Source organism: Paenibacillus swuensis, from assembly GCF_001644605.1.
In the GTDB taxonomy this organism is placed as follows: Bacteria; Bacillota; Bacilli; order Paenibacillales; family DY6; genus Paenibacillus_N; species Paenibacillus_N swuensis.
Map to the genome: position 1 here is coordinate 1,592,672 of NZ_CP011388.1, position 230,686 is coordinate 1,823,357.

At 49.8% G+C, this 230,686-nt stretch carries 199 protein-coding genes, 13 tRNA genes, 2 rRNA genes, 2 pseudogenes, 3 riboswitches and 1 other annotated feature (2 of these 220 cut by a window edge); of the genes and pseudogenes, 57 read left to right on the top strand and 159 right to left on the bottom strand.

Annotated elements, in window-relative coordinates; genetic code table 11:
- The 5 genes from SY83_RS06915 to SY83_RS06935 form a co-directional block, all read right to left on the bottom strand.
- Positions 1-324, bottom strand: the 5' portion of a protein-coding gene (locus tag SY83_RS06915; protein ID WP_068605450.1) for a TrkA C-terminal domain-containing protein. 378 nt of this gene lie to the left of the window's left edge; only the first 324 of its 702 coding nucleotides appear in the window; its start codon is at positions 322-324; its stop codon lies beyond the left edge, outside the window.
- A 50-nt stretch (positions 325-374) separates the two neighbouring features.
- Complete coding sequence (locus tag SY83_RS06920) at positions 375-1,112, bottom strand: alpha/beta fold hydrolase (protein WP_068605452.1); 738 nt, start codon at positions 1,110-1,112, stop codon at positions 375-377.
- Between the two features lie 123 nt (positions 1,113-1,235).
- Positions 1,236-1,427 carry a DUF6954 family protein gene (locus tag SY83_RS06925; protein WP_068605453.1) on the bottom strand — a complete coding sequence of 64 codons (192 nt, stop codon included), beginning with the start codon at positions 1,425-1,427 and terminating at the stop codon, positions 1,236-1,238.
- A complete protein-coding gene (locus SY83_RS06930) occupies positions 1,427-2,305 on the bottom strand; it encodes an undecaprenyl-diphosphate phosphatase (RefSeq protein ID WP_068605455.1) in 879 nt (292 codons plus the stop codon). The genes SY83_RS06925 and SY83_RS06930 overlap by 1 nt, the downstream gene beginning before the upstream one ends.
- Positions 2,306-2,512: 207 nt before the next feature.
- Positions 2,513-3,670, bottom strand: coding sequence for a S8 family peptidase (locus SY83_RS06935; protein WP_082882371.1), 1,158 nt, complete (start codon positions 3,668-3,670; stop codon positions 2,513-2,515).
- Positions 3,671-3,943: 273 nt separating this feature from the next.
- Here SY83_RS06935 and SY83_RS06940 point away from each other — a divergent pair, with 273 nt between their 5' ends.
- Positions 3,944-4,627 (top strand): MgtC/SapB family protein, encoded by a 684-nt coding sequence (locus SY83_RS06940; protein ID WP_068605457.1) that lies wholly within the window; start codon positions 3,944-3,946, stop codon positions 4,625-4,627.
- 116 nt (positions 4,628-4,743) lie between these two features.
- A complete protein-coding gene (locus tag SY83_RS06945) occupies positions 4,744-5,799 on the top strand; it encodes a CapA family protein (RefSeq protein ID WP_231891391.1) in 1,056 nt (351 codons plus the stop codon).
- A gap of 50 nt (positions 5,800-5,849) precedes the next feature.
- Here SY83_RS06945 and SY83_RS06950 read toward each other — a convergent pair whose 3' ends face one another.
- Positions 5,850-6,239: a hypothetical protein gene (locus SY83_RS06950; RefSeq protein ID WP_082882372.1), complete on the bottom strand. Its 390-nt coding sequence runs from the start codon at positions 6,237-6,239 to the stop codon at positions 5,850-5,852.
- Between the two features lie 138 nt (positions 6,240-6,377).
- On the opposite strand from SY83_RS06950, the gene SY83_RS06955 reads away from it, so the two are divergent.
- Positions 6,378-6,680 carry a hypothetical protein gene (locus SY83_RS06955; protein WP_068605459.1) on the top strand — a complete coding sequence of 101 codons (303 nt, stop codon included), beginning with the start codon at positions 6,378-6,380 and terminating at the stop codon, positions 6,678-6,680.
- A 74-nt stretch (positions 6,681-6,754) separates the two neighbouring features.
- Here SY83_RS06955 and SY83_RS06960 read toward each other — a convergent pair whose 3' ends face one another.
- Both SY83_RS06960 and SY83_RS06965 read right to left on the bottom strand, forming a co-directional pair.
- Complete coding sequence (locus tag SY83_RS06960; RefSeq protein WP_019422432.1) at positions 6,755-6,979, bottom strand: helix-turn-helix domain-containing protein; 225 nt, start codon at positions 6,977-6,979, stop codon at positions 6,755-6,757.
- A gap of 180 nt (positions 6,980-7,159) precedes the next feature.
- On the bottom strand, positions 7,160-7,732 hold the full coding sequence (locus tag SY83_RS06965; RefSeq protein WP_068605461.1) for a YhcN/YlaJ family sporulation lipoprotein: 573 nt from the start codon (positions 7,730-7,732) through the stop codon (positions 7,160-7,162).
- Between the two features lie 225 nt (positions 7,733-7,957).
- Here SY83_RS06965 and SY83_RS06970 point away from each other — a divergent pair, with 225 nt between their 5' ends.
- On the top strand, positions 7,958-10,600 hold the full coding sequence (locus tag SY83_RS06970) for an NPCBM/NEW2 domain-containing protein (RefSeq protein ID WP_068605463.1): 2,643 nt from the start codon (positions 7,958-7,960) through the stop codon (positions 10,598-10,600).
- A gap of 61 nt (positions 10,601-10,661) precedes the next feature.
- Here SY83_RS06970 and SY83_RS06975 read toward each other — a convergent pair whose 3' ends face one another.
- The 7 genes from SY83_RS06975 to SY83_RS07005 form a co-directional block, all read right to left on the bottom strand.
- Positions 10,662-12,209: an extracellular solute-binding protein gene (locus tag SY83_RS06975; protein ID WP_068605465.1), complete on the bottom strand. Its 1,548-nt coding sequence runs from the start codon at positions 12,207-12,209 to the stop codon at positions 10,662-10,664.
- 91 nt (positions 12,210-12,300) lie between these two features.
- Positions 12,301-13,179, bottom strand: a complete 879-nt coding sequence (locus SY83_RS06980; RefSeq protein ID WP_068605467.1) for a carbohydrate ABC transporter permease — start codon at positions 13,177-13,179, stop codon at positions 12,301-12,303.
- A 17-nt stretch (positions 13,180-13,196) separates the two neighbouring features.
- Positions 13,197-14,168: an ABC transporter permease gene (locus SY83_RS06985; RefSeq protein WP_068605469.1), complete on the bottom strand. Its 972-nt coding sequence runs from the start codon at positions 14,166-14,168 to the stop codon at positions 13,197-13,199.
- A gap of 175 nt (positions 14,169-14,343) precedes the next feature.
- Positions 14,344-15,432 carry a response regulator transcription factor gene (locus tag SY83_RS06990; RefSeq protein WP_068605471.1) on the bottom strand — a complete coding sequence of 363 codons (1,089 nt, stop codon included), beginning with the start codon at positions 15,430-15,432 and terminating at the stop codon, positions 14,344-14,346.
- Entirely contained in the window at positions 15,429-17,201 is a 1,773-nt protein-coding gene (locus SY83_RS06995; protein ID WP_197479987.1) for a sensor histidine kinase, read from the bottom strand. The genes SY83_RS06990 and SY83_RS06995 overlap by 4 nt, the downstream gene beginning before the upstream one ends.
- Positions 17,202-17,333: 132 nt before the next feature.
- Positions 17,334-19,517 carry a glycoside hydrolase family 52 protein gene (locus SY83_RS07000; protein ID WP_068605475.1) on the bottom strand — a complete coding sequence of 728 codons (2,184 nt, stop codon included), beginning with the start codon at positions 19,515-19,517 and terminating at the stop codon, positions 17,334-17,336.
- 193 nt (positions 19,518-19,710) lie between these two features.
- On the bottom strand, positions 19,711-20,538 hold the full coding sequence (locus tag SY83_RS07005; RefSeq protein WP_068605477.1) for a phytanoyl-CoA dioxygenase family protein: 828 nt from the start codon (positions 20,536-20,538) through the stop codon (positions 19,711-19,713).
- Between the two features lie 136 nt (positions 20,539-20,674).
- On the opposite strand from SY83_RS07005, the gene SY83_RS07010 reads away from it, so the two are divergent.
- Positions 20,675-21,466 carry a helix-turn-helix domain-containing protein gene (locus tag SY83_RS07010; protein WP_068605479.1) on the top strand — a complete coding sequence of 264 codons (792 nt, stop codon included), beginning with the start codon at positions 20,675-20,677 and terminating at the stop codon, positions 21,464-21,466.
- A 48-nt stretch (positions 21,467-21,514) separates the two neighbouring features.
- Here SY83_RS07010 and SY83_RS23630 read toward each other — a convergent pair whose 3' ends face one another.
- The 4 genes from SY83_RS23630 to SY83_RS07030 form a co-directional block, all read right to left on the bottom strand.
- Positions 21,515-21,877, bottom strand: coding sequence for a metal-sensitive transcriptional regulator (locus SY83_RS23630; RefSeq protein WP_269453473.1), 363 nt, complete (start codon positions 21,875-21,877; stop codon positions 21,515-21,517).
- A gap of 72 nt (positions 21,878-21,949) precedes the next feature.
- Positions 21,950-22,414: a hypothetical protein gene (locus SY83_RS07020; RefSeq protein ID WP_068605481.1), complete on the bottom strand. Its 465-nt coding sequence runs from the start codon at positions 22,412-22,414 to the stop codon at positions 21,950-21,952.
- A gap of 93 nt (positions 22,415-22,507) precedes the next feature.
- Positions 22,508-23,938 (bottom strand): MFS transporter, encoded by a 1,431-nt coding sequence (locus SY83_RS07025; RefSeq protein WP_082882374.1) that lies wholly within the window; start codon positions 23,936-23,938, stop codon positions 22,508-22,510.
- A gap of 59 nt (positions 23,939-23,997) precedes the next feature.
- A complete protein-coding gene (locus tag SY83_RS07030) occupies positions 23,998-24,588 on the bottom strand; it encodes a TetR/AcrR family transcriptional regulator (RefSeq protein WP_068605483.1) in 591 nt (196 codons plus the stop codon).
- A 234-nt stretch (positions 24,589-24,822) separates the two neighbouring features.
- Here SY83_RS07030 and SY83_RS07035 point away from each other — a divergent pair, with 234 nt between their 5' ends.
- Positions 24,823-25,629, top strand: a complete 807-nt coding sequence (locus SY83_RS07035; protein ID WP_068605485.1) for a helix-turn-helix transcriptional regulator — start codon at positions 24,823-24,825, stop codon at positions 25,627-25,629.
- Positions 25,630-25,633: 4 nt separating this feature from the next.
- On the opposite strand, the gene SY83_RS07040 is transcribed toward SY83_RS07035, so the two are convergent.
- The 3 genes from SY83_RS07040 to SY83_RS07050 form a co-directional block, all read right to left on the bottom strand.
- Positions 25,634-25,984 carry a Rieske (2Fe-2S) protein gene (locus SY83_RS07040; RefSeq protein WP_068605487.1) on the bottom strand — a complete coding sequence of 117 codons (351 nt, stop codon included), beginning with the start codon at positions 25,982-25,984 and terminating at the stop codon, positions 25,634-25,636.
- Positions 25,985-25,999: 15 nt separating this feature from the next.
- A complete protein-coding gene (locus tag SY83_RS07045; protein WP_068605489.1) occupies positions 26,000-27,052 on the bottom strand; it encodes an amidohydrolase family protein in 1,053 nt (350 codons plus the stop codon).
- A gap of 152 nt (positions 27,053-27,204) precedes the next feature.
- Complete coding sequence (locus tag SY83_RS07050; RefSeq protein WP_068605490.1) at positions 27,205-28,122, bottom strand: NAD-dependent epimerase/dehydratase family protein; 918 nt, start codon at positions 28,120-28,122, stop codon at positions 27,205-27,207.
- 217 nt (positions 28,123-28,339) lie between these two features.
- On the opposite strand from SY83_RS07050, the gene SY83_RS07055 reads away from it, so the two are divergent.
- Genes SY83_RS07055 through SY83_RS07080 form a run of 6 tightly spaced genes read left to right on the top strand, consistent with a single transcriptional unit; the run spans position 28,340 to position 34,753 of the window.
- On the top strand, positions 28,340-30,157 hold the full coding sequence (locus SY83_RS07055) for a glycosyltransferase family 4 protein (RefSeq protein ID WP_068605492.1): 1,818 nt from the start codon (positions 28,340-28,342) through the stop codon (positions 30,155-30,157).
- A gap of 55 nt (positions 30,158-30,212) precedes the next feature.
- Complete coding sequence (gene wecB, locus SY83_RS07060; RefSeq protein ID WP_068605494.1) at positions 30,213-31,295, top strand: non-hydrolyzing UDP-N-acetylglucosamine 2-epimerase; 1,083 nt, start codon at positions 30,213-30,215, stop codon at positions 31,293-31,295.
- Entirely contained in the window at positions 31,296-32,282 is a 987-nt protein-coding gene (locus SY83_RS07065) for a polysaccharide biosynthesis protein (RefSeq protein ID WP_068605497.1), read from the top strand.
- Positions 32,279-33,103: a dTDP-4-dehydrorhamnose reductase family protein gene (locus SY83_RS07070; RefSeq protein ID WP_068605499.1), complete on the top strand. Its 825-nt coding sequence runs from the start codon at positions 32,279-32,281 to the stop codon at positions 33,101-33,103. The genes SY83_RS07065 and SY83_RS07070 overlap by 4 nt, the downstream gene beginning before the upstream one ends.
- A complete protein-coding gene (locus tag SY83_RS07075; protein WP_068605500.1) occupies positions 33,103-34,008 on the top strand; it encodes an NAD-dependent epimerase/dehydratase family protein in 906 nt (301 codons plus the stop codon). Before SY83_RS07070 ends, SY83_RS07075 begins: the two co-directional genes overlap by 1 nt.
- Before the next feature lie 25 nt (positions 34,009-34,033).
- On the top strand, positions 34,034-34,753 hold the full coding sequence (locus SY83_RS07080) for a glycosyltransferase (RefSeq protein WP_068605503.1): 720 nt from the start codon (positions 34,034-34,036) through the stop codon (positions 34,751-34,753).
- A gap of 75 nt (positions 34,754-34,828) precedes the next feature.
- Here the strand turns inward: SY83_RS07080 and SY83_RS07085 are convergent, their stop codons facing one another.
- Positions 34,829-35,608 carry an enoyl-CoA hydratase/isomerase family protein gene (locus tag SY83_RS07085; RefSeq protein WP_068605505.1) on the bottom strand — a complete coding sequence of 260 codons (780 nt, stop codon included), beginning with the start codon at positions 35,606-35,608 and terminating at the stop codon, positions 34,829-34,831.
- Positions 35,593-36,567, bottom strand: a complete 975-nt coding sequence (locus SY83_RS07090; protein ID WP_407944615.1) for an NAD(P)H-dependent flavin oxidoreductase — start codon at positions 36,565-36,567, stop codon at positions 35,593-35,595. The genes SY83_RS07085 and SY83_RS07090 overlap by 16 nt, the downstream gene beginning before the upstream one ends.
- 225 nt (positions 36,568-36,792) lie before the next feature.
- On the opposite strand from SY83_RS07090, the gene SY83_RS07095 reads away from it, so the two are divergent.
- The gene (locus SY83_RS07095) at positions 36,793-37,197 is read left to right on the top strand and encodes an SET domain-containing protein (RefSeq protein WP_068605506.1); all 405 of its coding nucleotides are present in this window, start codon (positions 36,793-36,795) and stop codon (positions 37,195-37,197) included.
- Positions 37,198-37,236: 39 nt separating this feature from the next.
- On the opposite strand, the gene SY83_RS07100 is transcribed toward SY83_RS07095, so the two are convergent.
- The 6 genes and pseudogenes from SY83_RS07100 to SY83_RS07120 all read right to left on the bottom strand — a co-directional run bounded on the left by SY83_RS07100 (position 37,237) and on the right by SY83_RS07120 (position 41,062).
- Positions 37,237-37,449, bottom strand: a complete 213-nt coding sequence (locus SY83_RS07100; protein ID WP_068605508.1) for a helix-hairpin-helix domain-containing protein — start codon at positions 37,447-37,449, stop codon at positions 37,237-37,239.
- 23 nt (positions 37,450-37,472) lie between these two features.
- The gene (locus SY83_RS07105; protein ID WP_068605510.1) at positions 37,473-37,955 is read right to left on the bottom strand and encodes an anthrone oxygenase family protein; all 483 of its coding nucleotides are present in this window, start codon (positions 37,953-37,955) and stop codon (positions 37,473-37,475) included.
- A 43-nt stretch (positions 37,956-37,998) separates the two neighbouring features.
- Positions 37,999-38,873, bottom strand: a pseudogene (locus SY83_RS07110) (alpha/beta hydrolase).
- A gap of 137 nt (positions 38,874-39,010) precedes the next feature.
- Positions 39,011-39,652 (bottom strand): class I SAM-dependent methyltransferase, encoded by a 642-nt coding sequence (locus SY83_RS07115; RefSeq protein ID WP_068605511.1) that lies wholly within the window; start codon positions 39,650-39,652, stop codon positions 39,011-39,013.
- 15 nt (positions 39,653-39,667) lie between these two features.
- Positions 39,668-39,841 (bottom strand): hypothetical protein, encoded by a 174-nt coding sequence (locus tag SY83_RS23265; protein ID WP_197479988.1) that lies wholly within the window; start codon positions 39,839-39,841, stop codon positions 39,668-39,670.
- Positions 39,842-39,850: 9 nt separating this feature from the next.
- The gene (locus tag SY83_RS07120; RefSeq protein ID WP_231891436.1) at positions 39,851-41,062 is read right to left on the bottom strand and encodes a glycosyltransferase family 4 protein; all 1,212 of its coding nucleotides are present in this window, start codon (positions 41,060-41,062) and stop codon (positions 39,851-39,853) included.
- Positions 41,063-41,222: 160 nt separating this feature from the next.
- Here SY83_RS07120 and SY83_RS07125 point away from each other — a divergent pair, with 160 nt between their 5' ends.
- Entirely contained in the window at positions 41,223-41,576 is a 354-nt protein-coding gene (locus SY83_RS07125; RefSeq protein ID WP_068605515.1) for a hypothetical protein, read from the top strand.
- Here SY83_RS07125 and SY83_RS07130 read toward each other — a convergent pair.
- The 15 genes from SY83_RS07130 to SY83_RS07200 form a co-directional block, all read right to left on the bottom strand.
- Positions 41,573-42,643: a glycosyltransferase family 4 protein gene (locus SY83_RS07130; protein WP_082882375.1), complete on the bottom strand. Its 1,071-nt coding sequence runs from the start codon at positions 42,641-42,643 to the stop codon at positions 41,573-41,575. The genes SY83_RS07125 and SY83_RS07130 overlap by 4 nt on opposite strands.
- 44 nt (positions 42,644-42,687) lie before the next feature.
- Complete coding sequence (locus SY83_RS07135; protein ID WP_068605519.1) at positions 42,688-42,960, bottom strand: hypothetical protein; 273 nt, start codon at positions 42,958-42,960, stop codon at positions 42,688-42,690.
- 25 nt (positions 42,961-42,985) lie between these two features.
- Positions 42,986-44,110 (bottom strand): CgeB family protein, encoded by a 1,125-nt coding sequence (locus SY83_RS07140; RefSeq protein ID WP_068605522.1) that lies wholly within the window; start codon positions 44,108-44,110, stop codon positions 42,986-42,988.
- 19 nt (positions 44,111-44,129) lie between these two features.
- A complete protein-coding gene (locus SY83_RS07145) occupies positions 44,130-45,233 on the bottom strand; it encodes a CgeB family protein (protein WP_068605523.1) in 1,104 nt (367 codons plus the stop codon).
- A 16-nt stretch (positions 45,234-45,249) separates the two neighbouring features.
- Complete coding sequence (locus SY83_RS07150; RefSeq protein ID WP_068605525.1) at positions 45,250-46,371, bottom strand: glycosyltransferase family A protein; 1,122 nt, start codon at positions 46,369-46,371, stop codon at positions 45,250-45,252.
- 7 nt (positions 46,372-46,378) lie between these two features.
- Positions 46,379-47,179, bottom strand: a complete 801-nt coding sequence (locus tag SY83_RS07155) for a glycosyltransferase family 2 protein (RefSeq protein WP_068605527.1) — start codon at positions 47,177-47,179, stop codon at positions 46,379-46,381.
- A gap of 564 nt (positions 47,180-47,743) precedes the next feature.
- Positions 47,744-48,016, bottom strand: coding sequence for a hypothetical protein (locus tag SY83_RS07160; protein WP_068605529.1), 273 nt, complete (start codon positions 48,014-48,016; stop codon positions 47,744-47,746).
- Positions 48,009-48,503 (bottom strand): hypothetical protein, encoded by a 495-nt coding sequence (locus SY83_RS23270; RefSeq protein ID WP_068605532.1) that lies wholly within the window; start codon positions 48,501-48,503, stop codon positions 48,009-48,011. The genes SY83_RS07160 and SY83_RS23270 overlap by 8 nt, the downstream gene beginning before the upstream one ends.
- On the bottom strand, positions 48,503-48,841 hold the full coding sequence (locus SY83_RS07170) for an alpha-helical endospore appendage domain-containing protein (RefSeq protein ID WP_068605534.1): 339 nt from the start codon (positions 48,839-48,841) through the stop codon (positions 48,503-48,505). The genes SY83_RS23270 and SY83_RS07170 overlap by 1 nt, the downstream gene beginning before the upstream one ends.
- A gap of 58 nt (positions 48,842-48,899) precedes the next feature.
- Positions 48,900-49,187: a nucleoside-diphosphate sugar epimerase gene (locus SY83_RS07175; RefSeq protein ID WP_068605535.1), complete on the bottom strand. Its 288-nt coding sequence runs from the start codon at positions 49,185-49,187 to the stop codon at positions 48,900-48,902.
- Between the two features lie 82 nt (positions 49,188-49,269).
- On the bottom strand, positions 49,270-50,715 hold the full coding sequence (locus SY83_RS07180) for a glycosyltransferase family 2 protein (RefSeq protein WP_082882376.1): 1,446 nt from the start codon (positions 50,713-50,715) through the stop codon (positions 49,270-49,272).
- Positions 50,712-51,788: a GT-D fold domain-containing protein gene (locus SY83_RS07185; protein WP_231891392.1), complete on the bottom strand. Its 1,077-nt coding sequence runs from the start codon at positions 51,786-51,788 to the stop codon at positions 50,712-50,714. Before SY83_RS07185 ends, SY83_RS07180 begins: the two co-directional genes overlap by 4 nt.
- Positions 51,789-51,837: 49 nt before the next feature.
- On the bottom strand, positions 51,838-52,563 hold the full coding sequence (locus SY83_RS07190; protein ID WP_068610973.1) for a sugar phosphate nucleotidyltransferase: 726 nt from the start codon (positions 52,561-52,563) through the stop codon (positions 51,838-51,840).
- Between the two features lie 184 nt (positions 52,564-52,747).
- Positions 52,748-57,895: a WIAG-tail domain gene (locus SY83_RS07195; protein WP_068605537.1), complete on the bottom strand. Its 5,148-nt coding sequence runs from the start codon at positions 57,893-57,895 to the stop codon at positions 52,748-52,750.
- A gap of 123 nt (positions 57,896-58,018) precedes the next feature.
- A complete protein-coding gene (locus SY83_RS07200) occupies positions 58,019-59,188 on the bottom strand; it encodes a glycosyltransferase family 4 protein (RefSeq protein ID WP_068605539.1) in 1,170 nt (389 codons plus the stop codon).
- 174 nt (positions 59,189-59,362) lie between these two features.
- Between SY83_RS07200 and SY83_RS07205 the strand changes: the two genes are divergently transcribed.
- From SY83_RS07205 to SY83_RS07210, 3 genes are all read left to right on the top strand, one after another.
- Positions 59,363-60,520 carry a YheC/YheD family endospore coat-associated protein gene (locus SY83_RS07205; protein WP_068605541.1) on the top strand — a complete coding sequence of 386 codons (1,158 nt, stop codon included), beginning with the start codon at positions 59,363-59,365 and terminating at the stop codon, positions 60,518-60,520.
- Between the two features lie 30 nt (positions 60,521-60,550).
- Entirely contained in the window at positions 60,551-60,646 is a 96-nt protein-coding gene (locus SY83_RS23485; protein WP_082882377.1) for a sporulation protein YjcZ, read from the top strand.
- Positions 60,647-60,804: 158 nt separating this feature from the next.
- The gene (locus SY83_RS07210) at positions 60,805-61,365 is read left to right on the top strand and encodes a superoxide dismutase family protein (protein WP_068605543.1); all 561 of its coding nucleotides are present in this window, start codon (positions 60,805-60,807) and stop codon (positions 61,363-61,365) included.
- A gap of 37 nt (positions 61,366-61,402) precedes the next feature.
- Here SY83_RS07210 and SY83_RS07215 read toward each other — a convergent pair whose 3' ends face one another.
- The 3 genes from SY83_RS07215 to SY83_RS07225 form a co-directional block, all read right to left on the bottom strand.
- The gene (locus SY83_RS07215; RefSeq protein WP_082882378.1) at positions 61,403-61,708 is read right to left on the bottom strand and encodes a hypothetical protein; all 306 of its coding nucleotides are present in this window, start codon (positions 61,706-61,708) and stop codon (positions 61,403-61,405) included.
- Between the two features lie 61 nt (positions 61,709-61,769).
- Positions 61,770-63,929 carry a methyl-accepting chemotaxis protein gene (locus tag SY83_RS07220; RefSeq protein ID WP_068605545.1) on the bottom strand — a complete coding sequence of 720 codons (2,160 nt, stop codon included), beginning with the start codon at positions 63,927-63,929 and terminating at the stop codon, positions 61,770-61,772.
- A gap of 188 nt (positions 63,930-64,117) precedes the next feature.
- A complete protein-coding gene (locus SY83_RS07225; protein ID WP_068605547.1) occupies positions 64,118-64,990 on the bottom strand; it encodes a sugar phosphate isomerase/epimerase family protein in 873 nt (290 codons plus the stop codon).
- Between the two features lie 261 nt (positions 64,991-65,251).
- On the opposite strand from SY83_RS07225, the gene SY83_RS07230 reads away from it, so the two are divergent.
- Both SY83_RS07230 and SY83_RS07235 read left to right on the top strand, forming a co-directional pair.
- Positions 65,252-65,680, top strand: a complete 429-nt coding sequence (locus SY83_RS07230; RefSeq protein ID WP_068605549.1) for an SRPBCC family protein — start codon at positions 65,252-65,254, stop codon at positions 65,678-65,680.
- 515 nt (positions 65,681-66,195) lie between these two features.
- Positions 66,196-66,891, top strand: a complete 696-nt coding sequence (locus SY83_RS07235) for a hypothetical protein (RefSeq protein WP_068605551.1) — start codon at positions 66,196-66,198, stop codon at positions 66,889-66,891.
- A 386-nt stretch (positions 66,892-67,277) separates the two neighbouring features.
- On the opposite strand, the gene SY83_RS07240 is transcribed toward SY83_RS07235, so the two are convergent.
- Genes SY83_RS07240 through SY83_RS07255 form a run of 4 tightly spaced genes read right to left on the bottom strand, consistent with a single transcriptional unit; the run spans position 67,278 to position 70,166 of the window.
- Positions 67,278-68,063, bottom strand: coding sequence for an ABC transporter ATP-binding protein (locus tag SY83_RS07240; protein WP_068605553.1), 786 nt, complete (start codon positions 68,061-68,063; stop codon positions 67,278-67,280).
- Positions 68,060-68,806 carry an ABC transporter permease gene (locus SY83_RS07245; RefSeq protein ID WP_231891393.1) on the bottom strand — a complete coding sequence of 249 codons (747 nt, stop codon included), beginning with the start codon at positions 68,804-68,806 and terminating at the stop codon, positions 68,060-68,062. The genes SY83_RS07240 and SY83_RS07245 overlap by 4 nt, the downstream gene beginning before the upstream one ends.
- A gap of 30 nt (positions 68,807-68,836) precedes the next feature.
- Positions 68,837-69,127: a thiamine-binding protein gene (locus tag SY83_RS07250; protein ID WP_068605556.1), complete on the bottom strand. Its 291-nt coding sequence runs from the start codon at positions 69,125-69,127 to the stop codon at positions 68,837-68,839.
- Positions 69,128-69,149: 22 nt separating this feature from the next.
- Positions 69,150-70,166, bottom strand: coding sequence for an ABC transporter substrate-binding protein (locus SY83_RS07255; RefSeq protein ID WP_157279808.1), 1,017 nt, complete (start codon positions 70,164-70,166; stop codon positions 69,150-69,152).
- Between the two features lie 99 nt (positions 70,167-70,265).
- Positions 70,266-70,375: riboswitch (TPP riboswitch) on the bottom strand.
- A gap of 177 nt (positions 70,376-70,552) precedes the next feature.
- Here SY83_RS07255 and asd point away from each other — a divergent pair.
- A complete protein-coding gene (gene asd / locus SY83_RS07260) occupies positions 70,553-71,344 on the top strand; it encodes an archaetidylserine decarboxylase (RefSeq protein WP_068605560.1) in 792 nt (263 codons plus the stop codon).
- A 128-nt stretch (positions 71,345-71,472) separates the two neighbouring features.
- Complete coding sequence (locus tag SY83_RS07265) at positions 71,473-72,198, top strand: ATP-binding cassette domain-containing protein (RefSeq protein WP_331709991.1); 726 nt, start codon at positions 71,473-71,475, stop codon at positions 72,196-72,198.
- 128 nt (positions 72,199-72,326) lie between these two features.
- Here the strand turns inward: SY83_RS07265 and ltrA are convergent, their stop codons facing one another.
- Positions 72,327-73,589: a group II intron reverse transcriptase/maturase gene (gene ltrA / locus SY83_RS07270; RefSeq protein ID WP_068605564.1), complete on the bottom strand. Its 1,263-nt coding sequence runs from the start codon at positions 73,587-73,589 to the stop codon at positions 72,327-72,329.
- A 355-nt stretch (positions 73,590-73,944) separates the two neighbouring features.
- Here ltrA and SY83_RS23490 point away from each other — a divergent pair, with 355 nt between their 5' ends.
- Entirely contained in the window at positions 73,945-74,118 is a 174-nt protein-coding gene (locus SY83_RS23490; RefSeq protein ID WP_231891313.1) for a hypothetical protein, read from the top strand.
- A gap of 406 nt (positions 74,119-74,524) precedes the next feature.
- Here SY83_RS23490 and SY83_RS07275 read toward each other — a convergent pair whose 3' ends face one another.
- A complete protein-coding gene (locus SY83_RS07275; protein WP_157279809.1) occupies positions 74,525-77,668 on the bottom strand; it encodes a beta-galactosidase in 3,144 nt (1,047 codons plus the stop codon).
- A 128-nt stretch (positions 77,669-77,796) separates the two neighbouring features.
- Here SY83_RS07275 and SY83_RS23035 point away from each other — a divergent pair, with 128 nt between their 5' ends.
- From SY83_RS23035 to SY83_RS23280, 3 genes are all read left to right on the top strand, one after another.
- On the top strand, positions 77,797-78,849 hold the full coding sequence (locus SY83_RS23035) for a LacI family DNA-binding transcriptional regulator (protein WP_068605568.1): 1,053 nt from the start codon (positions 77,797-77,799) through the stop codon (positions 78,847-78,849).
- Between the two features lie 118 nt (positions 78,850-78,967).
- The gene (locus tag SY83_RS07285; protein WP_068605570.1) at positions 78,968-79,234 is read left to right on the top strand and encodes a BrnT family toxin; all 267 of its coding nucleotides are present in this window, start codon (positions 78,968-78,970) and stop codon (positions 79,232-79,234) included.
- 2 nt (positions 79,235-79,236) lie between these two features.
- Complete coding sequence (locus SY83_RS23280) at positions 79,237-79,923, top strand: CopG family antitoxin (RefSeq protein WP_197479989.1); 687 nt, start codon at positions 79,237-79,239, stop codon at positions 79,921-79,923.
- 11 nt (positions 79,924-79,934) lie between these two features.
- Here the strand turns inward: SY83_RS23280 and SY83_RS07295 are convergent, their stop codons facing one another.
- Positions 79,935-80,723 (bottom strand): helix-turn-helix domain-containing protein, encoded by a 789-nt coding sequence (locus SY83_RS07295; RefSeq protein WP_068605573.1) that lies wholly within the window; start codon positions 80,721-80,723, stop codon positions 79,935-79,937.
- A gap of 45 nt (positions 80,724-80,768) precedes the next feature.
- A complete protein-coding gene (pdxR, locus tag SY83_RS07300; protein ID WP_068605575.1) occupies positions 80,769-82,217 on the bottom strand; it encodes a MocR-like pyridoxine biosynthesis transcription factor PdxR in 1,449 nt (482 codons plus the stop codon).
- 112 nt (positions 82,218-82,329) lie between these two features.
- Between pdxR and SY83_RS07305 the strand changes: the two genes are divergently transcribed.
- The 3 genes from SY83_RS07305 to SY83_RS07315 all read left to right on the top strand — a co-directional run bounded on the left by SY83_RS07305 (position 82,330) and on the right by SY83_RS07315 (position 85,478).
- Positions 82,330-82,953, top strand: a complete 624-nt coding sequence (locus SY83_RS07305) for a pyridoxamine 5'-phosphate oxidase family protein (protein ID WP_068605577.1) — start codon at positions 82,330-82,332, stop codon at positions 82,951-82,953.
- 172 nt (positions 82,954-83,125) lie between these two features.
- On the top strand, positions 83,126-84,433 hold the full coding sequence (locus SY83_RS07310; protein WP_068605579.1) for an aminotransferase class I/II-fold pyridoxal phosphate-dependent enzyme: 1,308 nt from the start codon (positions 83,126-83,128) through the stop codon (positions 84,431-84,433).
- Positions 84,434-84,557: 124 nt separating this feature from the next.
- Positions 84,558-85,478: a helix-turn-helix transcriptional regulator gene (locus tag SY83_RS07315; protein ID WP_068605582.1), complete on the top strand. Its 921-nt coding sequence runs from the start codon at positions 84,558-84,560 to the stop codon at positions 85,476-85,478.
- Positions 85,479-85,521: 43 nt separating this feature from the next.
- Here the strand turns inward: SY83_RS07315 and SY83_RS07320 are convergent, their stop codons facing one another.
- From SY83_RS07320 to SY83_RS07365, 9 genes are all read right to left on the bottom strand, one after another.
- The gene (locus SY83_RS07320; RefSeq protein WP_068605584.1) at positions 85,522-86,088 is read right to left on the bottom strand and encodes a permease; all 567 of its coding nucleotides are present in this window, start codon (positions 86,086-86,088) and stop codon (positions 85,522-85,524) included.
- A complete protein-coding gene (locus SY83_RS07325) occupies positions 86,088-86,669 on the bottom strand; it encodes a TetR-like C-terminal domain-containing protein (protein ID WP_068605586.1) in 582 nt (193 codons plus the stop codon). Before SY83_RS07325 ends, SY83_RS07320 begins: the two co-directional genes overlap by 1 nt.
- The gene (locus SY83_RS07330; RefSeq protein ID WP_068605589.1) at positions 86,669-87,403 is read right to left on the bottom strand and encodes an MBL fold metallo-hydrolase; all 735 of its coding nucleotides are present in this window, start codon (positions 87,401-87,403) and stop codon (positions 86,669-86,671) included. The genes SY83_RS07325 and SY83_RS07330 overlap by 1 nt, the downstream gene beginning before the upstream one ends.
- 1,081 nt (positions 87,404-88,484) lie before the next feature.
- Entirely contained in the window at positions 88,485-90,206 is a 1,722-nt protein-coding gene (ptsP, locus tag SY83_RS07340) for a phosphoenolpyruvate--protein phosphotransferase (protein ID WP_068605592.1), read from the bottom strand.
- The gene (locus SY83_RS07345) at positions 90,206-90,469 is read right to left on the bottom strand and encodes a phosphocarrier protein HPr (RefSeq protein WP_068605594.1); all 264 of its coding nucleotides are present in this window, start codon (positions 90,467-90,469) and stop codon (positions 90,206-90,208) included. Before SY83_RS07345 ends, ptsP begins: the two co-directional genes overlap by 1 nt.
- 34 nt (positions 90,470-90,503) lie before the next feature.
- Positions 90,504-92,636, bottom strand: a complete 2,133-nt coding sequence (gene ptsG, locus SY83_RS07350; protein ID WP_068605596.1) for a glucose-specific PTS transporter subunit IIBC — start codon at positions 92,634-92,636, stop codon at positions 90,504-90,506.
- A gap of 136 nt (positions 92,637-92,772) precedes the next feature.
- The gene (locus SY83_RS07355) at positions 92,773-94,008 is read right to left on the bottom strand and encodes an ABC transporter permease (RefSeq protein ID WP_068605598.1); all 1,236 of its coding nucleotides are present in this window, start codon (positions 94,006-94,008) and stop codon (positions 92,773-92,775) included.
- Positions 94,005-94,751, bottom strand: coding sequence for an ABC transporter ATP-binding protein (locus SY83_RS07360; protein WP_068605599.1), 747 nt, complete (start codon positions 94,749-94,751; stop codon positions 94,005-94,007). The genes SY83_RS07355 and SY83_RS07360 overlap by 4 nt, the downstream gene beginning before the upstream one ends.
- A 114-nt stretch (positions 94,752-94,865) precedes the next feature.
- Positions 94,866-96,071, bottom strand: coding sequence for an S-layer homology domain-containing protein (locus tag SY83_RS07365; RefSeq protein ID WP_068605601.1), 1,206 nt, complete (start codon positions 96,069-96,071; stop codon positions 94,866-94,868).
- Positions 96,072-96,284: 213 nt separating this feature from the next.
- On the opposite strand from SY83_RS07365, the gene SY83_RS07370 reads away from it, so the two are divergent.
- Entirely contained in the window at positions 96,285-97,079 is a 795-nt protein-coding gene (locus SY83_RS07370) for an SDR family oxidoreductase (protein WP_068605603.1), read from the top strand.
- A 53-nt stretch (positions 97,080-97,132) separates the two neighbouring features.
- Here SY83_RS07370 and SY83_RS07375 read toward each other — a convergent pair whose 3' ends face one another.
- The 21 genes from SY83_RS07375 to SY83_RS07475 form a co-directional block, all read right to left on the bottom strand.
- Positions 97,133-97,687 carry a hypothetical protein gene (locus tag SY83_RS07375; protein WP_068605605.1) on the bottom strand — a complete coding sequence of 185 codons (555 nt, stop codon included), beginning with the start codon at positions 97,685-97,687 and terminating at the stop codon, positions 97,133-97,135.
- A 30-nt stretch (positions 97,688-97,717) separates the two neighbouring features.
- Entirely contained in the window at positions 97,718-99,130 is a 1,413-nt protein-coding gene (locus SY83_RS07380; RefSeq protein WP_068605607.1) for a DEAD/DEAH box helicase, read from the bottom strand.
- Positions 99,131-99,165: 35 nt separating this feature from the next.
- A complete protein-coding gene (locus SY83_RS07385) occupies positions 99,166-99,975 on the bottom strand; it encodes an MBL fold metallo-hydrolase (protein WP_231891394.1) in 810 nt (269 codons plus the stop codon).
- A gap of 191 nt (positions 99,976-100,166) precedes the next feature.
- Positions 100,167-100,240 (bottom strand) — tRNA-Gly (locus tag SY83_RS07390).
- Positions 100,241-100,367: 127 nt separating this feature from the next.
- Positions 100,368-100,444, bottom strand: a tRNA-Pro gene (locus SY83_RS07395).
- Positions 100,445-100,453: 9 nt separating this feature from the next.
- Positions 100,454-100,528: transfer RNA gene (locus tag SY83_RS07400), tRNA-Gly, on the bottom strand.
- Positions 100,529-100,536: 8 nt separating this feature from the next.
- Positions 100,537-100,620 (bottom strand) — tRNA-Leu (locus tag SY83_RS07405).
- A 14-nt stretch (positions 100,621-100,634) separates the two neighbouring features.
- Positions 100,635-100,710, bottom strand: a tRNA-His gene (locus SY83_RS07410).
- A 33-nt stretch (positions 100,711-100,743) separates the two neighbouring features.
- Positions 100,744-100,820 (bottom strand) — tRNA-Asp (locus tag SY83_RS07415).
- 87 nt (positions 100,821-100,907) lie between these two features.
- Positions 100,908-100,981 (bottom strand) — tRNA-Met (locus SY83_RS07420).
- Positions 100,982-100,997: 16 nt separating this feature from the next.
- Positions 100,998-101,072, bottom strand: a tRNA-Glu gene (locus SY83_RS07425).
- Between the two features lie 62 nt (positions 101,073-101,134).
- A tRNA-Ser gene (locus SY83_RS07430) sits at positions 101,135-101,222 on the bottom strand.
- Positions 101,223-101,235: 13 nt separating this feature from the next.
- A tRNA-Met gene (locus SY83_RS07435) sits at positions 101,236-101,312 on the bottom strand.
- Positions 101,313-101,323: 11 nt separating this feature from the next.
- Positions 101,324-101,409: transfer RNA gene (locus SY83_RS07440), tRNA-Ser, on the bottom strand.
- A 21-nt stretch (positions 101,410-101,430) separates the two neighbouring features.
- Positions 101,431-101,503 (bottom strand) — tRNA-Asn (locus SY83_RS07445).
- Positions 101,504-101,509: 6 nt separating this feature from the next.
- Positions 101,510-101,585: transfer RNA gene (locus SY83_RS07450), tRNA-Ala, on the bottom strand.
- Between the two features lie 171 nt (positions 101,586-101,756).
- Positions 101,757-104,684 (bottom strand): 23S ribosomal RNA (locus tag SY83_RS07455).
- Positions 104,685-104,921: 237 nt separating this feature from the next.
- Positions 104,922-106,477: ribosomal RNA gene (locus tag SY83_RS07460) — 16S ribosomal RNA — on the bottom strand.
- Together the 16S and 23S rRNA genes with 13 tRNA genes alongside form the textbook arrangement of a ribosomal RNA operon.
- Positions 106,478-106,843: 366 nt before the next feature.
- The gene (locus SY83_RS07465; RefSeq protein WP_068605610.1) at positions 106,844-107,623 is read right to left on the bottom strand and encodes an SDR family NAD(P)-dependent oxidoreductase; all 780 of its coding nucleotides are present in this window, start codon (positions 107,621-107,623) and stop codon (positions 106,844-106,846) included.
- 80 nt (positions 107,624-107,703) lie between these two features.
- The gene (locus SY83_RS07470; RefSeq protein ID WP_068605613.1) at positions 107,704-108,162 is read right to left on the bottom strand and encodes a chemotaxis protein CheX; all 459 of its coding nucleotides are present in this window, start codon (positions 108,160-108,162) and stop codon (positions 107,704-107,706) included.
- 151 nt (positions 108,163-108,313) lie between these two features.
- The gene (locus SY83_RS07475) at positions 108,314-109,663 is read right to left on the bottom strand and encodes an MFS transporter (RefSeq protein ID WP_331709993.1); all 1,350 of its coding nucleotides are present in this window, start codon (positions 109,661-109,663) and stop codon (positions 108,314-108,316) included.
- A gap of 115 nt (positions 109,664-109,778) precedes the next feature.
- Between SY83_RS07475 and SY83_RS07480 the strand changes: the two genes are divergently transcribed.
- Complete coding sequence (locus tag SY83_RS07480; RefSeq protein ID WP_068605615.1) at positions 109,779-110,681, top strand: LysR family transcriptional regulator; 903 nt, start codon at positions 109,779-109,781, stop codon at positions 110,679-110,681.
- Positions 110,682-110,750: 69 nt separating this feature from the next.
- Positions 110,751-111,557 (top strand): histidinol-phosphatase, encoded by an 807-nt coding sequence (locus SY83_RS07485; RefSeq protein WP_068605617.1) that lies wholly within the window; start codon positions 110,751-110,753, stop codon positions 111,555-111,557.
- 63 nt (positions 111,558-111,620) lie between these two features.
- On the opposite strand, the gene SY83_RS07490 is transcribed toward SY83_RS07485, so the two are convergent.
- Complete coding sequence (locus SY83_RS07490; protein WP_197479990.1) at positions 111,621-112,547, bottom strand: cell wall hydrolase; 927 nt, start codon at positions 112,545-112,547, stop codon at positions 111,621-111,623.
- Between the two features lie 331 nt (positions 112,548-112,878).
- Here SY83_RS07490 and SY83_RS07495 point away from each other — a divergent pair, with 331 nt between their 5' ends.
- Complete coding sequence (locus SY83_RS07495; protein ID WP_068610977.1) at positions 112,879-113,832, top strand: cation diffusion facilitator family transporter; 954 nt, start codon at positions 112,879-112,881, stop codon at positions 113,830-113,832.
- Positions 113,829-114,689: an EamA family transporter gene (locus SY83_RS07500; RefSeq protein ID WP_231891395.1), complete on the top strand. Its 861-nt coding sequence runs from the start codon at positions 113,829-113,831 to the stop codon at positions 114,687-114,689. The genes SY83_RS07495 and SY83_RS07500 overlap by 4 nt, the downstream gene beginning before the upstream one ends.
- Before the next feature lie 63 nt (positions 114,690-114,752).
- Here the strand turns inward: SY83_RS07500 and SY83_RS07505 are convergent, their stop codons facing one another.
- From SY83_RS07505 to SY83_RS07525, 6 genes are all read right to left on the bottom strand, one after another.
- Entirely contained in the window at positions 114,753-115,685 is a 933-nt protein-coding gene (locus SY83_RS07505) for a DMT family transporter (protein WP_068605623.1), read from the bottom strand.
- A gap of 655 nt (positions 115,686-116,340) precedes the next feature.
- On the bottom strand, positions 116,341-116,994 hold the full coding sequence (locus SY83_RS07510; protein WP_068605624.1) for a helix-turn-helix domain-containing protein: 654 nt from the start codon (positions 116,992-116,994) through the stop codon (positions 116,341-116,343).
- Positions 116,995-117,129: 135 nt separating this feature from the next.
- Positions 117,130-117,294 (bottom strand): hypothetical protein, encoded by a 165-nt coding sequence (locus tag SY83_RS23040; RefSeq protein ID WP_157279811.1) that lies wholly within the window; start codon positions 117,292-117,294, stop codon positions 117,130-117,132.
- A gap of 27 nt (positions 117,295-117,321) precedes the next feature.
- A complete protein-coding gene (gene sdhB / locus SY83_RS07515) occupies positions 117,322-118,092 on the bottom strand; it encodes a succinate dehydrogenase iron-sulfur subunit (protein ID WP_068605626.1) in 771 nt (256 codons plus the stop codon).
- A 5-nt stretch (positions 118,093-118,097) separates the two neighbouring features.
- Entirely contained in the window at positions 118,098-119,846 is a 1,749-nt protein-coding gene (sdhA, locus tag SY83_RS07520) for a succinate dehydrogenase flavoprotein subunit (protein WP_068605628.1), read from the bottom strand.
- A 19-nt stretch (positions 119,847-119,865) separates the two neighbouring features.
- Complete coding sequence (locus tag SY83_RS07525) at positions 119,866-120,531, bottom strand: succinate dehydrogenase cytochrome b558 subunit (RefSeq protein WP_068605630.1); 666 nt, start codon at positions 120,529-120,531, stop codon at positions 119,866-119,868.
- Between the two features lie 252 nt (positions 120,532-120,783).
- Here SY83_RS07525 and SY83_RS07530 point away from each other — a divergent pair, with 252 nt between their 5' ends.
- Positions 120,784-121,671, top strand: coding sequence for a LysR family transcriptional regulator (locus SY83_RS07530; RefSeq protein ID WP_068605632.1), 888 nt, complete (start codon positions 120,784-120,786; stop codon positions 121,669-121,671).
- Between the two features lie 25 nt (positions 121,672-121,696).
- Here SY83_RS07530 and SY83_RS07535 read toward each other — a convergent pair whose 3' ends face one another.
- Genes SY83_RS07535 through SY83_RS07545 form a run of 3 tightly spaced genes read right to left on the bottom strand, consistent with a single transcriptional unit; the run spans position 121,697 to position 125,002 of the window.
- Complete coding sequence (locus tag SY83_RS07535) at positions 121,697-122,950, bottom strand: cation:proton antiporter (protein WP_068605634.1); 1,254 nt, start codon at positions 122,948-122,950, stop codon at positions 121,697-121,699.
- A 36-nt stretch (positions 122,951-122,986) separates the two neighbouring features.
- Complete coding sequence (locus tag SY83_RS07540; RefSeq protein WP_068605635.1) at positions 122,987-123,649, bottom strand: potassium channel family protein; 663 nt, start codon at positions 123,647-123,649, stop codon at positions 122,987-122,989.
- 12 nt (positions 123,650-123,661) lie between these two features.
- Positions 123,662-125,002, bottom strand: coding sequence for a TrkH family potassium uptake protein (locus SY83_RS07545; protein ID WP_068605637.1), 1,341 nt, complete (start codon positions 125,000-125,002; stop codon positions 123,662-123,664).
- 194 nt (positions 125,003-125,196) lie between these two features.
- On the opposite strand from SY83_RS07545, the gene SY83_RS07550 reads away from it, so the two are divergent.
- Positions 125,197-126,810 carry a CPBP family intramembrane glutamic endopeptidase gene (locus SY83_RS07550; RefSeq protein ID WP_068605640.1) on the top strand — a complete coding sequence of 538 codons (1,614 nt, stop codon included), beginning with the start codon at positions 125,197-125,199 and terminating at the stop codon, positions 126,808-126,810.
- On the opposite strand, the gene uvrC is transcribed toward SY83_RS07550, so the two are convergent.
- The 4 genes from uvrC to trxA form a co-directional block, all read right to left on the bottom strand.
- Positions 126,758-128,851, bottom strand: a complete 2,094-nt coding sequence (gene uvrC, locus SY83_RS07555; RefSeq protein ID WP_068605641.1) for an excinuclease ABC subunit UvrC — start codon at positions 128,849-128,851, stop codon at positions 126,758-126,760. The two genes, SY83_RS07550 and uvrC, sit on opposite strands and share 53 nt — an antisense overlap.
- Before the next feature lie 111 nt (positions 128,852-128,962).
- Positions 128,963-129,904: an AraC family transcriptional regulator gene (locus SY83_RS07560; RefSeq protein ID WP_068605644.1), complete on the bottom strand. Its 942-nt coding sequence runs from the start codon at positions 129,902-129,904 to the stop codon at positions 128,963-128,965.
- 33 nt (positions 129,905-129,937) lie between these two features.
- Positions 129,938-130,927, bottom strand: a complete 990-nt coding sequence (locus tag SY83_RS07565; protein WP_068605646.1) for a Gfo/Idh/MocA family protein — start codon at positions 130,925-130,927, stop codon at positions 129,938-129,940.
- A gap of 179 nt (positions 130,928-131,106) precedes the next feature.
- The gene (gene trxA, locus SY83_RS07570; RefSeq protein ID WP_068605648.1) at positions 131,107-131,424 is read right to left on the bottom strand and encodes a thioredoxin; all 318 of its coding nucleotides are present in this window, start codon (positions 131,422-131,424) and stop codon (positions 131,107-131,109) included.
- A 237-nt stretch (positions 131,425-131,661) separates the two neighbouring features.
- Here trxA and SY83_RS23045 point away from each other — a divergent pair, with 237 nt between their 5' ends.
- A complete protein-coding gene (locus SY83_RS23045; protein ID WP_157279812.1) occupies positions 131,662-131,820 on the top strand; it encodes a YqzM family protein in 159 nt (52 codons plus the stop codon).
- 76 nt (positions 131,821-131,896) lie between these two features.
- Here SY83_RS23045 and SY83_RS07575 read toward each other — a convergent pair whose 3' ends face one another.
- The 4 genes from SY83_RS07575 to SY83_RS07590 form a co-directional block, all read right to left on the bottom strand.
- Entirely contained in the window at positions 131,897-132,475 is a 579-nt protein-coding gene (locus tag SY83_RS07575; RefSeq protein WP_082882381.1) for a general stress protein, read from the bottom strand.
- Between the two features lie 147 nt (positions 132,476-132,622).
- Positions 132,623-134,164 (bottom strand): ABC transporter substrate-binding protein, encoded by a 1,542-nt coding sequence (locus tag SY83_RS07580; RefSeq protein ID WP_068605651.1) that lies wholly within the window; start codon positions 134,162-134,164, stop codon positions 132,623-132,625.
- Positions 134,165-134,252: 88 nt separating this feature from the next.
- The gene (locus SY83_RS07585) at positions 134,253-135,164 is read right to left on the bottom strand and encodes a carbohydrate ABC transporter permease (protein ID WP_068605653.1); all 912 of its coding nucleotides are present in this window, start codon (positions 135,162-135,164) and stop codon (positions 134,253-134,255) included.
- Positions 135,165-135,177: 13 nt separating this feature from the next.
- Entirely contained in the window at positions 135,178-136,092 is a 915-nt protein-coding gene (locus tag SY83_RS07590; protein WP_068605654.1) for an ABC transporter permease, read from the bottom strand.
- A gap of 196 nt (positions 136,093-136,288) precedes the next feature.
- Here SY83_RS07590 and SY83_RS07595 point away from each other — a divergent pair, with 196 nt between their 5' ends.
- Positions 136,289-138,031, top strand: coding sequence for a sensor histidine kinase (locus tag SY83_RS07595; protein WP_068605656.1), 1,743 nt, complete (start codon positions 136,289-136,291; stop codon positions 138,029-138,031).
- Positions 138,032-138,172: 141 nt separating this feature from the next.
- Here the strand turns inward: SY83_RS07595 and SY83_RS07600 are convergent, their stop codons facing one another.
- The 6 genes from SY83_RS07600 to SY83_RS07625 form a co-directional block, all read right to left on the bottom strand.
- Positions 138,173-139,510, bottom strand: a complete 1,338-nt coding sequence (locus SY83_RS07600) for a hypothetical protein (protein ID WP_157279813.1) — start codon at positions 139,508-139,510, stop codon at positions 138,173-138,175.
- Between the two features lie 71 nt (positions 139,511-139,581).
- Entirely contained in the window at positions 139,582-142,173 is a 2,592-nt protein-coding gene (locus tag SY83_RS07605; RefSeq protein WP_197479991.1) for a fibronectin type III domain-containing protein, read from the bottom strand.
- Positions 142,174-142,190: 17 nt separating this feature from the next.
- Positions 142,191-145,223: a carboxypeptidase regulatory-like domain-containing protein gene (locus SY83_RS07610; RefSeq protein WP_068605662.1), complete on the bottom strand. Its 3,033-nt coding sequence runs from the start codon at positions 145,221-145,223 to the stop codon at positions 142,191-142,193.
- A 236-nt stretch (positions 145,224-145,459) separates the two neighbouring features.
- Positions 145,460-149,944, bottom strand: coding sequence for an endo-1,4-beta-xylanase (locus SY83_RS07615; protein ID WP_068605664.1), 4,485 nt, complete (start codon positions 149,942-149,944; stop codon positions 145,460-145,462).
- Positions 149,945-150,163: 219 nt separating this feature from the next.
- A complete protein-coding gene (locus SY83_RS07620; protein ID WP_082882383.1) occupies positions 150,164-151,270 on the bottom strand; it encodes a Gfo/Idh/MocA family protein in 1,107 nt (368 codons plus the stop codon).
- A gap of 29 nt (positions 151,271-151,299) precedes the next feature.
- Positions 151,300-152,433, bottom strand: coding sequence for a Gfo/Idh/MocA family protein (locus SY83_RS07625; protein ID WP_068605667.1), 1,134 nt, complete (start codon positions 152,431-152,433; stop codon positions 151,300-151,302).
- Positions 152,434-152,630: 197 nt separating this feature from the next.
- Here SY83_RS07625 and SY83_RS07630 point away from each other — a divergent pair, with 197 nt between their 5' ends.
- On the top strand, positions 152,631-154,262 hold the full coding sequence (locus tag SY83_RS07630) for a helix-turn-helix domain-containing protein (protein WP_068605669.1): 1,632 nt from the start codon (positions 152,631-152,633) through the stop codon (positions 154,260-154,262).
- 55 nt (positions 154,263-154,317) lie between these two features.
- On the opposite strand, the gene SY83_RS07635 is transcribed toward SY83_RS07630, so the two are convergent.
- Entirely contained in the window at positions 154,318-156,525 is a 2,208-nt protein-coding gene (locus SY83_RS07635; protein ID WP_068605671.1) for a carbohydrate binding domain-containing protein, read from the bottom strand.
- A gap of 416 nt (positions 156,526-156,941) precedes the next feature.
- Between SY83_RS07635 and SY83_RS07640 the strand changes: the two genes are divergently transcribed.
- Positions 156,942-162,374 (top strand): S8 family serine peptidase, encoded by a 5,433-nt coding sequence (locus SY83_RS07640; protein WP_157279814.1) that lies wholly within the window; start codon positions 156,942-156,944, stop codon positions 162,372-162,374.
- A gap of 367 nt (positions 162,375-162,741) precedes the next feature.
- Here the strand turns inward: SY83_RS07640 and dnaI are convergent, their stop codons facing one another.
- The gene (gene dnaI / locus SY83_RS07645) at positions 162,742-163,695 is read right to left on the bottom strand and encodes a primosomal protein DnaI (protein WP_068605674.1); all 954 of its coding nucleotides are present in this window, start codon (positions 163,693-163,695) and stop codon (positions 162,742-162,744) included.
- A gap of 38 nt (positions 163,696-163,733) precedes the next feature.
- Entirely contained in the window at positions 163,734-165,206 is a 1,473-nt protein-coding gene (locus SY83_RS07650) for a DnaD domain protein (protein WP_068605675.1), read from the bottom strand.
- A gap of 141 nt (positions 165,207-165,347) precedes the next feature.
- On the opposite strand from SY83_RS07650, the gene SY83_RS07655 reads away from it, so the two are divergent.
- Positions 165,348-166,022 (top strand): SDR family NAD(P)-dependent oxidoreductase, encoded by a 675-nt coding sequence (locus tag SY83_RS07655; RefSeq protein ID WP_068605677.1) that lies wholly within the window; start codon positions 165,348-165,350, stop codon positions 166,020-166,022.
- A 45-nt stretch (positions 166,023-166,067) separates the two neighbouring features.
- Here SY83_RS07655 and SY83_RS07660 read toward each other — a convergent pair whose 3' ends face one another.
- From SY83_RS07660 to pheS, 4 genes are all read right to left on the bottom strand, one after another.
- Positions 166,068-166,607, bottom strand: a complete 540-nt coding sequence (locus tag SY83_RS07660) for a CvpA family protein (RefSeq protein WP_068605678.1) — start codon at positions 166,605-166,607, stop codon at positions 166,068-166,070.
- 9 nt (positions 166,608-166,616) lie between these two features.
- Complete coding sequence (gene zapA, locus SY83_RS07665; protein ID WP_068605680.1) at positions 166,617-169,103, bottom strand: cell division protein ZapA; 2,487 nt, start codon at positions 169,101-169,103, stop codon at positions 166,617-166,619.
- Between the two features lie 132 nt (positions 169,104-169,235).
- Positions 169,236-171,677, bottom strand: a complete 2,442-nt coding sequence (pheT, locus tag SY83_RS07670) for a phenylalanine--tRNA ligase subunit beta (protein ID WP_068605682.1) — start codon at positions 171,675-171,677, stop codon at positions 169,236-169,238.
- Positions 171,678-171,707: 30 nt separating this feature from the next.
- Positions 171,708-172,742, bottom strand: a complete 1,035-nt coding sequence (gene pheS / locus SY83_RS07675; protein WP_068605684.1) for a phenylalanine--tRNA ligase subunit alpha — start codon at positions 172,740-172,742, stop codon at positions 171,708-171,710.
- Between the two features lie 56 nt (positions 172,743-172,798).
- Positions 172,799-173,050 (bottom strand) — a binding site (T-box leader).
- A 154-nt stretch (positions 173,051-173,204) separates the two neighbouring features.
- Here pheS and SY83_RS07680 point away from each other — a divergent pair.
- Positions 173,205-173,435, top strand: coding sequence for a hypothetical protein (locus SY83_RS07680; RefSeq protein WP_068605686.1), 231 nt, complete (start codon positions 173,205-173,207; stop codon positions 173,433-173,435).
- Positions 173,436-173,484: 49 nt separating this feature from the next.
- Here SY83_RS07680 and SY83_RS07685 read toward each other — a convergent pair whose 3' ends face one another.
- From SY83_RS07685 to fabF, 3 genes are all read right to left on the bottom strand, one after another.
- The gene (locus SY83_RS07685; protein ID WP_068605688.1) at positions 173,485-173,700 is read right to left on the bottom strand and encodes a CsbD family protein; all 216 of its coding nucleotides are present in this window, start codon (positions 173,698-173,700) and stop codon (positions 173,485-173,487) included.
- Between the two features lie 65 nt (positions 173,701-173,765).
- The gene (locus SY83_RS07690; protein ID WP_068605690.1) at positions 173,766-175,247 is read right to left on the bottom strand and encodes a hydroxysqualene dehydroxylase; all 1,482 of its coding nucleotides are present in this window, start codon (positions 175,245-175,247) and stop codon (positions 173,766-173,768) included.
- Positions 175,248-175,375: 128 nt separating this feature from the next.
- On the bottom strand, positions 175,376-176,620 hold the full coding sequence (gene fabF / locus SY83_RS07695; RefSeq protein ID WP_068605692.1) for a beta-ketoacyl-ACP synthase II: 1,245 nt from the start codon (positions 176,618-176,620) through the stop codon (positions 175,376-175,378).
- 141 nt (positions 176,621-176,761) lie between these two features.
- Here fabF and SY83_RS07700 point away from each other — a divergent pair, with 141 nt between their 5' ends.
- Entirely contained in the window at positions 176,762-177,625 is an 864-nt protein-coding gene (locus tag SY83_RS07700; protein ID WP_068605693.1) for a helix-turn-helix transcriptional regulator, read from the top strand.
- 66 nt (positions 177,626-177,691) lie between these two features.
- On the opposite strand, the gene SY83_RS07705 is transcribed toward SY83_RS07700, so the two are convergent.
- Positions 177,692-179,167, bottom strand: a complete 1,476-nt coding sequence (locus SY83_RS07705; protein ID WP_068605695.1) for an MDR family MFS transporter — start codon at positions 179,165-179,167, stop codon at positions 177,692-177,694.
- Positions 179,168-179,702: 535 nt separating this feature from the next.
- Between SY83_RS07705 and SY83_RS07710 the strand changes: the two genes are divergently transcribed.
- Entirely contained in the window at positions 179,703-182,240 is a 2,538-nt protein-coding gene (locus SY83_RS07710; protein ID WP_068605697.1) for a glycosyl hydrolase family 18 protein, read from the top strand.
- Positions 182,241-182,399: 159 nt separating this feature from the next.
- The gene (locus tag SY83_RS07715; RefSeq protein ID WP_068605699.1) at positions 182,400-183,320 is read left to right on the top strand and encodes an aldo/keto reductase; all 921 of its coding nucleotides are present in this window, start codon (positions 182,400-182,402) and stop codon (positions 183,318-183,320) included.
- A 311-nt stretch (positions 183,321-183,631) separates the two neighbouring features.
- On the opposite strand, the gene SY83_RS07720 is transcribed toward SY83_RS07715, so the two are convergent.
- The 8 genes from SY83_RS07720 to SY83_RS07755 all read right to left on the bottom strand — a co-directional run bounded on the left by SY83_RS07720 (position 183,632) and on the right by SY83_RS07755 (position 189,900).
- The gene (locus tag SY83_RS07720; RefSeq protein ID WP_068605701.1) at positions 183,632-184,021 is read right to left on the bottom strand and encodes a hypothetical protein; all 390 of its coding nucleotides are present in this window, start codon (positions 184,019-184,021) and stop codon (positions 183,632-183,634) included.
- 30 nt (positions 184,022-184,051) lie between these two features.
- Positions 184,052-184,891: a MerR family transcriptional regulator gene (locus SY83_RS07725; RefSeq protein ID WP_197479992.1), complete on the bottom strand. Its 840-nt coding sequence runs from the start codon at positions 184,889-184,891 to the stop codon at positions 184,052-184,054.
- A gap of 49 nt (positions 184,892-184,940) precedes the next feature.
- Complete coding sequence (locus tag SY83_RS07730; RefSeq protein WP_068605705.1) at positions 184,941-185,174, bottom strand: hypothetical protein; 234 nt, start codon at positions 185,172-185,174, stop codon at positions 184,941-184,943.
- Positions 185,175-185,185: 11 nt separating this feature from the next.
- The gene (locus SY83_RS07735) at positions 185,186-186,442 is read right to left on the bottom strand and encodes a hypothetical protein (RefSeq protein ID WP_068605707.1); all 1,257 of its coding nucleotides are present in this window, start codon (positions 186,440-186,442) and stop codon (positions 185,186-185,188) included.
- Positions 186,443-186,453: 11 nt separating this feature from the next.
- Positions 186,454-187,290 carry a hypothetical protein gene (locus SY83_RS07740; protein ID WP_068605709.1) on the bottom strand — a complete coding sequence of 279 codons (837 nt, stop codon included), beginning with the start codon at positions 187,288-187,290 and terminating at the stop codon, positions 186,454-186,456.
- Positions 187,287-187,976: an ATP-binding cassette domain-containing protein gene (locus tag SY83_RS07745; RefSeq protein WP_068605711.1), complete on the bottom strand. Its 690-nt coding sequence runs from the start codon at positions 187,974-187,976 to the stop codon at positions 187,287-187,289. The genes SY83_RS07740 and SY83_RS07745 overlap by 4 nt, the downstream gene beginning before the upstream one ends.
- Positions 187,969-188,403, bottom strand: coding sequence for a GntR family transcriptional regulator (locus tag SY83_RS07750; RefSeq protein WP_068605713.1), 435 nt, complete (start codon positions 188,401-188,403; stop codon positions 187,969-187,971). Before SY83_RS07750 ends, SY83_RS07745 begins: the two co-directional genes overlap by 8 nt.
- A 177-nt stretch (positions 188,404-188,580) precedes the next feature.
- Positions 188,581-189,900, bottom strand: a complete 1,320-nt coding sequence (locus SY83_RS07755) for a hemolysin family protein (RefSeq protein ID WP_068605715.1) — start codon at positions 189,898-189,900, stop codon at positions 188,581-188,583.
- Positions 189,901-190,131: 231 nt separating this feature from the next.
- On the opposite strand from SY83_RS07755, the gene SY83_RS07760 reads away from it, so the two are divergent.
- Together SY83_RS07760 and greA are read left to right on the top strand one after the other, a co-directional pair.
- On the top strand, positions 190,132-190,890 hold the full coding sequence (locus SY83_RS07760) for a DUF1836 domain-containing protein (protein ID WP_068605716.1): 759 nt from the start codon (positions 190,132-190,134) through the stop codon (positions 190,888-190,890).
- Positions 190,891-191,016: 126 nt separating this feature from the next.
- Positions 191,017-191,484 (top strand): transcription elongation factor GreA, encoded by a 468-nt coding sequence (gene greA, locus SY83_RS07765; RefSeq protein WP_068605718.1) that lies wholly within the window; start codon positions 191,017-191,019, stop codon positions 191,482-191,484.
- Between the two features lie 306 nt (positions 191,485-191,790).
- On the opposite strand, the gene SY83_RS07770 is transcribed toward greA, so the two are convergent.
- The 5 genes from SY83_RS07770 to SY83_RS07790 form a co-directional block, all read right to left on the bottom strand.
- The gene (locus tag SY83_RS07770) at positions 191,791-192,423 is read right to left on the bottom strand and encodes a YcnI family copper-binding membrane protein (protein WP_068605720.1); all 633 of its coding nucleotides are present in this window, start codon (positions 192,421-192,423) and stop codon (positions 191,791-191,793) included.
- A 125-nt stretch (positions 192,424-192,548) separates the two neighbouring features.
- The gene (locus SY83_RS07775) at positions 192,549-193,217 is read right to left on the bottom strand and encodes a response regulator (protein ID WP_068605722.1); all 669 of its coding nucleotides are present in this window, start codon (positions 193,215-193,217) and stop codon (positions 192,549-192,551) included.
- Positions 193,210-194,235, bottom strand: a complete 1,026-nt coding sequence (locus SY83_RS07780) for a sensor histidine kinase (RefSeq protein WP_197479993.1) — start codon at positions 194,233-194,235, stop codon at positions 193,210-193,212. Before SY83_RS07780 ends, SY83_RS07775 begins: the two co-directional genes overlap by 8 nt.
- Before the next feature lie 13 nt (positions 194,236-194,248).
- Positions 194,249-195,934, bottom strand: a complete 1,686-nt coding sequence (locus SY83_RS07785; RefSeq protein WP_082882386.1) for a copper resistance CopC/CopD family protein — start codon at positions 195,932-195,934, stop codon at positions 194,249-194,251.
- 21 nt (positions 195,935-195,955) lie between these two features.
- Entirely contained in the window at positions 195,956-196,357 is a 402-nt protein-coding gene (locus SY83_RS07790) for a DUF2203 domain-containing protein (RefSeq protein ID WP_068605725.1), read from the bottom strand.
- Positions 196,358-196,509: 152 nt separating this feature from the next.
- A riboswitch (cobalamin riboswitch) is annotated at positions 196,510-196,705 on the top strand.
- 178 nt (positions 196,706-196,883) lie between these two features.
- Between SY83_RS07790 and SY83_RS07795 the strand changes: the two genes are divergently transcribed.
- The 4 genes from SY83_RS07795 (at position 196,884) to SY83_RS07810 (ending at position 201,514) form a co-directional block, all read left to right on the top strand.
- On the top strand, positions 196,884-199,109 hold the full coding sequence (locus tag SY83_RS07795) for a ribonucleoside-diphosphate reductase subunit alpha (protein WP_068605726.1): 2,226 nt from the start codon (positions 196,884-196,886) through the stop codon (positions 199,107-199,109).
- A 52-nt stretch (positions 199,110-199,161) separates the two neighbouring features.
- Positions 199,162-200,199 (top strand): ribonucleotide-diphosphate reductase subunit beta, encoded by a 1,038-nt coding sequence (locus SY83_RS07800; protein ID WP_068605727.1) that lies wholly within the window; start codon positions 199,162-199,164, stop codon positions 200,197-200,199.
- 81 nt (positions 200,200-200,280) lie between these two features.
- Positions 200,281-200,472: a hypothetical protein gene (locus SY83_RS07805; protein ID WP_068605728.1), complete on the top strand. Its 192-nt coding sequence runs from the start codon at positions 200,281-200,283 to the stop codon at positions 200,470-200,472.
- A 118-nt stretch (positions 200,473-200,590) separates the two neighbouring features.
- Complete coding sequence (locus tag SY83_RS07810; protein ID WP_068605729.1) at positions 200,591-201,514, top strand: SDR family NAD(P)-dependent oxidoreductase; 924 nt, start codon at positions 200,591-200,593, stop codon at positions 201,512-201,514.
- 99 nt (positions 201,515-201,613) lie between these two features.
- Here the strand turns inward: SY83_RS07810 and SY83_RS07815 are convergent, their stop codons facing one another.
- The 11 genes and pseudogenes from SY83_RS07815 to SY83_RS07860 form a co-directional block, all read right to left on the bottom strand.
- Entirely contained in the window at positions 201,614-202,660 is a 1,047-nt protein-coding gene (locus SY83_RS07815) for a zinc-binding dehydrogenase (protein ID WP_068605730.1), read from the bottom strand.
- 20 nt (positions 202,661-202,680) lie between these two features.
- Positions 202,681-203,475 (bottom strand): sugar phosphate isomerase/epimerase family protein, encoded by a 795-nt coding sequence (locus tag SY83_RS07820; protein WP_068605731.1) that lies wholly within the window; start codon positions 203,473-203,475, stop codon positions 202,681-202,683.
- On the bottom strand, positions 203,472-204,308 hold the full coding sequence (locus SY83_RS07825; RefSeq protein ID WP_068605732.1) for an AraC family transcriptional regulator: 837 nt from the start codon (positions 204,306-204,308) through the stop codon (positions 203,472-203,474). The genes SY83_RS07820 and SY83_RS07825 overlap by 4 nt, the downstream gene beginning before the upstream one ends.
- A 25-nt stretch (positions 204,309-204,333) precedes the next feature.
- The gene (locus SY83_RS07830) at positions 204,334-205,452 is read right to left on the bottom strand and encodes a Gfo/Idh/MocA family protein (RefSeq protein ID WP_068605733.1); all 1,119 of its coding nucleotides are present in this window, start codon (positions 205,450-205,452) and stop codon (positions 204,334-204,336) included.
- Between the two features lie 316 nt (positions 205,453-205,768).
- A complete protein-coding gene (rsgA, locus tag SY83_RS07835; protein WP_068605734.1) occupies positions 205,769-206,839 on the bottom strand; it encodes a ribosome small subunit-dependent GTPase A in 1,071 nt (356 codons plus the stop codon).
- Positions 206,830-207,009 (bottom strand): hypothetical protein, encoded by a 180-nt coding sequence (locus SY83_RS07840; RefSeq protein WP_068605735.1) that lies wholly within the window; start codon positions 207,007-207,009, stop codon positions 206,830-206,832. Before SY83_RS07840 ends, rsgA begins: the two co-directional genes overlap by 10 nt.
- A gap of 92 nt (positions 207,010-207,101) precedes the next feature.
- Positions 207,102-207,371, bottom strand: a pseudogene (locus tag SY83_RS07845) (CD3324 family protein); the annotation flags it as partial.
- Positions 207,334-207,501: a hypothetical protein gene (locus tag SY83_RS23050; protein ID WP_157279819.1), complete on the bottom strand. Its 168-nt coding sequence runs from the start codon at positions 207,499-207,501 to the stop codon at positions 207,334-207,336. The gene SY83_RS23050 and the pseudogene SY83_RS07845, both read right to left, overlap by 38 nt.
- 564 nt (positions 207,502-208,065) lie before the next feature.
- Positions 208,066-208,977 carry an ABC transporter permease gene (locus SY83_RS07850; RefSeq protein WP_068605736.1) on the bottom strand — a complete coding sequence of 304 codons (912 nt, stop codon included), beginning with the start codon at positions 208,975-208,977 and terminating at the stop codon, positions 208,066-208,068.
- The gene (locus SY83_RS07855) at positions 208,974-209,873 is read right to left on the bottom strand and encodes an ABC transporter permease subunit (protein ID WP_197479994.1); all 900 of its coding nucleotides are present in this window, start codon (positions 209,871-209,873) and stop codon (positions 208,974-208,976) included. Before SY83_RS07855 ends, SY83_RS07850 begins: the two co-directional genes overlap by 4 nt.
- 110 nt (positions 209,874-209,983) lie before the next feature.
- The gene (locus SY83_RS07860; protein ID WP_068605738.1) at positions 209,984-211,303 is read right to left on the bottom strand and encodes a VWA domain-containing protein; all 1,320 of its coding nucleotides are present in this window, start codon (positions 211,301-211,303) and stop codon (positions 209,984-209,986) included.
- A 181-nt stretch (positions 211,304-211,484) separates the two neighbouring features.
- Between SY83_RS07860 and SY83_RS07865 the strand changes: the two genes are divergently transcribed.
- Both SY83_RS07865 and purT read left to right on the top strand, forming a co-directional pair.
- Positions 211,485-211,805, top strand: coding sequence for a hypothetical protein (locus SY83_RS07865; RefSeq protein ID WP_068605739.1), 321 nt, complete (start codon positions 211,485-211,487; stop codon positions 211,803-211,805).
- A gap of 657 nt (positions 211,806-212,462) precedes the next feature.
- Entirely contained in the window at positions 212,463-213,644 is a 1,182-nt protein-coding gene (gene purT / locus SY83_RS07870; RefSeq protein ID WP_068605740.1) for a formate-dependent phosphoribosylglycinamide formyltransferase, read from the top strand.
- Positions 213,645-213,752: 108 nt separating this feature from the next.
- On the opposite strand, the gene SY83_RS07875 is transcribed toward purT, so the two are convergent.
- The 8 genes from SY83_RS07875 to SY83_RS07910 all read right to left on the bottom strand — a co-directional run bounded on the left by SY83_RS07875 (position 213,753) and on the right by SY83_RS07910 (position 220,733).
- On the bottom strand, positions 213,753-214,295 hold the full coding sequence (locus SY83_RS07875; protein ID WP_068605741.1) for a hypothetical protein: 543 nt from the start codon (positions 214,293-214,295) through the stop codon (positions 213,753-213,755).
- An 18-nt stretch (positions 214,296-214,313) separates the two neighbouring features.
- Positions 214,314-215,909 carry a cobalt ECF transporter T component CbiQ gene (cbiQ, locus tag SY83_RS22670; protein ID WP_082882389.1) on the bottom strand — a complete coding sequence of 532 codons (1,596 nt, stop codon included), beginning with the start codon at positions 215,907-215,909 and terminating at the stop codon, positions 214,314-214,316.
- On the bottom strand, positions 215,878-216,249 hold the full coding sequence (locus tag SY83_RS07885; RefSeq protein ID WP_082882390.1) for a PDGLE domain-containing protein: 372 nt from the start codon (positions 216,247-216,249) through the stop codon (positions 215,878-215,880). Before SY83_RS07885 ends, cbiQ begins: the two co-directional genes overlap by 32 nt.
- On the bottom strand, positions 216,246-216,875 hold the full coding sequence (locus tag SY83_RS07890; protein WP_068605742.1) for an energy-coupling factor ABC transporter permease: 630 nt from the start codon (positions 216,873-216,875) through the stop codon (positions 216,246-216,248). Before SY83_RS07890 ends, SY83_RS07885 begins: the two co-directional genes overlap by 4 nt.
- Before the next feature lie 3 nt (positions 216,876-216,878).
- The gene (locus tag SY83_RS07895) at positions 216,879-218,027 is read right to left on the bottom strand and encodes an agmatinase family protein (protein ID WP_068605743.1); all 1,149 of its coding nucleotides are present in this window, start codon (positions 218,025-218,027) and stop codon (positions 216,879-216,881) included.
- 30 nt (positions 218,028-218,057) lie between these two features.
- Positions 218,058-218,849: an ABC transporter ATP-binding protein gene (locus tag SY83_RS07900; RefSeq protein WP_068605744.1), complete on the bottom strand. Its 792-nt coding sequence runs from the start codon at positions 218,847-218,849 to the stop codon at positions 218,058-218,060.
- A gap of 21 nt (positions 218,850-218,870) precedes the next feature.
- Positions 218,871-219,656, bottom strand: coding sequence for an ABC transporter permease (locus SY83_RS07905; RefSeq protein ID WP_068610983.1), 786 nt, complete (start codon positions 219,654-219,656; stop codon positions 218,871-218,873).
- 75 nt (positions 219,657-219,731) lie between these two features.
- Entirely contained in the window at positions 219,732-220,733 is a 1,002-nt protein-coding gene (locus SY83_RS07910) for an ABC transporter substrate-binding protein (RefSeq protein ID WP_068605745.1), read from the bottom strand.
- Positions 220,734-220,783: 50 nt separating this feature from the next.
- A riboswitch (guanidine-I (ykkC/yxkD leader) is annotated at positions 220,784-220,897 on the bottom strand.
- Positions 220,898-221,185: 288 nt separating this feature from the next.
- Here SY83_RS07910 and SY83_RS07915 point away from each other — a divergent pair.
- A complete protein-coding gene (locus SY83_RS07915) occupies positions 221,186-221,749 on the top strand; it encodes a LemA family protein (RefSeq protein WP_068605746.1) in 564 nt (187 codons plus the stop codon).
- Between the two features lie 5 nt (positions 221,750-221,754).
- Positions 221,755-222,537 carry a TPM domain-containing protein gene (locus SY83_RS07920; RefSeq protein WP_068605747.1) on the top strand — a complete coding sequence of 261 codons (783 nt, stop codon included), beginning with the start codon at positions 221,755-221,757 and terminating at the stop codon, positions 222,535-222,537.
- A gap of 73 nt (positions 222,538-222,610) precedes the next feature.
- On the opposite strand, the gene SY83_RS07925 is transcribed toward SY83_RS07920, so the two are convergent.
- From SY83_RS07925 to urtA, 6 genes are all read right to left on the bottom strand, one after another.
- On the bottom strand, positions 222,611-224,038 hold the full coding sequence (locus SY83_RS07925) for a serine hydrolase domain-containing protein (protein ID WP_068605748.1): 1,428 nt from the start codon (positions 224,036-224,038) through the stop codon (positions 222,611-222,613).
- Positions 224,039-224,214: 176 nt separating this feature from the next.
- On the bottom strand, positions 224,215-224,913 hold the full coding sequence (gene urtE, locus SY83_RS07930; RefSeq protein WP_068605749.1) for an urea ABC transporter ATP-binding subunit UrtE: 699 nt from the start codon (positions 224,911-224,913) through the stop codon (positions 224,215-224,217).
- A complete protein-coding gene (gene urtD / locus SY83_RS07935) occupies positions 224,900-225,712 on the bottom strand; it encodes an urea ABC transporter ATP-binding protein UrtD (RefSeq protein ID WP_068605750.1) in 813 nt (270 codons plus the stop codon). The genes urtE and urtD overlap by 14 nt, the downstream gene beginning before the upstream one ends.
- Positions 225,709-226,818, bottom strand: a complete 1,110-nt coding sequence (urtC, locus tag SY83_RS07940) for an urea ABC transporter permease subunit UrtC (protein WP_407944627.1) — start codon at positions 226,816-226,818, stop codon at positions 225,709-225,711. Before urtC ends, urtD begins: the two co-directional genes overlap by 4 nt.
- 33 nt (positions 226,819-226,851) lie before the next feature.
- Positions 226,852-227,760, bottom strand: a complete 909-nt coding sequence (urtB, locus tag SY83_RS07945) for an urea ABC transporter permease subunit UrtB (protein ID WP_068605752.1) — start codon at positions 227,758-227,760, stop codon at positions 226,852-226,854.
- Between the two features lie 200 nt (positions 227,761-227,960).
- Positions 227,961-229,220, bottom strand: coding sequence for an urea ABC transporter substrate-binding protein (gene urtA / locus SY83_RS07950; RefSeq protein WP_068605753.1), 1,260 nt, complete (start codon positions 229,218-229,220; stop codon positions 227,961-227,963).
- Positions 229,221-229,502: 282 nt separating this feature from the next.
- Between urtA and SY83_RS07955 the strand changes: the two genes are divergently transcribed.
- The 3 genes in view from SY83_RS07955 to ureC are tightly spaced (at most 13 nt apart) and all read left to right on the top strand, a layout consistent with a single transcriptional unit that may run on beyond the window.
- Positions 229,503-229,805 (top strand): urease subunit gamma, encoded by a 303-nt coding sequence (locus tag SY83_RS07955; protein ID WP_068605754.1) that lies wholly within the window; start codon positions 229,503-229,505, stop codon positions 229,803-229,805.
- Between the two features lie 13 nt (positions 229,806-229,818).
- On the top strand, positions 229,819-230,196 hold the full coding sequence (gene ureB, locus SY83_RS07960) for an urease subunit beta (RefSeq protein WP_068605755.1): 378 nt from the start codon (positions 229,819-229,821) through the stop codon (positions 230,194-230,196).
- Position 230,197: 1 nt separating this feature from the next.
- A protein-coding gene (gene ureC, locus SY83_RS07965) for an urease subunit alpha (protein WP_231891438.1) crosses the window boundary here: on the top strand, positions 230,198-230,686 show its beginning. Its footprint extends 1,233 nt past the window's final position; 489 of the gene's 1,722 nt are visible here — the first part of the coding sequence; the start codon lies at positions 230,198-230,200; its stop codon lies beyond the right edge, outside the window.

Consider the following 230,686-nt stretch of genomic DNA (forward strand, 5'->3'; position numbering starts at 1 on the left):
CGACGTCAACAGGATCACAGTCAACCCTCCGGCAATCCAAGCAGCTTGTTTAACCCCGAACTGCTCCGAAAGCAAGGCGCTGAGCGTGGAAATCAGCACGGCCAGGGAAAACACACCGAAGAGAATCAGGAACATCGCAACTCTTCGCCGAAACGGGTGACGCAGAATCATCTCGGATTCCTTCGTCGTGAAGCCGGTAGCCGTGAGCATGGAAATAACCTGGAAGCGGGAGATATCCCGATTAAGGCCGGTCATACGCATGAAGACGACGGCAATTTCCACAACGAGCAATATAATGGCCAAGTATAAGCCTATAAATATCATAGAATGTAAACCACCTTTGTCAAAGTCCTTAACAGACTTTTACCCTGCCGTCAGGGGCGTAAACCGGATAACCAGGAAAGCATCATGTCCGTTACGCTTTGCAATTGTTCTTCAGGCGTGATGGAAGCGGGTTGATCGCCTTTCTGGGCGCCGTAGCTGCCGAACAAAGCATGATTGCCGCCTTCCACTTCATAGAACACCGCGTCTGCAGGAAGCAAGCTCTTGCTGGTATCATATTTGTCTCGGTTGAGTACACCGTCTTTGCTTCCCGTAACGGATAACACGGGCATGTTGACCTTCGCCAAGTCTCCCTTCGATTCCGGATAAGAAGCCATGAAGAAAACCCCCTTCATGATCTCGGGGTGTTTGGCGGCGTAGCGCGCCGCCATCGTCCCGCCCAAGGAATGGCCGCCGATAATGAATCGTTTCGTCTCCCCTTTCGATGCCTCCACGACCGCATCTGCGCGGTCCGCATCAATAATGGCCAAGTTCATCGGCATCTTGACAATGAAGGTGCGGTAACCGTCTTGCGCGAGTTCCCTGGCGTATGTAGCGTAACTCGCGGGTTTCACCAGAGCGCCGGGGTAGTAAATGATAGACGTCCCGTTCGGTTTCTCCGGCTCAAACCGAATCATCTTGGATTCATTTGTCACGGTTACCCCTTCACCGCTCTGCATAGCGCGAACCGCCTCTGCCGACGGTTCATAAGGATTTAGATAGATCGCCGCAGCCACAACCAGCACAACCAGAAGGGCAAGTAAAGACCAGCGAATTGGATGTTTTCTCATCGGTTGAACTCCTTAAGTAAGTAAGTAGTTATTCATTCTATCATACCCCAAATTCAGGTATAAACAAGAAAACCCCTAACGGAGTCTCTCCGATGGAGGGATCGCGTTTAGAGGCAGCCAAGATTATCGACGTCCTGTCCATTTATTCCTGAACAGAATCAGCATTGCCGTTAATACTGCGTAGATTCCGAGCACCGCAAGAAAGGTCCACAGCCGTTCCTGATTCGAACCGTCCGCATACAGGACCGGTCCTAACCCAAAGAACGAAACCAATGCGTAAAGAACGATAAAAACACTATAAACGATCGCTTTCATTACAGGTACAACGCGTAAATTAGGATGGCCAGGATGATGCGATAGATAGCGAACGGAATGAGTTTAATCCGGTTAATCAGCTTCAGGAAAAACCTTATGGAAATCAACGCGAAGATAAACGCGCTGATAAAGCCTACAATAAAAAACGGCAACGCATCGACCGTGAAATATTCCCAGTTCTTGATCATCGACAGGGTACTGGCACCCAGCATGACCGGCACCGCCATAATGAAAGTAAAGTCGGACGCCGCTCTGTGACCCATTCCAAGCAATACCCCACCGGAGATCGTGGACCCGGAACGCGAGAAGCCCGGCCATAAGCCTACACATTGAAACAGCCCCATACCTAAGGCTTGCTTGTAAGTCATGCCGTCGACCGTATCCGTTGTCGTCTTAGGACGAAGTTTGTCTGCCGCAATCATCAGCAGCGCTCCGATAATTAGTCCGAATATAACTGTTCTTACCGAGAACAGGTATTCATCAATATAATCTTCGAACAGAAAACCAAGCACACCCGCGGGTATTAACCCAACCAGAACGTGAGTAAGCTTCAACCGATGGTTCGGTGTTAACGAGCTTGCCGAAGGAATGGTCCCCGGCTCCGCCTGTTCCGGAGGGGCCGCTTCAACCGGAACTTTACGGCTGAGGCCTAACAGGTTCATGAACCTGTCTTTGAATACCAATAATACAGCCAGAATGGAGCCTAGCTGAATGACCACTTTAAACGTGTTCGCCACCGGTTCCGAAAACAGTTCTTTGGAATGCAGCAACATGTCATCCACGATAATCATGTGTCCCGTAGAAGATACGGGCGCGAATTCAGTCAGTCCTTCAACGAGTCCCAGCAAAAAGGCAACGATCAATTCCCAAATATTCATAATAGCTTGTCTCCTCGTTCTTAATAAAATAGTTCAGGAAAAATATAATGGAAAGCCCTTGGAATTGCAAGGCACTAAAGACACATGCCATATTTCATATCTATGTAATCCGGCCCTTCCTAAACCGAGTTTAACTTAATCCTTGTCTTATGTGCAAAAAAAAGAGAGCCGCGTCAAAGCTCCCTTAAAGTTTTCATTTTACATGTGTCAACGGAACAAGCGAAGCAGTCCGTTCCCTTGCGCGTTTGGCGACAGCCCTAAAGAAACGGTACGACGCTTTAGTTCGCTGTATAGCTCCGGTTCCGTAACGGCGCGGCCCAGACCCGCTTCCAGAACACCGATCAGAATCGCGGCGCCTCCGGAAACGTGGGGAGCCGCCATACTGGTGCCGGAAATATAGGCGTAGCTTCCTCCTGGAAAAGTGGACAGCACATTGACACCCGGCGCGATCAGATCCATCTGCGGATTGGAATTGGAGAATGTCGCCACACCTGTATTCGGGTCGTAAGCGCCCACTTCCAACACCTCCGGATAATATCCCGGATACGCAATTTCATTCGTGTTGGCATTTCCGTCGCCGTTGTTCCCCGCTGCCGCCACCAACAGGACGCCGGAACCCTTGGCGTTAATGATGGCGTTCTGCAGCGGAGGGTAGTTCACGGGAGAGCCGAGCGACATGTTGATTACACGCACACGCTCTCCGTTCGGTCCCGTCCACCCTACAGCGATGTTGATCGCGTAGGTTAACACATCCGAGTTTCCGTTCCCCTGCCCGTCCAACACTTTAATGATGAGCAGCCGGGTAGCGGGAGCGGCTCCGGCCACGCCGATGCCGTTTAGGTTGGCCGCGATCGTGCCGGCCACATGGGTGCCGTGACCGTTGAAATCTCTGACATCCGTTTGGCTGTTCCCTTCCGTCGTGAAATTCAACGTGCCGATGATGCGTCCTTGCAAGTCCGGATGGTTGACGTCGCATCCGGTATCCAGCACCGCTATAACGGAGCCGAACCCGAAGTATCCGATATTCCAATAATCGGGAGCGTCAATCTGATAAATGCCGAGCGGCACTTCATTCGCGAAAGGAACCACCGACGGAGCGTTGCTGACCTCTCTCGCATCTTTCCCGGTGCGGTCCGCGGCCTCTTTATCCTGTAGCTTTTTCGCTTCTCTGTCTTTATCTGTGACATATCCTTTGTCCTTATCCCGATCCGGGTCATATATGACAGGGATTTCACCATCCGGCAACCAACGCGTCAATTTATCAAACTTCGGCGGCTTGTACTTTGGCGGCTTCGGTTTCCCCTTACCGGGTTTATTCTTATCCGGTTTGTTCGAATCCGGCTTGTCCTTTGAATCATCAACCATCACTTCATCTCCCCTATATGCTGATTTTGTGAACATGGAACGTCTTGCATTTCCATTGTAGAGCGAAAGACTTTAGTTGAATTCGGACAAGTGCGGAATATTGGGGTGCGCTCACAAAAAGGGGTGAACCGTACGGGGAGAATACCTGCTTCTGGCGGGTGAAGCTTTCAATTCGGTAGGTAATTAAGACGCAAGCCGGCATATGCTGTAATAGACGTGTTTAATTGCTCAGCATTTTGGTTATGACAAATACATTGAAGGGGAGGCCTGGACATGGAATATGATTTCATCGTTAAACTGACATTCGCGCTGATTGTAGGGATGCTGATCGGAATCGACAGGCAGCTAAAACATAAGCCGCTCGGGCTAAAAACCTGTATGATATTGTGCATTGCCAGCTGTCTGGTCACCATTGTATCCATTGATTCGATGAAGTATTTGCACTCCGTCAGCATTACCAATAATGATCCGATGCGTCTTGCCGCCCAGATTGTATCCGGCGTAGGCTTTCTCGGGGCGGGCGTGATCCTCCGCAGAGGTCATGATGTTATCAGCGGTTTAACCTCCGCCGCCATGATCTGGTCCGCTTCCGGACTCGGTATCGCCATCGGAGCCGGTTTCTACGCGGAAGCGTTCTATACGGTGTGCCTGCTTATTTTTGCTGTGAATGTATTGCCATGGTCCCTTCGGAACGTCGGGTTTATGCGGTTAAACCAGAGAGATATCTTTGTGAAAATTACGCTGGAGCCCAATATGCAGTTGTCGGATATTATTTTGCACATTAACGGTCATGAGGGGTTGGGGGTTATTAAGACGCTTAAAGTCAAGGATCTGGAATCGGGAATTCAGCAAATGGAGCTTACTCTTTCCTCTCCTCACGTGCGGTTTGCGACAGATATTTATTATGCGATCAAAAAAATGAATCATGTTCGGGATGTGGAAGTCGAGCACTTATAACGAATTATAGGCTCCTGTGATCTAGTATAATTTTGTTATATCAAACAATAAGTACCAATCTTGTCTGGAATAAGGTACAATAAGTTTTAGTTTTCTAACGGTAACCAGGGGGTCCCATGAAGAAACATACAATGAAATTCGCACTTACGGTCACAACGATCTTGATATTATTGACGGCAACAGGTTCAGCCGTTTTCGGGGCAAGCGCGGCTTCAACGCCCGTTACAATGATGTTCGCGGGAGATATTCTGCTGGACGGCTATGTCGGCACGCAAATCAAGAAATTCGGTATCCATTATCCATGGATGAAAGTGGCGCCCTCCTTACGCAAAGCCGATATTGCATTCGCGAATTTGGAAACATCGGTTTCCGTACGCGGTAAACCCGAAGCGAATAAGATGTTCACGTTTCGCTCCGAGCCGAAAACGCTCGATGGCTTGAAAGCTGCCGGGGTCGACGGGGTAAGCTTGGCGAATAATCATATTCTGGATTATGGAACACAGGCTATGTTGGATACGATGGTCCATCTGGACCGCCGAGGAATCGGAAGGACCGGCGCGGGCAGCAGCAGGGATCAGGCCTTTAAGCCTTATGTCAAGACGGTGAAAGGCAAGAAAATAGCTATTCTAGGCGTCAGCAATGTGTTCAGCAGCAGCAGTTGGGCAGCAGGCGCCGAAAAGCCCGGGGCGGCCTCAGCCTTAACGGAAGAACCTCTGTTGTCCCACGTCCAAAAAATCTCCTCCGGCAGTGACTTCACGGTCGTTTATCTGCACTGGAACAAAGAGTTTCAATATACCCCTGAGGGGTATTCGCGCACGCTGGCCAAGAAGCTTATTGATCACGGTGCGGATCTGATCGTTGGCGCGCACAGCCATACGGTCATGGGCGGTGAATTTTACAAGCATAAGCCGATTTACTATTCCCTTGGGAATTTCATCTTTAATCAGTCCGCGAGAGGCGGCCCAAAAACGGTTCTCTCCATGATGCTGTCCGTCACCGTATTAGACGGTAAAGTTACAGGCCGGATTATCCCCGCCAAGATTATTGGCGGTCAGCCGAGATTAATGGACGCCAAGTTTAACGCGGCGATGTATGCTCACTTTAACAAGTACTCTTACAACGCCAAGGCTTCGGCCACAGGAATCGTTACCGAGAAAACTTCCGGTAAGTAAAGATATTAACAAGAACAAGCCCCTGTTATGGAACCTTGTGTAAAGCAGGTTCATGACAGGGGCTTTATTTGGCGTGAAAGTGCGGCCATAAGTTCGGTTAAGGTTGTGAGTCTGTTCATTTCCTCCGCGCTGATGAGTTCCTCGTATCCCGTATTCGTTCGGGCAATTGCACAAGGATATCGGGTGGATGGCAAACCCGGTGCGAGCTCATCCAAATGCAAGAAGGTTACAGGGTAGCCCAGACTATGAACATATCTCTTCCATTCCTTGCGCATACCGGTCATGCCATAGGTGATTTCACATAGTTTGCAGGGATAGGTAGACGGAGATACGGTTTTGTGAATGAGGTCCATCAGACCATGAAGCATCCCGCTTTTGGCATTATAAACAAACAGGATTTCTTGAACTTGAGCCATGGCAGGTTCCAGCCTTTCGGGCATTTATAAAGTAATCATTACACCTATCTTAGCAAATCCAATGCTTCGTTGCACAGAACGTCCGAATTGGGTCAGATCTGTATTTGCTGTATAATATAGTTGAGATTGATGTATCGACTGACCCCGAAATGAGGTAGACCTATGGCGTTTGGTATTAAACGAGCAGAATTAACCGCATGGAAGAACACCGTGGCGAGCGGCAATATCGCCTTTCTTACCCACTATTGGGTAGAGCCCCGATTTCCGGGCATTCGTACCGTTACGAAGGTTGGTTGTTCGGATTTGAGACGATTAAAGGCCTGGTGCGTGGAGAACGGACTGAATCCAGCGTATATCCATCACCGTGAAGCTTATCCCCACTTTGACCTCATAGGACCCAAACAGAAAGAAATAATGCGTAAAGAGCAGTTGTGGGAACAATTGGAGCGATTCGGAGTGAACTGAGTGACATCAAAAAACCTCCCCGCTGTCTCCCGCAGGATTCAGACAAGAAGGTTGATCTAGAGGAAATAAAGGTGTCAGATCTTTAATTCCCCAAGCTTAATAAGTTCGACTACCGCTTGTGAACGACCTTTTACGTTTAATTTCTGCATAACGTTGGAGATGTGGTTACGAACAGTTTTTTCGCTGATGAATAATTGCTGAGCGATATCCCTTGTCGTCTTATCTTGGACCAATAGTTCGAATACTTCCCGTTCACGGTTAGTTAATAAAAATTTGCTTTTGTGGTCGCTACCCTTCATTTGTGCTCACCCCTCCTTGCTCGGGCTATGTTTGGTATACAAGGTAAAGGGATACAGTCAAATTCAGTTTATGAAGAAATGGGGGTATTGGTGCGATTGTCAAGAAAAATAGGCGGGTTCAAGGATTTCAAAAAAAACTCAACCCTCAGTATCGCTAAAGGTTGAGCCAGATGGCTGGGTTTATGGGGTTGTAGCAGGAAACATCCGCTCTGCCATAGCGTTAAATTCTTCTACAAAAGCCTGAATCGCGTGCCCCTTGCCCGCTTCCTCCGAAATCCGGTTGACCCGTGATACGAAATCCGGATTAGCTGAAACATAGATGTTCTTCATTCCGGGAGTCATCGCCGTAACTTGCTTGGAAATGCGCTGCTTTATCTCATCCGCCACGTCATCATAGCGACTCGTTTCGCTGTTCCGGGAGGTTATATCGGCTTTAGCGTTCATCCCCTTCTTCTGTTCCTTCTCATCCAGTACAACAGCCACGTAGACGTTCTGATCGGTAACCAGCACGTTCGCCGAGCGTACTTCCGGCATCGCCGCAATCCTTCTGGCCATTTGCCGGCTGACCTGCATCTTCGTATTATGATGAGTGTCCACGTCATGATTCGGTGATTGCAGCGTGCGGAAATCGGCCGGACCGGAATGAGCGTCGTCGTATTTCTGTGTCTCCCGATGACCATCCCCTCCGCAGGCCGTTAAACTCAAAGTAAGCCATACTCCCGCCGCAACGCTCATCCATTTGTTTCGTTTCATCGTGCTCACGCTCCAGTCAGATCAATAGGAAATCTCTCCCTTATCTTTCAACCGAAGCCTTGGCCTTATTCGTATTATTTCACAGCAATGAATAAAAGTAATAGCTCCATCGCCAACGTTTCGTTCAATGAACAGTAAACGCGGATCCCGTCTTCAGGCACAATAGAGTTGTCAGTTCTCTTTACGCAGAACCATAACTCTAGGCTGAAGGAGATGGATGAATTTATGAAGAACAAGTCCTCCAACAAGACGATCATCAGCTTGCTCTTGTCGCTGACGATGATCATGACAGCAACCCCGCTAACCGGATCCGCCGCTTCGCCGTCTACGCTGTCCGTTAGGGACTACGGAGCGAACGGGACGGACACGCTCGATGACAAAGCGGCGATTCAAGCCGCGATCGACAACGCCGCTTCGGGGGATACGGTATTTATTCCGGACGGAACGTATCATCTTAACGGTACCGTCAGAGGCAAGACAGGCGTTGCCATACGTGGACAATCGCGTGATCACACGGTCATCCGGTATGTGGACAGCCCGGAAACGTATATGTTCTATTTCTACAACGTGACGAACGCATCTATTAAGAATATGACGCTGGACGGCGGCAACAGCCTGGTCGCCATGTCGGCGGTGGTTTCCGAGTTCGGAGACCATAATGAAATGAGCGGATTGAAGGTCAAGGATTTCGCGGCGGTCGAAGGCTTCGGTCCCCACGCCCTCTACGTCATCGGATCCAATCATGTCCGGATTACGGACAACAATGTCTCCAACATCGGAGCGGGCTCCATCTGGGGCGCCGCGGTTCGCGCGGGCTGGGACTCCAAGAATGTCGCAGTCGAACGAAATGTTATCGCGAATACGGGACGCGGAGGCATTCTTATCAACGACGGAAGTTCCGGAGCCATCGTGCGGGGCAATCAGATCACAGGCTCGGGGCTGAAGGAACATGGACTGTCCATTGAACTTCATACGAATACGGATAACTCGATCATTGAGGATAATCAGGTGGATTTCTGGATCAGCGCCGTTCGTTCCAAGAACATCGCGGTGCGCCGAAATATCATTCATCCGACAGACGGACGTGTCGGCTCAATCGGACTAGAGATCATGGCGGAGAATGCCGTAACGACGGACAACGTGGTTAACGGGGGACAACAGGTCGGCATCCAGCAGTCGCCGGGAACGGGACACCAATTGTGGGGCTATAACGTCGTTAAGAACATGGTCATGTGGGGTATGCAGCTTCAAGGCGCAGGCTCCGGAGAGACGGAACAATACCAGTACTTCTACAGAAACTCCTTTATTAACACACAGCTTGGCAATCCGAAAGCCGCTTACCCGGGGTATGAAGGAAATGGCGTGCGCATTCACGGCAATTCGGAAAATCTGTCGTTCGACAGCAACCTTATTTCGAACAACGGGCGCAAGGCCATTGAAATCACGGGGGCACCAGGGGTCGATAAGCTCAGCTTCACGAACAATATCATTTATGGAAACAAGGACGTGACGATGGATCCTTATCCGGTTGCCGCGCAGCATCTGGAATGGTCGGGCAACATCGTGCACAAGAACGGCGCCAACGCACAACCTGTATCTCGCGGATTCACGAATCCGAAGCCCATTGCCGGCTTTACAAATCCAATCCTCGTTCGTGTGGGTGAACCGGTTACGTTTAGCAGCACCTCGACGGATAACGGATCAATCTCGACTTTTCTGTGGGATTTCGGCGCCGGTCTTCCAAGCGCTTCAGCCAATCCTACTTACGTCTACGACAAAGCAGGCGTCTATCGGGTAACGTTGGTTGTATGGGACAACGAAGGACGTTCAAACTTGAAAGAGAAACTCATTCTGGTTAGTCCTACTCGCCCGGACATGCAGAAACCGACCCCGCCAACGAATCTTACGTCTCCGTCTCTCACGGATGAAACTGTAACGTTAACCTGGAGCCCGGCTACCGACAATATCGGGGTTGTCGCCTATGACGTGTATAAGGACGGAACCCTTGCAGGTTCTTCGGCCCCGGGCGAAACTTTATTCACGATTACGGGCTTGTCGCCGACAACGAATTACGCCATCACGTTGCGCGCTCGTGACGCAGCGGGTAACGTATCGGATGCCAGCTCCGCTCTAAGCATAACGACAGAGCTCCCGGATTCAACTGCACCAACTACGCCGACCGGTCTATCCGTCGGTTCCGTAACCGGAACCAGTGCATCTCTGACATGGACGGCCTCAACCGATAACAAAGGTGTAACGAGTTATGTCATTTACCGCAACGGATCCCAGATTGGCGTGACATCCGGCGCGTCCAGCACTTCGTATACGGCAAATGGCCTCATTCCAGGAACAGCAAGCGCATTTACTGTGAAAGCCAGTGATGCGGCGGGCAACTTCTCCGAAGCAAGTAATGAGGTTACCGCCGTGCTGGCTCCTCCGGCATCCGGCACCGTCTATTTAAGTGACTACAGTTGGGATTACGGTGTGGCGGGCTGGGGCAATATCCAGAAAGATAAATCTTCCGACGGCAAGCCGATCACACTTAATGATGTCGTATACGCCAAAGGCTTGGGTACGCATGCCGCATCGACCATCATCTACACGCTCGGGGGAGAATACGATCGGTTCCAATCCGCCGTCGGCGTCGATGACGAAACATACGGCAATGGCGAAGTCAGCTTCGAAGTGTGGCTGGACGGCGTAAGGGCGTTCGATAGCGGCGTCATGAACGCAACTTCCGAGACGCAGCTCATCGACGTGGATGTAAACGGCGTGAACGAACTGAAGCTGATCGTAACGGGCGGCATCGCCGGAAGCGATTGGGACCATGCGGACTGGGGAGATGCCCGCATTATCTATCCGGAATGAAATAAGAAATAAGCAAACGTCCGACTCCTTGGAGTGCGGACGTTTGCTTTTGTATTCCATATTATTTCTTGGAATTGTACCATTCTGTCGCTTGCTTGATTAAATCTTCTCCGCCCTGCTTCTTCCAATTGCTTACGTAAGTGTCGAAATAGTCCACCGGCTGATCTCCAAGAACAATCTTCGAGGCGGCTTCAACGAACATCGTTGTAGCGGTTCCAAACTCGCCCACTTCCGGAAGCGAAGATTTAATCGCGGGCATCCCTAATGTAACGGAATCATACCCGTCCAGCTTGCCGACTTCGTATGTTGCTCCTAGCAATTTAACGGCTTCTTCGCCAACCTGAATTTTCATATGCGCTTCGTTCCAACCCGCTAAGTTAAACGCCAGTCCACGCCAAACCGAAGTTTTGTTATCGACATCCAGTTGTTTATTGTAGAAGATGTTGCCATTCTCTTTCGTATACGTGATACCCGGAACGCCGAAGTTCACAAATTCCTGACCTTCTTCCGTTACCAACCAATCAAAAAATTTAATGATAGCTTCCGGATTTTTGGCGGCTGTTGTAATATTAAATGTTTTGTTGAACGGCAATCTGCCGTATCCCGCTTGTTCCACACCCGGCGCTTTAGGCGTCGGAATGACAGCTACCTGCGCGCCCGCACCCGGAAGAGATTTGTTCAGACGGTCTTGCCAGTCCACCACAAGATCGGGAGCATGCGACCATACCGCGACTTGACCGCTTTGAATTTTCTGCTCCCATGTGTTGCGTTTGTTTGTCATGAATTCGCTGTCAATCAACTTCTCATCATAAAGCTGCTTTACAAAGGCAAGAGCTTCTTTCATCTTGGCGCTCGTATTGCTAGGAATGACTTGACCGTCTTGCAGCGTCCCGCCATGAACGGAAGTACCGAACATCCCCAGAATACTGTCCAACCAACTGAAATTTTCACGCGCGGAGAACGGGATTAAATTCGGATCCGCCGCTTTTAACTTGCGAAGCATATCCAGAAACTCATCGGAAGTTTTCGGAGCTGCGGTCACACCGGCCTTATCCATCAGATCCTTACGCACGTAAAGTACACGGTTTACAAGCGAATCACCTTTAGGGGCTTCGGGAATGCCATAAATTTTACCGTCAAGTTTAACACCGTCCCAGGCCGCCTGAGGGATGACTTTCTTCAGATTCGGTCCATACTGATCAATGAGTTCGTCAAGCGGAATCAGTTGTTTATTGATGTATAATTCGCCGTCCACGCCGTATCCTTGGACTACATCCGGAATTTCGCCGGCGGCGAATTTAATACGGCGTTGGTTATCCGCTTGACCTTGCGGCAAGAAGATCACTTCTAAATCCGTGTTCGTCTTCTCAGCCAGATACTTCAGTGTAGGATCATCCATCGACTTCCCGCCCGGAACAGGCTGGCTGAAGTCATTGGTCATAATCGACAGTTTAGCTGGCTTCACCGCCGTTTCTGCAGGAGGAGCTGAATTGTTCTTAGCAGCCTCTTTTACCTCATTTCCCCCGTTGTTGCCCGACGAACATGCCGCCATGGAACCCATAAGTGTTAATACAACAAGAGCGCTGACCCACTTTTTTGTTGCTTTCATTTCTTTTTCCTCCCCGGGATAACTTTGATTAAACTATATATGGAGATCCGTTGGATCGACATACCGTACACTAAATTGACACAATTAGTCTTTATTCTTTCACAGAACCCAATGTTGCCCCTTTGACAAAATGCTTTTGAAAGAAAGGATACAGTACTACAATCGGAGCGGTGGCCAGCACAATCGTTGCCATCTCAAGCGCTTTAGGAACCATGGACAAGCTGGATTCGGCTGAAGCTCCGGCGGCGATATCCGACATGGATCCCTGCATCAGGAAATAGAGATACATTTGAAGCGTTTGCATACCGCGATCGGTAATATAAAGTAACGGCGTAAAATAGCTGTTCCAATGACCTACGGCGTAGAATAACAGAAGCGTGAACAAGATAGGCTTGGAAAGCGGGACCGCGATCTGCCAGACAATGCGATAATCACTCATGCCGTCCACTTTGGCAGCCTCGAACAATTCTTCAGGCAAACTTCTAAAAAACGTAATGCACAGAATCATATTGAACGCGCTGATGGCGCCTGGAATGACTAATGCCCAGATGGTGTTCAGCATGTGGAGTTCCTTCACAACCATATAGACCGGAATCATCGGTGCCTGGAAAATCATCGTGAAAATCACGAACATCATGAGAACTTTGCGGCCGCGAAGGTGCATCTTTGAAAGCGGATAGGACGCGAACACGGTTAACACCATGTTGATTAGTGTCCCGATAACGACGACCTGAATGGTCATCCACGCGGCGCTCCAGAAAGCATCCGTGTTGGCGACCAGCTTGAAATGCTGCAGAGTGGGCTCCACGGGCCATAAAAACACTTCATTATGGATAATCGCCGAAGGTGAGCTTAAGGACCCTGCAATTACATGAAGAATAGGGATTAGAGCTATGATGCTGAGAAGCGACAATAATATAATGTTGAATCCGTCGAATAACCGTTCACCTGCGGATTGTTTAATTTGCATAGGTTGATTCCTCCTGTTTAGTATAGGCCTTCCCCGGTTAATGACTTGCTTATGCGGTTCGCGCCTACCAGCAAGATGAATCCGATGACGGATTTAAACAATCCGATCGCGGTTGTAATACTGAATTGTCCGTTGATAATACCCGCGCGATAGGAATAGGTATCCAACACTTCACCGATTTCAAGCGTCATCGGACTGAGGAAGATGTAGATTTGCTCAAATCCAACGTCCATGACATTACCGATCTTGAGAAGCAGCAAGATTACAATCGCGGGAAGTAATCCTGGAAAGGTGATATGAACAAATTGCTTCCATCGGTTCGCTCCATCCATCTTGGCGGCTTCGTACAGCGAAGGATTAATGCCTGATAGTGCGGCCAGGAAAATGATGGCGCTCCAACCCATCTCCTTCCATACACCCGCCCCCACCACAACTGAGCGGAAGTATTCCTTGGAATTCAGAAAGTTTACCGCTGGATCGCCCATAGAAGTAATTAAATTATTGACTAAACCGGATTGTGTGGAGAACATCATATAAGCAAGACCGTACACAAGCGTCCATGACAGGAAATGGGGCAAGTATAACAAAGTCTGTATGGAGCGCTTGAACATCATGTGGCGCAGTTCATTCAGAAGACAAGCAAGCAGAATCGGCGCAGGGAAAGCGAATGCAATCTGATAGAAACTGATGACAAGCGTATTCTTAATAATCCCGTAGTACTGCGGATTCGTGAACATGACTTTGAACCATTGCAAACCCACCCACTCGCTGTCGGCGAAGCCTCTGAAGATGTTATAGTCTTGGAAAGCGATTACACTCCCGAGCAAAGGAAGATATTTAAACATAATGAAAAACACAATCATGGGAATTAGCATCACATAGAGCGCGTGGTTCTTCCTGACATATCTCCAGAAAGACTCTCTCTTGACAGGTTTGCGCAGCGCCTGATTCATGCTGATCGCTCCCGGCAACGCTTGTTCATTACTCATCTTGCTCCACTCCTTCTCTGTTATATGTTTATTATAAATCGCGGTCTTTTGAAATCGAATAGAGGATGTTTAGCCGTTACTATGACGATATTTGGGAGTTGGAGAAGAATCACAAAAAAACCGAAGCTCTCCATACTGGAGCGCTCCGGCTTAAGCCTGACGTCATAGACCTTCTCTATGAATCCATTCGCCTTTTATAATCATTAGGCGTCATTCCGTAATGCTTTTTGAACAATTGAGAGAAATAAGCGACATCTTCATAGCCTACCGCATTGGCGATTTCATAGACACGATCTTTGGTCTGCAGAAGCAGATCCCTTGCCTTCTTCATACGCTCCGCGACAATATAGGACCAAATTGTCATCTTGGTCTCCTGTTTAAACAGCGTGCACATATACGATTTATTCATAGCTGCCTCGTCCGCCAGGTCCTGAAGGTTAATCTGTTCACAGAAATGTTCCCCGATATAACGCTTGATCTGGCTGATGGCTTTAATCGTGGGCTGATCCCTTGCCCCGCGCATCGTGTCCATAATCCGGTTGCCGCCCTCTTCCAGCCGTCTTACAGCACATAAGCGGAAATAACTCCGAAGTCTCAATACCGGAAGTTTGGCTTCACCCAGACCCAGATCTTTACCTTCATCCAGCTCAAGTATGAATTGTTCTGTTGTTAATTCCTCTATAATCGTCCTAAGCCACAGGTTGGAAAGCGCATTGAGCAGATAATAGTTTCCGTTCACCCAATTCTCCAGCATATCCAGCGTGTCCACGATGAGTAACGGCAAAGTTGCCGCATTAAGCGTACGAATCTGCTCCAACCATGAATTCATCATCCCGTGATGATGGGGAAGCTTTCGTAAAATCAAGTCAGCCGCCACGCGGTCCCGATCCCGGGTGATGCTCATCTGTGCTTTCAGCAACGCTTCGTTCAGCAGATCCTCATCCACAGGTTTCAGAATATAATCCAACGCGTTAAGCTGAATACTCTGTTTGGCATATTGGAAATCATTGTAGCTGGAGACAACCATGCATTTCATCCAGGGATATTTCGCATTTATCTGTTCAATTAATTGCAGCCCGTCCATAATAGGCATCCGAATATCCGTAATACAGATATCAGCGTAACATTCCTCAAGCCAGTTCAGAGCCGCCTGTCCGTTCTCCTCCAACCCCGCAACGATGATTGTATCTGTACATTCCTCAACAGAGACACTCAGGCTCTCGCGAATGACAGGAGCATCATCGACTACCAATACACGGATCATAAGCCATCATCCTCCCTTGCGCTGTCTTGAGCCACCCGGTAGGGAAACGTAAGACTAACCTTTGCTCCTCCATACGTCGAGCGGTCGACTTCAAGTGTCGCCGAATGATCTCCGTAAAACGTCATAAGCCGGTAACATACGTTAAGTACGCCTATGTTCGATAATTGTGTGAAGTTCTGTTCGGGTTGTTGCCTGTTCAGTTTGTTCCTGAGCTCCCGAAGCTTCTCATCCGTGAAGCCGATTCCGTTATCCAGAATATCAATACGCAGCGTAAGATCATTTAACCGATAAGCATTCACTTCCACGATCAGCCCTCTTCCGGTCACTTCGTACCCATGCTTTATGCAATTCTCTACAAACGGCTGAACAATCGCCTTCAGACACTGCGCTTCTTCAATGAAAGGATCGGTATGAATTCTAAAATCAACCGCATCGCGATATACGCTTTCCATAACCCGGATATAGTCCGCCAGATGCTTCATTTCCTGCTTAATGGTAACAACCGCTTCCTGATAGTTGGAAGTATATCTAAGCATGTTGGATAGCGCTACCGTTGTTCTTCTGATTTCCTTGTGACCTGCCAGATGAGCCATGGAATTAATGGATTCCAGCGCGTTGTAGAAGAAATGGGAATGGATTTGGGATTGCAGCGCGGACAGAACCGCCCTCTGCTGGACAAGCCGTGTCTCCGCAAGTTGAATGACCGAAGAATCAATACGCTCCAGCAAGTGATTATAAGCGGCTCCGAGTTCGGCCACCTCATCCGTGCCTTGCACATTCAGGCGAATGTCGAAATTCCCCATTCTTGTCTGTTTAATCGTTCTTCGCAGATCCTTGAGCCGCTTTGTAATTGAGTTCGCCAACCATACTACCAGAATGACAGCGAGCAGAAGCCCCGTTCCCGTCATGATAATAGTCCAGTTGCGAATATCGGTAATACTCTTGGCCAAATCACTGTATGGTATCAACACGAGAACCTTCCAGCCGATCCGGGGGATGGACTCATAAACCATCATTTCCTTGGTTTCCGGAATATATTGAGACCCATGGGCTTTCGGTTTCAATCGTTCTTCAAGCGAGTTATGGATCTTCGTTGTGATCCGCTCGGACTCCGGTGAAGATACAATAATGCCTTTCTCATCAACAAGCATGGCATACCCGTTATGACCCAGGTCAATTTCATCCAGAATCTCCCTGATCGCCAACAGCGATAAATCCATAACAACATATACCATGTGCCCGTTATATATAAGTTTGTGATAATAACGCAGCACCGGTACTTCAACCGGATAGGACTTGCTGTCGGTATAACTTGGAGAGAAGAGAATCTTTCGGCCGGTTGTCGGATTTGACGGGTCATTCAGTACATTTAACTCATCTTTTAATGAATATTTGGTGTTGAGATAGATTTGATTGTTCTTATCGCTCCTGAAAATACTTTCATACCCGTTCACATGATAGATCATGATGGAAAGCATTTCTGGATGATAGGTGACGAATGGTTCTATAAATCGGGAAGCCATCGTCTGATAAGCGGAAACCGATTGATATTTGTTACGCGCCACCGCCCATTGTCTCAACTCTTCACTGCTGATCAATGTTTGGAAAAAATGCTGGCTGTCGTTCATGTACCGTCCCAAATTCAAATTAGCCTGCTTCAGGATTTGGCTGCTGAAACGCTCCACATCATGATCAATCGCCTGTGAACTCTTAATGAAGCTGAAACTTCCGATGACGGTCACAACGAAAACAATAATAGATGTAATCATAAGCATGAGCTTCCACTGCAGTGAACTCCTGATGATATTCAGCATATAGATCCCCTATCCTGCATTCAGCTGTTAGTCTATTTATACTAACAGCTTCATCATTTCCCGTATAGATTGCAGCATAGAACATCCTTATATGTTGATGGATGGGGGTAATTCATAGATGATGCGGCCGTCTAGCAATTCGGTTGTAACTTTCGGCGCGGTTCCCGTATGCCAGTCCGCGAATAACAGAAGCGGAATACTCATCGAACCGCGAAGCGGATTAACGAGCATCTTCCCTTCCACAGCATCGCAGACGAATCCTGCGGCCGCATCCATATATCCATAAACGGCAACCCCGCGCGGATAGAAGCTTAAATTATTACCGTAGAACGTTTCAAAGAACATAGCGGTCTCTTGGGTGTTGGTTGTACATTGCCAACTCCAATAATTCTCCGCAAGTGTTATCAAGTCAATTCCTCGATAAGCTGCGGCTATATCGCGTATCAAATTCATAGAAATCCAGCCTACTTTGGGGGAATGACTGGCAAGTCCAGGAACGAACACACTTGTGTCCTCCTGTTCGATATAGCTCGTATGCCGGCTGCCGTAGCGACCCAAAGTCTTCTCTGTTGACGATACCAGGTCACTCTTCAGTCTGCTTGACTCGAGTCCGGTATCATGTCCGACCATATCCAGCAGGGCGAGGCCGTTGGCTGTATAGATGTGGTGAGCATCCCAGCCCGCCAGTTCTCCGGATTTCGGCTCCCCTGTCCAAGGATCGATTGTACCGTCCAACGTTCTGGTTAACGTTGCCGCGTAATGATCTTCCAGCCAACCTTCATCTTCAATCGTTTCCAATGCTTTCTGCTGAAATTCGCGGAAATCTTCCAATTCGCCATGACCTGCATATTCCAACATCTTTATACCTGCCTGACATGCGGCGAGCGACTTCACACCAAGATATACTTGTTCCGATCCGTATTGAATTGCCGGCGAAGCGTCATCCAGTGTGTTGGCGCAGCCTTTATTCGGGATTCCGTTGCCGGTCGTATCGCATTTGACAATGAAGGACATCAACTTACGAATAAATGCTTTGTGCGTGTTCAGAACATCGGATTTACCTGTTCTTCGCCAATGCGTGTAAGCAAGCAGAATGTAGTTGGCGCTTTCTTCCACTTCCATTTCATGAGGGTAAAATTGTTTGGTGCTGTCCCCCATCACACCCATATCATGCGAAAGGAATACCGTATCTCTGCCTCTTTCTCCAAGGCAACTCTCCCCGTCCTTAGCAAACAACGGCCACTGGTGTAATTCATATTCAAGCAGTTCCGGCCAAACGGTCAGATAGAACGGTCCTTGCGTATATTCTACGTCCACCGTGGAATGGAAATAACAATTGCCTTCCCAAACCGTGAACCAATCTTGTCCGTTCTCTCTGACAACCCACCAAGTATTCATCAGCCATGAGTGTAATGTTTGAATCAGAAGTTTCGTCACGGAATCACCCAGCGTATGGTTAGACAGGATATCATGAATCCTGACTGCATTGGCCTGAACTTCTAACGCGTTCAAAATAGCCCATTCCACAACCTGTTCCAGATTCTCAAATCGTCTTGTGTACTCGAACGGGCAGTTGTGACCCAGCACATTCAGCAAAGGCTGATCGTAAACGCACCAAGCAAGAGACAGAACCGAACCTTTCTCACCTTTGGAAAGGGAAAATGGAGCGGCAACGCCTTGCCCCTTCCATTCCCCTTGCAATATCGCTACTTGATCCGTACATGAAAATCGCTCTTCATGATAGCGAATCTCTCTGCGCGTATCATCCTCTTCATATGGACGATAGATGGCGGAGTCATATCCGACCTCTGCCACCCTGCCTCTAGAGTTCCATGAAAATCCCTCACCATGGATTTCCAGAAATGCATCACCTTCCACAAGGTCTTCCGTTTGCGCAATCCAACGGAAAGAGGATGGCATTCGGTCTACGGCAAGCTCTGTGTAAATTACCGGAACCGTACTGAATGCGGCATCTCTTGGGCGAAAAGGAATCGTAACCGTCAGTTTCACACGAATACCCGTTGCGGCATCAATGCCGCTCAGTTTCATGGAGCAAGCGCTTGAATCCTGATCCATAAACTCGAACAGATTCCCTTCGGCCGTCAGCGGAAGAACCAACTCCCGTTCTTGCAGTTTCACACCTGCTTTTATATGTAAAGGGATGCCCGGATGCTTACCATGCCTGATCAAATAAGCCTGCCGGTTCACAGGATCCCAAGTCATTCCAAGTCTCGAACCCAATACACTTAAACAATCTCCCATAAGCTGCATAATTTACGCTGTCTCCTCCCGAAATTACCGATGTACCCTTTAATTATAGCCACTCTATAGGATGTGCTGTACTGGGCAGTATTTCGGTAATTGTAGGAGAATGTTTGGCAATGCGACAATACTTGCGGCAACGGATGAGAAAAGCAGCTCCCTGAGAGATTCTCAAGGAACTGCTTCTAATCAGTACTGCATACTAACATTCAGCACCTGTCATCTCGTTGGTGAATACTCTCTTATACTCCTTCGGAGGAAGCTTTGTCGCGGACTCGCCCGCGTAGTGAAACTGTAACGCCCTGCGTCGCTTCGGCGAAAGATTGTAGGGTGTGCCGTGCTTTAGCAGACCATGGAAAAACATTAGCCCACCGGATTTCAAAGGAACAGCAACATCCTTCTCTACCGCAATCCCCGAATCACACAGTTGCCAATCGCGTATCGCGTAATGCGGCGTTGCTCCTTCGGCATGTGAACCCAGAAGAACATGCATACAACCGTTATCGAGTTCCGCCTCATCGAGTGCGATCCATACCCCTACGACAGGTTTATTGAATGCGAGATTCCCATAGGCCATATCTTGATGCCAAGGCTTCTCGCCTCCGCCCATCGGCGGTTTCAACAAGGCCATCTCCTGAACGAGCTTAGGTTTTTCCCCTAAAATCATTTCAACTTTTTGCAAAATTTCCGGATGATAAGCGATTCGTTTCAGACGTTCATCATTTTCCACAAAGTTCGTCACTTTTCTTACAGCTGACTCGCGTTCCTCATCTGTTTTTAATTCACTTACAGGTTTCACGAATTGCAGCGCAGCGCCCTTCGAATCGACAAAGATCATTTCCATTAAAGCGTTGGTGGCATCCTGGACCTCCGTCATATGGAGCACTTCCTCAATTGCCAAAAAACCGTTGACCGAATATTCCTTCAGATGATCGGAAGTAACCTCTTCCGGACGCGCATACTTGTGAGCAATTCGGTCATATCGATATAACCGGCTCGATATTTCTTCAGGAGTTAATTCAACTGACATATAACACACCGCCCATTTATAAAATTTGTTTGCTGCCTGAATTCAGTTTAAGTGAATTAAGAGCGAAAACAAATGTACTTTCTAGTGATTTAATTTATACTATATGACATAAATTACTCATAGGAGTTGAAGTTTCATGTACAATCCGGCATTCGAATCTATTCAGATCGCATCCATCTACGGTAAAATTGCTTGTGAGCGAACCTGGAGATGGAACCGCGGCAGTATTCCCTTTGAAGACTTTGACCTTTGGTATATATGGAACGGCGAGGGCGAGATCGTCCTGAATGGAAATAAACAGCGACTGGGCAGGCATCAATGCTTCTTGTTCCGTCCCGGCGACAGGGTGGATGCCTGGCATCATCCGGAGCGGCCGTTAACCGTAACCTATATTCATTTCTCTATAGACTCGATTACGGATGAGTTCCCCGGTCTGTTATCTAATCATGAATTCAGGACTCCCTTCTATTTCGAAGCTTACCTGGAACGCTTTGTTCATGTGATGACTATGAAAGAATTGAACCATCATGATGAAGCTCGATTGCTGCTCAGACTTATTCTTCTTGCCTTCGAACGAGAGTGCGTCAGCGCACTGTCTTCATTAACGCGAAGCAACCACCCTCATTATGCCGTCATGACCGAAATTGCCGCGTTAATACGCGAAAATCCTGCGAATGTAAATAGTGTTGCCGAGTTGGCGGAGCGGGCATATCTGTCTCCAAGATACTTCTCGCTCAAGTTCAAAGAAGTAATGGGACAAACCGTAGAGAGGTATATCATCGAGAAAAGAATTGAGAGAGCTGAGCTTCTTCTAAGCACGCATGGTATGTCCGTGGGGGAAGTGGCGGATGCCTTGGGTTATCAAAATATTTATTATTTCAGCAAACAATTCAAAAAGGTAAGAGGCATAAGTCCGTCCAAAATATAACAAACCCGCCAACTCCAAAGGGAGTTGGCGGGTTCTTAGGATTATGCATTATTTAAGCCATTTCTCAAGCATGTTATTCAGCTGCTTCGCGGCCTTATCCGGACTGCCGGTTTCCACGGCTTGGGCAAGGGTTTCCTCGGTCTGACGTTCCAACAGGTTTAAGCCTACTTTGTTCAGAGCGGACTTTACAGCGGAGAGCTGCACCAGTATATCCTCGGAACCGCGTCCTTCTTCAATCATCTTGTGAATGCCCCGCACTTGCCCTTCCACCCGCTTCAGCCGATTTAACAGCTTTACGTCGCCTGTCCGGGTTACGACAGATTCCGCATCCATGAGTGCGGAATCCATTTCCGAGAATTGCTCGCCTTGTTCGATCTTCTTGTTTTTCTTGGACGGTTTATCTTTAGCCATAGACATCCCTCCTAGCTTCTTACGGATACTATAGCGGGTTTTGTCCATAAACGTCAATGTTTTCCAAACCGATCAGGTTGATTTCAAAAAAGACAAAGCCGACGTGTGCAAAGCCTCATCCGCCATCATGACACAAAACAACATTTGCAAACGGGTGTCATGGAGTTGCCCCAGTAACTTCCTGAAGATTTTCCCCGCCTCCACCTCTTGTACGAAAGCCAATTGCAACGCGTGGGAATAGTTGCGAAATAAAGGTTTGGTCAATGTCCTTTCAAATCTTTTGCCTGTAGCCGCGGTGTACATCTGATGTAACAGGTTGAAATGATGAACCTCGTCGTTCCGCAGCCCTGCCAAAACCCGCTGATGAAACTCGGTCGGTGCCAAATCCTCCAAACGATCATAGAATCCGATACTCTCCGTTTTCCGTTGCAATGCTTCTCGCAGCCCCGCGACAAATTGATGATACCCTGCGAACGATTTACCAAATCCGTGCATGAGCGGCAATGCTGAAGCTTCCTTTCTTGCTGTCCCTTCCATCCGCTGTCCCTCCAACGCTCCAAATGGGTGTATATCTACGTTATGCGGTTCAGCGGCGTTTTTGACAACTAATTTCGATTTCATTTTACTTTGTTACCGCGACGGGGCCGTCTCTGTTTTCGAAGGGATCTTGCTGCCAGCCTTCTTGCCGTATGTCCACCGATAGATCATGGCTAAACACATTAACCCCCCGGCCAGAATCAAATAAATGTTACTAAACACCGCCGCGTTACCATATGGATTCAGCACATTCCAAGGTACTTCGGCTCCTTGATCGACTATTTTGCTGTATACACCGGCAGCGATGGCCGCGGCTATGAAGTTCAACATGGACAGAAGTCCCATGCCCACCCCGGTTTGATCCTTTGGCAATGTTCGGGAAACGGTGTTGGAAAGGGCTACCATCATTGAAATCTGACCCAGTTGGCCGAAAATCAGGAATACCGCAATCCACAGAGCGTGAGCACCAGAAAGAACGGAGAGGAGCATGAGGCCGATGAACATGAGACCGGACGCCACGAAGAACAGAAAAGCACTTCCTTTCGTATCCGCGAGTTTGCCCGCTTTGCGTCCCAGTAAAGCCGAGAAAACGGCCGCAGGCACCAGGACTAATCCAACCCATCCCGGCGGAAGCTGATTCACTTGAGCAAGCAGTAAAGGGCTGAGAAACGGAAGCGAAAAACCAATGATGTTGATTCCGAATGCGATGAACAGCCCCCACGTATATTGTTTGTTGCGAAACAGCTTTGGCTGGACAAAAGGAGCCTTGACGGCATGAATCCGCCACAAGAATAACACGAACAAGATCGCGCCAGTTCCGCCGGGAAGCCAGGATTCATTCGTTACAGCTAACAGAAGCGAGGCAACAGCGCCTGCCAGTAACCCGCCGCCCAGCCAATCCATCGACACCTGCTTCACCGTTGTATCCGTAAGATATTTACGATAGAAAGGCAATGTGAATAACGTCAGCAGCGGCAGGCAGAACAGCCACCGCCAATCCAGCACACTGACGATGAACGCGGACAGCATAGGACCCAGGGCGCCTCCCAGCGCTAACCCGGCCGCAGCCGTTCCCAGTGCCCTGCCCCGCTCCCCTTCAGGAAAATATCGCAGGGGAATTAACATCCCGGTGGCCGGAATCACCGACGCGCCCATCGCTTGAAGTACGCGTCCGACCAGCACCATGCTGTAAGCTTGTGACGTGAGACCGAGTAATGATCCGCCGACAAAGATCAGAATCCCGAAGGTAATCAGATTCCGTAACGGGAACCGGTCAGCCAGTTTACCGTAAATCACAGCGCCCATCGCATAAACAAGCATATAAGCCGACGTTACCCAACTCACCTGAGCGAGAGACAACTGAAATTCCATACTGATTTCCGTCAGCACAATATTAAACATGGTCGCGCTCATCACGGATAGAATTAAAGTAAATACAAGCGTCTTCAACAACCGTTCACGATGTTCAAAAGGGGATGAGGCTGCTGCATCGATTAACTCTTCCTTGCCTTGGTTGGTTTCCATTTTTATAGCCTCCTCCAGGTTGTTAGTTAGTACTAACTAACATTCAATCTTCAAAAAAACTAGGGTTGCAACGCCCTAGTGTACATCTCCACACTGATTTCAATAAACGTATCCATGGTCATATTCATCACCGACGACGGGGAGTGGAGATTGGTCATGGCCGCGCCGTAATTCATGTACATAAATGCCAGCGCCTGGCCCTCAACAGGTGTATTTCCCACAAGACCCTTGGCCTGCATCTTAACCAAATAATCTTTCAATAGCTCCAGAAGTTGCTGCGGATGCTTGCTCGACTGCTTCCTAAGTTCCGGCAACTGATGACTTTCCTTGTTCATAATCTGAATCAGTTTGCGATTCCGTTTCATGATTTCCTGATAAGTCCGGCTTACCAAGAGCAGATCCGTCTTTAAATCCCACACCATCTCCTCGGAGAAAATGCGCCGCATCGCTCCCGCATAGTAGAAACGTTCCAGCGCTTCTTCAAGCAGTTTCTGTTTATTGCCAAACTTACGGAACAAGGTCATTTCACTAACCCCTGCCATAGCGGCGATTTCTTTGGTTGTTACGCCGTTGTAGCCCTTCTCCGACATTAAGTCGATAGCGGCAAGCAGCAATTTATCATGTGTTGTGGCAGCGACAGAGGTGTCCATTCCTTAAGCCTTCCTTCCATAATGTTAGTGATCACTAACAACCTAACATGAGTGTAATCCTTAGGGAAAAGATTGTCAATAGTCAAAGAAATAACATTTGGATTATGGAAGGTGTGATGTGTTCTATGCCCTTTTTTGCACGGAGAATACCGGTCCTTTATGATTCAGTTATCCTTTACAGCTATTCTTCCTTAGCATACAATTTACCTATTACATCGACTAGGAGTAAAAGCAATGAGTCCGGTTGACTACGTAAATAGCAATTTTCGAATTACTGCCTACTCACATGCTCTCAGAAGAGAGCAATTCGCCTTCGGCGAAGCTACTTATGATGGTTGGTTCCTGTTGGCGTTAGAGTTAGGTACATTCCGTTACACCATTGGAAATGAAACCGGTATTGCCAGTGTCGGCGATCTTATAATTTGCCCACCTGGTTTACGTTTTTGCCGACAAGCCTTGGGCGTACTCAGCTTTCATATGTTTGAATTCGAATGGACGACAACTGCCGGTCTCCCCGTCCTCGCTAGCGAAATTCACCTCTGTGGCAAAAAAAGCTTGCAACACCTTGACAGGTTTGCAAGCACTCTGGACTTACTTAGCAAGCTTGAGATTCATCCTGGTTCAGACAGCCGTGTGTGGCAGGAATCCATGTTACGCGACCTTGTACTGTTAGTGCTGTTAGAAGATCACTTGTCTCCTTACAAAGAGGACAGTCGGGACCGGCCATTCATCGCTCAAGCGATGAAACTGCTGCAACGGCACGCTTTCGACAACACCGGGCTTGCCGCAGTCGCTTCGCAGCTCGGTCTGTCCTTGTCTCATTTCTCTGTTAAATACAAGCAACTAACTGGCAGTTCTCCTTCACAATACGTGACCGCACTACGCATGCAGAAAGCAAAGATGTTATTAATTGATACACAGGAACCGCTTGAGTGCATTGCCCCTCAATGCGGATATCAGAACGGGTTTTATTTAAGCCGAGTGTTCCAGCAGTTCTATCAGACCAGTCCATCGGAGTATCGCAGGCGCAATCGTGTTTAATCAACTAGATGTCTATAAGAATATCCTCACCTTGCACCACAACAGGATATGTTTTTATTCTCTCTTTCATGTTGCAAACAGCCCTGCCCGAAGGAAGTTCGAACTCCCAATGGTGCCACGGACAGCGGAGTACACGCCGATCGTGTTGATAGTCAAAAATTCCGACTTGCGGAGCGATTAAAGTTCCCTCAATATGGCCTGAACAAATCGGTGCTTTGGCATGGGGGCAAATATTGAGAACCGCGTAATACTGATTGTGATCCAATAAAATTCCGATTTCCTTGCGCTCAACTTGTACGAGAAAGGTTTTGTTTGCGACAATGTCCGATGTTTTGGCGACGGTTACAAGTGTCATAAGAATTCCTCCTCTCTAAGCTTTAAGTCCAAAGAAATTAGCGGCGTTATCGAATAAAATTTTCTGCTTCGCGGTTTCAGACAGCTTTCTTGGCAGAATGTTGGGCTCATCGAAATCCCAATGCGGGTAATCACTGGCATACATGAGAATATTCTCGGCATCGATCATGTCAAATAACTGGATCAGATGCTCTTCCTTCTTCGGCTCTTCGAGAGGCTGGGTCGTCAACCGCACATGATCCGCTATATACTCGCTCGGCAGACGCTTCAGATAAGGCGCCTGTTGGCGAAGTCCTTTGAAATGAGAATCCATCCGCCAGAGCAGATGAGGCAACCAAGCAAATCCGCCTTCTACCAGAAAGAATTGAAGCTGCGGGAATTTCTCAAACGTTCCTTCCAGAATCAGGTTAGTCAGATGAGCCATATAGATTTGCGGCACACAAACATGCCACTCGAGATACGTTCTGGCCATTCCAGCAGCCGTCGGAGATGCCTGTGCCATCATTGCGCCGCCTTGGCCCGGATGAATGCCGATCGGGAGCCCTTTGCGCTGGGCTGCTTCATATATCGGGTGATAGAACCGGTTGCCAAAAGGGATTTTACTTGTGGAAGAGAACCATACAGCTATGACATCGGGATGGTCGCCAAGTCTGTCAATCTCACGGGCAGCCAGGTGAGGATCCTGATGAGCGACCCATAAAGCCATTTTGAAACGTTTGTCTTGGGGCAGCCAATGTTCCATCGTATGATCGTTATATGCGGAGCAAACGGCCTGGGCATAGTCAGGATCCGGAATGCCGGTGATATGATGCCCTGTCCCTGTAAGAAGCGCGTATGTATAGTTATATTTGTCAAGCAACTGCGTCTTCAGAAACGTCGGGTTTGATCCGGGGGCGCTTCCATCCGGAGGTACTGAATCCCAGCGCATACCCCCTTCTTGCTGCAGAATACCTGATGCAAGATGGCGTTCTCCATACTTGGCAACCTCGGTTTTCCAAGGCTCTTGTAGATAAGGCAGCAGGTCTTGACTGGTCCTCCTGCAATGATGCACGTCGCAATCGAATATCATGAGAGAGGCCTCCTCTAAGAATGTTTAATGTCTATAGGCTAAGTATAGATAGGCCTTCCCTCTATGAACATGCAGTTATTTTGCTGAAAGCATATCTTTTTTTTAGATTTGGGAGCGCCCAAAAAGGACAGCCCTCCTCGGCTGTCCTTCTCTTATATCCCCATAAAATACCCATATGTTCGGGCGATCCCTTCCCTCACACCGGTTACGGGCGCCCAGCCCAACTGCTCGCGGGCGCGGGCGTTATCCAGGCAGCTGTGCCGGATATCCCCCGTTCGCGCCGGTTTGTGCACGACCGCTGTGGACGGCCCGTGAAGCTCTCGCACCAGCGCGACGAGCTCATTCACGGACGTCCGCTCCCCTGTGCTCACATGCAGTGTCGCCCCCGTTCCCGCACCTCTGCCGGCGGCCATCAGAGCCTCGACCACATCACCGACGTAGATGAAGTCCCGCGTCTGCTCCCCGTCCCCGTGGACGGTTAACGGCAGCCCTTTCGCCAACTGCTCCATGAACACGGCTGCAACGCCGCCTTCGCCTTTCGCTGTCTGCTTCGGGCCATATACGTTCGCGAAGCGAAGCACCGTGTAATCCAGCCCGAACAAATCGCGGTACACCTTGCAATAGCGCTCCGCTGCCAGCTTGGACAACCCATAGAAGGACACCGGCTCCGCCAGATCCGTCTCTGTGAGCAGATCGCGCTCCAAGTTGCCGTATACGGCCGAAGTCGAAGCGATAACAACCTTGACCGCTCCGCAATCTCGAGCGGCCTCCAGAACCCGCAGCGTACCGACTATATTAATCCCGGCATCATAGGCCGGATCATCTATGGAACGTTTCACATCAGCCTGCGCGGCCAAATGATACACAACATCCGGCCGTATGCCCCCGAAAATCTCCGACAGCCCCGCTTCCGTTATATCTACGGCATGTAATACCGCATTTTGCGGAATATAGGCTTTGCGCCCCGTAGTCAGATTATCTGCCACATGCACTTCCCAACCTTCGGCCAGAAGGGCTTCCGCCAAATGCGATCCGATAAACCCGGCACCGCCTGTTACCACAGCTTTCATTCACCTGACGCCTCCCTACAACGTTTCTGTAGTGTACGCGCCGGGAATCCATTGCGCCTAGGACATAAGCCCGTTTGCGCCAAATAAAGTGGGATACCTGTCTGTGGAATTGTACGAATGTACGAGGGTAATTGTCGTGTCCACCGATGCCCGCTGACAATATATTGTACTACCTAAACAAAAGGAGGTGAAACCATACCTGTTCCTTTGGGTAGGTATGTCCCGTATGTCAGCTGCTCATTCGAAAGTGATGTTGTTTTCCCATATATGTAACGCTGAACATATTACCGGGGCGGAGAAGTTGCTGCTGTTCTTCGCGCAGGAGCTGCGTCCGCATCACGAAGTAGCGTTGGTCGTTCCGACCGAAGGCGTCCTCTCCGCGCAGGCGAGGAGTATGGGCCTCACCGTCATCGTGCATCATTACCCGGTGTTATGGGAGGTGTATGATCCCGGCCCCGGTTTATTTGAAGCGATGGACCGATTGCTCCACGAGCCCGTTTTCTTTTCTTTAATGGAGCTCATTCGAACGTACCAGCCGGATCTCGCTATTGTGAACACTTCGGTAAACCCGCTTCCGGCGGCAGCGGCTAAAGCAGCCGGTATACCGACGGCATGGATGCTGACTGAAGTCATTACACAGAATGCCCACTCCTCCCTTTCGGCACTGTTAATTGACAGATACTCCGATTGGATTATAGGAATTTCGCAAGCCGTCTTCTGGTTGTTTCAAGGCTCCATCTTTCAGGACAAAAAAGTGCTGCTCTACCCTTCCTGGCATGAGGATACGCTGGACCCGGGGCATTGGCCGGCCCACCGGCAAAGCAAGAGAGCGATGCTGGGCATCGGAATGGACCGAACGGTTGTCGGATATATCTCATCCGATATTTACCCGAATAAAGGCTTGGATCATTTCATTCGTATGGCCGTACATCTCGGGACCAAATATGACCGTCTTTCCTTCCTCATAGCAGGGAAACCGACGGATACCGATTACTACCAATCCTGCCTGCGAAGCATTCAGAGTTCGGGACTCGCCTCCCGGTTTCATCATGTTCGTTTCGAGAAAAGTATCCAGCAGCTATATCCCGCTATGGATATTGTCGTCATTCCCAGTCTGATCGGGGAAGGATTCGGGATGACCGCCATGGAAGGGCTGATTTTCGGCAAACCTGTTGTGACCTATCGATCCGGCGGACTTCAGGAAATTGCCCAACTCACCGGCAATGACCGATACGTCGTGCCGACAGGCGATATTCTCGGACTAGCGGGCAAAGTGGAAACCTTGCTGCGTTCCCCTTCCGAAGCTTCAGAGACAGGCGGCCGCAACTTTACAGCGGTGCGGGAAGCTTTCGGAGTCGGAGCTTACCGAATTCGCCTTCACCATTTCTGGCAAAAGGTGGCTTCTCACCTCATTCGGGTGCGTACGGAACATATGCTGTCGCCAAAGCCGTTTCCCGACGGTTTCCTGGTAAAGAGCCGCTCTTATCCAACCGTATTTCTGTTGGAACACGGGCACAAGCGGCCCGTGGATACGGGGGAAACCTTCCGATATTACAAGCTTCATCTTGCCCCGATCACGGAAGGAACGGATGCCGAGCTTTCCCGGTACCCCTTAGGCAGGCAAATCTCCATGTCTGCGCCATTCCGGCTTCACAGCCCTTCCGTCATGTTGATGAAAGGCAGCGGAACGACCGTGTATTTAACCGCGCTGGGGATGAAGAGGCCTTTCCCTTCCGGTGAAGCTCTCCGCGCTTACGGCGATCCCGAACGCATTGTCGATTTGCCGAACGAGTTCTTAGGCGAATACACGGACGGAGAACCGATGCCGGAACCTGCTGCTCACGTTCATCCCGTTTTGCCGCATGACGGGAGTATCCGCGCAAGACGGGGTCGGGTACGGAAGAGCACGCTTGGCAAGCGGAAACGCAGGGGTAAACTGCGCTTGAAGCGGGAAAACCGCCGCAAAAACCGCCGTTCCCTGAGGCGCCGCGGCTTGCGCGCCACGCGCACGTTAAAACGCCGAAAGAGAAATTAATAACGCATACCAACCGCTGTACAATCCAATGGAAGAAAACAGGTGATCCAAACTTATGAATATTGTCACGATCCTCGGCACGAGGCCGGAAATCATTCGACTAAGCCTCATTCTGGGCAAGTTGGACCGAATGGCCGCAAGCCATACCGTCATCCATACCGGACAAAACTTCACATTCACGTTGAGCGATGTCTTCTTCCAGCAACTTCGTCTGCGAACGCCTGATCACATGCTCAGTTCCCAGCAGTTGTCGCTTGGAGGACAGTTGGCCACCATGTTCGGTCAAATTGAAACGCTTCTGCAACAAATCAAGCCGGATAAAGTGCTCCTGCTCGGCGATACAAACAGCGCGCTAAGCGCCATTCTGGCAGAACGGATGGGGATTCCCGTCATCCATATGGAAGCGGGCAACCGCTGCTACGACCTGACGGTGCCGGAAGAGAAGAACCGCAAGGTGATTGATGCCATATCCAGCATTAACATGCCGTATACGCCGCAAAGCAAGCAGAATCTCCTTCGGGAAGGCATTCCCGTGAACCGAATTATGCTCTCGGGCAACCCCATCTACGAGGTGCTAGACCATTATGCGCCTGAAATCGACGCCAGCCCGGTATTGGAACACCTGAACCTGAAGCCAGGCTCCTACTTCCTGGTGACGACACATCGCGCCGAGAACGTGGATGATCCGGTTCATCTCACCGAGATTATGAACGCGCTCAACGGCATTGCCGAGCATTACGGGGAACGGCTGATTTGCAGCATTCACCCCCGCACCCGGACGCGGATCAAGCAGAACCCTCAGCTGGTTATGCATCCGCTGGTGGAGTTCCACGAGCCTTTCGGCTTCTTCGAATTCGTAAAGCTCGAGAAGCACGCCCGCTGCGCCATCACGGATAGCGGGACCGTACAAGAGGAATGCTGTCTGTTTCATGTTCCTACCGTAACGATTCGAAATACGACAGAGCGGCCCGAAACCGTGGATTGCGGGAGCAACGTCGTAACCGGACTGCAAGCTGAGCGTATCGTGGAGGCCGTTAAGCTGATGTCCTCCTTGCCAAGACATTGGGAAATTCCCGAAGGTTACAACGACCCGAATGTTTCCGATAAAGTTGTCAAATTTTTATTAGGAGGGAAATAAATGTATCAGAATAAAACTCTGTTAGTCACCGGAGGAACCGGATCTTGGGGGCATGAGCTTGTGCATCAGTTACTTCCCCTGGGTCCTAAAGAAATCATTATTTTCTCCCGTAACGAATCCAGCCAAGTGGCTATGAAACGCATGTTTGAGGATGACCGCTTAAGCTTCTGCATCGGGGATGTCCGTGATAAAGAGGCTCTGATGAAAGCTTGCCAAGGTGTGGATTACGTGTTCCATCTTGCGGCGCTGAAACATGTGCCTGTCTGCGAGGATCAACCTTATGAGGCGCTCAAAACCAATGTGCTGGGGACACAAAACATCATCGAGGCCGCAATCGAAAATAAAGTCAAAAAAGTCATCAACATCTCTACGGATAAAGCCGCGAATCCTTCCAATTTCTACGGGATGACCAAAGCCATCGGCGAGAAGTTAATTGTATACGCCAACCTGCAGAGATCCCAGACGGAATTCGTTTGTGTACGCGGAGGCAATGTGCTTGGAACGAACGGCAGCGTCATCCACTTGTTTATGAAGCAGATCAAGGAACGCAATCAGATCGGGATTACGGATAAAGCGATGACCCGATTCTTCCTCACCATGCAGGAAGCGATCGGTCTGTTGCTTCGCGCCAGTGAAGTGGGTGTGGGCGGAGAAATTTTCGTCATGACCATGCCGGCTTGCAAAATACTGGATTTGGCGGAAGTGCTTATGGAATCGCTGGATAAAACCGACGTTGAAGTCATTGAGCTGGGCATTCGTCCGGGCGAAAAAATTCATGAGGTGCTCTACTCCGATTATGAAAGCTTAACTACGGTCCATTACGATGAAGAATATCTTGTGATCCTGCCGACGCTGCCGATCCCGGGCCTGAAGGAGAAATACGAGCATTGCCCTCCTGTCGCTCTTACCAACTTCAACTCCGGCGACTCTTTGATGACGAAAGATGAGATCAAAGAGCTGTTAATTAAAGGCAGGTTTTTGGCATGAAATTGCTGATTCTCGGCGGAAACGGGATGGCGGGACATCTGCTCGTGGACTATTTCCGTAAGCACACCGATCATGAGGTGTACTTCACATCGAGAGATCGCCGTCTGCCTGGCGGACTTCTGCTGGATGTTCGCGAACCGGCACAGGTGGAAGCGGTCGTTCGCGCCGTTTCGCCTGATGTCATCATTAACGCGGTAGGCATCCTGAATGAAAGCGCCCGCTTGCATGAAGTGGATGCTTATAAAGTAAACGCTATGTTGCCGCATCAATTGGCAACCGTAGCGGATACACTCGGTGCGCGCGTCATTCATATCAGCACCGATTGCGTATTCTCCGGCGCCAAGGGCGATTATACCGAATCCGACTTTACGGACGGCGATTCCGTCTATGCTAAATCCAAGGCTCTTGGTGAACTCAAGGGTTCGCCGCACATGACTTTGCGAACTTCCATTATTGGCCCGGAAACTCGCGGAAACGGCATCGGACTTCTCGACTGGTTCTTGAAGCAGAGCGGCACTGTCAAGGGATATACAGGCGTGTTATGGAACGGAATCACAACCTTGGAGCTTGCCAAGGCGGTTCGGCACTTTGTGAAGCACCCTATAGACGGACTTGTACAACTAACAGCCCCGGAGAAAGTCAGTAAACATGATTTACTGATTCTGTTCCGAGACATCTGGAACAAGGAAGATGTCCGGATTATCCCGGACGGGGAGATGGTCCTCGATCGGACATTACGCAGTACGCGTACCGATCTGAATTATAACGTTCCCGAATATGAAGTGATGTTGCGTGAATTGTATGAATGGATGAACGGATAATGAGCGCCCGTCTCCTCATTACAGGCGGCGGCGGGTTCACAGGCAGACATGCCTGTGAACACTTTATCCGGCGCGGAGTGCAGGTGGTGCCGGCGGTACGCCGGAAGAGCGGGCTTGCCCATGAGGTCATCTGTGATTTATCCCGCGCGGAGGAAACTTCGGCTTTGCTTGGCGAAGTGCGACCGGACTTCGTGCTTCATCTCGCGGGACGCAACGCCGTTCCGGATTCCTGGGCAGATCCCGCCGGCCATCTGGAAACCAACTTGATGTCCACGGTTTATGTGCTGGAAGCGGTTCGGCGGCACGTCCCCCAAGCCCGGGTTCTTGTGGTCGGCTCCATGCTGGCATCCCCGCTGGGTGGGAAGCCGGAGCCGCCGCATCCGTATGCGTTGAGCAAATCCTTTCAACGCGCGGCATCTTTGGCCTGGGGCCATCTCTACCAACTGAAGCTGTGTGTGGCGCAACCTTCCAATCTGATCGGCCCCGGGAATTCAGCCGGTTTATGCGGGTTGATCGGCCGCCGAATCGCCGCTCTGGAGAAAGGCGGCGATCCCACGCCTTTTAGGCTGTCTTCACGCACTGAAACGCGTGACTTTCTCGATGTTCGTGATGCGGTGAACGCCTATGAAACCATTCTGTTGCACGGCGTCACAGGTCACACGTATGCTGTGGCGTCTGGACTAAGCCGTTCGCTCGGCGATATAGCCGACGGATTCACAGCGCTGGCTAAGGTGCCGTTGCCGTTTGAAGTGAGCTCGCCTGCCGCCGGAGCTGATTCCAACCCGGGTGCCGCCCGTCCCGTCCTTGAAATCGATACAGCTTCACTCCGTCAACTCGGATGGTCACCTCAAATTCCTTTGGCCCAATCCCTAACGGATATTTTAAATTATTACCGCCATCATTGATCCTTTCGGAAAGGAGGCTATGTGAATGCATCTTCCCAAAGTTACGATCGTTATTCCCTTCTACAACTGTCCCTATATAGAACAGGCCATTCAAAGCGCGCTAAACCAGACCTATCCCAACATTGAGATTGTGGTGGTTGACGACGGGTCCACACGGCATGCGGAACGCATTCAGCCTTATGCGCACAAGATCAATTATATCGGTAAGGCCAACGGAGGCACCGCAAGCGCGCTTAATTACGGCATCCGGATCTCATCGGGTGAATATTTCGCGTGGCTGAGCTCAGATGATCTGTTCTATCCGCATAAAATTGCCCGCCAAATGGAATACATGTTGGCCCGGAATGCACAGATCAGTTATACGTCCTTCGACCTCATTAATGAATACAACGCCATTACCGGACGCCATGTGGCCACATCGTTCCGAAACGTCATTGAGTTCTACAGTTCCCTGCACAATTCCAATCCTATCAATGGCTGCACGGTTATTATGAAGAAGCAGACGATCGAAGCCTTAGGGTATTTTGATGAAAATCTTCCGTTTACCCATGATTATGATCTGTGGCTTCGAGCCATCTTGACCGGTTACGATTTCCACTACATTCATGAGCCGCTGACGCTGTATCGCTGGCATTCCAATATGGGTACCATGCGCCACCGTCCTGCTATTGATCTTGAAGTCGCTGCAACCCGATCCCGATATAAGCATTCGTTGGAGCACTATCTGTATCGGTTGACCCATTAACTTTTTTTGCCCAAAAAAAACGAGGTTTTCTCGTAGGTCGAAAGAGACCTGCAAGAGAACCTCGTTTCTGTTCGATTAACAGCCTTTAAAGACAGGAGCTCTCTTCTCCAAGAATGCCGTAACCCCCTCTTTATGATCCTCGGTCCTCCCCATAAGCCGCTGCCCCGCTTCCTCCCAGCCCAATACTGTGTTCAAGTCATGATCCATACTCTTATACATAATCTCTTTCATTTGTCCAAAAGCCTCCGTCGGCATGCTCACGAGATGCTGTGTAAACCGTTGAACTTCCGCATCCATCTGATCCTGAGGTAACAGCTTATTGGCCAGCCCTATGCTTACGGCTTCGGCACCGCCGATCACAGTGCCCAGCGCGGATAATTCCAAAGCTTTGGACAGCCCGACCAGTCTGGGAAGGAAGAAGTGTGCCCCCGCATCCGGAATCAGTCCGATCTTGATAAAGGCGACTGTCAGCTTGGCCTCTGCCGTTACAAGCCGAAAATCGCAGGCCAACGCCAGACTTAAACCCGCGCCGGCGGCAACACCGTGGATGGCCGCGACGATCGGCTTGCGGATGCTCATCATATAACGCAGAAGCTTGTTATACGTCTGGGCTAAATATTCGCCATAATCCGTTTCTCCCTGAACCCGTATACTGGATAAATCCGCTCCCGAGGAGAAGCCTTTACCTGCGCCCGTAAGCACGATACAGCGAACATCCGCATCTTCGTTCGCCGCTGTAAAAGCGGCGTAGAGGTCGCGGTGCATGCCCAGATGGATCGCGTTCAGCGTATTAGGATTATTCATCGCGATTGTAGCAACCCCGCTGTCAACGCTGTAATTTACGGTATCAAACATTGCGCCATTCTCCTTTCGGCTTGTTTGTATTCCTGCCTCAGCTCTTCAACCAGCGCCGCTGTCGACATAACCCGCTTGATGGTGTTGATTCCCTGTCCCGCCGACCAAATATCCCGCCAGGCTTTGGCATCCTGCTTCTCCATCTGCGAGAAATTAACCGATGCCTTCTTCTCAAGCAGCTCTGGATCCAGACCCGCGTTTCGCAAGCTTGGAATTAAATAGTTGGCTTTAACGCCGCTAAAGGCGTCCGTATAAATCAGGTCGTCCGAACTCGACGCAATCAGCATCTCCTGATACGCAACGCTTGCATAGCCTTCACTCGCGGCAATAAACCGCGTTCCCATATAAGCGAAGTCCGCACCGAGAGCCGCGGCGGCAAACACATCCTGACCTGTCGTTATACTGCCCGCCAGGATGACGGTACCGGTCCAGAATTCCCGCACGGCTCCCATAAATGCGAACGGATGAAGCGTTCCCGCATGCCCCCCCGCTCCGTGACAGACAAGTATCAGTCCGTCCACGCCGGTCTGCGCCGCTTTTCTGGCGTGGGTTAAATTACTGACGTCCGAATAGACCAATCCACCGTACTGATGCACAATGTCTACAACGGGTCCCGGGGCGCCAAGGGAGGTGATGACGATCGGAGGTTGATGTTTCTTTATTAGCTCCACGTCGGCTTCATACCGCGTATTCGTTTTGTGAACGATAAGATTGACCGCCCAGGGAGCGACGCGCCGACCGGGTTCCTGAGCCCTGCTCTGCTTCAATTGTTCTGCAATCCGTTTCATCCAGTCCTCAAGAATGTCGGTTGTTCTAGCATTCAACAACGGGAAGGAGCCGATAATTCCTGCTCTGCAGCATTCAATCACCAACTCCGGACTGGAAATAAGAAACATCGGCGCCGCAATAACGGGGAGACTCATCTGTTCTTTCATTTTATGCTGTGTTTCGGTTGTCAATGGAACTCACCCTCTCAACTTAAACTAGTAGTCGTAAAGCGCTTCCATAAATTGAGCTTAAAGTGAATGAATAGTCATTCATTATTAATATATTTTATCATCTCTATGATCAGGTGACAATACTTTGTGAAGTTACATTTGCTGCAAAAAGTAAGAATAATTGCTGTTTGGCCTGAGGTACGATAGAATGAATATCTTAAACTAAAGAGCGCGAAGGTGACCAGAATGATTGAAATTAAAAGATCCAAACTTGGCAACGGGGAATTTAACAGAGGTGTATTTGCGACAAGGAACATTGCCAAAGGTGAGCTTATTCACGAAGCGCCGGTTGTTCCTTACCCGAATGAGGAGCATGAGTTCATCGAGAAGACGATGCTTGCGGACTATGTTTTCGAATATGGCATGAATCATACCGCTATTCTCCTGGGATATGGCAGTTTGTTTAATCATTCGTACAAACCTAACGCCACCTATGAGATTAACTTTGATCAACATACCTTTGATTTCTATGCTTATACCGATATTCAGTCCGGGGATGAAATTCTGATTAACTATAACGGAGATGAAGATTGTAACGACCCTTTGTGGTTCTACGAAGACTATAAACCAACTCCCGATGATTCGGAATAATGAACACAGGCAGCCGCCTCTTGACGGCTGCCTGTTTCTTTAGTCGCGAAAGGATTTACCTTGGGCAACAAGCGCTTGTCCAAGCCGCTCGACCGCCTTGGGTCCTACGCCGTGCAGCTTGAGAAGCTCTTGCTGAGTTATTTGGGTTAGTTGTCCGAGCTTGAAATAACCCGCAGCCCGTAAAGCCCTTGTTGCGGGTTGCCCTATATTCGAGGGTAAATCACTCTCTTGATTACTAGGATCCACGTTCATTTCACCAACAACTCCTTTCAATATTAACGATACCTTAGAGCTATAATGAATGTAACCAACGAAGCAATACTGGCGAGCGTTCGAACATGGTTCCAAGCCGTCCACTCGGTAACATAGCGGCTCCAGAGATCAATGCTTCCCGCACTGTTCGGTAGGACGGCTGCCAGCTTGTCGTTCATCGGTACGTTGAATACCATCGTCACCACAACGACAAGGAGATAAAGCAGGCTGCCTGCAAGTACATAAGCTGCACCGGCTTCCCCTCGTTTAATTAACGAGAAGATCGCCAAGACGACACAAGCCAGAGTCGTTCCAGAGAATACAAGGCCGAACACAGGATTTAATATCGTGCTGTTAATGGATTGCATAGCAGCAATGCCTTGCCCGTGCGGGAGACGCCCTAAGGCCGTCATGATACATACAGAAAAGGCAAAGAACAGGCCGGCCATCAGTCCGGTTCCCACAGCTGAGAACCAGGTCAATCCGAATAGTAACCGATCGATCATCTTAATCCCCCCAAATACATTACAGATACACGTCAACATCTAACTACAGCGAAGCTTGCTCAGGCAATGGCAACCACCGAAGAACATCCTGGATTCGCGCATCCCAATAGCCCCATTCGTGGTTACCCGGACCCTCTTCGTAAGTAAGCGGAAGCCCCAGCTTACGTGCGTGGTTCAAGAAACGTTGATTATCTTCGTACAGGAAATCCTCCGTACCGCAGCACTGATACAATAACGGCACCTTCTCCTTCCCCGCAGCTAGTCCGTCTGCAAGAAAAAACAAATCCAACCCGCTTCCTTCTACTTCTGCGGTATTACCTACAATTCCCCTATATTCCTTCTCATTCATCGTTTTCATCACTGTGATATCCAATGCGCCTGACAGACTTGCCGCGGCGGCGTAGCGGTCCGGATGGGAAAGCGCGAGCTTGAAAGCTCCATAACCGCCCATGGAAAGGCCCGCAACATAATTATGCGTCCGTTCGGCGGACAGTGGAAAGAACGAACGGGCGATGGAGGGCAGTTCCTCCGCGATAAACGTGCTTTTGCCGGAACCGTTGTTGCCTATGATTGCTGTCCATGAATCGGTTTACAGCTGAATTCCACTTGAAGCTTCTCCCGAGTATCAAAGGTCCAATAGGCTCCGCCCTGCGCCATATCCGTATAATAGCTGCGATGAACGGAAGGCATGACAACGGCTAACCCCAGCTGAGAAACATATCTCTCAATTGAAGTTCTGCGCATCCAGATCGTGTGATCATCGGATAAACCATGAAGTAAATACAGCACCGGAAATTGGCCTGTTGGAGCATGTCCTTGCAGTCCGATTTGAGACGATGTTTCTTGGGGCAAAATAACATTCATAGAGCAAGATAGTCCAAGCACTTCAGAGAAAAAATCACATTGTATGAAAGCCATGAACAACACCTCTTCAGTAAGGTTATGATATGCACCAGTATATCTCATAATCTTGCGGCTGTAATGCACTAAATCATCGACAAAAAAACCTCATCGAAACCCGAAGAGGTTATTTCATCCACAATGGAACGTACAATTTATTTCTCACAGACCAACAGAATAATGGGACCTCCGCTTCCCTTGATTACCGTTCCTTCCGGCAATTGTGTGTAATGTTCCAGCACTCGCAGTCCACTCCGCATAACCAACCGTTCCAACTCCGCCGGGCGGTAGTGACGATAATGGTAAGGATTTACGCCGCCGGGATACCAAGGATTATTCTGATGGGGCACCACGTCCTCATTAGGCGCGGATATGAGAAGCTTCCCGCTGGGACGCAGTAACCGCGACAGGATGCGGACGAAAGCGACGTCGTCCTCTATATGTTCCACGGTCTCGAAGCAAGTGATGGTCTGGTATCGGTGAATCCCGACGATTGACTCGAACTCTCCGGCAAAGTCGGCCTGAATGTAATAAATATGTTCTTTGGCAAAGTGTTGTCTCGCCCAATTCAATGCATCTTCCGACCGGTCGACCGAAGCGATAAATTCCGCTTGCGTATGAACACCCATATAATAAGATCCGTATCCGGAACCGCACGCGGCATCCAGAACGCCTCCAGAAGGACCGATAAATCGTGTGGCGAAGCGATATCGTTCGGCGTGATCTTTACTGATTCGCAGAGCCTCCTCGAACGTAGCGGCATACAATCGCTCGCCTTCCGTGAAATCCGCGCTCATGAACCTCCCTCCTTCTTACATGTATTTCATAAATGCTTCGATGATGGCGAAATCCGGCATCGTATAGCCCGACGGCAATCCGGTCATAATCCGGTTCCAGACCACAGAGTCTACTTCCAATTCCGGTTCGGAGACATAGATCGTGAATAATGAATCGTACAGCACAGAAGGTACTTTTACCTCTTCCATGATAGTTCGTTACCCCCTCTTGGCCAAAGCTTGCGAGTATACGTCTAACGTATTCTCAAAGTTACGCTCCAGCAACCAATATGTTCTGCCCCATTCCGCCGCATTACGACCCAGATCCTTGCGGAAACCGTCATTAGCCAATAGCAAGTGAAGATGTTGATATAATAATTCGGCTTCGGAATGCGGAGAAATAAGTCCCGTGACGCCATGCTGCACCATTTCCGGCAGTCCTCCGGCATAAGTCGTTACCACAGGTTTCCCGGCCACTTGAGCTTCTATGACGGAATAGGGTTGATTATCCTGTAAACTAGGTTGTACATATATATCGCACATTCCCATCAGAGCAGGGATATCGTTCCGGCTGCCCAGGAACTTTACGTATTCTGACAATCCCAGTTCCATTGAAAAACTTATGAGATTGTTGCCCATCTCACCTTCGCCCACAATCCAGCATTCCCAATCACTTCTGGCTTTGTGAAGCTTGGACAGTGCTACCAGCAAATATTGAATGCCCTTCAGATGAACAAGTCGTCCTGTATACATAATGACTTTTTTGCCTTTAGGCTTCACAATGTCGGACTTCTCCCGCATTCGCTTGGAAAAATGATTTACATCCAAACCATAGGGGAACACGGTAATCTGTTCCGGAGTTACCCCCTGAGAAGTTAATATATTCTTCATCCACTGGGAGGAAGCAATTGTAACGGTTGAGGATTGTACGCCTTCAAGCTCTAATGTCTGGTAGAAATCCACAAGCTGCTCCTTCTGGACAGGGGTTAACCCATTCGTTTTCGGCAGCAATCGAATTTCGTTCGGCAATGAACCATGAAGGCTGGCCACAAGAGGCGTATGAGACGCCTTGACCCTGGACAGGGCACGGGAAGAAATGGCATCATGCGTATGGATTAAATCATAGTTCGCGATACCGAAATAAGCGGCCGAGAGCTCCATACAATAGCGGTCTGCCTCCGTCTGCATGATCCAAGGGCTCAAAGCGAGACAACTTCGGGATAATTTGGATAGGATTAACGGCATCAAAGTTTCTTTATGAAGACGCTCATTTTTATTGATGATATGAAAGTAATCATTGGAGTTCCCCATAATATCCACTTCGTGACCGCGGCTTTCCAGACTTTCTTTCAGTTGGGACATTAACGGCCAGACTCCCCCGAGATGGGGAAGCTCCCAATAGGTGGCCAGCAGTATTTTCACCGGATGCACCTTCCTCAAGAGATTTAGTCTACTAATACTATATTCCTGTTGGCCGTTTCCGTATGGTTGATTTCCCTGCGGCTTAACAAAAATAGACAACCCGTCCCTATCGCCTTTCAATCATTGAAGCATATGCTGTCATATCTGTTCATAACAGGAGGTAAAGTATATGGCTACAAGGATCTTGAAACAAATCACCAATCCTCCCGTTGACGGGGGATATTATATCACGGAGGCCAACCTTCATTTGATGAATCCCGGAAACCTCACCTTTAATGTATTAATCCGGGTGCTTACCGGCACCACGGTGCGGGGACAGTATCTGCATGAACTGGAATCCGTACATTCCGCTAAATCCAGCGTGGTTCTTTATGGCATTCCCCTGCTTTACGACGACATTTCGTTCATCATTTACACTTCCGTTACAGGTTCACACCCGCTTCATATCCGGCTGAATATACTGGATGTGTACCATAACGAGATTTTGAGATATACGGAAGATGACTTTGTCATGCTGGGCTAATAAACCCCCAACGTATTTAACATGGCAATAAACCTGTCTGTGTACAGCGAAGGCGCGAATGTAGTTGCGATATGAGTTTGCGCGTGATCGCGAAGACTGGCGCGATAATTGGGACTGCTCATCATGGTACGCGCTTCGTGCACCGCCTGAGGAATGTTGCCCAGCGGATAAAACTGACCTGTTACTTCCGGAATAATAAAGATTTTTACACCGTCTGAATCAGTGGACAACACCGGGCATCGGCAACTCATCGCTTCCGCTACGGCATAGCCGAATCCCTCTACCTTAGAGGTGGAAATGACAAGACCGCCAGAGTCCCCGATCATGGATAAGTAGTCGGCCATCTCATCGTGAGGCACATTGGACCTTCGCACGATATGCGGCAACAAATGTAAGGCGTCAACCATTAGGTTGTATTTGTGCAGTTCTGCGGGATCATAAAGATTGGCATCCTCAAACATCCATAGCTTTAACACGGGAAATTCCTTTAGCAGCCAGTAACCGATCTCCAGAAAGTCGGACCAATTCTTGTTGGCTTCAATCCTTCCCACCCATCCGATAATCGGATATGCCGCGGGCACTTGAGGTCGATACGTAAACCTTGAGGTGTCCAGCAAGTTGGTGAAACAGAAATGCTTTACGGTCGGAAACATCGATTGGAACAAATGAATCAAATGCGGCGTTGTCGGGTACAGAACCGCGTCACAACAAGATCGAATGTACTCTGCCCCTTGATGTAATGAAAGCTCCGCTTGTTCCATTGAGCCCAAGCCCTGCGCTTCATATACCAATGGTCCGCGATACCCGAGCCGGCGGAGTCTTGCCAGCATTTCGAAATCGGAGCCCACGAAGACGGCATCGTATCCTTCGGTCATGATCAGTGCGTGAATGGCCGCATCCTGGTTAGTTACATGAATCGGTGTGCCTCGGTTGTTCTGCGTTCCCGCACCGCTCATTGTATATAGAATTTGGCAGACTACACCGCGCTCCTGGAGCGCTTCGCACCTTAACCGGTTCAAGGTTTCCATCCCGCCGCTGGGTACGAAATAGGTAAACAAGATTTTCATATGCATGCCTCTTTTCCCTTGAGAAAATGAACCAGACACTGGGGTTATATATGATGAGCCCCTTCGGCTAAACCTTGCGCGAATCCGGTATGAAATCCTTGATTATATCCCTCGTTAAACGCTCTGTGGTTTACAACGGCTCGCTTGGGAACCCGTTTGGCCGTGATCACCTTACGTTTGCGACCCTGCTTCCGAGCTAATCTTCGTCCTGTCAATTGCCGTTTCAGGACTCGTTTTCTGGTGACAACGGCACGACTTTTCCTTGCCGATTTACGGCCTATTTGAACCCGTTTCTTCATTTTGCGAATGATAATCACCTCCGAACTCCTGCGTCTTAAGCATCTATAACGCTCCAAATATTAAAGTTAACGCTTGATGAAGTCTGTGCGCGTAAGTATGTTCACTCATGGTTCTGCGCAATCCCCTCAAAGCGATCGCGCGCCGCTCATTCTCATGGATGAGATAATGCTCAAGCTTGTGCAGCATTTCCTCAGGTGAAGAATAAGTTGCGATTTCATGTCCCGGTACATAGAACCTCTCCAAATCGGCTCTGGCATCCGTTAATTGCAGCGTTCCGGTTGCCGATATTTCAAACGTTCGCGGATTCGGCGAAAGCGCACCGATCTTTCGTGTATTGTGGTTGTACGTTTCATCATCGGGATCTCTGTGAAGGTTGATCACAATTTTGGTGCCGCTGTAATGCTCCGCTGTTTCTGCGGGGCCCAGCCATTTTCCCAGATCTATTTTGGAAGCGAGGCGTTTATAGTTCTGCAATCGATCCCACCAAATTCCGGTAAAGCGAATATCTTTGGACGCCAGCGGGCCCGCAATCTGGTCGAAGAAAGCGATACGATTCCAATATCCGCTACCTATAAAGGCGATATCTCTGCGGGCATGACGCCCGACCTGCCTGGGCCGATAAACGGAGGATTGCGCGCCGAAGGGCAAATAATGAACCTGCGCGCAGCCATTCTGTTGATAGAACTCCACACAGCTGAGCTCGAGGGTAAATACATGATCATAATGCCTGGCGATCCAGATCGTAACGTCTGTATAGTACGGGTCATCGGCGAGCCATAGTGCGGTTAATATGCCTAATTCCCGAATGCGGTCAATCTGGGCTACCTGCAAGGTCATACCGTCCAATACGAACACCAGATTCGGCCGCAATTGTTGGGACAAAGCCGCGATATCCTGTGTCGGATCACCCAAATGCAGTTCCCGGACAAGCCCGCGCAACGCTTCTATGATCGCATCATCAATAGGGTTATAGGGAAAGCCCTTTCCGGAGGATACATAGAGGACGCTCATCTCCCGTATGGGTATATTCAAAGGCGCGGTTTCCCGTATGATGGATTCGCATTGACCCATGTAATAGCCGTCATTCAGACCAAATTTGTATCCGGAATGCCAGCGGCTCTTGCGATGTTCCGAAGGTTTACGCATACCGGCGCTCTTCTTACGCATAATCTCACCTGCCTTATCATCATGAACTGTACATCATTTGCAGCATCTGATTCAGACGCTTGTGAAAGGTGTGTTCCGCATAGGTCCGTTTAAGTCCCCGCAGCGCAATGGTCCTTCGTTCATCTTCATGATTAAGATAATACTGGATTTTGTCCGTAAGCTCAGCCGCGTTACTAAATGTCACAATATCATGCCCCGGTGTATAAAATTGGCTTAAATCCTGCCTGATATCCGTTAATTGCAGCGTGCCGCAGGCCGAAATCTCATAGGTTCGGGGGTTAATCGAGTGGGCGGGTATTTTTAACCGGTTTCGGTTATAAATTTCATCATCCGCCGCACGATGCAGATTGATGACGATTTTGGCACCGCTGTAATATTTCACGGATTCTTCCGTAGGGATCCATTCCAGCCGAATTCGTTTCTGCAGCAATTTATAATTACGCATCTTTTCCCATTGGGAACCGGCGATAACCGTATGAATCCGGGACAGATACGGTGCCATCTGATCAAAAAGCGCTGTTCGGTTTGTAAATCCGTTTCCGATGAAACATACATCTGAGCGGTATTCAGCCCCTACATGCTGCGGTCTGTAAACGGCCGGGTTTACTCCTAAAGGCAGATAGTGAACCTGAGCGCAGCCCAGCGAGGTATAATACGGTATGCAACTAAGTTCGTGTGTAAATACGACATCATACTGGACAGCAATCGCTCCGGAGAAATCCGTAAAGTAGGGATCATCCGCAAACCACACCGCGGTTTTAATGCCCATGGCGCGAACGGCCTGGATTTGCATCGGGTGATCGGGAGGAAACGTGTGCAAACCGTTGATGACCAGTACCAGATCGGGACGGTGCATCGCCGCAAGCCCTTGAATATCTTGTTGATTTCCCACAATCGTTTCGGTTACCAGCGTACGCAATGCCGTAATTACCCCGTTATCAATCCCTTCAAAGCCTTGGGGGATGAGCAGCACCCGCAGATTTCGAAGAGGATACGCTTCGGGCGGCAAACTGTGAAGTATGGCTTGACCCGCGCCGTGCATATACCCATGCGACCAACCTAGCTGAAACCCGCTGTCACGGCTGGACGTCTGGATTCTGCGGGCTTTCCTGTGAGCTGCCATTTCATCACCTCCTCTTTCATGAGCTGCCTTTCCATTTGCGCTTGCGCATCCGGTCCTGATAGTGGAAACGTCCGTCCGTCATCGCCAAGTAGGCTTCCATCGCTTCCAAGTGATCGCCGATACGCAGTTCCATTTCTTCCGTGCCTCTGGAACGCAAGGCCCATTTCGATTGCGATAAATGAATCATGCGACACGCGCTTACTATTAAGTTGGCGCGAAGAGCTGTAAGTTGAGCTTTGGGAGGTATCATCAGCAGCTCGGCTCCTATGACCTCCAGCGCCTTTCGCGAAAGCGCGTGAGGCAGAGTCGCCATCGAATTCGCTGCGAGGTCTTCTCGCCCCATCGCATGATTCATAAATTCTTGCAGAACACTGACCCGGTCCCTCAGATGAAAGAAGGGAAGCAGCGGTGTCATATCCGCAAGCGCGATATCCACGCCTTTTCCCGCTGCGGCAAGGAGAGGAATGAAAAAGTCGGCTTGAGCGGGAACGCTCCCGTCCGTGAACAGCAGAATGTCTCCAGTCGCTTTCAGCGCGCCCAGGGTACGTCCTACATCCTGGCCCAGAGCATCCGGATAATACAGGGTGAGGATGCCATCCGGTTCTGAGGCTGCCTCAGTCCCGGGATTCGGCGTCCCGTCCTGCACGATGATGATCTCGTGCAGGGACATCCGCCGCAGCTCCCGAAGCAGCTGCGGGTGCGCTCCCTGTCCGCCGCTTACCGTTACGACGGCGGACACGGTTTGCCCGGTGGGCAGCAAGAGCCACGGCGGCGGATCCGCAGGGCCGAACACCCCGCGCAGGTAAGCGCCCACCAGCTGCGCGTAGCGGGCGGGCGGAGCTTGGCGACGCCCCGCCGCGCCGTACCAGGACACCCATAAACGGGCAAGGCTCCGTTTATGGGTGTCCGCGGGGGCCGCAGCCAGCAACGCGCGGTGGCTGCGGCCCGCCCGGTGCGCGGCTGCGAGCAGCGCCGCGCTGAGCCGGGTGCCGCCGGAGGTTGCGCGGTCGGCGGCACCCGGTCCGCGGCCCCGCGAGCGGCCGCGGCCGGGGGAGCGCCCGCTGCGCTTCAGCGGGCGTGAGGCTCTGCCGGCGGGCTTGCGGCCGGCGGCGCGGGAAGCGGGCTTGCGCGGCTTCATGAGGCGGTCACCTCCCGACGGTGCGTTGCCGATTCAGGTCTGGCCGGTTGCCGCGCGGGTCCGTCATGCGAATGTACCAATGGATCGCTTCCAGGTGATCCCCCATGATCAAATGCTGCAACGGATCCACCGCAAAAGCCTTGCGCCTTCGCGGATTTTTCCGTCCCACATCAATACGGTGTACCGCGCTGACGTATAATCCGTTATGGATGGCCATGGACAGAGCAAGCGGGGGAACCGCGAGGTTCTCGCAGCCGATCGACTCCAAGGCGCGGCGGCTTAACGCATGCGGAATGGTAGTCAGGGAAGCGCCCTTGAGATCCGGCCGGTTCAACGCTGCAGACATCGCATGCTTCGCCAGCACGACCGGATGTACGATCTTCCGTTTGGTATAGCCCAAATACTGATTTAACGCGACGTCCACACCCTGTTCAACGGCTCGCACCAGAGGAATAAGATCCTTCGCCGGTATAACAATGTCTCCGTCGATGAACAAGAGGATATCGCCTCTGGCGGCTTGAGCTCCCACCCCGCGTCCCACATCATGCCCCAGCGGCTCGTCAAAGCTGATAACCTTCGCCCCCATACGGACGGCGAGTTCTCGAGTACCGTCTTTAGAACCGTTGGCGACGACTATAATCTCCGTTTCCGGGTGGACTCTGGCGGCTTGGGTAATGATGCGGCTGATCGTCTTGATCTCGTTCATAACCGGAATGATTACGGATACTTTAGGAGAAAGAGAGTTGACGAACGTAAAGGAACGGCGTTGCCTGTTGGATTTGCGGACGGCTTTATGGCGATGATGCATCTCTTTTCAGCCTCCTTAAAGCTTTTTCACCCACAGTGTATGTGTATAGGGTATTTGTGTAACGGCTTTAGCACATCCACGTTTATATTGGTGCGAATGCCCGCGGTACAAGTGCGGATAAGCATTAGGGAAGGGGAAAACATCCCGTTTTTTGGGCAAAATAATCGCATCCAGCCACGAAGTGTGTATAAAGGTAACGATTTATTTTGAGAAGTTGCCCGTTTACGCTATTTCCGGATCTTTAAACACGACCCCAACAAATAGATAAACGAACTTCCTTCGTGTGTCGTCAAAACTGCACATGAAGGAACTTCGTTTCTTCGTTTACCTATGATTACTTAAATGCACTAAATATAGAGAAATTCTGCTGCTTAAGAGTGTAAATAGTTACCTTGCCCGTTGAAGCACAAACATAACCTTCGCAACACACCGCGTGTTCGGATCGATGCGGGACAGACGTAACGATATATGGATATATGTATTTCCTCGGCGCAATGCGTTGCCCCGGTTGCCCATTAAACGTATTCCTTGTAAAATAATCCCCCTCAAACTGAGCAAGGGGGATTACAACGATTGATTTAAATAGGCTTCCTCATAACTTCGCTCATAAGCAACGGCATGGCCTTCCGCATACCCTCGGCGATATCCGGACGCATAGACGTCTTGCTTACGCATTCTCTTCCCTGATTTCTTCCTTAAGCTCTTTCCAGCATTTTTCCCCGAGCTCTTCCTCGTGCTCTTCCCGGGTTTCTTCCTGCTCCTGACCTTCGGAGTTGCTGTTCCTGCGCCCGTGTTTACCTTAGCACGTATTGCTGACTTCTTACCTAATTTACTCATCTTCAAGCTCCTTCCCCACAACAACGCCACGAATTTTCCTGCGCGGATGTTGCCCCTCACTCATGGTGGTGGTTGGAACGTCTCCCTCCAATTTCATTTTTAAATCCCGCTGTAGCGCTGGATTCCGCTTATTCTTTGAAACACTCACAGGACGGCGTTCTCCCGCTTTAATTCTCACATTCCGCCGATCCCCTTGCTTACCCTCGTTTTCCGAACCGTCCTCAGGGAAGCTTCCTCTCACATCAGCCCGCAACCACACCGCCCCTGGAAGACCGCGGCGGCGGCGCTTTATACGTATGCCGATCATCTTCAACATGATGGAGCGCTGATAATGGCTGATCGATTGGATATTGTCGCAGAGATGACCTGCTGTCTTATGCGACCGTTCTGTGACATCGGCTACTTGCTCGATCATACGGGCAAGCGCTTTTTGGCTTCTGGCCAAGGATCGGAGGATGTCCAGCTTGATTGCGTTCTCCGTTTCCATCAGTCACTGTCCTCCAGATCAAACAACCCTTCCGGGAAGCCGGAACCGCCGCCGCCTTCCGAATCACCGTCTTGATCCAGCACAACTTTAAGATTTTTGGTCAGCCCGTTTTCAAGCTTGGTCAACCCTTCAATGACTTCAATCATCTGTTCATGAATGTTCATGCTTTGCTTTAATTGATCACTATGATCCGCAAAGACCTCGCCTGACAGATGATTGACAATCCAGTTCCGCGATTTCTCCGCCTCTAATGCTTTCGCTTCCAGAATGAGCGCAATATTCCATTGAAATTTGGCGGCCGCCGCTAACATCTGACGAAACGATTCCTCCCGATTCATGACGAACACCTTCTCCCTGATCACCTGAATTCATTCAACCTATATCCGTTGATAACGATTATTCTTCTTCCTTCTCCTTGACTTCCTTCATGACCACACCCATTGTTTCCGCGAGCGACTCTTGAAAGTCCGCCAAGGAATTCAGGTAAGACACGACACTTTTAGTAATGGTACCCGAGTGTTCAATAAGCTCATCTATGCCTTCCACGTTCGGATATGAATTCGGCAGCGTATCTACGATTTGTGCCATTCGCACGGCTACCATCCGCTTAGCCTCTATAATCCTTGCCATCTCATTATGGGATTTGGCCAGATGCGCTATAATTTCCGTCACTTGTTGTTGCACGACTTATGACCTCCCAAATATCCCGTTTATCCATACCATATGCCGCAAAGAACAGGGATGAGCGGTACATTCGCCCATCCCGCTATAAATTCGGCGCTTTTAACACCGGCGCCGCAATCAGCGGCAATCCTTCAGCGGCGTGTCGCGCGGCTTCAGGCCATGTCCCCCACTCGCGAACAGGACGATGAACAAAGTTCCAGAATCGTAACGTGTAGTCACTTGTCCATCGACGTCTTGCGCCTAGGATAATCTGGTAACATACGCCCTCCGCATCCCGCAGTAACTGCCCCTCCGCCACTTCCCCTTGCTGACCACATACAGCCGCATAGGCGGTTTCCACCTCATTCAAAGTCATGGGATTACCGGTAACACAACTCCTTAAATCCCGCAAGGACAATAGTGTGGAGGGCCCAGCCCATCGTTCACCTGCCTGGACAATAAGCGGGTGCTTCAAACCGCTCTGCAACCAATACTGTTGTCCGTTCCACCCATGAACCATATGATGTGAAGGATAGAAATCGGCAGCTTTGGCATGAAGTTCGGGGTTCCCGCGGGCAAAGGTCAACAGGGCGTCCCGGGAGGGCCATTTTTCACTGAAAAAGTCCGCATTCCGCTCGTTTACTTCCTGATAAGCAGGTCCGAAATCCCGTATGCTCCGGTTACCGTAATGATGTATGAACGTATCTCTAGCAATGACAAGCCGCATTCCCGACATGCCTACCCTGAGACAGTAGTCATCATCCTCATAGTTCCCAAATTGATATCCTTCATCTAAGTACCCGACCCGGTCCAATAAATCCCGGCGAAACAGCATGCAGAAGCCCGTCACCCTTTCGGCCGTTTCCCATCGCGATGAATCCGACTGATTGTTCTGTGCAGCATACCTCTGCATTTCATTAAGGTTACGATACTTCTTCTCCACCAACTGATCTCCGCTGATGAAATTGGTGACCGGACCGACGATCCCGATACGCGGATCGCTGTGCAGACATTGGAGCATATTGCCCAGCCAGTTGCGTGTTACGACGGTATCATTATTTAACAGGAGAACCGTGCTCCCCCTGGCCATCATCAACCCTTGATTCACCGCACCGGCAAAACCCGCGTTATACCCCAATCGTTTATAACGGACGCGGCCTGTTTCTGCTACGGACCGAAGAAAAGCTTCTGTTCCGTCCGTTGAACCGTTATCCACTACAATAATCTCATAGGGCAGGGGGGTATATTCGCGAATACTGTTTACACATTCTTTCAGATATCCATACTTGTTATAGGTAGGAATGATAATGCTTGTTCCTTCCCATGCAGTTTCGTAGCCCGCCTGACCGGCCGCGGTCCCTTCTGCGGCGCCGGTGCTGAAGCCCGCTTCATAGCCGTTCTGATACAGGAGAGAACCCCGTTGGTCCCTTGTTCCGGAAGAACGCTTGTTCTTATTTCTGCTTCTGCGACGTTTACCAGTGCCGCTTCCTGAAGCAGGACGCCGAGCGGTTGCCCGAATCTTCACCGCGCCTGATACTCTTGTTTTCACAGGGTACCCTCCCCGCGATCCGGTTGCTTCCCATAGGCGATGTAATCCGCCATATGTCCGAAATCCAGCGCTACTTTACCCAGTTCACGGGCAATTCTGCTGACAATAACTACCGCGGGCACGCCTGCGGATACCAAAGCGATGTCATATTGGAATCCTGCGATTTCTCCCATGACCCGGTCCATATCTCTCATTCCATTTACCGGAGAGACGGTCCCGGTAACAGCGATTCCATGGTGTTCAACGAGCTTAACCGCAAGATCAGGCGCGGCATCACCCACCAATAACACCCGGCGACCCGTCAGTAAGGGAAGAAGCAGCCCCATTTCGTACAGTTGATAATTTATCGTCGACAGCGTCAGGGGCATAGACCGAAAATCCAGGTGATGGGCACGGAATACGGGGAACATCAGCTTTTGAAAATGCGGGTGTCTGGATTGCGGAATACCGACTCTGTCGGCCTGAGACACCGCTTGAACCAACAGCTCACGAGCAGATGAATCGGGAATGGCAACACCGGCGTAGGCGAGAAACGGACCTGCTTTTAGCACATCATGAGCCGGCATGAGTACATCCTGCGCCATCGTCAATAATTCTCCGTCTCCCAACCTTACGATGGCGTAAGGTCTGTGTTCATCCATTGCCGCCCGAAGCTCCTCGGCAATCTGAGCCGGTTCGGCAACTTTATGCATATGGGGATAGAAAGTTTGCACTCCTGCCGTAACAATCTGTTCGATACTGATGTCCCCCAAAATATGAAACGGCGGCAAATGTTGTTCCGCAATCCGGTCACCCCCGTCATACAGCCCCTGCGCATAGGCCTTCTCCGTTGTTCGTTCTTGAACGGAAGGCAATGTCACAGCCGGAGTCAAGACTTTGCGCTGCCGTCGGCCTGACCCTTTACGACGTAACGGTTTTCGATTATTTTTTGCGCTGCGATAGAGGAATGTACGTTGTTTGCTCTTATTCCCCTTAGACGCGTATGCCCTCGCCAACCCTCCTCCCGTGACCCGAGACAAGCCACGCTTGCGTGTTGTTTTGGTGCCCGCAGCGGCATGGATGGTTTTCGTCATGACTATTTCTAACCTCCTCGGCAGTTCAATCGCAGTCACGTGACGTTATTTATTTCTCCTGTTCTGCGCGAATAAGCTTGGCGGCCTCATCCAAGGATTCAAACGTGCCGGCATCAGTCCACCAACCTTGCAGAATATTCCACGCAAGTTTGCCCTCACGGGTATACACATTGTTTACATCCGTAATCTCCAATTCCCCGCGAGCCGAAGGTTCAATATCTCCGATGATGGCAAAAACTCGGCTGTCGTACATATAGATGCCCGTCACGGAATAATCTGACTTGGGCTCGGAAGGCTTTTCCTCAATAGCTGTAATATGGCCCTCGGCATTAAAGACAGGCACACCATATCGCTTAGGATCATGTACTTTCTTTAACAACACCATGGCGCCGCTTTCCTGAGCCTTAAACTGCTCTACATAGGATCCAAGGGAGTCTTCAAACAGGTTATCGCCCAGAATAACAACGAACTTCTCGTGTTCGTCAATGAATCCCTGAGCCAGTGATAAAGCTTCGGCGATGCCGCCTGCTTTCTCCTGAATCCGATAAGTCAGATTGACTCCGTACGCTTCGCCTGAACCCAGAAAGTCCACATAAAGTCCGGCGCTGAACTTCCCTGTAATCAACATAATTTCGGTGATACCCGCTTCTTTCAATTTGTCGACGGCGTAATATATCATCGGATATCGGCCTACGGGTAGCAGGTGTTTGTTGATCATATTCGTCAATGGACGAAGCCGTGTCCCGGTACCGCCCGCCAGTATAATTCCCTTCAATTCCGATTCCTCCCGTGTCATATAATGATGATGCGCATGCCCGCGGCCGGATTTTGGCAAGCCGCTTATCCCCCCATTGTATGTACACCCGTCAGGGACCGAAACGGCTATGGTACAGTTTGGGAATAACGATCATGAATAAGGGCACCGCCATGGCTGGCAGTGCCCTTCATTCATAATGGTCTTATAGTCCGTCGCCCATCGCGATCCAGTTTAGCACCCCTGAAGTTTCCGGTGTGAACTTGGTGCGAACGACTTGTAATGTAGCGGTTGTGGACGTTTTGTTTATGACGCAAACCTGATAAGCCGCCGCATTGCTGTTAGCAACGAGCACATAGCTGTTATTTGTATAAGCTTCATCGAAGGTCACCATAATGTCCACACTTTCCTCATGGCCGGCAAACAGGAAACTGGCCAAACCGTATTGCTGCAATGAGGAGCGCTTGTTAACTGGTAAGCGTACTGTCGAGAACGACAGCTTATCAGCGGTCACCGCCCGGTTAGCCAGCTTACCTTCCGTTACAGCCTGGTCCGCCAGATGGGATTCCTCGATGCATTCGTTTTGCAAGTGCTCGGAACCGACAGCCGCCTCTGTAATCTGTGCGGAACCAACGGCTTCTTCCGCAATATGGCTGCTCTGGATACTTTCAAAAGCGATTTTCTCAGCCGTAACAGCTCCGAAAGCCAAGTGCTGTCCCTCCACGGCTCCTTCTTGCAAGTGCGTGTTTCCGATGATTTCTTGCGCGAGATGTCCCGCATGCACACTGCCAAAGGCAAGTTTCTCAGCCGTCACCGAGCCAGCGGATAAGTGTTGAACATGAACGGCCCGTTCCTGCAGTTGCAACGTACCCACCGCTTTATTGGCAATATGCCCGAATTGAACACTGCCCGCCGCGATTTTATCGTTAGTCACACACCCGGATCCAAGGTGCCCGCTCTGTACAGATTCCGATTGTATTTGAACCGAACCAACCGAATTCGCTCCAAGCTCGGGAAACTCGATGGCGCCTTCCGCAAAGTGTCTTGCTTCGATGCTTCCGCTCGCAATATGATCACTTTGAATACTTTCACGGGTCAAATGACCTGCTTCAATCGTTCCAGTCTGCAGTTTGGATCCGCTGATCGCAGCTTCCCCAATATGCTCGGTTTGAACCGCCTCCGGAGTCAAGTGATAAGCGAAGACCGCTCCTTTGCGCAAGTGAAACCCCTGAATCAGCTCTGCTTGAAGATGCTTTGAGCCCAGCGCCTCCAGAGCGATCTTATCACCGGTCACGGCTCCGTCCGCCAGCTTCTCACCGCTGACCGCGCCCGCTTGCAGCGCCGCTTCGCTCACCGCGTCCGACGCCACGTGCCGCGCCTCCACCGCGCCGTCCGCGAGGTGCGCCGCCGCTACGGCTCTGCCAGCCAGCTTCGCGCCGCTGACCGCGCCCGCTTGCAGCGCCGCTTCGCTCACCGCGTCCGCCGCCACGTGCCGCGCCTCCACCGCGCCGTCCGCGAGGTGCGCCGCCGCTACGGCTCCGTCCGCCAGCTTCGCGCCGCTGACCGCGCCCGCTTGCAGCGCCGCCTCGCTCACCGCGTCCGCCGCCACGTGCCGCGCCTTCACCGCGCCGTCCGCGAGGTGCGCCGCCGCTACGGCTCCGTCCGCCAGCTTCGCGCCGCTGACCGCGCCCGCTTGCAGCGCCGCTTCGCTCACCGCGTCCGCCGCCACGTGCCGCGCCTTCACCGCGCCGTCCGCGAGGTGCGCCGCCGTCACGGCTCCGTCCGCCAGCTTCGCGCCGCTGACCGCGCCCGCCTGCAGCGCCGCCTCGCTCACCGCGTCCGCCGCCACGTGCCGCGCCTCCACCGCGCCGTCCGCGAGGTGCGCCGCCGCTACGGCTCCGCCCGCCAGCTTCGCGCCGCTGACCGAACCCGCTTGCAGCGCCGCCTCGCTCACCGCGTCCGCCGCCACGTGCCGCGCCTCCACCGCGCCGTCCGCGAGGTGCGCCGCCGACACGGCTCCGTCCGCCAGCTTCGCGCCGCTGACCGCGCCCGCTTGCAGCGCCGCCTCGCTCACCGCGTCCGCCGCCACGTGCCGCGCCTCCACCGCGCCGTCCGCGAGGTGCGCCGCCGTCACGGCTCCGTCCGCCAGCTTCGCGCCGCTGACCGCGCCCGTTTGCAGCGCCGCCTCGCTCACCGCGTCCGCCGCCACGTGCCGCGCCTTCACCGCGCCGTCCGCGAGGTGCGCCGCCGTCACGGCTCCGTCCGCCAGCTTCGCGCCGCTGACCGCGCCCGCTTGCAGCGCCGCCTCGCTCACCGCGTCCGCCGACACGTGCCGCGCGGACACCGCTTCGTCGGCGATGTGCGCGGACTGCACGGCATTCGGCGCTATCTTGACGGCGCTCACGGATCCCGCTTGCAAGGCCGCGCTGCCAATCGCTTCCTCAGCCAAATATCGAGCGGTCACCACACCGTCGGTAAGATGACGGCCTTGAATGACGGTATCCTGCAACAAAGCGCCGGTAATGCTTCCTTCCGCCAAGTGCTGCGATCTGACGGCTCCGGTTTCGATATGGAACGATTTAATCGTTCCCTGTTGGATATGGAACCCTTTGACGGCCTCCGGCTTCAAGTGACGGCTTTCCAGCGTTTCTTTTGCGATCTTATCCCCTGTCACAGCGCCTCCGGCCAAAGTTTGCTCCGTGACAGCCTCTGCCTGCAATTGCTCTGAACCTACGGCTGCCAGGGCAATATGGCGGTGTTCTATGCTCCCTTGAGCGATGATGCGCGAATTTACCGCGTCACTGGCCAGCTGCTGCTCCGTTATGGCATAATTCGCGATTTTGGCGGATGTCACAGCTTCATTGTTGAGATGGCGGGTGTCCACCGCGTAATCAACAATCTGATTGCTGCCTACGGCTCGAGGGGCCAATTTATCCGACGTGACGGCCGCATTCGCCAGTTGCTTCTCTCCCACTGTGCCCTCAGCCATGTGTTTAGCATAGATGGATCCGCCCGCAACCGCGCGCTCCGTGACCGCCCCTTCGGCCAAATGACTCGGTAACACGCTGTCTTCGATCAGATGTCCCGAAGTGATGGTTCCGGGCTGAATATGTTTCCCTAGAACCGCATCCTGGGCAATCTTTGAAGTGCCCACCGCCCCGTCCGCTATTACCCAATTGGTCACACTGCCTCCGGCCAATTGCACCGAACCGATGGCGCCGGGCTGCACATGCGCGCTTTGAACGGCGGAAGCGGCGATTTTCTCCCCGTTAATCGCTCCGTTTGCCAGCGTTTCTGTCGTAATCGCGCCTGCGGACAGGTGAGCCGATGTAATCGCGCCCGCCTGTACATGGCCGCCGGTGATGGCGGAATGTCCGATCTTCTCTCCGGTAACCGAACTGTTCGCCAGCGCTTCCGCTGTTACCGCCCCGTTCGCCAGCTTTGATGCTTTCACGGCTCCGTCCGAGAGCTGCGCCTCACCGACTGCGCCAAGCTGCAGATTGGTGGAAGCTACGGCTCCTTCCGTAAGATGAAGTGAACCTACCGCACCTAAGGCGATCGATTCCGCGGTAACCGCTCCGGTCCCCAGATGTTCGGACTGAATTAACCCCTTGGTCAGCTTCTCCGTCGTCACTGAGCCGTCCGCCAGCTTAGCTGCCGTTACGGACCGTTCTGTAAGCTTGTCGGTGGATACGCATTCCTGAGCTAATTTGGAAGTTGTAATGCTATGATCCGAGACATGATGCGTCAATATGGATGAAGCGTTTAAATGAATTCCTTCAATGGCCGCAGGCGCAATTTTATCGGAAGTTACGCTTGATTCTTTTAGCAAGGCGTTCGTGATCGACTCCGGCCGGATATGCGGCGTAGCTACGATATGTTCACCCAAGTGCCGCGATTCCACCGTACTGTCCGCAAGATGCGGGCCTGCAAGAGAACCAGCTACGAGATGCTCGCCAAGTACGGAACCCGTTGCCAGCTTCTGTCCTGTCACCGCGCCGTCCGCAAGCTGAGAAGTACCGATCACTTCGTCCGCAAGCTTCAATGACGTAACCGCTCCATCGGCTAATTGCTCCGCGGTAACGGCATAAGCTGCGATATGCGCAGTTTCAACAGCACCACGGGTCAGGTGGCGAGCTCCCACTTGCTCCGTTCCGATGTGCCGGTCCTGAACGGTGCCCTCCGCCACATGTTCACTTTCAATCAGCCCGCCGATGAGATGATGGGGGCGAATGCTGCCGGGTGCCAGCTTATCCGCGGTCACCGCACTGTCGCGCAATTTATCTGTAAGGATGGCTCCGTCCGCGATTTTAGCGGCTTCCACCGCTTCATTCACAAGATGGACCGCTTGAATCGTTCCCGCGACAAGCTTCTCCGCGGTTACCGCGCCATTTTGGATTAACTCGGAAGTAATGATTAAATCGGATAAATGCTTGGCTTCAATGGAACCCTCCGCAATTTTCATCGCGTCGATTGTCCGGTCCGCCAACTTCTCGGAGGTTATGGAGTTTTCCTGCAACTTGTCGCCGGAGATGGAACGATCCTTAAGCTTATTCCCGGAAATTGAACCCATGGCCAGATGGTGTTCATCCACAGAGGATGAAGCCAGCTTCTGTCCTGTCACCGAACCGTCCGCCAATTTCCCGCCCGTAACGGCGTAATCAATCAGAGCGCCGGTACCCACACTGTCCGAACGAAGCTTATCGCCGCTGATGGTGTGCTCCGCTAATTTGCTGCCCGTGATCGTTCCATCCGCGACATCATCACCGTAAATAAACGGGACATTGCGCTCATCTTTCCGCTGGAGCAATACCGTCCCTTCGGAGACCGCTGCTGCCTCATCCGATTCCCTTTCATCTGTGAACTCTCCAGCTTCCTCCATGACGTAGGCTTCCACATCCGTAACTTGATCCGAATCCCTAAACAGTTCCTCAAAGGTGTCCGATGAAGATGGACCGTGTGCATCCCACACCGTTTCCATACCGGCCTCCAAATTTTCTATCCATTGCCTGACGGCACCGGAAGCCGCTGTTTCGGCATCGTCGGTGGTAGGCTCGTAGGCGAGGATGGTCTCCACTCCCAACTGCAGCCGTTCCCTTAGATCCCCATGCAACATGGATTGCTGCAACAGCTGTGCCAGCAGGTCGGGACGTATTTCGTCCAGACTCTGCGCAACTTCATTCTTCGGTCCCTCCGCAACAGAAATAGAGCGGATGCCCACTTCATTTTTGGGTGACCGCTCGATCTTCTTCACTTTAGCTTTATTCTGCATGACTTCATCAATCATTTTTAGTTCATCTACTACAAAAGGCTGTTTAACCTTTTTCGATTTATTAGGACGCTTTTTATTCATGTTGAAACTCCTTCCCAGACTCCTTGTTGGTATCAACATATGCAGGAATCCGGGCAAGAGTCACGAGAAACAGGTTATACACCCAAAAAATAGGCTGCCGACTCATTTCTCCGCAAGCACAACTTATAAGTAAGCTCTGTACATCCGAAGCAGCCTCTCCGCTGTTCCTCTCCACGTAAAGTGCCTTTCCGCACGCACCTTACTGGCTTCACCCAACTGCCTGCGCAGCTCCGGATCCCCTAACAGCCGCAACAACCGGTCGAGCATATCCGCCTGTATCCGGTCCGGTCGCACCAAGTAACCGGTCATGCCTTCCTCCACAATCTCACCCATGCCTCCGGATCGCGTAGCCACTACCGGTACACCCGCCGCCATGGCTTCAACATTGACCAAACCGAATGCTTCATTCCTGGATGAAGGGACGACTACGACATCCGCGATTTGAAACCAGGCCTGCATTTGATCATAGGGGACAAAAGGAATAAATTTCACGTGACGGGAGAGACGGGCCGCCGCTTTAAACAATTTTCTGACGTAGGCGGTAGTGCGATGACTTCCGTAAAAAGCGCTTCCTACAATGATCAGCAGTGTATCGGGCTCTCTACCTCTTAAAGTTGACAGAATAGGCAACAGATGGTGAACACCTTTAATCGGAATTAAACGTCCCGCGTACAAAATAATTTTCCTGCCGGTTAACCCCAACTCCTCAAGTCTCTGCTGTCGCAATGCTTCTCCTTCGGGTGTCCACCGGCATATAAACTGAGTCTCATCCACTCCCAGATGGTTCACTTCCACCTTGGAATTGAGAATCGGGTAACGCCGAACGACATAATTTCTCAAAAAATAACTGTTCACGATAATCCGGTCCGCTTTCATCAAATGCTTCCGGAGCTCGGATGCGCCAATATGCGGTTTCGTTAAGTAAGTAATAGAATGAAGAGATAACCATACCGGAATCGAAGGATGCCTCTTCTTAAAAAAAGTAACCGATCTCGGTCGATTTTCAATTTGAATCAGGTTGGGGGCCAATTCTGAAATTTTACGGCTTACCAGATGCAAGTATCGGTGTTTATCCCCGCCGGGATACCGAAAATACATCATTCCCTCTCGCATTTCGGCCACAGGCAAACCTGGCTCCGCTTTACCGAATATCCAGAGCGCCGCCTGACCGGTTAAGTAGTGAGTCACGTTCTCCACCACACGTTCCACGGAGCTGCTGCGGGGCGAAGGCACCGGGAACGTTCCCGGCGTCACTACGGCTACCTTCGGTATGCATCCTTCCGCGATCCCCATGAGACGCCCTCCTGTCAATGTTGCTATTTAGTAATAGCATATGGAACTGCTTCCCGTTGTTGAGAAAAATAGACGAACACATACCACTCTCGTCCATTCCGTTTCCATTCCGCTTTCATACAGTGAACAAGAGCGTAGAAAGCAAATCTGAAACGTTGGGGGTGGAATTTCATTTTGGAACAAGAGATGATCGGCATATTGGTGAATGCTTCCTTGTATAAGGGCATCCCCCGCGGCCGAACCGGGCATGAAATTCTTTCCTTCTATGAAGAGGGGGGGAAGCAAGCCGGCTTGACACCGGTATTTCTGTGCTTGGAGTATAACCGGGGTATCGGTTCTGACGGGGTTTGGAACGGCTATGTAAGATGCGGGGATCGTTATGTGAAGACCAGGGTGCCTCTTCCGAAAGTCATTCATAATCGCGCGATGTATTTCCGGCGGGGCTATCAACAACGTATGGCGGCTTTGGCTGCTCAGGGCACAACCGTATACAATGCTTGCAATCGTTATGGCAAAATGGTGATTCACGAGCTGCTCCTGACCGATGATCAGCTGCGTCCCCATCTCCCGGTTAGCATGACGGCTACCGTGGCCCATCTGAGAACCATGATGGCGGCTAATGATACGCTCATCATAAAGCCCGTCAGCGCCAGCGTTGGCCGCGGTGTGATGAAGCTGGCGCGTTCATCCAAAGACTGGGTGCTGACTTATCCGTCCATCCGTCAGCGAAACGGCACCCGGACCGTCCGCTTCCGGCGCGCGCTCCCGCAAGTATTGCGCACCCGGATCCGGCAGGAAGCTTATCTGGTACAGCAATGTATCCCGTTGGCGCTCTATCAGGGAAGACCCTTCGATCTCCGGGTTTCGGTTCAACGAGACGGCACGGGTATATGGCAGGTCACAGGGATCGTCGGGAAAGTGGCGGCAAAGCGCCGGTTCGTAACGAATGTGGCGCGGGGCGGAAGTGTGGAGACGTTGGACACCTTATTGTCAGGCTATCCCATGCTGCGTCCTGAGCAAGTGAGTGCGGCCGTCCACGCCCTCGGACTGCGTGTTGCTGAGAAATTAAGCGCGCATCTCCCGCATCTGGCCGATATTGGTTTGGATATCGGTATAACCGCGGACGGATTTCCGATGTTCATTGAATGCAACGGCCGCGATCAGCGTTACAGCTTCGGCGAGGGCCGGATGACGGAAACCTGGAAGAGGACTTATATCAATCCGATGGCGTATGGGCGATTCTTGCTGAACCAAATGAAGCATAGTGGATGCCTATCTTTAAATGGCACCGGCAAGAGCACAGACAACTATTTTGCTCCTCACATAGAATAGTGTAGTTGCAACGAAAGGAGGCAGGCGATCATGGGTGGAACTGGAGTTGGTGGTTACTCTTCTGCTGGCGTAGTCCTTGTTCTTTTCATACTGCTTGTAATTATCTCCCGCACGTTCTTGTACTAATTGCGGACTCAAGCAGCCGTCATCCCTTATGGGGATGGCGGTTTTTCTATGTGTTTTTGGACCGCAACGTTTGGAACCTCATGGGAATGTACATAACTTATAGCGTATACCTAAACAGGTCAACCAATATGAATTTCATGAATGGAGAGATTGTACCCATGAGCAGAACACAAGCAACAGCATTATCAGTCGTATGCGTCGTAAGCATCATCTTGTTATCCGCTTGCGGATTGAAATCAGCTTCCGTCAGTTCCGAAATTCCCGCGGCCTCCCCCGTTGAAGTCAAGCTGATCGATACCACGGGCAAACCGGCAGGAACAGCTATGTTAAAGCAACAGGCCAATGGCGTCCTGGTCCATATCCAGGCAACGGGACTAACGAAAGGCAAGCATGGATTTCACTTCCACGAGGCGGGGAAATGTGAAGCGCCTACTTTTAAGAGTGCGGGCGAACATTTCAACCCGACGCAGAAAGAACATGGCTTCAATAATCCGAAGGGCTTCCACGGCGGGGATCTTCCGAATCTTGTGGCAGATGCCAAAGGACAAGCGACAGCCGAAATCTTCGTGGATTATGTAACGCTTGCGGAAGGCAAACCCAACAGCTTGCTTAAAGAAGGCGGAACTTCGATCATCATTCATACCGGCGAAGATGATTATGTGACGAATCCCGCAGGCAATTCCGGGGATCGCGCATTATGCGGTGTCATCTCCAAGTAAGGAAACGAATGCCGAAAAAACCTGATCTGTTGTCAGATCAGGTTTTTTGCGCGCTTTGTACGGCGGCGCGCAACATCAAATGCATGGCGTAAACGCCGAGATACGCGCCGGAGCTCAGGAATAGCGGGTTATCCAGAATGTCATGCACCGTTGTCATAAAGACGGTATGACTGCTAATGACCTCTTGCAGCATTAGTGCGGCAAGAACGCCGAAGACATAAGCGGATACCGCCGCGAAACCATGAAACGCCGTTCGCCACATACGGCTTCGTAAGCTTAGCCACAACATCCCCAAGGGTGCCAGGAATGCGCCTGTAATAATAGCTGCCTTCATCCATAACATATCCATCACCTCATAATAGAAAGCTTGGACATCCTGTATTCATTACATACTTAGGAATGAACTATAGTTTAAACTGTTGTACCGCTTGCTGCATCTGACCGGCCGAGTCACTGAGCGATTCAGCCGATGCGGCGATTTCCTCCAGGGAGGCGGTTTGATCTTCCGCACCCGCGGAAACCTGGCGGAATTGCTGGTCCGTCTGTCTGCAGATATCGACGATCCCGTCCATTGTGGCCGTCACTTGTTGAGTTCCCGCAGACAGTTCTTCCGTAGCGGCTGAAACATCGGTAATTTGATCCGCCACATGGTCGACCTTGATTTGGATCCGGTCGAACACCTCGCCCGTTTCCGTAATCAGATCCATCCCCCGTCGCACATCCTTCATGCCCAGCTGCATGGAACCGACCGCCTCGTCTGTAGCTTTCACCATATGATCCATGAGCGCATGGATTTGACTGGCGGAACGTTTGGATTGATCGGCCAGTTTGCTTACTTCGCCGGCTACGACGGCAAACCCGCGGCCATGTTCGCCCGCGCGCGCCGCCTCAATGGAAGCATTCAGCGCGAGAAGCTGTGTCTGCTTGGAGATATCGGTAATGATATGAACGATTTTACTTACTTCCTTGGATCTCTTACCCAAATCCAACACGAGCTCCGCTGATTTACCTACAGTATCCTGAATCGAGGTCATTTGCTGCACAGCACTTTGCACGGCATGATAGCCTTTCTGCGCTTCCTGCGACCCCTCAGCCGCCGCTTCAGACACCGTTGCAGACGTTTCAGCAATACGCTGAATGCCTGTTGCCATCTCGGAGAGGGCGATGGCATTTTCACGCGAAGCTTCCATCTGGGCATGGGCTCCCGCCGCCGCCTCTCGGATCGCTCCGGTAATCTGCTCTGTTGTCGCGGCGGCAGCCTGGCAGGTAGCCGTCAGCTGCTGGGAGGATGCGGCTACATGCTCGGCCGTATCTTTATTCATGCGGATCATCTCGCCGAACGAGTCGATCATCCGGTTAAAGCCTTCGCTCACATCGGCGAATTCATCCTTCGTAACAACAGGCATCCGAACCTGAAGATTGCCGACCGCCAACGCGGATGCGGTACCGGAGAGAGCCCGCACCACACGCATAACCGAGATGTAGAATGCCGTAAACAGGTAGAACGCCACCAGTAAAATAACAATAACCGAAGCGATCAGACCATTACGCTTCATTACAAGACCGGCGTTTCGATCATTCAACAGTTTCTCGAACTCCGTAAGGCTGGCATTGGATAATTCAGAAGAAGCGGTAATCGCGGAAGCGGCAATGCCCTCGAATTGCTCGGGGCTGATTTTCACGCCGCCCATGGCCAGGATTTTGAAATCCAACGTATCCAGGAAAACTTTAATGGATTGTATGTACTTTTGACCGCTTGCGCTTAAGACTTTATTCAGCTCCGGATTAGCCTCGTAGCTCTGTTGCAGGTACAATCGAATTTCATGATTCATGTCTTCGATTTGGGTCCTTAGCAGCATGAGCTCGGTCCTGTCTCTGACACTGAGTTGGCCGCCTGCAGCCACCGCTTCTTTACCGTGAATCTTTACTTGCTCCAGATGTTCCATAAACGGCGGCAATTGACCTATGGTTAGTTGCATTAATGAAAAAGAATCCGCATCCGGATCACGATTTAATCCTGAAGCGTTCTGAGCAATCGATAACAGCGCCAATAATTTCTGGGATAAGCTTGTATGACGCGTATCCATTTCCTGCAGTGCCACTTGATCCACATTCACTTTTCCGGTATTCTGCAGAACGACATTCCATTCCACGGGAACTTTCTTCCAAGCCTCCGTTGTTCCGAAAGAAGCGCCGTAACGCTCGTCCAACTTGGCCTGATCCTTCATTCGTTTGGAAACGGATTCTTCCACCTTCAGCATATCTTGTCTTGCTTTAGCGTCTCCTTCAAGCGCGGGACCGGTTAATTCGCGATGGGTGCGAAGATCTGCCAGCAATTCCAGCAAACCTGTGGAGTAGCGTAGTCCCTCCCTCTCCTTCTTGGTGAACTGAAGCGTGTTGCCGATTTCAGTGGAGAACAGGAATAACATGTACGCGATCGGGATGAGGAATACCAGAGAGATGAGGATAAACTTGCGCGCGTAACGCATTTTGTTCATCAGTCGGACAGAGGGCTCAAAAACTTTAAGCGAAGTTTCTTTAAATTGGGACGGATTGCGCATCATGTAATTTCCACCTTTTGCATTCACTATTTGTTTACATTTATATTAAGGTAGAAACAGGGTTTTCGGCAATGAAAATGTTACAAAATATGACACGAAAATCGACAAAATTTTCATTATCTCACACCAAGCTAAATCCATAAGCAGAGAAATATTTTATCATTGAGAGAAAGAAACGGCCTAAACCTTGTTCAGGCTTCGTTCCACATTCTCTTTAAGTTATCCATGCCGATACGCGAACCCGTGAAAGAATCTTCAATTCCTTCAAACTCCACGGTAACGTATCCGTCATAGCCCGCGTCTTTTACAATTTTCACGAGACGGGGGATGTTCAGATCCCCTTGTCCCAGTATAGCGCCCCGCAAGTAATTTCCATGAGTGCTTTGAAACCAAGGTCCCTCGCCGGGCGGTTGGTCATAAGGACGGATATAGAAATCTTTGAAATGAACCACGGAAGCCAGAGAAATGTTGTTCATCACGCCCACCCAGGGTTGCTCATCCACGCACAGGAAGTTGCCTACATCCAGCGTGGTTCTGAAATTCGCGCGATCCACCTCTTCAACCACCCGCCGGACCCTGTCGCTCGCCTGCACACAGAATCCGTGATTTTCAATACTTGTCGTAATGCCGAACGTCGCCGCGTAATCGGCAATGCATCTGCTTCCTTCCACGAGCTCAGGCAGCACACGTTCAAAATAACCGATCGAAATTTCCCCCGGCTCCTTACTGAATCCCGTTACATCATGCCGTACATAGGGTATTCTCAGCCGAGCCGCAAGATCCACATGCTTCTTTACGCGTTCAACTTCTTCCTCAAAAGCCGCTCTAGTCGATTGTACGAAGTTGGCCGAAATACAATAGTTAGAAAGCTCGATTCCGGCTTCATCGGCGCGGATGCGCAGTTGATCGGCAAGCTGCGGATCATCCAAGAGCGAGTAACCGAGGGGCGCCAATTCCAGGTGTTCTCCGCCGTGTTCCTTAATCCATTGCGGCAAGTCGAGTATTGATAGGGTCCCTTCTTCCAACAACCTGACCACACTGTATGAGCTTAATCCAACCTTCATCTGTAAAACCTCCATCCATATAACGGTTTATTTAGCTAATTACAGTAATTAGAGTAATTTCAATAAGATAATCATAATGCACTCCGCGGCAATGGTATAGGGAAAAATGTTCGATGAGCCGATGGGATATCCACCGATGATCTTATAATCAGGCAGTGTTAAACGATATTGTTAATATTTGACAATAAAGAACAAATGTTCTATTATAGGGGTAATATCACTTTTATTAAACAAACTATTGCAGTTCGAGAGGAGTTAGTCATGGCAAATATCGAGCACTTGCAAACCGTACATGTCCCAGCATTGAAGGTGTATGAAACGTTAACCACCGCTGAGGGGCTGGCGGAAATATGGACCAATGAACTCATCACTGGTAATCAGATTGGCTTTATTAATGAATTTCGATTCGGCAGCAATGACATAACTAAGATGAGAATAGAGGAATTGATCCCTAATAAAAAAGTCGTCTGGCATTGTATAGATTCAGATCCAGAATGGATTGGTACGATGATATCCTTTGATATTCAAGAGAAAAACGGGAAGTCTTATATTACTTTGCGTCATATGAACTGGAAAGAAGTAACGCCATTTTATCGCTCCTGTAACTATAACTGGGCAATTTTCCTTTATAGTCTCAAATCCTACTGTGAAGATGGCGAGGGTATCCCCTATCATAAACGTAAGTTTTAACATAGCCTTTAAAAAAAAACTCTATCGAGGCCTCTATAGATGGCGACCGTGTTTGGCTCTGTTGGAGTCTAAAGAGTTTACGCGCGAGGCTGGATCATGTTGCTTGGTCAACTGCCACGTATTAAATGCATCTCAGCGCCGATGCTGGGTTATCCCTAAGAATCAGGTGAACATTATATTAGTTCCAATGCTGGGTTATCCCTAAGAATCAGGTAAAAAGTTTCAAAAAACTCTTGTAATCAGAACATTTGTTTGGTATTATATGACATATACAGAACATTTGTTCCTTCATTGCGTAAAGAGAGTGAGGATTATGTCTATTCATGAAGTAACTTTCGATCAATTCAGACGTAAGTATCATGATGAGGCTTCATGTATGCCAATCCTGATCTCAGCCAAGTGGCCCAACGGATACCGATGAGTGCGTTAAGGCCAATGTCATTATCACACGTCGGCTACCTCTATATGAATGCCGCAACTGCAAGTATCAAGCTTCTCTTCTCGTAGGGACCATTATGCAAGGAAGCCGCACTTTACTTCATAAGTGGTTTCAAGCTTTATTTCTTATTGCTAACCCACTGGCTACAATTAACGCGGTGCAACTATCTACCATCATTGGAGTCACTTATAAGACGGCTTGGTTAATCCTTCACAAACTTCGCCATGCCATTCAGCAAGGAGATGCAGAGCAGCTGCTCACAGGACTTGTCGAAGTAATTTCAGCTACGTACAATCCGTGCAATTTCCATATTAAAGGCTTTAAGACGATGCGCAATGAGCAGCCATTTGTTGGAGGGGCCTCTCTTAACTATGGTGAAGTTTCCTATGTCAAGCTGAAGCATGTTTTTATACCGAAACATCATCCTAACAAAGAACTTAGTTATTGGGATTATTCCAACTTTATTCAGACTCATGTTAGTCCTTCGGTCCGAGTTCCTTTTATTCATTATGGTTTCAGAAAGGAGAACGCTTGTGACACGTTAAATATAATCTGTGATTCTGTTCCTGTTCGAATAAACGAGCGTTACTACGGAGTAAGTGACAAGCATTTACAATCGTATCTGGATGAAGTCTCCTATCGTATCAATCATTCGTTTAAACCGAACCGCGCCGTATCGAGGTTATTTCGGCTGTTCATTGTTACACCTGCTGTTACTTATAAACAACTCATTTCACGCAAACCGATGTGCTTACATGAACAGATTGCCTGACTCACGGACAACCATTTTTTACAATTACATATTTCCTTCTCTAAACACATTAATACTAATTTTCCAAATATCACTCCATTGCCTTCTTCGATCACACCACTGAGCCTTCGGGATAACCCAGCATTTCAATCTTCGATCACACCACTGAGCCTTCGGGATAACCCAGCATTTTAGTCTTTGATCACACCACTGAGCCTTCGGGATAACCCAGCATTTCAGTCTTCGGTCACATCACTGAGCGTTCGGGATAACCCAGCATTCAAGTTCAAATAAGTATCAATACCCCCCTAAAGAAGTACAAACCCTAGTTATCACTCCTATTTTATATACTTTCTATCATGAAAAAAGACGCCTATTGGCGTCCTTCTTGATTTTCATAATAACAACTAGCTTCGCAGCCCCTCATAAATTTCACGCCGCAACTGGATGAAAGCCGCGTCATGGCGAATTTCTTCTTTACGCGGTCTCCCGAACGGCACTTGTATCTCGCGAATTACCGTTGCCGGCCTAGGCGATAAGATGTAAATTCGGTCCGACAGCAGCAAAGCTTCTTCAATGGAATGGGTGACGAACAGCACCGAGCGCCGGTCCTCTTCCCACACCGATAGGAGCCACTCTTGCATCTCTTGCCGGGTGAGCGCATCCAGTGCCCCGAACGGTTCGTCCAGGCACAGCAGTTCCTTGGGGCTAAGCAACGCCCGCAAGAACGCCACCCGCTGCTGCATGCCGCCGGACAACACATGCGGATAGCTGTCCGCATAGCCGTCCAAGCCGATGCGGCGCAGCCACGCCATCGCCTCAGCGCGCGCCTCGGCGTCCGCGGTCCCTTCAACCTCCCTTATCAGCAGGAGGTTGCCAAGCACCGTGCGCCATGGCAGCAGCGTGTTGCTCTGCGGCATGTAGCTGATGCGGCCCGTCTGCCCGGTGACGTCCGCGCCGTCCAGCAGCACCCGGCCGCCCGACGGCGTCAGCACGCCGCCGATGACTTGGAACAGCGTGCTCTTGCCGCTGCCCGAAGGCCCGATGACGGAGACGAACTCTCCGTCACCAACCCGCAGGTTGACCCCGTCCAACACGGGGACACCTGCCTGCACACCCCGCCGCTCCCGCGGTCCCGCACCGCCGCCGGCGAACGTCAGAGAAATATCGCACAACGCAAGCTTGCTGCTCATTTCTCTTCCTCCTCTCCGGCCCCCGCGTTCCACGGGGTGACCCAACGTTCCAGCGCGCCCATGGCCGCGAACAACACCAAACTAAGCGCGGCGATAACGCCGATCGCCACAAACACACGGTCGGCCCGGAAGGAGGCCGACGCGAGCGTCATGTAGACGCCGATCCCCTTCTCGGCGCCCAGCCATTCCGCGATGACCGCTCCCATGACGCTGTAGGTCGCGCCGATCTTCAAGCCCGAGAACAGGTGCGGCAAGGCGCCCGGCAGCTCCAGCTTCATGAAGATCTGCCGCCGGGAGGCGCCGATCATCCGCATATAGCGCACCATGTCGCGGTCCGCGTGCCGAAAGCCTCCCAACGCGGCGATCAACACCGGAAAGAAGCACACAAGCACGATCAACACCAGCTTTGGCATAACCCCGAAGCCCAGCCACAGAATAAGCAGCGGCGCCAGCGCAATCGTCGGCACACTCTGCGAGAGAATCAGCAAAGGTTCAGCCAACCGCCGTAACCATGGCAACAGATGTAAGACGAATGCGAACAGTACGCCCAGCGCCGCACTCAATGCGAATCCGCCTACAGCAAGCACAGCAGTCGCCGCGGCATGTTCTCCTACCCGCTCCCGGGACGCCCATGCTTCCGTACCGATCTGCCACGGACTTGGCAGCAGCCAGGCTTCGATCCCGAACACGACCGTCGCGGCTTGCCACAGCGCCAGCAGTCCGAGGATCCCGGCCGCGGCCATGCCCACAGCGTGAATCCGAACACGTTTCATTTATCTGTACTTTTCGGTCAGTTGATCCATCGACGCGCCTTCCGGGTTATGGTATAACGTCATTTGGGTCATGACCCGCGGACATCCGGCCTGAATCATCGCATCGTTCATGTCCTTTACGATCTCCAGAAGGTGCGGCAATTCCCCTTCCAACGTGGTGTTTAGCGCATTCACCTGATGCTTGACGCCGGACTTTTGTATAACTTCAATGGCCCGGTCCACGTATGGAATCACATCTTCATTTCCTTTAACGGACGGTATAATTTGTACACTTAATAATGTAGTTGCCATGTGCTGCCCTCTCCCTTCATCCTTATTCCGGCAAAAAGTCGTTCGTAAACGCCTTCTCCGCTTCCAACGGCTTGTCAATCAGTTTGTATTCCTGCATCCATGCCGCGTAGCCTTCCCACACGCTCAGCTTCTGCTCGCCCCAACGCTTGGCGTCGTCCTGATACTTCGGACTCAGCCATTTCTGCGAAGCGCGAACGAGCTCCGGATCCAGATCAGGCTCCGCTTTAATCAACAGCTCGGCCGCTTGTTCCGGCTCATCAATCGCATACTGATACCCTTTGGCCGTGGCCGCCATAAATTTCTTCACTAACTCAGCATTGTTATTGACATGTTCTTCATTCGTCACGATGACCGGCGTATAGTAATCCAGTTTCTCTGAAAATTCATTCAAATAAACCATATCAATCGGTTCCTTGCGAAGTTCCGCCTCAACCCCGGTCCAAGCGTAGTAGATCCAGGCAAAATCCACATCCCGCTTCGTCATCGTAAAGAAGTCCGCGTCCCCCGCCTGAACGATCTTCACCTTCTTCACATCGGCGCCGTCCGCCTGCATCAGGGAATCCAGCATCGCCTCTTCCGCCGGGGATCCAAAGCCGCCGTAGGTCTTCCCTTCGAAATCCTTCGGGGATTTCACACCCTTGGCAACCGGCGCAGCAAAGCCGGACGTATTATGTTGAATAACAGCCGCCAAGGATACGAGCGGCACATTCTGCAAGCGCGCCAGGGTAACGCCCTCCTGATAGGAAACGCCGAAATCCGCGCTGCCGGTAGCCACCATCTGGTCCGCTCCGCTTTGACCGGGTTGAATGATCTCCACATCAAGGCCCTGTGCCTTGTAGTATCCTTGATCCCTTGCGACGTAGAGACCCGTATGATTCGTGTTAGGCGTCCAATCCAGGACAACCTTCACTTCCTTCAGCTCCGCCGGCTTAGTCTGTTTCTCCCCCTTGGCATTCTCAGCCTTGTTTCCGTCCGTGCCCGCTCCGCAACCTGCCAAAAGTATCGTTCCCGTCAGCAGCAAAATCCCTATTTTTCTCATACCCAACGCATCCATCTCCCCTTCTCTACTAACCAAAATCAGGAAATAAAAAAAAGACCCGCGGATAAACACAGTCGGCTCTAAGAATATGCGCAACTACAGGCGCATCGTGAAATTCTCTCCGCTGGCATTATCCAGTTCAGATTAACGGTCTGCGTCACGAGGACGCACTCTCAGCCTGACTTCATCAAGCTCCCGTATTTCCTATTCAGTTGTTAACAACAATACACGCAATCTTGTCCGTTTTCAACACCTATTTTGCTCGGAATGGCGGTCCGTGTTTCCTGTTGTAAGTTACCTGGTCATTGATTTGTCCTATGAATTATGTCAATATAGTCTGATACACAGATACACTGAGTAGGACAAGGAACAGGTGAACGATAAACATGATGAAATCCGCAATGCGTCTGTTAACCGAACTATCATCACGCAAATTTATTTCTAAGCTGACCGGCGGTTTCGCGCAGTCCCGCGCCAGCCGCAAGCTTATTCCGAAGTTCGCCCAAATGTACGGCATCCGTATCGAAGACGCGGAGAAGGCCCTTTATGAATATGCTTCACTGAACGATTTCTTCACCCGCCGCCTCAAGCCCGGACTTCGTCCGTTGGCCGAAGATACAGCGGCGCTGATCAGTCCTGTCGATGCCCGCATTACAGGTATGGGCGTTATAGACAACGGGTCCCTGCTGAATGTTAAAGGACAGGATTACACCCTTGAAGAACTATTGCATTTCTCTCCCCGCTCGGAAAGTTACAAGCACGGATTCTATTATGTCCTGTACCTGAGCCCGACGGATTATCATCGCATACACACGCCGGTAGCCGGGGAAATGGTGGAAACCGAGCATATTCCCGGTAAAGTATACCCTGTTAACGAGTTCGGATTAAGGCATATGAAACGTGTGCTTAGCCGGAACGAACGCTTAATCTCCTATATTCGTCATAACCGCGGTGAAGTCGCTGTCGTGAAAGTCGGCGCCATGAATGTCAGCAGCATCAAATACGCCGATCCCGGACTTCAAGAATTCGAACGCGGTCAAGAGCTGGCTTACTTTCAATTCGGCTCCACCGTCGTGCTTCTTACAGAAGACGGAACCTTTGACCCGCGAACGGACCTGCAAGTCGGAGATAAGGTTAAGATGGGCGAGGCGCTGGGACTTTTGCATGAAAAGCAGTGAATAGATTAAATTGTGATGAAGCGGCTTCGGCCGCTTTTTTTTGCGGGAGGAAACCGGTGTGAAGCTTGTCCTTTCCCGTGTTATAATCAAAGTAAGCGTATTCTGCAGCGGAAAGGGAGCTACTTATTATGATTATCCGTAATTTGACGAAGTCGATTGATAGCCAACTTATTTTAAATAGGATCAGTATGGAGATTAACGAAGGTGAATTGGTGGCCGTTCTCGGCGCCAGCGGCAGCGGAAAGACAACGTTCCTGAAATGCCTGGCCCTGCGTGAACGCTGGGATGACGGTCAATACATATATGAAGGCAATGATATAACAAATTCGAGTTGGCTGGAGCGGCTTAAGCTGTCCAAACATTGGGCGTATCTGGAGGAAAAGGCGGATATTCAGCCCAGAAAAAGCGCGTTAAAGAACGTGTTAAGAGGCCGATTATTCTACACGCCGTTCTGGAGGCTGATCACAGGTCGTGTTTCCACAGAAGAATATGCGAACGCGATGGATTATTTGGAGAACGTCGGTTTGCTTGACAAAGCGGCATCGCCCGCGGAGAAGCTGAGCGGCGGCGAACGGCAGCGGATCGCGTTAGCGAGGGGTTTTGTGCAACGGGCCAAAGTGATCTACGCGGATGAGCCCATCTCGGGGATCGATCCTTCAGGCGCGGAGCGCGTCATGCAAGATTTCCGTTATGTCTGCAAGCGGGATAAAGCCACGGTCATCTGCACGATGCATAACGCCGAAGTGGCGCAACGCTATGCAACACGCATTCTCGGTTTAGCCGGGGGCAAAATCGTCGTCGACGTCACCGGACGACCGTTGACGCAGCGGGAGCGCAGTTTAATATTTGGGTAGGATAGGATGGCATATGACGAGGACTCTCGGGACGTAAACATATACTTTCCGATGATCAATCGAGTAGGAGGGAGTGATTAACTCCCGACCTCTCACACCACCGTACATACCGTTCGGTATACGGCGGTTCATGACATATTCCGCAGTGAGTTGTATCTGTCCGTTAGACTCTTTAAGCCGCAGGATTCCCAATATTGGTTACCCAGTGCGCGGTGTAAGATTGGACTCTTTGCAATACGCCAATACCCTTTACGGGTATTCCCCCATTCATAGGCTTTATCTCTGGGCATACCCAAGGATATAAGCCTTTTCACTTTGGTTTTTGGATTCTTCCATTGTTTCCAAAGGCACATTCGTAACCTTCTTCTAATCCATGAATCCATCTTTTGAAAGATACTTGGTGTATCCGCAAGCGAGAAGTACCCACACCATCCTATGAGGTATTGGTTTAGTTCCTTAATTCGCTCTTCCATTTTCATCGACTTCTTTCGGGACGTGATCGCTCGAATCTTAGTCTCCGCTTTCTGCAAGGATTGCTTCGCAACCCTCACCTTTGGGTCTTGATTCAAGCTGAAGCTAAATCCAAGAAACTTTCGCTTCCATGGCCGGTCTACCGCGCTCTTGGCTTGGTTTACCTTTAGCTTTAGTTTTGTCTCGATGAATTTGGTGACAGATGCCTTGACTCGTTCGCCTGCTCTCTTGGTTTTCACGTAGATGTTACAGTCATCCGCGTAGCGAACGAACCTAAGTCCACGTTTTTCAAGTTCCTTGTCTAATTCGTCCAGTACGATGTTAGATAGCAATGGACTTAGGGGACCCCCTTGCGGGGCTCCCTCCGAAGTCGGCTTAACTAACCCGTTCTCCATTACGCCCGACTGCAAGTATTTACGGATGAGTAAAAGCACTTTCTTGTCCCTTACTTTCTCCGCAATCTTCATCATGAGCCTGTCATGGTTGACTCGGTCAAAGAACTTCTCTAAATCCAAATCGACAACGAAGCGATATCCTTCTTTCATGAATGTTTTCGCTTTCCTTACTGCGTCATGGCCTCTCCGTCCGGGACGGAAGCCATGACTATGTTCGGAGAACTGTGGATCGAAAACGGGGTTTAGTACTTGGGCGATGGCTTGCTGGATTACTCGGTCTGTCACGGTAGGTATGCCTAGCTTCCGAAAGCCTCCGCCATACGGTTTCGGGATTTCGACCCGTCGCACGGGGCTCGGTTCATAGGTACCTTCTTCTATAGCTTCGCGTATCTTCTGCCAGTTTTGTTTCATGTGTTCGCGTAAGGTTCTTACGCTCATTCCATCCACGCCGTGGCTTCCTTTATTTGCTTCCACACGCTTTAAAGCGCCAAGAAGATTTTCTCGTGACAGCAATTGCTTCAGCATTTCTACAACTCCTTGCGTGATTGGTACCTTCCTCTTGTGCCCGGGATAAACTCTGCCCTGCCGAGGCCCCACACGGGATTCACCGCTTCCTTCCTCAGTCAGGTCCTTATGGATTTTCTGCTTTCATCGCTTTCGTAGAACGCCTTGATGTACAAATCCTATTTCATGTTCAGCCCTTCCGCTCGTGTTGCAACACGTAACGTACTATGGCTTCTGCTGACTTCTGTACGTTCAGCTTGCTTTCACAAACAAGGTTACGGAGGTTGCTCCGCGTACCGTTCAGACCTCCCCAGGTAAGAACGCTATCTTCCTCTCCATTTATCTGCTTCATTTACTTTCATGCGCCTTCGGCAGTATGGGCTTTGACTTGTTAAGCAGTCTCATCCAACGCACGCTAGCCTTATATGAAGTTCGTGTTCCTCAGACCGGAGATTTGCCGCCGGCTTCCTTCAGATTCGACCTCACGGTCGACACCCTTGCCTTAAGCTATGGCTACTACTGCCTTCACCATTCGGGACTTGAACCCTAGAGATAGCGCCCATGCTGGGCGCACTCACAAAAAGCCGGCTTGCTTATTGCAAGTCGGCTTTTTGTTGTTTCATTTGATCTAAGGAACTCCAGAGACGCTAAAGGTTAAATAAGAACACATTCTCGATTCTAAGGAACTCCAGCAACGCTAAAGTGTCAAAATAGATGATTGCAAGGGTGCTTTTAGTTAAATAGCGTGTCTGGAGTTCGTTAGTGTGGAAAAGTGCCCTAAATCGGATCCATAAGGTTACTGGAGTGCGTTAGAGAAAACTTAAAAATCATATTATTTAATTACCCAGCACATAGAGCTCACTCACCAATCTCCCCAGCATCCAAGTTACAATGGAATAAATCAACTGATATGCACGGTACCGAACATAGTTACATTAGATTTTGGGCAGCCCCCGTTAAGCAAGCTCCTTCGTATCCGTCAGAATTTCTACCTGTTGCGGCCGGTACACCGCCACCAGTTCCCCTGCCGCGTCCGCCGCGAACATGACCGTCCGCTCCGCTTCGAGCTCGAAGCCGTAGCTTCTTCCGGTCACCGGATCTTTCACGTTCACGCGGCAATCCATGCCATACTCGGAGACGAAGATATAGAGGGATCCTTCTCTGAACGCCAGCTTCCTGCCGTAAACCCCAGGCAGGTCGCCGCCGGAGATCCATTCCAGCTCCTGAGCGACATTCGCCTCCTTCAAGGCATGGCGATAGACGGTTTCGAGCGTTTCATAACTTTCGTTTAATTCCAGCGGTAACGGACACCACATGAGTTTCCCCTTGCCGATTACCCGTTCCTGCAGAACAGCGGCGCCGTACTTGGCTTCACCCGTAACAGCATCCACCGGCCATTCTGTAGTCAACTTCGCGATCCCATCGCCTCCGAATGATACCGGAAGCAGCTTCCCTGCCGCTTGCAGCGCCTCTTCACGCCGAACATTGGCCAGACGGGTTGCGCCAACCCAATTCTCCACTCGATCGCTAGAGTGCCAGTACTCATCCATTGAAATAGGCCCTGTGATCAACAGAACTCCTCCGTGGGAGCTTACATGCGAGATCAAAGTGTTAAGAGCTTCGCCGGATAAGTTATGCGCGGAAGGCAGAATGATCAGCTTCGGATGATCCTGCTCAGCCAACGCCTCCAAGTGATACTCGCTCAGAGCGCGTAACGGAACATTCATCCGGTGAGCCAATGCGCGCGTAAGCTTGGCCGTGGCATCCCCGGCGAACGCCCGGTTAGAGAAATCGTTGCTGTAAGGGAAAACTACAACGGTTTCCTCCAACTGACGATCTTCGAATAAATACCCGATCTCGCCCATGAACGATCCAAAGTCATACGATACATCCGCTTCCGGTTTCTCCGTCCCGTCCGCTCTCAAAGCCCCGATATGAGATTCATTGATATTATCCATATAGTAATTGATATTCCAGATCCACTGCACCGCGCCGGCACCGCCCGTAGAGAATGCGTAAGCGTATTTCCGCTCCAGAATGTTGCGCAGCTCTTCTTCGGAACGCTTCGCGCGCCCGTCCGGCGTTTCCACGTACATAATCCCTGTCTCCTGAATGAGCGAAGGTTTGTTCGGCGCCTTGGAGAAGATGCCGTCCCATACCAACTGGTCCATCAACCACCAGGAATGCACCGTTGTATAGTCGACCGCTTCTTCATAGAATAACGGCGACGGACGATGCGCGCCGAGCCCTTCATCCTGTCCGACCGTAACCATCTGCTTCGGTTGTATGGCATGAATCGCTTCACGCAATTCGGAAGCCCAGCGATTGTGCATGTCCATCGAGAACAGCACGAAATCCAGCCACGGCCCTCCGCGCTTCACCAGTATTTCCGTCGTGCCGAAAGGAATTTCCTCAGGCATAGGCGGAATAATGGCATCGAATGAAGGCAGCTGCTCCGGCGTCATATTCCACTTGGCTTGCAGAGCAGTAATGGATTCATGGCGTTCCTTCAGCCATTCGCGGAATGCTCTCACTTCGAAGGCGTCGCGGAGCGGACGCGGCGACCACAGACGCTTCGGATCGAACATCGTCGGTTCGTTGATCAGATCCCAATGCAGGTTAGCGGTATGCTGATGACGCGATACGATGGCGGAGATAAAGCGCTTCTGCGCCTCCACACTGCGCGGATCCAGATAAGGATTCACACCTTCCCACAGCTCCGGGGTGAACGCGAAGAAATTGAAGGTCAGTTCAAGACCATGCCGCTTCGAGCTCAGCACGAAAGCGTCGATCGCCCGCAAAATATCTTCGCTGACATGCCCGTCCACAAATCCCATTGTACGCAGCGCCGTCCAGATTCCGGTTCGGATCAGATTGATGCCGGCGCCCGCCATCTGAGCCATATCTCTGTCCCAAACGGATACGTTAGGCAGGTGGAAAAACTTCCTTGCCACATCCGATGTCATGTAGGTCATGCCCACCACCGGCATCGGCTTGCCGTCTTTATAGAAATAATCCCGGCCGGCCGTCAGCATCGCGCCTTCGGTCAACAGAGCCTCATCCCGGCCCCAGAAGCCTTGCTTCAACAGACGTTGTTCCCCATCCGAGGATTCCAGACTGGCTTCCACGGTGTAATATCCCGCTTGTGCTTGGAACGGCAACGTCTTGCGCGTATATCCGGTTACCGCCGCGCTCTTGATGTCGAAGGATTCGGTGAAAAGCGTCTGACGCGCTTCATCCGTTGCGGTTTCCAGATACACAGACAGATCCACATGCCATTCGGTATTCGTATTGGCTTGGTTCAACCCTTGGTATTGAAGGGTAAGGACAGGCGTTTCACCCACTTCGTAGCATGCGTAATTCGGTTTAAGCCAGAACTCCGTCACACCTGCGGTCGTGAATGCGGCCAATTTCAATAATACATCCGCTCCGTCGCCCTGCCAGAACGCCTGACTCAACGTTTGATTAATGAAAATCCATCTCGCTCCGGCATATATGCCTTTCACATATTCCAATAAGACGACCGGCGCCGCAAGCTCGCGTCCGCTCTCTGTGACTGCCGTCAATAACGGATAGATTCTCGCATCCATCGGCCCCCCGGAGCCGTTCTCATGCGGCATATCCGATGCATGGGTTACATGAAGCGCAAATCCGTAGGTGTCTTTCACTTCGAACAACGCTTCGCTGCCTGCTAGTACGGCAATTTCCGCTGATGAACGCAGTGTAACATCGCTTGGCGCCTTCACTTTCAGCGCTTCGTGAATGCCGATCTCCTGATGGTAAGCCGTTTGAGGCTGTTCAGCCAACCAGACTCCGTCTCTATGAACCACAGGAATTTGGAACGGCGCCCCGCCGGTATGCACCAATCCGCCTCCTAGGCGCAGATGTCCGATGATGGCGGACCAGGCTTCTTTTGGGAAATAGGGTCCGTGCAGGTTGATGCAAGTGCCGTTGCCGTTTAGTGCTGATAATGCTTTGGAAAGTCCGTGTGCGTCGACAACTTGCACTTGATTCGCATGGGACCAGGTTTGAGCGGATGGGCGCACGCCTTCGAATGGAAAAGAATCATCATAGAATACAATTACAGCTGCTGTGGACAATGCATTCACCTCATACTATTGATTTTGTTAGGTTTATTAGGTTAAAGTTAGGTTATGAACAAACGAAATTTAACCGTTGGATGCGGCGGTGTCAAGAAATATTTTTGAAATTTAAAGGGGATTCAGATATGTCTGCGCACAAAATAACGATCCAACAGATCGCCGACCGACTGGGCGTGTCCAAATACACCGTCTCTCAAGCGTTGAGCGGCAAAGAAGGCATTAGCGAAGCCACCCGCCGGCAGGTGTTGGAGACCGCCAAATCCATGGGGTATAAGCAACGTCGGCAGGTTTATGACCGAGAGGCGCCTCAGACCGGTATAGCATCCGACGCCGCAACCAGTCCTTATGTCATCATCTGGATTCCTTATCGTGAGCGCGGTGAAACCGAATTTTGGCAGAGGGTACTGTCAGGCATTGTTGCAGGATGTGACGAGCGAAACTGGGAGCACATTATCTTGTCACCTTATGATTATCAAGGACGCCTGGTCGTGCTGCCCCCTTACCTGGACACGTCTACATGCCTCGGCGGCTTGTCCATCGGTTCATTCCCCCTGACCACCATCCATGCTTATGTGCAAACGAAGCTGCCGGTTGTTTTAATTGATCATGATGAACGATTTGCTGATCTGGACGCGGTCGTGAATAACAATCTGGAAGCGGCTCACCTGCTTCTGACCCATATGGCCGAGTCGGGTTGTGAGAAATTAATTTTTGTAGGTCAGGACCATTTTTCGGTAAGTTTTCGGGAACGTTGGTGGGGTTGCAAAATGGGGATTGAAGCGTTGACAGGCACGAGTGGCGCCAAAATATCACTGCGGAAATGGTCTATACCCTATAGTGAGACAGATTGGTTACAGGTTCTCTCCAGCATGTTGGACCGGTTAGAACCGCAGGATTGGCCTCACGGATTCATTGGCGCGAACGATCATATTGCGATGGAGCTTCAAGCCCTATTGGTTGCAAAAGGGATCGACATCCCTGCGCAATGCAAAGTCGCCGGATTCGATAATATCCGCTCCGCCGGTTCCGCCAGCCCGCCACTAACCACCGTGGACTTGGGTAAAGAAGAGCTGGGGATCCGGGCAATCGAAGCGCTGGAGAAGCGAATCTCACATCCGGACCGGCCGCGCGAGCGCATTTCGCTGTCTCCTCAGCTTGTGGTGCGTTTGTCTTGTTGACTTAATACACTGTAGGTTCTAAAAAATTGTAAATTGCGTTTTATTTTATGGTATTTATATCCATGTTAAAGTGTGTTACAATTGTATATACAAAAGAATATACAATAGGAGAAACTAAGTGTCATTATTCATATGGGATGAAGAAAACATACAACACATTGCTCGTCATCATGTTGAACCGTTTGAAGCGGAAGATGCTTTAATGGACCCACAGCATATAAAGTTTTCAGCACATAGTGGCAACATGGGTGTTATTGGTTCAACTGAAGACGGAAGACGATTGGTCGTAATTTATGTAAAGAAAATAATGGGGAAAATAAGAGTTATAACCGCCCGAGATACAACCGAATCTGAGACCAGAATTTACAAAAGGAGGAATCGTTAACAATGAAAATAATCACGTCAAGAGACCACATTCCGGAACATATGAGTGATGCGGAAGCAGCGGAATTCTGGTCAGACCACACTTTGAGCGATGAACTATTGGAAGCTTCCATTATTGAAGAAGATGAACACGACTTGCCAAAGAGAAAATCCGCAACGATTTCCATTCGTCTCGACGGAGATTTGCTCCAGCGCATCCGTGTTCTAGCTAAGCAGAGAAATAAGGGTTATCAGACACTGATAAAAGAGTTCCTGATTGAGCGTGCCTACGAGGAGGAAAAGAAGACTCTTAATTTCAGAGAAGAGATTACGTATTCTCCTACAAAAAATCGATTACAATTGGAACGCCAACTCGAATTGGTGTTCAATAAATTACAGCAGGAGATGTCCCAGTTGGTTTCCGGGACCATTTTTCTGCAGATTAGGAACAATGAAATCTGTAAGTTCGGCATTAGAAACCTACATTCAGAGGAGACAGATAACCAAGTCGAGGTAAAGATGCAAGGACTTACGGAAATACAGCAGCGTTCATTATTAAAAGATGCAATTGAATCGCTCAAATACAAGACGAATTGGTCGAACGGAGAAATTCATTTTAACTTTGCGTTACAGTACAACGAATTGCGCACAAGTGTCCAGTTCGAGTCCAACTACAACATCTCGAAAGAGTTCATAGTGAATTCGAATTAAACAAAAAAGCCCTACCGGATCTCCGAAGGGCTCTTTCCCGTATACTGCTTGAATTGCCGGCTGAAGAAGAAAATATCCCGATACCCAAGCGCATCCGCAACTTCGGTTACGTTCATGCCCGCATCATGGAGCAGGTGCTCCGCGCGTTCGATCCGGGTTTTGATCATATAATTTTGGACGGAATGCCCGATGATTTGCTTGAACTTGATGGAGAAATACCGCGGAGACAGACCGGCCCGCTGCGCCAATTCGTCAACCCGATGGGAGATGCCCGGGTTCTGCCGCACATAATTCGCCACCTCATGAATCGCCTCCGTGAGCTGGTTGCTGTGCTTCTTCAACTCCTGCCTCTCCTCGCGGTCCTCCCGCAACAAGTGAATCATCATCTGCTTAAGAATCAGCTTCGCCTCTTCCTCCGCCGCGAACGTTTCCACCAGAAACAACCGTACATATCGAGCCAGCAAGTGTTCAAAATCCAGCGTTTCCGCAAGCACACGATACCTCTCCGGGACATCGCTCAGCGGCCCGTCCACGCCAAAGTGAATGTAAGTTAACACCAGCGGCTTCTGCGGATTATGCGTCGCACTCGTATAATCGCCCGGTCGGAACAGGAAGCAACTGCCTTTCCCGACAGCATAGGGGATATCATTCAGCACCACTTCCCCTTCCCCGCTCCAAACATAGAATAAGTCATAATTGTCAAAAGGCTTCTCCCGCTTCAACCATTTCCACGAAGGCTCGCAGACAATTTTGGCAAAAGCCGGCTTCAGGTCGAAAGCGGACGGTAAGGCGTGCAACAAGTACATCGCTCCTTGTAATGAGATCCGGTGACTACACCGGCTATATTAATCTAAGTTCAACCATACTTCATGCATGATGCGCACACCACGCACCCATTCTTCTTCGGATAAATGAGAGAACCCGAAACACGCCGAGGGACGCCGGTCCGCCAAATCATAACCCGTTCCGTCCGTCCAACTCACACCCGACGCGAAGCATGTGTACCTGTACTCATTATACAAGCTGGCACTCCCTCTCCACCAGCCAAAAATATGCATCCCCGCATCCGAAGGAATGATCTCGAACGCGTCCGCCAGATGCGACTGCAGCAACGCCGCCAGCGCCTTCGCCTTGCGGCCGTAAAGCCGCGTCATCCGGCGCAGATGCCGCTCATACGCGCCGCTGCGCATAAACGCGGCCAGCGCGCGCTGCTCCAGAACCGCCGTCGGATGCGGTTCGTACAGTGCCTTTGCTGCCGCGGCGGCGCCCGTCAACCGCCGCGGCAGCAATGCGTAGCCGATGCGCAGGTCCGGCAGCATCGTCTTCGTGAACGTGCCGACGTAGACGACCCGTCCGGCACGGTCCAGCGCCTTGAGCGGCTCGATCGGCCGCCCGCCCCAGCGGAACTCGCTGTCGTAATCGTCCTCGACGATGACGCTGCCGTGCCGTTCCGCCCAGGCGAGGAGCGACTGCCGTCGCTCAAGGGACAACACCCGGCCCGTCGGGAACTGGCGGCTCGGCGTCGCGATCAGCATGCGCGCCGGCCAGTCTTCCGGGACGAGGCCCTGCTCGTCCACCCGGGCGTAGACGGGAACCCCGCCGGCGCTGCGCACGGCCAGGTCTGCCCCGGGGTAGCCCGGGGATTCCAGCACAGCGGGCTCGCCGGAGTCGAGCAGCAGCTGTGCCAGCAGCGCGAGCGCCTGCATGGAGCCGCCGAAGACGACGATGTCGTCGGGATCGGCGGCGATGCCGCGCGCGCGGCGCAGGTACAGGGCAATCGCCTCGCGGAGCGGGCGATGACCCTGCGCCTCCCAGGCGTCGCCGCGGGGCACCCGCGCCAGCTTGCGCGTCTCGGCGCTGATTAGCCGCGTCCATTCCGCCAGCGGAAACAGACTTAGGTCAGGCACACCCATGGCGAAGCTAAGCGGCGCAGCCTGCTTAACCCGGTTTGCGCGACGCATGCCGATGCCTTCCACCCGCTCGCCCCATGCGGACAAGCGCACTCGGCCGCGATCATCCTGCGGTATACGATCTCCGCGATCCGTCTTGAATGCGACATAGGTTCCGCTCCCCTCCACCGCGTCCAAATATCCTTCCGCGATCAACATACCGTACGCTTCATTCACACTTCCCCTGGAGACTCCATATTGTTCGGCCAGCTGACGGGTGGATGGCAGCTTGTCTCCGTAGATCACCGTACCGCCTAGGATTGCATCTCTTAAAGCATGATATAAAGCCAAATATTTAAACCGATGCTCCTGTTCATATGGATACAAAACCAGTTGAATGTCCATGATGATACGCTCCCGTCCCCCATAAAGCGGTACAAATAATTATTCAGAAAGTGGATCTTAATCCCTGACACTTTATCCCTTATTGTAACAACTAAAGGAGATGAAGAACATTATGCGCAGAAAAGAATTTTCAATAGAGGAACAAACGGAAATCGAGACGTTTCTGGAGCAACAAACCTTCGGGTATTTATCAACAGCGGGGGATGAAGGTTGGCCGCATGTAAAGCCCCTCAACTTCGTCTATCAGAACGGACACGTTTATTTCCACGGCAGCCGTTCGGGGGAGAAAATGCGCGACTTGAAACGGGATTCGAAGGCCGTCTTTACAACAGCCAGAGAATTCGCTTTAATCCCTTCCTACTTTACGGACGATGTATACGCATGTCCGGCCACTTCTTTTTTCAAATCGGTTCAAATCCGGGGGCATGTGGAGTTGGTTGAAGATCTGTATGAGAAAGCGAACGTGTTTGAACGGTTTATGAGGAAACTGCAGCCCGAAGGCGGGTACATGCCTTTTGACGCGGAAGATCCCGGTTACGCAGGTCAGTTGAAGGCTGTCGCATTAATGAAGCTGATCCCGGTTGAATGTACGGCCAAATTTAAGTTTGGTCAAAATAAATCCGCAGACGAGCTCCAAGCCGTCATGAACGGACTTGCTGAACGGGGATTGCCTGACGATCAGGAGACCGTTGAGATGATGAAGAAATATTGCCCGCATCACCAAGGGCAGGGCTAATTCTAAAAACCGACCCCGCGAGTGGTCGGTTTCTTCATCTTTACTTCCCTTTTTCGTCAGAACAAATGCCCCGCTCCGAAGTTCCAACATTCGGGTTTTCCTTGAAAATAAGAGGTTTTCAAGATATAATAGCTGACAATCCAAATCATAAATTTCCGGAAGGATGGACAGGATGAACGCTTTAGCACAGCAATTGAATGAAACCATGGAACGTGAGAATTCGTACGTCTACGCAATGCTTTCCAAACTCGGCAGGCAGATTTATTTCCCGAAGGAAGGCATTTTAAGTCAATCCGCCGAAGCCAAGTCGAAGGCCAAGAAGTTTAACGCCACCATAGGGATCGCCCTCGAGAACGGGGAACCGATGCATCTGGCGGTCATTCAGGATACGCTTTCCGCTTACCAGCCCAAGGATCTTTACGAATATGCTCCCCCGGCCGGGAAACCGGAGCTTCGCAAGGTATGGCGCGACAAGATGCTTAAGGAAAACCCTTCCCTTGCGGGTAAAGGCTTTGGCAACCCGATCGTCACCAACGCGCTTACACACGGGCTGAGCATCGTAGCCGATTTGTTTGCTGATGTCGATGATGCTGTGATCTTTCCGGACAAAAATTGGGAGAATTACGAGCTCACCTTCGGCATCCGCCGAGGTGCAACGATCGTCAATTTCCCGTTATATAATGAGAGCGGCAAGTTTAATGCCGACGCCTTGCGCGAAGCCATCCTTGCTCAGAAGGAGAAAGGCAAGGCGATTGTCGCCCTTAACTTCCCGAACAACCCTACCGGTTATACACCTAACGCTGAAGAAGGCCGCGAAATCATTGAGGCTATTCGCGCGGGTGCCGATGCCGGCATTAATATCGTGGCGGTAACGGATGATGCCTACTTCGGTCTCTTTTTTGAAAACTCGCTGAAGGAATCCCTGTTCGGGCAATTGGCGGATCTTCATCCTCGCGTGCTGGCCGTTAAAGTGGACGGCGCAACAAAGGAAGAATATGTCTGGGGTTTCCGCGTCGGATTCATCACCTATGCGTCAGGCAGTGAACCGTTGTTAAGCGCTTTGGAGCAAAAGACGATGGGCATCATTCGCGCGACGATTTCCAGCGGCCCTCACCCTTCGCAAACCTTTGTTCTGCACGCCCTGCAATCACCGGATTTCGAAAAGCAGAAGGAAGAAAAATTCGAAATTATGAAAGCCCGCGCCAATAAAGTTAAGGAATTACTCGACAGCGGTAAATACGGCGATGTCTGGGATTATTATCCTTTCAACTCCGGCTATTTCATGTGCCTGAAACTGAAATCAACCGATGCGGAATCACTTCGCGGGCGGTTGCTGAATGAATATGGCGTTGGAACGATCGCCCTGGGTGAAACCGATCTACGTGTTGCGTTCTCCTGCATCGAAACGGAAGATTTAGATGAACTGTTCGACATCATATTCCAAAGCGTCTTGGATTTGCAGAAAACAACTTCAGTATAACTACAACAAACCCCGGACTTTTTTAGGTTCCGGGTTTTTTTTGACTATATACCTCTAGCATCATCACACATCGTCACAGGTTGAAGTGGTACAGTAGACGAATATAAAGCATCGGGGTGTTATTATGAAACTGGAGCGCTTGATCTCTATGATTTATATGCTTTTGAACAATGAGGTGTTATCCGCTTCGGTACTTGCCGAGAAATATGGGGTCTCCCAAAGAACAATCTACCGGGATATCGACGCGATTTGTGCGGCCGGCATACCTGTTGTGTCCTATCAAGGCGTTCATGGCGGTTATGGAATTATGGAAGAGTATAAGATGGATCGAAGTTTGCTGGGTTCGTACGACGTCGGTTCCCTGGTTACGCTTCTCCACAGTATGTCTACCGTCTTTGAAGACGACAAGGCTATGGAAACGATGCAACGGCTGCAAACGATTCAGCCTGATCATGCGCCGACCACGTTAACCATGGATATGGGCAGCCGGCAGACGCATCAGGACCAGTTAAAGCGGCTTCGGGACGCCATTCATGACCGTAACGTGCTTCAATTCCAATATATGAATACTAAGAATGAAAGGACAAAGCGCGCCGTGGAAGGGATTCGGCTCATGTTCAAGCATGGAACCTGGTATCTGTACGGTTACTGCAGGGAACGTAAAGATTACCGTGAATTTCGGTTGTCCCGTATAGCTGAGCTGAACGTCACGACAACCCTGTTCGGTCCTCATGCGATTACGGAAGCTAATCCGCGGCAAGCCTCTGCCCGACCCTTGGCAGATGCCTCCGAAAAGGTGCAGGTTGTCGTCCGGTTTACGGATTTGTTGGCGAGGGCGATGGACTATTTTGGCCACTTGGATACGATTGCTTATGATGAAGAGGGCGCTTTACGAATCACATTGAATATTCCCAGGTCACTGGAAGCCGAATGGCTATACTCCATTTTGCTAAGCTTCGGGAATAAGGCGGAGATTATGGAGCCGGTCGAGGTAAGGAGCCGTATGAAATCGCATATTGAAGCTATGCTCGGAACTTATTCCTAAGGCCCTAGGATCCGATAAATCTTATGTCCGACTCAGCTTTAGCCTATAGGAAATCGGAAATCATGGAAAATATCAATAATGAGCTTACAAAGACTGAAGTTATAATGGCTTGAACACGACGCCGCTTGACAGAGCCTTGGGTCAGCCTCCATCGGGAATACATCAGAATTCCTGTGGCGACGATTAAGGCTTCTAGTACAATACTATATACAGGATAACTCCATAAGCTCAGTCCCCATAGCGCTAAGCCATCCGCATGACCCGGCAGCAAAGGCATATCTTGGTTGTGTACGATTAAGTCCAACAGCCAGTGACTTCCGCTCAGCAACCCGATGATGATACCGGCTTTGACGCTCCAAATCCGTGAGGCGATCCAGCCTGCCAGGAAGGACAACAAAGTTGTGCCCACCAGGGAATGCGTCCATTCCGCATGTATGATTTGCTCGCCGTATCCGCCCCCGTCCAGAATTTCAATCGTTTCAACACCGGAAATAAACAGAGGAATAAACGCGATATCCAGCCATTGCGTGCTAACCATAAGCGCCCATAACGGGATTTCCGGATGCCTTGCCTTCACAATAGCTGCCAATCCGAAGTGACCTGCAAACATTACTTCGCCTCCTTCAGCAGTGTCTTCATCCCCACTATAAAAGCGTCCACAATAACCCTTAAACTGGCGTTCATATCAATCGCGATTCCGAAGCCGCCTCCCCGCTCCAGATCCGAAAAGCCATGCAGAACGCTGCGGAAACCGCGCATGGCGTGTACAGCGGCATCGCCTTCCAAAGCGTAAGATGCGGATAGCAGGTTCGAAACCAGTATGAACGTCAGAGTCGCTCCCTCCCGGATTGCCTCATTTTTCTGATCGTGATACCGCTGTGAGGCTTCATATATACCAGGGTAAGCTCTTGCAAAATCCACATAAGCCTGGGCCAGCGCGTGGACGGCCTCGTCTCCGGTAAGTTCCGTTACGGCAGATGCAAGTGCGCCATGCAACATTTCCAAGCCATAAACCGCCAGCTGGATCCGCAGATCGGTCAGACCCTGGATATGATTATAGAGTGACGGGGAACGCACCGACAGCTTTGCGGCAAGCATGGCCAAGGTGACCGCCTCCAGGCCATGTTCATCCGCCAGCGCCCCAGCGGCCGCAATCACTGCCTTGGCGTCCAATCCTGCGCGCGGCGACATCAGCGCACGCTTTCTTCCGCGTCGGCGGGCGCCAATCGCCGCTCCGCTTCCATGATGGCCCGCTCCATGGCGGCGCCCGGCGCGGAAAGCATCGGCCCGTGCCCGCAAGCGAGCAGCGACGGGCTTAATGCCAGCAGCCGGCGCGCGCTCGCAAGCGCCGTCGGCTTATGCCAGGTCGCCCAAGCGGGGAAAGGGAACCCCAGCTTGAGCGTCCCGGACACGGCGATGCCGCCGCGCGTCACGTACGCGTCGCCCGCGAGCAACACCGCGTTTCTCGTATCGAGAAACGCGGTCATGCCCGGCGAGTGGCCCGGTGCGGCCACCGTTAAGAGCGAGCCTACGCGATCGCCGTCGTGCAGCAGCACGTCGGCTCGCGTGGCGAGCCCGCGCGGCAAGCCGCCGCGCAGCGGCGCAGCCGGCTCGTTCCTGTCCAGCGATGTGTCGCCGGACAGGATGCGCGCCTCGCGCGCCGCGATGTAAACAGGCGCCTGCGGCAGCGCCTGTTTCAGCTTATCCAGCGCGCCCACGTGGTCGTCGTGGGCGTGTGTGATCACGATACGCGTAATCGGCTTACCGATTCGCTCCGCGGTGGCGAGAATGCCCTTCGCGCTGTAAGGAAGCGCGCAGTCGACCAGGGTCAGACCATCCTCTTCCTCCACCAGATAACAGTTCACGGGGAAAATCCGTGGTAAAAAAGTCAATTGGGATACCGTGCCGTAACGAGTCCATTTCAAAGTTTATCCACCCTTTCCACATTAACTAATGATATTAGTTTTGTTGATTTGATATTAACTAATAACATTAGTTTTTGCAACACTTTTTTTATACTTTCTCAAAATAGGCGTCACTCTCCCTGACATTTTATGTTCAAGCCAACCTATGTATTATAATCTCACACTCGCCAAATGCCGGGTTATCCCTATGTCTCAGTCAACCGGAACATACTAATCTCCCTGCCTCATATGCTGGCTTATCCCCAAGACTCAGCCAATCCAAACATAATATTCTCAACTCGTCCCAAATGCCGGGTTATCCCTATGTCTCAGTCAACCGGAACATACTAATCTCCCTGCGTCATATGCTGGCTTATCCCCAAGACTCAGCCAATCCAAACATAATATTCTCAACACGCGCCAAATGCCGGGTTATCCCTATGTCTCAGTCAACCGGAACATACTAATCTCCCTGCCTCATATGCTGGCTTATCCCCAAGACTCAGCCAATCCAAACATAATATTCTCAACACGCACCAAATGCCGGGTTATCCCTATGTCTCAGCCGAACACCTGAGCAAAAGGGATAACCCCGCATTCAACGATAAATCCACACAAACCAGACATCTCAGCAAAAGGGATAACCCAGCATTAAACGCTACATCCACATAAACCACGCACCTGAGCAAAAGGGATAACTCCGCATTCAACGCTACATCCTCATAAACCAGACATCTGAGCAAAAGGGATAAGCCCGCATTCCACAATATATCCACATAAACCAGACACCTGAGCAAAAGGGATAACCCAGCATTCAACGATACATCCACACAAACCAGAAATCTGAGCAAAAGGGATAACCCCGCATTCAACGAAACATCCACATAAACCAGACATCTGAGCAAAAGGGATAACCCAGCATTCAACGCTACATCCACATAAACCAGACATCTGAGCAAAAGGGATAACCCCGCATCCAACGATACATCCACATAAACCAGACACCTGAGCAAAAGGGATAACCCAGCATTCAACGATACATCCACATAAAATAGCGCAAAACACCCGCCAACGATGCTCGCTAGCGGGTGTTCTTGTATAATTATTTAGTTACAATACGGGACTGGATTAAAGCAACAACATCCTCCGCCGTATCCATATCAAGCGCTTCGTTAGCGACAGCTTCACAATCGGCTTTGGACAGCTTGCGAATCAGGGTTCGTGCCGGCAAAATCGATGTTGCGCTCATGCTGAACTCATCCAAGCCCAAACCTAGCAACAGCGGGATCGCCGTAAGATCGCCGGCCATCTCACCGCACATGCCTGCCCATTTGCCTTCGGCATGCGCCGCGTCAATAACACGTTTTACCATACGCAGTATGGCTGGGTTAAACGGCTGGTACAGATAAGATACTTGCTCGTTCATGCGGTCCGCCGCCATCGTGTATTGAATGAGATCATTCGTACCGATGGAGAAGAAGTCCGCTTCCTTCGCGAAGCGGTCCGCCAGCATCGCTGTAGAGGGAATCTCCACCATGATGCCGAGCTCAATCTTCTCCGCAACGGTTGTTCCTGAAGCAACCAGCTTCTCCTTCTCTTCGAGAAGAATAGCTTTCGCCTCGCGGAACTCCCCGAGCGTGGCAATCATCGGAAACATGATTTTCAAGTTTCCGAATGAACTTGCGCGCAGCAACGCACGAAGCTGTGTACGGAAGATGTCTTGCTTCTCGAGGCACAACCGAATGGCGCGGAACCCAAGGAACGGGTTCATCTCCTTCGGCAAGTCCAGGTACGGCAGCTCCTTGTCGCCGCCGATGTCCAGCGTACGCACGACGACGGGCTTGCCGCCCATATTCTCGAGCACCGTTCGATAAGCATCGAACTGCTCTTCCTCGGTCGGCATAGAGTCGCGGCCCATGTACAGAAACTCCGTTCTGTACAGACCGACGGCCTCGCCGCCGTTCGCGACAACACCCGCCACGTCCTGCGGTGTGCCGATATTGGCGGCCAGCTCGACCGCATGGCCGTCCGCGGAAACCGATGGCTCATCCTTCACCTTGAGCCACTCCGCCTTCTGCGCGGCGTACCCATCCCGCTTCGCTTCATACGCGCGAAGCTCATCCGCCGACGGATCGACGACAATTTCGCCCGTCAATCCATCGACCACCACCATCACACCGCTCACAATGTTCGCGGTGACCGATTTCGCGCCGACGACAGCCGGAATTTCCATCGATCGGGCCATAATGGCCGAATGCGATGTGCGCCCGCCGATGTCGGTGGCGAAGCCTTTGACGAAATCGCGGTTTAATTGCGCGGTATCGGAAGGCGTCAGATCCTCCGCGATCAAGACCACCTCTTCGGAGATGGACCCTAAGTCCATGGTCCCGATGCCCATCAGGTGAGTCAACAGTCGCTTTGTGACATCCCGTATATCCGCTGCGCGTTCTTTCATATAATCAGAATCCATATTTAAGAAAAAGTCCACGGTCATGTTGCTTACTTCCTGCAACGCATATTCCGCGTTAACTTTATCATTCTCAATCGCATTCTTCGCTTCATCCACAAATTCCGGGTCTTCCAGAACGAGTAAATGCGAGGCGAAGATTTCGGCTTTGTCCGCGCCAAGTTCAGCCTCGGTACGGGCTTTAATCGCTTCGAGCTCCAGCTTGGACTGAGCTACCGCGGCATCAAACCGGCTGATTTCCGCAGCCGGGTCCGTTATCGTAGTCTGTTTCACGGTCAGGTCGGGGTGATCCAAACGATAAGCTTTGGCAATGGCAATGCCGTTAGATGCGGCAATACCTTTAATCACAGCCGACATTACTCGCCCAGTCCTTCTTTAGTCATCGTTTCGGAAAGGCCTTCAATTGCTTCGGCTGCCTGTTCGCCTTCGGCAATAAATGTGATAACCGCCCCTTTTTGAATACCAAGCTTAACTACACCCAAGAACGACTTCATGCTTACGGTTTTCCCGTTGTAGGCCAGACTTACGTCGGCATTAAATTTCTTAGCTGTATTTACCAGCGCTGTCGCCGGTCTTGCATGAAACCCATCTTCATTGGTTACTGTAAAAGTCTTCTCCACTTTCATCCGCTCCTTACAAATTGTGTTTGTCCGTTTACCGGATCTTTATAATAGGGGCTTCGCCGCGTTTGACCGTACCGGTTTTTAGCAATTCAACCTTAACGCCTTCATCCAGATCGGTGAATACAATCGGCGTAATTACGGAAGTAGCATTTTTGCTTACAAATTCCAGATCCACAGTCATGAGTTTCTGTCCACGAGTTACCGTTTCCCCGTCAGCAACGTGAATATCAAAGCCTTGTCCTTTTAATTTTACCGTATTAACACCCACGTGAATCAGCACTTCCTTACCGCCTTCCGAGCGGATAATGATCGCGTGCTTCGTCGGAAAAATATTTTCAATAACTCCGTTCACAGGGGAAACCACTTCACCCGAAGACGGAATAACCGCAAACCCCTCACCCATCATTTTATCAGCAAAAGTAGGGTCAGGAACATTAGAAATATCCACCAGCTCACCGTCTACGGGAGACACGAATGTTTCCTCCGCAAGCTCAGCTGCGCCTGTAGGTTCAACAGCGGATGGTTCTGCAACAGGTGTTGCACCACTCACAGGCGCCACAGGGCTAACAGGCTCTGTACGTTTCTCCAAAGCCACAGCCGCCGCTTTCGCTTTCGCTGGTTCTGCCTTCACCGAAGGCGTACGCCCCGCGATCACGTCAGCAATCTGTGTTTTCAGATTATCGGAACGTGTTCCGAAAATCGCTTGAATGTTGTCGCCTACCTGGAGAACGCCGGAAGCGCCTAATTGTTTCAAGCGATCTTTATCCACTTGGCCGCTATCCTTCACTTGTACGCGCAGGCGTGTAATACAAGCATCCAGATTAGTGATGTTCGGCGCTCCGCCCAACGCGGTCAATATGTTACGCGGCAACTCGCCCGCCTCGGTATTCCCACTCGCGGTTTCACCTGCCGGTATGTCCTTGACTTCCTCACGCCCCGGCGTAGCCAAATTCCATTTCCGAATCGCGAACCGGAAACCGAAGTAGTAGATCAACGCGAACACCAATCCTACCGGAATAACGAGCCACCAATTCGAACGGTTAGGCAATACGCCGAACAATAAGAAGTCGATTACGCCTCCGGAGAAGGTCATTCCGATTTTCACATTCAGAATGTGCATCGTCATAAAGGACAGACCCGCGAAGATTGCGTGAATCCCGAACAATACCGGAGCAACGAACAAGAAGGAAAATTCCAGCGGTTCGGTAATCCCGGTAAGGAACGATGTCAACGCGGCGGAACCCATGATCCCGGCAACCATTTTCTTATGTTCCGGACGAGCTTCATGGTACATCGCTAACGCCGCCGCGGGCAATCCGAACATCATGAACGGGAATTTACCGGTCATGAACGTACCTGCTGTGAAAGGTACTCCGTCCTTCAACTGCTCGAAGAAAATCTTCTGATCTCCGCGTACCAGTTGACCCGCAGCATTCTTATATTCGCCGAATTCAAACCAGAACGGAGAATAGAAAATATGATGCAACCCGAACGGAATTAAGGAACGTTCAATGACGCCGAATATGAATGCGGCCAGCGTCCTGTTGGCGTCAATCATACTGTGGGAGAAATAATTCAATCCCGATTGAATCGGCGGCCAGATTAACGTCATCAACAAACCTAACAACAAAGCGGAAGCGGCTGTAATAATCGGCACAAAACGCTTTCCCGCAAAAAAACCGAGGTAAGACGGTAATTCAATACGAAAAAATCTTCGATATAAGTACGCTGCAAGTATACCTACGATGATCCCGCCGAATACACCGGTCTGTAGGGTATGAATGCCCAGCACCGTCGCATAGGAGAAATCTGTGGCAACCATCTCCGGCGTTACCCCCATGATGACGCCCATCACCACATTCATGACGAGGAAACCGATAATGGCGGCGATTCCGGCCACGCCTTCTCCGTCCGCCAGACCGACAGCGACACCTACGGCGAACAGTAAAGCCAGATTGGCGAATACGATCCCGCCCGCTTGCTCTAACAGCTCCCCGACGAGCTGAACACCCTCATTGGCAAGCCAAGGTACTTGGTCGATAAACGCTGCATTCTGCAATAAACTTCCCAAGGCAAGCAGAATTCCCGCCGCCGGCAGAATAGCGACCGGAAGCATGAGCGCTTTACCTACTCTTTGCAATACACCGAACAACTTCTTAAACATAGCAACCTCCTCTGACTGACTTGTTGGCTTTTCCTTAGAATTACCAAACGAAGCAAAAATAATGAAAACCAAGAAAAATACTTCCAAAAAACCAAAAAACCCAACCCCTTTCAAGGTCAGGTTTTCGATTATACGCTTATTTTTCCCAAAAGTCATCTTGTGCCCATTTCTTCTCCAATTTTTTGGCATACATCCAAGGTAAGGTAAATCCAACCGCTAGTGCGACTCCAATTTCTGCAAGAGAGCTTCCGCTCACCCCTAAGCTGCATAACAGTATAAGAGCCGACAGCCACTGCATTTTTAAGATCGAATTTCTTAAGGCTTTGACACGGTATTCTTCTTGTAACGGGTATATGTGGCTCCAAAACACAAATCGGTGATGCTGGTCCAGCGAGGATAACTGAATACCGACAAATAACAGAATGACGGTATAAAAGAATAACCTCGTCCATGTCCCGTCAAATAAGAAGATCGCCAACATTCCCACCAGTGTTAATTTGGACGCCATCGCAAACAGCTCTGTTCGCGCCAGGGTTCTCGTGTATAGGAAATGATAGGTGTTGTCATGCCGAAAGAGCGTTCTGCCAAACCAGCTTGTCAGCCAGGCCCGTTTGCGGATTTGCGCAGGAAATTCGGGCACATCCGTAAACCAGCCGAAGAACATATAGTGACCCGCTCTATGACGCTTCTCCCGCTCCACGAGTGCCGTCCAGTGAACCTTATAATGCTTGGAGAAATTTAAAGCTGTGATGAAAGTGACCCATACAAGAACAATGAAACCTTTGGTAAGCCAATCCTCGTATGCAATTAACACATAGACCGTCATGCCGGTAATGATCCAGCGTAAGCCCCAATAAAACCCTCTCGTCCTTGGCTCTGTCATGTTGATTTCCAAAGATGAACTCCAAAGGTTAGCCCATTTGATTCCCAACAAGAAGATGCATATGACCCAGAAGGGTTGAGGAACGATTTCTGCACCTTTCATATAAAGCGGATAGGCAACGATCCAGACAAGCGTAATCACAACGGACTGCATCACACCGCTGCGCAACAGGCATCGACGCAAGTACGCGGACATCTTCCATTCCAGGGGCAAAATAAAAACAGTATCCGCTTCTTTCAGATAAGTACGAATTGGACTAATATGCAGTGCCGGCACCAACAGGAGAAGAATCACCGTCAACACTGGAAAATTCGGAGTCAATTGCTCCAGCGTTCGCGCATAAAGGATCGAGCCTACCACCAGTAACAGAATGACAAACCCCGGGAACCCGCTTCGCAACACATAAGACCAATAGGGAAGGATCTCCTTGCGGTAGGAACGGATTCGTTTACTCAGAAGCTCAGACACTTCCTCAATAAGCTTGTTCATCTTACGCTGCCTTCTTTCACCAGCGCATAAAATACATCCTCCAGCGGTTGTCCCGGCAAACCCGCCTGGTTTCTTACTTCGTCCAGCGTTCCCGCCGCCGCCATTCTTCCCTTATGCAGCACTACATACTTGTCGCAATAGCGCTCGATGGTGGACAGGATATGGGAACTCATCAGAATGGCAGCCCCCCGTTCTTTCATGGAAACCATTAAGTCGAGCAAGGATCGGATGCCTAGCGGATCCAATCCCAGAAAGGGCTCATCAATAATATATAAAACAGGCTCCACCATAAAAGCGTTCATGATCATCATCTTTTGTTTCATCCCTTTGGAGAGATGGGCGGAGAAGCTGTTCATCTTATCTTTCATCTGGAACTCGGCAATAAGCCGCTCTGAACGCCGTATGTATTCGTCTTGCTCGAGACCGTAGGCCATGGCCGTCAGTTCGAGATGTTCCTTTACTGTCAGCTCGTCATACATTAACGGCGATTCCGGCACGTAAGCTAACGCGGAACGGTACACATGCGAATCCTCGGCAAGCTGTATCCCTTTCACCCGGATCTCGCCCCGATGCGGCTGCAGCAGCCCCAAAATATGTTTAATGGTTGTACTCTTCCCTGCCCCGTTAAGACCAATCAGCCCCACCATTTCCCCGGGCCGCACCTCGAAACCGATGTCATGCAGCACCGGCCTGCCGATGCTATACCCTCCGGATAAATCCTGCACTTTCAAAATAGCTTCCATTCGTTCATTTCACCTCAACTTCAGTATAAACGAATACCGTAGTTTGAAGCCAATCCCCTTTTCTGAAGCAAAAAAAACAAGCCCCCCATGAATCGGAGGGCCCGCTGGAATTTGCTATTGAACATTGATGGTTTCGATATTGTTGTTCTTGCCGCTGATAATAACCACACTGCCAACCGTCAGCGCTTTATCCGGGTTCGTGAATCTTACCCCGTTCGATACTTGGAAATTTGTTTCTCTTTCAGGCTGACCGTGTTTGATGTCAATGCTATCCAGACGGTTGCCGATATAGTTGATTTTGCTTACCACGCCAACTTCGTTAAACGTTGCAGCTTGCACTGCTTCCTTCTTTACTTCCAGGAAGATGACCATGTTATTGAAAGTGCGCGCCACAACTTGATCGCCTTCTACCAGAGCAGATACGGCTACCCGAACATCCTTGCGGAAAATGTAAGCGCCCGGATCTACAGCCAGATCCAAATGGGAACCGTCGGATTTCAGTATTTTGACTACATTATTCGTAACCGAAACAACTTTTCCGTTAATCGCTTTGTTATCGTGATTCGGCATTTGCTCATCCGTACGGCCCATTAAAGCGGCGAATTCAGCGCGAATTACGGGTTTATTCGGTTGGAACGTGCCGTCGGTATAGCCGGAAACCAAATTCTTTTCCACCGCTACCGCCACATATCCGATTGAGCCGGCGGGGATCTTGTCGGCATCCTTGAAGTTAAGCTTTGTGTTCATCTTGGCTTTCGCTTCGGTTTGCAATTTTAAAGCTTTGACCAGCAGCGTAGTAGCCCATAGGCGATCCGCCGGCTTGTCCGGATGAACAGCCGTTTCGGTCTCGCTGAACAGATCATTTTCCACAGCTACCGCAATATAGCCAACAGCCCATTTGAAATCCTTTTCAATTTTTTTGGCGTCTGTAAAGTTCAGCTTGGTCGCTTTCTCTTCCGCCGATTCCGCTTGATCTTTTAAACCCATCAGACGGACGGCCGCCGAGATCGCTTCCGCGCGGGTTACTATTTTCTTCGGCATGAAATTTCCTTTACCGTCACCGCTAAATACATCTTTCGAAGCTAGTCCTGTTATATATTTTAAAGCCCATGCCATTTGCTTTTCATTAACATCCTTGAAATGAAGATGTAAATTCACATTGCTATGTACCGCAGGTTTGGACTTGGAGTTCCATTCTTTCTTATCATGATCATCATCGTGTCCCTTCTTATCCGCAAATGCGGCAGCGGGACCTCCTACAGCAAGAGCCAATGCCAGTGTCGACATCGTTAATACTTTGAATCTGTTCTTCTTTACCATTCCTAAAAACCCCGTTTCTTAAGTTTGTTGGAAGAACCTTCGCGAAGTTCTTGCTTACGTGTATAGGTTTCGGGTATGAAAAGGGGCTTTCGGGGGGTAGATGGTAAACATTTCTTAAAAATTATAATTTAATTTTGACAATTCTGATTAGCTTTTGCCGGAAAGGGACAATTAGTTAGAAGAAGGTAGTTGATAACAGAAAGGATGTTATTCATGGACAGAAATCGAATTCTTGAAGGACAAGTAGCGATTATCACTGGCGGGGGATCCGGCATCGGACGGAGCACTGCTCTGTTGCTTGGTAAACAAGGAGCCAAAATAGGCTTATTGGACCGTTCAGAAGATGAAGCGGCTAAAGTTAAAGAACAAATTGAGCGGGACGGAGGAGAATGCATAGTCGTTGACACTGACGTATCTCTAGCCGAGCAGGTGGAAGCTGGAGTCCGACAGATCGCGGAGCAATGGGGTCGCATCGATATTGTGTTTGCGAACGCAGGAATTAACGGGACTTGGACCCCGATCGAAGATCTCTCGCCAGAAGACTGGGATCAGACCCATCAGATTAATTTGAAGGGAACCTTTATGACTGTGAAATATGCTGTGCCGTATTTAAAGCGCCAAGGCGGCAGTGTCATCATAACGAGTTCCGTGAACGGAACGCGAATCTTCTCCAATATCGGAGCCAGCGCTTACAGCGCAAGTAAAGCAGGGCAAGTTGCTTTTGCCAAGATGGCGGCACTCGAGCTGGCCCAGGATAAAATTCGCGTAAATGTCATATGCCCCGGCGCGATCGAAACGAATATCGGCGAAAACACCAATCGGACAGAAGAGGCGGAAGAGGCAGCCATTCCGGTGGAATACCCGGAAGGCAGTCAACCGCTGGAAGGGAAGTCAGGCTCGGCCGAACAGGTTGCGGAGCTTGTATTATTCCTGGCTTCCCCTCCTTCCTCGCATATTACCGGCGCACAGATTTTCATTGACGGCGCGGAATCCTTGCTTATCGGTTAATATTGGGACCCACAAAAGGCTTCGGATGCATATCCGAAGCCTTTACTATGCAGTCAGAAAGCGTTAAACAACCGAATCCCGAACCTTATGGTAACGTTGTTATCACCGAATGTAACCTTCTTCACGTTGAGACCAGGCGGCAGCTGTTGTCCTACTGGGATTACAATGGGATCTAACCCCAAATCTTGCGCGGACAGCTTTAGATCTTTGAGATGAATACTCAGCGGTTCCGCTACAAGATCAGGTGATGCCCAAACCAATTGGTAACGAACCACTGCGTTCACCGGTATACGATTAGCATACAACAAGTTGGCGTTAACGGTATATATGGTTCCTGCCAATGACCCTTCCGCCCCTGTAATCTCCCAGGATTCAGAAAGTAAGGGACGCAAGGACAACCATTCCTTCAACAGGTTATTCAATTCCGGTTCGGTAATTGTCATTTCCAGCTTTCTTTGTTGTACCATTCCCATTACTTTCGATTCCAGCGATAATGGATCATAGCTTAAATCCAGCGCCTTTTCCGGCCGGATATAATACAACATCGAAGCACCTGCCAATGCAACTACGATAAACAAGGACAACAACCCGATGCCCGCTTTCTTCATCCCGGGTTCCCTCCTCCGCTTAAGGAACGGTTATTCCTGTTTTCCTTTGGCTTTCAGCCATTTCGGCGCGCCTTTGTTTTTGCGGTCTCGTTCCCGGTCCGCTTTTCGTTTAGGCGTGTCCGGGGATGCGCCACGCCCAGATTTGGCTGAAGCTGGGGCAACGTTACTCTTCAACACGCCTTGTCGCTTTTCCTCAAGCGAAGCGCTGGTTCCTTGACGGCCACGTTCAGCAACAGGAGCTGCTTTCCCGTCCATCTTGGAAGTGCCGTGAGCCCCTCGTTCCTTCTTCTGCGGGCGAGCTTGGGAGGCATCCACAATGTTTCCTTGATACATGTCCTTCTCCGAAATGTCGATGGCCAGCTGCTTGGAAAACTTGTTGATGATGAATCGTTCCTTAGCTGTCACGATCGATATCGCCGTACCTGCCCGACCCATTCGTCCCGTACGTCCAACGCGGTGGACATAATGATCGCTGTCAATCGGAGGGTCCAGATTAATGACATGGGTCACCCCTTTGATGTCCAGTCCGCGCGCGGCTACATCCGTGGCGAGCAGCAGCTGAAACTTGCCGTCGCGGAAGCTTTGCAGCACATGCGCTCTCTCCTGTTTATCCGCTTCCCCATGAAGAGCCTCAATTGACAATCCTACATATCTGATCTTATTCAGTATCTCAGCGAGACTGTTGATCTCATTCACAAAGACGATAGCGGCTTTCGGATTGTAAATGCGCACAATACGCCGGAGATGATCAATTTTTTCCCTTTCGTCACATACAAAATACAGATGTTCCAACGTCTCCGCCGTTCTCTGGGCAGGTTGGATGCTGATTCGTTCCGGTTCACTCATCCAACGGGTGATGACTTCCTCCATAGCCGCCGGGATGGTCGCCGAGAAAAATACAATTTGGCGGTCTCGCAGCGCGCTACGGAAAATCGTCTCCACTTCCTCCATACTGCCCAGATCAAAGACCTGATCGACCTCGTCCACAACGATGGTCTTGACTCCGTGCATCTTCAGCTTACGGGTCTTGATCAGTTCCAGCACACGACCGGGAGTCCCAACAATAAGCTGTGGGTGCAGACGAAGCTTCTCGATCTGCCTTTGCAAGGAAACGCCGCCGATCAGCGCCTGTCCCAGGATGGATTGATCCGGATGCAGCATTTCGATCTCGCGCAGGATTTGCATGCCTAACTCCCGGGTCGGCACGAGTATGACCCCTTGTAGCTGTTTCAAGCTTGGGTCTATGCGTTGCAGAAGGGGCAGCAGATAAGCTAACGTTTTTCCTGTCCCTGTCTGGGATTGCGCTACTACGTCTTTACCGGCGGCTACGGCCGGAATCGCTTGCTCTTGAATGTAGCTGGGTTGAACGATGTCCTGCTCCTCCAGAATCCGCACATAGTCGTCTTTCACGTTCAAGGAGCCAAAAGTTGTTGTTGTTGTCATCCAAAATCCTCATTTCTTACGTTCAAAATCATTCTTTACAGCCGGTTCGACAAATATAACATCCGTTCGCCGGGCACAAACATCTTGAAGGGCTGTCCGGGGTAGGCGCGGTGAATATAATCTACAAAATAGGCCGGATTCTCGGTATTTCCCGCAAATAAATCGTAATGCATCGGAATAATCAGATCGGCGCCTATGAAATCCGTTAAATCCGCTGCTTCCCTAAAGGTCATATTACCCATAAGGTTTTGGCCGAAGCGCTTAAAGTCGTGTCCGTTGATGGGCATACAGGCGACTTCAATTCGCATGGATTTTAAATTCTCCAGGAGCTCAGGGAAAATCACCGTATCCCCCGCGTGGTATAAATTAAATCCGTCCCAGTTCAAAATATAGCCTAGAAATTTATGATTTCCCTGCTCGTCGGTTTCATACTCTTCATGTTTGCAAGCTACCGAATGAACCGTCATACCTTCCAATTCTAGCGGAGTTCCTGCAATGGCACCAATGATGCGCTCTTCCGCGATATCCAACTGAACAAGATTGTTGCGTAATGGCTGTGGTACAACAAATCGGGCTTGCGGCGATGCTTTGGCGATCCCCTGCACACTGACCGGATCCAGATGGTCGGGATGTTCGTGGGTCAGGAATACATAGTCGGCGTTCGTGACTTCCTCAGGCTTGAGGGGCGTGGGAAAGTTACGGGGCGCGCCGCCGTATTTCTCATCGATGGAATTGCTTAAGTAGGGGTCAAAATAAATCGTAAGTCCGTTCCGTTTCACAACCAGACTCTCCTGACCCAAGTGCCAGAAGGCGGCACCTTCGTGCGGTACCTCTGTATTTAGCATTTGTTGTATCAAGGGTTGACCGCTACGTACTCGTTGATAATAAGATGACATGAAATTCTACCTCTTTTCTTAAGCGGATAGGTGCATGTATGTATATAACCACAATTGGACTAACAAAATAGTCCCCAAGAAGTGAAGTTAAGCTCTGAAGCTTACTCCGTTGACTTCTTGGGGACCCGGGATATTATGTATGGAGCGGGTGATGGGAATCGAACCCACGCTATTAGCTTGGAAGGCTAAAGTTCTACCATTGAACTACACCCGCAAATGATTGGTGATAATTGTAACATAATATATGTTAAAAATCAATCAAAGCTCAGGTTTATATATAAAAAATACACCTTCCAAATCGGATTCCTCTCCCAATCGGTAAGTGTAACTAATGATGAAGATGGTCGGGATGACACGATTTGAACATGCGACCCCCTGGTCCCAAACCAGGTGCTCTACCAAGCTGAGCTACATCCCGACAAACAAATGGAGCGGAAGACGGGAATCGAACCCGCGACCCTCGCCTTGGCAAGGCGATGCTCTACCGCTGAGCCACTTCCGCATAAAGAATGGTGCGCGTGGAGGGACTTGAACCCCCACGCCATAGGCGCTAGATCCTAAGTCTAGTGCGTCTGCCAATTCCGCCACACGCGCACAGGTGATATAAATGGGGCGATCGATGGGACTTGAACCCACGAATGCCAGAGCCACAGACTGGTGCGTTAACCCCTTCGCCACGACCGCCATAATATCATATTTATTTGAGTTAAAGGTTAATGGCGGAGCCGACGGGATTCGAACCCGCGGTCTCCTGCGTGACAGGCAGGCATGTTAGGCCTCTACACCACGGCTCCACACTATAAAATCTTCATCCCCTAAAGGGGTCCCCACAAAGTATTCGGAATGAGCTTCAGAGCTTATCTTCACTTTGTGGGGTTGAATTGCGGGGGCAGGATTTGAACCTGCGGCCTTCGGGTTATGAGCCCGACGAGCTACCGAGCTGCTCCACCCCGCGTCATTATTAATCTAAATGGTGACCCGTAGGGGATTCGAACCCCTGTTACCTCCGTGAAAGGGAGGTGTCTTAACCCCTTGACCAACGGGCCTTGAATCTTAATGCTTCATCGAACCCTGAGGGTTCAAATCCCTAGTAGTGAAGTATAATCTACGGAGAGAGAGGGATTCGAACCCTCGCACCGCTTGCGCAGTCTAACCCCTTAGCAGAGGGTCCCCTTGAGCCACTTGGGTATCTCCCCATAATGAAAAGTATGGTAGCGGCGAAGGGGATCGAACCCCCGACCTTACGGGTATGAACCGTACGCTCTAGCCAGCTGAGCTACACCGCCATAATTCTGTACGGAGAGGGTGGGATTCGAACCCACGTGGACTTGCGCCCTAACGGTTTTCAAGACCGCCCCGTTATGACCACTTCGGTACCTCTCCGTATAAGCTTATAAAAGGATACTCCCCGAACAGGACTCGAACCTGTGACAACTCGATTAACAGTCGAGTGCTCTACCAACTGAGCTATCAGGGAACATCATGGTGGAGCCAAGCGGGATCGAACCGCTGACCTCCTGCTTGCAAGGCAGGCGCTCTCCCAGCTGAGCTATGGCCCCGTGTTAAAACCACCGGATGAACCGGCTATCAGGCATGAAGACACCGCCAAGTGTCTCAGACCTAAAGTCCAACCTTGAGACAGGCTAGCTGCTCAATGCTGAAGCTTTATTCCCTGAAAACTGAATAGGAGTGAATGTAAAACTACGCGTTCACCTGTTAATTCAGGTAGTTTGGATAAGCCCTCGACCGATTAGTATTCGTCAGCTCCATGCATTGCTGCACTTCCACCCCGAACCTATCAACCTCGTCGTCTTCAAGGGGTCTTACTAAATTGGGAAATCTCATCTTGAGGGGGGCTTCGCGCTTAGATGCTTTCAGCGCTTATCCCGTCCGTACATAGCTACCCAGCGATGCCTCTGGCGAGACAACTGGTACACCAGCGGTACGTCCATCCCGGTCCTCTCGTACTAAGGACAGCTCCTCTCAAATTTCCTGCGCCCACGACAGATAGGGACCGAACTGTCTCACGACGTTCTGAACCCAGCTCGCGTACCGCTTTAATGGGCGAACAGCCCAACCCTTGGGACCTACTTCAGCCCCAGGATGCGATGAGCCGACATCGAGGTGCCAAACCTCCCCGTCGATGTGGACTCTTGGGGGAGATAAGCCTGTTATCCCCAGGGTAGCTTTTATCCGTTGAGCGATGGCCCTTCCATGCGGTACCACCGGATCACTAAGCCCGACTTTCGTCCCTGCTCGACCTGTATGTCTCGCAGTCAAGCTCCCTTATGCCTTTGCACTCTTCGAATGATTTCCAACCATTCTGAGGGAACCTTGGGGCGCCTCCGTTACTCTTTAGGAGGCGACCGCCCCAGTCAAACTGCCCACCTGACACTGTCCCTCACCCGGTTTCACGGGCGCAGGTTAGAACTCCGATACGATCAGGGTGGTATCCCAACGGCGCCTCCGGCGAAGCTTGCGCTCCGCCTTCTCAGGCTCCCACCTATCCTGTACAGATCGTACCAAAGTCCAATATCAAGCTGCAGTAAAGCTCCATGGGGTCTTTCCGTCTTGTCGCGGGTAACCTGCATCTTCACAGGTATTAAAATTTCACCGGATCTCTCGTTGAGACAGCGCCCAAGTCGTTACGCCATTCGTGCGGGTCAGAATTTACCTGACAAGGAATTTCGCTACCTTAGGACCGTTATAGTTACGGCCGCCGTTTACTGGGGCTTCGGTTCACAGCTTCGGACTAGTCCTAACCGCTCCCCTTAACCTTCCAGCACCGGGCAGGCGTCAGCCCGTATACTTCGCCTTACGGCTTCGCACAGACCTGTGTTTTTGCTAAACAGTCGCTTGGGCCTTTTCACTGCGGCCCCCTCGGGCTATTCACCCTACCGAGGCACCCCTTCTCCCGAAGTTACGGGGTCATTTTGCCGAGTTCCTTAACGAGAGTTCTTCCGCGCGCCTTAGAATACTCTTCTCGCCTACCTGTGTCGGTTTGCGGTACGGGCACCATCACCTGGCTAGAGGCTTTTCTCGGCAGCCAGAGTACATGTTCTTCGCTACTTATATTTCGCTCCCCATCACAGCCCAGCCTTACGATGTGCGGATTTACCTACACATCAGCCTCACTGCTTGGACGGACACTTCCATCAGTCCGCAACGTTCCCCTTCTGCGTCACCCCATTGCTCATAACGGCTTACGGTGGTACAGGAATATCAACCTGTTGTCCTTCGACTACGCCTTTCGGCCTCGCCTTAGGTCCCGACTAACCCTGAGCGGACGAGCCTTCCTCAGGAATCCTTAGGCTTTCGGCGGACAAGATTCTCACTTGTCTTTTCGTTACTTATACCGGCATTCTCACTTGTATGCTGTCCAGCGCTCCTTACGGTACACCTTCAACCCACATACAACGCTCCCCTACCACTGATCTTACGATCAATCCATAGCTTCGGTGGCGTGTTTAGCCCCGTTACATTTTCGGCGCAGAGTCACTCGACCAGTGAGCTATTACGCACTCTTTAAATGGTGGCTGCTTCTAAGCCAACATCCTGGTTGTCTGTGCAACTCCACATCCTTTCCCACTTAACACACACTTGGGGACCTTAGCTGATGGTCTGGGCTGTTTCCCTCTTGACGATGGATCTTAGCACTCACCGTCTGACTCCTGGCTATAAGTCTATGGCATTCGGAGTTTGACTGAGCTTGGTAACCCTTGGCGGGCCCCGCACCCAATCAGTGCTCTACCTCCACGACTCTAGAATCCAAGGCTAGCCCTAAAGCTATTTCGGGGAGAACCAGCTATCTCCGAGTTCGATTGGAATTTCTCCGCTACCCCCACCTCATCCCCGCATTTTTCAACATGCGTGGGTTCGGGCCTCCAGTGAGTGTTACCTCACCTTCACCCTGGACAGGGGTAGATCACTCGGTTTCGGGTCTACACCCACGTACTTAGTCGCCCTATTCAGACTCGCTTTCGCTGCGGCTACGGCTTCTCACCTTAACCTTGCACGTGAACATAACTCGCCGGTTCATTCTACAAAAGGCACGCCATCACCCATAGATCGGGCTCTGACTTTTTGTAAGCACACGGTTTCAGGTTCTATTTCACTCCGCTCCCGCGGTCCTTTTCACCTTTCCCTCACGGTACTGCTTCACTATCGGTCGCTAGGAAGTATTTAGCCTTACCAGATGGTCCTGGCGGATTCATACGGGGTTTCACGTGTCCCGCACTACTCGGGATCCGTCTCGGAGAGAATGGACTTTAGGCTACAGGGCTGTTACCTGCTATGGCGGGCCTTTCCAGACCTCTTCGCTTAACCCATTCCTTTGTAACTCCATGTGAGACGTCCCACAACCCCGGTAAGCAAGCTTACCGGTTTAGGCTCCTCCGCGTTCGCTCGCCGCTACTGACGGAATCACTATTGTTTTCTCTTCCTCAGGGTACTTAGATGTTTCAGTTCCCCTGGTATGCCTCTTCTCAACCTATGAATTCAGTTAAGAGTGACTGTACATTACTACAGCCGGGTTTCCCCATTCGGACATCCCCGGATCAAAGCCTGCTTACGGCTCCCCGAGGCATTTCGTCGTTCGCCACGTCCTTCTTCGGCTCCTAGCGCCTAGGCATCCTCCGTGTGCTCTTAGTAGCTTATCCTTGTGCTCCGGTTTCCGAAGAAACCTTCGCCTCTAAGCATTAAGATTAGAGATGTAACTAGCGGATCTTACGATCCTTGCGTTGTTTACACATTCATTCACTATCCAGTTTTCAAGGAACAAAACAAAACATACTGAAAGGGTTTAACCTTTCAAAACTGAACTTGAGCGAATAAGCGGTTGTGCGAGCACTGCTCGCTTATGATCCGACGGCCTACAGCCGTCATGATCTCCATAGAAAGGAGGTGATCCAGCCGCACCTTCCGATACGGCTACCTTGTTACGACTTCACCCCAATCATCTACCCCACCTTCGGCGGCTGGCTCCCTTGCGGGTTACCCCACCGACTTCGGGTGTTGTAAACTCTCGTGGTGTGACGGGCGGTGTGTACAAGACCCGGGAACGTATTCACCGCGGCATGCTGATCCGCGATTACTAGCAATTCCGACTTCATGCAGGCGAGTTGCAGCCTGCAATCCGAACTGAGACCGGCTTTTATAAGATTGGCTCCACCTCGCGGCTTCGCTTCCCGTTGTACCGGCCATTGTAGTACGTGTGTAGCCCAGGTCATAAGGGGCATGATGATTTGACGTCATCCCCACCTTCCTCCGGTTTGTCACCGGCAGTCATCCTAGAGTGCCCATCATTACATGCTGGCAACTAAGATCAAGGGTTGCGCTCGTTGCGGGACTTAACCCAACATCTCACGACACGAGCTGACGACAACCATGCACCACCTGTCTCCTCTGTCCCGAAGGCCTACGCTGTCTCCAACGTATTCAGAGGGATGTCAAGACCTGGTAAGGTTCTTCGCGTTGCTTCGAATTAAACCACATACTCCACTGCTTGTGCGGGTCCCCGTCAATTCCTTTGAGTTTCACTCTTGCGAGCGTACTCCCCAGGCGGAATGCTTAATGTGTTAACTTCGGCACCAAGGGTATCGAAACCCCTAACACCTAGCATTCATCGTTTACGGCGTGGACTACCAGGGTATCTAATCCTGTTTGCTCCCCACGCTTTCGCGCCTCAGCGTCAGTTATAGGCCAGAAAGTCGCCTTCGCCACTGGTGTTCCTCCACATCTCTACGCATTTCACCGCTACACGTGGAATTCCACTTTCCTCTCCTACACTCAAGTCTTGCAGTTTCCGGTGCGATCCAGGGTTGAGCCCTGGAATTAAACACTAGACTTACAAAACCGCCTGCGCGCGCTTTACGCCCAATAATTCCGGACAACGCTTGCCCCCTACGTATTACCGCGGCTGCTGGCACGTAGTTAGCCGGGGCTTTCTTCTCAGGTACCGTCACCCGAAGAGCAGTTACTCTCCTCGGCGTTCTTCCCTGGCAACAGAGCTTTACGATCCGAAAACCTTCATCACTCACGCGGCGTTGCTCCGTCAGACTTTCGTCCATTGCGGAAGATTCCCTACTGCTGCCTCCCGTAGGAGTCTGGGCCGTGTCTCAGTCCCAGTGTGGCCGATCACCCTCTCAGGTCGGCTACGCATCGTCGCCTTGGTGAGCCGTTACCTCACCAACTAGCTAATGCGCCGCAGGCCCATCTGTAAGCAGCAGATTGCTCCGCTTTTCCCAGTTCTCTCATGCAAAAGAACCGTGTATCCGGTCTTAGCTACCGTTTCCGGTAGTTATCCCGATCTTACAGGCAGGTTACCTACGTGTTACTCACCCGTCCGCCGCTGAGCATCAGAGAAGCAAGCTTCTCATCAACTCCGCTCGACTTGCATGTATTAGGCACGCCGCCAGCGTTCGTCCTGAGCCAGGATCAAACTCTCCATAATAGAAAGACTGACTTGCTCATTCTTGCTGATTACTCAGCATAGCTGACATTTATTTAAATCACTGTCCGTGATTTCACAAGTAAACTTGTGAATTGCTTATTCGCTCAATGTTCAGTTTTCAAAGATCAAACATTCTCTATTGCATCACCGCATTAACTCCTCGGCAACAGAATCTTAATTTATCACATTCTCGGGAAGTTTGCAAGCATTAATTTTCTTAATGTTGTTTGCTTCCTTCGTTGTCCAACTCGCGTTCTCTGCGGCCGGACTTATAATATATCAAGTTTGCCAACTGAATACAACAGGTATTTTATGACAATCGGAATACATCAACTCGCCATGCGCAGACTATTTATAATCAATTCCTTATTTGCGATTTAGGAAACGTTCCCCCACCCTGTCAATCCATCTAGGAAACAATGAATACAACCTGAACCCCCAACCCGCAAGCAAAGGTAAATCAATCTCGTCCCGGCCACCCTCTATTGTCTTCACAATCGCCGCAGCCACTTGCTCGGGACGCAGAGCTATCTTACCTACCTTTTTAAGATAACGTCCGGAAGGGTCTGCCTGATCCAGAAAAGCCGTAGCTACCGGACCCGGGTTCACAGCGGACACCTGAATGCCCGATTTCCGCAACTCATGACGCAATCCGTTCGTAAAGCCCAATACAGCATGTTTCGTTGCCGCATATCCCGCTGCTTTGGCGGTTGCCATCTTACCAGCCATGGATGCCACATTCACAATGTGCCCCTTACCTTGAGCTGCCATGAATGGCAATACCGCCTTAGTGCACCTTACCGTCCCCATATAATTAACATCCATCATTTCTTCAAATGATTCCATACTGCAATCCGTCACACTTTCAAAAATCCCGAATCCAGCATTGTTCACCCATACGTCTATCGTTCCATATTGTTGAAAAATCCGGTTCGTTACCGTTACGATATCTTCATAAGAAGCGACATCGATGTTATAAATTCCGAATTGATTTCCTTTCAATCTCTCAGCGACGGACTTCATGCCAGCCATGTTTCTCCCGGTTAATACAGGAATCGCTCCTCTGGCAGACACAAGAACGGCCGTTTCCGCCCCGATCCCTCCTGATGCTCCTGTAATAACTACAATCTTTCCTGTTAAATCCATCCTATATTCCCCCGTGGCAAAGAAAAAAGCAGCCTGCCTGTATTATCAGGTTGCCGCTTTTCAACGTCATTGCGTTTATTCTATGTAATTAATACTTGAATATCAAGTTCGCCAATGCCTTCAATCATTAAGGGAATGGTCAATGCTTTCTTCGGTGTGAAGCCTGCTGCCGTTGCGGATTGCACAATCTTCGGCGGAGTAATATCAACACGCACGCCCTGATTAAACAGCATTGTGCTCGCATTGCCGCTAATCATATTGCCCAATTCGCTGATGGCGCTTTGTGTCAGCTCGTCCATCTCGGTAATCTGAAAGCCGCCCATCATAGCGGAAACGAGCTTCAAGGCTACTTCCTCATGAAGTCCGAATACGATATCTCCGGTCATCTGTCCCGTCATGCCGATCTGAATCCACACGTACTTCTCAACAAACTTAACATCTTTAATTCCTAATTGCCCTGTAGAAGGACGAATATTCACGACTTGCTCGATTACGACCTTAGCAGACTCCAAAAACGGATTAATGTATTCAGCTTTCATTACAAAAGGTGCCCCTTTTCGACAAGATTCGCTACCCACCCGTATGGATGACTGAGTTCATTATACTTAAATTTTTCCAATAAGTATAGAACAAAAGTCGCATATATTCTCTTTTTCGTTCGGTTTACGCTTGTCGAATGGTGTAAAAGATCTACATCGATAATTCCTGAGACTTATTTGTCTCCTTCCGATCTGACATAACGGCCTCTTGCTCCCCTTTTTCCAAATTAACACGATAAAGTAAAGCAATCCCTATAATAAAGAACAGCAGCAACGAAAGTATGGCGATTCGGGTAGAGCCGGTAAGTTGAGCCGCCAATGCAAAGACGAAAGGTCCGACCATTGCTGAAAATTTACTGGAAACACTCAGAAAACCAAAAAATTCTGCATTCCGACCCGCGGGCACCAATCGGCTGAAGATGGATCTTGCGATGGCCTGACTTCCTCCCTGCACCGTGCCTACCATAAACGCCAACAAATAAAAGTGAACGGCTGAAGTCATGTAATAACCCAGCATAACAATTAACATATATACTCCTAATGAAAGATACAACGATTTCTTGGAGCCAAGACGCTCCGCTAACTTACCGAACAGGATTGCAAAAGGAAAACCGACGAATTGCGTAATCAGCAATGCTTTGATCAGATCTCCCGTATCAATACCGATTCCTCTGCCATAAATGGTAGCCATTGAAATAATGGTAGAGATCCCATCGCTGAAAAACCAGAACGCGATCATATATTTAAGCAATTCAGGATATTGCTTTATTTGTTTGAATGTTACAATGAGTCTCCGCCAGCCCACAGTGGCATATTCCGTCCAACGCTTCCCTGATTCCAGCGGAACATCCTTCATATGCCGGAAAATCGGCAAGGAGAATCCGAACCACCATAAGCCTACGGTTATGAAAGACCACTGAGTCGCCGCTGTGCTGTTCGTAAGTCCGAACCATCCCGGCTGCTGGATCATGGCCAAGTTGAGGGCCAACAAGATACCTCCGCCGATATAACCATAGGCATACCCTCTGGACGAAACCCGATCGCGCTCTTCTTTAGGAGCAACATCAGGTAACAGCGCGTCATAGAACGTATTTCCACCGGTATACCCGATGGTGCCGATAATCAGCAGAACCGACGCCAGTATATAATCTCCCTTACCTACAAACGCGAAACAGAAGCTTGCCAGGATTCCAATCATGGAAAATAAACGTAAGAACCACACTTTGCGTCCCGTATAATCCGCGATTGCCCCCAACAAAGGAGCGAGAACGGCCACAAGGAACATCGCCAAGGATTGCGAATAACCCCAATAAACTTCCGCCTTGGATCCTAATGCGACGCCTGCAACATCTTTATAGTAGATGGGTAATACTGCAGCAATCATCGTCGTGGCATAAGCAGAGTTCGCCCAATCGTACATAACCCAGCTTCGCACCGCTTTATTATTCATTCCGGCATCTCCCTTTTTCTCAATGGCTCCCTCACCCGTACGGTACGTCATGAACATTCGACAGGATTGACTCGTTTCCTTTTGACACGAATGTTAAGTTATTCTTATAATTATATTTATAGATATATGGACGTTTGATAAATAAAGTTTTTGGAGGGAGACGCTTTTGAATATAAACCAGCTGGAGACTTTAATTACGATTTCCAAAACCATGAGCTTTCGCAAAGCAGGTGAAATTCTTAACTTGACCCAGCCTGCTGTTTCCGCGCAAATTAAAAGTCTGGAAGATGAGTTCAAGACCGTATTAGTTGATCGTAATCAACCTGTGACGTTAACGGACAGGGGTCAGGTGTTCCTGGATCATGCTGTCCAAATTCTGCAGGTTGTGGATGAGCTGAAGCAGAAGTTATCGGATTTGGACCAGATTCCGCAAGGTCACATTCACCTGGGTACGACCACATCCATCGCGATTCAAATTCTTCCCAGAGTCCTTTCCTATTTCCAGAATCAGTTTCCGTTAATCAAGACGACGATTCATTCCCTGAACTCTTCCCAGATTATGGCCAATGTCGAGAGCGGGGTTGTGGATTTGGGCATCGGCTACCTGCATGACAAGATTCCCGGACTTGAAACATCCGTGCTTTATTATGATACGTTTGAACTTGTGGTCTCTCCGGATCACCCTATGAGCCATCTTCGTCATACCACAGCGGACAACCTGAAGGATATCCCCTTCATTATGTTGGCGCAAGATTCGGCGGGAAGAAAGTTTGCGGATCAGATGTTCAAGAAATTCAGTATCGTGCCCAATATCGTAATGGAGCTGTCATCCAGTGAAGAAGTCAAGCGTATGGTAGAACTCAACTTGGGCGCTGCCATCATATCCAAGCTCTCCATCGCCACTGAACTGCGTTTGGGCACACTGAAAGCCATTCAGGTAAATGAATTACAAGTGAGTCATCCTGTGGGTATTATATATAAGTCAGGACGATATCTGAACTCGGCCATGCAACAATTTTTGAGCGATCTGAAAGGGATGCCTGAAACGCAATTTATTGGCTCTGAATAGGTATGGGCTTATTTTGCAGGTAATCCGGAAATCCTAAATCCATATGACCTTAGAATCGGAGGAAGCGGCATGAAATTTGATCTTCATACTCATCACGATCGCTGCGGGCACGCGCAAGGCGAAATCCGCGATTATATCGAAGCAGGCATTCGCAACGGTTTGCAAGTCATCGGCATCTCGGATCACTCTCCTTATTTCGGAAGCAGCACCGATCGACCACAGCCGGGCATCGCCATGGCAAAGAGTGAATTTCCCAACTATGTTAAGGAAGTTCTCAGGCTTAAAGAGGAGTACCAAGGGAAAATTGAAGTTCTGCTTGGCATGGAATCCGACTTTTTTCCTGAACATTTGGAGAGCTATCGTAAAGTATATGATCAATATCCGTTCGATTATATTATCGGATCCGTTCATCTGTCCGGCGGCGTCAGCATATTCAACAAAAAACGTTGGAAAGGATTGACCGATCAGGATCAAATTCTACATAAAGAAGAATATTATGATCTGATTGCCCAGTCCGCTCGAAGCGGCGCTTTTCAGATTCTCGGCCATATTGATGCGATGAAAGGCTACTACCCTGCATTCACGGACATTCAAACAGAAGCGGTGGAGAAAACCATTCAAATCATTGGGGAGCATGATCTTGCCATTGAAATTAACACCTCAGGTAAAACAAAAGATGTCGGCGGCTGGTATCCGTCTGATACCATGCTAGAGCTCTGTTTACATTACGGCGTGCACGTAACCTTCGGCTCCGACTCCCATATTCCTGGACGCGTTGGCGATGACTGGGAGGAAGTTCGCGCGAAGCTTAAAGAGATCGGTTATAAGGAATGGGTGTTTTTCCGTCAAAAGAAAATGGTGAGCGTTGCTCTGTAAATATGTAAATCAAAAAAAACCGTCAACTCTCCGATATGGATTCCGGAGGTTAACGGTTTTTCTTTAGGATAAGAAGCGGTGTCCGCCGATATCGGTTACGAAATCCAGACTTTCAAGAAATGGGCTGCGGACCGCGGACGGGTTATAGAAGAATACGGCTTGGGGAACATAATTCACGCCACCAAGCGCTTGCTGTGCCGCGGACAGTGAGTCGGCGCTCGGTACTTTACGATCAATGGCGCCATTGGCCACGACTTCGAATTGATTATGAGCGTAGATCACGTCTCGAATCGAATCCGGGAAACGCGGATCTTCAACCCGGTTCATGACCACATTACCTACGGCAACTTTCCCCTTCATGGGCTCACCACCGGCTTCGGACTCGATTAATTTGGCCAGCAACAAAAATTCTTTCATATGTTTCTGGTGTTCCATCAATCGGGGTATCACGATTTTGAGCTCCTGTCCCGTGTAAAGCGCGTCACTATTTAAGCTATTACGTTCTTTCAGCCATTTTGCCGGAATGTTTAATTCTTGACTGATGGATTTCAAGGTATCGCCTGCTTGCACAACATATAAGGGTACGTCCTCGAAAGAAACCGTTCCTTCCTCAACGCTCCACTCGGCTGACTTGTGCATGAGTTCGGCTGCGTCCCGGACCGGCAGATAGGTTCTGCCTTCCTTCATTACCAGTCGGGTATCCGTCATATAAACTTTGTTGTTAAACGCCATACTGTATTTATTTAAAGTTTGCGAGTAAACATCTCCGGCAGCGGTGCGTAAGGTTAATTTACCCTTAGTCTTGTCCCACTGCGCCTTCGCTTCGCCATGTTCAACAACGTAACGGATCGGAACGTACAGTCGATTATTTTCCATATAGGCGCCTTCTTCAAGCTGCAATTCAGGACTTTTCACTGTATTCAGCTTAGGCATTTCAGCCGTGGCCTGAAAAGGTACAGTAGCCAAAATTACAACCAACAGCATCAACATGGGTAATTTTCGAATGGTCATTCCCTCCTTAGCTTTTAAATATTTTGTTATATTAACACAGATACTGGGAGAGGGGAGGGACTAAATAATGGTAAGTAACTTTTTGGGGACAAAAAAAAGCTGCCACAAGGGCAGCGGGCAACCTAACGGAGGTCGCCGAGTCATATATTAAAAGGGGGTCTTGTGATTACTATAACCTCTTAACATTATGAGAACATCACAGGTATATTTCAGTTCTGTAACAAAACAGGAAATCGGGTGATTGATTGCGGGAATGACCAATATTGCGTATAATTTTGTTAGATTTGATCCTGAACGTGGAGCTGATAAGATGTATGATTTTCACCACCAGAGCCATGTGAAGACGCAATCCCGGTCCAAGCGGACATTGTGGATCACCTTGATTCTGACCCTCTTCTTTACGATTGTTGAAATTATCGGAGGACTCTTATCCAACTCCCTTGCCTTGTTGTCCGATTCCGCCCATATGATCTCGGATGTCATTGCGCTGGGACTTAGTATGACAGCCATCTATATGGCCACCCGCCCGCCTAATGCGCGGTTTACGTTCGGGTACTTGCGCTTCGAAATTATCGCTTCATTCTTGAACGGTTTGGCATTGGCGATCATAGCGATCGGGATATTTATCGAGGGGATTCGCCGATTTTTTAATCCCGAGGAAATTGATTTGCGGTTAATGTTAACGATTGCCGTCATCGGGTTTATCGTTAATCTGGTACTGACCATAGTACTGAGCCGCAGTATGAAGGAAGAAGAAAACCTCAACGTTCAAAGCGCCCTGTGGCACTTTATCGGAGATTTGTTAAGCTCGCTCGGTGTTATCGTCTCGGCAATTATCATCTATTTTACGGGATTGAAATTTTTTGATCCGTTGATCTCGATGGTTATCGGCGTCATCATCTTTACCGGCGGATACAAAATTCTACGGGAGGCCACACTGATTCTGATGGAATCCGTTCCGGAGCATTTTGATTTGGATGAAATTCGGGCAGCCATCTCCCAGGTTGAGGGTGTCGAAGATGTTCATGAAATGCATCTTTGGGCCATTTCTTCGGATCACTACTCACTAACGGCTCATGTATTTATTGATAATAAAATTCAACCGTTCTGTATCATCCTGGCCATTAATGAAACATTGCAAAGTAAATACGGTATTACACATTCCACCATTCAGATGGAAGAAGCCAATATCCATCCTCACGGAGAATACGGGAAGGAATTCCTCAAACAGAAACAGTTGGAGGCTAATGAAACTAACAAATGATATGGTTTATAGCTGCGATCGGCAGTGCCGTCCTATTCGGCACCGCCGGTTTTTTTATGAAAGTAAGTCAGATGAAGCAAGGTTCCATGCCTCACATGCTTCTCGGCTTGTATACCGCGGGGTCAGTCGGATTCCTTGTCAACGCATGGGTTGAAGGCAGCCTGGACTGGGGGAACGGCGAATATTGGCTCGCAGGGCTCATCATTGGAGTCGGCTCCGCTTTTGGCAACGTCGTCTTTATGAAAGCGCTGGATCACGGACCTGCCAGCCTGACCTCTCCGCTGATGAACTTGAATATACTAGTTGTCGTCCTGCTGTCCACTGTGGTGTATCATGAGCCCGTAGGTTTGTTCGAATCCATTGGTGTCGTCTTGTTGTTAGGGGGGGCTGTATTGCTTTCTATGCGCAGAGGCGGAAGTGATTCGTCTGTAAGTCCTTTATGGTTTGTGCTGGTAATGCTCGCTGTGTTGCTGTTCGCCATACGAAACGGCGGGCTGAAAGTAACCGCTGCGCTGGGTCTTGAGAATACCCCGATTCTGTTCATCAGTTACTTCTTATCGGTGTTCTGGTTCGCCTTTGCTGCACGCAGGTTGAGACTGCGCGGTGAGACAACTGCTATTACCCGTAAGACCGGCTGGATCTGGGGGTTGTTAACCGGCCTATTCTCATACGGCGGACTTCAGTTATATTCGCTTGCCTTGCAGAATTGGAAAGCAAGTATCGTCGCACCTATCTTCTCCGCCAACGGATTGATTATGGTGCTTGGATCGACTTGGATCTATAAGGAACGGTTAACCGGTAAGCAAAAAATAGCCCTGATGTTGTTACTGGCCGGATTAATCACGATAAGATTATGAGAAACGCCCAAACCTTGTGGTTTGGGCGTTTGATTTTTGGACCAATGGGAGATATTGTGTTGTTTAAGCGTTAGATTCCTTGATTGCAGGCTGTCTGTTTACAATAATGATACCGGCTACTACCAGTGCTAAGGATAAAAGAATAATCATATGAACGGGTTCACCCAACATCACAGCGGCCAGAAACACCCCGAACACCGGAATCAGGAATAAATACATGGAAACGGATCCTACTTTATTGAATTTCATGACGTTATTCCAAAGTACGAATCCTCCAGCGGACAAGAAAGCTAGATAAAGCAGCATCCATGCGGCTTTCAAGGTGAAAACGAAAGGTGTCAGTCCAGCGACTGTCGCTCCAACCACGATCAGCGCCAAGCCGCCAATGAGCATTTGCCAGGAGGTCATGTATAGAATGTTCATGTCCTTGGCTTCATTCTTGGCTACCACGTTCCCTAACCCGCCGAAAAACATAGCGGCAAGCAGAAGTATTTCACCGAAACCGAATTGCAGGTTAAATCCTTCCTCCGTCAATCCTACGGAAAGGATGCCCAGGAAACCCAGGATGATACCGAGCACTTTACGGAGGGTCATGGCGTCATTTTTGTACATAAAATGGGCAATCAGAATTTGGAAAAACGAAGTCGCTCCCGCGATAATGGAACCTTGAATGCCTGTGGACATGCTGATGCCGATATATAGAAACACATATTGCAAAAAGGTTTGAAAAAGCGCCAGCTTGCTCAGGCCTTTCCAAGTGCCTCGGACATACTTGACCGGCTGCTTCATCAGCGCCATAAACGCGAAAATCAGCAAGCCCGCCAGCACAAAACGGTATCCCGCAAACAACATCTGGCCGAATGTGTCTGAGCCTCCGATTTGCAGCTCGGCATAGCTTAATTTAATAAAGGGGAACGCTGTTCCCCATAAGAAGGTCGCGGCAGTGGCCGACCCGATAATCCCTAAGGGATGGGTGAAGAATTTCTCTGCTGTCATGATGTGTGTACCGCCTTTGTCTTCAGTTGATTGTGTTATTGTATCCGAACCTGTGAGGAAAGAAAAGCCCCCTGTGTGTGGGTATGGGGGTTGGAAACATGAAGGTGCGCGGGGAGAGTTTAAGTGTAGTAGTGTGCGAGGTGGCAGATGTGTGGGATAACCGGGACTTTGGGGCAGGATTAGTTAAATGCACGGGTGTGTGCGGCGGTAGTTATTGTGTTGGGTGGGTGGAGTAATCAGAGTTGTGTGGTGCAGCATTCGTCTAGGTAAACTGGAGTGCGGCGGTGGTTATTGTGTTGGGTGGGTGGAGTAATCAGAGTTGTGTGGTGCAGCATTCGTCTAGGTAAACTGGAGTGCAGCGGTGGTTATTGTGTTGGGTGGGTGGAGTAATCAGAGTTGTGTGGTGCAACATTCGTCTAGGTAAACTGGATTGCGGCGGTGGTACTGTGTTGGGTGGGTGAAATTAATAAACTAATAAAATTAACGTAATAAAATTACGTTATTTTAAAAAAACATTAAATAGCGTAGTTTTATTACGTTAATATTGGAGAATTTGTTAATATTGGCTTAAACCTCAATATTTATTGCAAAATAGCAAAGAATAATTACGTTATATTACTTGTAATTTTAAATAGCGTAGAATAATTACGTTAACTTAATTTTTATAAATATTTGCAATCTTATAAGCTCGTACACGTACAACACCTGAAGCAGGTTCTAGCAACTTGAGTTCTACCAAGTCTTTAAGAATTATTCTTGCCGTATGAGTACATACATTAAGCTCTTTGGCAACATCTTCTGGTTTTACAGCTTTCTGCTCCTTTAAAGTAAAGCGAAGTACAGCAGATTGTTGTATCGTTAGACCCTGTTCTATTTTACGATCCACCCCGTAAAACTTCCCTATCCATTGCTGCACCAACTGTTGATATTGTCTTGGCGCGTCCTTAATGATGTCATAAGAAAATCGCAGCACTTTCCAATCATCCATCACCAAGTGGTTCTGGCGTAACAGACGATCGGCAAATGTGTATCTGTCTAGATTCCGATGATGATGACCGAAGGAATCGACTTCGATACATACTTTGTGCGGCGGACGTAGATAAGCAAAATCCAGAAACCTAACCCCGTCTCTGAAATCATTTACCTCATACTCGGGCTGCAAATAATCAAAGTTACCTAAAGCCGGCCACCATACTCTCTCCAGAAACATCATCTCCGCGTGACCATGTTCCTTTAGTTTTCTTCTGCGTTCCCCTGTTGCTTCTTCCGTTTGTTGCCCTAACCAATCACTATAACTCTTTTCAAACACTCTTCTCCCTCCAAAACAATTCGCCTTTAAGCAAAATCACGATTTACTTAATCTACATAATTCGACCTGTTTCTCACCATCCCTTTGTTAGTGTTAGCGAACATTGAAATACCGTGGCTGGTAAAACCATTACGGTTATAGTTGCGATTGCAGTTGCAGTTGCAGTTGCAGTTGCAGTTGCAGTTGCGGTTGCAGTTTACAGTTGCGGTTGCGGTTGCGGTTGCGGTTGCGGTTGCGATTGCAGTTGCGGTCGAGCGGCGGCGTTACCAGAATATCAACACAAAAAAACCGCCCTCCCACAGGGAGAACGGCTCCAAACATGGCGGCTTACATGCCCAGCCATTTCTTGAACATATGCTTCGTCGTATCCGCGTTAATCGCGGCAATGGACGTTGTTAACGGGATGCCTTTCGGACAAGAGCGCACGCAGTTTTGCGAGTTGCCGCAACCCTCGATGCCGCCGTCCTCCATCAAGGTTTCCAGGCGCTCCGACTTGTTCATCTCACCCGTTGGGTGAGCGTTGAACAGGCGCACTTGGGAAACAGCCGCGGGGCCGATGAACGAACTGCGGTCGTTCACGTTAGGGCAAGACTCCAGGCAAACGCCGCAAGTCATGCACTTGGACAGCTCGTAAGCCCACTGACGCTTCGTTTCCGCCATCCGCGGACCCGGTCCAAGGTCATAGGTGCCATCGATCGGAATCCACGCTTTAACACGCTTCAGCGCGTTAAACATCCGGGAACGATCGATGACCAGGTCACGAACAACCGGGAACGTCTTCATCGGTTGTACCCGAATCGGCTGCTCCAGCTTGTCAACCAGCGCCGTACATGCTTGGCGCGGTTTACCGTTAATGACCATGGAGCAAGCGCCGCAAACCTCTTCGAGGCAGTTGGATTCCCAACAGACCGGAGTCGTTTCGCCGCCGCCCGCTTTCACGGGATTCCTCTGAATTTCCATGAATGCGGAAATGACGTTCATATTCGGACGGTACGGGATTTCGAATTCTTCCTGGTAGGAAGGTGAGTCCGGTTGATCCTGACGGGTTACGACGAACTTCACAGTCTTCTGTGTTTCCATAGTAGTCGTTTCAGCCATGTCGCTTAGTCCCCCTTCTTGGAATAATCGCGTTTACGCGGAGCGATTAACGATACATCCACTTCTTCGTATTCAAACACCGGACCGTTGTCGGTGAATTGGGCTTTCGTCGTTTTCAGGAAGTTCTCGTCATCACGCTCCGGGAAATCCGGTTTATAATGCGCGCCGCGGCTTTCATTCCGGTTTAGAGCACCGATAGTCATGACGCGGGCCAACTCCATCATATTCTTCAACTGACGCGTGAACGCCACGCCTTGATTGTTCCATTTGGCGGTGTCCGTCATGTTGATATTTTTGTAACGCTCAAGCAATTCCTGAATTTTGTTGTCCGTTTCCTGAAGCTTCTTGTTGTAGCGAACGACGGTCACGTTGTTCGTCATCCACTCGCCAAGCTCCTTGTGAAGAACGTACGCGTTCTCTTTGCCGTCCATCTTAAGCAAGCCCTCATACTTCTCGGTCTGCTTCTTCACTTCTCTCTCGAATACCGTGGAAGAGATATCTTCCGCCGATTTCTTCAAGCCGCGAATATATTCAATGGCCTTCGGTCCGGCCACCATACCGCCGAAGATCGCGGATACAAGCGAGTTCGCGCCGAGACGATTGGCACCGTGTTGAGAGTAATCGCACTCACCGGCAGCGAACAATCCAGGAATGTTGGTCATCTGATTATAATCGACCCATATACCGCCCATGGAATAATGCACGGCCGGGAAGATTTTCATCGGGATTTTGCGCGGATCGTCACCCATAAATTTCTCATAGATCTCGATAATACCGCCCAGTTTAATATCTAATTCTTTAGGGTCTTTGTGGGAAAGATCCAAATAAACCATGTTCTCGCCGTTGACACCCAGCTTCTGTTCAACGCATACATCGAAAATTTCGCGAGTCGCGATATCCCGCGGTACCAGGTTACCGTACGCCGGATATTTCTCCTCAAGGAAGTACCAAGGCTTGCCGTCTTTATAAGTCCAGATCCGGCCGCCTTCGCCCCGTGCGGATTCCGACATCAGACGAAGCTTGTCATCGCCAGGAATGGCCGTCGGGTGAATCTGAATAAATTCGCCGTTGGCGTAATAAACACCTTGCTGATAGACCGCACCTGCAGCCGTACCTGTGTTGATAACCGAGTTGGTGGATTTACCAAAGATAATTCCAGGACCGCCTGTCGCGAGAATAACGGCGTCGCCGGAGAAGGATGTAACTTGCATAGAACGTAAATCTTGAGCGGTAATACCTCGGCAGACACCGTCATCGTCCAATACCGCGCCTAAGAACTCCCAGCCTTCAAATTTATTAACCAAGCCCGCGGTTTCATAACGGCGCACTTGCTCATCCAGCGCGTACAGCAATTGTTGACCCGTTGTCGCACCCGCGAACGCCGTGCGGTGGAACAACGTGCCGCCGAAACGGCGGAAATCCAGCAACCCCTCAGGCGTACGGTTGAACATAACGCCCATCCGGTCCATCAGGTGAATGATGCCCGGCGCCGCGTCACACATCGCCTTCACCGGCGGTTGATTCGCCAGGAAGTCGCCGCCGTATACGGTGTCATCAAAGTGATTCCATGTGGAGTCGCCCTCACCCTTCGTATTTACCGCGCCGTTAATCCCGCCCTGCGCGCATACGGAGTGAGAACGTTTAACCGGCACTAACGAGAAGAGGTCGACATGAACGCCGGCTTCAGCCGCTTTTATGGTGGCCATTAAACCTGCCAGACCTCCACCTACTACGATTACTTTAGAATTAGCCATTGATTGCAGTTCCTCCCTCTTAAGCTATAAATTGAATCCCTTTCGCTGCCGTTTCAACGAATGAATCACTCGCAAACGCAGCTAGAGACATAATGAACATGACGGACAAAATGACGAATACGCCCATCCATACATAGGTGGATGCTTTCTGTGCGCGAGGGCCGACTGTAATGCCCCAAGATACCAGGAATGACCACATGCCGTTACAGAAATGGAACGATGCCGCCAAAATCCCGATTACGTAAAGAATAAAAATAACCGGATTGGACAACATTTCATGCATATGGTCGCCCAAGCCTTCATGTGTCACTTTACCGATCGCTACTTGGAATCTCGTTTCAAACAGATGCCAAACAACGAAAACAAACGTAACCACGCCGGTTATACGCTGCAACGTAAACATCAAGTTACGGGCGTAGCCATAGTTTGTTACATTGTTACGCGACTGGTAAGCCACATACAAGCCGTATACGCCGTGATACAGCAACGGCAGCCAGATGCCGAAGATTTCAAGCACCAGCACCAACGGAAGTCCGTTCAGAAACGCAACCGCTTCTATGAACCCCTCTTTGCCGCCCTCCACAGCCGCGAAATTGGTCAGCATATGCTCCACAATAAAGAAACCTAGCGGAATAACGCCGAGCAAGGAGTGCAATTTACGGGAATAATAAGAATTTCCTTTCATGAGTAGCTTTCCCCTTTCATTCTAAATGCCGTTTCATTCTAGTGCCGAAGCGTTTTCAAAACCAAAATTTATTGTACTTCGACTCGTCCCGATCGTCAATGATTTGTCACAATCCGCTGTCGAAATGCTTCATGCCGGACGAACATTGGTATATCATGCTTACTTCCCATGTTACTCTATTTTGCCTTATAATGAAATTGTTAATTACGTATTAGCCGTTATGCATTCTTGTTATATGGAGGGTTTTCACGCATGGATGAATTATTAGTTTTCGCAACGGTCGTGGAGCAAAGCTCGTTAAACAAAGCTTCACAACTGCTGAATTTATCCCAACCTGCCCTCTCGCGCAAAATCAGCAAACTGGAAGACCAGCTTGGCATCGAGCTGTTTGAGCGAATCGGCAGGAGGTTGGAGCTGACGCGGTTAGGACGGATCTGTTACGATTACGCGGTTCAGATTCGGGAGCTGCAACAACGTATGCAACTTGAAATTCAAACCTATAAAGCCGCAGGCACAGGCAAAATAACGATCGGTGCCAGCCTGACGACGCTGCAATCCACGCTGCCGGAGCTGATTACCCTCTTTCGTGACCATTACCCTGAAACCGAAATTAAGGCCGTTACCGGAAAAACACATGAAATCGTATCCTTGGTCAAAGAAAAGAAAGTGGATGTGGGTCTCATTGCCGCGGTCATTAACCAGTCGGATTTGGTGTGCGAGCCGCTTTTTGACGATCATCTGTGCCTGGTTCTGCCCCGCACCCATGATTATGTCAGGCGCAAAGAGCTTTCTCTCACCGATTTGAACGGCCTGCCCCTCATTTTGTTCTCCAAAGGAACCTGGTACCGCATCTTGACGGACGAGCTCTTCTTGCGCTATCGAATTACACCTGATGTCCATATGGAAATTGACTCGTTCGAGGCGATCACCCGACTTGTATCTACCTGTCACACCGCAACCTTGCTTCCTCAATCCTATGTCCGGCAGGACGTGCTTACAAATAACGGGCTCGTCATGCGCCAGATAGAAGAACTGGAGCAGACGGCCCGCACGACATCCATTATATATGGCGACTACGCTTCGCTGAACGAAACAGCGCGCCAATTAATCGCAAAAGCAAGAGAGTATTATCAAACCTGATAAAGGTAACCTCAGCAACTGGCAACTAGAGTCCAATCGTATCCTTCTCGCTCTTTACTTCGAGTCCAAGTTTGCGGGCCACATAAGCGGTCGTGCTGGCTTGGATCAAAATGGTCAGCAAGATTGCCATAAAAGTAACCGAAGCGATTACATCCGCATATTTGATGCCCAACCCAGCGACAATTCCCGCAAGAGCCGCCGGAATTACCCCCGTCTCACGCACCCACACCATAAACAGCATCTCTTGCGAGGTCCATTTGGCGATACGATCCGGGAGCGTTGAGCTATACACCGTCAAAGGACGAGCGATAAACATTAATACCAGAATTACTCCAAGACTCGGCCAAAGAAACTTGGCAATGAGGTCGAAGTTGACCTGACTGCCCAACAGAACGAAAATCAGCATTCGCATAATGACCGTCAAATTTTCCGAAAAGTGGCCCATTTCCGCCTGTTTCTCTTCCATTCGCAACCCAAACAGATGAGCATTCCCCCAGATTAAGCCTGCGGAAAATGTCGCCATAAACCCGCTTACCTTGAATGTATCGCCAAGAATATAGGCACCGATCGCGACAGTCAGCATCGCAATGGTCGTGTAATTCCGGAACCAACTTAAGCGAGTATGGGCTGTCAGCAGTGCGATCACGTAAGCAATGACACACCCGACCAGGATACCGCCAACAGCCGTTTTCACAAAATTCCAGACGGAAGCCCCCCACGAGAAGTCACCCCCGCCGCCTAAGATGATCGCCAGAATCGTAAATGTGAATATCGAGCCTGTCGCGTCGTTAAAAGCGGATTCGCTTTCGACCGTTTCGCGCACCTTCTCGCGGATCCGTACCTGTTTGAAGACCGGAATAATGGACGCGGGATCCGTGGAACAGATAATCGAAGCCAAGAGAAGCGCGTAAAGCCATTCCATGCCGAATAAATAATGCGCTGCCGTACCTACCACTGCCACGGTAATAAATACACCGGTCACACTCAGTAAACTGATCGTGATCCATACTTTGCGCAGATTCAGAAGGCGTATATTACGCCCCCCGTCAAATAAGATCAAGGCTGAGCCAAGCATTAAGATAAATTGATTCGTAAAGGAATTGCTGGATTCATGAACTATGTTCAACCCGGGGCCGACCAGTATGCCTGCCGCAATAAATAACACAACATCCGGGACCCTTAGAAGCGATGCCAGTTTACCGGAAATCATCCCCAGAACCAGAATAAATACAAGCAATAACAATACATGATGTATGAGCTCCGTCGTTTCCGATACCATAGCTTCACCTTCCGCTTCCTGTATACTCCTAATTCATTAGAACAATTCTTCTCGCTCAAAACGTTCGATTTCCGCATTCGTGCCGATAATGACCATCAGGTCTTTCTCATGAAGCACGTCGCTGGCCGTAGGTGCGATGTTGACACCGTCAGACTTGCGAAGCGCCACGATGCTGCAACCGTACTTCGCGCGAAGGTTCAGTTCCGCTAACGTGACCCCGTGAAGCTTGGACGGCACCTCCAGCTCGGCGATCGTATAATCCTTGGAGAGTTCGATGAAATCCAACAAATTGGGCGAAACGAGTTGATGAGCCACCCGTACCCCCATATCCCGCTCCGGATAAATAACACGGTCCACTCCGATTTTCTCCAACACCCGCCCATGAAGCTCCGTAAGCGCCTTCGCTACTACTTTCTTCACACCCAGATCCTTCAACAGGATGGCCGTCATAATACTTGCCTGAATATCGTTACCGATGGCCACCACGCCGCAATCGAAATTACGGACACCTAAAGACCGGAGAACTTCTTCATCTGTGGAATCCGCCACAACGGAGTGTGTGAGATATTCGCTCAGCGAGTCTATGATATGTTCATCCCGATCGATCCCCAACACTTCATAGCCTTGAATCACCAGTTCTTTAGCAAGCGATGTACCAAAGCGTCCCAATCCGATAATGACAAAAGACTTCATTTTCATAAATACGACTCCTTATCCAATAATGATTTTTCCTTCAGGATACCTGTAAAGCTCTTTCTCTTTGTTTGGTTGAATCGCATAGGCGAGTGTGAGCGGCCCCAACCGGCCTGCAAACATCATTAGCATAATCATGATTTTGCCGAATACGGTTAAATGAATGGTTAATCCCATGGACAGCCCCACCGTACCGAACGCGGAAGTAACTTCAAACAGAATCATCAGAAAGTTGTAATCCTCCGTCGTGGACAGAAGCATGGAAACAAAGATGACTAATATTAAAGCAAGCATTGTAATGGTCAGCGCTTTAAGCACCCGATCCTTCGCAAGCCTGTTGCGAAAGAGAACGATATCTTCTTTCCCGCGAATCATGGCAATAATCCCGGCGATCAAGGTAGTAAACGTTGTGGTCTTAATCCCGCCCCCTGTCGAACCAGGGGAAGCGCCGATAAACATTAAGATAATGATGAAGAATTGCGTCGCCTGCCGTAAACCGGCAATATCCAACGTGTTCGCTCCCGCCGTCCGGGGGGTAACCGATTGGAAGAACGATCCGAGTATTTTACCGCCAAAGCCAAGCGTCGCCAACGTCTTCGGATTGGAATACTCAAAGATGAAAATAACTAAAGCGCCGAATAAAATCAGGAACGCCGTACAACTCAGAACCACTTTCGTATGCAATGATAATTTACGGCGATTCCGATAATCCATGACGTCGGACATGACGATAAAGCCGATGCCTCCCAGAATAATTAAGGCCATGGCAACCGCGTTAATGACGAAATCATCAACGTAACCGGTCAAGCTCTTGTACTCGCCGAATAAATCGAACCCGGCATTGTTGAACATCGAGACGGCATGCCACATTCCGAAATAAGCGGCGCGTCCGAATGACATATCAAACGACCACCGAATTGTAAAGATAATAGCAGCAACAGCTTCAATCGTAAGGGAATAAATGATTACTTTACGAATTAATCTTACGATCCCTTCCATGGAACTCTGATTGAGGGCCTCTTGCAGAATAAGACGTTCACGAAGAGATATCCTCTTCTTTAACGCCAAAGCCACCAATGTAGCCATGGTCATAAATCCTAATCCCCCGACCTGGATCAGCAGCATAATCACGACTTGTCCAAAGGTGGAGAAATCCCTTCCCGTATCGGCCACGACCAGCCCCGTAACACAGGTTGCGGACGTGGAAGTAAATAAAGCATCAATAAAAGGCAGCGGTGCTTTTCCCGGGGCCGCGGAGACAGGAAGAGATAACAGAATCCCGCCTAACAAAATAATTAAAGCAAAGCCCGTAACCAGAATTCGCGGAGGACTCAGCTTCAACAGGTCCATATGTTTCATCAATGATCTTTCACCTCTTCGTTGTGTTGCTTTGCACAATCATTTCTAGTTTACTAACCTAGCCCGACAGGATTGAATCATAGTCAATCCACTCAGATTATAATGCCAGATCCGGGAACAATACAATCACTAACTTTCTTATCCCGTAGTTGTATGTTACTTTTAAAAATATCATTATTCCTAAGGAGACATCCATGAACTTATCTCAGACTAAACGCGAAGGTCCTTCCATACTGAAATGGTTGGCAATAGTCGGTGTCATGATCTTTGTGGCGACGAATTGGTGGCCTCTGTTTACAGGACAGTTATCGGAACAGGATTTGAAGCCCCCTATTTCCAAGGCTAAAGCGGCAATCGCGGCAAAGCGGTTTGTAATTAAACAATACAAGGAGAATGAAGCTTTAAAAAGCGTGGTTTCTTACCAGGCGCAGAAAGACTTCATAGGATACCTGCAACGCGAAGATCTGTTTGATACATACTCAAAGCAACTGGTACAGAAGTACCCTGTAGAATACTTTCAAGTGGAAGTATCTTCTGCCAGCAATCGCCGATACCATATTCATGTGCACTTAACCAGCGGCAAGGTATCCTCATGGACGACCTCATTGCCGCACGTCGACAGTGGTAACGGACTTCAAGCGGCACAACGGTTATTACGTGAGCAAGGCTTCCAACCCTCCGAGGTTCAGCTGGACAAGTCGCAATCCGAGGAAGGCACGTACCGATTTGACGTGCCGAAAGTACAGATTGGAGACGCTAGACTTTCTTTAAGTATCGGTACCGACAACAATCAAGTGACGTCCTTCCTACCGTCTTTCTCAATACCGGAAGCTCATACAGCCTGGGTGGAGAAACAGGATCGGGCTGCAGCCTGGATGACGTACGCAGGCAACCTGCTAACCGGATTTCTAATGGCGATCGCGGCCATTGTATTCGTAATCCTGAACCGTAAACAAGTTTCCTTCACCCGCGGAATTTTTCTCACCGCTGTTTTCTTCATAGTCAACGCGGCGAACAATGCCAATATGGTTCCCGCCTACAAGGTCATGCTGGGGGATAACGCTACAGAGCAAGCCATTGGCGCTGTTATGATATTTCAGAATGTTTTGTTCGCGGCCATGTCCGTCATGCTCTACTTCTCTTTCATTTCCGGCGATCAATTATGGCGCGCTCAAGGGTACACGCCATGGGCAAGGTGGAAGGAAGCGGATTACGGTGACCATGTCATGACCGCTATGAAGAACGGTTACCTCATTGCTTTAGCTATCTTGGGTTTGCAACAGGTGTTGTTTCTCGCGGAAGGCCAGATCTTCCATGTATGGAACACGACTGATCCTTCCTCCTCCCCCTATAACATGATATGGCTGTGGGTTTTCCCGTTCGTTGCCTGGGGAGCGGCCATTGAAGAGGAAGCCGTGTACCGGTTATTCGGCATTGCCCTGTTTATGAAAATTTTCCGCAATCCGATGATCGCCGCGGTAATCCCAAGTTTATTCTGGGCTTTCGGGCATACGCAATATCCAATCTATCCAACATACACGCGTGTGATTGAGCTCGTGATTATAGGTTTAGTGTTCAGTTATGTATTCCTGAAGTACGGCTTTATCACCGCATTGTTTGCTCACGCCGTGATGGATTCCTTGTTAATGGGTTTATCCATCCTGAGTTTTGGCGGCGTAAACGCGATAGCGGGCATCGCTCATATCGCAATGCCCGCTATCGTTGCCTATGTGATATACGTGCTGCACCGCAGGTTCAGGAAGTCTCCCGTTCCTCCGGCGTCACCGCCAACGCTTGATCCGGTGTAGGGTCCGTGTTTGCTGAGGTCACCTCGGCCTCGCTATCCGGCTCTGTTTCGGAAACACCGTTCAACGAAGTCAGAATCTGATTCGCTAACTTTTCCCCGATACCCAGAGGCCGGAAATCTTCAATTCCGGCCTCTTTAATTTTCTTCAGCGAGCCGAAATGCTTCAGCATCGCTTTTCGGCGCTTCTCGCCGATGCCCGGAATCGCGTCCAGCTGCGAGACGACCATCGACTTCGCCCGCGTTTCCCGGTGGAACGAGATGGCGAAGCGATGCACTTCATCCTGTATGCGCTGCAACAGGTAGAATTCCTGGCTGTCGCGCTGCAAAGGCACAATCTCGGCAGGATCGCCGATCATCAGCTGCGAAGTCTTATGCTTCGTATCCTTCACGAGTCCGCAGACCGGCACGTAGAAGCCCAGCTCATTCTCGAGAACATCAATCGCTGACGAGATCTGCCCTTTGCCGCCATCCACAACGATCAGATCGGGTCTTGGCAGGTTTTCCTTCAGCACCCTCTCATACCGGCGCCGGATGACTTCACGCATCGTTTCGTAATCATCGGGGCCTTGAACGGTCTTGACCTTATATTTACGATATTCCTTCTTGTCCGGCTTGCCGTCAATGAAAACGACCATCGCCGAGACGGGGTCCGAACCCTGGATATTCGAGTTATCGAACGCCTCGATGCGGCGAATCGGGCCTAAGCCCAGCCAATCGCCCAAGTTCTCCACCGCCTTCACGGTGCGCTGCTCATCCCGTTCAATCAGACGGAACTTCTCCTCCAATGCGACTCGCGCATTGTCGATCGCCATGGACACGGCTTGCTTCTTCAGGCCCCGTTGCGGTACATGTACCCTCACCTTCAGCCAGCTCTCCAGCGCTTCTTTCACATCCGACTTGCCTTCTTCGGTGTCCGTCTCGGCAGTGTCTATAGCTTCGGGCTGTGCCCCCGCTTCCGGTTCCTCGCTTGCTGCCGCATCCAACGCCGCGGCCAGCACCCACGCGGATGGCGGCTTCGTACCGTCCGCCGGCAGCTCGGCTGCCGGCTCCGCGCCTTCTTCTGTCGGCCGCGCCGGCAGAAAAATTTCACGCGGTAATGCCGGGTTGTTGCTGTAGTATTGCGTCACAAACGAAGTGAAATCATCATACTCATCCCCGTAGAAGGGGAAGGTGGAGGCGTGACGCTCGATCATTTTGCCCTGACGCATATACAGAATCTGTACGCACATCCAGCCTTTATCCACCGCGTACCCGAACACATCGCGATCCACCGCGTCGTTCATCGTAATCTTCTGCTTCTCCATCACGGCATTGATATTCTGAATCTGATCCCGCAATTCCTTCGCTCGCTCAAAATTCAATTCTTCCGCGGCCTCTTGCATTTTCACCGTCAGATCCTGTTTAATCTGCTGATGTCCGCCGTTCAGAAACTTGAATATTTCCTGCACCATGACTTCATATTCGGACGGCTCCACTTCAATAATGCACGGAGCCACGCACTGACCGATATGATAATACAAGCACACCTTGTCGGGCAATGTCTTGCATTTCCGTAAAGGATAGAGCCGGTCCAGCAGCTTCTTCGTCTCCTGAGCCGCGTAGGCGTTCGGGTAAGGGCCAAAGTACTTCGCCTTATCCTTAACAACCCTGCGGGTAACTTCCAGTCGAGGATGGGCTTCGTTCGTTATTTTGATATAAGGGAAAGACTTATCATCCTTCAGCAACACATTGTACCGTGGATTATACTTCTTAATTAAGTTACATTCTAAAATCAGCGCCTCCATATTGGAGGAAGTTACGATATATTCCAAGTCGCATATTTCCGAAACGAGCTTCGCCGTCTTGCCGTCATGACTTCCTGTGAAGTAAGAACGCACCCGGTTCTTCAATACTTTGGCCTTACCCACATAGATTACAGTATTCTCGGCATTCTTCATCAGGTAGCAGCCCGGTTTATCCGGTAACAACGCCAGTTTCTGACGAATCTTCTCCATAATGGCGGCGCGTTCGGCCAAAGCTATGCGATAGCTGTCGTCTGTCATCCATGTCTACCTCTCTTCCAATGAGCAAAAAAACGTATATCTGCTATTGTAACACAGATCATACGTTCTTCCGAGCGATAGCTTATTCCATTTTATTGGGTCAGGATGGGGTCACGCTTGTTGATTCAACCGGCGATATTCCGTGGGCGTCATCCCATATTTCTGTTTAAACACAGGAAATAAATAGTTGGTCGAATTATATCCGTTGGCTAACGCGATTTCCTCAACGTTCCGATCCCCTGTCAATAAATCCGAGCAGATTCGCGTCAACCGCACTTGCTCCAGCAAGCCCCGAAAGGTGATCTTGCCTTCGTCGCGAAAGATTCGCTGCAATTGCCTCGGGCTGATGCCCACCACAGTCGCAACCTCGTCCAATGACACGGGCCGGGATGCGTTGTCATCAATATACTGCTTCGCGCGTTCGAAACGGTGAACCGACATGTTACGTTCGGGAATTCCCCCGGCGGCATATTCATCCGCTGAAAACACGCGTACCGATCGCAGCAGGATTTGCGTAATAGCGGCTTTGAGCGAAGTATAGAAGCCGATCTTCTGCTCCTCCCACACCTTGTAGGCGTCCAGGAAGCACCCCATCGCATGAAACCGATCCGCCACCGGAACCGAGGGGAGTGTCCGCAGCATCTCAATGCATTGTTCCGCCTCCCGATGTTCGATACCGAAGCCCCAATCTTCAGCATCATGCACGGACTGCGGTAACGGCGTAATATCACAATGGAGACACAGCTCATACATCGGATCCTGCTCATCGGACCACTGTTGGTGCAGCACGCCGGGAGCCGTAATGTAGAACATGCCTTCGTGCAGTTCATATTCTACGCCTGCCAGATTTACCGTACCTTTGCCCTTGGGAATGAAATGCAATTCAAACTCCGAATGTTGATGAAAGGGGATGAGGTTGCCCGGCGGAAACTGGGTCAGGTGACAGTGCAGTACACGAATCCCAAACCCGCCCCAACGGAATTGCAGATCCAACCGATCCAAGGCATCCCACTTTCCTTCCATACGGGCAAAAGAAAATGAACTGTTGGGCATACCTCTCCCCCTCTCTTCCCAATCCTATCTTTCTTATGCCTGAAGTTCGCTTAAACGAATCGATCTGCCTTCCGTAACCGAACGATTGGAAGCTTCCATCAAGCGGGTGAGATCTGCCGCCAGAGCTACATTCTCGTCCGGTTTCGTACCGTTCTGAATGTGGCTTACCCACTGTTGGTATGCGGTAGGCAACCGGTCTCCGATGGCGATCTCTTCCCACTCGCCGCTTAGCTGATTACTGCGCACCTTCAGCGTACCGTTCTGGAACCCGTAGAACAGAGTTCCTTCCGTGCCGTGAATTTCAATAGAGAACGGGGAATGACTGTTTACGAAACCCGCTTCCACGATGCCGATCGCGCCGTTCTCATAAGAAAGAATGGACACCGCGTTGTCTTCCACTTCTTTGCCTGTCACGTAGCCATAAGAGGCAAATACGCTTTGCGGCAGACCCAGGAACAGCCTTACCAGATACATCGGGTGGCAGCCCAAATCGATAAGCGCTCCGCCGGCACATTGTTCCTTGGAATAAAAGTGTGCAGGCAGCCAGTCGGCTGTAGCTCCGTTATGGGATAATCTAACGCGGGCTTGTGTTAAGCGGCCCAATGAACCTTCTTCAACCAGCTTCCGAATAGGCTGTGTATAGTTATCATAAAGGCGCGGTAAGGATACGGAGAGGGTAACTCCCGCTTTCTTCACCGCTTCATAAATTTCATTCACTTCTTTCAGTGTAGGGGCTACCACTTTCTCAGTGAAGATGTGTTTACCCGCTTGGGCTGCTTTCACCATAACATCACGGTGTACGTTTGTCGGTGTGTCAATGACAACAGCGTCAATGTCATCACGGCCCAGCAGTTCATCCAATGACTCTATAAACGGAGCATCGTATTTCTCAGACATGGCTTTTCCGCGTTCAGGGATCTCATCCCAAATGGCGACGATTTCGGTGTCAGGATGGTTTAATACTTCACGTGTATAATCTTCCGCGTGTACGTGCCAATAGCTAATCATTCCGATGCGAATCAAGAAAATCACTCCTCAGTTAACTTTAAATATACGACATAGATTAAAAATATCATACATATATCCCTGAAATGAATGCATTTATGTGTCGTCTTTACTATAATTTTGCGACAATGGACACACAAAAGGGGACGGTTGCTGCCGTCCCCCTGATTCCATCATGTATGATTCGCTATTACCAATTAGATGTGTTTGTTCAGGACGTTCTTCAATCCGTCCTTGGAGTTGAAACCTACTACTTTATCGACCGGCTGACCGTCTTTAAAGACGATTAGCGTCGGGATACTCATAACGCCGAAACGGGAAGCCGATTCCGGGTTGTCATCCACGTTAACTTTCGCGATCTTTACTTGTTCGCCAAGCTCTTGATCCAATTCTTCAAGAACCGGAGCGATCATCTTGCAAGGGCCGCACCATGGTGCCCAGAAATCCACTAATACCGTACCTTGACTCTCCACTTCGGTGCTGAAGGAGTTGTCAGTTACATTCACAATTGCCATGGGAAAAGCCTCCTTATCCTGATTAAACACAAGTTACTTCAACATGTAAAGTATACCATAACCGAACAAATTATGCGAAACCCGCCTCACTTTGTTCACGGTTATAGCCTTTACACCCAATCATAGGTTGGGTATACTGGTTATATATAAAATACCCGATCTGTGCAGAAAGTGAAACTTGAACTTCTACATAGATTACTGCTTAGGATTCCACCCCAATGCTAGGAGGAGTTACAGATGAATAAAGTGGTTTATGACGTGAATGATCCGAGATCGCATCCGAATGAGGAACCGCGTGACGATCTGTTCGACCTGATGTTCGGTTTCGGCGCGATGTTCATCGGTATGTTCGGTGTTGCTACGATCGCAACGATTGTTGCCTTGTTTGTAAAGTAAATTCCACGCTACATATAAGAAGCCCTCTCGCGAGAGAGGGCTTCTTTGGTTAGGTGATTATAAGGTGTCCTTTATTTTATATACGATTGTTGCGGCCTGTTAGGATCTCGTCGCCTGTAAGTTGATTCGTATCCAGACTACGACCATCCGTAGACAGGTTATATGAATCCGCGTTCAGGGTGCCGTATTTGCGGAAGATGTCATATACGCGACCTCTGCGATCTCCGTCCGCATCCACCATGACCAGGAGCTTATCCTCTTTAACAAAGGCATCATAACGCTCCGCCTCATCCTCCGGAATACCCAGGCCGATCAGACCGCCTACAATCCCGCCTGCTCCGGCGCCAACGGCCGCTCCTGTTAACGCAGCCGCAATCGGTCCAGCCGCTATGATGGGGCCGATACCCGGAATCGCTAATGCGCCAATCCCTGCCAGCAAACCTGTCAAACCGCCAAGCACACCGCCCGTTGCCGCGCCCGTTGCTACACCTTCAGGCGCTTTCGTGCCTGTCATGTCACCTACATAATTCATGTCATCTTTGTTGCGGCTGATTACCGAAATATCATTCGAGGAATATCCTAGACTTTTCAAATCCTCAATCGCCTTAACCGCTTCTTGTTCTGTGTTAAATACGCCTACAATATTGTTCGTCATGTTCATCATCCTCCGTTTTCGTAGTTTCATATTTTCTGGTAAGTTGAACTGTTCTCTATTAACCGCCCTGCGAAGAATAAAACCATTTCTGTGAATTTTTTAATAAAAAACGCCCTGACCTAAAGGTCAAGACGCTACAACATATGCTTATTTTGTACCTAGGAACGCATCAAACTGCTTCTGCTTCTCGGCGATCACTTTCTCCAATCCCGCCGCTTTTTGCTTGCTGATATACTTTGGCAACACTTCTTCTGGATCAACCGCACCGGTTTCAAGACTGGCTGTAAATTCCGCCCCGATGTTTGTCAATACGGCCATTTCCGACTTGACGGGCTCCGGATCGAATGTGAAACCAAGACCCGGCGAAGCTTTGGCGCTGTCATTAAACTTGCGGAAGTTATCCCACTTGGCAGGATCTTCATTATCCCACAGAAAGCTAAGGAACTGATCGCCGAACATCCAAGCGGAACCATGATTATACGGACGGTTCGCCGGATCCGCACCTTCCGGAAGTTTGATGACATTATCCGATACCTTCACATAATGCGTTCCTTCAATACCCCAATCCAACAGATTCAGCAACTCTTTGTCGACATGCAACAGGTTGATCAGCATCATGGCGCGTTCCGGATTGCCGGAGGTTTTGGAGATCCCTAACATCGAGTTCGTCGTATCCCCGGTTGTAATGTAAGGGGGCGTGATTTCAATTTGAGTCAGCGGGAAGCCTACGGATCCTTCCATTTCTTTATCTTTGCCGGGCTTCAAACTTTCCGGCCACATAAACACCTTACCGGTCTTGGCGGTTTCATTCGCCAGCAACTTAGACGTGGCAGCGTCTTTGTTAATATAGCCTTTCGTATACCATGAACGCATTAACTTTAACGTATCCAGGTAGGACGGGTCCTCCAGACGGTTCACGATCTTCGTCTCGGTATTGGCGGAACGGATGGCGCCTGGAATGGAAGCATCTCCTAATGAGTCCCATTCGGTAATATAAGTAGGAATGGTTTGGGTTGATGATTGAAACAGAGGTGTCACCCCCGGCTCATTGTCCTTGATTGTCTTCAGGAAAGGCTCCAGATCGGTCAATGTTTTCACGCTGGTGAAATCCATTTTATACTTCTCGGCAAGGTCTTTCCGGACAATTACGCCCCGGGAAGCCGCAATCTCCTTATTGGTTGGAATCGCATACAATTTGCCGTTGATAGCCGCTCCTTTCAGGAAATCAGGGTTTTCCGTCTTTATGATGTCTTGGCCGTATTTCTCCAGCAAGCCGTCAAGTTCCAGGAAGGCGCCCTTCTTTACGTTCTGAGAATGTCCGTTCCAGCTGGCCGTAAACACAACATCCGCCGGTTCGCCCGTAGCGAACATCAAATTCATCTTATCGTTCCAGGCTCCCCAGTCGATCGCCTGCAAATCCACTTTAGCATTAATCTTTTCCGTTAAAATTTCATTCATCTTCGCTTCCACGGCTTTCTCATCCGGCTGCTCCGTGCCCGGGTAAATGAATGAGATGGTATAAGGCTTCAGATCATCTGTCTTTCCCTCTTCCTTCGTTGTTTCCGATGAAGGTTCTTTAGTTTCCGTACCCGTGCCGTTAACGTTGTTCGCATTGTTGCCGCCGCATGCGGTCAGCATCAGGGAAACGCTTAGAACAGCGCCTAACAATACATTCATTCTTTGTTTCATGGTAGAGCCTCCCTTTTCTTATTCCATCATATATGCTATCCAGCGCAGCTGGGAATAGCTGATTGTTGATTCTTGCCGGGCGACTCTATTACCCCTTGATAGCCCCTACCATTAATCCTTTGACAAAATAACGCTGAAAGAACGGATAGGCTAACACAATCGGACCAATGCCTATGATGCACATCGCCATTCTGACGGTTTCCGAAGGCGTTTCCAGTAAAGATCCGCCTTGGGAAGCACCCTGGGCTGCTTGTGCGTTGGAGGTGAGGTATTGGATGTTCAGCATCGTTTTGTACATGAGATATTGCAGAGAAACTTTGGAGCTGTCCGTAATGTACAGCAAGCTCATGAACCAGTCATTCCAATAATTCAAGGTAGTGAATAATCCCACTGTTGCCAATGCGGGTGTAGACAACGGCAGCACAATCCGCAGGAAAATACGGAATTCTCCCGCACCGTCGATCTTTGCGGATTCTATTAACTCCCCAGGGAGTCCTTTGAAGAAAGTTCTTAATATCAGTACAAAGAAAGGACCCACCATGAGAGGGATAATTAAAGCCCACAAGCTGTCCTTCAGATCAAGCATCTTAACGTACACCATGTACCAGGAAACCAACCCGCCGTTAAAGAGCATGGTGAAGAATACCAGAAACGAAAACAATTTACGATGCGGAAAGTCATTCCTTGCGATCGGGTAAGCGTACAAAGCCATGATTAAAACGCCAAGCACGGTTCCCGTAATCGTTACCAACAACGTAACTCCGTAGGAGGTGAGAATTTGGCTGGAATCCCGGAACAGGAACTCATAGGCGTAAGTACTGAATTTCTCCGGGAAAAATTTGTAGCCGTTACTCAGAACGGTTTTCTCATCGGATAAAGAGACGGAAATAACCAGAAATACGGGTATCAAACATAAGCATGTTATGACAATGAACAACAAATGGATGAAGGCTCCGGTTAAAGGACTTACCGAATTTATGCCCCGCTTGAATTGAAACATGATGCCAGCCTCCTTAGAAAAGCGCGTTATCCTTATTGATTTTGCGTACGATATAGTTGGACAGAAACACCAGCACGAAGCCCACAAAGGACTGATAGAAGCCTGCGGCCGAAGACATGCCCACATCCCCCATCGTTATGAACGTTCGATAGACGTAGGTGTCGATTACATTCGTTGTTTCATAGATTGCGCCGGCATTTAACGGAACCTGGTAGAACAGCCCAAAGTCCGCGTAGAAGATTCGGCCGATCTGCAACAGCGTCAGGATGACAATCAACGGAGTCAATTGCGGTAAGGTGATTCGGATCGCTTGCTGCCATTTGCTTGCCCCGTCGATTACTGCCGCTTCGTAATATTCACTGTTAAACGTCACCATCGCAGCCACGAAATACACCATGTAATACCCTATACTTTTCCAGATATTTACGAGAGGCAGAATAAACGGCCAATACTTTGGATCCGCGTACCAGTCGGCGGGCTCCCAACCGAACCAGCGGAAGACGGAGGCATTCATATAACCGTTCTCACTGTTCAAAAAAGCATAGACGAGATAACTCACCACGACCATGGAGAGAAAGAAAGGAAAGAACATGGCGCTTTGATAGATTTTGTGAAGAACCTTCCCCCTGAGCTCATTCAGAAGCATAGCCAACGAGACGCCAATGACAATGTTCATCGTAATAAACACGATATTGTAAAGAAGCGTATTTCGCGTAATGATCCATGCGTCATTGGTGCGGAACAGGAATTCAAAGTTCTTAAACCCTGCCCAAGGACTTCCGAAAATGCCGTCAGTGTAATTCACATTCTTGAAGGCTATTAACAGACCGAACATGGGAATGTAATTGTTTACGATCAGAATGATTGTGGTAGGCAGCAGCATGAGGTATAGAGGCCAATATTTGAAATAACTTCTCGCCGTTTGCATCGGTTCTCACCTGTTCTCTCTATCTTTTGAACCAAGTATACCGAATGCCCTTGCCCCTAATCTAACGCTGAGAAGACATGGTGTAGCACTATCATGACATGTTTGTGAAAAGACCGAGGATTAGGCTGGACACGGAATGAAAGCGTCACCCATAATGGGAATAGCACAAAGCTGTTCCACAGGAGGGCGCTACCAAATGTCTCAGTTCGGGAATATGTTTAAATCCGTCCGCACCAAATTTATCGTGATCTTTCTCGCCGTGTTGACACCTCTGGTTTTCTTTCTCTATTACAACAACTATTACGCTAGGAACGTTATTGAAACCCAAGTCACGCTTGGCTATGAAACTACGCTCTCTAACTTCGTCAAGCAAGTGGATGAGGCGATGGAAGCGACGGAGAAGTATTTGATCAACGTACAGCAGCAGGAACTTGACGTGAATGCCATGGATTTAAGCTTTACTGACAATACCGAATATACAATGACCAAAGTACGTGTAAACAATAAGTTCAACATGAATCTGAGCTATATGAAAGGCATTGATTCGTTCATGCTCTACTCTGTCAAGAATAATGAAGCCGTGCTGTCAACGAATGCGTTCGATTATGAGCAGAAGCTCCAAGCGGCTACAAAGTTAATGAACGAACGCAGCCAGAAGCAACCGATTCCCAGACGAGGATTGTTGGAAACGGCCTTTGTCGATGTGGACGGGAAACAATATATGATACGACTATACAACGCCAGTTCCACGCTAATTTTGGGGGCATGGGTTAATCTCGACGGGCTGATTGAAACGCTGAATATCGACAACTCGGCTGTATTGGCCAGGGATGGGACGCTGCTTGCCAACCGGGGATTAACAACGGAGCAGACTGGTTGGATCAAAGATTACGTGGAACGCGAAGACGGACAACCTCCGGATCTGGAGACGATTGTGAAGTTGCATGACAGCGAGCATCTTCTGTTTATCAAGACATCCTCTTCCCAAGAGCTGCGCTATGTCATCATGCTACCGTCCAAAGCCATCCTGCTCAATCTATCCTTCTTCCAAAAGGTTATTCTTGTCATTCCCGCCGCCATTCTGATCATTATCCTGTTTTATATCGCCTTCATGCAGCATCATATCATTCGCCCGATTCAGAATATTGTAAACGGGATGCGCCGATTATCCCAGGGGAACCTGGATATACAGCTGCACGAAAAGGCTTCAACGGAGTTTAATTACATGACAATGACCTTTAATTCGATGGTATCCGAGATCAAGAGTTTGAAATTTTTTATCTATGAAGAGAAGCTCCGAGTTCAGCAGGCGGAGATGAAACAGCTGCAGATGCAAATTAATCCTCACTTTTACGCAAACAGCCTGAATATCATCAACGGAATGGCGCAACTTGGTGATTACAGCTCGGTGCAGAACATGACACGCCTATTGGCCGCTTATTTCAGATATGTAACAACCAGCAACAAGGAGTTAATTCCGCTCCGCGAAGAAATTGAACATATTACAAACTATCTGCATATTCAAAAATACCGGTATCCGACCAGCCTCGTGTTCGATGTGAGGATCTCTGAAGCGTTGAAATCCGTAATGCTGCCGCCTTTGTCCATTCAACCGTTCGTAGAGAACGCCATTATTCATGGATTTAAGAAGAAAGTGAATCCCTTCGTGATCTCCCTTTACGCCGAACCGGATGAACAAGCTGAGGGCAGCTTCAGGTTAGTAATTGAAGATAACGGCGTGGGCGTGCCTGCGGAGAAACTGGATGCTTTACAAAGCTCGGCACAATTGCCCAGCACCGAAAGCAATCACCTGGGCATTTGGAACGTTCAGCGCCGCTTAAAGCTTTATTACGGTGAAGATAAGGTGAGCGTTGAGTTTGAGAACCGGGAAGAAGGAGGCTTGAAAGTCATGCTGCGCCTCCCCGGCAATCTCGGCTGAATGCACGAAGAAGCCCCGGCAAATGCCGGGGCTTCTTCATGTAACCATTCCGGTGTGAAAAGCCCATAATTCAGCTAAGGAAGACTCGAAATGGAGACATCGTATTTAAATTTGAACGTATGATATCATCTGTTGTGTAGGTTACGGAAGGTTACCTCTAATAATCATTGGCTCGCTTACAAAATCGCCGTATACAGAACGGACTTCTATAAATCTGAAATCGGCCTTCGGAAATTCAAAGGAATGATATTGATAGGGCAGATATTGAACTTCTTCTCGTCCAGCTACCGTAGCCCCTCTGCCGTAATAAGAAAATAAATATTTGTCTGCAGGCCCTGCCGGACCGTCCTCCCAAGTTGCCTTTAAATTAAAATAAAAAGTATGCTCCCAATCGCCATTAGTAGGTTTGTAATAATCCGGTGTTAGTTTACGTTTCAATGTAAGTCTTTCCTCGGCTATGAACCGCCCGTAGATATATGCTTTTATCGTTCCGGTACCTGTCTCCTTACCTGGAGTAATTCTATAGAAACGATCGTATTCTAAGTTTGAAGCAGTGTCCCGGTTGAAGACTTCCTTATCAACATAAAAATGCTCCCAGACATCAAAATATACACTTGCCCATGCCTCACTGTCGTTAACGGGCTTTACGACTAGCTTCGCGCCGGCCTCACGGACATAGGCTAATCCAATGGCCATTTCGGCATCTTCCAGTTCCGTAAGCCTTTTACTTATAAAATTTTCAATGGTTTCTACTAACACCTGTTGTGTATCCATTGAGGCTAATTGAAAGTAATTGCATATTTTTGCAATCGGATTTTCATTTACATTGGGCTGATTCAACATTTCCTCTAGACAATCCAAAAGGTTATAATAGAACCCACGACCTATAATAACTTGAGCATCCTCTTTTGTAATTCCCCTGAGCCCTTTGAACTTCTCATTACCTACAAGAAATTCGGCCATATCCTCGATGGTCACAGGTTCCTTCACACCCGCTTTTCTTGCTAGTAAACCCAAAGTAGCCTGATGTTTATGACTATCCTTATAAATCTGAATCAATTGTGAAGTATCCCCATAATGCAATGTTGCCAGGCTCTTGAACAGCCAAAAGATCCCTTCTTTCACTTTGGCCTGCTCCTGCGGCTTAAACTGATCCTTCATCCGATTCCAAATGGGATCAAGCAAGGCTACATCCTCCGGGTTGCTGCCATCCAGGGAAGCTAATTGCTCACGGAATTTGTGCACGGATTCAACATCCTGCTGTTGGATTTCATCCCAGTAAGGGGTCCCTTTAAATTTATAAAGTCCATCGTGCACCCTCTTCTGATATTCAAGCAGTTGCAGTCCATATCGCATTAAACGTTCGTTTCTTGTTGAAGACGACGAATTAGCTTTTGTTTCGGCCAACGCAGGACTTGCACTCGCTCCTAGTATAAAGACAGCTAAACAGATAAAAAACAGCTTTCTTATTGTATTCATACCAATACCCCATCTCATAAGTTGATCCTACACTCGTCGATACATATCGTATCAACCCGCACATAAAGTACCTAATTTTCCACAATGGTAACGTTGATCACGATATCTTTGCCCATGGTTCTAGTCTCATCACTGCTGTGGGCCCATTGACTGCCTTGACGCAAGATTACCTTAGTTGTGCCTGCTTTTAAAGCTGTGAACGGTAAGTAGACTAACGGTGTTGTATAGGTAGTCGGATTTGTATTAGGATTCGGATTGAGCGGAAGTGATGTATCTCCTGTCTTTCCACCGACGATTTGAACAAATCCCTCCTGCCGTTGTTTAAAATAAAGCTTAAACGGCTTCTGTTGCTCAGAAGTCTGGATAGCTTGATCATCGAGTTTTAGGTAATTTGGATCCCACGATAAGTTCAATTTGTATGCCTGCGGACCGATGTTATCTTTAACAAATTGCGAAATGCTGAAATTCAACTTTTCTCCCATTTTATAGCTTGCCTTGGGCTGGTTAATTCCAAATCGAAACGGTGTCTCTTTCGTTCTGAGAGAAATCGTAATCGGTGTGCTTTTTATCCCAGTAATATCTTCAGCTTGAAGATACAGTACATACTCCTTATCAGGTGTTAGCCCTGTCACTTCAGCAGCAGTTTTATTTCCGGGTATCGTTACAGGAGGCTTTGCAGCATCGTAATAAACTTTATAATTGGCGACACCTTGATCATCTTTTGCCGGATCCCAATGAATGGTAACATTCGTATCGTCTACTTTATCCAATGTAACGTATTTCGTTTGCCACACGGGACCATAGTTCATATTAGGATCTGGCAGCCTTTTTAGTTTAAACTCAACGATCTTACCTGAATAGTCAAGGATAACCTCCTGCTCCATGAACTCGTAGCCCGCTAATTCAGCCTTTATTCTCAATGGGCCTATTTTACCTATCTTCTTGCTAATCATTCCTTCAGGGTTTGAATAATCTTCAAAAAAACTTAGTTCTTCTCCAGGTAAGAAGAATGATACCTTTGCTCCTTCCAATCTGTGGCCCTCTTCATCCGATACTTTAACCTCTACATTCGACTGAGCCAAATACCCACTGCAATCCATTTTATGAGTTCGGTCATAAGCTTCCACAGGGAGACCGGTGCTGTCAGTGACAGCATTGTAAGGGATCGTGAGTGTACACTTACCTCCGAATGGAAAATCCTTCTTAGGCTGAATTACAACTGCTTGTTCTTGATATTCTACCGTTAACTCCACATTCTCACTTGCCACCTCAGATTCAAGAACAAACTTCTCTCTGCCGAGTCCAGGCTTGATAGGCTTTGTGTAATATATTGTGATTGGACCATAGTATCCTACATAACGACTATTAATCTGCTTAATGGCGCTATCGGCTTCCGGTGTATAAAGCAGTATACTGTCTCCGGCTATGCGATAGTGATGATCCTGCATCCACTTTATTTTGCCGCTCTTACCGGAAAACTCTCTAATGTAAGGCTGCTCGAAACTAGCCTGCAGCAACATTTTATTGTCATTGTGAAACACTACGGTACCGTTACTGGTGACATAATCCAACCCTAAGTAAACATTAGATAGGAGCTGTTTTGTTTCGCCCGTTGGAGTAATGAGTTTGTAATCATAATTGCTCAGAGACAGACTATGCTGAAAGACAATCCAACCATTATTGAACTTATAATTGTAAGGATAAGAACGCACTTCTTTGTGGATAAGATAGCTCATCGTACCCTTGTCATCAATTAAAGCTAATGAGCAGTACTTCCTATTGGCTTCCATCGAACACTGTTCGGTTACCAGCTGTTTTCCATCTGATTGATAAGTCAGCAAATCAGGCTCATACTTCCAGAGTTTCGACGTCCCACCAAAGTATCTGTTGATGTAATTTCCGTAGTTATATACTACAACACCGCCTGGCATGAGCTTCGCCGATTTGTGGGAAGTGCCCTTAAATACCTTCTCTGTTGTGCCTGTTGCTAGATTTCTTAAGTGTGTGTCTGCACCGAATTCAAATAGAACGTAGTTGCCTTCTACTTGTATTGGCTGGGTGCTGTCGCTTTTCAGTATTTCCTGTTTTCCTTCCGCGGCTTCGTAAAGCACTTTACTTGTATCTAAGAGCAGGGCACCTCGGGATGTTAAGTAGCCCTCCTTGATATAATTAGCGTTAAATACGAATTGAACAGCTTCTGAAGAGATTGTTTTGATAAATACCGCTCCTTGCGGAGTCTGATATAAGATACGCTGGCCATCGTAATCCAAAGCACGTCCCTCTACTTTATGAAGCAGTTTCAAGCGGGAACTGGGATCCACATAGATTGGCAAAGTTTTGACTACCCGATTATATCCATCCGAAGATTCAAGGGTCAATGTATCCCGTCGCGCATAGTACTCACTCTTGATTTCACGTTGTATTTGCCCGTTTGGGCTGGATGCAATGAGAAAACCACCGATATCGGCCTTCAGATCCGCATTGTTATAGTCATCCTTCACCGATGCGTCTAAATAGAAGGAAGATTGAAACTGATACGGCTCCGATGGCGTCCTTACTACAATTTCCGGAGGACTATTGGGTACAAGCGATGCAGCGGAAACCATTTGAGTAAGAACGATAGATAATGTGATACAAATCACCAGCGTAATTACGAATTTCATGTTTATCATCCTAACGATCATTGGCCAGCCTCCTGCTCGTTCATATGCTCTACAACATAATCCATATCTTCGATGGTAATAAGGCCGTCTACATTCATGTCAAACATTTCCAGTGTTGTTGAGAATCCTCGAAGTGCAGAAGAAAGCAAGGCCACATCCATTATATCCACAACACCGCTGCGATCGAAATCTGCATCAACTACCCGAACCGAAGTAGACATTGAGGAACTGCTGGAGTAGGTAATATCTGACGGTTCAGAGTAACCGCTGGATTCCATCAAGGATAGGATATATTGTCCTGCGCGCTTAGCGGAGAATGATAATTCTGCCAATTGCACTTTGTCTCCAAGTCCTGAACCAGTGGCTCTCAGCTTTACCTTACCCGACTCAATCTGTTCTACTATAACGTCACCAAAACCAGGCATGGACCGAATCGTCTCTAACTTCAAAGAGAGCTCTTCCGGATTCCATTGAAGAACAGCCTCATACGAAGCAACCCTCGCCGGGGCGCCGACTGCAGAGAGTTGTACTTTTATGCCTTCAGACTTCTCATAGATGCCATTCTCTGCAAGGTTTAGTTGAACCCCTCTTTGCGGTGTGACGAACTCGGTATAAAGCGGAGCGCTCCATTGTCCCCGTTCGTCTAAGGCTTCAACCTGAACTGAATAGGAAGTGCCTTCCTTCAAATTTTTCAACATCAGGCTGTACACATCACCCGCTACCGTTACTGCCGAGGCCTGACCGCTGTATTTGATCCGGTACGACGTTACAGGCTTCTCATCTATTGCCGTCGGCCATGCAATCTGAGCTTGTTCATATCCAATATTGCTAACCGCAAGCTTCGCTTTGCTGTCCCAGTATGGAGCAGCATTCGGAACTTCCTCGGGGTTTAGATCGTATTTTATTTTCAATAAACTGCCGTCAAATTTAATTTGTTTGGTCTGGGGGAGATATCCCGGCGCGCTGACCGTTAACAAATAAATTCCAGGTTTTAAAATTTTAGTGCTGAACTTACCTTTCGCATCCGTTGAGAAATTGTAAATCAGTCCGGTTTGGCTTCTTAGTTCTGTTAAAGATACGTTTGCTTGGTCGATCGGGAAAGACTGGCTGTTGGTTACAGATACTTCTAAAGGAGTATAGAACGGCTTTACAATTCCTGTTATATCCTCCCACGTTCGATCATACGCCTCGAGTATCCGGTTGTTCGGATCGGTCAGAGCATCTCCCGGTAAGATAAGTTTATATTTTGATGCGTCTTGCATCTTGTTCTTAAGCTGAATAAAAAGTTCATTTCCTCTAATCTCCTTAGAAAATTGTACCGATTCATCGTCACCGTATTCAGAACTAAGCTGAATTTGTTCATAACCCGGTCCGGGCTTAATATCCCCGCTATACTTTACAATCAATTGATCCGTCCCCTGGATGCCCCCTCGATCACGATATACAGTACGGTAGACACTGGAACTTCCCGGTAATACCTTCACAACTGCATCCCCCAAAGCTCCATACAGTTCACTTCCAAAAAACTTTGGTTTATTCAAGTGATACGAAACAGCGGATGATACTGGTTGATCAAAGCTTGCCGTGTATAACTTTCCATTTACAACAAATAGGACTTGGCCGTCCTCGCTTAGAGAAATAATCTCAGCGCCAGAATAATTATGATCTGGACTAAGATACATTATTTTCACTTCCCCTTGAGGATTCCTTATTGCTATCTCCCAACCACCTACAAAATAAGCAAGCCAACCGTTGTTATATTCAAAAGTTCGGTGGGCTTCCATTTTAAAGTGATCAATCTGGGAAAAAACCAATTCCGGTTCTCCGCTCCCGCTATATAAATAGAGATAATTCATGTCTTCTTTAAAATCATGTGTGTAATATGCAATAGATTTACCGTCGTAAATCATGTCAAATGGCATGATCTTCCGTTCCGGAGAGCCAAAAACCGTTGTCATTCCATCCTGAACTTTGTAAACATTATCCGGAACATTATAGTTTCCATTTTTATAAACTACATCACCAACCGTACCAAAATCGATGACATTCGTACTTAACTTAAAAGTTTGATTCTGCTGGGTCAACAAATTTCTGAGGGTGTACAACCGATTACTCCATACCGGCTGATAGAATAAAGCGAAATTGCCTTTGGTCACAATCGATGAGAAAGGGATATTACTCAGTGGATCATTGTTTCCATTTACATGGTCATAAACAACTCCATTCTGATCCTCCAGCAAACAGCCTTTGGGTGTAAGCTTCCCATCTTTAATCACCGCGTCGACTGTAATTGGTTTCGTTACCCCTGTTTTTATGTACTTTACGTATACTTTGTTTTTGTTTACAAACAGAATGCGTGTTTCATCGAAATCCAGCACCCTGCCGGGCACGGAATGCTCTCTGACTAAGCGATGACTTGGATCAATATAAACGGGAAAGTAGGTTTTGGTCACTTTCTTACCATCTGTACTCTCAAATACGAGCTCTTGATTTTTGATTGCCCCTCCAAGGGAAACTTCACGTTTTATCGTACCGTCCGGACTGGAGGCTAATATGTCCGGTTCACCAAAATAATAGCTTCTTAAATAAATCTTCATACTGGCGGGTGTCAGATCATCTATTGTATAAACATTAGCAAGCACGGATTTAGATAGGAATTTGTAGGGAAATGGGGACCGTATACCAATATAAGGGGCGGTATCGATAAGAAACACAGTGTCTTTTGAAGCATAAAAGAGTCTCTCATGATTGCTGGCTGTTACAGACAATTTTGTCAGCATATGCGGTAAATCCTGAATGTCGAGGGTTCCTTCCCAATAATAATATCTATCTGTTAGATTTACTTTTTTATTCCCTATTGCAGCAATTACCTCTGTTGCCTTAAAGTTCAGCTTTACCCTGACCGTTACATTAGAAGCATTCGCCGCTACATAAGTGACTATGTTTGTTATTTCGGGGGTAGCCCCGGCCGCCTGTGAAGAAAGAGGGATAGAGACGAATAATATAATAAAAACCAATAATGAAGAAATTTTCTTATTAAACAAGCTCATAGAAAGCCTCCTTATTACTTAGTGAATTTTCTTTATTGATACAAATTGTATCAAACTAAAATTACCATTAAAGTCAACCTTAGTATATAGATATAACGTATTAGTACCAAAATCTTCCTACAGACAAAAATACAGGAAAAAAGGCCTACCTCTACAGCAGAAAAAATAAACAAGCTGACACCGATGGAGTATCAGCGCCAGCTTTCAGCCTAGGTTTTTTTAACTTTCGTATGTTTTTAAAGCTTGTTTGCAGCTTGGAGCACCGCCTTCACGATTACGGCGGATTGCGCCCTCGTGATATGTTCCTTCGGCGTGAGCAGATTGCCCGGCTTCCCTCGAATCAAGCCCGCTCGTAGTGCGAATGTAACACTTTCCAATGCCCACGAACTAACGGATTCCACATCAGTGAAGGAGATAATATTTATTTGCTCCGCAGTCATAGAATCATTGGTCATGTATGCGTAAGCTTTGTGAGCGATAACCGCCATTTCTTCGTTTGTAACGAACGCTTCCGGGTTAAACCGCTGATTTCCCTTGCCAGAGGTCCAACCCGCTTCGGCGGCTGCTGCTATATCATCCTTGTACCAGGCGGAACCCGGTATATCCACAAAAGGCAGCGGTTTGACGCCGCTTGACTTGATTTCCGCCGCCCTCACCATTAACGCGATGTATTCCGCTCTCGTCACCTTCGCCCCTGGATTATACTGTTCCGCTGAGACGCCCTTAACCAGATGCTTAGCCGCCAAAGTTTCAACAGCTTCCCGGGCATAGGAACCGACCAGGTCTGAAAAGGTCTTGGTATATTCCAATACTGTAAAATTGGAGAAATGCATCGTATTGAAATTCACATACCCAGCTTCGGTTCTTGTGCCGCCTGCATACTCCCACTTCTGCACAGGGTCATTGTAGCGGTACACACCCAATCTTTCCAAATGTGAAACGACTGATGGCTCGTATTTCAAACGGATGTTAACCGGTTTGGCCAAACGGTCTATCGGGATGTTACCTGCAGTAAGCGTAAAATTCAACATATCCGAAACAGCTAAGATCTGTTGCGGCTGTCCTTCAACTTGAACAGGCTTAAGATCTGCTTGTGAGCGGAGAAATGTAAGTATGACAGGTTGATTGGCCGGGATGTTCTCCGTGACGGTTCCTGGTGCGATTCGTATCGTTGCGCCCTGAAATTCAAAGGACAACATCTTTCCGAGCCGAGTCGCCTGTGCAAACACATCACTTGGTAGAACCCACTCCAACAATGGTGTCCCCCGCTCCTCAATCGCTTGCAGCCTTAAGACCTCCGTTTCTTTCTCGAGTTCGTTCAGGAATTGATCTCGGTCTACGATGGCAACGGTCTTCTCCACCCCGTCCTGCTGTTTGGTTATCGTTACGTCTACTAAACGTTTAGGCGTAATTGTAGTTAAATTTTCCACAGGTGAAGGTTGCGGTAACGGCGATCCCGGAACCGGATTGCCCGGTACCGGCAATTCTGGCAACGGAGGAACCTCCGGTGTCACAGGTTCTTCCGGTGTCACGGGTTCCTGAGGTGCCGCTTTCAGCAGGAGTACGCCATAATCCGCTGTGCTTCGATAACCTGTGTCGTTGTCACCGGACCATGTGCGGATACTTTGCCGCACAGCCGTTTCATCGGCATCGTTTACCTGCACATCATAGCCTACCATATCATCGACTTTACCCTGAAGTGACTGAAATTTGATTCGCATTTCCACAATATAGCCGTCAGCCGTCCTCTTTACGGAAGAGACAACTTCATGGTCGGGATTCCTGCCGTTATACGTATACTGATTATTGTAATTGACACGGTATTGCGCATCTCCTGTTTCCTCATAGTCCGCTGTCTTTCCGTTATTTTCATCCAGGAACACTTCAATACTGTCTTGTTCATAGGCATTGGCAGACCCGTCATTCAGTCCCTTGTCTTTCACTTCGCTCAATACGTACAGATAATCTTGATCCCACAGAGCTTTAAACGAGCCTGTGGCGGGGTCGGTATAGCCCGAAGTTATTCTGGATTGCAAGGAAGTTTCAATCTGTGCGGCACGGCTCCACACCTCATCGGTCTCTCCGTCGATTATGGGAGGTGTATGAACTTGAACAGCTTGCGTCACAGGGATCTGTTCATACCTTATCGCTCCGTAATTGGATGTCCCCGTATGTTGCGAATGCAAAGGGTCATTCCAGCTTACCATGGTGTCTCCGTCCGTGATTCGGATATCGAATCCGGTTACGCCTTTCAAATCAGGCTTATCCTGCTGCATAGGGATTTTCAATTCGATATCGTAACCGTTCTCCTTATTCCGTACAACAGCTTCAGCTTCTCCTTCCACATTACCGTTTCGAAGCACCTTAATTATTCGGTCGTTTGAATCCAAAGCCGCACTCTTGGAATGATCCGGGTCCAGGAAGATTTGCACGCCATCCGTGAAATCCGCCGACTCATCCTTTACATCTGCATATACGTAAACATGATTCTCATCCCAAAGGACTTGAAACGTTGTCCCTGATCCCCCAACCGGAATCGGACGAAGATACTTCCATTCCGCTTCCTTTATACCGTCTGCGACCGGCGTCCCCTTGGCCGCAGTAATCTCTTGCGTCAGGACCGGCAACATCGATGAATTTGCCACGCCCCAGAAGGCATACTTCGCATGATATTGACGGTCAAACAACAGGGGATGGCCGGCATTAACATAACCGTGCCCGTACTCCGGCATATTCAACCATGACTTTCCGTCCTGCACGCCCCATAGGGTTACACCGGTCAGTTCCCCCTCCTCGGCTTTCTTTTTTAACACCTCGAACAATGCCTTCATGCGGTAACCTTGCGCAACATCGGCTTCCCGCGGGAGCGTATACTGTGCGCTCTGATACCGGTCATACAAATCCAGGTCCAGTTCGGTAAGCTGGACTTCAACGCCCGCGCCGGCATACTCATCAATCGCTTTTGAAATCAAGTCCGCTGTTGGTGTGTCCATACCTATATGCGCTTGCATCCCAAACCCGTCGATTGGAATTCCACGTTGCTTAAAATCCTTAATCATTCGAAGAATAACGGCTTTTCTGGCCGGATCGGTTTCCATAAAGTCATTATAGAAGAGCTTGATGTCTTTCGTGCCGTCAGCCAGATCCGCATCATAAGCGTATTTAAAGGCCTTCTCAATATAAGCGGCACCTAGAAAATCGTAGAACAAATTGCGGCGAATACCGTCTTCCTGCTTTTCGTCCAATGCTTCATTTACGACATCCCAAGCATAAATGCTGTGATTCATTCCCTCATATCTCTTAACCAGATCCTCAATATGATTCTTCATACGGTCGTCTACCTTTTGAACATCAGCAGGATCCGCAGGATTTAAACTTCTCGCTCCGTCTTTGAAAAACCATTCTGGTGTGGAGAGTCCATAAACCAGCGCGTGACCTCGTACTTTCATCCCGTGGGATTGGGCATAATCCACAATGGCATCCGCGCCTTCCCATTCATAAGTATCTTCTTCGGTATGGATCACATAAGCTTTCATGGCATTCTCCGGGGTCATACTGGCAAAATGCTTCTCAAGCAGCGCCCGATCCCCTTCCGCCGTCAACGCAGAAGGTTCGACAGCAGCGCCGATGGGAAAGTAAGGTGCCAGAATATCCTTAAGCGAAGGAACGTCTTCCTCGATCAAGGATGTTTTCTTCGCAATCCTTACATCATCCATATAATACGTAAACAGTCCCGGTGAAGATTCTGAGTCCACTTTAAGACTAAAGTCCGTGTAAGTTACACCTGCGGGTATAGAAAAACTCCCTTTCAGTAAAGTCCATGTCTGAGGCTGGATCTGCCGGGAGTTCAGTGTTTCGTAGGTATCGCTACCGCCCAAAGCGCGCTTTAATGTGAACTTTAAGTTCTGGGCTTCCGTCACTTCATCGGCTAATTTCACCCAAGCTTCCGCTTCGTACGTTTGACCGGCTTCAGTCTTGCCCAACAGCGTATATTGCGCGCCTTGCCAGTTGGCTTTGCGTCCCGCCACTTCCAAGCTCCGGCTCCCCGAATAAGCTTGGTAAGTGACGGATGAAACCGTCACCCCTTCCCAATCGCCAAGAGCCGTCCAGCCGCCAGTCTCACCATCCTCAAAGCCCGTGTCAAGTAAAGCCGTTGCGGAGGATGGCTGAATAGACACCTGGTCCAGCCAGACACTGTTGTCATCTCCACCCATATAGAACACTAAATTGGAGGTCGGATCATTTACACCCAGCACATAGGTATGCGTAAACGACTGGACATCCGTCGACAGCTGAAAGGTTTGTTCCATATATCCGGTGTATGGATCCGCCGATTGCTGAACCACAGCCTTGATCACTCTAGGCGCTGAAGCTTTCGCCCGAAAGCTCAACGTGTATGTTACACCTGCTTCTGCAGGCATCGCTTGGGACGTTTGAACTTTCCATTCGGCGTCCCCTCCGTCCGTAATCATTACTTCATAGCTATTCGCCCCGCTTAAACCCGCATCATTACTTACACGAGTCGAAACGGTTGTTCCCGAATCATGCCAAGTAAACCAGTCTGTATCCCCTTGATCGAATTCACCGTTCTTGATCAGTTCTTCCGAAGCCGCTGAAAGTGTTGTTGTCGGATAAACAGGAAACCCGCTCAGTGCCAATCCCAAGATTAAAGTTGCTCTAACTATAAATAACCATGATTTCCTTCCATTTTTAAATATCATGTAATCCTCCCTCTCCTCAAATGATGTTACCGCTTACAAGAACCGAAATCAGTCAAACCATTAGCTCTTGTTGCTGTCAAGTATAGGCATTTGGTCATCAACACTTCTATCTCTGGCGGTACCATCTGTAGCAGAATGATGACCTGTTAGGCGGCAGGCCTCCACTTCGGCGAAAAATGAGCAATAAAAAAACCGGGTTCACGGAACCCGGCAATCTCCTTAACGCGCCACCGGCTGTGTTTTCTCCAGATGGCTGTGGTTCATAGCTTCAATTAACATGTGGAACAGCTTCAGATCATCCAGAGAATCTTCCGGCGTTGTTCTGATTTCTGCTCCCCGTACCAGCGCTTCCCAAAAGTGATTTAATTCTACTGTATACGGATCCGTGTATGTCGGCCGCAATACCGTTTCTTTATACATGTCACCTTCTGTTTCCTGCAAAATCAACTTTACAGGCAAATGACGAATATAAGGAGTATCGTACTCCACACGAACGGTCTTGGTGTCTCCAAAAACTTCAATCCCCGCATCAAATCTTCCTTGGTTGTCTAAACCCGTCTCAAAATGCACATGAAATCCATCATATTCCAATACAGCCGACAGAAACATCCCCTGATTCCATCTGGAAGCGGCCAACACCCTGTTCGGCATCCCGATCAAATCACGCATGGCTGACAGATCATGGCTGCTGAGTCCGCAAAGAAGACGATAGGTAGAGCCGTAATCTGCGGCAAGGTCTCCGATCGCTTCCTGTAGCAGTTGGTTCCCGCGTTCCGACTTTTCCTTGCCCATTTCCTCCGGAATGTCGTTAAACCGGTAGACAGGTGTCGTTTGCCCGATGAAATAAGCGTTAGGCCCGATGATGTCGCGAACCCTGACAAAGTTGATTCGGCCCATGCGGTGAACCTCTTCCATCGCCATCTGGAATGCAGGTGCGTAACGGCGCATATATCCTACCATCACTTTTACACCATTCTCATTCTTCGCCTCAATCACTTTCTGCGCGTCCGCAATGGTTAAACTCATGGGTTTCTCGACAAATACATGTTTCCCCTGCCGTGCAGCCTCAACAATACATTCCGTATGGTATTCATCGCTGTTCAAGACAAATACTGCCTCAACTTGTTCATCGGCAATTAATTCCGAAGGATTTAAATAACGTCGGCTAACGTTATAGCGATCACCGATTGCCGATAATAATCCAGCCGAAACATCGCAGATCGCGGTAATTTCATACCGGTCTGCCATGCCTTGCAGAATGGGTAAGTGAATAATTTGGGCGACCTCTCCTAGACCGATCATGCCTAATTTAACAACGCGCGACATCCTCATCTCTCCTTCTAAACGATTTATATTCATAAGTTACTCTCGACCCGAACCCACTGCCGTGACGCTATGGACTTCTCTACCGCGTCCAACACCTGTTGGCATCGCAACCCGTCCGTGAAATTGGGGGAGCACGGTCTGTCGGTTTTAATGGCTTCCAGCAATTCCAGCACAGCATGGATGAACGTGTGTTCGAATCCAATGCCATGGCCGGCGGGCCACCAAGCATGCATATAAGGATGGCAAGATTCTGTGGCCAGAATGGTTTTAAACCCTTGCGATCCCGCATCGTCGCCGGTATCGTACACCTCTAACTCGTTCATTCGTTCGAAATTGAATCGGATGCTTCCTTCACTGCCGTAAATCTCAAATCCGTTCGCGCAACGTCTGCCTCCGGCAACCCGCGATGCCTCAAAAGTGCCCATCGCGCCGTTCTCAAAGCAGGCAAGAAACGAAGTGGCATCGTCTACCGTTACCTCCCTGAAGGCGGCCTCATCCATTTCTTCCGCGGATGGTTGACGATGCGTGACAAAGGTTCGGCTCATGCCCGAAACCTCCTGAAACTCACCTACCAAGAATCGGGCCAAGTCCACGGCATGCGCGTTCAAGTCGCCATGCGCGCCGGAGCCGGCAACGCTGCGATCTAGTCGCCAGACGTAAGGAGCATCCTTATCCGTAAGCCAATCTTGGAGAAACCAACCGCGGTATTGACGAACTTGACCTATGCGTCCCTCATCCAATAATTTCTTTGCCAGACGTATGGCCGGCACAAACCGATAATTAAAGCACACCATATGCTTCGCGCCCGATTGCTCCGCCGCCTCGGCCATTTCCCGGGCATCCTCCAGCGTAATCGCAAGCGGCTTTTCGCATATGACATGCTTGCCGTTCTTCAAAGCCGCTAAGGCAATCTCCTTATGCGCGTTACTCGGCGTGTTGATGTCTACGAGATCGATGGCAGGATGGGTTACGACTTCATTCCAGTCGGTGGACCATTGCTCCCAACCCAGCTGCGTTGCCGCCCGCGATACGCCTCGTTCATCTCTGCCGCAAATGATAAGCCTGCGCGGAGCCAGCGTCTCCGGGAAGAAAAGTTTTACGTCATGGTATGCATGCGTATGCGCTTTGCCCATGAATTTATAACCAATCATACCGATATTCATCCGCGTTCTCCCTTAATAAACGTGATCACTTTGTAGCCAGTTTAGGATTATTAAGCAAGTGAAGTCAAGCGTTTCGGCCCCTGCCTTAAGGAGAAGTCATGAGAGTGTCTTCAGATGTCATAATGTTGCTATACTCAACCTTTAGGCGTGGTACTATAAGGAAAGAGAACATCAATGTTGACGTACGGAGGCCTGTTATGTACAACCTGCTGATCGTGGATGATGAAATTATTGCGGTGAAAGCCATAGCCAAGGGGCTGGATTGGTCCGGACTTCCGATTGCTTCTATTCACGAAGCTTATGATTATGACGAGGCTGCCGAAGTGCTGCGAACTCAGCCCATTGACTTGTTGATCACGGATATCGAGATGCCCGGTAAAGACGGATTGGAGCTGTTAGATTACGCTAATTCCGTACATCCGCATTTAGTAAGCATCATTACGACGGGACACGCCAATTTCGACTACGCCCATCGGGCCATTCAATACGGCAGTATGCATTATTTACTTAAGCCGCTTGACTATAATGAACTGAAAGCACTGATTACCTCGGCTGTGACCAAAATATCCGAACACAGAAACATCGAGCAATTTTACGTCGCTTATGACCAATATCAGAAACAGCGGGACCAGCAGCTGCCGCTGTTAAGAGAACGATTCTGGCAAGATCTTGTAAATCAGCGGATCCTGCTTACCCCTGATCGAATCGAAGCCGCGGCAACCCTTTATGAAATTCCCGTTTCGGCGCAAACCCGGGTACTTCCGGTGCTGATCAGTGTAGAGCAATGGTACAAGGAGTTAACTACCCGAGATGAAGAAATTATGGAATACGCCTTGCGGAATGCGGCATCAGAGATCATTCTCGGTTCCTATAGCGGTCAGGTTCTCCAGGAGCGCAGCGGTTCTAATCTTGTATTATTCTTCTTCGAAAGTGACGATGATTATGAATCTCCGCACTCACAACTGATCTACGAGCAATGCAAGGAGTATGTGAAACAATGCGCCGCTTATTTTCATTGCAGTTTGTCTTGTTATCTTGGTGTGCCGAGTCCCCTCCAAGATTTGTCCCTCATGTTCCGCAAGCTGGTTGAAACAGAGAAAGACAATGTGGTCCGCACCCAATCTGTCTTGTTTCACACCGACACCAAGGAAGAATCCAATGAAACAGCAGCTTTGCATCTGCCCGATTTTAAGCTTTGGGGAAATCTTCTGGAGACCGGCATGGAAGCGGAATTCAAGCAAATCATGCAGACTTGGTTTGAACAAACCCCGGAAGAAAAGCTCAATGCTAAGACGCTAAAGGCGTTCTATAGCAGCTTTATACACATGATCTATCAGGTCTTGGCCGTAAGAGGGATTCGGCATCAGGAAATTCCCACACTGAGCAATGACACCGATGCGGGTGTCACTGTGCTCCGATCCGTTCACTCCCTTCACCAGTGGTCATCGCAACTGGCTGGTGAATATTTGGCCTGGATTCGCATTCATGCGGTTTCCTCATATTCCGTCTGTGTGGCCGAGGCTATTGCATTCATTGAAAGCCATTTGGAAGAAGAGCTGTCCAGAGAACAGATTGCGGATGAAGTGCATCTGAATTCCGCTTATTTATCGAGACTGTTCAAGAAGGAAACAGGGCTATCCTTAAGTGATTACATTATGAATCTTAGGATGGAGAAAGCCAAACTACTTCTAAGGGAACCGCATATCAAGATCAGCCAGGCCGCTTCAGCCGTAGGGTACACCCACTTCTCCCACTTTGCCAAAATGTTCAAACGTATTATCGGACAAACGCCCCAGGAGTATCGCAAAGGTTTCTTGAACAGAGATTAAAACTCAAATAACCCCCGCTCCTTTTAAAAGCAAGCGGGGGTTATTTCGTTTACTGCTATTGTCGGATCAGCTTCACATTATCGATACTTCCAGAGTTCGCGGACGGTGCCCATACATAGATTAACACGCTTGTATTGGAGGATCCTGTTGTAAACGTGATGACAGGGATGGCTCCCCAGGTTGAAGAAGTGATTTGTCTTACAATTTCCGTGCCTCCATAATCCTTGGCGCCAATGTTAATGTAACCGCTGGAAGCCAAAGCGTGCGCGCTCAGGGTGTATGTTGTATTTGGCGATAAGCCCGTCACGGTCTGCGCAATCCCGTTGCCAGCGGAGTACAATCCGTAATTCCCTTCGTACTTTGAAGAGGCGCTTGCTTGCTGCGTTCCTCCCCAAGACGTCCATCCGTTCGTATTTCCGCTTTCGAAATCCCCGTTCGTTATCAGATTCACTGCTCCCGAACCCGCTGTTAAAGACAATGCATCCACATATACGTCATTCGAATTGCCGCCGAATAGGAATTTCAAATTCGTAGCGCTGTCACTAGTTGAAGGTACGAAAGTATAATTGAACGTTTGAGCGCTCGTGGTCAAGTTGACGGTTTCATTCAGATAATTCGTATACGGCGAATTTCCCTGTTGTAATTGAACGGCAATTGAACGGTTGGATGAAGACTTTGCTTTAAAGGAAAGAGTATAGGTTGTTCCCGCTTGCACTGTTAATCCGTTCTGTCCGGCTTGCAGCTTCCAATCCGCGTCACTGCCGTTCGTCACATCAAGCAATAACGCGTTATTACCGCTAAGACCCGCATTCCCTGTAACGGAGACAGAGCCGGATGCCGTGGAGTCCGTCCAGGACCACCACGCGGATGTGCCGTTATCCAATTCGCCGTTGGCAAGTAAGTTGGACCCTCCGGAAGGCGTCCCGGATCCGGCCGCTTCATAGGCTCCCTGATCAAATCCGTTCCCTTGCGGACGGGAAACCGGACTAAACAAGGAGGCAACCTCGCCTTTTCCGCTGATATAGCTTAAGTTAGGGGCGTACCGGTACCAGGATACAGGCTGATTCGAGGTCGTCTTCAACAATGCGCCTGAATCAAATCCAATACTGTCAGACGGTGCGCCTGATGATGTTCCCGTATCCAAGGAAGGAGAAGAGGATTGCAATCTAAAATTAGCGTTATCTCCATCGACAAATAACGGGTTGGATGAGCCGGATTGCCCGCTAATGTTGTTGTTCTGGAACGTGCTGTTCGTAAACGGATTCGAATGATATAATCCACTGCCGAACGATTGATACACCAGATTGTTCTTTACTACGGCGTTGTCCACGGCATCATGTCCGTAAAATCCAAGTCCTGTGCCGCCGTTTACATAATTCGGTTCTTTGCCGTTATCATATAGAGTATTGTTTATAATTGTGCCATAGCTGCTCTCCGTCATAATAATTCCCGCGCCTCCGTTCTCAAAGGCGATATTATTCTCAATGCGCACTCCGCCATTATAGAAGGAGAGGTCAACAATGATGCCGTTCCCGTCCGTGTGTGCTGCGGATACGTCAATATTATGGTAAGTGACATTATTTTTGACCAGGTTGTTGTTCCCGTACATCCCCCATAGATTAATACCGCTCGACCAGGAACCGGTGTCCGGATTATATCCCGTACGCCCCACGATATTTCGTTCAATGGTTATGTCGCTTGCGTTCATGACGGTAATTCCATTCTGTCCGTGACGATCCACAACATTATTACGGATAATTACATTTGAGACCGTTTTATAAGGTGAAATCTCCCTGTTGTCACTTGGTCTGCGCGCGGGAGTAGTCCATCCGATGTTGATCGCCGATCTCCAGTAATTCTGAATGACAAAGCCGTCAATAATAACGTATTGTCCCTTGCCAGCACCCTGTTCATTCTCCCCGTAATAGAATGCTACTCCTGCGGTTCCGCCGCCATCCAGCACCGGCAATTCTCCCGGATAATTGCGGATCGTGATGTAATTTCCGGCTGACCCGGATTTGGACAGATACGTTTCGCCCATGGCATACGTTCCTCCTCTGACATAGACCGTATCTCCAGGCTCGGCAACCTCCATAAACTTATTGATTGTGGCAAAAGGCTGCGCAAGCGTACCCGGGTTACTATTGCTGCCCGTAGTTGAAACATAATACGAGGAAGCCGCATAGCCTTTGTTCGGTGCGAGATTTAGACCGGTGAGGATTAGAGCAAGCATTAACAGAACCGATACCGTTTGTTTGATCACTATTGTTTTCCTCCTGACATAGAATGGAATATAATGCTTTAAATCAGGGACCTCCTTCCGGTTTCGACATTGGCAACTGCGCAAGACAAAGGATATGAAACTTAGGCGGACTAAAATGTAAGCCTTATCATTTATCTCGACAAGAGTATAGCTTGAGCGAGCCTTGAAAATCTAACGCTGGATAACACTTCGGATAGCATTCTGATGACTTTATGAGACACAAAATTTAGTTTGTCAGCAGTTGCACAGGTATTTACTAATGTCTTTTTGCCAAGCCTTGCTCTTCTCACGGTGATAGCTTCTTGCGCTGGGTTCTTTTTTTGTATCCGGGACAATAAATTCTTCTTTCCGTAAAATCCTTCCAGTGATACAATTTGTATCAGGTATTATATTACATAATTAGGAGTTGTAAAGTGGTGAACAAATACAATATGCGCAAGTTGCTGTCCAAAGGTATCGTTACTTTATTGGCTCTCACACTCGCCCTTCCTGTAAATGCCGCTGATCCCCCATCAGGGGTCCAAGTTTTAGAACCCCCCGCCAATCAGTACCAGGCCCCTAAAAGTTCCCTTCCTCCCGTTCCTAAAATAGACAAGGAATTGAAGAAGCAATTCGAGAATGAGGTCTATGTAAGGTATTTGATCAAAATGAAAGAACAGGCAGATCCCCAGTCGGTTTCTCTGCAATCCCAACGTAAAGCAAAAGCAATCCGCGGAACACCTGCGGCAACGAAGTTATCTGCCCGTAATGCAGTCATCACCTCACTCCGAGAAACGGCCTCCCGCACACAGAGCCCGATTCACAACCATCTGACAAAACTGAAATTGGGCCATAAAGGCGTAAAAGATTTCAAAAGTTACTTCATTGTCAATGCCATGTCTGTAACTTCAACGAAGGAGGTTATGGAGGAGCTGGCCGCGCGTCCTGATATTCTCACCATCGTTCCTGACCGCAAACTATATTTAGACAAAGTAATCAAAACGGAACCGTCTAGTATACATCTAGATTCTATTGGAACGTCTTCCTCGGAAATTAGATGGAACGTCGAACGTGTTCAGGCTCCGGAGGTATGGAGCAAGGGAATTGACGGGACCGGCATTGTCGTGGCTAACATGGATACCGGGGTAGACTATACACATCCTGCCTTGAAGCGTAAATGGCGGGGATACAACGCTCAGGGAGAAATTGAGAACCCCGAATTGAGCTGGTATGACCCGAACGATCAAATCAGCATGCCTTTCGATGCAAACGGGCACGGCACCCACACAATGGGGACCATGGTCGGTTCTGAAGAAGACGGGGATTATCAGATCGGGGTAGCTCCCGGTGCGAAATGGATAGCGGTGCGGGCTTTCACTTCGAATTATACATACGATACCTACATGCTTGCCGGAGGACAGTGGCTGCTTGCTCCAATGGATAAACAAGGGAGACTCCATCCGGAGATGGCACCTGACGTGGTAAACAACTCATGGAAAAGCGGATCCGGTAAAGATGAGTGGTACCGTCCGATTGTCGAGGCTTGGCGGGCTGCCGGAATCTTTCCCGTATTCTCCGCAGGAAATACGCAATATGATTGGGATACCGGGGAAGCTGGTTCCATCGCTAATCCTGCAAACTATCCAGAGTCGTTCGCAACAGGAGCGGTGGACAGTAACGGACAACTTACAAATTTCTCCTTGCGTGGGCCATCTCCCTATGGAGAGCTAAAGCCGGAAGTGTCAGCTCCCGGGGTCAATATAGGTTCGTCAGTTCCAAAAGGGTTTTATGAAAGCTGGAGCGGTACTTCCATGGCCGCACCTCATACTTCAGCTATCGCTGCGCTGCTGCTCCAAGCCAATCGGTCACTGACTGTGGATCAACTCGAAGAAGTGATACAGAACGGAGCAACGCCTCGGACGGATACCGAGTATCCCAGTTCTCCTAACCAGGGGTATGGCTACGGGATCGTAAATGCGCTTCAAGCTGTGAATTCCGTAATCGAAGGCGCTGGGAAGGTTTCCGGAACCGTAATGGTGAAGGGATCAGATACGCAAGTGCCGGTAATCACTCATACACCGCTTGTTTCTATATTTAAGGACGTAGAAGCCGTGCTTACCGCAAATGTTAAAGATAACATCAGTGTCTCTTCTGTGCAGGTATTCGGACGTGTATCCGGTACGGAGTCCTATATTTCCTTTCCGATGAAACGTACTTACGGTGACGCAAGAGACGGAAACTATACCGCTATAGTTCCAGAATCCATGGTACAGCTTGCAGGATTGGAATATTATATTCAGATAACCAACTATGGCAAAAATGTTATTGAAACACCGGTATATCGGGTGGATGTATCAAACGGGATCACACCAGGTTATGTTCAGGATTTTGAAACCGACCTGAACGGATTCACCATTCAGACCAAATCCGGTATGCCTTGGGCTTGGGGTATCCCGACAGCTGGTCCGCGGGCAGCCTATTCCGGCAAGAAAGTGCTGTCCACCTCTCTGAACAAGTTGTATGAGCTTGAGACAGAGGCTGAAATTATCATGCCTCCTATTGATCTAACCAAATCGGACGAAGGTGGATTCATATCCTTTAAGCAATGGTATGACATAGAGACAAAAGATGCCGGAAGCGTATGGATTGCAAGTGAAGAAAGTAATTACGAATATGTTCAACAATTAACCCTAACCGGTACAGGGAAAGCCTGGAATACAAAATTCTTAGACCTTAAGAAATACGCCGGCCAACGCATATTCCTTAAATTTACGTTTATATCCGATTTTACTCATAATAAATCAGGCTGGTTTATTGACGACCTAGCTTTACGGACTCGGGATCAAACGGTGCCTTCGGCTCCTGGCGGTTTAAAAGGAGCTTCCAATCTTTACGGAAATGCACAACTTACCTGGGGTGCCGCCGAAAATAATGATGTTTATGCCTACTCCGTGTATCGTACAACCTATGGCGGATCAGAACCTGAACGATTAGCAACCGTGGAGACAAAAGCTTATACGGACACTTCAGCGCTCATCAATAATATTTATATATATTCTGTAAGTTCTGTAGATTACAGCGGGAATGAAAGCTCAAAGTCCGACGGCGTAACCATGACAGTGTACGGACCGGACGTTCTATTTGAAGATTCGTTCGACGGGCCGGACGATAATGGTTGGACACATAGCGGTAAAGAGGATCAATGGCAGCGTGTAAGCCCTGCCTACCCCGGCCCTAACACTGCAGTCTCAGCGCCTTACGCTTGGGCATCTAATCCAATAAATAGTCATTATTCTAACAATGCTGATGCATCTCTTATCTCACCCATACTGGATCTGACAGGCAGGAAAGAAGTTGCCATGACGTTTGACCAATGGTACGTAATTGAGAGCTACCGTGATTTCGGTATAGTTGAAATAACTAATAATGGAGGAAATACTTGGACCCAACTTGCTAAATACAACAACAACGTAAATGGAGATAGATGGAACAGTATAACTTATAATCTGTCAAAGTATGCCGGACAGAAGGTGCAGGTCCGTTATCGTCTAACTTCTGATGATGGAGGTAATTATGCAGGTTGGTATCTAGATAACTTCAAAGTTTTTAGCTCGCACGTTGTTCCGAGCCAGAAGCTTCCTTTTGTAGAAACTGCAGAAATCAGCAGCTATAGGCCCGAATCGGCAGAAGTGTCCTCCCTTGAAGATGACACGGTTCAAGCTGATGCCTATACAAGTCAACAGCCTGCGGAATCAGTCGCATCCTCAACTGGGGATGAAACAGCAAATGATCCGCCTCAACTTTTACCGGTAGACGCTGTCATAACTGTGAAAGAAACCGGATTAGCAACCGGGTCAGACCCGATAACAGGCACTTTTTCATTCAATCATAGCGCGGGTGTCTACGAAGTAACTGCAGAATCTTATGGTTACTATCCGCAGATGAAACAAGTTACCATTGGGGGTAACGGTGTTACTTCGAACTTGGATTTCCAGTTAGAGGCCAAACCTTACGGCGCGATTAGCGGAACAGTGTCCGATAAGCTTACCGGTAAGGCCCTTGCCGGAGCAACCGTCATGGTTAGGGAAGATGCACGGGTGACTCCGGTAACTACAGATGATTCCGGACGATATACCCTAAAAGCTCTAGAGGGCAACTATACCTTGGCTGTTTTTGCTGATAACTATATGCTCAAGAATGTACCGGCAACCGTGCTTCCTGATAAAGAAGTTGCAGTAGATATTTCATTGGGTTCCTATGCTGGTATTCCCGGCGAGATTAAATATGATGAGGGAAACCCAGATGGAGGTGGTATCCGATTCGGAATAGGAGGTAACGCTTGTGCTCTCCGAATGACACCGCCACCAACAGGTACGCTCGTAACTGGTGCTTCTTTCGTGTTTGGAGTTGGGGAAATGGGTTCAGAGCCTCGACAATATGAATTCAAGTATGCACTCATGGATGCAAGCGGTCCGAATGGCTCACCAGGTAAAATGATTTCGGGGCCATATACCGGGACGGGGCTCTCAAATGGAAAGTGGACTAAGGTTGATTTCCCTGAACCCGTCTCCATGGTAAATGAGTTTTACATTGTATATATTCAAGTTGGGGATTCGGATGACGCACCCTATCTAAGTGGTTCGTATCCTAAAATTTCAGAACGAAGAAGTTGGGTTAGGTTTAACAATTCGTGGGGACTTATATCGGGATTGTTTGCTAATAGTGAATTCAAGATACGCTCAAACGTTCTCAATCCACTGGATGCGCCTGTTATCACTGAGCCTGCATCCCCTCGAGTCACGAATCAGTCGAGCGTGAATGTTACGTTGACCTCGCCGGTCGAAGGTGTCACAGCTAATGTTTACAATGGTTCAAAACTTGCGGCTACAGGTGCTTTAATGAATGGAAAACTGACCGTACCAGTAACCCTTCATCCGGGACTGAACCAAATCAGTGCCGAGTTGTCCTACGGGGACCTGATTAGTGAGCGTTCTGCTTCGATTGCGATTAGTCTAGACAATGCACCTCCCATACTAAACTTAGTTTCACCTGTTGAAGGTACCCGAACCAACCAAAATACGATCACCGTTACAGGGACCACATATGACGAACATCCAGGTGAACTAAAGATTAACGGAGAACCAATCTCGGCAACCGATGGTGGGAAATTCAGCACAAAGGTCCATTTGAATGACGGGGAAAACCGCGTTACCGTTCAAGCCAGCGATAAGGCGGGGAATGTGACCTCCCTTATCCGCGCCGTAACGCTAGATACGACAAAGCCCGATATTACGAATATAATACCTGCTGCAGATGTGCATCTTACTCGTGGGCAAACACTTATCGTAGCGTTCGACAGTGAGCCTGGTGTTGCAGCCTCGTTCTCAGTCGCTATCCCCCCAGGTCTCCTTATTCCAGGCATGACTAGTACATGGAAATTAACAGAGAAGACGCCGGGACATTACGAAGGATCCTTCCTTATTCCGAGCCATCTGCTAGTAGAGGGAGCACCCATAACCGTATCCGCTGTAGATCAGGCCCGCAATCGCACAGAAACCGCAGCCCAAGGGAAATTATACGTCAAAAACCTTGCTCCCTTAGCCGTCATCCAAGCGCCAGCCGCGACGGTTTCGCTTAAGAATAATGCATTCAGCGCTTCAGGGTCCAGTGATCCTGACGGGACTGCTCTGAAATATGCTTGGAACTTCGGCGACGGTTCCACCTCTTCCCTCGTTAATGTCAACAAAAGTTTCAAGCGCCCGGGTAAGTACACTGTCACACTAACTGTTACCGACGTGGACGGCGCGCAGAACAATGCAACACATGTGATTATTGTCAAAAAGACGCATCTGAACAGAGATTCGAATTAAATAAGAACTAAAAACTGATATGAGAAAAGCCCATAACTGTAACCCTGAACTGTAAACATCTATGGTGACACGGAATAAAAAGACACTATGCTCAAAGTAGATAGATGGCTCCTGTATTCATAAGGAGTCATCTTTTTTAATCCACACCCGTCGGGAAGAGTTGTACTACAAGATATACTCATTAATTTTATGCCCCAACAGTTGCCTTTACGGGACATCGATTGGTTAATCCGCATCCTCCACCTTCATTTCCAATAGATTAATTTTAACTTCGGTGCGTTTTTTTTCCTTAGAACACAAAACCCGAAAGAGGGACACTGTGTTTAAAGTGTCTATCTTTCGGGTTACAGTTCAGGGTCCGCTTCTCTCATTTGTTGCGAAAACGCTTATTCTCGCCTTCTAATTTAATATATTCAACGTAAGGTTTAATCCGCTCCATCAAACGGGCTCCCTTATTCTCTTCATTTCCGTCCTTCGTGTAGCTTAAATGCTTCTGAAGCCATTCGAAATCATGATTGGATGTATAGAACGTGGGCTTGCGCCCCATCCTATAATTCAGAATCGATGCCAGCACATGATCCCGGAACCAAGCGTTTAAGTTCTCGGAACCCAAGTCATCCAATATGAGCAAGTCCGTCTCTTTCAACAATTCAATCGTCTCGAACATCTTCTTGTCGTCTTGGAACATCCGCTTGATGTCCTCCACGAAATCAGGCATAAACACGATCGCGCCGGTAAAGCCTTCCTTGGCTAATTCATTGAGGAGATAAGACATCAGATAAGTCTTTCCTGTTCCGAAATTACCTGCCAGATATAATCCTTGACTCTGCAGGCCTTTCAACTTCGTCTTCTCCACATAACTTAAGACGCGGTGAGCGGACTCCGCCCGTTTGGCATCCATCGTTAAGATTTCCTTAGCCGAGAAGCCCTCTTCCAGCACCTTCTCATCAATATACATGCAGCGAATTCGCTTGCGAATCTTCAATTCCGCTTCCCGTGCCGTTAGCTTTTTGCAGGGAACTTTGTGATCATTTACATATTGGGAACCGTTCACCCCTTCCACGGAAAGCTTCGTGTAATGTCCCTGCATATCATTGGGACACTGATCCAGTCCGGGGCAGTGGGTGCAATGGTTATATTCTTGGGCATATTGGTATAAGCGGTTCATGTTCAGCTTCAACGTCTTCTCATCCAGCTCCGGATGCTTAGCTCGAAACTTGATGACCGCGGGATCGCTCATAACACCAAGCGAATTCATCTCCGCTTGCCGCAACAGGTTGCGGTTCGAAGGATCTTTCAGCAAATCGGACAGGGATTCCAAGTCGACCGCCTCCTTTATCATCTATTATAAAATGTAAACTACTTACGGTCCAGTCGTTCCGCCAGCAGCAGCATTTTCTCCATCTCTTCATCGCTCAACGCATCGCCTGCAGGATCGCTTTGCACCACTTTCAAGTTTGGCTTCTGCGCTTTCGTTGCGCGCTTCTTGCCTTTGAGCTGGCCGTCCTCGGCCCCTTTGCGCAGATGCTGCACCGCATCCTCGAATGTCTCCACCTGCTTGCCGAGCAAACTTGCCGCGATGGAATCAATGTAACTGCGTGTCCAGGACTTCTTGTTGTAGGAAATATAGTGGATCAACACGTTCACCACTTCATCCGGCATCTTGTAATTCACATTCAGCTTCTCAAAGGTATCTTCAATATATTTAGGCACCGCGCCCGGGAAAAATTTCTCAAGAAAATTCGTATAAGGCAGATTCCGCACAAACATGTTATATTGGTCGGGATTGTCACATTGACTCCGAAGCATCTGAGGAACGGGCAGATAAAATTCTTTGGCGACAAAATGCTCCTCCGGAACACCATGCTCGTCCCCGTCACCGTCAACCTGATCCGAAGCCGCGTCCATACGACGCAGCGAACGCTCTGTATATTCGCCCTGACGCTTACGCTGGCGATAAATTTCGTTGGCTTTCTTTTGTAATAAGTCACCCATTAAATCCCCGTCAGCCGAGAACACCCCGTCCGTATCCAACAGATCGCGAATGTCCGCTTTCATCAACCTGTATTTGTTAAAAATATAATTAATCGTCTCCATCTGCCCGTGATCATACTTTAAATTCTCCACAAACCGGGTATTGCCCGAGGACGCACGCGGAAAATGAAAAATAATATCCGAATACTCAATCCGTTGTTCCGCGAGACCTGCAGGAGCGGGCGTTTCCCTTGCGGGCGACACCTCGGACAAAGCTTGCTCCAACTCGGCATCAATCATGGACGCGTTCAGACGAAAAGGTTCAAAATCATAAAAGGCCAGCGACAAATCCTCGGTATTCACGGTTCTGCCCATAAATTCATCCGGCTCCGGAGCAAAAAATTCCTCTTTCAACGAAATGACAGCGAATTTACCGACTTTATCGCGAAGCAGCATCATCAGGTGCGGAACCTTGAAATACTCTCCGGGCGATAGCGGTCTCACCAATTCGAACTCATAAACATATTCATCCGTCTCCACCACGTAACGATGCTTCGTTATCAGTAAGCCCATCGCTTCCAGCTTTGAGGTCTGCTCAATCATCAGCTTGCGGCCTTGCTCGTTGGGCTCCACGTTCATCAACAGAAATAACCGGCGCAACTGCTCCGCCTTGGAGAACCCCAGCTTGTCTCCCGCGAGCTGTTGATAGAGCAGATGATAGAGTGAAACCGCATAAGCCCCCACCACCGGTTGATAGACCAAAGAGAGCATCTTGGCATCTACCGGACTTAGCGAGAAATCGCGAAATATGTAATATCGATGGTTTTCGGTAAAATAGTGCAAGTTGGTAATCCGCATTCGTTTAACACCGCGCTTTCAAATCTGGTACCCATTATTGTAACACAAATGACCGGCGGATTCGGAAATAAATATTGGGCATTTGTCAGGATTTTTGATAAGCTGAATACATATCGTTTACATCAATCAGGAGGCGAGCCGATGGGACTTTTACATGGCAAAATCGCGTTGGTTACAGGAGCAGGAAGCGGTCTGGGCCGGGCGACGGCCATTGCGCTTGCCCGTGAGGGCGCACAGTTGGTCCTTTGCGGCCGCAGGCTGGATCCCCTCAAAGAAACGTTGAAGCTGATATCTGAAGCTAACGGTGATGGGGTGGCGATCGCGGCCGATGTTTCCTCAGCGGAAGATGTTACACACCTTACTGCAGAAGCCGTGGCTGAATTCGGTCGAATCGACATCCTTATTAATAATGCAGCCGTGTTTGAACCCGGCGGTGTCACGGACACCGATCTCCAGAACTGGAACGACCAGCTTGCGGTGAATTTAACGGGTCCGTTTCTTCTCATGCAGGCGATCCTTCCCTGGATGCGTAAACAGAACTATGGCCGAATCGTCAACATTACCTCAGGCTTGGCTTATAACGGTGCAGGCGGCTTCGCGGCCTACAGCGCCTCGAAGGCGGGCTTGGAATCTCTCACCCGGACGGTTGCGGATGAGGAGTCGGGAAACGACATTCTTGCCAACCTGTTCAACCCCGGAACGGTCCGTTCCAATATGCATGCAACCGGACAAGATCCTTCCGCGGTGGCGCCCGAGATCGTGAAGCTGGCCTCGCTTGCCAAAGGCGGCATGAGCGGTCAATTGGTGTCGGTGTGAGTACATAAAAATCCCGAACTCCTTATCGGAGATCGGGATTTTTTATTAAACGGTGATCCAGAGTTGTCTGAGCTTGTCCGCCAAAATCGGTGTAGTGTCGAATAGCCATTGCGCCGTTCGGGATTGTTCCAACAATCGGTTCACGCTTTCCGAAGGCAACATCTTCATGACGTTCACCGCGATGATCGCAAGAAGAATGACCTCCAGAATTGCCAGCATTGCTCCGCTCCATTGATTCACCGCGTTCAAACCAGGCACCTTTGTGATCAGGTTAAGGGTGCGGCCTGCGAAGGTTAGCGCTATTTTGACCGTAAAGAAGAGCAAAGCAAAGGCGACCGTATTGTACAGGTACCTTTCCAACTTTAAGCCTTTCAAAGCGAACTCCATATTCTGATAGGAAGGCAAGGCTTCCACCGGAAACACGTTTTGCAGCCATGGCGATACATCATCGTAGAAAACAAATGCGGCCACGTAGGCCGCAAAAAATCCAAGGATGGAAACAAGTTGGATGAGAAGGCCTCTCCGGTAACCGATAAAGCTTCCGATGAGGCCGATGCTGATGAGTATATAGTCCAGTGTATTCATGGCTGACGGCTAATTGCCGCTCTCCATAATTTCGACCAATTGAATCCATTCATTGTATTCGGTTCTGAGCTTCGCATACTCTTCTTGCAGCTTGGCGTGTTCGCCGTTCAAATCCGAAAATTCAGCCTGTAATTTATCCAGGGATGATTGCAGAGCCGAATCCTTCTCCTCATTCTCAAAGCTGAGTTGATGAGGCTCTTGAAGCGCGTTCTCCAGGGCGGCGGCATACTCGGCTTTCTGCCGTTCCATCTCGCGTAAAGCATGCTCCCAGTCATTCTGACGGTTCAACAGGTCTTCGAGATCACTGCTGATTCTGTTCTTCTCCGTAAGCAGCAGGTCGCGTTCATGCTCGATATGTTCAAACGCGGCGCTTGCCTGCAAACGGGCTTCACGCAATTGTGACAGCTCGCTTTCCAGCTCAAGGTACGCTGTCATCTGCTTGAGGTGCTCTGCTTCAAGTAGAGCTAATGCCTCTTGATGCTTCACGCGCTCCGCTTCCACGCGGTTGTGTTCGGCATGGCTTGCTTGGTTATGCCGCTCAAGCGCTTCGTATTGTCCGCGCAACGCGTTCACTTCCGAAGCCAGGCTTTCGAACGCCACTTGTTGTTGCAAGTACTGCTCTTCCAGCTCCGCGTATGCAAGCTGTCCGCGTTCTTGCAGACGGCCAGCTTCGGCTTGCTCGGACCGCAGCTTGTCCCGCTCGGCTACAGAAGCGTCCAGCATTGCCTGCAGCTTGGCAAAACGCGCTTCCAGCTCCGCGTTCTCACGCTCTTGAAGCTCTTGCAAGCCGGTCGCGTCCGCATGCTCGCCGCGCAGCTTGTCGCGCTCGGCGATTGCCGCGTCGCGGGCCGCTTGCAGCTGCTCCAGGCGCGCCTCCAGCTGCGCTTGCTCGCGGCCCAAGCGCTCGTGCGCCTCGCTCAGCTGGCCAGCTTCGCTATGCAGCTGCTCCTGTGCTTCGCGCTCGCGCGCCAGCTCGCTCCGCAGCTGCTCTTGCGCTTCGCGCTCGCGCGCCAGCTCGCTCCGCAGCTGCTCTTGCGCTTCGCGCTCACGCGCCAGCTCGCTCTGCAGCTGCTCCTGCGCTTCGCGCTCGCGCGCCAGCTCGCTGTCGGCAGCGCCGCGCGCCGCGAGCAGCTTCCCGTGCTCCGCTTCCAGCGCCGCGAACTGCTCGCGCTGCTGCTCCAGCAGCTGGCTCTGCTTCTTGAGCTCGCCTTCCAGCGCCGCGGACGCTGCTTCCAGCTGACCGCGCTCCTGTCCGGACGCGGACTGAGCCGCTTCCAGCTCGGCGCTCTTCGCCGAAAGCACCGCCGCCAACCGCTCCTGCTCGCCGCGCAGCTCCTCTAGCTCAGCTGTCCGTGCCGCTTGCGCCTCGCGCTCGCGCGCCAATTCCGCGCTGAGCCGCTCTTGCTCCGCTTGCTGCTTCCGCAGCTCCGCCGCCAAGCGGTCTTGCTCGCTCTGCCGCTTGCGCTGCTCTTCTTGCCAGCCGGTTTCCGACGTCTTCAACCTGTCGCGCTCAGCCAATAGATCCGCTTGCGATTTACGCAGCTTTTCCAGTTCGCGGGCCAGCATTTCGCGTCCGGATGCCTGATCGGTCTTCGCCGCTAATGCCTGCTTCAACTCGCTCGACAGCTTCTCGCGTTCCGCTTGCATCTTGGAGCGCTCCGCCTGAAGTTCCGCTTGTAGGCGCTGCTGCTCCTTCTGAGCTTCAGCCTTCCACTGCGCCCGTTCGGCATCCTGCTTCGCATTCAGATCTGCTTGCTGCTCTTCCAGCTTCGCCTTCAGTTGAACCTCTTGCTCGTCCAACTTCGCCTTCTGCTGAGCCTCATGCTCCTCTTGCTTCATCTTCAGTTGAGCCTGATACTCTTCCTGCTTCATGTTCATGAGCGCCTGCTGCCTCTGTAGCTTCGCTTCGGCCTGACGCCGTTCTTCTTCGAATTTCGCCTTCAGTTGAGTTTGCTGCTCGTCCAGTCTAGCTTTCAACTGAACCTGTTGCTCTTCTTGCGTTGCCTTAGTCTTAGCCTGCAATTCGTCCAACTTCGACTTCGCCTGAGCCTGCTGCTCTTCCAGCTTTGCCTTCAACTGTCCCCGCTCGGTTGCAAGCTCGGCTTGCCAACGTTCCCGCTCAGCGGCAAGCCCGGCTTCCAAACGCTCCCGCTCCGCGACGGCTTCAGCCGTCATTTCTTCGAACTCGGCCGCGAGCTTCCCGTGATCCTCCTGAAGTCGGCCGTAATCTTCATGCAACGCCGCTTCCTGCTCCAGAAGCTGAATCATCTTCTGATTCTCTTCCTTGATCTTTATATATTCATCCGCCATGTTGACCGCGGCCAACACCGCGATCTTCGGGGTATCCAGCCTCGGAAAACCCTTGGCGATTTTGTGCATATGGTCGTCGACGTGTGCCGCCACCAGTTTCATATAACCTGAGCTGGAAATACCTTTCAGCTTGTACTGGGTCCCGTATATGTCTACCGTCACACTTGCCCGTTCTTCTGGTTTCATAGCGCAGCCACCTTTCGATTCATAATACCCCAGCTAACCATGGGGACCCTTGCCATCTCTTACAAAATATAGTTTGAATCGCACCTGCAATCCTTCATTCAGATAGTTCGATGCGATTCAGCCGTTCTCCTGCTACTTCCGCAATTCAGCGCCGAATTCTTGTTCCAAGGAAGCAACAACCTTAGCGTGCAGCTCGCTGACTTCGTCATCTGTCAACGTACGTTCCGCGTGACGGTAAACGAGTGCAAGCGCAACACTCTTCTTGCCTTCCCCCAGACGCTCGCCGGTGAAGATGTCGAACACCTGAACAGACTCCAACAGTTCTCCTGCGGTATCGCGTACCTTGGTTAACAGGTTTCCTACTTGTACTTCCGTGTTCACTACCACCGCGATGTCCCGCCCCATGGAAGGATAGCGCGGCAAGCCTTTGTACTCAATCTTCCCTTTCGAAGCTTCGTATAAGGACTCCAAACCAATCTCAAGCACATAGGTGTCTGCCAAATCCTGTTCCTTCTGCAATTCGGGATGCAGTTGGCCAATATACCCCAGCAGGGTATCTCCGTTAACACCCTCCACGTGAATTTCCGCCGTACGGCCCGGGTGGAAGCCCGCGGGTTGAGCTGCGGCAAACGTAAGGCCTTCAACGCCCAGAGATTCGCAAGCTTTCTCGAATACACCCTTCAGATCGTAGAAATCCACAGCTTCCGCTTTGCTGTTCCATTGCGAAGCGCGGCGTTTACCGGTCCATAGCATAGCCAGCATCGGCTTTTCTTGCGGGTGCCGTGTCAGGCGCTCTTCTTCGGTGACATAGACATTGCCAATTTCAAAAATAGCGACATCATCCGTCTTCCGGTTCCGGTTATAGGTAGCCACATCCAGCAAATGAGGCATGAGACTCGTGCGCAGCGTGCTGCGCTCTTCGTTCATCGGCATAGCCAATGTGATGTTGCGGGAAGCGCCGTACAGACCAGGGAAACGCTCGCCTGCGGACGGGTGTCCGAACGAGTAGGTCATCACTTCATGCAGACCGGAGCCTGTCAAGCCTTCACGTAACGCTCTGCGAACCTTCTGGGCGTGAGTAAGGGAACCCGGTGTCGTCACACCGTTCATTAATGTGGTAGGTATATTCGTATACCCGTGCAGGCGGGCAAACTCTTCAATGAGATCCACTTCACGGGTGATATCCCCTCGGCGGCTCGGTACATGTACTGTATATTCATGATTGTTTTCTTCATATGTGAAGTGAAGACGTGTAAGAATCGCTTTTACTTCCAAAGAGGACAGCTCCGTACCCAAGTACGCGTTAAGTCGGTCGAGTCCTATGGTCAGGGTGACAGGCTGACTTTCCGCTGTCTTCTTCTCCACGATGCCTTCCGCAACAACACCGGACGCATGAGCCGCCAATAAGGAGGCCGCGCGATTCAGTGCCGGGATTACCGCTTCAGGGTTCACTTCTTTCTCGAATCGCAAGCTTGCTTCCGAACGCAATCCCAGTTGACGGGACGTTTTCCGAACCGAGTTGCCCGCGAATTTCGCGGATTCTAACAGAATACGGGTAGTTCCGGCTGTCACTTCCGTTTCCAGTCCGCCCATAACGCCCGCCAAAGCAACAGGCTTCACACCGTCTGTGATGAGCAGCATATGCGGCTCCAACGTCCGCTCTGTTCCGTCCAACGTCGTAAGCTTCTCACCGGCATTGGCCAATCTCACATCAATATGTCCGTTATTCAAAGTGTCCGCGTCGAATGCGTGAAGAGGCTGCCCGTACTCTAACATTACATAGTTCGTAACATCAACCACATTATTGATAGGTCGTACGCCTGCGGCCATCAAACGATTTTGCATCCACAGCGGGGAAGGTCCCACCTGAATGTTCTCAATCAGACGAGCCGCGTAATGCGTACATTGCTCTGTCGCAGTGATTTCAACAGAGATTCGCTCCTCCGCTTTCACGCCGGAATGCAGCATACCCTGTTCCTCTTGAGGCAACTTTATTTCCCGGCCAATAATCGCCGCAATTTCATAAGCTGTGCCGATCATGCTTAGCGCATCTGAACGGTTTGGCGTCAAATCCAGCTCCATCACTTCATCGTTAATGCCCAGCACTTTCAAAATATCTTCGCCGACAGGCGTATTTTCCGGCAGCACCAAGATGCCTTCCTGAATTTCCTTAGGCAGAAGCTTGTCGTTCAGACCCAGCTCCTTCGCCGAACAGATCATCCCTTGGGATTCCACACCGCGAAGCTTCGCTTTTTTGATTTTGAAATCATCAGGTAGTACCGCGCCTACTACGGCTACGGGCACTTTTTGACCGGCATCGATATTCTTCGCCCCGCACACGATCTGCAAATCTTCCGCTCCGCCCACATCCACGGTAACTACGCTCAGCTTATCCGCATCGGGATGCTTGTCGCGTGTTTTCACATACCCCGTCACTACGCCGGTCACACCTTTATTGCGTTTCTCGACAAAATCCACTTCAATCCCGTTGCGGGTCAGTTTCTCGGCTAATTCCGACGCGGTGAACTCGCTCACATCCACATATTGGGACAGCCATTGATACGATACTTTCATATGGTCACTTCCTTCTTCTATGTTAACCGATTATTTAGAGGAGAATTGTTTCAGAAACCGCAGATCATTCGTGTAGAAATGGCGAATATCATCCACACCGTATTTCAGCATGGCAATCCGCTCCACACCCATACCGAACGCGAAACCGCTATATTCTTCAGGGTCAAAACCGCCCGCTATCAACACATTCGGATGCACCATACCGGCGCCGAGAATTTCAAGCCATCCGGTTTGTTTACACACCCGGCAGCCGTTGCCTCCGCACTGTACACAAGTTACATCCACTTCAGCGCTGGGCTCCGTGAACGGAAAGAAGCTCGGACGAAGACGAATTTGTGTTTGCTTACCGAACATCTCTTGCACAAACTGCTTCAAAGTACCGTTCAAGTCACTCATGCGAATGTTACGGTCCACAACCAAACCCTCGATTTGATGAAACTGGAAGCTGTGAGTCGCATCGTCGTCATCCCGGCGGTATACGCGTCCGGGGCAAATGATTTTGACCGGCGCCTCGCCTTTGCGGGCTTCCATCGTACGAATCTGCACAGGAGACGTCTGCGTGCGCATCAGGAACTCTTCCGTAATATAGAAAGAATCCTGCATATCGCGTGCCGGATGGTCTTTAGGCAAATTCAGCGCTTCGAAATTGTAGTAATCCGATTCCACTTCAGGACCTTCCGCGACTGTGTAGCCCATCCCGATGAAAATATCTTCAATATCCTGGATGACTTTGTTCAAAGGATGAATGGAGCCTTGCTGGAAAGGACGTCCCGGCAGTGTGACATCGATCGTTTCCGCACGCAGTCTGCCTTCCGTTTCCGCACGCTCATACGCATCCTGCTTCTCTGCGATCACTTCTTCAATCGCTGCGCGAACATCATTCGCCACCTGCCCGATGATCGGTCTTTCTTCCGCGCTTAATCCGCCCATGCCTCGCAGAATTTCGGTGAGCGCGCCTTTTTTGCCCAAATACTTGATCCGCAGATCGTTCAATTCGCCCTGGCTCGCTACTTGTTTCAATTCCTGCAGCGCTTCCAGTTTCAGTCCTTCCAACCGTTCTTTCATGATAAAGCCCCCTAATTCATTATTCTCCGTAAAATAAAAAAAGCCCCGCATCCCGCACAAGGGACGAAGCAGCCGTGGTACCACCCTAATTAGAACAGACGCTATGGTTATTGCAGCCAAGAACGCCTTTCTCACTCTGACGGTTAACGGTCCGTGCCGGTGCTCTCTACTTGCCGAATGTTGCCCGGTTTCAAGAGTCTGCTCAGGAGTGAACTTCGGCAGCCTGGATCTCTAGAGACGCTCTCAATCAAACGGCATCTCCTCCCTGTAAAGAGGCACTGCTTACTCTTCTCCGTCAAAGCATTTAAGCGGTATAAACAATTATGTTTCATTATATGTGGAAAAAAGCGCGAATGCAAGTTGAGCAACGTATGGCAGGCGGGAGAAAAGTGTCAAAAAGTGGATTTCGGTGTAACGATAGAATAGGAAGCACAGTGGATCACTTTGAAGGAGGAATCAGTCATGAAAGGAAAAACGGTTTACAGCGTCGTAGCAGGGTTGCAAGGAGCGGCTATATTAACGTTTATGATTTTATTAGTCAAAAAATATGCTTTCGACGACAGCTCTCTCATCACGAAGCAACCGATGGAACTTCTGTTCTATTTATTCAGTGCCGGCGTTCTGGTTACACTTGGCTTATTCATGTTGGATTTGGTCAGGAAGCATTTTCAGTATTACAGAGAATGGGAATAGGTTTAGAAAAAACGCCTCTCCGGCGGGAGAGGCGTTTCAATTGGTTTGTTTATTTATTTACCGGATCGCGGTAATTTTGGGACCAGTTGTCATATTCGCGTTCCGCTGCATCCTTGGAATGCCCGTAACGTTCTTGGAGTTTGCCGACGAGTTTGTCCTTCTCGCCTCCGATGACATCCATATCATCATCGGTCAGCTTACCCCATTGCTTCTTGGCTTCACCTTTAAGCTGATTCCATTTCCCTTTGAATACGTTGTTATCCATGATGCGTCAACTCCTTCGAAAGTTTTATGAAATGTGGTGCAGTACTTAACTGTGCATGTTATATATTAACCATCTTTGCGACCGATGAAACGTTCCGGCGTATCCAGCGGGGCCGATTCAGCTGCAGCACGGCCTAGCATATCAGGTGCCCGAACGACATGATCTGTCAGCGCATCGGGATTCGGATTCTCCGCTCTCGGTTTGCGTTCCTTCCCTTTCCCGGTAATCGCCTCGGCGGCCCAATGCCCTGAAATGACGGCCCCTTCCATCGTTGTGAACATCGCCTGATAAGTATAGTCACCGGCCAAAGTAAGCCCCGGAATCGGTGTTTTCTGAGCCGGGCGCCTCCAAGCATGTCCAGGTTCAACCGTGTGGAAATGATCCTTCATTCGGATCACCCGATAATCAAGTAACACATCCTCTATGTTCAAACCGATTCGCTTGGCATCCTGCAAGAAGATAGAGAAAACTTCTTCATCGCTTAAATCGATGAATCGTTCCGGCGGGGTCAGAATGAAGGACAGTCGTCCGGGCACATGTTTGAACGTAGTTTGAGATTGTTCCGTGAAGCTGCCGATACAGGTACCCGGAGCGAAGGTCGTCCGATCCAGTTCCATCAGCCTTTTGCTGGTTTCGACCTGTACGGTGATGTCGGACATCATCGGCATTTCAAGGAAATCTTCGAACCAGTTATGACCTGAAAATTGCTGAGCAAGCAGCAGCTTGGCGCCATGCATATTAGTGGCTACAACGACATGGTCCGCGAGGAGCTCCTCCTCGCCGATTCGTACGCCGATCACCTGATTTCCATCTGAAATCAGCTCGCTCACCCGACTGAGCGTCCTAAGCTTGCCGCCGCGAGCTGTGATTGCATGTATAATCGGATGGATCATGACGTCGTACATGCCGCCGTTAAAAGCGCCGATCTTCATCTTGTAGAATCCGGGTACCCCCGGGGCGAAGATGCCGAAGAACACCAGAGCCGAGTAACGCTCCGGCGGGAGAAACAGGACCCCGGCGGTCAACGGCTCGAGAATATGCCGAATCGCCTCGGGATTCACACCGTGCTTCTGCGCATATTCTGCCACCGTATACCGGTCCAGTTCCTCAGGGTTGTCCGTATAATCTTTGAGTCCCGCCGACATGAAGGGGATCAGAGACATTTTGTCTGAAGGAGAGAGAAAATCATTGTTCCCAAGTACCCCCGCAATCGCCTTAAACGGAGATCTGCCAGGAGCCAGGCCGAATACCGCGCCTTCCTCCTCTTCCTGATCGGGTAAACGTATTTCCAACGTTGTTTCCCAAGTGAGCATCTCACCCAGATTAATTCCTGCGCGCTCCAGTAACTTCGGGAGCTCCGAATAGAAGCCTATATATTTATGAAAACCGGATTCCACTTCCATCCCGTTCTCGTCCCAATTCGATGTTCTGCCTCCGGGGATCGCGCCGGCCTCCAACACCGTCACTTCAAACCCCTCATCCAATAAATCCATTGCGCATGTCAGACCCGCCAGACCGGACCCGACTACAATTACCTGTTTGCTCATGCCGTGCACCGCCTTTATGTTAGTTTCACCATATGAAACTTTAACCTCAGGACCTTTGACATAAACAAAACCTCATATTTTACCGGGCTAGAAATAGAATAGAATCTTTTGGCCACACCTGTTCTATTTTATGTCTGCGATGAATATTTCCTCAAAATAATAACCGCATTATGACCACCGAAACCGAATGAATTGGACATGCCACACTGCAACTCAACTTCTCGCGCAACATTGGGCACATTATCTAGATCACAATCCGGGTCGCTATGCTCTTGATTCAATGTTGGCGGAATGATGCCGTTCCGTATACTTTGAATGAGCGATATAGCTTCCGCTCCCCCTGCAGCGCCCAACATATGTCCGGTCATCGATTTGTTTGCCGTTACCGGAATATGATAGGCTTGTGCGCCAAACAGTTGCTTGATTGCTCTGGTTTCGGAAAGATCACCTGCTTCCGTACTTGTAGCATGAGCATTAATAACATCAATCTCATGAGGTTGAAGCTGCGCATCCGCCAGAGCGGCTTTCATGGCCAAGTATGCCCCTCGTCCTTCCGGATGGGTGGCCACCATATGATACGCGTCTGAACTGGCGCCGTACCCAACGACCTCTGCAAGGATGTTTGCATCTCTCTTAAGGGCGTGGGACAAGGACTCCACAACCAAGACCCCTGCCCCCTCGGCCATGACAAAACCATCTCTGCGTGCATCAAAGGGTCGACTTGCCCCTCCGTAGGCTTCGTTTCGTTCAGATAGCGCCGTCGCGTTACTGAAGCTTGCCAGTGACATTTCGGTGACAGCCGCCTCCGTCCCTCCAGCAAATATCACATCTGCTCCTCCATACCGGATAAGCCTGAAAGCCTCACCAATCGCTGTGTTGCCGATCGAGCAGGCTGTAATGGGCGAGAGAGTAGGTCCCCAACAGCCAAACCTCATACTAACCATAGCCGCTGCCATATTGGATATCATCATGGGCACCAATGTCGGACTGACTCTTGAAGGTCCGCGTTCAGACAGGAGTTTGCCTTGTTCCATCAGGGTCTGAATACCGCCAATGCCGGAACCGATATACACGCCGACCCGCTCCCTATTCATATAATCCATTACGAGACCGGAGTCAGATAGAGCCTGATCTGCCGCTGCAACAGCAAATTGCACGAATCGGTCCATTCGCCGTGCTTCCTTACGTCCAAACCGTTCGTCTCCATCAAAATCACGGACAGAACCCGCGATTTTCGTCTTATAGGACGTTGTATCGAATGATTCAATGGGCGAAATCCCCGATTTCCCTTCCACCAAACCATTCCAAAATGTATGCACATTGTTCCCCAAAGGAGAGATAATCCCCATTCCAGTAATCACAACACGCTCCATAACGCATCCCCCTTATGTGCTCTTCGAATCCTCATTTAATTGAGTTGTACACTTATATTGCCATTCCCATTATCCTGTTACAAGTTGTCAAATATAATAGTATAATAAATACCATGATAAGCGATTGAGGAAGGTGATTCATTGAACCACGATGTCAGGTTAAAGGCCTTGTCCGCTTTTCTAAAAAAACAACGTTCCAAAATTTCTCCGGAATCCGTTGGATTACCAGCGGGCTCCCGTCGAAGAACACCTGGTTTAAGAAGAGAAGAAGTATCCCAATTGGCAGGGGTAAGCACAACATGGTACACCTGGCTTGAACAAGGCCGGAACATTCAGGTATCTCATTCCGTACTGGACCATATTGCTTCAGCTCTCAGGCTCACTTCGGATGAACGTAAGTATCTGTTTTCCCTTGCTTTGGAATATCATTCGGAAATTCACATTCTGGATGAAACACCACTTCAGATTCATCCTTCGCTGCAGAAAATATTGCGGGAACTTCGTAATTGTCCCACAATCATCTCCGACCGACACTGCCACATTGTTGGCTGGAATGATGCTGCCCGGTATGTGTTTATGGACTTTGAACAGATTCCTGCTGAACAGCGAAACATGATCAGCTTGTTGTTTGAACGAAAAGAATTTCGGAGACTGGCCGTCAATTGGGAGGATTTTGTCAGTGGATTCCTGGCTATTTTTCGAGCTTATTATGGTCAATATGTCGATGATGAATGGTATAACTTGTTTTTGGATGACATGATGGAGAGATATGCTGATTTTCATACCCTTTGGAAACAAAGCAGTGTCAGCAGCGCTCCGGACGTATTGATTGAATTCAGACATTCCAGAGCCGGCAAAATGCTGTTCGATCTAACTTCACTCCAGGTTCAGGGAAATGCGGATTTGCGATGCAGTATCTATACACCTGCAACAGACACCGCTACCGAGCGGAAACTGATTCGTCTCATGGAGCCGAAGGCAGAGCACAACGTTGATAAAAGATAGACTCGCTACTATGTGTAAAAAAAAAGCCCTTCCGGCTAATGCCGAAAGGGTTTAGTAAGAGAATAATTAGTGGTTCATCATCATGGCCGCATTGCCTTTGTCGTCTGTCTTCGTTTCAGACGCCTGAGGCTTCGGCTTGCGCAGAAGCAGCGCCAATACGGCTCCGGATGCGGCTACGCAAGCCGCGAAGATAAAGGTGTCGCCGTAGGCAGATATACTTGCGTCGAGGGGATTTCCCTTCTCAGTCATATAGGTGGAGATCCGGGAAACCAGGAAGCCGGATAATCCCGCAACGGCGAAAGATACCATGACCTGTTGCGCAGCGGTTGTAAGCGGGGTTACCCGATGCACCAGACTGCGCGGAGCCGCCTGCAAAATATGCGTGTTAAGCGGCATCATGGAACAACCCATTCCGCCACCCATCAAGATTAATGCCCCCATAATATAAGGTAAGCTGGTATCGATCGTAATCTGCGAAAGCATGATCAAAGCCAATGTCACCGCGGTCAGACCGGTAATCGCCAGCGGCCTCGCACCGATTTTGTCAAACAAACGTCCTCCCAGCGGCATGAAAATTCCTGAAGCAAGCGCCTGAGGCAGCAAGATCAATCCTGTATCAAAAGCATTGTAATTCTTAACTCCTTGCAGATAGAGCGGCACTAACATGAAGGAACCGAACAGAGCAATCTGGGATAACCAAGCGATAACAATTCCTCTGGAAAAGTCCTTCGAAGCAAACACGCGAAGCTCCAGTAAGGGTTGTTTCTGACGCAATTCCACGAATATAAAGGCAATCAACGCGATACCGCCGACAATCAGCGCTGTAATGGTGTTCGTTGAAGTCCAGCTTGTGCCTCCTTCGCTAACCGCATACGCAAGCGTCGCGAACGCGATCGGTGCCAGAATCATCCCCTTGATATCCAGGGAAGGCACAGCCTTCTTCTCGGTCTTCGGCAGAAATTTCATCGCAACCAATAAAGCAATAATCCCGATTGGCAAATTAATTAGGAATATCCAGTGCCAGCTGACGTACTCAATGAAATATCCCGCAAGTACGGGACCTAGGGCCGGCGCCAGCAACATGGGAACTCCCAATAATCCCATCACAGAGCCCATCTTCTCCGGAGGCGCCAGACGAAATACCATCGCCATCCCGATCGGGGCCACCATGCCTCCGCCCAATCCTTGTATGATTCGGTAGATAATCAATTGTTCAGGCGTTTGCGCAATGGAACAAAGTACCGAGCCCAGGGTAAAGAAAGCGACCGTAATCATAAACACTCTCTTTCCTCCGAACCGATCTGTCATCCATCCCGCAAGCGGAATAACAGCAGATAAAGCAAGTGTATACCCTGTGATTGTCCAGGACAGGGTGGCTACATCCGATTTAAAGTCCTTAACCAAGCCAGGCAAAGCTACGTTCACCACGGTACTGTCCAATATAACCATGATCATCCCCAGTATGATCGCCATCATCGGTCCGATGATTTTGCGGATGGAAAACTCCGAACTCCCCGCGTTTACTGCTTGTGTTGTATTCATTCCTGCTCCTTCCGGTTCACCTATATTTTCACCTCACGACCCTAAGTACTGGACGCCGTGTTTATGAACCTACCTATGTTATTTATTGTATATCTTTCGCAAGTAGAAGCCAACAACACTTTTTGTTAGTTCTCAAGTCCGACCATGCTCCTTCCAAGGTAACGCCATGCGACTTAACTCCTTATTTTGCAAATGCCTGCTTCGATAAAACCCGCTTGTTACAAGGCTATTTTGTCGCCTTTATAGAATTGTGTCCCTCTTTCGGATAAAGTTATCCCTTACGCCAGGAAACAATTTCCTTCACAATTAATTTACGTACCATGCACCACCGCACTGGCTGCGGCTCTCTCATTCTATGCTAAGCCTACTCTATTATTTGATAAAAAATGATATAGAGCAGGCATTTTTATTAGGAGGTGATAAGAAAGGTTGGTTTCGATTGACGGTGAATTCGACAGCTGCATCAAGTTCTGTAACTGATTCTAAGTTTTTGGAAGCTCGTAAATCCAATTATTTTTAGGAGGTATTTATATACATGTCCATTCAGGCTAAGTCTAAGTCTTACCGTGTTACCCTCATTTATACCCTGTTGGCCGCTCTGATCTTATCCCTTCTTCCTTATATCGGTTTGAGCACACCTAAAGCGGAAGCCGCTTCGGATTACAAGATTGTTGGCTACTACCCGTCATGGGGAGCCTATGGACGCAATTATCAGGTTTACGATATAGACGCCTCTAAAGTTACGCATATCAATTACGCTTTCGCGGACATTTGCTGGAACGGCATTCACGGCAATCCGGATCCGACGGGGCCTAATCCGCAGACCTGGTCTTGTCAGGATGAGGTAGGCACCATCAATGTGCCGAACGGTACGATTGTCATGGGCGATCCTTGGATTGATGCGGGCAAAAGCAACCCGGGCGACATCTGGAGCGACCCGCTTAAGGGGAACTTCAAACAGCTGATTAAGCTGAAGCAAGCCAATCCCAATCTGAAAACGATCATTTCGGTAGGCGGCTGGACTTGGTCCAATAAATTCTCCGATGTGGCGGCAAGCGCTGTTACACGCGAAGTATTCGCTAATTCTGCAGTAGATTTCCTGCGTAAGTATCAGTTCGACGGCGTAGATCTCGACTGGGAGTATCCGGTAGGCGGCGGCCTGCCCGGCAACAGCGTGCGTCCTGCGGATAAGCAGAACTATACATTATTGTTGCAAAAGATTCGTGAGAAATTGAACGCGGCGGAAGCAACGGACGGTAAGGATTACCTGTTGACGATCGCTTCCGGTGCAGGACCAACATTCGTTGCGAATACGGAGCTTGATAAAATCGCGGCAGTCACGGACTGGATTAATATTATGACGTACGACATGAACGGCGGTTGGCAGACAACCAGCGGTCATAATGCTCCATTATATCTGGATCAGGCTGCAGTCAATGCAGGATTACCTCAAGCCGCGGCGTTTAACGTGGATGCGGCGGTTCAAGCTCATCTGGCTGCTGGCGTACCTTCCAATAAACTGATCATGGGCACCCCTTTCTATGGCAGAGGTTGGTCCGGTTGTTCTTCAGCAGGCAACGGACAATATCAGTCCTGCGCTGGCGGGGCAAATGTAGGCACATGGGAGAAAGGATCATTTGACTTTTATGATCTGGAAGCGAATTACATTAACAAGAACGGTTACACCCGGCACTGGAACAATACAGCTAAAGTGCCTTACTTGTTTAATCCTTCTAACGGTAATTTTATCTCCTACGACGATGTTGAATCTTTTGGCCATAAGACGGCTTATATTAAATCCAAAGGTCTTGCCGGCGCGATGTTCTGGGAGTTCAGCGGCGACCGCAACAAGACGTTGTTGAACAAACTGAGCAGTGATTTAACAGGACCGGTACAGCCTGGGGATACTGCGGCACCAACCGTGCCTGGCGCGCTGACTTCAACAGGAAAAACCTCCAACACGGTATCCTTAAGCTGGAACGCTTCCACGGATAATGTGGGTGTTACAGGTTATGTGGTTTCTTACGGCGGCACGAATGTGAATGTAACAGGCACTTCAACTACAATTAGCGGACTGACAGGTTCCACTGCGTATACGTTTACGGTGAAAGCGAAAGACGCGGCAGGCAACTTGTCAGGAGCAAGCAATGCGGTAAACGTGACAACCAATGCACCCGCACCGGATGCCGTTGCGCCTTCCGCTCCTGCTGGCTTAACGTCCACAGCGAAGACTTCCACTTCGGTAAACTTAAGCTGGACGGCTTCCACGGACAACGTCGGTGTTACAGGTTATACCGTGAGCTACGGAACCGCATCTGTGAACGTAACCGGCACAACAGCATCGATAACGGGCTTGACGGCAGGTACAGCGTATAGCTTTACCGTTAAGGCGAAGGATGCTGCAGGTAACATCTCAGCGGCAAGCGCGCCGCTATCAGTAACTACAGATAGCGCCAACACTTGCACGGTTGCGGCGTGGGTATCCACAACAGCTTATACAGGAACACAACGTGTTTCTTACAATGGCGTCTTATATGAAGCCAAGTGGTGGACACAAGGCGACCGCCCTGACCTGAGCGGTGCGGACGGTCCTTGGAAATCAGTCGGCACTTGCGGCGGAACCGGCGGCGGTGGCGGCGATACTGTTGCACCTTATGCACCGGCTGGGTTGACGGCAACAGGCAAATCTTCGACAAGCGTGAACTTAAGCTGGTCGGCTTCCACCGATAACGTAGGCGTAACAGGCTATACAGTTACGTACGGAAGCACGAATGTGAACGTAACCGGCAACTCCGCTTCCATTACGGGACTGACAGCCAACACGGCTTATTCCTTCACCGTGAAAGCGAAAGACGCGGCAGGCAACAGCTCCGCTTCCAGTACGGCCCTTTCCGTTACGACGGATGCCTCAACAGGGGGCGGCACAGGCGGGACGGCTTGGGCAACAGGCGTCAGCTATAAAGTAAGTGACGAGGTCTCTTACAGCGGCAAAGTTTATGTTTGTCTGCAAGCTCACACTTCGATTCAAGGCTGGGAACCGGCTAATGTCGCGGCTTTGTGGAGAGTCAAGTAACTTAAGAGTTTAAAGAGTCACACACCGGCAATCCCGCTTAGGCGGTGTAACCGGGGTGTGGCTTTTCTTATTAGAAGTGCTTATGTTGGTGTCCTTCCTTCCAAAAGTTTATAATGATGTCATTACGTTCATCAACCATCCCATGGAGGTGCAAAATCAATGAAATACCGCAGATTAGGCAACACCGGACTTAAAGTGTCGGTCGTAGGCGTAGGCACATGGCAGTTTGGAGGCGAGTGGGGTCGATCCTACACAGCGGAGGAGGCCGGGGCGGTCCTTCGGCGGGCCAAAGAACGGGGCATTAACCTGATTGATACTGCTGAGTGTTACGGCGATCATCTGTCTGAATCCTTAATAGGTCAATTTCTCAAAAATGACCGCCGTGAGGACTGGGTGCTGGCCACGAAATTCGGCCACCAATTTCATGGGCACCTTGACCGTACAGACAAGATGGGTACGGAAGATATGCTGCTGCAATTAGATCGGTCCTTACAGGCATTGCAGACGGATTACATTGATTTGTATCAGTTCCATTCGGGACCCGATTCCGCATTTGATAACGATTCCTTATGGACCGCATTGGACAAGCAGGTGCAGGCGGGCAAAATTCGTCATCTCGGCATCTCCATCGGCAGCAATGATAACCTGCATCAAACGGAGAAAGCCACTGAGGTCGGCGCCTCCGCCATTCAAGTGGTTTATAACCGGCTGGATCGCAAGCCGGAAGAGCGGGTATTTCCAACATGCGAAGCGCAGGATCTTGGCGTACTGGCGCGAGTGCCGCTGGCCAGCGGCTTTCTGAGCGGGAAGTACAAGCCGGGTGCATCGTTTGGGGAAGGCGACGTTCGCAAGCGGGTCGGCGCTGACGATCTGCGGGACAAGCTTACGCTAGTCGAGGTAATTGCCCGCACCGAAGTGCCGGAGGGTACGAATATGGCGCAATGGGCCTTGGCTTGGTGCTTGCGTCATCCGGCAGTGACCACCGTCATCCCCGGCTGTAAAGACGAAGCGCAAGTGGATGCGAACGCCAGCGCGGCGGAACTGGTTTCGGATGACCATCCGCAATCTTGGAAGAGTTAAAGGTGGAAGGTTTTAACCTCCTAACGAATTCTCAGAGCGCTTAGAAGCCCTATTGCTTCTGTTAAAATTTCTAACGAATCGGGTAGACGCTTAGCGAGCATTTTCGAAACAATATATGGTAATGTTGGCTTCTAAGATTGCCTACGGTTCGTTAAAATTACAAAGTGAATAATCAAGACGTTTAAGCGTTACCTGCATTCGTTAGAACTATTGCTATACCGCTCGGGTCGGATTCGCTCCCTAGAGATAGCGCCAGTGATGGGCAATCCCCCAATAAAATCCCCTCTTCCAACTCGGAAGAGGGGATTTTCTCATCTCTTATCAATTTCTTTAAGCACCATCGTCTTTGGATCGATTTTGTCCATCTGGATGAGCACGTCATTGTTAACTTCCCCATCATTCACAGCATGATCGGTATGAGCTGAGATGACCATTTGGCCAAATTTGTTATGAACTTTCAAGCTTACCGAAATATAGTCATTTTCTCGTGCAATTTCTGGATCGTAGTAAATGTACGAATTCTTCTCATCTTCAAAAACACTGAACTTAGTAGTGTCGTAGGACTTTAATGCTGTACGGATGTCCGTCGGCGCTTCATCGATCGTAATAACTTTATATTCTGCCTTTTGCCCGTCATACAAATAATAAACGAAAGCGACAACCACAATTCCTGCCAGTAAGCCCATGATGCGTTTCTTCATGTTGTACCAATTCCTCCTGTTGTCTTAAGCCTAGCCAGCAACCGGAATATAGATTTGCGTTTCCGACGACTCGTGATGGGGACCCATGAACTTGGCGCCGTACACTTCCATATCTACACCGGGAACTGGGTTCAGGCCGTTTTGGGGTAACCATTTGCTGTAAATGGCATCGTAGGTTTCCTTTAGCCGATCCACCGAGCCGACGTGTGTGAATACGGCATATTTCTGGGTTGGGACTTCGAATGCGGTCATGCCTGCAGGCACTTCGCCCTCGCTAACTTCATAGGCGGCAATGTAACGGAATCCTCCACAATCGTCACCGGGAATCGAAATGCAGACCCCGTAGGCGATCTCAGATTCAACAATGTTCGGAATTTCATGCGCTCTCTCGTTAAATGTCTGCCAAGTTTGCGGAATGCTCTCGTCCGATTTTGGCCCCTTCCACTCCAAACCAACCACTCGAAATGCCGGTTTTACAATCTCCATGTACTCCATTGGAATGCCTCCTGTACCGTTAATGTAGTCGACCATCTGTACCACCACCCGAAGTTGCTCCTGCCGTTGCATGATTTCATTCTGAATGCTCATTGCCTGTTGTTCGAGCAGAGCCCGGATCCGCTCCGGTTTGTCCAGAGCTCCGCTCTGTTTCAAGTTCGAGATTGTATCAATGCCGATGCCCAAAGACCGAAGATATACGATATACCGTAACTCCGGCAACTGGTCCAGAGCATAATAGCGGTATCCGTTCTCTTCTCCGATCTGGGAGGGCATGAACAATTCGATGGCATCGTAATGCCTCAACGTCTTAGGCGTGATGTTGAACATTCGTGCAAGTTGGCCGATCGTCAGCATGTGTGGTGGTCCTTTCAATGGTTCTGAGCTCAGCTTACAGGATTGCCCCTGGGGGAGAGTCAAGGGCCTAGCAAGTAATCTTGGAAGCCAGCTGCTGGAGTGATTGTTTCATCACGACCTTCTTCATCTGCTGTTGCCTGCCCGTTAACGATTGCGTATGAAACGTCTGGTCTTGAAATAAGATCTTTAAGCTGTTCTGCATCGCAGCGGTGGCCATCGCTTCATTTTGCAACAGGTAATAGGCAATTTGGTATCCATAGGTTTCGAGTTCTTTAAGGGGTTGGATGTTGCAAGATTCCATGGATCGCTTCCTCAACTTTTCAAGTGCAAAGCGTATATATTCAAATCATTCTTATCCTTGGAGTTTGAGCCCTTCTCTGTGACCTCACCCTTATATAATAATGTTCCATTATGGATATCGAAGACCAATACTATAGGATCCACCCATGGATCCTTCCATTTGTAAGCAAGTACATACACCTTATCTCCGCGTGTGCGAGCAGAGTGGAATTTTACCGCATCGTAATCTTTGGCGTATATTGTACCCGTTCGTTTCAATGCTTGGCCTGTATCTAAATTGAAAGCCCATAATGATAAGGATGACTCCTCAACGTTGGCGCCTGAGACCTTGTTATCTTCTAATGTGAGCGTCGAATAATCATCTAATTGCTCAGGATCAGTAGCACGGTTTTCATTATTCCAATGGACTAAGCTCTCTTTAATGGGCAAAATCTTTTGTGATTGATATGAATAATACCAGAGTTGTCTTGAGAGTAGAGTAGAACTCCGACCGTTGTTATTGTCTGTTCCTCTTGAATGCCTTACCTGAAGCATAAAATATTGTTCTTGTTGAGTTACATTATCATTCGGGTGGTAGAAGCTGTATTCAAGCCTTTCATTTGATCCTAACTTTACAGGAACCTCAAGTTGTACTGTTCGTACCAGTGCACCACTTTCTAGATTTACAACATAATCATAATAACGAATAACTTGTTTCCCATTATTAGGACCCATTCTGGATGGATTAGCCAAAATATGAATTTCGCTATCCGTTAACTGCACATCATGTACACTAATCCAGCGAATGGATTCACCATCAGGAATATCAACTTTAAATTTCTTCCCTACTCCAGATTGTTTTTCTAGGGTGGTGATTTGGATATATGCATTTTTCTCACGATAGGAGCTAACATCAGCGTAGATCAAATAATCATTATGATTTAATAATGCAGTAATATCTCCTTTGCCTCTCATGAACCCTTTGTAGTTATTAATCAAGGCGTCTGTTTCCACTTTGTAATAATTATAAAACTCACGATTAAGAATATCGTCAAAAAGAGGATGACTTCCAACATAAGTACTTCCGGCTTGATCCACAGACATTTCAATGGATTTTAAACGCCCCTCATACCTTCCACCAAGAAGAATCGATTTTCCTTCCTCCTCCTTACCTGTCACTTTTTCCAGCACAAAGTCGGGAAGCGTGTTTATGGCGTTGGCCGTATAATACATTCCTAAACCTGTAATAATTAAAACGCCTATTAATAAGGACAACCAGTATCGTTTCATCGGTGTGCTCCTTACACTGTTATTTTATTGTTTAATAGTCTAAAACTGAACCACAATGAACCTATACACACAAGCACAAGCAGGGTCAGCTCCATATAGATAATTTCATGAGGATACAAGTAAGCTGTGAGGCCCAATCTGAATAGAGGATATAAGAGAATGACTGCAACCACGACCAAGTAAACCAGTCCGTAGAGAACACCTATCTTTCGGTAGCTTCTTTCTATTAAGATGACGGTAAAGATAATGATGATTAATAAAATGCCCAGCCCGTAACTAATAAAGAACTGTTCTATTTCACTAGGCAGAAAAATGCTGAATACCGGATCAGCTGCTATAATGTCCGCAAAAAAGGAGGGAATTCTTAGATCCGAAGGCACCATCCAGTTAAATAACCACTCTTGGGCTACTAACAGTAGCAACTGCACCGCGAGCAATCCGAATACAAATACAAGAATCGCTGTCAGCTTGCTCCAATATAGAGTATGTCTGGACTGAGGTAACATTAATAATTGATAAATAAAGGTGCTTTTACCCGACCAGTCTCGATACCAAATCACGAAAACATAAAGGATCAGTACGGCTGCACAGATCATAATCGGTAAGAAATAGATGTTGTAACTGCTGTGTACCGCTTCTGTAAACGATAATCTTTCATCCGGGAAATAACCCGTGTTGCGTGGTCTGTTTTCGCTAATAAACCCATCAAGTTTAATGTCATTTAATTGACTCGTGATCCATATGATTAACGCCCCGAACTGGCACACGATAATCAAACCAACCAATCCCGCCAACATATAACGAAACCTGTGAATCTCCATATGTAACAACTTCAAATACTGGCTCACGCGCGGTACACCTCCCTCATCACGTCAATGACGGACTTGCCCTCTTCCCGGCGCAAATCATCACAGTGAAACTCCCTGGTTATCGCTCCGTTGTTCATGATGACCGCTTTGTCCAAAAGATGCTCCATCTCGCTGATTTCATGCGTCGTCAGCAAGACACCCCGGTCCTCGATCAAGTGACTGGAGAACACTTCGGTAATGGCCTCCCGACTAAACATATCAATCCCTGCAAAAGGTTCATCCATCAACACAAAGTCCGTGTCTAAAGCTAATCCCAGCACCCAGTTCAGCTTAGCCGCCGTTCCTTTGGACATGTTGCCGATTCGATCCTCGCTGTTCAGCTTGAAGAAGGACATTAACTCTGCCGCTCTCGCCGCGTCCCAATTCGGATAGAAATCGGCCATGAAACGCAGAGCTTCCCACGCTCTCATCGCCCCCGGCATCGTTAAGTGATCGGGAATGAAGGCCGCTCTTTTATAAAGGTCACTGCCCACTGCCTGTCCACCAATCCGGATGGCACCCTTGTGCACAGGAGTCAGCCCCATGATAGCTTTGAGTATAGTTGATTTCCCCGCGCCGTTAATGCCAATCAAGCAAGTAATTTCTCCTTTGGATGCGGTAAAGGATATGCCGTTCAACACCTTTCGGCGCCCAAAACGCTTATGTACGTCAATCATTTCAATCATGTTCCGTACCTCCACTCGCAAGCTGATCCTTCCGGAGCTTACCGCTCTCCGCATAATTTTGCTCAACTAAGTCCAGCAGCTCTTCCACGGGTACATTAATCTTTCGGACAGAGGCCACGAATTCTTTCACGGCTTCAGCCAGCAACTCGGTTCTTATGGTTTTCAACACTTCTTCCTGAAGTGTAATCCGGCTCGGTGAATTTCCCTCCGTGACAATCAACATCTGATCCTCCATCTCTTTATAAGCTTTCTGTGCCGTATTGGGATTAATCTTCATTAGCGACCCTAATTCCCGACGTGACGGAATGACTTCGCCCGCCTGCAAACGACCTGTAACGATCTGCTCTTTAAAATGCCGTACCACTTGTAAATAGACCGGATCCCGGTTGTTAAAGGTTACGTCCGTCCAGCCTTCGCTTATCGTCATAAGGCTACCTCTCATTCTTCTTCAGTGTGTGTACTACTTGGTTCATACACTCAATAAGTGTATTATGCATGAAGTACACTAAAGGTGTCAAGTACTGGAAAATAAAAAAACGCAAGACAGACATTATTGAAATGTCTGCTTGCGCTTTGCGCACTATTTTGGCCATAATGATAATGTTTAGTTTCCTAAAGATGTGCTGTCTTCTTCTCGTTCACTATGATTTTTAGTAATTTCAATACGACGTACGCGATGGTTTTCTTTCTCCAGAATCATAAAGGTCAATGTCCCGTATGTCCACTCTTCGCCCTTAGAGAGCTCCGGTTGAAGACTGTACAGCCATCCTCCAATTGAGTCCACCTCTTCATGCTCCAGATCTACACCTAAAGCTTTGTTCACTTCGTCAATCAGAGCGATTCCCTCAACAACAAACCGGTTGTCCGAAACTTGCTCGATTTCCTTCTTCTCATCCGCGTCGAATTCATCCCGAATCTCGCCGACAATTTCTTCCAATATATCTTCAATCGTGATCATACCCGACGTTCCGCCATATTCATCTAACAGAATCGCAATGTGAACATGTTCTAGCTGCATCTTCTTAAGCAATGTCTTTACAGGCATCACATCAGCAATCGCCATCACAGGTTGGAGCAACGACTCGAATTTAAAATCAGGATTATTATCGTAATTTAAGAAAAACTGCTTGGTGTTTATTGTTGCAATAATATGATCCTTACTTTCCAAAGCGACAGGAAAACGAGTGTATTGTTCTTTTTTGATAATAGCTAAATTTTCCTCGAGAGAATGATTCGCATATAAACAAATCATATCGGTTCGCGGGACCATAATCTCCCTTGCCAACAACTCATCAAAGGTAAATATACGGCTTACATAGCCAAACTCCGCTTTGTTAATTTTGCCGCTCTCATAGCTTTCGGACAAAATAATGCGGATCTCTTCCTCCGAATGGGCTTCCTCATGCTCGCTTGCGGGTTTCATGCCGAACAAACGTATGAATGCATTGGCAGAACCGTTCAGTAACCAGATAAAAGGATACATAATCTTGTAGAACAAAATAATAAGCGGTGCCGTAAACGTAGAAATGAGTTCCGCTTTTTGAATCGCTAACGTTTTTGGCGCAAGCTCACCAAGCACCACATGAAGAAAAGTAATGGAGACAAAGGCAATGATGAAGGAAAGAAAATGAGCCATACTTTCCCCGATCGCCAGTTGTTCAAACAATGGAGTAAGTATTTTCTCAACCGTCGGCTCACCCAGCCAACCTAGTCCTAATGCCGTTATGGTAATACCCAGCTGACATGCTGATAAATATCCATCTAGATTACTTGTAACTCTCTGAATCGAAAGTGCGTTTTTCTTTCCTTCCATCACCATTTGATCTACACGACTGGGGCGCAGCTTAATGATGGCAAATTCCGTGGCAACGAAGAATGCGGTAAGAAGAATCAGCAGTGCAACCAAAAACAGATTTAAGACCATTGAAACCTTCCTTCTCATTTGAATTGTTCTAATTAGTAGTTCTTAAGAACTTATTCTAAAACCTTTTGCTATAATAAACAACGTCCCTATTCGTCCTAATAAGAGTAAATCCGCTTAAATAAGACCATTCGTTCCACAAAACAACTCCTTTCCATTAATTATTTCCTTTTGACACATCCGCATCCTCATTTTAATATAAGTTCATAAGAACTATTCATACTGAGGTGACATATGGAGACTTTAACTTTCACCCGTAAGGAAATGTCCAGACTGTTGAGCACTTTAGGTCAGGATAGCAAGATCTCACCCTTGTCCGTAATCCAGGAAATTTGGCGGTCCCGTCATCTTCAGGACATGGCTCAAGGCAATTCCATGTCTGCATTTATCTCTACTTCACTCCCTCCCGTTATTGAAAAAATGATTAAATCTCAAACCGCGCCGGCCTTTTCTTTACATGAAATTGTTGCATTGGGTGCGCAGATTGAATATACACAGTTCTCCGTTACATCCGTGCAAAATTGGGTGAAGCGAGACTTTAAATCATTCATTGGTCCTCCCGAAGCAGGCAAGAAATATTCTCTGCAACAAGTTTCTTTATTTTTCATTATTGAGGATTTACGTTCGACCCTTCACTATGATGAAATTCGTAAACTGTTTCAGTTTCTGTTTCAACCGATGTCGGAGCAAGAAAAAACATGTGTTTCTCCGCTTAATTTCTATAATGCTTATGCGGATTTATTTGAAAAGTTGGATGATCGTTACCGAAACTATAAGGGTTCCCAAACCGATCTGGTATACAAATGGGATCGAATGTTGAGTGAGTTGGCCGAAGAATATGTGGCTTCCCTGCCTGAACGCGATGTGAATTCTAATGAAATTTTGCAAAATGCGTTGCATGTAGCTCTGATTTCCGTGCACACCTCCTGCTTTCAAGTTCTTTCCCGACGATATGTGAACGGTATGATGTTTCTGCATAATTTGGACAAGTAACGGGCCATAGAGAGCTGGCATCTACGATGGAATTGTTTGTGAATTTCGCATGACAGCTCTTTTTAGTGTAGAATAGTGGGATAAATAAACACGAACGAAGCACAGCTTCATATAGGAGATGTAAACATGGCAGAAGAAATTATCATCACGCCGCAAGGCTTGCAACAGTTGGAAGATGAGCTGGATGAATTGAAGACGGTGAAAAGGAAGGAACTGTCCGCTCGGTTGAAGACGGCGATTGCTTACGGGGACTTGAAGGAGAACAGCGAATATCATTCCGCTAAAGACGATCAATCTCATATGGAAACACGAATTAAGCAGATTGAGAAGATGCTGAAGCGGGCCAAAGTGGTCGATACCGTAGATACATCGAAGGTCAACGTCGGCTCGCTCGTGATTCTGAACGATATTGAATTCGCGGAGAAGATCGAATATCGGATCGTCGGGGCATCGGAAGCGGATGCGGCGAACAACAAGATTTCGTACGAAAGTCCGCTCGGCAGCGCGCTCATGGGCAAATCTGTCGGAGCCGTCGTTACGGTCAATGCGCCGGTGGGTGAGATCAAGTTTGAATTGCTGGAGATTCGGGCTTAATTGCGAGGAGTATAGACAGGAATGGATTAACGTAATTTTCTTACGCTATTCGATGCGTCATCTGAATTAGCGTGAGAAAATTACGTTATTTTTTGTTATATATGGCGCAGAAGGGTCGTTTCAGCAATATTGGCTCAATATAGTGAAGATATTCTACGCTATTTTCGGACGAGATTAGTTTAGTGAAGATTTCTTACGCTATTCTAAGCAAGTTCTGCGGGGAACCAGCGCATCTCATACAAAAAGAACACACCCCGAGGGAATGCGTTCTTCTGATGCAATTAATGCATGCTTATGCTTATATGCTTATGCGCGTTTACGCAGCGCCAAGCCCAGAGCCGCCAGCGCGACTACAAGGGACGCGATCGACAAGATCAACGGCACGTTGGACGCTTCACCCGCTTCAGCGGCTTCATGTCCTGCTGCTGCATCGGTTTCAGCCGCCGGAGCCGCCGCGCCATGGTGCTCTTCGCCCGCCGCGGCGGCTTTAACCGTTGTTACGGAAGCAGGCTTATCCGCATCCGGCGCGCCAACCCACTCCACCAGCGTACCATCCTCATACGTCTGGTATGCTTTCCATGCCAGCTCCGTAGTGTCCGCCCCTACTTTACCCTGCATGCGGAATTCCGCGAATTCGCCGGGCTTCACACCGCCTTCTTTGGCCGTCCACATGACACTGGTCAGCTTCTCGCCTTCCTTCTTCGATTCATAAGTCCAGCCTGGTTTACTCTCGAAACGAGATACATCCACACCTACCGGAAATTTCACTTCCACCTTCACCGTGGCCGTTTCCGCTTCGTTCGGTACGCGCACCGTGAACACTTCATATGCATTTTGAGATGTCTCTTTAGGCATAACCGTAACGTGCGCGCTGGCCGCGGACACAAGAACCAACATAGCTGTCATACAGAGCATGAACATGGAACTAAACTTTTTCATCAACAAAAACCCACCCTTATTCCATTAAATTATCGATCAACCTAAAGCAACTATATCCCAAGGCCATGGACGGGGCATGACTCGAAAGGGCTATACCTGTGAAAGAATTGTGGCTCCGGTCTATGCTATCGGTTTATCCAGCCTTGTTCAAATGCATACCTGGTCAGCTGCACGCGGTTGTCTAAATGGAGTTTTTGCAAAATATTCTTTAAATGGTTTTTCACCGTATGTTCCGATATTGACAAGGCCGCGGCTACATCGCGATTGGATTGACCGCTGGCCACACACTCCAGAATCTCGCGTTCTCTTCCCGTTAAACGCGTTATTCCTTCCTGAACAGCGGGAACTTCCGCCGATTTGGATGTTGCCGGTGAAAATTCACGCAGGAGCTTACCGGCCACCTCTTTAGACATCGGAGCCTCATCAATCGCGATCGCTCGCAAATATTCATGCCAAGCCGAAGGTTGCAGATTTTTCAGCAAGTATCCTTGCGCCCCTTTGCGCAGCGCCTCAAACAGATGGGTAACATCGTCGGACACGGTGACCAGCACAATTTTCACATAGGGAAAGCGTTCCTTGATGCGTTTAGTCGCTTCCAGCCCGTCCATATCCGGCATTTGAATATCCATCAGCAACAGATCCGGCATCCAGCGCTCGGTAAGCTCCAACGCTTCCACCCCGTTCCGCCCTTCAGCGACAATGTGAAAGGACGGATCCATGCCGACGATATCCCGCATGCCTTCTCTCGCGTGCTCATGATCGTCCACGATAATGACGCGGAAAGGTTCAGTCATGATCCGTCGCCTCCTTCACAATCTCCACTTTCGTCCAACCCTGTTCACGGTGCACAAAGCACAACCAGCCCATGGAAGCGCATCGTTCCTGCATGATGCGCAGGCCGTACTTGCCTGTCCCCGTCTCGGGTAGGGACAGCACAGCCCTTGCGCCCGGCTCGCCCGACGGCGGTTGATCAACGGGCTGCCTTCCGGCTGCCGTCGAGCCAGGTGTGCGGACAGCTGTGCCGACTACGGCCGAGGCGGCTGCAACCGCAGTGGCACCGGCCGCACCCGCAACGCCGGGCGTTGCTCCTGGCTCTAGCGTTGCCGCCGCCGCGGGCGCAAACCCCTGCCCGTCGTCCGCGACGGAGCAGCTCCAGCCGCGGCCAACCTCGCGGCTATCCATCCGCACGCGGGAAGCCCGCGCGTGCTTCTGCACGTTCACGAGCGCCTCGCGCAGGCACGCGAGGAGCTCGACCTTGTCCTTGGCCGTCAGCCGATCCTCCGGCAAGTCCCAGGATAATTGCACGGCGATGCCGGTCTCATCGCCGAAATCCGAGGCAAGCTGTTGCATTGCTTGCCTCCACGGCGGCTCCTCCGGGGTCGCCGGCACCTTCAGATTGGCGATCGATTGCCGCACATCTTCATACACCTTGCGAATCGTACGCCGCATGGGCCCGTACGAATCCTGTTCAGCCACAGTGGGATGATTCCGTTCGAGCTGATCCATCTTCACCGACATCAGGAACAGGGATTGCGATATGCCGTCATGCAGCTCCCGCGCCAGACGTTCCCGTTCTTCCAAGGATGCCTTCTGTCCGCGCTCCGCCTTCAATTGTTCCTGCATATCCTCGAGCATATCGAACAGCTTCAGGAGAAAGGTCACGGTCACCAGAAACACGAGCAGGGGCGCGATCCAATTCCCCAGATTCATGGAAATGTATGATTCCAGCACACTGTGACGCGCATATTCCCATAATCCGATTGTCAGTGTCGGAATGAGCAGAATCAGCCATTTGATTTGATTATAAGACATCATTCATCCGCCTCTAGTAGATTCGCATCTCCGTTTTGTACACTTTCTCATTATCCTCCGGATCCAATACCCGCAGCTCCACCAGCCATTTCCCCGCAAAAGGCAGATACGGTCCCTCGACTTTGTACGCGTACTTCTCAAACCCGGTGAAAGCATCGAAATCCTCATCTTTAAACGCCTTGACAGGCACCGTGATGGCTCCGGTTTCCGGACGGTCCAGCGGATGCATTCGCAGCAATACCTGTTTGGGTTCACCCCTATTCTCCGGCAAAAACACCTTCACTGTAAATGTATTAACCCCCGGCACATTCGGCGAAATACGTACCGTTCCATGCTGCGTTTCGCCCATTTCATGAAAGTATAAAGGCTCGTTGGCGGGCAACGGGGAAATATAAGTGAAAATCCCCACAATCACCAAGATGGCCGCCATCAATCCCGCGTCCAGCTTCAATAGCTCCGATAAAGCCTTACCCTTCTTGATGCGGTTTCTTAAATAAGCGCCTACCACCAGCACAGTCAACACCAGTACCGTCTTGAGGATCAGAAATTCGCCCCATTGTGTATATAACAGATAGTCGATTCGCGGTAAGAACACGAACGTGGACAGGATGCCGGTTGCGATCAAGGCGACGATAGACCACAATGCGCCACGCGAAACGGCGCTCACGTAAGCCTCTTTCACTTCTCCAAGCTTACGCCACTGTACTAGCAACAACGTCACTCCGCCTACCCAAACGGCTGAAGCCAACAAATGCGCATAATTTAACGAAACGGTGAGCCATTGGGGGTCAAATCCCGCAGCATGCCCGGTCATCGCCTTGGCACTCAATAAGACCATCACCCAAACGATATCCATCATCCGGTTTCGGCCAAGGATGACGAATCCGACAAAGGACCATACCAGCGACACCATCCATGACAGTCCCACATCGGTCTGTGTGAACAGCCTTGACCATTGATTCAATCCTTGCTGACCGACTAAATTCCATGCGTGAACAAAGATATAAAGCAATAACAGCAGCAATTGTGCCCGCTGTGCCAGCAACATACCATCCTTCAAGGAGGTTTGCAGATCCTGTGACCCTATGGGCAAAACAGCATTCCAAAGCACCCAGCCGCTCAAAATCAGCAACGCGATATAATAAGCAATACGCACGGCAAACTGAACGTATTGCTGCAAGTCCATATCCCATGAAACTTGTTGATTGACATGGCCCGCATGATCTCCCTCATGCAGCTCATGCCCCTCAATCGGAAATTTAGGCACGTCCTCCGTAGCCGGAGGGTCACCGACCGTGAATACATACGCTCCCTCGACGGGGTGACCGTCCGCGGAAATGACGCTGTATGAAACGGTGTAAACCCCTTCGCCGGGCTTTTGTTTCAGCTCCAATCGCAGCACAGTTCCGTTCTCAGTAACCCTCGCACCCGCGCTTCCAAGCTTAGCTCCTTTGGCGTTTAACACATTGATATTGTACAGTTGCTCCTCAATGGCTTCATTAAACTTCAGCGTTACGCTGCTCGGTCCGGTTTCCAGCCTGCTGTCCGCCGCGGGTACCGCTTGTACCATTTGAGCATGAGCATCTGCCGTACCGGGCATAAAGACGCCTAACGCCGTAAAGAGCACTGCGACTAGCGCCAGCACCCCTGCGGCCGTTCGCAATGAACGGCTCATTAGATCATATAATGTCTTGTGCAACGATTCGTTCCTCCTTCAAACCTATGTCAGCTTCTTCCGGCCCGCAAAGCCTTCGTTAATTCCATGATAATGCGAGATTCCTTGTTCGCCTTGCTTCCAGCACAACAATACTTCTTCACCATGAAGATAAGAAGGAAAATCAATAAGACCCGAGTCGATGTCTTTCACTTCCACACCCTGCAACTCAAAATTTTTCAGATGGGCACTAGCTTCAATTTGCAGAAATTCAATCTCGCATTCCAGCGTAAATAAAGCATCCGAATCATCCGAAACTTGTTTGGCGTGAAATACTTTCTTATATAGTTCCAACTCTTCATATTTATCTTCGAAATCTCGTTTAATGTTCTGTAAATGAATCAATTCCCGCTCGAGCAAGGGCAACAGAGCGTTCGCTTCCTCCAGCTGGAAATACCTCTTGGCCACTAAAGCCACCTCCATACCTGCACTTAAAAAATGATGATTTCATAAAGACGGTTGATCGATACTTACAGTGTACTCTATCCTCTGTAAATTTACCAATGCGGATCTGAGTCTTGACAGTCACTATATGTTGATGTAATTTAAGGTATACACAACTACATATTGTGGGAATAGGTACTCCAAGACGAAAGTTTGGAGTTTAATAGGGAAATCGGTTCAATGCCGATGCGGTCCCGCCACTGTAACAGCGGAGTTCTGCGCAGAAAGCCACGGGGTGTTAAAGCAACCTGGAAGGCGCGTAAAGAATGATGAAGCTGGAGCCAGGAGACCTGCCTGTTCTGACAGCACGATAATAAACCTACGGGAGATAGGGCGGTGCTTGAATCAGGATCGGCAGACATGTCACATATGACTGCTCCGGGCGCATTTACGGCCTGTATCGACCTCTATTCATGACAAGCGGAATTCCTCGGGGATTCTGCTTTTTTTATTTTTTTGCCAGATAAATTTGATCGGGAGTGTGTCATCCATGGATATTGTGAAGCGTAACGGACAACGCGAAGAACTTATATTTTCGAAGTTGAAAAAAGTGATTGATTTTGCCTGTGAAGATTATAAGAATTGTGATTCGTTAGAGCTGGAGACGGCTTTGCTGCCCCACTTTCGGAACGGGATCTCCACGAAGGAAATTCAGGGGACGTTGATTCAGGTTTCCGTCGAAAAAACATCTGTTGAACAACCCGACTGGCAGTACGTCGCGGCGAAGCTTCTGATTTATGATCTGTACAAAGAAGCGGCGGTGCACCGGAAATACGGGTATTTTGGATATGGCGATTTCTACTCTCTGCTGACTTATCTGGGCGAGAAAGGCTTATACGGGGGGTATATGCTGGAGCATTATTCCCGTGATGAAATCCGTGAGCTGGGATCCTATATCGTGCCGGAACGGGATTATTTATTCAACTATATCGGCTTGAAAACGCTGGCGGACCGTTACATGATCAAGAGCTTCTCAGGTGATGTGCTGGAGCTGCCGCAAGAATTGTTTATGGGTGTGGCCATGCATTTGGCCATGAAGGAAACGGACAAGCTCGCTTGGGCCAAACAGTTCTATGACGCGTTAAGCCAGCTCCAGATGACGGTGGCGACGCCTACGCTCGCGAATGCCCGTAAGCCGTTCCATCAGCTTTCCAGCTGCTTTATCGATACGGTGCCTGATAACCTCTGGGGAATCTATAATTCAGACCAGAGCTTCGCTCAAGTATCCAAGCACGGCGGAGGCATGGGCATTTATGTGGGCAAGGTGCGCAGCAAAGGCTCCGACATCCGCGGGTTCAAAGGTGTGGCGGGCGGCGTCATTCCATGGGTGAAGAACTTCAACAACACAGCCGTTGCCGTTGATCAGCTGGGTGTACGTTCGGGTGCGGTTGCCGTATACCTTGATGTGTGGCATAAGGATATTTTTGATTTCCTGAACGTGAAGACGAACAACGGGGATGACCGCATGAAAGCCCATGACATCTTCCCCGGCATCTGCATACCGGATTTGTTCATGCGGCGCGTCAAGGAACGCGGGGTATGGCATCTCTTCGACCCGCATGAAGTACGATCCGTCATGGGATATGCCATCGAAGATTGTTGGGGCGAGGTATGGGAATCGCGCTATGAAGAATGTGTGGCGGATCCCCGCCTGTCCAAGGAAGAAGTGCCGGTCATGGATATCATGAAGAAGATCCTGTCCAGCGCATTCGAAACAGGCACGCCGTTCCTCTTCTTCCGCGACACGGTGAACCGCGCCAATCCGAATAAACATAAGGGCATGATCTATTGCTCTAACCTGTGCACGGAAATTTGCCAGAACATGAGCGCAACAGAGTTTGAATCCGTCACTTATGAGGACGGGATCATATCCACCCGTGTGAAAGCCGGCGATTTCGTCGTCTGCAACTTAAGCTCCTTGAATCTGGGACGGGTGCGCTCCGAGGAGGAGCTCGAGCAAGTGGTCTCCTGCCAAATGCGGATGATGGACAACGTGATTGATCTGAACCACTATCCCGTACCTCAAGCGGAGATTACGAATAAGAAATATCGGGCCGTCGGCCTCGGCACCAGCGGATACCATCAATGGCTGGCCGAACGGGCGATAAATTGGGAAAGCGATGACCATGTGGAAGAAGCGGACCGCTTGTATGAGCGCATCAACTATTACGCGGTGAAAGCGTCGATGGAAATCGCGCGCGAGAAAGGCGCCTACCCCGCCTTCGAGGGCAGCGAATGGCAAACCGGCGAGTATTATACCCGCAGGGGGTATACGAGCGAGGCTTGGTCGGCGCTGCGCGAACAGGTGGCTGCGCACGGTGTGCGCAACGCCTGGATGTTCGCCGTCGCGCCGACGGCCTCCACGTCGTTGATCGCCGGTTCCACGGCGGGCATCGACCCGATCTTTAACAAGTTCTTCGTCGAAGAGAAGAAGAACGCGGTCATTCCCCAGACGGCGCCGAATCTGAATGAGGCGACGTTCTGGTACTACAAGGAGGCGCACCGCATCGACCAGATGTGGAGCATCCTTGCGGCGGGCCGCCGGCAGCGCCATATCGATCAGGCGCAGTCGTTCAATCTGTACATCACGCCGGAGATCGGCGCGAAGGAATTTATGGAGCTGTACATCGCCGCGTGGGAGCAAGGCTTGAAGACGGTATATTACTGCCGTAACCAAAGCCTCGAGGTGGAGGATTGTGTCAGCTGCTCGGCATAACGGCGGTTAGAAGAAGTTCGCATACACAAACGATATCGGAGGTCAGAACATCATGGAACTTACCAAGAAGAAGTTGTTTAACGAGCGCGGCGACCGCGACTGGGGCAAACGCCGAATGATCGGCGGGAATACAACGAATCTGATTGAGCTCAACAATGTGAAATATGAGTGGGCCACCAAAATGTACCGCACGATGATGAACAATTTCTGGATTCCGGAAGAAATTTCTCTTGCTCAGGACGCCAAGGACTATAAGAATCTGTCTAATGAAGAAAGACAGAGCTATGACAAAATCATTTCCTTCTTGATTTTCCTGGACTCTTTACAAACGGCCAATTTGCCGAATATCAACGAGTATATTACCGCGCCGGAAGTTAACCTGTGTCTGACCGTACAGACGTTTCAGGAAGCGGTACACAGTCAGAGTTACTCTTATATTTTGGACAGCGTCTGTCCGGCGGAGGTTCGGGATCGCATATATAATGAATGGCGCGAGGATGAGCATTTGTTGAAACGGAACCGGTTTATTACAGACTTGTATGAGCAATTTATCGCGGAACCTACGGATCGCAATCTGCTGAAGACGATTATGGCGAACTATATTTTGGAAGGAATCTACTTTTACAGCGGGTTCAGCTTCTTCTATGCCCTGGGTCGTCAAGGCAAAATGCTGGGCACCGTCTCGGAGATTAAATATATTCAACGGGATGAGCTGACCCATCTTGCGTTGTTTCAGGGAATTTTTCGGGAAATACACAGAGAAAATCCGGAGATCCTGGATTTAGCCTTGATTGAGGAGCTTCGCGACATGATGCGTACAGCCGTTGAACATGAGATCAGCTGGGGTCAATATATTACAGCGAACCGGATACCGGGGCTGACGAATGAAATCGTGGAAAACTATATTCAATTCCTGTCCAACGAACGTCTTCGCAAAATTAATCTGGCTATCCTCTACCCTGACGTGGTGGAGCATCCGTTGAAATGGGTTGAGAGCTTCAGTAACATGAACGGGATGAAGACGGACTTTTTTGAGCAAAAGGTGACGAATTACAGCAAATCCACGAATTTAAACTGGGACGAACTGTAAACCGATTTGAACAGTACCCGGTTGGATACAATAAAATGGAGAACGTTACAATACAGTCTGCTGTAAGGAGCTAACTTATCCATGGAACACGAAATCGGTCCGCACGAGCCTTATGCCGTAACCAACTTGAACCGTCATGAGAAGCTGATAGATAAAATTCAGCAGCTGGAGTCTCAGATGCGGGAAGAACTCGGCGAAGAAATTACGCTAATCTCGTATACCAAGAACGCGCACGCAGACTTGCCCGCATGCCGAGCGGGACTGGACAACTAATCGGGACGACGGAACCGCCGATCGCCATTTCTTACGCATGTATTTTGCGAGGAGATGGCGATTATTTTATGGCGAAATGTGGGAAGGTAAAGTGTACTTAAGACTGGGAGGGAATCCTATGAGCGTAAAAGAACAATTGCAAGGAGTCACTGTGGTGATTACCGGCGCCTCCAGCGGCTTCGGCAAGGGCATCGCGATTAAGCTGGCGGAGGAAGGCGCTAATGTGGTTCTGGCGGCGAGGCGAACGGAGCTTATCAAGGCATTGGCGTCAAGCTGCGGCGACCAGGCGCTCGCGGTCACGGCCGACGTCGGCAAGCCCGAGGAGGTCGAGCGCTTAGCGGGGGAAGCGATCGATAAGTTTGGCCGGATCGACGTGTGGATTAACAACGCCGGCATAGGTATTCTTGGTTCGTACACCGATGTGCCCTTAGCGGATTTGACTCGGGTGACCGAGACGAATCTGTTAGGCACGATGTACGGGAGCCATATCGCATTGCGGCACTTCAAGGCTAAGGGGGCCGGAACGCTCATTAACATCTCCTCGATCTCCGGCAAAATCGCTTTCCCTTTTTATTCCGCTTACAGCGCTACTAAATTCGCCGTTACCGGACTCACCAAAGGGCTTCATCTGGAGGTGAAATCCGAAGGCTATGAGCATATCCATGTTTGCGGCGTGTATCCTTGGGCAACGGATACACCTTGGTTCGATCATACCGGCAATTACTCCGGACATACGGCGCGCATGCAGCCGTTGGATCGACCGGAACATGTCGTGGATGCGGTAATCGACTTGATTCGCAACCCGCAGGAGGAAGTGGAAGTCGGCGCCTATGCCAAAGGAACGGCCGTTTCCAGCCATCTGTTCCCGTCGTTCACAGATCAGATGAGCGGCAAGCTGGTGCTAAAGATGATTCATGATGCGCCCGAAACCGCACCAACTTCCGGCAGCCTATATGAACCGATGGCGATCGGAACCGAGGTGTCCGGCGGCGTGCAAGCACGTATTGAGGCCGAAGATCGGCGGATAAGCCAGCAGCATTAGTCAGCTGATCCTGCAAGCGTAGCAAGAAACAGCCCTCTCCATTGGAAGAAAGGGCTGTTGGGTCTGTAATTACCACTATTTCGGATGATTATTGCGTTATCAATGATTGAACTTCAAGACACTTTGCAACACAGGCTCCTTATTCTCATCAAGCATCCGGTAAGCATCGGCTGCCTGCTCAAAGTTAAACTGATGCGTGACCAGTTCAGCCAGCTTCAAAGCTCCCGATTTCGCCAATTGCATGATGGTTTGTTCCATTCGGATTCGGTCCCAACGCCGGTTGAGCCACGGCGCTACCCCGCCGATCTGGGAACAGATCAGTTGGACCCGATTGTGATGAAACTCTTCACCCAGATAGACATCCTTGGCTCCGCCTTGATAGAAGCCCGCTGTGACGACTTTGCCGTTGTAAGCAACGCTTCGTATAGCTTCATGCAAGGCAGGGGAAGCGCCAGAAATTTCAATGGCGACATCGGCTCCCCTTCCACCCGTAAGCTGTCTAATGGCAGCCGAGATATCTCCTTCAGAAGAGTTCAGCGTATGGTGAGCCCCGAAGGCAGTCGATTTCTCCAAGCGATATGGATCGAGATCGATCGCAATGACCGTCCCTCCATTAAGTCTGGCTAGTTGTGAAACCAGTTGACCCGGCACGCCTTGACCGAAGACAGCGACCGTTTCACCTACATGGATATCCGCATCGAGAATCGCATTTAAAGCAATTGCCCCCATTTGCGAATAGATGCCGCATAAAGGATCCATGTCGCTCGGCAGCTTATGATCCAAAGCGAATTGTTCGGTTACAACCGCTGCGGAGCTATGACCCCAAGCCCCATACACAATGTCACCAACCTGAATCGTATGGACATCCGGACCTATTTCTTCAACCACACCTACCTCTTCATAGGCCCAACCTCCAGAAACGGGATACAGAGAAGTGTTGTCTTCCCTCGGTGTGAATAGTCGAAGGTCCGGATCGTACGTCTTTCCTACAAATGGGTTCGTTCCTCGATAAGCCGTCAACTGCGTACCCGCGCTGATTCCGGAATATAACGTTTGCAGGCGCACTTCGCCGGATTTCAGTTCCGCCTCTGCAACATCTTCAAAGGCAACCTCTCTGGGGCCATTGAAATTAAGTCTTCTCATCATCGTTTCATGCTCCCTTCATCCTATAACATACAAGTACGCAGATAATCCGCCATCTCGATATAAGCCGCTTCTTCATTCCCCGGTAGCAGCTCGCACTCCACGGCCATATATCCCGTAAAACCGATTTCCTTCAATGTTAGGAACGCCTTACGGAAGTCGCAGTGCCCCTGCCCCGGCGGCAGCCGATTGCTGTCGGCAAGGTGAACATGGGTAATCAAATCCGCGGCTCCCTTTAAGCTCAAAGAAATGTCTGGTTCTTCTATCTGCATATGGAAGAAATCCGGCATGACCTTCACCGCGTTGAAGCCCCCTTTACGGATTAGCCTTGCAGCATCGTCCAGACAATTGATCATATGATCCTCGTATCGGTTCAGCGGCTCCACAAGCAGCATACTGCCGGCGGATTTCGCCAGTTCATTCAATTGCCGAAGCGAATCCATCAAGATCTCCCGGTCTTCGTCCGAATTTCGCGGCGGCGAGAACGGAGGCAGCTTCCTGGAGAAGATGCCGAAGGCGGCCGGAGCGATAACACCAGCTGCGCCGATCTCCGCGGTATACTTCAGAATCTCGCCGATATCCCGGATGGCAAGCGCGCGTTGCTCGGCATCGAAGTCACCGATCCAGCCCCTGTATCCGCCGCATACCGAACTGATTTCAACACCTGTCGCTTGAACTGCTTTGCGAATTTCGGCGAATCGATCCATCAACAAGCGCCCGTCGATTTCAAGTCCGTCGAACCCGACGGCTTTAATTTTCGTCAGCTTTTGCTCATATGTATCTCCAAAAAAAACTCGATCTTGAGTAGCCAGCTTCACCTGATATCCCTCCATTTCATATTCAAGCTTCGATAATGCGAAGGCGAGACGCCGACATTGGACTTGAACAAACGCGTAAAGTTCTGAATTTCACTGAAACCGAGGCTCCGGGAAAGCTCCGTGATCGTCATGTCGCTGGTTTCCAGCAGCGCCTTAGCTTTTTGAACTTTCATTTCGCGTTGTACCTGCATCGGCGACTTGCCGAACAATTCTTTAAACCGGTTGCAGATATAAGTTGGATGCATATGCAGCTCTTTCGACAAACTCTGTAACGAGATCTGCTCTTCGGGTTGTTGTACAATTCTGGTAAGCAGATTCACAAAGCTTTGAGATTGATTAAGAAAGGAGCTGTTCATCTGTTGTCCCAACGAACTGTCCAAGATGATATATAGCAGCTCCAGCGCTTTCGCCTGCTTCAGAATGGTTAAGGGCAAGGAGGTGCTCCTTGAAGTCGAAGTGATAAATTGCATAAACACCTGCTCGAAGTATTCCGCGTTCTGAAGACGGAAAGCAACAGGAATTTGAAACAGCTTCATCACATCCATCACGCCCGCAATCTCATAGTTGAAATGCCACCATAGAAATTCGGTCTCCTCTTCAGAATCCTTAAAGTGGTCATGCTCTACATTCGGGGGAATACATACGACCGTGCCGGGCGATATGGTATGTAGTTGATTGCCGACTCGAAGCTTTGCACTGCCCTTCTTATGATAGGAAATAATGTAACACGGGAGGGTACGATTAAGATTGCTCAGTTCCTTGCGCCGGTGTATATCGAATTGCACTACATTGAGCTCCGCAATCTTCAGTATCGCTTCCAGCTTTCCATCCATGGGGTCCTCCATCCCTTCTCCATCATCATTCACTGACCGTTACCCATGATCGGGTCCGATGACTTTCAACAATGGCATCGATAATCTTCATAATCCCATGACCTTCCGAAATGGTCGCGAACCCGTACTGGGCTTTCTCCTCCCCTTGCTTCCTATCCTGAATTCGATTGTAGAAGCTTAGGAATAAATTCTTAACTCCATCGGGCCAGCCTTCCTGATGACCCCCGGGATAATGAATATAGGATAAGGCGTCGGCTCCCAAGATCAGCGGATCCCTGTCCATATGGAAGTTAGGAACATCTCTACGGCCAACCCATAGTTGATTCGGACTCTCTTGATCCCAACGCAGAGACCCATGTTCCGCAGACAGGTCAAACGTTAACTTGTTCTTGCTGCCGGCGCTGACTTGCGACACAGTGAAAACACCTTTAATCCCGTCTTCAAAATGGACAAGCACACTTCCGCAATCTTCGGTAGAGACCGTTATCGGAGCCTGATCAGGGCCATACCTCACAGGGTGCACAATCTGTAAGTCCGCGAACACCTCGGTTATTTTTCGGCACAGAATATATTGAGTTAGATCACACCAGTGGGAACCGATATCGGCAATCGCTCTCGTAACACCTGATTTATCCGGATGCAGTCTCCAGTTGTAATCGGTCTTGTGCAGCAGCCAATCTTGCATGTAACCGCCGCACATCAGATGTACTTTACCGTACTCACCGTTCGCTAACATCTGGCGGGCTTGAGTCACCATAGGGAAATGCCGGTAAATAAAGCATACTCCGCTTATACCCGGACTCCGATTCGCCAAGTCCGCAAGCTCGGCGGTTTCTGATGAACGCATGGCCAACGGCTTCTCGGATAATAGATGCTTGCCCGCTAAGAGCACTTCTTTGTTGTATTTGAAATGAACCTCGTTCGAAGTACAATTATGAATGACCTCGACCTCCGGATCCCGAATGAGCTCCATGGCGTCTCCGTAAGCTTTGGGGATGCCGTATTGATCAGCGCATTGGCGGGCTTTAACCAGCGAGGTGCCTGCAATGGCGATCACCTTTACATAATTCAGCCTTCGAAGGGCTTCCAGATGAAAGGTTGCCGAAAATCCCGTCCCGATAATGCCCACACGAATATCCTCCATAGAACCTCCCTCTTCCGGTACCCTTGTTCGTGTCAAGCATCATTAATACAGCTGTGAATTACCTTATTAAACTTTGGTGGAATTTGCTTCATTCCCAAGGAATTTGAATCGTTGTTGCGCTTACTTTTCAATTGTATACGTTTCTATCCTAAACTGAATACCTTAAATACATGTTTATTTATCACAAATACAGGTATTGCCTAGAAGTTATCAAACCTCTCGGTATTCGGCCCGGAGAGCAAGCCCCAACGCAAAAAAACACCGATCCCCGGCACGGCGCCCCCCAGGCGTCCGCGTTCCGAAGATGCGGTGTTCTTTATTTGCGGTTAACACGGTTCCTGTTGGAGGAAGTCAACTTCTTCCACCGCTCCTTCTGCTGCAGACGCAGCTTGACGTCGTCCTTGGCCGCAAGAAACGCCAGCTCGCGCTGCGTCTTCTTGTAGCTCTCGTACCGCTCGGCGCGCAGCGCGCCGCCAAGCAACCCCTCGCGCACCGCGCAGCCCGGCTCGCGCTCGTGGCGGCAGTCCGCGAACTTGCAGCCCGCGGCAAGCTCCTCAATCTCGGCGAACGTGTCGCCGAGACCTTCATCCGCATGCCAGAGCTGCAGTTCGCGCATGCCCGGCGTATCGACGAGAAGGCCGCCGCCCGGCATAACGAACAGCTCGCGGTACGTCGTCGTGTGACGGCCGCGGTCGTCGCCTTCGCGGATGCCTTGCACTTCCTGCACCGGCTCGCCTAATAGCAGATTGATCAGCGTCGATTTCCCGGCGCCCGATGAACCCAGCAGCGCAACCGTCCGGCCGGGGCTCACATAAGGCGTTAACGCCTCGATCCCCTCCTGGTTCCACGCGCTGACCACGTGCACCGGCACGCCGATCGCCACGGCTTCCACTTCCGCGGCCCGCTCGGTGGCCTCTTCGCATAGATCGGCTTTGCTGAGCACGATGACCGGGCTCGCGCCGCTTTCCCACGCAAGGATCAGGTACCGTTCAATCCGCCGGAGGTTAAAATCGTTATTGAGCGCGTTCACCAGGAACACGGTGTCCACGTTGGACGCCACGATCTGTTCCTCGGTCGTATTGCCGGCCGCCTTGCGCGAGAATTTGCTGAACCGCGGCAGGATGCCGTGGATGGTCGCTTTGCCTTCAGACGCCCGTGCTTCAAGCAACACGAAGTCCCCGACGGCCGGGTAATCCTCGCGCCCCGATGCTTCATGACGGAGCTTGCCGGACACCTCTCCCAGCAAATCGCCTTCCTCCGTCATGACCCTATACATATGCTTGTGTTCAAGAGACACGCGGCCGAGCGTGTAACGTTCCGCATAGGGTGCGAACGGCTCTTGCCAACGTTCATGCCAGCCCAAAGTCTGAAGAGAAGTTACCTGCATAGCAGCACCCCCGCATCAACAGCCCGTGAACGCCATTTGTTCTCTTCGTATTCCTCATCAACGCCGAAGCGCTTGCCCATTCCCGATTGAACCGCATAGCGCAGTCCATCCCTGTTCCATATCGAGGCGTGTTCACTCATCGGAACAAATAACAGCATTAAGATCTGCATAGTTCCACCCCCCGGGATGAAACTGAGGCTTGTTCCGCTTTGGTCCGTCCCTCGGCGGATTTCCCGCCGCCGGAACCTTCGCGATTACCGATCAGATCGCGTGTCTTCATAATGATTTTGCGAATACTGTCCTGCGACAGATGGTATTTCACGATCAATTCCCGCACGGGCATGCCGTCTTTATACAGACTGTAAATCTCGTAATTACGTTCCTGGATCACCATCCGAGTGCCGTTATTCTCGCCCCAGCCTGCGCGTTTCTGTTCCTTCTTCGGAATGTATATTAATTCGCCTTGAATGTATTCTTGTAATTCCTTCAGCAATCTAGCCGGAAGAATCTGCTTCCCGTTCTTGTAACTCATTGTATATTTCCTCCCTGTTATGTGGGTTCATTTGTCCTAATTCACCTGTCATCTTTACTCCTGTACCTGCTTCTCTACCTGTCATCCGCGCCTTGCCTGCTGCATTTCCCGTAAATTTAATTGTATTCATATTTCATTACCTCTCTTTCGTAGAATGGGTTTTGTTTCTTGGATTTCGTTTTCATGTTCATCATTAGGGCCTAAAAATACAAATTCCCCCTGACATACCGTCCAGGAGGAACTGAAAAAGGGTATAAAAAAACACGATATACATATCGCGCGCCCTTGGGTAAAACTTCAGTTGGTTTAAAACGGAAGACGGCTATTTAGAGAGATATTCAGTTGTCAAGCACCTCAGTAATGGCTACAGCGGTATCAACAGTTGTTATCATTGTAAAAGTCATGATCATCATCTCTCCTTTCGCCTGTTATGTATTTCAAATCTATTCCAATAATATCTGATGGGTGTGGGCTGTGGCAACCCTTTTTTTCAAAATATAGGGAGGGGACCAGAACATCCCCTCCGCAGAACGATTTTCGCGGGTTAGGCGAAAATCACCTCATGCTTTGTAATCAACTCGATCACTCCTTTCCTCGAGATTCAGCCGGCCGGCTAAGTTCATTACAACATATCTGCTGAGCGGTCACAAGGGAAAGAACGTTTTAAATTATTTTTACCATAGGTCAACATCCACTACAACTGGCTCACCTTATGATATCTGTTGCGGAACGACTGCTCCATCCCCTTGGAAACACAGAAAAATCCGAAAATCAGCGTGACGTATCCCAGCATCGGGTATAAGAAGATCCAGTCCCGCGGTCCGATGGCGCCTTTGGCGTTGCCGACCATGCCGGCCCATTCATGGGTGAGGGAGGTGAACAGAACCGGATCCCGCTGCATCAGCGTGCCTCCAACAAAAATGTGGAAGATCCCTAATTGTCCAAACACCGTTAAAGTCAATATGAGTTCATGGAGAAACAGAATCAGCAAACTTTCTTTCATTTGGGGCAAAATATGATATCTTAGCGTACGCATATCCCCCGCTCCCAAAGCTACCGAAGCCAATACGTACTGTTGCTCTTGAATCTGGCGCGTCTTGTTCGCGGTACTCGAAATAATCGCGGGCAAACCGAGCAGAACCAGAACAACCCCCAGCAGAACCGTCAGGGTCAACGGAGATAAGGTTGAATTGATGCTCAAGCCGTACATCATGAAGAGGACGACCACAAACATCGGGATTCCGCTTAGCAGATTACCTTCCGTACGGGCACGCTGCTTTCCTTTACGATAATAGCCCCATATCATGCCCAAACCCGCGCCCACAACCACTCGGAACAAAGCCACGATGAAGGCGGCTGCCAAGGTATATTTGGCGCCGTGCATCATCAGGGTAAGGATGTCGTATCCGAACACATCGGTACCGAACCAATAAGTCCGATCGGGCGGCAACGGCGGCGCCACGTACTGCTGTTCTCCCGCACCGTCGGTAACAAACCCCGGCGTCACATGGTGTTCAAGGTCAAACGGCGCCAGCAGAGGACCAAAGATCGCAATGACCGTGATGAATCCCACAATGATCAAGCCTGTTACATTCCATCGGTTCATCGTTTAGCCCCCTTTTCCAGCGCATAAAGAAACAACCTGCTCATCCAGAGCACGATTCCGTACAAAATCATAAATACAAGAAGAGCGTTCAAAACAAGCGGAAACTGATACCCGGACAGCACGCCGGACGATACCTCAACACGCTCAAAACCGCTGGACAGCATCAGCTTCGTAATGCCATGCACGTTGTAGAAATATTCTACGATAAAGAGGTTGCTCATAATAATCCCCAAAAATTTAGGCAAGTCCGCTTTCAAGTAAGGAATTACGTTAGGAAGCATATGTTTGAGCAAAATGTAGCCGCGGCTAAATCCTTTTGCCTTCACCGTCCGAATATAATCCGCTGTAAGCGCGTCGTCGATATGAACAGACAAATTGCGCAGCACATAGAAGGTGGGCACAAGCACCATGGAAAGAAGCGGCAGCGCCACCGCGGGCTCGTCAGACATGAACGTGGCAATCCGCGCAAGCAGGATCCCTGTCGACTTGTAGAAGAGCACCACAAAGAGTTGAAGCATAATCATGATGACGAAATCCGGGATGATTACCAGCATATCAAGCGTATTACGGACTTTACGATACTTGTACAACGATAATGCGAGAAGGAGGCCAAGGGACAGGCTCCCGAGCGCCGCGATGCTGACATAGAAGAAGGACGGCCACCAGTAGGAACCCAGCTGTTCTGCCAAAGAATGCTCCGTTCGGCCGGTGTAGAACCGAAACGAGGACCCATCGGACAACCCTGAGAAATAGTGCTGAATCTGGAGATAAGCTTCTTCCCATTGTAGGGACAACTGCCCTTCTTTCGCCTGCAAAAGGATCGGAAAACTCGCAAACAGAAAAGCCCCTGCCAGGGAAAGCAGCAAAGGCCCGATGACATAAAAACGGTTACGCATGAGGAAATCACCTGCTATTTCATATGTTAAGAAGTACATATTCGACATGAAATTCCTATTTCCTGCGATAAATGTAATTTGGGTAATGTTTCCGGTTCGGTTCAGTGCTGTTACTGTACGTAACTGTTCACAATATCAACCAGCATGTCATTAAGATACTCCACCTGATACTCTCCCACCTCGGCCTCTTTATGATCGCCGCCTATACCGCTATGGTCGGTAAGAAACACATAAGTTCCGCCTGTGAAGATAGCGAATGTGCGCAGGACATATTCCGTGTTTTGGTCAATTCCGCTGGACACTACGGGGATGATCCGAATGCCTTTTTCGGCCGCGTCTCGGATGGTGCGCTGCAGATCCTTCAGAACATCAGGTTTATGTCTGGGCGGGGCGTCCAACACAAGGAACATAATCCTTGCGCGGGCTTTCGTGCTCCAGTCATGTTCGTTGACGGCATTGTCCAGCGCCAGCTCCACCGCTTCCGGGTAGTCCCCGCCTCCGCCGGCGCTTTCCGCCCTTAGCTGGTCAACGGCATCGGCTGCGTTTCGTGTAAACGGAAAATCTTTCACCGTATATTCGTCTTCCTCGTCTTTGTAGAAATTCGCGCTGATCCTTAAACTCAGTTTCTGATTATTGTCTTGATCCACGCGCTCCATAACGTTTTGAAGCTCCGCTTCCAGGTAGTTCATCTCATCACCCATGGAGCCGGTTGTGTCCACGACAAACATGACATCGACCGCTTCCGTCTCTTCGGATGCTGAGCGCATCTCAATCTTCAAGGGCTTGGAGCGTTCGAATTCAGCATTCTCCACAATGCGTTGATCTTGTCCGGATTGTACAACTACCCGGAACGGACCTTGCTCCTGTTGACGGAATGCGCCGGCAAACAATTCGGCCATGCCTTGCCGATCGGTTCTTGCCGTCCATAACGAATCCCCGTCTGCGTTCATCAACTCCACCTTGGCGTCGGAAACCGGCTTTTGATTGAAATGTACTTGTACGGTGAGACGCTCCTGGGTGTACAGTTGCCAATATTGCTCCGCGTCTGCCCAATCCTGTTCCTGTAACAGCAGGCTCCAGCGTTTCCATTCGTTTAAATCATTCCATTGGCCAGCGGTTAATTGTCCTGCTTGAATGTCTTTGGTTTGCGCGGAGCCCCTAGTAGATTTTTTCTCTTTGTGCTTACTGTTTCCGGAATCTTCCTTCTCCGCCGTTACGCTCCCGCCCCCTGCAGCAGGCTCTTCACTGCCGGCCGCCGTGTCTCCGCTGTCCGTAGTTGATGTGTTCTCATTGGCGGACGGAGAACTTTCTTCTGTGTTGCCGTTCTGTTGCTTGCTGCTGTCATTCGATGGATTGCCGTTGTTACTGCATGCGGTGACCATCGTAATTAGCAAGATGACGCACACCCACCATAAAACTCTTTTGAACATAGCCATAGTCCCCCTTTAGTTCGCTCTGCCTTCCAGACGTATCCAGAAATGGAGAAGTTGCAAGTTTTACAAACTAGATGGATATTTTTTCAAAAGTCGGATTTGCTTTGCTTTGCAAGGATTTTGACGGATGATGTAGAATGAAACTATAGTTGCAGTTTGCAATAAGGAGTGGGCACTTGTGGAGACGTACGAAATTGTTTATATGGAAATGTTGAACAAAGGGAACATGGATGTGCTTGATTTCTTCAAAGCGGAGCTGATCGTGGTCGAGGAACTTGGGACGCGGAATTGGTATGTGGATGTGAGCGGCATTCGCGACAGACCTTTGCTGGACCGGTATAGCTACAGTGATGACATTCGTGTGGAGTTAAAGCTGAGGACTGCTGACGGGGACGAGCTTACAGGCGACGGATACTTTCATCCGAAACTGGCCGCATTGGGCGCGGCTATTCGCGGGGACGGCAGACTGAACGGATACGATACGGGGGAACAGGCTTAGTCGCGGGTGCCGGCAACGGACCGGGGTAATGCTTCGTCACCGCTGATGCCGGCTTATCCCTTTCGATCATGTTGGGTGTATTCTTGGTCACCGCTGATGCTGGCTTATCCCTTTCAATCAGTTGGGTGTATTCTTGGTCACTGTTGATACTGGCTTATCCCTTTCGATCAGGTTGGCTGGATGCTCGGTCATCGCTGATGCTAGCTTATCCCATTCAATCAGGTTGGGTGTATTCTTGGTCAACGCTGATGCTGGCTTATCCCTTTCAATCAGTTGGGTGTATTCTTGGTCACCGCTGATGCTGGCTTATCCCTTTCGATCAGGTTGGGTGTATTCTTGGTCAACGCTGATGCTGGCTTATCCCTTTCGATCAGGTCACCCTTGGATTTATTGAAATTAGGGGCAATTTCGGGTGCTGAGGCAATGGGATAACCCCGCAATGGTGAATAAACAGACATTATCCGGTCGAATTCATTAAAGCATAAAGGGTTTTATTGTAAAAATAGTTTCACAGTGAAATCACCGAAAAAGGATTAAATTGTAAAATTAAACCACAAAATCACTCATACTGAGTCAATGGGATAACCCAGCATTGAGACAATTAACAACACAATACAAATACATAACGGCGTTAAGCCGACTGGGAGGAAACCTTCAATGAGTTATGGATCACCGCTAGGACACTACGCAAGAAAGATTATGTTATTGGGTGCCGGCGAACTGGGCAAGGAAGTCATTCTTGAAGCACAGCGGTTAGGCGTCGAGACGATCGCGGTGGATCGATACGCGAACGCGCCGGCCATGCAGGTGGCGCACAGATCGCATGTGATCAACATGCTGGACGGCGAGCAGCTGCGCAATGTGATTGAACTAGAACGGCCGGATCTAATCGTGCCGGAAATTGAAGCGATTGCGACAGCGACGTTGCAAGAGCTGGAAGGTGAAGGCTTCCGCATCATCCCGACAGCACGCGCTTCGCGCCTGACGATGGATCGCGAGGGCATTCGCCGTCTCGCGGCTGAAACGTTAGGCTTGCCAACCGCGAAGTATGAGTTTGCCGACTCCCTGGAGGAGTTGAAGCAAGCGGTGGAGAAGATGGGTACGCCTTGCGTAATCAAGCCCATCATGAGCTCCTCCGGCAAAGGTCAGAGCGTATGCCGTGCTTTTGAAGAAGCCGAAGCGTGCTGGGAACTGGCGATGGAAGGCGGACGCGCGAAGAAAACACGAGTAATCGTGGAGGAGTTTATCCGTTTTGACAGCGAGATTACGTTGTTGACCGTGCGGTCTGTGAGCGGCACGACGTTCTGCGCACCGATCGGACATATTCAGAAGGACGGCGATTATATCGAATCGTGGCAGCCTCATCAAATGACCGAGGCGCAATTGCTGGAAGCTCAGAATATTGCCAAGACCGTAACCGATGAACTTGGCGGATACGGCCTGTACGGTGTTGAGCTGTTCTTAACGGGAAACGGTGTGTACTTCAGCGAAGTGTCGCCGCGCCCGCACGACACCGGGCTGGTTACGCTGGTGACGCAAGATCTTTCCGAGTTCGCGTTGCATGTGCGCGCGATTCTCGGGTTTCCGGTCACCGGCGTGCGCCTGCTGACGCCGGGTGCGACGCACACGTTGAAAGCGGATCGCGATACAACCCAGTTCAAGATCGGCGGCGTCGAGGAAGCTTTGGCGGTGGACAACACGCAAGTTCGCGTGTTTGGTAAGCCGGAGACGAAGGTCGGCCGCCGCATGGCTGTCGCGTTGAGCTCAGCCGACACTGTGAAGCAAGCTCGCGAGCTAGCCACAAAAGCCGCATCGGCCTTGCAGGTGGAGTATCTGTAACAGCAAGCAAGCCCCTCATTCCAGCGTAAAGCTGGTTCGAGGGGCTTCTTTGTTGTCCAGGCGAAGGGCGATGACAAATTAATGCCCCCAGGGACATTAATTAATGAGTCATTTTGATATAGAGTTAATTGAGATTAACCATTTGTTGGAGTCTTCTCTTTTATGAATAACAATATCAACTTTAGATCCGGATGCAAGTTCTACAAGAAAACCCTTATTTCCATCTCCATCAACATCATTCCGCTCAAGATATTTGTATTTAACAATTTCACCTTTATTTTTCATCGTCAATAACTCTTCCTGGTAGAAGGATCTAAACTCATCTTCATTAACAAAAGTGGAATAAAAAGGACTGCAAACATCTTCTCTTCCTTTAAGTACGGTTCTTTCAGGCAGTGGTATAGATAAATCTTTTAATTCATGCTCATATTCACATCTAAATTCTTTACTTGGAAAAACAAAGCTCTTCGCAAAATCATTGAACTCTAGATTCCAAAAGTAAAATTGAAACACAATTAGGATAGGTAAAGAAATAGCAATGATATATTTAGTAGTTTTTGTTCTTTTTGTTAAACTAGTAAATACGATGAGCATGATTACTACCAGAATCATAATAATGGAATAGGGTATATACAATACATTTCCAGCCACACCATCATCCCCTGACTGCTACTTCGCTCCCGCTTCCTTCTTCTGCACATCCGAGTTAGCGGCATCCGCCTCCGAGCGCCTCACCATGAGACGCCACATCATCTGCGCCGCCTGCCGCACCGTCTTCGGCCGCGCCGCCGCGCCGTCCACGCCTTCGAGCAGCCGGAACGGCCGCGCGAGACGCGGCAGGTGCAGATCCGCCGACGCAATCACCGCGTCGTCGAAGAGCAGGTCGGTCCCGCCGCTAGCCAGCAGGCGGCCCTCCTTCAGAATGAGCACCTCGTCGGCCCATTCCGCCGCAAAGTCGACGTCATGCGTCGCCACCACGAGCGTAATGCCCATGAGGTGCATCGCCTCCAGCAGCGACTGCAGGTCGTCCCGCCCCTTCGGGTCGAGAAACGCCATCGGCTCATCGAGCACGATGATATCGGGCCGCATGGCCAGCACCCCAGCGATTGCAACGCGGCGCTTCTGACCATAGCTCAGCTCGAACGGCGAGCGCTTGCGAAGCTCGCGCATGCCTACCGAGCCGAGCGCGACCCTCACGCGTTCCTCCACCTCGGCTTCGGACAACCCCTGGCCCCGCGGACCAAAGGCGACGTCCTCCTCCACCGTGGTGGAGAAGATTTGGTCGTCGGGGTCCTGGTACACCACCCCCAGCTTTAACCTCGCCATCTCGCGGTTCTTCGCCGTCAACACTTCGCCGAAGATGGAAACGGTACCGCTGCTCGGCTCTTCCAACCCGTTGAGCAGGGAAATCAATGTGGATTTTCCCGCTCCGTTCGGCCCCATTAAGGCGACTTTCGCGCCTCGCCCAATGGAGAACGAAACTCCATGCAACACCTCAGCATCACCGTAGCGATAACATACATCCTTTAACTCGACCGCCATCCGTCCTCGCCCCCCTTCCTTTCGCAAACCCGCTGCATGATCCGGCACACCTGCGACCTCAAAGCCGCCCCGAGCGGAAATGGAATTGTAGATCCGCCGGCTGCGGCTCAAAGCCCGGATGAACAAGACGCCCAGCAACTGACCAAACCGGCGATAAGTGGCAACCGACCACAACCAGCCTTTCATGTTCAGCCCCCGGGAACGCTGTGCTTTAACCATGCCCTGGACTTCCTCCGTTAACAGAAAGAAGTAACGCAGCATCATCCCGATCAGCTCGACCATGACGGCCGGCACACCGATGGCGCGCAAACTTTTGATCAAATCGAACATAGGGGTTACCGCAACCAAATAAGCAATCAACAGATTCGCATTTACCAATTTCAAAAGGATCAGACCCGATTTGTCCAGCCCTTCCGCCGTTACTCGGAGACCGAACCATCCCGTATACACAACTTCCCCCGCTGTTGAGAAAGGCAGCAGCACCGCTGCCAACCCAAACGGAATCAGCAACAGCAATCGGCTTACAATATACCGCAAAGGTACGTTGCACCACAACATGATAAATAGAAAAATGCCCGCTGTCCAACTAAGGACAGCCAGGCTGTTTACAGAGACGGTCCCGATAAGGAGTCCCATTATAACCAATAATCGATGCGCAGGTTTGGCGATGATCGCCTTTAACCGCTCCGCTTCATTTGGATTTATCGTTATTTTGCCGATCATGGATCATGCCCCGCTTCGCAAGTAAGTAAGTGATTCCATAAAGTACGGATATGACCAGGATGATGCCTAAGACGCCCGCTGTCCCAACTTTGAGGGCATTGGAAGCAAAGCTGCCGGCCTCATAGTCAGGAAAAGGAGACCACTGGAACACGGGCGAAGCTTGATCTGCAAACTGGTGATCTTCCGCGACCCGGTCCAACCCGTCGGGTTTGGAAGAAGCGTACGGCGAGAGCACTCCGGCAATTACAATCGTTCCCGCCACCATGCCGATCCATTTCCATTTACTGCGGGTTAGAGCATATTCGGACTCTTTGTTCCCATCACTTATATGTTGTTTCATGCCGTCACCTCGGATGGAATCGTAATTTTACGTTCAACCAGATAAGCCGCGACCATTGCCGTGATCGCCCCTTCACCAATTCCGATGATACTGTGCCAGCCGACCATTGCGGTAAATACACTGCCGGCGGGGTACCCCGACCAGATGAGCAGCAAGGACACGGACGCGGCGGCCAACACCAGCGAGAACCAGGCCGAGATAAACGTGACCGCAAACCTGAACTTGCCGCCAATCGCACCCATTCCCAACCGGTACATGCCGTACCCGGCGAGCGAACCAATGACACCCGTGCACAATATATTCGCTCCAAGCACCGTGATTCCTCCGTCCTGGAAGAAGAAAGCCTGGATGATCAGCACGGCCGCCATAATGATAATGCCCACAGCCGGACCGAACAGGATCGAAGCCAATGTTCCGCCGAGAAAATGTCCCGAGGTTGCGCCCGCAATCGGAAAGTTGATCATTTGAGCCGCGAAGATGAAGGAGCCTACCAACGCGATGGTGGGTACCTGCTTGCGTGACAGCTCCAGCTTGGATTTGTTCAAGGCGTATCCTAAAGCGCATGCCCCTGCTGCCGTTGTCGTAACCCATGTCTTCGTATCCAAAAACCCGTCAGGTATATGCATGTTTTATTTCCCTCCAATTTTCCCGTTATCGACCATGGTTGCCAGTACATCAAGGACGGCGCGGGTCGCCAACAATGCCGTAGTATCGCTGATATCATAAGCAGGCGCGACTTCAACCACTTCCATGGCGCACAGTCCTTCTTTGGCTACCAGCTGCATCAGCTTCAACGCCTCGCGAGGCAGGAAGCCACCGGGCTCCGGCCAACCTGTACCGGGAACGAAGCCGCAATCGATGGAATCGATATCGAAGCTTAAGTAAACGGCTTTTGCCCCTTTCCACGCCACTTCCAACGCCATCTCCGCCACTTTCTCGATCCCCAGTGTTTCCACATCGTTAATCGTCATTATCGTCGTACCGCGCTCACGGCCAACTTGAACGCCTGCCCGAGGAACCTGCCAGCCGCCGATCCCGATTTGTACCAGATTCACAGCCGGCGCATTCGGAATGTTGGTCGCATGGAACCATGGTGTCGTATGCATACGCTCATCCATATCCTTCTCCTGAATGTCGATATGACGGTCCAAGTGGATAATCCCGATATTACCTTCCACATTCTCGGCCACGCCTCGCACACACGGGTAACCGATGGAATGATCCCCGCCCAGAATAATCGGCATCGTGCCTTTCCCCATAACATGGGATACCGCCTTGGAAATTTGATCAAAGCTCTTCTCAATATTGGCAATCGTGAACACATCGCCGAGATCGCAGATTTTCAGTTGTTCTCTGAGGTCCACGCCCATTTCATAGTTATAAGTTTGGTATAAGGCACTGATTCGTCTGATCGCCTGCGGACCGAAGCGGGTACCCGAGCGATACGTAGTTCCAATGTCAAAAGGCACACCCATAACCGCCACATCATAATCGCCGACTTTGTTGACATCTTCAAGGTAAGGCATCTTCAGGAATGTATTGATTCCGGCATAATGCGGCAGCTCTCCGCGGCTGAATGTGGAAATGGTGCGGTCCCCTATGCTTTCCGCAGCCTCCAGACCCAGCTCCAAATTACGCTTCACCTGCTCTTCATGACGTGCAAAAGATAATGTCGCTTCTTTCTCCGCGGCTTGAATGCCGTGCAAATCTTCCCTGTTGAAACCGGCTTCCTCTCTTGTCTTGCGGTAGTTTAAACCATGATTATCGAAAAATCCCATTCGTATATGCCTCCTAGTATGTAGTTTCCTTTAATGATGCTTGAGCATCGAGGACAGTTTCTTTTTTAGTTGGATAAACTCGAACAGTTCCTTCACATCCTGCGAACGACCCTCCGGCAACGCCACTTGAAAATCACCGGTGATCCGTCCGGGATTCGCTCCCATCACGAGAACACGTTGCGATAGAAAAATCGCTTCGTCAATATCATGGGTGATGAACACAACGGTTGTCTTTTCCTTCACCCATACGTCCAGCAGCATCTCTTGCATCTCCAGCTTGGTTTGGGCGTCTAACGCGCCGAATGGTTCATCCATCAGTAGCACCTTGGGTTTATTAGCCAACGCCCTTGCGATGGCTACCCGCTGCTTCATCCCGCCTGAAAGCTCTTTGGGGAAGGCGTTCGCGAATTTCTCCAGCCGGATGATACGTAAATAGTGGTCGGAGATCCGGCGTCGTTCAAAAATTGTAAGTCCCTTAAGCTTCGGTCCATATTCAATATTCTGGCGAACCGTAAGCCACGGGAATAACGTGTATCCCTGAAATACCATCCCCCGGTCGGCTCCCGGACCCAAGACGGTGTTGCCCTCTACGCTGATTTCTCCGTCCGATGCATCCTCAAGTCCTGCAAGAATGCGCAGCAATGTGGATTTGCCGCAACCGGAAGGACCCAGAATCGAGATAAATTGTTGTTTCGGTACGGTCAGTTCAATTCCCTTCAATGCTTCAAAGGTAGTTTTGCGGGTTTCATACCTTTTGCTCAGCCCAGTTATCAGAATTTGCGGTTGCTCACTAGCTTGCAGGGTAGTTGCGGCATCATTCATGGGGTCACCTCCAGCTTTCTGTTAGGTCCAAGGGAAAAGTCTCTTGTTAAGGAAGGCAAAAATCCGGTCGCTGATTAATCCAAGCAAACCAATGACAATGATGCCGACAAAAATTTGCTCGGTATTCAGAAACCGCTGGGCCTTCATAATGTCATAGCCTAAGCCGCTGCTTGCCGCAACCAGCTCCGCAACCACTAAATACGTCCATGCCCAACCGAGAATGAGCCGGAGCGTGTTCATTAAACCCGGGCGTATGGCAGGAATCAGCACAGTTTCAACAGCCTTCCACCTGCCGGCCCCAAGGGTAAAGGAGGCTTGCAGCAAATCCTTCGAAACTTGGCGTGTAAGGTCGGCTACCATTAATACCAGTTGAAAGAAGCAACCGATGAAGATGAGAAGAATTTTCGCCCATTCGCCGATTCCCGCCCAAACCATAATCAGCGGAATGAAGGCTACCGCAGGCATGTAGCGGATAAACTCCATCGGCGGTTCAATAAAGGCTTCGCCCGCCTTAAACGTCCCCGCCAGTATGCCAAGGGGTATGCCTATGACACAAGCAAGCGTGAACCCGGCGCTTACACGGAGTATACTGATGCCGATGTCTCCCCAGTAAGCTTGTGTGCCGAGTTGCTCAAACAAATGAGTTAACACGGCTAAAGGGGTAGGCAGAAACACCGGGTTCACCCACTCCATATAGCTTAGCAAGGACCATAGAGCCAACAGAATAACAAAAGAAGCTGTTGTAAATCCGAAGAAAGCAAGTGGGGGGAGCGGTTTGAAAATTTGGAAATGGGGCCTTCGCTTCATCGTTGACTTGGGTATGTTTATTTCCGCCGACATTCCGCTTGTGTCTCGTCTAAGTTCCGCTCGCTCCATCCGTCATCACCTCTCTGCCAAGTCTTTTACGAATTTAGGTTCCAGAATTTGATCCACTTCCGGCAAGTCACTAATCATATCCAGGGATTTTAAGAATTCAGCGGTTTTGTTGCCTGTATATTCTAATGATGTGTAGTCCTCTGTTTTCTCGAATGCTTTCAGGTTATCTTCCACAGAGAACATCTTCACGCTGTCTAGCCCCAGCTTGAAATCTTCAGGTGTTGTTTCGGCGCGTTTGGCCATCAACTCAATCGCCTCCTGTTCGTTCTCTTTGAAATATTCCATTGCATCAAACCAGGCATCTACGATTTTCTGTACCTCTTCTCCGCGTTTCTCCGTTACTTCCTTACGGAAAACCAGCAAGTCCGGAATAAGTCCCGGTGTATCTTTGGAGGAGAAGAGCACCTGTCCCTTGCCTTCCTTCACAGCTTTCGTCTGGAAAGGCTCCCAGAGCACCGACGCATCCGTATTCCCGCTGATAAAGGCAGGCCCGGCATCGTTTACGGTCATATTCACATATTTGATATCGGATTCCTTCATGCCGTTCTGATCGAGCGCCGTCAGCAGCAATAGATGGTCAACTGTGCCGAGCTCAGTCGCTACAGTCTTGCCTTTCAGGTCGGCAATGGTCTTGATCTCAGGTTTAGAGACAATCGCATCCCCCCCGTTGGAATTGTCATTCACAAGAACAGCAGATAGTTCAATGCCTTTGGAAGCCGGTGCTAACGTGTCGCTGAGGGTCTGACTGTTCGCATCCACTTTCCCGGTGGACAGCGCTTGTAAGGAGTCGCTATAGACGGGGAACCATTCCAATTTCACGTTCACATCATGTTTCTCGAAGAAACCCTTCTCTTCCACCAGATACCAGAAAAACCACCCCGGCCACGGACTGAGCGCAATCTTGATCGGTTCATCAGTGCCCCCCGCCGTATTTTTCGAATTGCAACCGGAGAGAATTGCCGCCATAAGGATCATTACCGCAAGGCTGAATGTAATCGTCTTTCTCATCTCAACCACTCCCTTATTTCTGTTTATGAATAAAGAAAAGCCGGGGAGAAATCTCCCAGGCTTTTGTCCCTCCGTGTTATATGAACCGCAATAGTTCATACGCCGCCTCTCGGACCAGCTTGAACGCTAACTCAGCGCTCAACGGAACCCTAGACTGCTATTGTTATTCCCTTCTTATCGAAGAAGAACCTCTATGTAGTTATGTAACGTTAGATAACATTTCGTGTTTATAATTTCCTTTATATTAAATGTTGTCGGACTTTTCTGTCAATACTTATGTCAGGTTTTATCACACAAAATAGTTTTGCGTATAGTTTCATGTGTTTTCGCCAAACAATGCTGTAAGAGAGTTTATCATTTTTCCCAATCAAGAACGGATTGTTTGACTTCCCTCCCCACGAGGTAATAGGCTACAACAACATTTATGAGGAAAATAAAGGAGAGTATTATTAATGAAAAATAAAGCGATATGGATCGTTCTGGCCGTTGTTGTTGTATTGGGCTTATTGTTTGTGACGAAATACAACAGCTTGGTTAACGCGGAGGAAAATGTGAATAACAAATGGGCGCAGGTAGATAACCAACTGAAACGCAGAGCCGACTTGATTCCGAATTTGGTGGAGACGGTCAAAGGGTACGCCAAGCAAGAGTTGGAAGCCATTAAGCTGGTAACCGATGCCCGGGCCAAGCTGGCGGGTGCTCGCACCCCGGGTGAAGCAGCGGATGCGAATAACGAACTATCGGGTGCTCTGAGCCGATTGCTGGTAATTACGGAGAATTATCCGAATCTGAAGTCCGATCAGAACTTCCGTCAATTGTCCGATGAGCTTGCGGGAACGGAAAACCGACTCGCTGTGGCGCGCAAAGATTACAATGACGAAGTGACGGTGTTTAACAAGGATATTCGCCGGTTTCCGGGCAGCCTGATTGCGGGAATTCTAGGTTTTGAGAAGAAGGAGTACTTCGAAGTAAGCGAGGCGGAACGCGAAGTGCCTAAAGTCGACTTTGGGAGCTGATGGAAATGAAGCGGATCCGAACAGTTACCGTTAAGTACATTCTAACTTTAGCATTAACCCTCTGTTTCGCTGGTGCGGCCATGGCTGCTCCGCAAATCCCCGACCCGGTCGGGGATATTTACATCCAGGACTTCGCTGGCGTATTGTCTTCTGAGCAAAAGCAGACTCTGACCGCCATCGGACGGAACCTGGAGGATCAGACAGGCGCGCAGATCGGATTGCTGACGGTCCAATCGCTTGAAGGGAACGCGCCGGAAGATTACGCCAACGCGGCGTTTCGCAAATACGCGCTGGGGAACAAAGAGAAGAACAACGGCGTGTTGCTGTTGCTGGCTATGGAAGAGCGCGAAGTTCGCATTGAGGTTGGTTACGGTCTCGAAGGAGCCATCACCGATGGCAGGGCCGGGCAGATTCTCGATACTTACGCTGTACCTTATCTGCGCGAGGGTCAAGCCGGTCAGGCGATGGTGACAACTTATCAGGCGCTCAGCGCTCGTGTGGGGCAGGAATATGGCGTACAGGTCACGCCCGTACCGGAGCAACCCTACACGGGTACCGCTCCCGCCACTGGCGGCTTCCCGCTGGGTTGGGGAATGGTCGGCTTTATCGGGCTGATCATTCTGGACGCCTTCTTCTTTAAAGGCCGTATTATGCGGACACTCTTTATGCTGTTTCTGTTTCGCGGCGGCGGCGGTGGCGGTGGACGCGGCGGCTGGGGCGGCGGAGGCGGTTTCCGCGGCGGCGGGGGTGGAAGTTCCGGCGGCGGCGGCGCGGGCCGGAACTGGTAAGGCGGTGCTCACGCTGACTATGCAAAAAATAACGACACCTATTCCGGTTAACGGAGTAAGTGTCGTTATTTTTTTACACAAGGCGGCTTACCGCCTTCCCTCTTATCGGAACCTCTTCGAGAGGTCCAAACGACACATTGGGCATAATCGAAATTACAATTTCATCCTCGCCGAATTCACATGTGCAGGTCTCAGCCCAGGGCTTTTCCACGTATCTGATTGTAAAGACCAACGATAGTTCGTCGCGCCAAGTGAAACTTCCCTCGATTCGCTGATCCGTATCTTGGTACAACCTAGCGGTGCTGCTTTCCCACGTTTCACGTCCTAACGCGATCCTTTGTTTCCCATATGTATTTGTAATGTTTAGTGTTGCTCTTTCTTCTCCAAATCCAAATTCAATGGATTCAATGCCTCGTTCATTCGGCGTAATTACATACTCGCGATTGCTACACCACTCCTCGGCAGAGGCATTCGGCACTAGTCGAGGCGGCTCCAGCTTCAAGAGCTGAAGTCGGTTGTTTAATTCCGTAAAGTCTACCTCATTCGGCGGCAATGTATCCGTCGTTATTCCCGGAAGCAGCTTCTCCCATATGGCGTTCAGCACCTTGCTCATATCCTGCAAACCTGAAGTTGTCACTACAACCAAATCATGGTCCGGAACAACAACGCAGAATTGCCCGAAGGCGCCGTCGGCGCGATAAGCGTTATGACGGCAACGCCATAATTGATAGCCATAGCCTTGATTCCAATCGTTGTTTACATCCTCACCGTTAGCAATGTGTTTCGCCGATGCTTCTTCCACCCAACCTTGCGGCAGTAACTGAGCGCCTTCCCATTGTCCGTTCTGCAGATAAAGCTGTCCAACCTTGGCGATATCCTCCGTCGTAATGCTCATTCCCCATCCGCCTACGGCGATTCCGGCAGGACAGTTTTCCCATGTAGCATTGTTAATCCCCAGCGGCTTCAACAGCCGCGGCTCCAGGTACGACAACAGGTGCTCCCCCGTAACGCGATGAAGTATCGCGGACAGCATATATGTTGCCGCGCTGTTATATACGAAGCGGGATCCAGGGGCGTGCTCCACATTCGATGCCAAAAATGTACGTACCCACGGAACTTCCTTCTCCAACCAGAACTGGTCTGTCGGTTCCACCTCATGACCCGTGGCCATTGTTAGCAGATGGCGAACTTTCATTGCTTTCAGATGCGGAGATACAACATCAGGTATTTCATCGGGGAAAAAGCCGATTACAGGCGCATCCAGTGATAACAGGCCTTCCGCTGCGGCGAACCCGATGGCGGTGGAAGTGAAGCTTTTGCTTAGCGAAAACAGCATATGCGGATAGTCGGCTTGATAAGGCGACCACCAGCCCTCGGCCGTCACTTGCCCGTGCCGGACAATCATCAGACTGTGAAGCTCCACATCTTGCAAAGCCTCGATCAGATCAAATATGGATCGGGAAGTCATGCCTTGAGCTTCCGGTGTGGATCTCGGCAACATCGTATCATCCTCCTTGGGTGTTTAACCAAATTGTACCAGATAATGTATTGCCTCAGGGAGGGAATTATGTTCTAAATCAATCTTTCATCAATCCAATAGCAAAAGGACCTCAATCTCCACAGAAAAATGGAAATGAAGTCCTTTATCTATGGAGCTGAACTACTGCCCCCTGTTCCTTACAGTGTAATATGTTTCTTCACAATCTCATCACTCAGCGCGCTGATCGGGCCTTCAGCCACGATCGTCCCCTTCTCCATCACATAGAAGTAGTCCGCCACGCTCCGCACAAACTCCAGGCTCTGCTCCACCAGCAGCACGCCCGTGCGGCCTTCCGCCTTGATGCCGCGAATTACATCGCGGATATCTTCCACGATCGAAGGCTGAATGCCTTCGGTCGGCTCGTCGAGCAACAGCACCTCCGGCCGGGAAGCCAACGCCCGGGCAAATGCAAGCTGCTGCTGCTGACCGCCGCTTAAATCGCCGCCGCGGCGTTCATACATCGACGGCAACACAGGAAACTTCTCAATCGCTTCCGCGGGAATATCCCTCGGCGTTTTTCCCGCCACTGCTTCCAAGCCGAGCAGCAGGTTCTCGTACACGGTAAGCTGACCGAAAATCTCTCTCCCCTGCGGCACATAGCCGATGCCCTGCTTAGCCCGCACCCCCGGCGCGCGGCGGGTAAGCTCCCGATCACCATAGGATACAGCTCCTTTACGCGCCTTCAGCAACCCCATAATGCTTTTCATCAACGTCGTCTTCCCGACCCCGTTACGCCCCATCAGGCACACCACCTGACCCGGTTGAACCTTCAGCGACACATCCCGCAGAATGACACTTTCTCCATATCCGGATTCCAGTTTCTCAACTGTGAGCATGCGCATCCCGCCTTTTCCCCAAATAAACCTCGGCCACCCTGTCATCCTGCTGCACTTCTTCCATAGTGCCTTCCTTGAGCAGCTGTCCCTCGTGCATGACCGTAACTTTGCTGGCAAAATTCCGCACGAACTCCATATCATGTTCCACGACTACAACGGTATGTTCATTGGCAATATCGCGCAGCAACTCACCCGTCAAATCCGTTTCCTTGTCCGTCATGCCGGCCACAGGCTCATCGAGAAGCAACACGGACGGTTCCTGCAGGAGCATCATCCCGATCTCAAGCCATTGTTTCTCCCCGTGAGACAAACTTCCTGCCCGCCAGGCGGTCTTGGCCCGAAGTCCGATTCGATCGAGCTGCCGATCGATTCTCTCCTGATCCTCGCCGGTCATCGCCGCGCGCATCGTAGCCCATACCGAACGGTTCTGTTTCATGGCCAGCTCCAGATTCTCGGCTACGCTCAGTCCCGCGAAAACGGACGGAGCTTGAAACTTGCGGCCGATGCCGAGCTCGGCGATTTGATGTTCTTTTTTGCGCGTAATCTCGATATCGCCTTGGAACAGGACCCGCCCGCTAGCAGGACGCGTCTTTCCGCAGATCACATCCAGCATCGTCGTTTTCCCCGCTCCGTTCGGACCGATCAGAAACCGCAGCTCCCCTTGCTGAAGCTTTAGACTCATCCGCTGTACCGCCTTGAACCCGTCGAACTCCACCGTGATGTCTTCACAGGATAAGATTACCTTCGGCTCAGGCACCGCTTTACCAGTTACATTCTCGATCTCCGTTACCGCGTTCATGCATTCTCCTCCTTCCGTTTTCTGCCGCTCACCCAACCGGCCACGGACCGTCGGAATCCGGAAGAGCTTTTCCCGCCGCCGGCTAACAACTCCGGACCCTTAGGAAACAGGCCCAGGATACCTTTAGGCAGGAAGATGACCACCGCCACGAACAACCCTCCGACAAAATACAGCCATACCTCCGGATAGTTTTCACTGAACAAGCTTTTGGCCGTATTCATAAACACCGCGCCGAAGGCCGCGCCTGCAATGGTTCCGCGTCCGCCTACAGCGACCCACAACACCATCTCGATGGACGGTACAATGGCCATCATGGAAGGCGAGATAATGCCGACATGCAGGACGAATAACATGCCCGCGAGCCCGGCCAAGCCTGCCGATATACCGAAAGCGACCATCTGATAAGCAGCCGGATTGTATCCGATAAACCGAACACGGTTCTCACCGTCACGGATCGCCTTCAACACCTTGCCGAAACGGCTCCGCACCAAGGCTTGGCATAGCAGGAACGTCACAACCAGAAACGCCACCGTGACGAAATACAGCACATTCTTCGTGTCTTGCGAAGCAAGCGAGAAGCCGAACAGCGTCTTAAAGCCCGTGACTCCGTTCGTACCGCCGGTGTAGGCTTGCTGACCTACGAATAAAGTAACCGTGATGATGACCAACGCCTGTGTGAGAATTGTGAAATACACCCCGCGGATCCGGTTCCGAAACGTAAAGAACCCAAGCATTAACGCGAGCAGTGCGGGCAGCAAAATCCCCATAGGGAAAGCGAACCAGAAATATTCGAACGGCTTCCAGAACCAAGGGAGCTGCGTTAATCCGCTCCAGTTCATGAAATCAGGCAACTTGCCTCCGCTGGCTTCCAACTTCAGATACATGGCCATCGCATAGGCGCCTATTCCGAAAAACACACCGTGACCCAAGCTCAAAATCCCCGTATACCCCCACAACAAATCCAAACCGATCGCAACGATGGCAAAAGCCAAAAATTTGGCAAGCAAATTTAATCTAAAGTCATTCAAAAATAAAGGAGCGCAGAGCAGAAAAGCACTTGCCGCGCCATAACCGACCAACAATTTCACTCTTGTTACCGAAGACATCTTTAATACGGACATCCTTGTTTCCTCCTCCCTCTATGAATCCAATGAACGTGAACGAACAGCCACAAGCCCCATCGGTCTCCATTGCAAAAACGCCACAATCAGCAAGAACACAAGCACCTTCCCCAGGGAAGCGGTAGTCCAGTATTCAAACAACGTATTTGTGAGCCCGATGCCCAACGCTCCCGCAACGGTACCCACCAATTTCCCGACGCCTCCCAGCACAACAACCATGAATGCATCAATGATGTAATAGGTGCCAATGGCCGGACCGATCGGACCCAGCAACGTCAACGCACATCCCGCGATACCGGCAATCCCGGACCCAACCGCGAAAGTCATCGCGTCTACCCTGCGAGTAGAGATCCCGAGACAAGACGCCATCTCCCGGTTTTGCATAACAGCGCGCATTCTTCGTCCGGTGTGGCTGCGATATATATAGACAAACATACAGAGCAGACATACGGCGACCAAGCCGATAATAAACAGCCGCTTGTAAGGAAGGACCAAACCCTCCGTTACAGCCCATCCGCCGTTCAGCCATTCGGGACTTTTCACGCCCACATTCGGAGCTCCGAATAGCGTCCGCGCCAGCTGTTGCAGGATCATGCCGATTCCCCAGGTAGCCAGTAAGCTGTCGAGCGGTCTGCCGTAGAGAAAACGGATCAGAACGCCTTCCAGCACGAATCCGAACACGAAGGCGACGATAAAACTGACCGGGATCGCCGTAATGAAATACCATCCGAATGATGAGGCGGGCATATATTCCATGAATAAATTCTGTGTGACATAGGTGGCGTAAGCCCCGATCATAATCAGCTCACCGTGAGCCATATTAATGACTTTCATCAAACCGAATGTAATTGCAAGGCCCAAAGCGATAAGCAGCAGAATCGAGCTGACGCTTAATCCGTTAAAAATTTGCAGCAAGATGACATCCATCATTAAACCTCCCTGTAACCATCCTGTTAAGGTGAAACGGCTGGCGCCGTCCTTACAGGCGCATAGTTCGTTTCATTCCGAAGAAATATCAGAATAGGGTATGAGCAAAAAACTTATACTTTCTGATATTTTAAAAAAAAGCAGAGGAAGCCGGAGATCAACGTTCTCTCGCTCCCTCTGTCCTTCCCCGTGATGATAATTTATTCGCTTAAGCCCTTAGCCCACTCATAACCTTTCAGGTACGGGTCCGGTTTCACAGGATCTCCTGTGGACCAAACTTCCTTAATGAGTCCGTCCGCCTGAACTTCGCCGATCCGAACCACTTTAGAAATATGTTGGTTCTCGCCGTCGATCGTGACTTTGCCTTCAGGCGCCGTCCACTCCAACCCTTTGGCCGCTTCCTTCACTTTGTCCACATCCGTGGAACCCGCTTTCTCAACAGCCGCTTTCCATAAGTACACCGCCGTATAACCGGCTTCAATCGGATCCGCGGTTACCCGGTCCTCGCCGTATGCTTTCTTGTAGTTGGCAACAAACGCTTTGTTCTCCGGCGTATCCGTCGTTTGATAGTAGTTCCATGCTGTCAGATGTCCTTCAAGCACATCCGCGCCGATCGCCCGAATTTCTTCTTCCGCCACACTCACGGACAAGGTCGTCAGATCCTTGGACGAAATGCCCGCGTCTTTCAACTGCTTGAAGAAGGCTACGTTGCTGTCCCCGTTGAGCGTGTTGAACACGACATCCGGTTTGGCTTCTTTAATTTTGCTTATAATCGTACTGTAATCGGTGTGACCCAACGGGGTATATTCTTCGCCAACCATTTCTCCGCCCTCGGAAGCCAGTTGCGCTTTAATAATTTTGTTAGCTGTACGCGGGAATACATAATCGGAACCCAGCAGGTAGAATTTCTTCTTACCCAGATCCTTCGCCAAATATGTAACCGCGGGCACGATCTGTTGGTTCGTCGTTGCGCCTGTGTAGAAGATGTTTGGAGAGGACTCCAATCCTTCATACTGAACCGGGTACCATAGCAAGCTGTTCAATTCCTCAAACACTGGGAGCATTGTCTTCCGGCTGGATGAGGTCCAACCGCCGAATACGGTAACCACCTTATCCTCTTGAATCAACTTACGGGCTTTCTCCGCAAAAGTAGGCCAATCGGACGCGCCGTCTTCCACGACAGGGATAATCTTCTTACCCAGCACCCCGCCTGCCGCATTGATCTCATCGATCGCCATCATCTCCGCCTCTTTAACCGACACCTCGCTGATCGCCATCGTTCCGCTCAGGGAATGCAAGACGCCGACCTTGATGCCGTTTTCACCGTCCGCCGACGCATTCGCTGTCGCGTTCGTGCTCGCCTCATTAGCTCCCTCGTTGTTTCCGTTGCCGCAGCCTGTAAGACCCAAACATAATGCCAATAGCAGTGAAGCCGTACCTTTCCACACCTTGTTCTTCATTCTCCCATCCCTCTACTCTCTAATTTAGTCTGTTTCCGAACATTGAATTGTCAGAATATTCAATCCGTTCGTATTTAGATTATATGTGCCTAACAAAAATTATGTCAATATAGTTAACATCAAAATATAAATTCGTTACTTTTGCCCTACGAAAAGTCTTTATCTCTCCTTATCTTAATATAAGTGTAATAAAACCTTACATAAATGTGTTTACAAACGCTGCTCACCTCAGATAAAATGTCTACAACGACAATATATGGTGCTGATAAGGAGAATCTTTACATGCATTTTACCGAGAGAGAGAAAGAAAAGCTGCTTATCACCGTTGCTGCGGACCTGGCCCGCAAACGCAAGGCGCGCGGCTTGAAGCTGAACTATCCCGAAGCCATGGCGCTGATTGTCTCCGAGATTATGGAAGGGGCCAGGGACGGCAAGACCGTCGCCGAGCTTATGGAATACGGCGGAACGATTCTGGCCAGGGAAGATGTTATGGAAGGTATCGCGGAGATGATGCAGGAAGTGCAGGTTGAAGCTACGTTCCCGGACGGCACGAAATTAGTCACGGTTCATGAACCGATTCGATAAGGAGGCTTCCAGAATGATACCAGGAGAATACCGCACCGCGACGGGAACATTGCTTATCAATGCGGGGCGTTCCTATGTTTCCATATTAGTCTGCAATCAGGGCGACCGTCCTGTACAGGTTGGATCGCACTTTCACTTTTATGAAGTAAACCGGGCGTTAAGTTTCGAACGTTCCGCAGCCTTTGGCATGCGTCTGGATATCCCTTCAGGCACCGCGGTCCGCTTTGAACCCGGGGAAGAGAAGCATATTACATTGGTAAGTCTGGGCGGGACTAAGGAAGTGTTCGGGCTTAATAACTTAACCGGCGGTTCAGCCCAGCCTGAACTTGCGCAATCCGAAGACATTCAGGCCCGCCTGAAGAAATGGCTGGGAGGCGAGACCCTTGGCTGAGATGTCGCGAGCCCAGTATGCTTCCATCTTCGGTCCTACGACCGGCGACGCGGTACGATTGGCGGATACGGAACTGTGGGCGGAGATTGAACAGGATTACACCATATACGGGGATGAATGCAAATTTGGCGGAGGCAAGGTGATCCGGGACGGGATGGGGCAATCTTCACGCGCCACCCGCAAGGACGGCGCCCTGGATCTGGTCATTACCAATGCGGTAATTATTGATCATTGGGGCATTGTGAAAGCCGATATCGGCATCCGTGACGGCCGGATCGCGGGCATCGGCAAAGCCGGCAATCCGGACACGATGGACGGGGTTCATCCGAATCTGATCATTGGCGCTTGTACAGAGGTTATCGCCGGGGAAGGCCGCATTGTAACCGCAGGCGGAGTTGATTCACATATCCACTTCATCTGTCCCCAACAGATTGAAACTGCCCTTGCTTCAGGCGTGACTACGATGATCGGCGGCGGAACCGGTCCAGCG

Bases quoted from the DNA above. Each gene is read 5' to 3' on its own strand.
- SY83_RS06920 (WP_068605452.1), bottom strand. From the start codon at position 1,112: ATGAGAAAACATCCAATTCGCTGGTCTTTACTTGCCCTTCTGGTTGTG.
- SY83_RS06925 (WP_068605453.1), bottom strand. From the start codon at position 1,427: ATGAAAGCGATCGTTTATAGTGTTTTTATCGTTCTTTACGCATTGGTT.
- SY83_RS06930 (WP_068605455.1), bottom strand. From the start codon at position 2,305: ATGAATATTTGGGAATTGATCGTTGCCTTTTTGCTGGGACTCGTTGAA.
- SY83_RS06935 (WP_082882371.1), bottom strand. From the start codon at position 3,670: ATGGTTGATGATTCAAAGGACAAGCCGGATTCGAACAAACCGGATAAG.
- SY83_RS06940 (WP_068605457.1), top strand. From the start codon at position 3,944: ATGGAATATGATTTCATCGTTAAACTGACATTCGCGCTGATTGTAGGG.
- SY83_RS06945 (WP_231891391.1), top strand. From the start codon at position 4,744: ATGAAGAAACATACAATGAAATTCGCACTTACGGTCACAACGATCTTG.
- SY83_RS06950 (WP_082882372.1), bottom strand. From the start codon at position 6,239: ATGCCCGAAAGGCTGGAACCTGCCATGGCTCAAGTTCAAGAAATCCTG.
- SY83_RS06955 (WP_068605459.1), top strand. From the start codon at position 6,378: ATGGCGTTTGGTATTAAACGAGCAGAATTAACCGCATGGAAGAACACC.
- SY83_RS06960 (WP_019422432.1), bottom strand. From the start codon at position 6,979: ATGAAGGGTAGCGACCACAAAAGCAAATTTTTATTAACTAACCGTGAA.
- SY83_RS06965 (WP_068605461.1), bottom strand. From the start codon at position 7,732: ATGAAACGAAACAAATGGATGAGCGTTGCGGCGGGAGTATGGCTTACT.
- SY83_RS06970 (WP_068605463.1), top strand. From the start codon at position 7,958: ATGAAGAACAAGTCCTCCAACAAGACGATCATCAGCTTGCTCTTGTCG.
- SY83_RS06975 (WP_068605465.1), bottom strand. From the start codon at position 12,209: ATGAAAGCAACAAAAAAGTGGGTCAGCGCTCTTGTTGTATTAACACTT.
- SY83_RS06980 (WP_068605467.1), bottom strand. From the start codon at position 13,179: ATGCAAATTAAACAATCCGCAGGTGAACGGTTATTCGACGGATTCAAC.
- SY83_RS06985 (WP_068605469.1), bottom strand. From the start codon at position 14,168: ATGAGTAATGAACAAGCGTTGCCGGGAGCGATCAGCATGAATCAGGCG.
- SY83_RS06990 (WP_068605471.1), bottom strand. From the start codon at position 15,432: ATGATCCGTGTATTGGTAGTCGATGATGCTCCTGTCATTCGCGAGAGC.
- SY83_RS06995 (WP_197479987.1), bottom strand. From the start codon at position 17,201: ATGATTACATCTATTATTGTTTTCGTTGTGACCGTCATCGGAAGTTTC.
- SY83_RS07000 (WP_068605475.1), bottom strand. From the start codon at position 19,517: ATGCAGCTTATGGGAGATTGTTTAAGTGTATTGGGTTCGAGACTTGGA.
- SY83_RS07005 (WP_068605477.1), bottom strand. From the start codon at position 20,538: ATGTCAGTTGAATTAACTCCTGAAGAAATATCGAGCCGGTTATATCGA.
- SY83_RS07010 (WP_068605479.1), top strand. From the start codon at position 20,675: ATGTACAATCCGGCATTCGAATCTATTCAGATCGCATCCATCTACGGT.
- SY83_RS23630 (WP_269453473.1), bottom strand. From the start codon at position 21,877: ATGGCTAAAGATAAACCGTCCAAGAAAAACAAGAAGATCGAACAAGGC.
- SY83_RS07020 (WP_068605481.1), bottom strand. From the start codon at position 22,414: ATGGAAGGGACAGCAAGAAAGGAAGCTTCAGCATTGCCGCTCATGCAC.
- SY83_RS07025 (WP_082882374.1), bottom strand. From the start codon at position 23,938: ATGGAAACCAACCAAGGCAAGGAAGAGTTAATCGATGCAGCAGCCTCA.
- SY83_RS07030 (WP_068605483.1), bottom strand. From the start codon at position 24,588: ATGGACACCTCTGTCGCTGCCACAACACATGATAAATTGCTGCTTGCC.
- SY83_RS07035 (WP_068605485.1), top strand. From the start codon at position 24,823: ATGAGTCCGGTTGACTACGTAAATAGCAATTTTCGAATTACTGCCTAC.
- SY83_RS07040 (WP_068605487.1), bottom strand. From the start codon at position 25,984: ATGACACTTGTAACCGTCGCCAAAACATCGGACATTGTCGCAAACAAA.
- SY83_RS07045 (WP_068605489.1), bottom strand. From the start codon at position 27,052: ATGATATTCGATTGCGACGTGCATCATTGCAGGAGGACCAGTCAAGAC.
- SY83_RS07050 (WP_068605490.1), bottom strand. From the start codon at position 28,122: ATGAAAGCTGTGGTAACAGGCGGTGCCGGGTTTATCGGATCGCATTTG.
- SY83_RS07055 (WP_068605492.1), top strand. From the start codon at position 28,340: ATGTCCCGTATGTCAGCTGCTCATTCGAAAGTGATGTTGTTTTCCCAT.
- wecB (WP_068605494.1), top strand. From the start codon at position 30,213: ATGAATATTGTCACGATCCTCGGCACGAGGCCGGAAATCATTCGACTA.
- SY83_RS07065 (WP_068605497.1), top strand. From the start codon at position 31,296: ATGTATCAGAATAAAACTCTGTTAGTCACCGGAGGAACCGGATCTTGG.
- SY83_RS07070 (WP_068605499.1), top strand. From the start codon at position 32,279: ATGAAATTGCTGATTCTCGGCGGAAACGGGATGGCGGGACATCTGCTC.
- SY83_RS07075 (WP_068605500.1), top strand. From the start codon at position 33,103: ATGAGCGCCCGTCTCCTCATTACAGGCGGCGGCGGGTTCACAGGCAGA.
- SY83_RS07080 (WP_068605503.1), top strand. From the start codon at position 34,034: ATGCATCTTCCCAAAGTTACGATCGTTATTCCCTTCTACAACTGTCCC.
- SY83_RS07085 (WP_068605505.1), bottom strand. From the start codon at position 35,608: ATGTTTGATACCGTAAATTACAGCGTTGACAGCGGGGTTGCTACAATC.
- SY83_RS07095 (WP_068605506.1), top strand. From the start codon at position 36,793: ATGATTGAAATTAAAAGATCCAAACTTGGCAACGGGGAATTTAACAGA.
- SY83_RS07100 (WP_068605508.1), bottom strand. From the start codon at position 37,449: ATGAACGTGGATCCTAGTAATCAAGAGAGTGATTTACCCTCGAATATA.
- SY83_RS07105 (WP_068605510.1), bottom strand. From the start codon at position 37,955: ATGATCGATCGGTTACTATTCGGATTGACCTGGTTCTCAGCTGTGGGA.
- SY83_RS07115 (WP_068605511.1), bottom strand. From the start codon at position 39,652: ATGAGCGCGGATTTCACGGAAGGCGAGCGATTGTATGCCGCTACGTTC.
- SY83_RS23265 (WP_197479988.1), bottom strand. From the start codon at position 39,841: ATGGAAGAGGTAAAAGTACCTTCTGTGCTGTACGATTCATTATTCACG.
- SY83_RS07125 (WP_068605515.1), top strand. From the start codon at position 41,223: ATGGCTACAAGGATCTTGAAACAAATCACCAATCCTCCCGTTGACGGG.
- SY83_RS07130 (WP_082882375.1), bottom strand. From the start codon at position 42,643: ATGAAAATCTTGTTTACCTATTTCGTACCCAGCGGCGGGATGGAAACC.
- SY83_RS07140 (WP_068605522.1), bottom strand. From the start codon at position 44,110: ATGCGTAAGAAGAGCGCCGGTATGCGTAAACCTTCGGAACATCGCAAG.
- SY83_RS07145 (WP_068605523.1), bottom strand. From the start codon at position 45,233: ATGGCAGCTCACAGGAAAGCCCGCAGAATCCAGACGTCCAGCCGTGAC.
- SY83_RS07150 (WP_068605525.1), bottom strand. From the start codon at position 46,371: ATGAAGCCGCGCAAGCCCGCTTCCCGCGCCGCCGGCCGCAAGCCCGCC.
- SY83_RS07155 (WP_068605527.1), bottom strand. From the start codon at position 47,179: ATGCATCATCGCCATAAAGCCGTCCGCAAATCCAACAGGCAACGCCGT.
- SY83_RS07160 (WP_068605529.1), bottom strand. From the start codon at position 48,016: ATGAGTAAATTAGGTAAGAAGTCAGCAATACGTGCTAAGGTAAACACG.
- SY83_RS23270 (WP_068605532.1), bottom strand. From the start codon at position 48,503: ATGGAAACGGAGAACGCAATCAAGCTGGACATCCTCCGATCCTTGGCC.
- SY83_RS07170 (WP_068605534.1), bottom strand. From the start codon at position 48,841: ATGAATCGGGAGGAATCGTTTCGTCAGATGTTAGCGGCGGCCGCCAAA.
- SY83_RS07185 (WP_231891392.1), bottom strand. From the start codon at position 51,788: ATGACGAAAACCATCCATGCCGCTGCGGGCACCAAAACAACACGCAAG.
- SY83_RS07195 (WP_068605537.1), bottom strand. From the start codon at position 57,895: ATGAATAAAAAGCGTCCTAATAAATCGAAAAAGGTTAAACAGCCTTTT.
- SY83_RS07200 (WP_068605539.1), bottom strand. From the start codon at position 59,188: ATGGGGATCGCGGAAGGATGCATACCGAAGGTAGCCGTAGTGACGCCG.
- SY83_RS23485 (WP_082882377.1), top strand. From the start codon at position 60,551: ATGGGTGGAACTGGAGTTGGTGGTTACTCTTCTGCTGGCGTAGTCCTT.
- SY83_RS07210 (WP_068605543.1), top strand. From the start codon at position 60,805: ATGAGCAGAACACAAGCAACAGCATTATCAGTCGTATGCGTCGTAAGC.
- SY83_RS07215 (WP_082882378.1), bottom strand. From the start codon at position 61,708: ATGTTATGGATGAAGGCAGCTATTATTACAGGCGCATTCCTGGCACCC.
- SY83_RS07220 (WP_068605545.1), bottom strand. From the start codon at position 63,929: ATGATGCGCAATCCGTCCCAATTTAAAGAAACTTCGCTTAAAGTTTTT.
- SY83_RS07225 (WP_068605547.1), bottom strand. From the start codon at position 64,990: ATGAAGGTTGGATTAAGCTCATACAGTGTGGTCAGGTTGTTGGAAGAA.
- SY83_RS07230 (WP_068605549.1), top strand. From the start codon at position 65,252: ATGGCAAATATCGAGCACTTGCAAACCGTACATGTCCCAGCATTGAAG.
- SY83_RS07235 (WP_068605551.1), top strand. From the start codon at position 66,196: ATGCAAGGAAGCCGCACTTTACTTCATAAGTGGTTTCAAGCTTTATTT.
- SY83_RS07240 (WP_068605553.1), bottom strand. From the start codon at position 68,063: ATGAGCAGCAAGCTTGCGTTGTGCGATATTTCTCTGACGTTCGCCGGC.
- SY83_RS07245 (WP_231891393.1), bottom strand. From the start codon at position 68,806: ATGGCCGCGGCCGGGATCCTCGGACTGCTGGCGCTGTGGCAAGCCGCG.
- SY83_RS07250 (WP_068605556.1), bottom strand. From the start codon at position 69,127: ATGGCAACTACATTATTAAGTGTACAAATTATACCGTCCGTTAAAGGA.
- SY83_RS07255 (WP_157279808.1), bottom strand. From the start codon at position 70,166: ATGAGAAAAATAGGGATTTTGCTGCTGACGGGAACGATACTTTTGGCA.
- asd (WP_068605560.1), top strand. From the start codon at position 70,553: ATGATGAAATCCGCAATGCGTCTGTTAACCGAACTATCATCACGCAAA.
- SY83_RS07265 (WP_331709991.1), top strand. From the start codon at position 71,473: ATGATTATCCGTAATTTGACGAAGTCGATTGATAGCCAACTTATTTTA.
- ltrA (WP_068605564.1), bottom strand. From the start codon at position 73,589: ATGCTGAAGCAATTGCTGTCACGAGAAAATCTTCTTGGCGCTTTAAAG.
- SY83_RS23490 (WP_231891313.1), top strand. From the start codon at position 73,945: ATGGGCTTTGACTTGTTAAGCAGTCTCATCCAACGCACGCTAGCCTTA.
- SY83_RS23035 (WP_068605568.1), top strand. From the start codon at position 77,797: ATGTCTGCGCACAAAATAACGATCCAACAGATCGCCGACCGACTGGGC.
- SY83_RS23280 (WP_197479989.1), top strand. From the start codon at position 79,237: ATGAAAATAATCACGTCAAGAGACCACATTCCGGAACATATGAGTGAT.
- pdxR (WP_068605575.1), bottom strand. From the start codon at position 82,217: ATGGACATTCAACTGGTTTTGTATCCATATGAACAGGAGCATCGGTTT.
- SY83_RS07305 (WP_068605577.1), top strand. From the start codon at position 82,330: ATGCGCAGAAAAGAATTTTCAATAGAGGAACAAACGGAAATCGAGACG.
- SY83_RS07310 (WP_068605579.1), top strand. From the start codon at position 83,126: ATGAACGCTTTAGCACAGCAATTGAATGAAACCATGGAACGTGAGAAT.
- SY83_RS07315 (WP_068605582.1), top strand. From the start codon at position 84,558: ATGAAACTGGAGCGCTTGATCTCTATGATTTATATGCTTTTGAACAAT.
- SY83_RS07320 (WP_068605584.1), bottom strand. From the start codon at position 86,088: ATGTTTGCAGGTCACTTCGGATTGGCAGCTATTGTGAAGGCAAGGCAT.
- SY83_RS07325 (WP_068605586.1), bottom strand. From the start codon at position 86,669: ATGTCGCCGCGCGCAGGATTGGACGCCAAGGCAGTGATTGCGGCCGCT.
- ptsP (WP_068605592.1), bottom strand. From the start codon at position 90,206: ATGTCGGCTGTGATTAAAGGTATTGCCGCATCTAACGGCATTGCCATT.
- ptsG (WP_068605596.1), bottom strand. From the start codon at position 92,636: ATGTTTAAGAAGTTGTTCGGTGTATTGCAAAGAGTAGGTAAAGCGCTC.
- SY83_RS07355 (WP_068605598.1), bottom strand. From the start codon at position 94,008: ATGAACAAGCTTATTGAGGAAGTGTCTGAGCTTCTGAGTAAACGAATC.
- SY83_RS07360 (WP_068605599.1), bottom strand. From the start codon at position 94,751: ATGGAAGCTATTTTGAAAGTGCAGGATTTATCCGGAGGGTATAGCATC.
- SY83_RS07365 (WP_068605601.1), bottom strand. From the start codon at position 96,071: ATGGTAAAGAAGAACAGATTCAAAGTATTAACGATGTCGACACTGGCA.
- SY83_RS07370 (WP_068605603.1), top strand. From the start codon at position 96,285: ATGGACAGAAATCGAATTCTTGAAGGACAAGTAGCGATTATCACTGGC.
- SY83_RS07375 (WP_068605605.1), bottom strand. From the start codon at position 97,687: ATGAAGAAAGCGGGCATCGGGTTGTTGTCCTTGTTTATCGTAGTTGCA.
- SY83_RS07380 (WP_068605607.1), bottom strand. From the start codon at position 99,130: ATGACAACAACAACAACTTTTGGCTCCTTGAACGTGAAAGACGACTAT.
- SY83_RS07385 (WP_231891394.1), bottom strand. From the start codon at position 99,975: ATGCTAAATACAGAGGTACCGCACGAAGGTGCCGCCTTCTGGCACTTG.
- SY83_RS07465 (WP_068605610.1), bottom strand. From the start codon at position 107,623: ATGGATTTAACAGGAAAGATTGTAGTTATTACAGGAGCATCAGGAGGG.
- SY83_RS07470 (WP_068605613.1), bottom strand. From the start codon at position 108,162: ATGAAAGCTGAATACATTAATCCGTTTTTGGAGTCTGCTAAGGTCGTA.
- SY83_RS07475 (WP_331709993.1), bottom strand. From the start codon at position 109,663: ATGACGTACCGTACGGGTGAGGGAGCCATTGAGAAAAAGGGAGATGCC.
- SY83_RS07485 (WP_068605617.1), top strand. From the start codon at position 110,751: ATGAAATTTGATCTTCATACTCATCACGATCGCTGCGGGCACGCGCAA.
- SY83_RS07490 (WP_197479990.1), bottom strand. From the start codon at position 112,547: ATGTTGATGCTGTTGGTTGTAATTTTGGCTACTGTACCTTTTCAGGCC.
- SY83_RS07495 (WP_068610977.1), top strand. From the start codon at position 112,879: ATGTATGATTTTCACCACCAGAGCCATGTGAAGACGCAATCCCGGTCC.
- SY83_RS07500 (WP_231891395.1), top strand. From the start codon at position 113,829: ATGATATGGTTTATAGCTGCGATCGGCAGTGCCGTCCTATTCGGCACC.
- SY83_RS07505 (WP_068605623.1), bottom strand. From the start codon at position 115,685: ATGACAGCAGAGAAATTCTTCACCCATCCCTTAGGGATTATCGGGTCG.
- sdhB (WP_068605626.1), bottom strand. From the start codon at position 118,092: ATGGCTGAAACGACTACTATGGAAACACAGAAGACTGTGAAGTTCGTC.
- sdhA (WP_068605628.1), bottom strand. From the start codon at position 119,846: ATGGCTAATTCTAAAGTAATCGTAGTAGGTGGAGGTCTGGCAGGTTTA.
- SY83_RS07525 (WP_068605630.1), bottom strand. From the start codon at position 120,531: ATGAAAGGAAATTCTTATTATTCCCGTAAATTGCACTCCTTGCTCGGC.
- SY83_RS07530 (WP_068605632.1), top strand. From the start codon at position 120,784: ATGGATGAATTATTAGTTTTCGCAACGGTCGTGGAGCAAAGCTCGTTA.
- SY83_RS07535 (WP_068605634.1), bottom strand. From the start codon at position 122,950: ATGGTATCGGAAACGACGGAGCTCATACATCATGTATTGTTATTGCTT.
- SY83_RS07540 (WP_068605635.1), bottom strand. From the start codon at position 123,649: ATGAAAATGAAGTCTTTTGTCATTATCGGATTGGGACGCTTTGGTACA.
- SY83_RS07545 (WP_068605637.1), bottom strand. From the start codon at position 125,002: ATGAAACATATGGACCTGTTGAAGCTGAGTCCTCCGCGAATTCTGGTT.
- SY83_RS07550 (WP_068605640.1), top strand. From the start codon at position 125,197: ATGAACTTATCTCAGACTAAACGCGAAGGTCCTTCCATACTGAAATGG.
- uvrC (WP_068605641.1), bottom strand. From the start codon at position 128,851: ATGACAGACGACAGCTATCGCATAGCTTTGGCCGAACGCGCCGCCATT.
- SY83_RS07560 (WP_068605644.1), bottom strand. From the start codon at position 129,904: ATGCCCAACAGTTCATTTTCTTTTGCCCGTATGGAAGGAAAGTGGGAT.
- trxA (WP_068605648.1), bottom strand. From the start codon at position 131,424: ATGGCAATTGTGAATGTAACTGACAACTCCTTCAGCACCGAAGTGGAG.
- SY83_RS23045 (WP_157279812.1), top strand. From the start codon at position 131,662: ATGAATAAAGTGGTTTATGACGTGAATGATCCGAGATCGCATCCGAAT.
- SY83_RS07575 (WP_082882381.1), bottom strand. From the start codon at position 132,475: ATGACGAACAATATTGTAGGCGTATTTAACACAGAACAAGAAGCGGTT.
- SY83_RS07580 (WP_068605651.1), bottom strand. From the start codon at position 134,164: ATGAAACAAAGAATGAATGTATTGTTAGGCGCTGTTCTAAGCGTTTCC.
- SY83_RS07585 (WP_068605653.1), bottom strand. From the start codon at position 135,164: ATGTTTCAATTCAAGCGGGGCATAAATTCGGTAAGTCCTTTAACCGGA.
- SY83_RS07590 (WP_068605654.1), bottom strand. From the start codon at position 136,092: ATGCAAACGGCGAGAAGTTATTTCAAATATTGGCCTCTATACCTCATG.
- SY83_RS07595 (WP_068605656.1), top strand. From the start codon at position 136,289: ATGTCTCAGTTCGGGAATATGTTTAAATCCGTCCGCACCAAATTTATC.
- SY83_RS07600 (WP_157279813.1), bottom strand. From the start codon at position 139,510: ATGAATACAATAAGAAAGCTGTTTTTTATCTGTTTAGCTGTCTTTATA.
- SY83_RS07605 (WP_197479991.1), bottom strand. From the start codon at position 142,173: ATGAAATTCGTAATTACGCTGGTGATTTGTATCACATTATCTATCGTT.
- SY83_RS07610 (WP_068605662.1), bottom strand. From the start codon at position 145,223: ATGAGCTTGTTTAATAAGAAAATTTCTTCATTATTGGTTTTTATTATA.
- SY83_RS07615 (WP_068605664.1), bottom strand. From the start codon at position 149,944: ATGATATTTAAAAATGGAAGGAAATCATGGTTATTTATAGTTAGAGCA.
- SY83_RS07620 (WP_082882383.1), bottom strand. From the start codon at position 151,270: ATGTCGCGCGTTGTTAAATTAGGCATGATCGGTCTAGGAGAGGTCGCC.
- SY83_RS07625 (WP_068605667.1), bottom strand. From the start codon at position 152,433: ATGAATATCGGTATGATTGGTTATAAATTCATGGGCAAAGCGCATACG.
- SY83_RS07630 (WP_068605669.1), top strand. From the start codon at position 152,631: ATGTACAACCTGCTGATCGTGGATGATGAAATTATTGCGGTGAAAGCC.
- SY83_RS07650 (WP_068605675.1), bottom strand. From the start codon at position 165,206: ATGCGGATTACCAACTTGCACTATTTTACCGAAAACCATCGATATTAC.
- SY83_RS07655 (WP_068605677.1), top strand. From the start codon at position 165,348: ATGGGACTTTTACATGGCAAAATCGCGTTGGTTACAGGAGCAGGAAGC.
- SY83_RS07660 (WP_068605678.1), bottom strand. From the start codon at position 166,607: ATGAATACACTGGACTATATACTCATCAGCATCGGCCTCATCGGAAGC.
- zapA (WP_068605680.1), bottom strand. From the start codon at position 169,103: ATGAAACCAGAAGAACGGGCAAGTGTGACGGTAGACATATACGGGACC.
- pheT (WP_068605682.1), bottom strand. From the start codon at position 171,677: ATGAAAGTATCGTATCAATGGCTGTCCCAATATGTGGATGTGAGCGAG.
- pheS (WP_068605684.1), bottom strand. From the start codon at position 172,742: ATGAAAGAACGGTTGGAAGGACTGAAACTGGAAGCGCTGCAGGAATTG.
- SY83_RS07680 (WP_068605686.1), top strand. From the start codon at position 173,205: ATGAAAGGAAAAACGGTTTACAGCGTCGTAGCAGGGTTGCAAGGAGCG.
- SY83_RS07685 (WP_068605688.1), bottom strand. From the start codon at position 173,700: ATGGATAACAACGTATTCAAAGGGAAATGGAATCAGCTTAAAGGTGAA.
- SY83_RS07690 (WP_068605690.1), bottom strand. From the start codon at position 175,247: ATGAGCAAACAGGTAATTGTAGTCGGGTCCGGTCTGGCGGGTCTGACA.
- fabF (WP_068605692.1), bottom strand. From the start codon at position 176,620: ATGGAGCGTGTTGTGATTACTGGAATGGGGATTATCTCTCCTTTGGGG.
- SY83_RS07705 (WP_068605695.1), bottom strand. From the start codon at position 179,167: ATGAATACAACACAAGCAGTAAACGCGGGGAGTTCGGAGTTTTCCATC.
- SY83_RS07710 (WP_068605697.1), top strand. From the start codon at position 179,703: ATGTCCATTCAGGCTAAGTCTAAGTCTTACCGTGTTACCCTCATTTAT.
- SY83_RS07715 (WP_068605699.1), top strand. From the start codon at position 182,400: ATGAAATACCGCAGATTAGGCAACACCGGACTTAAAGTGTCGGTCGTA.
- SY83_RS07720 (WP_068605701.1), bottom strand. From the start codon at position 184,021: ATGAAGAAACGCATCATGGGCTTACTGGCAGGAATTGTGGTTGTCGCT.
- SY83_RS07730 (WP_068605705.1), bottom strand. From the start codon at position 185,174: ATGGAATCTTGCAACATCCAACCCCTTAAAGAACTCGAAACCTATGGA.
- SY83_RS07735 (WP_068605707.1), bottom strand. From the start codon at position 186,442: ATGAAACGATACTGGTTGTCCTTATTAATAGGCGTTTTAATTATTACA.
- SY83_RS07745 (WP_068605711.1), bottom strand. From the start codon at position 187,976: ATGATTGAAATGATTGACGTACATAAGCGTTTTGGGCGCCGAAAGGTG.
- SY83_RS07750 (WP_068605713.1), bottom strand. From the start codon at position 188,403: ATGACGATAAGCGAAGGCTGGACGGACGTAACCTTTAACAACCGGGAT.
- SY83_RS07755 (WP_068605715.1), bottom strand. From the start codon at position 189,900: ATGGTCTTAAATCTGTTTTTGGTTGCACTGCTGATTCTTCTTACCGCA.
- SY83_RS07760 (WP_068605716.1), top strand. From the start codon at position 190,132: ATGGAGACTTTAACTTTCACCCGTAAGGAAATGTCCAGACTGTTGAGC.
- greA (WP_068605718.1), top strand. From the start codon at position 191,017: ATGGCAGAAGAAATTATCATCACGCCGCAAGGCTTGCAACAGTTGGAA.
- SY83_RS07770 (WP_068605720.1), bottom strand. From the start codon at position 192,423: ATGAAAAAGTTTAGTTCCATGTTCATGCTCTGTATGACAGCTATGTTG.
- SY83_RS07775 (WP_068605722.1), bottom strand. From the start codon at position 193,217: ATGACTGAACCTTTCCGCGTCATTATCGTGGACGATCATGAGCACGCG.
- SY83_RS07780 (WP_197479993.1), bottom strand. From the start codon at position 194,235: ATGTCTTATAATCAAATCAAATGGCTGATTCTGCTCATTCCGACACTG.
- SY83_RS07795 (WP_068605726.1), top strand. From the start codon at position 196,884: ATGGATATTGTGAAGCGTAACGGACAACGCGAAGAACTTATATTTTCG.
- SY83_RS07800 (WP_068605727.1), top strand. From the start codon at position 199,162: ATGGAACTTACCAAGAAGAAGTTGTTTAACGAGCGCGGCGACCGCGAC.
- SY83_RS07805 (WP_068605728.1), top strand. From the start codon at position 200,281: ATGGAACACGAAATCGGTCCGCACGAGCCTTATGCCGTAACCAACTTG.
- SY83_RS07810 (WP_068605729.1), top strand. From the start codon at position 200,591: ATGAGCGTAAAAGAACAATTGCAAGGAGTCACTGTGGTGATTACCGGC.
- SY83_RS07815 (WP_068605730.1), bottom strand. From the start codon at position 202,660: ATGATGAGAAGACTTAATTTCAATGGCCCCAGAGAGGTTGCCTTTGAA.
- SY83_RS07825 (WP_068605732.1), bottom strand. From the start codon at position 204,308: ATGGATGGAAAGCTGGAAGCGATACTGAAGATTGCGGAGCTCAATGTA.
- SY83_RS07830 (WP_068605733.1), bottom strand. From the start codon at position 205,452: ATGGAGGATATTCGTGTGGGCATTATCGGGACGGGATTTTCGGCAACC.
- rsgA (WP_068605734.1), bottom strand. From the start codon at position 206,839: ATGCAGGTAACTTCTCTTCAGACTTTGGGCTGGCATGAACGTTGGCAA.
- SY83_RS07840 (WP_068605735.1), bottom strand. From the start codon at position 207,009: ATGCAGATCTTAATGCTGTTATTTGTTCCGATGAGTGAACACGCCTCG.
- SY83_RS23050 (WP_157279819.1), bottom strand. From the start codon at position 207,501: ATGAATACAATTAAATTTACGGGAAATGCAGCAGGCAAGGCGCGGATG.
- SY83_RS07850 (WP_068605736.1), bottom strand. From the start codon at position 208,977: ATGAACCGATGGAATGTAACAGGCTTGATCATTGTGGGATTCATCACG.
- SY83_RS07855 (WP_197479994.1), bottom strand. From the start codon at position 209,873: ATGCGTAACCGTTTTTATGTCATCGGGCCTTTGCTGCTTTCCCTGGCA.
- SY83_RS07860 (WP_068605738.1), bottom strand. From the start codon at position 211,303: ATGTTCAAAAGAGTTTTATGGTGGGTGTGCGTCATCTTGCTAATTACG.
- purT (WP_068605740.1), top strand. From the start codon at position 212,463: ATGAGTTATGGATCACCGCTAGGACACTACGCAAGAAAGATTATGTTA.
- cbiQ (WP_082882389.1), bottom strand. From the start codon at position 215,909: ATGATCGGCAAAATAACGATAAATCCAAATGAAGCGGAGCGGTTAAAG.
- SY83_RS07885 (WP_082882390.1), bottom strand. From the start codon at position 216,249: ATGAAACAACATATAAGTGATGGGAACAAAGAGTCCGAATATGCTCTA.
- SY83_RS07890 (WP_068605742.1), bottom strand. From the start codon at position 216,875: ATGCATATACCTGACGGGTTTTTGGATACGAAGACATGGGTTACGACA.
- SY83_RS07895 (WP_068605743.1), bottom strand. From the start codon at position 218,027: ATGGGATTTTTCGATAATCATGGTTTAAACTACCGCAAGACAAGAGAG.
- SY83_RS07900 (WP_068605744.1), bottom strand. From the start codon at position 218,849: ATGAATGATGCCGCAACTACCCTGCAAGCTAGTGAGCAACCGCAAATT.
- SY83_RS07905 (WP_068610983.1), bottom strand. From the start codon at position 219,656: ATGAAGCGAAGGCCCCATTTCCAAATTTTCAAACCGCTCCCCCCACTT.
- SY83_RS07910 (WP_068605745.1), bottom strand. From the start codon at position 220,733: ATGAGAAAGACGATTACATTCAGCCTTGCGGTAATGATCCTTATGGCG.
- SY83_RS07915 (WP_068605746.1), top strand. From the start codon at position 221,186: ATGAAAAATAAAGCGATATGGATCGTTCTGGCCGTTGTTGTTGTATTG.
- SY83_RS07920 (WP_068605747.1), top strand. From the start codon at position 221,755: ATGAAGCGGATCCGAACAGTTACCGTTAAGTACATTCTAACTTTAGCA.
- SY83_RS07925 (WP_068605748.1), bottom strand. From the start codon at position 224,038: ATGTTGCCGAGATCCACACCGGAAGCTCAAGGCATGACTTCCCGATCC.
- urtE (WP_068605749.1), bottom strand. From the start codon at position 224,913: ATGCTCACAGTTGAGAAACTGGAATCCGGATATGGAGAAAGTGTCATT.
- urtD (WP_068605750.1), bottom strand. From the start codon at position 225,712: ATGAACGCGGTAACGGAGATCGAGAATGTAACTGGTAAAGCGGTGCCT.
- urtC (WP_407944627.1), bottom strand. From the start codon at position 226,818: ATGTCTTCGGTAACAAGAGTGAAATTGTTGGTCGGTTATGGCGCGGCA.
- urtB (WP_068605752.1), bottom strand. From the start codon at position 227,760: ATGGATGTCATCTTGCTGCAAATTTTTAACGGATTAAGCGTCAGCTCG.
- urtA (WP_068605753.1), bottom strand. From the start codon at position 229,220: ATGAAGAACAAGGTGTGGAAAGGTACGGCTTCACTGCTATTGGCATTA.
- SY83_RS07955 (WP_068605754.1), top strand. From the start codon at position 229,503: ATGCATTTTACCGAGAGAGAGAAAGAAAAGCTGCTTATCACCGTTGCT.
- ureB (WP_068605755.1), top strand. From the start codon at position 229,819: ATGATACCAGGAGAATACCGCACCGCGACGGGAACATTGCTTATCAAT.